Origin of the sequence: Pseudomonas sp. 13B_2.1_Bac1, from assembly GCF_025466155.1 — a bacterium.
Taxonomy (GTDB): Bacteria; Pseudomonadota; Gammaproteobacteria; order Pseudomonadales; family Pseudomonadaceae; genus Aquipseudomonas; species Aquipseudomonas aylmerensis.
In genome coordinates this window covers 1-171,371 of sequence record NZ_JANLOH010000113.1, presented here as the reverse complement: position 1 = coordinate 171,371, position 171,371 = coordinate 1, and the positions used below count along the sequence as shown (strand labels likewise).

Genomic DNA, 171,371 nt, shown 5'->3' with positions numbered 1-171,371 from the left:
ATGGGGCTGCTGCGCAGCCCAACGCGGGGCAAGCCCGCTCGCCACAAAAAAGCCCACTGGCTGAGAGGGTCCTGCTAGTTACAACAAGCCCACTGGCTGACAGGGGCCTGCTAGTTACAACAAGTTCACTGGCTGACGGGGGGGCTGCTGGTCACAACAAGCCCACTGGCTGACAAGAGGCCTACTGGTCACAACACGCTCGACCACCACAGGAAACCGCCTGTGCGGCAGAATTTAACGAGAAATAGGCATGACTGATATTCCCCATTTTCCGCTGTCCGCCGTGGTCGGCGCCGATGACTTGAAGCTGGCGCTGTGCCTGACTGCGATCGACCCGAAGATTGGCGGTGTGCTGATCGAAGGCCCGCGCGGCATGGCCAAGTCGACCCTGGCGCGCGGCCTGGCCGACTTTCTGGCCAGCGGGCAGTTTGTCACCTTGCCGTTGGGCGCCACCGAAGAACGTCTGGTCGGCACTTTGGACCTAGACGCTGCGCTGGGTGAAGGCCGCGCGCAGTTTTCCCCCGGCGTGCTGGCCAAGGCCGACGGGGGCGTGCTGTATGTCGATGAAGTCAACTTGCTGCCCGATCACCTGGTCGACCTGTTGCTGGACGTCGCCGCCAGCGGCACCAACCTGATCGAACGCGACGGTATTTCCCACCGGCATTCGGCGCGGTTTGTGCTGATCGGCACGATGAACCCGGAGGAGGGCGAGTTGCGGCCGCAGTTGCTGGATCGCTTCGGTTTCAATGTGGCGTTGAGCGGGCAGACGTTGCCGGCCGAGCGTGGTCAAATCATCCGCCGTCGTCTGGATTTCGACAGTGACCCGGCGGCGTTTTGCACGCAGTGGGCCGAGCAGCAGGCCGCGTTGCGTGAGCGCTGCACCCAGGCGCGGGCGCGGCTGGAGAGCATCGCGCTGGATGATCAGGCCTTGGCGCAGATCACCGAGCGCTGCTTCGCTGCGGGTGTCGATGGCTTGCGCGCTGATCTGGTCTGGCTGCGCGGCGCCAGGGCCCACGCGGCGTGGCGCGGGGCGACCGCGATTGCCGAGGACGATATAGACGCGGTGGCGGAATTTGCCTTGCGCCATCGTCGCCAAGCGCAATCCCCAGCGGCCAGCCCGCCGCCTGAAGGCCAGGCGCCCAAGCCGTCGGATACCTCGCCTGGCCAAGGCCAGTGGGGCGATATGCCCGCACCGGCCCTGCCCACGGGCGCCCGCCGAGACGTGCCCAGCTGGCCAAAAAAGCCCTAGGCATCCGCCCCCGACCTGACGCGGGGGCGGATGCCCGTCCCACCGCGGGGCGACTGGACAGAGGCAGGCAGGGCAAGGCGCGCAGCGCGAAGCAGGGCGCGGTCAACTGGCCGGGCACTTTGCTCGGTGGCCGACCGCAATCGCGTGAAGACTTGCGCTACCACCTGCGCAGCCGTTCGGCGCATGAATTGTGGCTGGTGATCGTCGATGCTTCGGCGTCTACCCGCCGGCATCGTGCATTGACCGACGCCAAAGGCTTACTGGCGCAATTGTTTGATGACGCTTATCGGCAACGGGCGCGCATGGCGTTGCTGACGGCCAGCGGACAATCGCCCGCATGGCAGGTGCAGGGGCTCAAGGCGGCGAAAAGCCTGGCGGGCTGGCTCGAACAGCTGGGCGCGGGTGGCGGTACGCCGTTGCTGGCGGCGTTGACCGAGGCGGGGCATTGGTTGGCGGAACGGCGCGAGCGCTATCCGACCGAGCAGCAGCGCTTGCTGGTGATCACCGATGGGCGACTCAAGACGATTGCCGGGCTACCGTTGCTGGAGTGTCCGGGGCTGTTGGTGGATATCGAGCGAGGGCCGATCCGATTGGGGCGCGCGCAGGAACTGGCGGCCGAGTTGCAGCTGGAATATCGGCATATCGATAAGTTGTAGTGCCTGGACTATTGCTTTCGCAGGCAAGCCAGCTCCCACATTAATATGCGGCGCGCTTGAAATGTAGGCCTGGCTTGCCCGCGATGGACCCCTCAAGCCTGCCCGAAACCCTCACAGCCAACCCAATAACCAGTCTGGAATACGCTCCAAGTGTAGGAGCTGGCTTGCCTGCAATGGGTCCCTTGAACCCGCCCCGAAACCGCCCCCAGCAAACCCAATAACCAGCCTGAAATACGCTCCAAATGTGGGAGCTGGCTTGCCTGCGATGGGGCCCTCAAGGCCGTCCCAAAACCTCACCCAGCCAACCCGCTCCAAATGTGGGAGCGGGCTTGCTCGCGAAGAGGCCATCAGCCACCCCGCAAAAATCATCAGGTGCTGCCCGGCACGTTTGGCCACAAATCAGCCACCAGGAACAATCGCTCGGCTTCCTCCCAATCCTCACCGACTTGCACCATACGCACCAGTAGCTGCGCCGGTGCCATCGGCTCCAACTCCGCGAGCCAGCCCTGCATTTGTTCCGCGCTCCACACCTCATCCGCGCGGTAATGCGCGGGTGCCAGCCATGCGTGCCGGGGCAGGGGCTGCCAGCGCCCAGGCGGGGTGGTGCGGACAAACTCCTGCCAGTCACGCTGATGCAACCAGCGCCCGCGCAAATGCTGCGGATGGGCCCCTCGGGGCGGCTCCGCCTGGCCCGGCCAGGGATAGAGCAAATACCCCCCGAGCCACAAATGCGCGTCGAACTGCTGGATATCCAAGGCGCCCAGCGCGTCACGGCTTTCCGGCCGCGCCGAAATCGGCAGTTGATGCTGGGCCAGGTGCGCCAGCTTGCGATCCAACCGGTCATGGCAGCCCGGGCCGAGCCACTGCGCAGTGTCCTCGCCGTTGCCGTGCTGGGGGCCGAGATAGAGCTTGATCGCCAGTTCCAGGTGGTGCACGCCCTCACGGTCGCGCAGCAGCATGTCGAGTTCGCCCAAGGTGTGCCCGGCGCGTCGGATCGGCAGGTTGGCGGCCAGCAGCTCGACGCCCGGCGCATGCTGCACGGCGAACTGCCACAGGCGTTCGTAGTAGAGGCCCAGGCGGCGCGTGCGCGACAGGCTCAGCCAGTGCTGCAAGGCGCTGCTGTCGCGGTCGAGTGTGCGTAGCCAGTGTTCAAGCCGCTCGGGCGCTTGCACCCAGTCGCTGCCGGCCAGCGGGTGGCGCTGCGGCCACGGCGTCTGCGCCAGCATCGGCGGGGCGAGCATCACCCACGCCAGGTCGCGCACCTCGGGGTGGCGCAGTTGGCGGGGCAGGTTTTGCAAATCCGGGAACACAGTCATGAGTCCGAGCATAGCCTTTTAACCGCCGCGCAGGTGGCTGAGAACCGTTGTCATCAAGGCTTCACGGCGACAAAGGATTTTGCCTCAGGCGGCCTTTCGCCCATAATCGTTTCTTTTTTGCCACACCCCAAATCCCGCAGGAGCCCCATGGAGCAATTTCGCAATATCGGCATTATCGGTCGCCTGGGCAGTACCCAGGTGTTGGACACCGTCCGCCGGCTGAAAAAATTCCTGCTGGAACGCCACCTGCATGTGATCCTCGAAGACACCATTGCCGAGATTCTCCCCGGCCACGGCCTGCAGACTTCCTCCCGCAAGATGCTCGGCGAAGTGTGCGACATGGTCATCGTGGTCGGCGGCGACGGCAGCCTGCTCGGCGCCGCCCGGGCCCTGGCGCGGCATAACGTGCCGGTACTGGGGATCAACCGTGGCAGCCTGGGGTTCCTCACCGATATCCGTCCCGATGAGCTGGAAGTCGAAGTGGCCAAGGTCCTCGACGGCCATTACCTGGTGGAAAACCGCTTCCTGCTGCAAGCCGAAGTACGTCGCCACGGCGAGGCCATCGGCCAGGGCGATGCGCTCAATGATGTGGTGCTGCACCCCGGCAAATCCACGCGGATGATCGAGTTCGAGCTGTATATCGACGGCCAGTTCGTGTGCAGCCAGAAGGCCGACGGCCTGATCGTCGCCACGCCGACCGGGTCCACGGCCTACGCGCTGTCGGCCGGTGGCCCGATCATGCATCCCAAGCTGGATGCCATTGTGATCGTGCCGATGTACCCCCATATGTTGTCCAGCCGGCCAATCGTGGTCGATGGCAACAGTGAGCTGAAAATCGTGGTGTCCAAAGACATGCAGATATACCCGCAAGTCTCCTGCGACGGGCAGAACCATTTTACTTGCGCCCCCGGTGACACCATCACCGTGAGCAAGAAGGCGCAGAAGTTGCGCTTGATCCATCCGCTGGACCACAACTACTACGAAGTGTGCCGCACCAAGTTGGGCTGGGGCAGCCGCTTGGGGGGTGGAGGCGACTGATGCTCGATCCCGCGCGCAGCTACGACCTGATTGGTGACGTGCACGGTTGCGCCCACACCCTTGAGCACCTGCTCGACCGGTTGGGCTACCACAAGCAAGGGGGTACCTGGCGCCACCCGTCGCGCATGGCGGTGTTCCTCGGCGATATCATCGACCGTGGCCCGCGCATTCGCGAGGCGCTGCATATCGTCCATGACATGACCGAGGCCGGTCAGGCGCTGTGCATCATGGGCAACCACGAGTTCAATGCCCTGGGATGGACCACACCGGCGCCGCCGGGCAGTGGCAAGCAGTTCGTGCGCGAGCACAACCCGCGGCATGCGCGGTTGATCCAGGAAACCCTGACCCAGTTCGAGCAACACCCGGGCGACTGGCACGACTTCCTCGGCTGGTTCTACGACATGCCGCTGTTTGTCGATGCCGGGCGTTTTCGCGTGGTGCATGCGTGCTGGGATGACGGCTTTATCCAACCGCTGCGCGCGACCTTCGCGGACGGCTGCATCGACCCGCACTTCCTGCAGGCCGCCGCCGTGCCCGGCAGTTTTGCCTGCAATGCCTTCGACCGCCTGTTGCGCGGCACCGACATGCGCCTGCCCGATGGCCTCACGCTGACCGGCGGCGATGGGCTGACGCGTTCGTTCTTTCGCACCAAGTTCTGGGAAGACGACCCGAAAACCTACGGCGACATCGTGTTCCAGCCCGACGCCTTGCCGGAGCCGGTGGCGCGCACCCCGTTGTCGTCCACGCAAAAAAATTCCCTGCTGCGCTATGGCGTCGACGAGCCCCTGCTGTTCGTCGGCCATTACTGGCGCAGCGGCAAACCGGCGCCGATCCGCCCGAACCTGGCCTGCCTGGACTACAGCGCCGTGCTGTACGGCAAGTTGGTGGCGTACCGCCTGGACCAGGAAACCCAACTGGATCCGCGTAAATTCGTCTGGGTCGACGTTGAGCGACCTGAGGTCATTAAATGAGTACCGTGGCTGTATTGCGCCTGCCCCTGAGCGTCGACCTGGGTGGTTTCGTCAAATTGCTGCAACGCATGCAAGTGCCCCATCGCGTCAGCGAAGAGGCGGGTGAGCAAGTGTTGTGGGTTCCGGAAACCATCAGTGAAGACGTGCGTGTGTTGTACCAACGCTTTCCCGCCGGCGATCCCGACCAGCAACTGGATATTCCCGAGCAGGCGCCGGTTTCGCGCCCCGGTTTTATCCAGCAAGTGCGCCACAGCCCGGTAACGGCGCTGGTGCTGTTGGCGAGCATCATCGTGGGCGCGGTGACCTTGCTGGGTGAGAACCTGCAAGCCATGAGCTGGCTGACGTTCCTGCCGTTTCGGGTGATGGGCGAGTACATCCAGTTCACCCCGTTCGCCGACATGTTGGCTTCAGGGCAATGGTGGCGGTTGGTCACGCCGATGCTGATCCACTTCGGCATCCTGCACCTGGCCATGAATGGCATGTGGTACTGGGAGCTGGGCCGGCGCATCGAAGTGCGCCAGGGCAGCATCAACCTGCTCGGCTTGACCCTGTTGTTCAGTCTGGTCTCCAACTACGCTCAATACGCCTACGGTGGCCCCGGCCTGTTTGGTGGGTTGTCCGGCGTGTTGTATGGCTTGCTCGGGCATTGCTGGATCTTTCAATTATTGTCGCCCAATCCGGCCTATCGCTTGCCCCGTGGGGTGCTGGTGATGATGCTGGTATGGCTGGTGCTGTGCCTGTCGGGGTTGGTCTCGATGATCGGCTTCGGCGAAATCGCCAACGCTGCCCATGTCGGCGGCCTGGTCATCGGTTGCCTTACCGGTTTGCTCGGCGGGTTGTACAACCGTCGCAAATCCTCTCTTTGATAAGGAAGAGCCTTATGTCCTCTTTTGCTGAAATGATCGAAAACATCACCCCCGATATCTACGAGAGCCTCAAGCTCGCGGTGGAAATCGGCAAGTGGTCCGATGGCCGCAAGCTCACCGCCGAGCAGCGCGAGCTGTCCCTGCAGGCGGTGATCGCCTGGGAAATCCAGAACCTGCCGGAAGACCAGCGCACCGGCTACATGGGCCCGCAGGAGTGCGCCTCCAAGTCGGCACCGGTGCCGAACATCCTGTTCAAGTCGGATGCGATCCATTGATTGAAATTGGTCGCGGTGCAGTCAGCAAGATGTCGGCGCAACTCGGTGAGCCGACCGTTCAATACGCGTTTCGCCTGGGCGATGTCGAGGTGCCGGTCAACCCGCTGATCGGTACTCACGTGCGCCTGGAATACCTCGGTGCCATCCATTGCAGCCATTGCGGCCGCAAGACCAAGACCAGCTTCAGCCAGGGGTATTGCTACCCGTGCATGACCAAGCTGGCCCAGTGTGACCTGTGCATCATGAGCCCCGAGCGTTGCCATTACGACGCTGGCACCTGCCGCGATCCGAGCTGGGGCGAGCAGTTCTGCATGACCGACCACGTGGTGTACCTGGCCAACTCGTCGGGGATCAAGGTCGGCATCACTCGCGCCACCCAATTGCCTACCCGCTGGCTGGACCAGGGCGCGAGCCAGGCGCTGCCGATCATGCGCGTTGCCACTCGCCAGCAGTCCGGCTTTGTCGAGGACCTGTTCCGCAGCCAAGTGGCCGACAAAACCAACTGGCGAGCGCTGCTCAAGGGCGATGCGCAGTCGGTGGACCTCAAGCACGTGCGCGATGAGCTGTTCGCAGCCTGCGCCGAAGGCCTGGTGACGTTGCAGGAACGCTTTGGCCTACAGGCCATCCAAACGATTGCCGACATCGAGCCGATCGAAATCCGCTACCCGGTCGAGCAGTATCCGACCAAGATTGTCAGCTTCAACCTGGACAAGAACCCGATTGCCGAAGGCACGCTGCTGGGGATCAAGGGCCAATACCTGATCTTCGACACCGGCGTTATCAATATTCGTAAGTACACGGCCTACCAGCTCGCCGTGCATCAGTAGAAGGATGCCATCCATGCGCACCGAACAACCGAAGATGATTTACCTGAAGGACTATCAGGCGCCGGACTACCTGATCGAAGAGACGCACCTGACCTTCGAGTTGTTCGAGGACCACAGCCTGGTCCACGCGCAGCTGGTGATGCGCCGCAACCCTGCGCGTGGCGCCGGCTTGCCGCCGCTGGTGCTCGATGGCCAGCAACTGGAGTTGCTGACCGTCAACCTCGGCGACCAGGAACTGACGGCCGCTGATTACCAACTGACCGACAGCCACCTCACGCTGCACCCGACCCGCGAAACCTTCACCGTCGACACCAGCGTGCGCATCCACCCGGAAACCAACACCGCGCTGGAAGGCCTGTACAAATCCGGCAGCATGTTCTGCACCCAGTGCGAGGCCGAAGGCTTCCGCAAGATCACCTACTACCTCGACCGCCCGGACGTGATGAGCACCTTCACCACCACGGTGATCGCCGAGCAACATCGCTATCCGATCCTGCTGTCCAACGGCAACCCGATTGCCAGCGGCCCTGGTGAGGACGGTCGTCACTGGGCGACCTGGGAAGACCCGTTCAAGAAGCCGGCGTACCTGTTCGCCCTGGTGGCCGGTGACCTGTGGTGCGTCGAAGACAGCTTCACCACCATGACCCAGCGTGAAGTGGCGCTGCGCATCTATGTCGAGCCGGAAAATATCGACAAGTGCCAGCACGCCATGACCAGCCTGAAAAAATCCATGCGCTGGGACGAAGAAACCTACGGCCGTGAGTACGACCTCGATATCTTCATGATCGTCGCCGTGAACGATTTCAACATGGGGGCCATGGAGAACAAGGGCCTCAACATCTTCAACTCCAGTGCCGTGCTGGCCCGCGCCGAAACCGCCACCGACGCCGCGCACCAGCGGGTCGAGGCGATCGTCGCCCACGAATACTTCCACAACTGGTCGGGCAACCGCGTGACCTGCCGTGACTGGTTCCAGCTGTCGCTCAAGGAAGGCTTCACCGTGTTCCGTGACTCGGGTTTCTCGGCCGACATGAACTCGGCCACGGTCAAGCGCATCCAGGACGTGGCGTACCTGCGGACCCACCAGTTCGCCGAAGACGCCGGCCCCATGGCCCACGCGGTACGCCCGGACAGCTTTATCGAGATCTCCAACTTCTACACCTTGACCGTGTACGAAAAGGGCTCGGAAGTGGTCGGCATGATCCACACCTTGCTCGGCGCGGAAGGCTTCCGCAAAGGCAGCGACCTCTATTTCGAACGCCATGACGGCCAGGCCGTGACCTGCGACGACTTCATCAAGGCCATGGAAGACGCCAACGGCGCGGACCTCAGCCAGTTCAAGCGCTGGTACAGCCAGGCAGGCACGCCACGCCTGGCGGTGAGCGAGTCCTACGACGCCGCGGCCAGGACCTACAGCCTGACGTTCCGCCAGAGCTGCCCGCAAACCCCGGACAAGGTCGAGAAGCTGCCGTTTGTGATTCCGGTGGAGCTGGGCCTGCTGGACGCCAAGGGTGCCGGTATCGCCTTGCGCCTGGCCGGTGAAGCGACGGCTGGCGCCACGTCCCGCGTGATCTCGGTGACCGAAGCCGAGCAGACATTCACCTTCGTCGATATCGCCGAACAGCCGTTGCCTTCGCTGTTGCGTGGCTTCTCGGCGCCGGTGAAGCTGAGCTTCCCGTACAATCGCGACCAGCTGATGTTCCTGATGCAGCACGACAGCGACGGCTTCAACCGCTGGGATGCCGGCCAGCAACTGTCGGTGCAGGTGCTGCAGGAACTGATCGGCCAGCACCAGGCGGGCCAGCCGCTGAAGCTGGACCAACGCCTGATCGACGCGTTGCGCACTGTCTTGAGCGATGAATCCCTGGACCAGGCCATGGTCGCCGAGATGCTCTCGCTGCCGAGTGAGGCCTACCTGACGGAAATCAGCGAGGTGGCGGATGTCGATGCGATCCACGCCGCGCGCGAATTTGCCCGCAAGCAACTGGCCGACCATCTGTTCGAAGGGTTGTGGCTGCGTTACCAGGCCAATCGCGAGCTATCCAAGCAGACGCCGTATGTCGCGGCCGCCGAGCACTTCGCCCGTCGTGCCCTGCAGAACATCGCGTTGTCGTACCTGATGCTCAGCGGCAAGCCAGAAGTCCTGGCGGCGACGCTGGATCAGTTCGACACCAGCGACAACATGACCGAACGCCTCACCGCACTGGCAGTGCTGGTGAACTCGCCGTTCGAAGCGGAAAAAGCCCAGGCGCTGGCGGTGTTCGCGGAGAACTTCAAGGGCAACCCATTGGTCATGGACCAGTGGTTCAGCGTACAGGCCGGCAGCACGTTGCCGGGCGGGCTGGCACGGGTCAAGGCGTTGATGGAGCACCCGGCGTTCAACCTCAAGAACCCGAACAAGGTGCGCGCGCTGATCGGCGCTTTTGCCGGGCAGAACCTGATCAACTTCCACGCGGCGGACGGTTCGGGTTATCGCTTCCTGGCGGACCTGGTTATCCAACTGAACGGCTTCAACCCACAAATCGCTTCGCGCCAGCTGGCGCCACTGACGCGCTGGCGTAAATACGACAGCGCGCGCCAGGCGCTGATGAAGGCGGAGCTGGAGCGCATTCGTGGCTCGGGTGAGTTGTCGAGTGATGTGTTCGAGGTGGTCAGCAAGAGCCTTGCCTGAATCGCCTGAATAAAAAAAACGGCCTGTATAGGCCGTTTTTTTTTGCTTCAAATTACCGGTGGTCGAGGTGTATCCGCGCCGATATCGACAGGGAAACGCTCGGCAATGATGCCGTGCGGCACGCCCAGCGGGATGGCGCTGGCGATGTCCAGGCGGGTGACCTGTTCGGCCGAAAGGTGCACGCTCAGTGCGCCCAGGGTGGCGTCCAGTTGCGCGCGCGTGCGCGAGCCGAGGATCGGGATCAATGCCGTGGTCGAGCGTCGCGCCTTTTCGCGCAGCCAGGCGATGGCGACGTGGGTCGGGGTGGCGTCGAGTTCAGCGGCGACGGCCAGCAGGGTGTCGAGCACGGCGGTTTCGCGCGCGCTTTTTTCTGCGTGGACCAGAATCCCCATTTTGCTGGCGCGGGTGTCGCCTTGGCTTTCTCGGTACTTGCCGGTCAGGAAGCCTCCGCCCAACGGCGACCACAATGTGGCACCCAGGCCCAGCGCCTCGGCCATCGGCAGCAGCTCGCGGTCGGCGGTGCGCTCGACCAGGCTGTATTCCACCTGGATGCCGATGATCGGCGCAAAGTTGCGCACTTCGGCCAGCAGGTCGGCGCGGGCAATGCGCCAGGCCGGGAAGTTGGACAGGCCGGCATAGTGGATCTTGCCGGCGCGCACCAGGTCGTCGAAGCCGCGCAGGATCTCTTCCATGGGCGTGACGTTGTCGCTCATGTGCGCCCAGAGCAGGTCGATGTGGTCGGTGTTCAAGCGCTTGAGGCTTTCTTCGACCGCGCGCACCAGGTTCTTGCGGTTGTTGCCGAGCCGGATCGTGCCCTCATCGGACGGTTGGGTGCGCAGGGTGTACTTGGTGGCCACCACCAGGTTGTCGCGCTCGCTGGCGATGAATTCCCCCAGCAGCTTTTCGGCCTGGCCGAACTGGTAGCCGTTGGCGGTATCGAGGAAGTTGCCACCGGCTTCAAGGTAGCCATCGAAGATCGCCTTGGCTTCATCGCGCTCGGCGCCATGGCCCCAGCCCGTGCCGAAATTACCGGTGCCCAGGGCCAGTTCAGATACCTGCAGACCGCTACGGCGGCCAAAGACTTTATTGCGCATACAAGGACTCCAGAGGCAGTGATGTGTCTTACATGTTTGGAAACATGTATTTAATATGATCGGGATAATTTATACGGTCAAGAGGCTTTTTACTGCTGACATTTCCTGACAGGGGGCTCTGGTAAGCTGCGGCACTTTTGTTTGTTCGGTGGGATCAACGTGTCGCGCACCACTCGTCTACTGACCTTGTTGCAGGCCCTGCGGGGCAAGAAGCGCCCGGTAACCGCTGCTGTGCTGGCGGCGCAGTTGGAGGTGTCCGAGCGCACGCTGTATCGCGATATTGCCGAATTGACCGCGCTGGGCGCGCCGATTTTCGGCGAGGCGGGGGTCGGCTACGTGCTGCGCAGCGGGTTGTTCCTGCCACCGTTGATGCTCAACGCCGAGGAAACCGAGGCCATCGTGCTGGGCCTGCGGTATGTGGACCAGCGTGGCGACGATGTGCTCAGCCGCGCCGCCGCCAATGCCCTGGCGAAAATCGCCGACGTGCTCGACCCGGCCGCCCAGGAGGCGCTGCGCAACCCCACTTTACTGCCGGGGCCACCCGGATTCGGTTACCCGGAGAACCGCGTGCCGCTGGATGTGTTTCGCGAGGCCATCAGCCACCAGGCCAAGCTGCAGATCGATTACGCCGATGCCAGCCAGACCCACAGCGAGCGCCTGATCTGGCCGCTGGCCCTGGGCTTTCTCAATGAGGTGCGGGTGATCGTGGCCTGGTGTGAATTGCGTGGCGCCTATCGGACCTTTCGCACCGATCGCGTGGCCAGCGCTCGCGAGAGCGGCGGGCGCTATCCGGGGCGACGCAGTGACTGGCTGCGGGCTTGGCGCAAGCTGATGGAGTCGCATGAAAAAGGTCCGTTCACTCCTGACAAAAACTGACACAACCCTGGCTTAGCATGGCCCTACAACCACTCAAAAAGGAGCTTTGCCATGTCCATGCCTGAATTGGCCCCGGCCATCGCGGCCTATATCGCGGCGACCAATTCCCGCGACACCGCAGCCATCACCCAGTGTTTTGCCGACGACGCGAATGTCTTCGACGAAGGCCAGCACCAAGTCGGCAGCGCTGCCATTGCACGCTGGATGGAGGACACCGGGCGGCGCTACCAGCCGCGGGTCGAAGTGCTCAAGGTGCAGCATCGCACCGGCAAAGTACTGGTCAGCAATGTGGTCTCGGGCAATTTCCCCGGCAGCCCGTTGGAGCTGCGCTACACCTTTCGCCTGAATGAGCAGGGCAAGATTTTGCGGCTGGATATCTCGCTGTAAGTCATACTGGCGGGCATGACTTTCGACTCGCTGCTGACTGCCTACCAACACGCCATCACCCAGCAGGGTTTCGTCGTCGACGCTGCCCAGCGCCGTGCGGTGGACGCCCTGCAAGCCTGCCATACGGCGCTGCATCAAGGCCGCGCGCCGGTCCAGGGGGTTTACCTGTGGGGGCCGGTGGGCCGTGGCAAGACCTGGTTGATGGACCAGTTCTACCAAACGTTGCGGGTGCCGGCGCGGCGTCAGCACTTTCATCATTTCATGGGCTGGGTGCACCAGCGCCTGTTCCAGCTCACCGGCACCCACGATCCGCTGCAGGCGCTGGCACGCGAACTGAGCCGGGACGTGCGGGTGTTGTGCTTCGACGAGTTGTTCGTCAATGACATCGGTGATGCCATCATTCTCGGCCGCCTGTTCCAGGTGATGTTCGAGGAGGGCGTGGTGATGGTCTGCACCTCCAACCAGCCGCCCGACCAGTTGTACGCCGACGGCTTCAACCGGGACCGATTCCTGCCGGGTATCGCGGCACTCAAGCAGCACCTGCAGGTGGTCGCGGTGGCGGGCGCCGAGGATCATCGCCTGCACCCAGGGGTTGGCCTGCAGCGCTACTGGGTGAATCAGCCCGATGCATTGGCCGGCGTATTCAACCAACTGGCCGCAGGGCAGGCGGTGCACAGCGGGCCAGTGTCTGTCGGCCACCGCAGCATCGCGACGGTGCAGTTCAGTGACCGTGTGCTCTGGTGTCGCTATGCCGACCTGTGCGAGCAGCCCCTGGCGGCGATGGACTTCATGCTGCTCTGCGATCGCTTCAAGGTGATCCTGCTGGGCGAGGTGCCCAACCTGAGCGCGCAGACGCGTCCGGGGCGCATTGCCCGTGGCACCGAAGATGGCGCCGAGCGCGTGGTCGCCGGTGATCGTGAGTTGCCGCAGTTGTCGGTGCACGATGACAGCGTGCGCCGCTTCATCGCCTTGGTCGACGAGTGTTACGACCGCAAGGTGCCGTTGTTCATTGAGGCCCGAGTGCCGCTGGAAAGCCTGTACACCGAAGGCTACCTGGCGTTTCCCTTCCGTCGTACCCTGAGCCGGTTGCAGGAAATGCAGCTGCAGCGCTTTGGCTAACGCCTGTACGAAAATCTCGCGCAACTGACGGATTGGGCTTTTTTAATCGCAGAGTCTTCGCACTTTCAGGCGCAGATTTGTAGTTAATCTCCTTCATCTGGAGCCGACGCCACGCTTACAATCGTGACCTCCAAAGGGAGACGATTCCCTTGTAGTCGCGATCGAGGAAGGCAATGGAAACCCCGGATATCCTGGTGCTGCAAGCCAGCTACACCAACCCCGTGCACGCCGACGCCATTGGCCGTGTGCTCAACCATTACGCCGAAGACCCAATGGGCGGCGGCCATAGCCTGTCCGCCGACCTGTTGGAGCAGCTGCCGGCTGAACTGGCCAAGCGTCCCCATGCGTTCAGTGTGCTGGCGTTTGTCGGCGGTGAGCCCGCGGGCCTGGTGAATTGCTTTGAAGGGTTTTCCACGTTCGCCTGCCGCCCGCTGGTCAACGTCCATGATGTGGCGGTGATGAGCGCGTTTCGTGGCCTGGGGCTGAGTCAGAAAATGCTGCAGAAGGTCGAGGAAATTGCCCGCCAGCGGGGCTGCTGCAAGATCACCCTGGAGGTGCTTGAGGGCAATGCGGTGGCTCAGTCGGCGTACCGCAAGTTTGGCTTTGATGATTCGAAGTTTGATCCGGCGTATGGCCGCATGTTGTTCTGGAGCAAGGCGCTGTAATAACCAACAGGCAAAAAAAAGGCGCCATTAAATGGCGCCAAGTTAGCCTTGGTCACAGGAGCGGAATGACAAAGGAGAGTACGGTTGAATCAGCTGTTCGGTTGTTTCTCGTCGGTGGATTGTTCTGCCGTTACTTTCTTGAAGTCCTTGCCGTCGGCAGAGGCGGTTTGTTCGGTGGTGCCGTGGGTCTTTTGCTGCATGAAGGTGAAGTTGTTGTAAAACTCCTTCGAGCGCTCCGAGCCGCCTTCGGCAAAGGCCGCGGCGGAGGTCAGGGTCATCAGGCTGGCGAGTATCAGGGTGGAGAGTTTCATGGCAGTGTTCCCGTTAAGAGTGATCGGCATCCGGTCGCTCCTTGATCAGATTCATGGAGCGACTATGCAGCGATCTTATTAAGTGGGAGTTAACGTGACGCTGATGCAAAGTTAACGATTTCGTTAATGTTGGATTCCACGGTTAAAGCCGGCAATCCAGCGCGAGGGTGACGGCGCGCGGGTCGCCCCAGTAAACGCCATTATAAAAGCCGACTCTTTCGTAATATTTTTTATCAAATACGTTGTTGATATTAAGCGACGCCGAAACATGGTCGTCGAATTGATAACGCGACATCAGGTTGATCACGGTGTAGGCCTGTTGCGTGATTTTCGCCCGGGTGGTGATCAAGTTACCTCGGCCATCGCGCTCGCCGGTTGGCCGGTTGCTGAAATCATAAATCTCACTCTGCCAGTTCACGCCGCCGCCCACCGTCAGCTTGCGCCACGCGCCCGGTAGCCGGTAGGCGCTGGACACCTTCAGCAGGTTCAAGGGCTGGCCGGTGTTGTTGCGCTTGTCCGTGCCGTTCACCGAGTGGGTATAGGTGTAGCCTGCCGTCAGGTTCCAATCGGGCATGACTTCGCCGGCGACCTCCAGCTCAAAGCCGTTGACCTTGTTGCCTTTGCCGCCCGACTTGTAGAACTCCTCGCCGGTGACCGGGTTCGGCGCGACGGAGTAGTCCCGCTCGGCGACGTTGTCCTGGGTGCTCCAGAAATAGGCCGCCGCCACGTTCAGGCGCTCTTGCAGCAGGCTGCCCTTGAGGCCGACCTCATAGTTGCTGCCCACCACCGGTTCCAGGTACTTCTTGTTGGCATCGCGCAGGCCTTGCGGCTTGAAGATATCGGTGTAGCTGGCGTACACGGTGTACACCGGCGTTATGTCATAGAGCAGCCCGGCGTAGGGCGTCCACATATCATTGTGAGTCTGGGAGGTCTTGCCGGCTACGGTCAGCTGGTCATTGGCGTCGTACTCAGGCGTGGCGCTTTTCTGCTGCCAGCTGCCATAGCGACTGCCCAGTACTGCATGCAGGCGGTCGGTCAGGCTCAGGCGCGTGGCCAGGTAGCCGGCCTTCTGTTCCTTGCTGCCGTGTTCGCCCTTGAGGTCGGTGACGGTGTCGGGGAACTTGCCGATCCCGCCCATGTATTTCCAGTCATCAATCGTGTTGTAGCCGTCAGGCGTGGTACCCCTGCGTATGAAGGGCGAGGCATCGCGCTGCGCCGCCTCGCCATAGCCCATCATCAGCGCGTGTTCGCGGCCGAGCAGCGCATAGCTGCCGGCCAGGTTGAGGTCGATCGCCTCCATCTTCGAGGTGCCGCGCATGTGGCTCGCCCACGCCTGCATCCCGCTGCGATCGTCGTTGGGGAAGCCCGCGCCACCGTAGTACACCTTGCCGTCCGTGTCGCTCTGGCGATGGGTGTAGGCGGCCTTCACGTGCCAGTCGCCGCCCAGGCGATGGTCGAGCGTGGCGAAGGCGGTCTTGTCGGTCAGCGGCCAGGAGCTCCAGTGCGCCGCCATGTTGGTCGAGCGCGGCAGCTTGGCCTTGCCGCCCTGGCTGTTCCAGTACGGCACGGTGCCCCATGAGGTGCCTTGGACTTCCTTGTCTTGGTAATCGAAGCCTACGGCGAGCACGGTATCTTCCGACAGGTCGCCTTCGAGAATCCCGTAACCGACCGCGCGCTGCAGCGCGTAATGGTCACGGAACGATTGACTGTCGCGATAGGCCAGCACGCTGCGCCCGCGCAGCTTGCCGTCGAATGCCAGCGGGCCGCCCACATCCACGTAGCTGTAGTAGTTGTCATGGCTGCCGCCGCTGATCCCGGTTTTCGCCTGCCAGTGGGCGGTAGGGCGTTTGCGCACCATATTGACGGTGGCGGAAGGGTCGCCGGCGCCGGTGGTCAAACCTGTGGCGCCGCGCACCACTTCAATGTGGTCGTAGATGATGGTGTCGCCGTCGGTCTTCATGTAGCCGAACGTATTGAGCATCCCGTCGATCTGGAAATTGGTGATGCTATAGCCGCGGGAGGTATACGACACTCGGTCGGAGTCATTGTGCTGCACGTTGACCCCGGTGGTCTGGCGCAGTACTTCGGTCAAGGTGTTGAGGTTGAAGTCGTCCATCTGCTGGCGGGTGATCACCGAGATCGACTGCGGGGTTTCCTTGACGGAGAGGTTCAGGCGGGTGGCGGTGCTCATCGAGCCGGTGGTGTAGGCGCCGGTGTGCTCGGTGGTGGCGCCCAGGCCTTCAGCGGTGATGCTGGTTGCGCCCAGTTCGAGGGTCTTGTTTGGCTCGGGGTCGGTTTCAGCCCACAGGTCCGGGCTCATAGCCACGCTGAACAGGCCGAGCGTGAAGGTCATGGAAACGGGTAAAAGGCGCGATCATCGCGGCAGACTCCTTGTCGTCTTTGCGGCCACCCCGGAAAGGGAAGGCCTTGGCTCAAAGACGAAAGGAGGCGGTGAACTTTAGGCTTAAACGAGAATGATTGTTATCTTTCTGTTACAAGCCTGAGGATTCCTGCAGGACCACATCCGTGGGATTGACCTTTTTCGGCTTGATCAGGCTGAAGTCGATCAGCGGCTTTTGCTGGCGCAGGTACGGGTTGCCAATCATCAACGGGCGTGGCTTGAAGCTGTCGCTGACCAGGCTTTTGCTGCGGTCCAGTTCCTTGAAGCTCAGCCCGGCCAGGTCGGCCCAGGTGTGGATCAACTGCGAGCTGCTGTAAGGGCGCTGCAAGTCGCCTGCGAAGCTCCAGTCGTGGCTCTCACGCCATTTTGGCGAGGCGTAGGCCATGAACGGAATGGTGTACATCGGCGCCGTCGGCTTGCCTTCGTTACGCCCCAGGGTGTCGTGGCCAGCCGAATCGAAGACATCTTCGCCGTGGTCCGACAGGTACAGCAAAAAGCCATTGGGATCGGTCTTGGCGTAGTCCTTGATCAGGCTCGACACCACGAAGTCGTTGTACAGCACCGCGTTGTCGTAGCTATTGTAGGTCGGCAGTTGATCGTCGCTGATGCCGGCCGGTACGCCCTGGCGATCGGTGAATTTGTCGAACGTCGGCGGGTAGCGGTACTGGTAGCTCATGTGGGTGCCGAGCAAGTGCACCACGATGAACTTGCGTTCGGCCGGGTCGGCCAGGGCCTTGGAGAACGGCGCGAGCACGTCGCCGTCATATTGGCGGGCGTTCTGGTTGCGGTTGTTGTTCAGGTACACCTGCTCGTCGGCCTGCTCGGAAAAGGTCGTGAGCATGGTGTTGCGCTTGGTCATGGTCTGCTGGTTGGTGATCCAGTAGGTCTTGTAGCCGGCCTGTTTCATCACGCTGACGATCGACGGGGTCTTGAGGTACAGGTCCGGGTTTTCCTCGTCGGCAAATGTCAGCACCTGTTGCAGCGCCTCGATGGTGTAGGGGCGCGGGGTGATGACGTTGTTGAACACCGCCAGTTGATCGCGCAGCTTGTCCAGCTCCGGGGTGGTGTTGCGCGGGTAGCCGTAGAGGCTCATGCGCTGGCGGTTGGTGGACTCGCCGATCACCAGCACCAGGGTCGAGGGCTGGCCGGCCATGGTGTCCTTGAGGTTGGTCAGTGGCGGGATCTGGCTCGCGCTGTCGAGCATGCCCTGCATGTTGTCCAGTTGCTCGGTGTAGCGGCGGTAGGCCACGATCATCTGCCACGGCACGGCGGGTTCGATGCGCGATTCGAAGCGGTCGATGGCGTCGTCCAGGGTGTCGCTGCGGGCGATCTGCTTGACCAGCGGGTAACCGACGATGCCCACCAGGATCGCCGTCGCCGCGAGCAGCGCCTGGCCGCGCGGCAGGTACACCGGGCGCAGGCGGGTCCAGAGGAAAACCGCCACGGCGGTATGGGCAATGAACGCCAGCACAATCCACCAGGCGAAATACTGGGTGGCGTACTCGCCGGCTTCAGAGATGTTCGACTCGAACATGATGAAGATGACGCTTTGGGAAAATTCCTGCTGGTAGATAAAGAAATAGCCCAGGCTGGCCATGGAGCAGGCCCACAGCACCACACCGATGAGGGCAGCAAGCGAGCGAGTACGGCGCGGGAAAATCAGCAGGGGGGCGAGCCAGATCGCGCTCATGAAGAAGGCTTGGCGAAAGCCGCTGAAGCCGGAGGTGCCGCTGAGTTGGATCAGCAGTTGGGTAATACCCGAGAAGTACCAGAAAAACACGAAAAGCCAGGCAAGGCCGGCCCAATCAAAGCCTTTCGCAGACTTAGTGCTGCGTTTGAACATAGCCATCCAGCGCTCCAACCCGATAATGCTGCAGTCGACGCGCAGGGCTGCGCGCAACAGAGGCCACCCTGGAATGGGGTGGCCGTTCGGGCGGGAGTATCGGGAGCGGCGTGTGAAAACTTTGTGAGATTTTTGTAGCGGTTATCTTACAAAGCGATGACCGGGCTTAGCAGAGCGCAGGCTGTGCGCCAGCAGGCTGATCCAGCTGAGCTTGAATGATGTGCGCACGCAGGCGCATGACTTCCTGCTGCAGCAGCTCGCGTTCGTCTTTCAACTGGCGCAGCTCGTCGCGACGGATAGAGACGTAGAGGGTCTGTGGAGGACGGGTCATCTGTGCAGTGCTCATTGCTTACCTCGCAAATAGCCGGTGTGTCGCGGTGTGCCAGAACGCTTGAGTCGAGGTTCTCGGCAGCAGTCGGGACAATTCTGAATTCTTTTTGCGGGCAATGGAACTTTTTTATTTTTGGCGGTCGTGTGACTTTTTGTGTCGTGATGCTGAAGTGATGGCAACTTTTTGTCATGAAACTACACGGATCCGCTCTGGACTAACCCTCATTAGCCTCATTGCGCTATAAACTATGTCACACATTTATTTAGCAGTTAGGAGCATCAGCACATGCAACTGGGGATTATCGGACTAGGCCGCATGGGCGGGAATATTGCACGGCGCCTGATGCTCAATGGGCATACCACCGTTGTTTACGACCGTAACGAAGCATTTGTCAAAGGGTTGAGCGAGGAGGGCGCCACCGGCGTTGCCGACTTGAAAGCCTTGGTCGCCGGGCTGCAGAAGCCGCGCGCGATCTGGGTGATGTTGCCGGCAGGCGACCCTACCGAAAACACCATCAATGAATTGAGCGAGCTGCTGGAAGACGGTGACGTGATCATCGACGGCGGCAACACCAACTACAAGGATGACGTGCGTCGTGCCAAGGCCTTGTCGGAAAAGGGCCTGCACTATGTCGACGTCGGCACCTCCGGCGGCGTCTGGGGCCTGGAACGTGGCTATTGCATGATGATTGGCGGCGACGCCGAGACCGTGCAGCGCCTCGACCCGATCTTCGCCAGCCTGGCGCCGGGCCTGGGCAACATCCCGCGGACAAAGGACCGTTCCGCCAGCGCCGACAGCCGCGCCGAGCACGGCTACATCCATGCCGGCCCTGCGGGTTCCGGGCATTTCGTCAAGATGATCCACAACGGCATCGAGTACGGGATGATGCAGGCGTTCGCCGAAGGTTTTGACATTCTCAAGACCAAGAACTCGGAAAACCTGCCGGAAGACCAGCGTTTCGACCTCAACGTCGCCGATATCGCCGAGGTCTGGCGCCGTGGCAGCGTGGTGTCGTCGTGGCTGCTGGACCTGACCGCCGATGCCCTGGCAACCGACCCGAAACTCGACGGCTACTCCGGCTCCGTGGCCGACAGTGGTGAAGGTCGCTGGACCATCGAAGCGGCCATGGAACAAGCGGTGCCGGTGCCGGTACTGTCCACCTCGCTGTTCGCCCGCTTTCGCTCGCGCCAGCAGAGCACATACGGTGACAAGATGCTGTCTGCCATGCGCTTCGGCTTTGGTGGTCACGTGGAGACTTCCAAAAAATGACCGCCAACGGCAAAAAAACCAAGGCCGAACCCGCTCCACCCACCACTTTGTTTCTGTTTGGCGCCCATGGCGACCTGGTCAAGCGCCTGCTGATGCCGGCGCTGTACAACCTCAGTCGCGACGGGTTGCTGGGCGACGGCTTGCGCATCGTCGGCGTTGATCACAACGCCATCAGCGATGCCGACTTCGCCAAGAAGCTCGAGGATTTCATTCGCACCGAGGCCGCCAGCAAGGTCAAGGGCAATGGCGATAATGCCCTCGACCCGCAACTGTGGGCGCAACTGGCCAAGGGCATCAGCTACGTCGAGGGGGATTTTCTCGACGACAGCACCTACGCCGACATCGGCAAGAAAATTGCCGACAGTGGCACCGGCAATGCGGTGTTCTACCTGGCCACCGCACCGCGCTTCTTCAGTGATGTGGTGCAGCGCCTGGGCAGTGCCGGCCTGTTGACCGAAACCGAAGACAGCTTTCGCCGCGTCGTGATCGAAAAGCCCTTCGGCTCCGACCTCGCCACCGCCGAAGCGCTGAACGCCAGCCTGCTCAAGGTGATGAGCGAGAAGCAGATCTATCGCATCGACCATTACCTGGGCAAGGAGACGGTGCAGAACATCTTGATCAGCCGTTTCTCCAACGTGCTGTTCGAAGCGTTCTGGAACAACCATTACATCGACCACGTGCAGATCACCGCTGCCGAAACCGTCGGCGTCGAGACCCGGGGCAATTTCTTCGAAAAAACCGGGACCCTGCGCGACATGGTGCCCAATCACTTGTTCCAGTTGCTGGCGATGGTCGCCATGGAACCGCCGGCGGCGTTTGGCGCCGATGCGGTGCGCGGTGAGAAGGCCAAGGTGATCGGCGCGGTACGTCCCTGGTCGCTCGAGGAAGCCCGGGCCAACTCGGTGCGCGGCCAGTACACCGCCGGCGAAATCGGCGGCAAGTCGCTGCCCGGCTACCGCGAAGAGGCCAACGTTGCCCCTGACAGCAGCACCGAGACTTTCGTCGCCCTCAAGGTGATGATCGACAACTGGCGCTGGGTCGGCGTGCCGTTCTACCTGCGTACCGGCAAGCGCATGAGCGTGCGCGATACTGAAATCGTGATCTGCTTCAAGCCGGCGCCGTATGCGCAGTTCCGTGACACCGAGGTCGATGAGCTCAAGCCCACTTACCTGAAGATCCAGATCCAGCCCAATGAAGGCATGTGGTTCGACCTGTTGGCGAAAAAGCCTGGGCCGGCCCTGGACATGGCCAACATCCAGCTGGGTTTTGCCTACAAGGACTTCTTCGAGATGCAACCGTCGACAGGCTACGAAACCCTGATCTATGACTGCATGACTGGTGACCAGACCTTGTTCCAGCGTGCCGACAACATCGAGAACGGCTGGCGTGCGGTGCAGCCTTTCCTCGATGCGTGGAAGGAAGATGACGGGATCCAGACCTACAAGGCAGGCGAAGACGGCCCGGCAGCCGCCGATGCGTTGCTGGCCCGTGATGGCCACGCCTGGCACAGCCTCGGATGAGTGATGCCGCGATTCATCCCATCCGTTTTATCCTCAGTGACGTCGACGGCACTTTGCTGCACCCCGACCACAGCCTGAGCCAGCGCACCGCCGATGCGGTGCGCGCGTTGCGGGACGCCGGCGTTCATTTCAGCCTGGCCAGCGGGCGACCGCCCAAGGCCATGCTGCAATTGATCGAGACCTTTGGCATCGATGTGCCGGTGGCGGGCTTCAATGGCGGTACGCTGATCAACCCGGATGGCAGCATCCTGGTGGCCCACCATCTGCCGGCGGAGGCGGCGCTGGTGACCCTGGCGCTGTTTTCGAGCGAGCCGGACGTGGAAGTCTGGGTGTTCGCCGACGGCGACTGGCTGCGCCGTGACTCGCCAGGGCCGATGGAGCAGCGCGAAGCTGACGGCCTGGGCTATGGGCCCGTGGTGGTGGAGAGTTTTGAGCCGTATCTGGACCGGGTCGACAAGATTGTCGCTGCCAGTCACAACACGCAGTTGCTGGTTGAACTGGAAGCGCAGTTGCAGCCCAAGGTGCAAGGGCTGGCCCATGTGTCACGGTCGCAGCCGGTGTACCTCGACGTGACGGCCATGCTGGCCAACAAGGGCGAGGCGCTCAAGACCCTGGCCGCGCACCTGGGTGTGCCCCTGGAGCAGACGGCGGCCATCGGCGATGGCGGCAATGATCCGGCCATGTTTCAAGTGGCCGGGTTGTCGATTGCCATGGGCCAGGCAGAAGAAGCCGTCAAGCGCCAAGCCAGTGTGGTGACTGGCAGCAATATTGACGACGGTGCGGCCGAAGCCATTGAACGGTTTATTCTGGCCGCGCAATAAGGGCTGAACTTGCGCTCATGAAGGGTGTGTTACACCGTTAATGAGCGCAAGTTACTCTCGACTTACTTCGGCATCGCCCAGGATTGCAACTGGTGGCCGTCTTTATCGAGTTCGGCGCGGGCCTGTAACAACAGGTTTTCCAATTGCGCCGGGTCGGTATATGCACTCGACGACAATTGTTTGCTGCCAATACGGGTGTTGGTGCGGTCGATGACGCTCAGGCTGAGGGCGCCGTTGCCATCGTGCCAGGCCACGCACTGAAAGGGCTGGAAAGCACGGTCTGCGATCAAAAGAGCTTCGTTGATGCGGAGCGGGGCGTTCATGTGGGTCTTCTCTCTCATTGCCCATTCAAGTGAATGCCGTTGGTTGGGCGAGCCAAACGGCGGGTTACTTGTACTGATGCACGATGACGGGGTACGGGTCACATGCTAGAGCAAGATTTTTTAACTTTCCCTGATTAACGTCATGTAAGCGGCTGTTTTGAAAGCTGAATGAAAGTTTCCACGGCGCGCAACTTTTTGCCGGCAGATACCGGTAAGTGGCTTTTTGCCCAGACTTATAGCAAAACGGTCCAAGCGCCGCGTCAAGACCTTGCTAGTGTTAGCCCCAAGCGTCACAAACCGTTGTTTTAAAATAACTTTAACAATTTTGACGCCAAGGAATAGTCATGATTGTTACACCCGTGCAGCGCCGTTTGCTTGTGGTCGACCCGTGTGACGATTGTCACGGGCTACTGCCCGGCTTGCGTACGGCCGGGTGGGAGGTCGACAGCTGTGCCTTGGAGTCCGTCGGCGATCGGTCCTGTGACGTCGGGCTGTTACGTTTGCAGCCCTATCACCTGGAGCGCCCCGAGGCGGTCAAGGAGCTGATCGGCCGCAGCGGCACCGAGTGGATTGCGGTGCTCAGCCAGGACGTATTGCGCCTGCAGAATGTCGGAGACTTTGTCTGCGAATGGTTTTTTGACTTCCATACCTTGCCCTTCGATGTCGCACGCGTACAGGTGACCCTGGGCCGCGCCTTCGGCATGGCGCGCCTGCGTGGCAAAGGCCACACCCAGGTGGATGAGCCGGAGCACGAATTGCTGGGCGACAGCCGACCCATCCGCGAGTTGCGCAAATTGCTCTCCAAGCTGGCGCCGACCGAATCTCCCGTGCTGATCCGTGGGGACAGCGGCACCGGCAAGGAGCTGGTGGCCAAGACCCTGCACCGTCAATCGCAGCGTCACGCCAAGCCGTTTGTCGCGATCAATTGCGGGGCGATCCCGGAACACCTGATCCAATCGGAATTGTTCGGCCATGAGAAGGGCGCGTTCACCGGCGCCCACCAACGCAAGGTCGGGCGTATCGAGGCGGCCAACGGTGGCACCTTGTTCCTCGATGAAATCGGCGACCTGCCGATGGAGCTGCAAGCCAATTTGCTGCGTTTCCTGCAGGAAAAACAGATCGAGCGAGTCGGTGGCAGCCAGCCGATTGCGGTGGATGTGCGGGTGCTGGCCGCCACGCACGTCGATCTTGAGGCCGCGGTCGAGAAGGGCACCTTCCGCGAAGATTTGTATTACCGGCTGAATGTGTTGCAAGTGGTCACTGCGCCGCTGCGTGAACGGCATGGCGACGTGGCGATGCTGGCCAATCATTTTTCACGCTTCTACAGCCAGGAAACCGGACGTCGCCCGCGCAGCTTCAGTGAAGACGCGCTGGTAGCGATGGGGCAGCACCCTTGGCCGGGCAATGTCCGCGAGCTGGCCAACCGCGTGCGTCGTGGCCTGGTGCTGGCGGAAGGGCGGCAGATCGAGGCCGTTGATCTGGGATTGCAGGGTGAACAGGCAATTTCGTTGCCGATGGCTACACTGGAAGACTATAAGCACCGCGCCGAGCGTCAGGCGCTGTGCGATGTGCTCAACCGGCACAGCGACAACCTGAGTGTCGCGGCCCGCGTGCTGGGGGTTTCCCGGCCCACGTTCTACCGGTTGCTGCACAAACACCAGATCCGCTAGGGCGGGTAAACCGAAAAGCCCCGCAACGACCCTTATCGTTGCGGGGCTTTTCCTTGTGGGTTTTCCATCCCTTGCCGGCGATGGTGTGCTTAGAAGTAGTACGGGAATTTCAGGCTGAAGGTAAAGTCCGGCGCATCGTCCGTCATGCCGATCGACAGGTTCGGCACGATCGTCAGGTTGTCCGAGGCGGCAATCGTCATGCCCACGTTGAAGTAGCCGGCGTTGGCGTCGCTGGAGACCACCGATTGCCAGTCCTGGCCGCTCTGCTTGACCTTGCTCTTGCGTTGCACCAGGTCGGAGACGGAGAACGACATACTCATCTTTTCGTTGAGGGCGAAGGCGACACCCACGCCGAGTTGGAAGCTGTCACCCAGGCTGATCTTGCCGGGGATTTTCTGGTTGACGTTCGGGCTGATATCGCTGAACGAGTCCTCGAAGTTGTGGGTATAGGACAACGAACCGAACAGCACGGCCGGGTCGAAGGTCTTGACCAGGGAGATGCCCGGCGTCACCGACCACACACCGTTGCCCGTCGGCAGGCTTTCCGGCACGGCGAGGTTGTCGTTGCCCGGTTGTTCGATCAGCTTGATGCCATACGGATCTTGCCCGGTAGGCGCCTTGACGCGCACCGACACCACCGCATCCGGCAGGCTGGCGCTTTCGTCGAGGAATTTGTAGGCAATGCCGAAGTTGACGTCGCCAATGGTCGGGTCGCGGGTCACCGTTCCTTCCGAGGTGGCATTCGAGTTGCCGCCGGCGCCGCCGGACTGGTAGGTCGACTCGCGGTACACCACCGGCACGTTCAGGTCGAATTGCCAGCGATTGTCCAGGTTGTAGCGCCCGGTGAGGTCCAGGGTCCAACTGTCGGACTTGATCCGGTCGAGGTTGATGTTGCCGAGGAAAATCGAATCCAGCGCCAGGAAGCCGTTGAGGGACAGCTGACGGGCGTCGTAGCGGGCATAGGTGATGCCGGTCTCGAAGCTGAACTTGCCGTTGCCGAAGAAACCACTGGCCTCGTTGTACAGGTTGCTCACGCTCTGGGCGGGGGCCGAGTCGTCCTTGAGGCTTTGCCCATAGGAACTGCCGCCGCCGGCACCGCCCGATGCCGCCGCGGCACCGACGCCGGGCGCACCGGCCACGGTGGTACTTTTACTGAAGTCGGCGGGCGACTTGGCCAAGCGCTTGGGCGCAGGCGTCGCGGGCTGGTCTTCTACCTGTCGCACCCTTTGTTCCAATACCGCCAATGCCTTTTGTTGCACTTCGTAGCGTTGCTTGAGCTCCAGCAGTTCCTGTTTCAGCGATTCAATATCGGCGTCCGGCGCTGCATACAGCATCGTTGCAGGCAGGAGCGTACTCAAACAAACCACGGCACGTAACGATAAAGATCGATGCATGAAGTAAGCCGTCCCTTTCTAATGCGTAAGTGTCGTGGCTCAGCGTAGTTCAATAACCGGCAGGGCGTAGGCCTTTGAGTTGATCCAGATTGAGGTTTTGCGTGATGTTGTTCAGGCCGTTGTTGCCCAGCACCACGTTGAGCTGGGTCAGGTTGTTCACGAAGTTGCTGTTGCCTTGGATGATCGTGCCTTGCAGCACGTTGCCGCCGCCAATTTGCTGCACGACATTGCCTTGGTTGTTATTGGCCTGGAGGGCCATTTGCAACCCGCCATTCTTGGCGGTGACCGTGACCTGGCCCGCTGCGGTGCCGCCGGTAATCGGCTGGCCGGCCATCAAGGCCTGGCCGGACTGGACGAAGTTGGCGGGCGCCAAGCCGTTCTTGCTGACGTTGATATCGACGCCGTTGGTGGCCGTGTTGCCGTCACCGGCGGCACGTACGCTCTGCACAACGCCCTGGCCGGTGCCCAGGCCGGCGCCACCGACGACCGTGCCGGTGCCGTTGGGCTGCTGGATCACGCCGTTGCCATCGTTGCCGGTGATCTGCACGTAGAACTGTGGGGTGATGGTGGAGGCGTTGACTTGCATGTTGGCGGTGCCGGTGACGGTGGCACCGGCGGCGTTGGTCCAGGTACTGCTCATGACGATGCCAAAGCTCACGATTCGCCCGGGCATCACGTAGCGGCCGCGCAGGTCGGCCATTTCTGAATCCTTGAGCTCGATCGGCTTGAACGCCGACGAAGCATAAACAGGTGCTGAGGCTGCCAGGCACATGACCGTCAGCCAACCGAGAGTGTTCATCGTCTGCTCCTGGAGCGTCCTGCTCCTTATTGCGCTTCTAGAAGAAGTCGCTCTGGATAAAACCGAAGTCCATCAGTTCGCTGTCGCGTACCGGGCTGAATTCGTTCAGCTGGTTCTTGGCGGTCAGTGGCGTGGGCGGGTCGAGCAGGGCATTGGCCTTGTCGTAGCCTTCGCCCAGCACGGCGAATACGATGCCGTTCCAGCCCTTGACGAAATCGTCCGTGGCGTAGCGCTTGTGGCCCAGTACGGGATCGCCGATGTACACCCAGTCCTTATCGGCGCGCTGCATGACCACGAAATGCTTGTAGCCGCGAATATCCAGCAGCACGACCACAGGCACTTTCACGGTGAGCAGCACTTGCGGAGTGATCCGGTAGCCCTTGGCACGCATATTGATGCTTTCCAGGTAGCGCTTCATGTCGAGCATGGAAAAGCCCTGGGTACGCACCAGGTCCTGGTCGGCGTTGACCAGCATGCCCTTGATCACGTGCTCTTCATCCACGTCCATCCAATACGCTTGGCGCAGGATGGTAGCCAGTGCGGCGGCGCCACAACTGAAATCGGTTTTCTGTTCCACCAGGTTGGCGAACTTGCGCTCGCGGATGCTCTCGACCTTTTTGTAGATCAACCCACCACCGGGCATGACCACGGCCATTTGCCCCGCCCAGGTCGGGCCGGTGAGTGCTAGCAGCAGGAAGAGGGCAACGAGGCGCATGATCGTATGACCTGTTGGACACTGGAATAAAAAAGGGCCTTGTTGCCAAGGCCCTCTCAGGATCAGAAGCGAGTGATTGCTACGTTGTTCTGACCTTGGTTGTTGCTACCCGACAGAACGTTGGAGTTCGACACCCCAGAGCTGTAGTTCAGCGAGTTGTTCACGCTGGCGTTGTTGACCACTGGTTTGGCGCTCCAGCCATGGCCACTGCTCAGGTTGAGGGTCAGGTTGCCCGACACATCCTGAACGCCGACTGCGGATGCAGCACCGCCGTCGCCATTACCCGAGGCGATTGCAACGCTGTTGCTGGCCTGGTTGGAAGTGCCCGATGCGGCGTTCAGCTGGAGGACGCCCGAAGAGTTGTTGCCGCTGTCGTTGAGCGACGCGTTGTTTTTGGTGCCGCTGTTGAGCACGAAGTTGCCGGTGTTCGATTGTGCGGTGCCGGTGCTGGCGAACACGAAGTCGGCATCGCCGTTAACGATGGCCACGTCGTTTTTGCCTTGGTTGTTGTCACCGCTCAGCACGTTGCCGTTCGCTACGCCACTGATGTGGTTGTAGGAGTCATTGGCCGAAGCGTTGTTTTTGGTTTTGTCGTTGATCACCACGTTGGAGTGGTTGCTTTGACCATCTGTAGTCGTCGCGGCAGCCGTGGTAGGGGCTGGTTGTGGACCGCCGCCACCACCATGGTGAGGTTGACCCGCTTGAGCAGCAACAGCCATGAGCGCAGCGAGAGCGAAAGCCAGTGGTTTGAGAGCCATTGTAGTTTTCATGGTGTATCTCCTTGCTTCTAATTAGTTGGTTAAGTGTTGGTACGGTCTAGCTATCGACCCAGCTCCATCAGTTGAGTCGTAAGTTCAGGGTGTTAGCCACTCGGTTCCCCACCCCGGCGCTCTGGTTGACCTGTACCACTCCACGGCTGCCGGTGAAGGCCTGGTCGCTGGTAACGACCTGGCGGCTGCCAGTGGTAGGGGTCAATCCTGAGTCTGTTGCAAGCGCAACGTTCTGTTGCGACATGACACTGTCGTCGATGCTTTGCGGACCTGCGTTGATGCTGATCCGCACGGCATTGATCATCTGGTTCTGGGCCCCGGCCGACTGATTGATGCTCAGTACACCGTTGCCGTTGCTGAAAGAGGTGCCCTTGATCGCCGCGTTGGCGTTGAGGGAGCGATCGGCGGGAACGCCGCTGATGCTTTGCGTGACGTTGATGTTCGCCTGGGCGTTGTGGCCTGTGGCGATGGCGACGTTGTTGCTCAATTGCTGCTGGTCACCGGCGGCCTGGTTAAGCATGACCACGCCGTTGTATTGCTTGCCCGAGTTATCCAGGGTGGCGTTGTTGTTGCTGTCGGCCATTGCCGCGCTGCAACCCAGCACCGCGAGAAGCATCCATGAACGGTTCATTTCATCGCTCCTCCGACCATGCCGCTGATACCGTTCAGCGGTTCTAGGCCACGTGAGACCGCGCTGTTGATCGTGCCCGAGATACCGCCACCACTGTGGCCGGGCGCACTGGCTGCACCCAGGCCGATACCGCCGCCGATGTTGTTCAAGCCGGTGATATCGCCGTTGGGCATGATGCTGCGGGTGATACTGGCGCCGGTGGTGATGCCCGCAAAGTCGTTGTCGCTGAGGACGACGCTGGTCACCGTGGCGATCTGTGCGGACGGATTGGCATTGGCGGTGGTGGGGTAGGGGTCGACGCCGCGAGTGCGGCCGATTGCGTAAGGATTCACATGGCGATCAATCACAATCACACCGTTACCGTCGGCCAGCGCTGGGAGGCTGACGCTGGTTGCCAGCACGCAGCTGACCAGGAGGAGGCTCAATGAACCTTGAGTGTGAGTGACCACGGCACTATTCCTTATTCTTCGCGCTGACCCTAAACAGCGCTGTAAGGGATAGAGCAGAAGGCGTGCCGCTTTTTATTTACCTTTGTTATTCAAGGGATTGGGATTAATTAGCGGCAAAGTGATGTCACGGTTGTTTCATCCATGAAACAGGCCCTTGCACACGCGCACTGACCGCACCCATGCGCAAACGCTTCACCTCGCTGTATCAGCGGTGTAACACCTTGCCGGGTAAACGCAGGACACCGCCCAGCACGGGCGGTCCAGGGCGTCCAGGTGTAAAAAAAATGGACACCGCACGCGCAGCGAGGCCCTCACCGGCGCGGGCTGGCTCAGCCTTTCGGGGCTTTACGCGGGATGGAATTGAGTACGGGGTTGCCGTCCTGGTTCTGGGTCAGGTAGACCGGCAAAACCTTGGGCAGGGAGGGGATGAGGTTGTTGACCTCATTGATGTTGTAGATGCCGCCGATGCGGATCGCGCCGGTGTTGGCGTCGGCCAGCATCACCGGTTTGGTCAGGTAGCGATTGATCAGCGGCAACGCGTCGGCCAGGGCCAGGTTGTCGAGGATCAGCTTGCCCTGGCGCCAGGCCAGTGCGGTGTCATTCGGGCTGATCGGGCGTATGCGCGGCGTGGCATCGCCGAGTTGATAGCTGGCCTGCATGCCGGGCGTGAGGGGCACGCTGCCGTGCACCTGGTCGCTGGCAATCTGCACCGAGCCTTCGAGCAGCATCACTCGCACCTGATCTTCATACGTCCAGACATTGAACTGGGTGCCGGTAACCCGCACCTGGCCTTGGCCGGCGCGCACGATAAACGGATGAGTGCTGTCATGGCTGACCTTGAAGAACGCCTCGCCCTTTTTCAGCGTGACCCGGCGCTGGTCCTTGTAGTTGCTGTAGACCAGCTCGGTGCCAAGGTTGAGTTCCACCTGGCTGCCATCGCCGAGGGTGACCTGCCGCAGGCCCTGCTGGGTGGCCTCGAAGCGTTCGTAGGAGCTGGGCAGCCAGCCCGCTTCCCAGCCGGTAAAGGCTGCGAGGGGCACGGCGGCCAGGCAGATCGCCGCCGCCACCGCGTAGGTGCGCAGGCGGCTGCGCGGTTTGAGCGGCACCACCACCGACGTGGGTTCATGGCGGGGCAGGTGGTCGGCGACGTCCCAGATCTCCAGCATCGCCGCGTATTCAAAGGCGTGCAACGGGTGGGAATCATGCCACTGGGTAAAAGCCTGACGTTCGGCCGGCGTGCAATCATTCGCGTGCAGGCGCATGCACCAATGCGCGGCGGCGTCGGTGATGGCGTCATATTCGGCTTCTGAAAGGGACTTTTCGCTCATTAACTCATCCTGATTTCGCACATTCTAACCTCCCGAGGCGGACGGCGAGAACAGCCATCATGGCGATTGCACATCAATTGGAACTTATTCTCGTTTGAAAACATCAGAAAACCGAGGACACGAGTCCGTCATTCCCACAATGGAGTACGAACATGCTGAAGAAAACCTTAGTCGCCCTGTGTGCAACCACCGCTTTGCTCAGCGCGGGCGCCGCCCTGGCCGATAAGCCGGGCGCAGGCTGGATCACCATCGAGAAGGCTATCGAGGTGGCCAAGACCAAGGCCGGCTACGTCGAGGTCTACGCGGCGGAAGCCGATGACAACGGCTATTGGGAAGTCAAAGGGCGCAAGTCCGACGGCACCGTGTATGAAGCCCGCATCGACGGGGCTTCCGGCAATATCCTGCGCGACCAGAAAGACTGATACACCCGCCGGGAGCCTGTTCAGGCTCCCGTCTCCAGACTGCGCCCAATATCACTGATGATGCAGGTCACCGAGTCGGCATTGGCCAGGATCGTGTCGATCCGTTTGTCGGCGTCGCTCATGAAAATATCCCGGGCCTGCGTAAGGCTGCGCGCACCGGTAGCGTCCAGAACCTTATCCTTGAGCATCTTGGTGCCATTGTAGCTGCCGAAATCCTCCCATTCCTCGCTGACCTCGTCCCACACCTTGAACAGGATGCTGGCCGGCGTAGAGATCGACAGCGCGGTCTGGCGCAGGTCGTCGAGTTCGGTCTTCATCTGCCACGCACCGCTGGCCTTGACGTTGATCAGGTCCGGGAACGGTCGCATGCTGTCCAGGTAAGCCAGGTCTTCGGTCAGGGACTTGAGGTGGGAGATCTCGTGGATCAACACGGTTGCCCGCGCGTGGGCAGAAATGTCGAAGGGCGTTTTCAGGCGGTTCTGATAGACGTCCATATCCGGATCGAAAAAACGGTCCAGCAAGTAAATTTTCTGTTCCTGGTCTTCGGGCACGACGAAGGCATAGGTGAATTGCGTATCGTAGCGATGAGTGCCGCTGACGAAGCGCTTCGAGTTGGCGCCGATCAGCGTGGGATTGGTCAACTCATCAAGCACCTCATCGACGCGCCGCTCGACCCTTTGCACCTGGGCGGGCGTCATCGTGACCACGCCGAACAACTCACCAAAGAACTGCCCGAGCCGGCTGTTGGGATCGCGCAGCGGCATAAAGTGCCTGAGGTTGCGCTTGCAGTTGACCGCGTAGTACGTCGCGACATTGAGCGCCTCGTCAATGCACTGCGCCTTCCAACTGGATGTCGCCTCGATTTCCTGCATGCCCACCGCTTCGATATTGATCGCGTCGCGTTCGGCCGCCAGCGTGTAGAGCTTGTCGGTAAAGCGACTCAGGACTTTGCCGTAGCGCGGGTGGTGCCGGTTGAAATCCAGCGTCCAGGTGCCCTGGGCATCGCATTGCACATACGGGCCGTGCAGGTCGCCTGTGCTCAGGCGCCAGTGCTTGCCGGCTTGTTTCACCCGGTACACCTTGCCTGCCAATGGCACGAAATGATGCGCACCGCTCGTATCCCGGTAGGGAAGGGTCAGTGCACGCAACTCCAGTTCGCTCAGGGCAAAATCGTGGGTTTCAAACGCTTGCAGTTGCGTGCGCAAGGGCCCGGTGATGTCCAGGTTCGCCACCGTCGGTTGTTCCGATGAGGGCTTGACCTGGCTCTGCATAGCCGGGGCCTGGGGCAGCAGCCTATCCACCTCCCTGCCCAGTGCAGCCAGTTGCGCCACGCCACAGACAAAGGCTCTTAGCGCGTGTTGCCAGCGGTGTTGCTGCAGGTCCTCGGCGGAGATTTGGAACTGTTGGTAGCTGCGCCATACCACCAGCGGGTAGGCCAGCTTTCCGGCCATGAACTGCAAGGTCTTGGGAATGCCCTCGCTGAACAGGCTGGTGATAGCGTCCCATTGCGCCTTGCACGCGTGGGAAAACTGCGTGTCGAGCATCTGCTGCAGCATCTCGAGGTTGTCTTGATACAGCCGGCTCAGCAGGTTGCCGTCGATGGGCGAGGCACCGAGACGGATTTCCGAGAGCTCGCGGGCCCAGCGCTCGCCGAGCAAATTGCGGTAGGTGGCCTGATGGGGCTCCTGCATTTGGCCAACGACCCATTCCTGCAGGGCGCCGGGGCTGGTGATCGCGTCGATCAAGGCAGCTTCATGCGCGTATTCCTTCAGCAGGTGACTGGGGCTGTAAGGCGCGTACAGGATCAGGGGCCCGACAGCCCCGGTTTTCGCCCCGATCAGGTAGCAACCCAAGACTTTGACCGACGCTGCGCCCGGGGTGGCGATCAGCTCAAGCGGGCGAATGGTTGCATTGACGCCCGCCACCGCGTCGCGCGCCACGGCATCCGGCATATCAAGGATTTGCTGGATGTAGCGCCAGGCTGATGCGGACAATCGCTCCTCGAGGGTTTGTTCATGGGCGTATTGCAGCAACTGCCACGGCAACTGCCGACAGAACAGGTGGCGCCGTTGGCGGCTGTCCTCGGTATCACTTGCGAGGAGGGTGGTAAGTCTCTCCTGGTAAAGCTTTTTCAACCCCACTTGCCGAACCAGTTGCACCACGGCGCTGCCGTCCAGTTCTTTTGGCAATGGCGTGGCGGTCCGCGAACGTGGGCGGATATCGTCACCGTTCAGCTGGGGCAAGTGCCGCAGCGCGAAGTCCGCGAGGGTCTGGATATTGCCCGCAAGGTCGATACGACCGGGGATCAATATGTGTTCCGGGTTGATCGCCTGCCCCGCAAAGCGCTTGCCGAGCAGGTCCGAGAGGAGGGCCATGACCTCATTGCGCATGGGCGTGATGCCATGCAGGTAGTCACGTTCGTCCGGTGCGCTGACGCGATACTGTTCCAACAACTCGGCCTGCAGGATCTGCTCACGGGGTGGTGCCATGCCCAGCCAAACCGGCAATGCCTGCTGGTAAGTAATGGCCTTCGCGATCGCGATGGCGCGCGGCAGGTTGGTCGGCGGTGGCCGTCGGATCAGGTTATCCATGCAGTCCTGAAAGCGCTCTGCGCTCAATCGCATCGAGAACAGATGATCAATCTCGTCACGCATGAAGTCGCTGTAGGTCTGTTGCCGGTTGTGCAGCAGGTGATCGTCGATACGTCGCAGCGGACCGAGCTGGCAGACCCGATGGGGCATGTACTGCGAGACCGGCAGGTTTTCCATCAAGGGCAGACGTTTGAGGGGATCGCGCAAACGTCGCACCAGTGCGTCGCACAACACCTTGATCGACCCAAATGACTCATAGCCACCGCGCGGCGTCCACAGCAGCGCCAGGCCCGAGTTGAACGGATCAATGCCGCCGCGCTCGGTCAAGACAAAACAATTGGCCAGGGCATGCGGCGTGTTGTCCGTGCCGAATCTCAACGTCAAGCCAAACGCATCCGGTATGAACCCGTTGAGGCCATGGCGGGTCAGCCGACTCATGCCGTCGGCGTTGAGCACGCTGTCCAGTAGCGCGACGCTGTCGGCGGACAGACTCTTGTGCAGCCAACGCAGTTGCGCCTCGCCCGTCAACCCCTGCAACAACGCCTGGCTGAGGTGGGCCTGGTGTTGCTCCAGAAGCAGGTTGGGCAGCGTGCGCAGGTCGTTTTCTGCAAACGTGCGCAAAGCCTCGTCGATAATCGCATTGAAGGTAACCACGCCCAGGTTGTGCAACTGATGGGCGGCACCGGCGCTGTACGGTCCGTAGAACCAGGTTAGCGACGATTCACTCAGCGCAGTGGCTTGCCGGGCCAGGCGGGCGATCAAGTGCTGGACCATGCTGGACGACGTCCGAGGCAAGCGCTCTTCGCGCTCCAGCGCAGGCGTAGGATAGGTATTGATAAAGACGGCGTCGGGCTGCAGCTCCAGGTGCCTGCTGGCCAATTTGTCTGCCAGCACGTGGGCTGCCAGGCTGCGCAAGGTGGGATGGCGCCTGCGCTCCTCGGCCATGGCGGCGTCGACGGCCTGCAGGCGCTGCAGGTGGCGCTTGGCTTTTTCCGCCAGCACCGTGGTCGGACCGCCCTCGCTGCGGGTGACCGGGTGCACGCTCCAGCGCCCTTCGGTTTCCTCGGCCAGCAACCGACTGTCGAGCATGGCGCGCACATCCAGGGCACTGTCGAGCAAGGCCGCCAGGTCGACGTCGCCGCCACTGCGCCGATATAGCCCCAGCGCATATTCGAGGTTGTCGAGCTGCTTGCTGACAATGTCCTCGAGTGTCTCTTGAAACACATCGCCGACCACGGGCTTGCCGGTCACCTCTACTTGATCCATGCCGATAAACACGCTGCGCTCCTCCACGGAGAGGAAGTTGAGCAGCTCATCCTCGTGCCCGGCGGCCTTGAGCATGGCCAATAGCGCGTCGTTGAGGTCTTGCAGGTTCGCGAGCACCTGCAAGCCGCGTGACTGGGTGTAGAGATACGCGTGGGTGTTGCTGATCATCAGTGTGCTGGCGAGGTCGACGTAGTGTTGAAAAGGCGCATGCACGCGCACTTTCTCGATATTCAGCTGCGGATCGAAAGCGCTGCGTGCGGCCTGGTCCGGCAGGAACAGCGCGCGCAGTTTCTGGCTTTCCTCGGTGGACACGATCCATGCCTGGTGCTTGAGCAGCAGGTCGGCGCGAAACTTGTCACTGATCACCCGGGCGAAAAACTGCAGGCGTGACTGCGTGCCGTCGAAGTCTTCATGCCAGTAGGTCTGCAGCAGGCTGCTCAATAACGTTGAGAGGATCGCGCTGGTCTGTTCGACCACGTTGTCCCAGCGCTGTTGGTCCTCGGCCAGTTGCTTCGGAGTGAAGGCGCTGGTGTCATGCGCGAGATTGCAATACGTGTGCGTCTGGCCTGCCGGCCAGGCCTGCTGCACATAAAAACGCAACAGCGTGTCGCGCAATGGCTCAGAGGCGACCCAGTGCCCGCCCATGACGGTGAAGGAATTCACGCGGGTGTCGGCCTGTTTCAGACCACGGAAATGAGGGTGGGCCATGATCCCGAGCAAGGTGTCGAGCATCGCGCGCAGGCTGGGAAGTTGGCGCAATTGGCTGAGCATTGCCGCGACATTTTGTTGTTGGCTGGCGCGGATCGCATCCTCTTGATCCTGCATCACCGCCCCCTGGATGACGGTCGTGGTCACCGCCAGGTGCGCACCGGCTGGCAGCGCGTCACGGGTGTCGATGGTCACAAATTGCAGCAACTCGCTGCGCTGGCTGGGGTCTGCCAGGCGCTCTTCGAGCGCGCTGATCAGGGTGGTGCGGTGGTCGAACAGCTCGAGTCCACCGTAAGGCGTATAGAGCACGGCCTTGCCGTCGTCGGGCGTCGGGCTCATCAGGAACGCGCCCGCCAGCGCGATGGCGGGTTGGCCGCTGAGGTTGACCAGCAACCTGTCGACCTGCATGGAAGCGCCATGCACCGTGGCGTCCTGGCGTGCGGTGTGAGTGGCGTAGTACAGCGTGTGCAGCCACTCGAGGTCCCTGATCGTGAACCCCAGCGCGCGCTCTCGTAGCGTAGGCTCCTTGCGGCGGGTCGGGCGAAGGAATTCATCGAAAAAGTACGGTGGGGTCACGCGCGCCATGGTGCATTCTCCGTTGTTGCAGCGGGTAGGAGGCCCAAAGTAAGGGCTGGCACGGTGGGCAGGGCGGTAGATAACTGGCACGCTTTGCAAGCGCCCGTTGACAGCAGGCACGGGAGGCGTTGTTTAATCGGCGGTCTGGATTCTTGTTGTCTCTTCCAATTATAAAATCGGAGCTACAGATGTCTGCCCAGTCCCCGATAGTTGACAACGCAACAGCGCTCATCGGTTTTGACGACCTGGTGGGGTTGCTGCATACCGTGTTCGTGAAGCACGGCACGTCACCACAAGTCGCCGCGATCCTGGCGCACAACTGCGCCAGCGCCGAGCGTGACGGCGCCCATAGCCACGGGATCTTTCGCATCCCCGGCTACCTCAGCACCCTGGCCAGTGGCTGGGTCGACGGCAAGGCCACGCCGGTGGTCACCGACGTCGCCTCCGGCTTCGTGCGCGTGGATGCCGGCAACGGCTTCGCGCAGCCTGCACTTGAAGCGGCGCGTGCGCTGCTGGTGGACAAGGCCCGCAGTGCCGGCATCGCGCTGCTGGCGATCCACAACTCCCATCACTTTGCCGCGCTGTGGCCGGATGTCGAACCCTTCGCCGAAGAAGGGCTGGTGGCCTTGAGCGTGGTCAACAGCATGACCTGCGTGGTGCCCCACGGCGCCGACCGGCCACTGTTCGGCACCAACCCCATCGCCTTCGCCGCCCCGCGTGCCGATGGCCTGCCGATTGTCTTCGACCTGGCCACCAGCGCGATCGCCCACGGCGACGTGCAGATTGCCGCGCGCAAGGGCGAGCGCTTGTCGCCGGGCATGGGCGTCGACAGCCTCGGCCAGCCCACCACTGACCCCAAGGCGGTGCTGGAAGGCGGTGCGTTGCTGCCGTTTGGCGGGCACAAGGGTTCGGCGCTGTCGATGATGGTCGAACTGCTGGCGGCCGCCTTGACCGGCGGTAACTTTTCCTTCGAGTTCAACTGGGCCGACCATCCGGGCGCACGTACACCCTGGACCGGGCAGTTGCTGATTGTGATCGACCCAAGCAAAACTGCCGGGCAAAGCTTCGCCGAGCGCAGCCAGGAACTGGTGCGACAGATGCATGCGGCGGGGTTGCGGCGTTTGCCTGGAGATCGACGTCATCGCACTCGGGCGAAGTCGCAGGCGGCAGGGATCGAGATTGAAGCGAAGGATTTGCGGCAGCTACAAGAACTGGCGCAGGGGTAGGAGGGGCTGCGCGCGGCGCAGCCCCGGCGCCTCAGTTGCGGCGACCCAGCAACAGGCCAACCACCAGGCCGAAGCCTGCAGAGATGGCCACGGTCTGCCACGGGTGGCCACCGATGTAGGTTTCGGTGGCATCCACTACCGGCTTGCTGCGTTCGCGCACGTTGGACACCGAATCCAACGCCTGCTTGAGCTTGATGGCGACCTGTTCGCGCAGGGTTTCGCCTTCCTCACCTACCAGCGAAGCGCTGCTTTTGAGCAGTTTGTCCGATTCTTCGATCAGCGCCGTCAGTTCACTGAACGCTTGATCCTTGATTTGATCTTCAACAGCTTGGGCGGCGGTTTTGCGGGCCATGGGTGTGACTCCTTGCAGGTGAATGTGACAGTGAACAATGGAGTGCCGGGCGGCGGCAAAAGTTGCAGTTTTTTTGCCTGGACGTGCTTGCCGGGAAAATCCGAATCCGGAAAATTCGACCTACAGTGTAAGATGTCGCCTATTTGTGCAGCAGGTAATTCAACATGAGCTTCAATCTCGCCAACAAGACCCTCGCCGAACGCGCCGAGCTGGAAGATGAAAAGTCGCGCCTCTACGACCTGTGGCAAACCAACCTGGGCAAGGCCAAGGGCGAAGCGGCGCGGTTGTTCGGTGAGCGCGCCAAGCGCAAGGGCAAGTGGGCTGAATGGGTGCGCGCGGAACTCGACGGCATGTCGCCACCGGAGTTCTCCAACATGGTGCGCAGTGAAGTCAACAAGCTGATGGCTGCGGCGAAGTAAAGCCTTCGACAATCGCTTCGCGCACTTTAAGCAGCATCGGGTCCAGCTGGGCCTGGGTGCGCCAGCCCAGCTCCACCGGGTAACGCGGCAACGCCAGCGGGCAGGGCAGCATGCGCAAACCCGTCAGCCCGGCGATGGCTTGCGCGGCGTGCCCGGGGATGGTCGCCACCGCCTGGCTGCCCTTGAGCAGATACGGCAGCGCGGCAAAATGGCTGGTCGACGCACACACATGCCGGTTCAGCCCCTGCGCGGCGAGGGCTTCGTCGGTGATGCCGATAAACCCGCCAGATGACACCAGCACATGCTCACGGCGGATGAATTCCTCCAGGCTGATACTCGCCTGGTCCGAATCCACCAGGCAGCGGTAATCACCTTCCCCCAGCACCTGCCGACTCAAGCGGCCGTGGGCGAACCCTCCGGCGGTAATCGCCAGGTCCAGGGTCCGGTCGAGCAGGGCGCCGGCGACGATCTGGCTGTGCGTCTGCCGGAAGATCACCCGCAGCTTCGGCAACCGCAGTGCAATCGCGTCCATCAGACGACGACCGTAGGCAATCTCGAAGTCATCGGACAGCCCCAGCACCACCGAGCGTCCGTGGTAATGCGGATTGTCCGGATGGACCATCGCCAGGCTCTGCCGGCAACGCTCCAGCGCCTCACTGATCACCGGCTTCAACTGATTGGCGCGTAACGTGGGCGCCAGGCCGCGTCCGGTGCGCACGAAGAGTTGATCGTCATACACCTCGCGCAAACGCCGCAGGCCTGCGCTGATGGCCGATTGCGTGACGCCCAGGCGCAAGGCCGCGCGACTGGCGCTGGACTCGTCGTGCAGGGCTTCGAAGGTTTTCAGCAGGTTCAGGTCGACCTGGGTGATATTTATTTGGCTCATATCATTCAGCACTGAGGTGGGCTTTATTCATGATCGAGCCTGGCGCAAGAATGGGCAACCCCCCCCTTGTTCGGAGTGATAGTGATGCCTGTTTCTACCGTGGCCGCTTTGCAAATTGGCGCATTACCGGGCGGTAAAGCCCAAACCCTTGAGCAGATCCTGGGCTATGAGGACGAGATCCTGCGCAGTGGCGCGAAGCTGGTGGTGATGCCCGAAGCCTTGCTCGGTGGCTACCCCAAAGGCGAAGGCTTCGGCACCCAGTTGGGCTATCGCCTGCCCGAGGGCCGCGAAGCCTTTGCCCGCTATTTCGCCAATGCCATCGACGTGCCTGGCGCAGAGACCGAGGCCTTGGCCGGCCTGGCAGCGCGCACCGGCGCGAGCCTGGTCATCGGCGTGATCGAACGCAGCGCCAGCACGTTGTATTGCACCGTGCTGTATTTCGAACCCACCGGCGGCCTCGTGGCCAAGCACCGCAAGTTGATGCCCACCGGCACCGAACGGCTGATCTGGGGCAAGGGCGACGGCTCGACCTTGCCGGTGATTGACACCGCGGTCGGCCGCGTCGGCGGCGCGGTGTGCTGGGAAAACATGATGCCGCTGCTGCGCACCGCGATGTACGCCAAGGGCGTGGAGGTGTGGTGTGCGCCGACGGTGGATGAGCGCGAGATGTGGCAGGTCAGCATGCGTCATGTGGCGCATGAAGGGCGCTGCTTTGTGGTCAGTGCGTGCCAGGTACAGGCCTCGCCCGAGGCATTGGGCATCGAGGTTGCCAACTGGCCGGCGGAGCGGCCGCTGATCGCGGGCGGCAGCGTGATTGTCGGGCCGATGGGCGACATCCTCGCCGGGCCGTTGCTGGGAGGTGCCGGGCTGCTGACAGCCCAGATCGACACCGATGACCTGGTGCGCGCGCGGTATGACTACGACGTGGTAGGGCACTACGCGCGTCCGGATATTTTCGAGCTGGTGGTGGATGAACGCGCCAAGCCAGGCGTGCGCTACATCACCGACTAACACACAGGTAAGCCCTGTAGCACCTGGCTTGCCGGCGATAGCGGTGTGTCAGCAACACCTCCAGTGGCTGACACGCCGCCTTCGCGGGCAAGCCCGCTCCCACAGTTTGAACCGTGCCCACTATGGCCCGGGGATTCTGCATGGATCTGGATGCCAACCGCTACAAAGCCAATGACGGGCATGGCTAGGCGTTGCACTAACCCTGTGGGAGCGGGCTTGCCCGCGAATGCGGTAGGTCAGGCAAATCAACAATGACTGACACGCCGCTTTCGCGGGCAAGCTCGCTCCCACAGTTTGAACCGTGCCCACTATGGCCCGGGGATTCTGCATGGATCTGGATGCCAACCGCTCCAAAGCCAATGACGGGCATGGCTGGGCGTTGCACTAACCCCTGTGGGAGCGGGCTTGCCCGCGGAGGCGCTGGGTCAGGCAAATCATCAGTGACTGACACGCCGCTTTCGCGGGCAAGCCCGCTCCCACAGTTTGAACCGTGCCCACTATGGCCCAGGGATTCTGCATGGATCTGGATGCCAATCGCTCCAGAGCCAATGACGGGCATGGCTAGGCGTTGCGCTGACTCCTGTGGGAGCGGGCTTGCCCGCGGAGGCGCTGGGTCAGGCAAATCATCAGTGACTGACACACCGCTTTCGCGGGCAAGCCCGCTCCCACAGGGTTTTGTGGTGTGGCTGAGTCCGGCTTACTTGGGGTACAGCGGCGGCAGGCTGGTGGTATCGGTCGCCGGATCGAGTTCACGCTCGGCCATCGGGATGGCCTTGATCGCGCGCCACAGGTCTTCGCCCAGCCAGTACTGGCCGCTCTCGCTGTACAGCGCACCATTCAGGCCATCCAGCGCATCCGACAACGGCACAAAGCGCGCGGCCATGTCCGCCAGGGTTTCCGGCTGCTGGCGCGCCCAGGCATCCAGCGCCTGGCGCGTGGCTTGCGGGTCGTTGGCCTGGGTGGCGCGCTTGAGGTCGTCGAGCAGGGAGCGCGGGCTCGGGCCGGTTTGCGCCGCGCGCAGCACCGCCGGCTGCCAGCGTGCACGCCACCACAGGCCGAAGCCCAACAAGGTGGTGCAGGCCAGAATCAGCGTACTCAGTTGCCACAGCCACAGGCGGCTGTCGTCCGGAGCGGTGATGATGGTCGGCGTGGCGGGGGTGTCCACCACCAGGCTCGGGTTGTTCGCCACTTGCAGGGTGCGCGCCGGCAGGCTGGTGCGTTCCAGATGGTCTTCGTGGGTGTTCCACCACACCACTTCGACGGCGGGCAACTCCAGGGCGCCGACGCGATTGGGCACCAAGGCTTCACGGTCTTCACGGCTACCGATCAGGCCGCGGTCGTTGGTCTGGTTGCCAAGCACCGGCTGGTCCGGGTAACGCCGCAGGCCGTTGATGTCGGTGCTGGGCAGGGCCGGCAGTTGCGCACTGGACAAACCTTCGGCCTTGACCGTGAGGCTGCGGGTCAGCGAGTCGCCGACCTGCACGTGTTCGGGCTCGGGGTTCCAGCTTTCGCTCAGGGTCAGGCTGCGTGCCGGCAGCCAGGCGGCGTCGGCGGGGTAGAGCTCCGGCTTGGGTTTGACCGTCAGCGACAAGGGCGTCGAACTCACGTGGATCAGCTTGCCGGGCTTGGTGCCCTGCAAGGTGTTTTCCTGTGGCGGGCGCGATTCCACCAGGGTCGCGCTGAAGGTCTGGGCGGGAACCTCCAGGGCGCCGCTGTGTTGCGGGTAGATCGCGTAGCGGGTTTCGATCACGCCATGGCGAATGCTGTTGATGACTTTCTCGTAGGTGCGCGACTCGCCCAACTGCTCGACCCGCGCATCCGGGATCTGCAACGGCGTGAGGCTGCTGTCGTCATACAGCGACACCGAGTGGTACACGCGCACGGTCAACAGTGCCTGGGCCTGCACGTACACGCTGGTCTGGTCGAGATTGGCCTCGACGAACACCGGCGCCAGTTCCGCGCTGCTGTCCTGGCTGGTGGTTTCGACCACTTGCAGGCTGATCGGCTGGGTCTTGTACTCGCCAACTTGCAGGGGCGGGATCACCACGGTGCCGTTTTGCTTGGGCAGCAGGGTGATGATCCAGCGCGTGGTGGCGTGGTTGTCGCCGCCCAGGGTGGTGAGCTGGTTGAGTTGGCGCGTGCCGCTGACTTCGAACTGCTCGTCCAGCGGTGACAGGTCGGGTTTGCCGAACTGGGTAACGTCGCTGGATTCCACCGTCAGCTCTACCGTCTCGCCGGAATTGAGGCGGCTGCGGTCGACACTGGCGACCAGGCTCGCCGCCTGGGCGTGGCCTGCCGACAGCGCGAGCAAAAGCAGTAGGGTCGTGCGGCGGCTCATCGAGTCTTGTCCTGATGTTGTTGCTGTTCGTACCAGAATTTACGCCGCAGCAGTTCGCCGGGGTTGTCCGGAATCTCCCGCAGCCACTGCTCCAGCGCTTGGCGATGTTCACCGTCGAGGCTGGCGTCGGCAGGGCGCAGTGGCGGGGTGGTGGTCTGCTCATCCCCGAGTTCGCTGCCCGGTACTTCGTTACCGCCGGGTTGTGGCGTGGCGCTGGCCTTGGTATCACCGGTGCCGGCTTCGCCCTGTCCCTGGGACGACTGCTCACCACCCGTGGCACTTTGCCCGCTGGCGCCTGGTTGCGCAGTTTGGCCGGGTTGCGTGGTTTCGTCATCCTGGTTTTTTGCAGGTTTTTGCGGCTCGGGGTTTGCCTGTTCCTGCATCAGGGTTTCCACCAGGGCCTTGTTTTTCAGGGCCGGCTGCAGGTCCGGCTGGGCTTCCAGGGCCTGTTCGTAGGCATCGATCGCCGCCTCCAGCTCGCCCGACTTAGCCAGGGCGTTGCCACGATTGTAGTGGGCGTAGGCGTCATTGCTCTGGGCGAAACGCTTGATGGCCTCGGCATAGTTGCCGGCTTCGTACAGCGCGACGCCTTGCCATTGCGGATCTTCGAAGTGCTCCGCGGCTTCGGCGGGGCGTTTTTTCTTCAGCAGGTATTGGCCTTGCTGGTCTGGGCGCAGCCACAGGTCCTGCAGGCCGAAGGCATAGCTGGGTTGCGGTGCAACCAACAGCAGCAGCGGCAGGCAGAACAGCCAGCCACGCCGCCCGGCGCAGGCCGCGAGCAGCAACAGCGGGAGCAGCAGCCAATAACCCTGGTCGGCCCAGGTGTCGAGGTGCAGCAGTTGGCCGTCGTTGCGCAGGGTCTGCGGCGGGTCCAGCACGCCGAGCTGGCGCAGGTCTTTGTCGTCCAGGCGCGCGGCGCGGTAACGGCCGCCCATTTCGCTGGCGAAGGCCTTGAGCGTCGGGCTGTCGAGGCGCGGCACCAGGATCGCGCCCTGTTCGTCCTTGAGGAATTCGCCGCTTTCCTGAGTCACCGGCGTGCCTTCGCGGCTGCCGATGCCGAGGATCGACAGGCTCGGCGCCTGGCCGCTTTGCAGCAACAGGCGGATGCCTTGGCGTTCCTGTTTGGACAAGGAAGAACCGATCAGCAACAGCCGGCCCTGGCCCAGGCCACCTTGCTTGAGCAGGCCCAGGGCTTTTTCCACCGCGAGGTCAGCGCGGTGGCCTACTTCGGGCATCAGCGAGGGGCGCAGCGCATCGAGCAGGTTGCGGCTGGTGGCCAGGTCGTCGGACAGCGGCACCAGCGTGTGGGCACTGCCGGCGTACACGACGATGGCGGTTTGCGCATCCGTGCGCGCCTGCAACAGGTCATACAGCTTGCGCCGCGCCTGTTCCAGGCGGTTTGGCGGACTGTCGGTGGCGAGCATCTCCGGGGTCAGTTCCAGCAGCACCACCAAGGGATCAGAAGGTTTCTGGCTCGACTGTTCGACCCGCTGCCAGCTGGGGCCAAGCAATGCCAGCACGGCCAGCAGCCAGGCGATGCCGAGCACCACCCACGGCGATTTGCTTTCGCGGCCATTGCCGCCGCTGAGCAGCATCGCATGAAAGGCCGGCGGCAGGATCATCTGCCAGCGCCCGGCGCGTTTTTGCCGGTGCCACAGTTGCCACAGCAGCCAGCCGAGCAGGGGCAGCAGCAATAGCCACCAGGGACGGAACCAGTGCGGCCACAGGTCGATCATCGACGCCTCCGCAGACGCAGGCGTTTGAGGCGCTGGCGCCATTCGGGATGCTGTTGCAGGAAACGCCCACGGGTCGACAATTTGTTCAACAACCGTTGCAGCGCGTTGTTCGGCCAGCGTTCCTGGATCACCAGCAGCATGCTCAATACCAGTGCCAGGGCCAGCGGCGCGCTGTACAGCGCGAGTGCCGGGCGGGCCTGGGTCGGTTGCTGTTCGACCGGTTCGAGTTTGTCGAGGGTGTCCTTGATCGCTTGCAGCTCTTCGCCGTCGCGGGCGCGGAAGTACTGCCCGCCGGTGGCCTCGGCAATCGCCTTGAGCGCGGGCTCATCGAGGTCCAGGCTCGGGTTGACGCCGAGGATGCCCAGTGAGCCGGTTTGCTCAGGGTCGGCGCCGATGCCGATCGGGTAGATCTTCACGCCTTCTTCAGCGGCCAGGCGCGCGGCGGTCAGCGGGTCGATCTGCCCGGCGTTGTTGGCGCCGTCGGTGACCAGGATCAGCACGCGGCTTTGCGCCGGGCGCTGGCGCAGGCGTTTCAAGGCCAGGCCGATGGCGTCGCCGATCGCAGTGTTCTTGCCGGCGATGCCGATGCGCGCCTCGTCCAACCAGGTGCGCACGGTGTGGCGGTCAAAGGTCAGCGGCGCCTGCAGGTAGGCCTGGCTGCCGAACAGGATCAGGCCGACGCGATCACCTTCGCGTTCTTCCAGGAAGTCGCCGAGCAGATGCTTGACCAGGCTCAGGCGGCTGACGTCATCGTCCTGCCAGTGCATGTCGGGAAAATCCATCGAGCCGGACACGTCCACCGCCACCAGCAGGTCGCGGCCACTGGCGGCGATTGGCAATGGCTCGCCGAGCCATTCCGGGCGCGCGGCGGCGGTCAACAGCAGCAGCCACAGGACCACGAACGGTGCCTGTTGGCGCCAACCCGGCAGATTGACACGGGCACGGCGCCGGGCCAGGCCTTCGAGGTCGCTGAGGTAGCTGACCTTGAGGGCCGGCTCGCCGCTGTCGGCCACCGGCAACACCAGGCGCATCAGCCACGGCAAGGGCAACAGGATGAAGATCCACGGCCAGGCGAACTCAAACATGTTTGCGAATCCAGGTGTCGACGGCCTGGGTGAGGCCGGCGATGGCCTTGTCGTCGAGTTTGCATTCGGGTTTGTAGGCGCCTTCGACCAACACCATCCAGCGCGTCAGGCCGGCGGCGGGGCAGCGGTTGTCGAGGAATGCCAGCCATTTGCGGCCGTTGAGGGTGTGGCTTTGGCTATAGGGGTAGTCGTTGCGGCACAGGCGCTTGAGCAGGCCGTTGAGTTGTTGCAGCCAGGCACCGGCAGGGGCGCCGTCGTAGGGCTTGGGCATCAGCGCCAGCTCCGCCAGGGCGGCGATGCGCAACGGATCCAGCGGTTGTTCGGCGCGCGCCACGGGACGCCGCGCAGGCAGGAAACGCCGCAGCGACCACAGGCCCCAAGCGAGCAACGGGATGATCACCAGCAACAGCCACCAACCCGGCGCAGGCGGCCAGAAGCCGATGGTCGGCGGCGCGATCAGCGGTTGCAGCTGGTCGAGGCTGCTCATTGCTTTTTAACCGGGCGTTGAGGGTTGAGGTACTCGCGCAGTTGCTCGACCATTTCACTCTGGGTGCTCAGGGGCATCAGCAGGATGCGCAGTTTTTGCGCGAGCAGTTCCCAGCGGGCGATGCGCGCTTCGGCCTGGGCCTTGTAGGCCTGGCGCAGGTCGAAGTTGAGCGTGTCCAACTCCAGCTGCGCGCCGCGTTCGGCAAAGCGCAGCAGACCGGCGGCGGGCAGGGCGTGGTCGAGCGGGTCGGAAATCGGCAACAGCAGCAGGTCGCAATGGCGTGACAACAGGCTCAGTTGTTGTTCGGCGCCTTCGGTCAGCGCGCGCTCGTCGCAAATCACGATAACCAGGCTGCCCGGGCGCAGCACTTCGCGGCCCCGACGCAGGGCCATGCCCAGGGCGTCGGCTTCCGGGCGGCTTTCGGTGTTGAGGCTCTGGTTGACGCGCACCAGGCGGTTGAGCAGTTGCAGCAGGCTTTGCTTGCTGCGTCGCGGTTTGATTTCGTAGTGCTCGCTGTCGCCGAACACCAGCCCGCCCACGCGGTCGTTATGCCCCAGCGCGGCCCAGCCGATCAGGCTGGCGGCCTGGGCGGCGAGCACCGATTTGAACATCTGCCCCGAGCCGAAAAACAGCCGGCAACTTTGCTCGACCATGATGAAAATCGGCCGTTCGCGTTCTTCGTGGAACAGTTTGGTGTGCGGCTCCTGGGTGCGTGCGGTGACGCGCCAGTCGATGGTGCGCACATCGTCACCGGCCTGGTACACGCGCACCTGGTCGAAGTCGACACCGCGCCCGCGCAATTTGGAGTGATGCAAGCCGATCAGCGGGCTGCGCTGGCTGGGGGTGGAAAACAGCTGCACTTCGCGCACGCGATGGCGCATCTCAATCAATTCGCTGAGTGTGACGCGGATTCCATCGCTAGCGTTCATGGGGTTCAAGCGACGGCAACGACGTCGAGAATGCGTTGCACCACGCGGTCCTGGTCAATGCCGGCCGCTTCGGCCTCGAACGACAGAATGATGCGGTGGCGCAGCACGTCGAACAGCACCGCCTGGATATCCTCCGGGCTGACAAAGTCGCGCCCGGCCAGCCAGGCATGGGCGCGTGCGCAGCGGTCGAGGGCGATGGAACCACGCGGGCTGGCGCCGTAGGCGATCCACTCGGCCATCTCCGGGTCGAACTTGGCCGGGGTGCGCGTGGCCATGACCAGTTGCACCAGGTATTCCTCCACCGCATCGGCCATGTACAGGCCGAGGATTTCCTTGCGCGCGGCGAAGATCGCCTGCTGGCTGACGCGGCGCTCGGGCTTGGTCTCGCCGTTGAGCGCCTCGCCGCGCGCCTGCTGCAGGATGCGCCGCTCGACGGCGGCATCGGGGAAGCCGATCTTGACGTGCATCAGGAAGCGGTCGAGCTGGGCTTCGGGCAACGGGTAGGTGCCTTCCTGCTCGATGGGGTTTTGCGTGGCCATCACCAGAAACAGTGGGGACAGGTCGTAGGTACTGCGCCCGACGCTGACCTGGCGCTCGGCCATCGCCTCCAGCAACGCCGACTGCACCTTGGCCGGGGCACGGTTGATTTCGTCGGCCAGCACCAGGTTGTGGAAGATCGGCCCTTGCTGGAACACGAAACTGCCGGTTTCCGGGCGATAGATCTCGGTGCCGGTGATGTCGGCTGGCAATAGATCGGGGGTGAACTGGATACGATGGAACTGCGCTTCGATGCCTTCGGCCAGCTCTTTGATCGCCTTGGTCTTGGCCAGGCCCGGTGCACCTTCGACCAGCATATGGCCGTCGGCGAGCAGGGCGATCAGCAGGCGATCGATGAGTTTTTCCTGGCCGAGAATCTGCGTAGAAAGAAAGGTTCGCAGCGCGAGCAGCGCTTCACGATGTTCCATCGATGACGGTTCCTGGAGAGATGAGCCTGTACGTCTTGCAACAAACGACAGCCTGGGGCGCCTACTTTAATGCATGGCAGGGGGCGGCGACTAACGGCGTGACGAGTATTTTTGGGAAAACTTGTAGGAATTTTGTGTGGGCGCGCAAATTGCTCCTTTGTGCTGTGGCAAGCGGGCTTCCTTGGCAAGCAGGCTACTGGCGCTATCCGGCTTCCTATGACTATCCGGCTTCCTGTGGTGAGCGGGCTTGTTGTGGCAATAGGGCTTCTTGTGGCAGTAGGGCTTATTGTGGCAATTGGGATTTTTGTGGCAATAGGGCTTTTTTGTGGTGAGCGGGCTTGCCCCGCGTTGGGCTGCGAAGCGGCCCTAAAACCAGAGAACGCGGTCCCCCTGGATGAACGCGGCGATCTTGATGGGGCTGCTGCGCAGCCCAACGCGGGGCAAGCCCGCTCACCACAACAGGCCCCGTTCACCACACAACAAGCGCTCACCACAACAAGCCCGCTTGCCCGGCCACTACGTCCGGATAAACGTACCCGTGCCTTTGAGGATGTTCTGCAAGGTCGCTTCAACTTCGGCCAGGTCCGAGGCAGCAGTGCCATGGCTGATCTGCAGTTGATCCTTGCCACCCAGTGCATCGGCATCGCCGGCAGCGAGTTCGACCAGCAATGCCGTGTCACTCAGGATGACCTTCAGACCATCCAGGGTCGACGGCTCGTAGTCCCAAGTCAGCTCGACTTCGTCTTCGTCGGGGTAACGGGTGAGCATGAACATCTCGCCGTTTTTGCCGTGGCAGCAGAGCATGGCCATGTTGTCTTCTTCTTCGTCGCACGGAGTGGCCATCAGGGCGTCGGTCTTGATTTGCAGCATGGGGAATCCTGTCTGGAGTAGGGCGTTGCGCGGGCAATTGTGCCATTACGGCGAATTTTGTGCTGCATCCCGTGTCAGACCCAGTGCATGACCTGACGGGCTGAATCAGTCATTTCCGGTACTCGCAGGCGGGGAAAACCCCTGTTTTTCTGCGAAAAAATCCGGGTTGCCCAAGTCGCAACCACTGGCCTGCTTACCGATGACCGAATATGTCGCAGCGTCGCAAGCAGCTGTCTTCCTACAGTCGTTAAGCTGCGCAACGGATGTGCATGTGCCAGGCGCCTGACCTGCCCGTCGTACCGTCACCTGGCAAGGTGCGCATCTTATGGAAGTTGTATGTGACCTCATTGTCTTGTCCAGCTTCACCCACCTGTCACCCTGATTCGTTTAAGGTACTTAGCCACTTGTATCGACGAACAGAGCTGACGGTCTCCCCGCAAGGGGATAACACGCGACGCTTCCATCAATAACAAGCCCAAGCGGAGTACCACAGATGGCGTTCTTCACCGCAGCCAGCAAGGCCGACTTCCAGCATCAACTGCAAGCGGCACTGGCGCAGCACATCAGTGAACAGGCACTGCCACAAGTGGCGCTGTTCGCTGAACAATTCTTCGGCATCATTTCCCTGGACGAACTGACCCAGCGTCGCCTTTCCGACCTGGCCGGTTGCACCCTGTCTGCCTGGCGCCTGCTTGAGCGCTTTGATCACACCCAACCGCAAGTGCGGGTCTACAACCCCGATTACGAACGTCATGGCTGGCAGTCGACCCACACCGCGGTCGAAGTGCTGCACCATGACCTGCCGTTCCTGGTCGACTCGGTGCGTACCGAGCTGAACCGCCGCGGCTACAGCATCCACACCCTGCAGACCACCGTGCTCAGCGTACGCCGTGGCAGCAAGGGCGAGCTGCTGGAAATCCTGCCCAAGGGCACCCAGGGCGAAGGCATCCAGCAAGAATCGCTGATGTACCTGGAAATCGACCGCTGCGCCAACGCCGCCGAACTGAACGTGCTGAGCAAAGAGCTTGAGCAGGTACTCGGCGAAGTGCGTGTGGCCGTGGCCGATTTCGAACCGATGAAAGCCAAGGTCCAGGACCTGCTGGCCGGTATCGACGCCAGCCAGTTCGTGATCGATGGCGAAGAAAAAGCCGAGATCAAGAACTTCCTGGAATGGCTGGTGGGCAACCACTTCACCTTCCTCGGCTATGAAGAATTCGTGGTACGTGACGAGGCGGACGGCGGTCATATCGAATATGACGCCAATTCCTTCCTCGGTCTGACCAAGCTGCTGCGCGCCGGCCTCACCGCCGATGACCTGCGCATCGAAGACTATGCCGTTGCCTACCTGCGTGAACCGACCGTGCTGTCGTTCGCCAAGGCCGCGCACCCAAGCCGCGTGCACCGCCCGGCCTACCCGGACTACGTGTCGATCCGCGAGATCGATGCCGACGGCAAGGTCATCAAGGAACACCGCTTCATGGGCCTGTACACCTCCTCGGTGTACGGCGAAAGCGTGCGGGTCATCCCGTATATCCGTCGCAAGGTCGCGGAAATCGAACGCCGCTCGGGCTTCCAGCCCAAGGCGCATTTGGGCAAGGAACTCGCCCAGGTGGTCGAAGTACTGCCGCGTGACGACCTGTTCCAGACCCCGGTCGACGAACTGTTCAGCACCGTGATGTCGATCGTGCAGATCCAGGAACGCAACAAGATCCGCGTATTCCTGCGCAAAGACCCGTACGGTCGTTTCTGCTACTGCCTGGCCTACGTGCCGCGCGATATCTATTCCACCGAAGTGCGCCAGAAGATCCAGCAAGTGCTGATGGATCGCCTGAAGGCTTCGGATTGCGAATTCTGGACCTTCTTCTCCGAATCGGTGCTGGCGCGCGTGCAGCTGATTCTGCGGGTCGACCCGAAGAACCGCCTGGACATCGACCCGCTGCAACTGGAAAAAGAAGTGGTACAGGCCTGCCGCAGCTGGCAGGACGACTACTCCAGCCTGGTCGTCGAAAGCTTCGGCGAAGCCCAGGGCACCAACGTGCTGGCCGATTTCCCGAAAGGCTTCCCAGCCGGTTACCGCGAGCGTTTTGCTGCGCACTCGGCCGTGGTCGACATGCAGCACCTCAACAGCCTCACCGAAGCCAACCCGCTGGTGATGAGCTTCTACCAGCCGCTGGGCCAGGTCTCCGGCCAGCGCGAGCTGCATTGCAAGCTCTACCACGCCGATACCCCGCTGGCACTCTCCGACGTGCTGCCGATCCTGGAAAACCTCGGCCTGCGCGTGCTGGGTGAATTCCCGTACCGCCTGCGTCACGCCAATGGCCGTGAGTTCTGGATCCATGACTTTGCGTTCATCGCCGCCGAAGGCGTGAACCTGGATATCCAGCAACTCAACGACACCCTGCAGGACGCGTTCGTGCACATCGTGCACGGCGACGCCGAGAACGATGCGTTCAACCGCCTGGTACTCACCGCCGGCCTGCCGTGGCGCGACGTGGCGCTGCTGCGTGCCTACGCGCGTTACCTCAAGCAGATCCGCCTGGGCTTCGACCTCGGCTACATCGCCAGCACCCTGAACAACCACACCGACATCGCCCGCGAGTTGACCCGGTTGTTCAAGACCCGTTTCTACCTGGCGCGCAAGCTCACCGCCGACGACCTGGAAGACAAGCAGCAACGCCTGGAACAAGCGATCCTCACCGCGCTGGACGACGTCCAGGTGCTCAACGAAGACCGCATCCTGCGTCGCTACCTGGACCTGATCAAGGCCACCCTGCGTACCAACTTCTACCAGACCGACGCCAACGGCCAGAACAAGTCGTACTTCAGCTTCAAGTTCGACCCTCGTGCGATTCCTGAGCTGCCCAAGCCGGTGCCGAAGTTTGAAATCTTCGTCTACTCGCCGCGTGTCGAAGGCGTTCACCTTCGCTTTGGCAACGTTGCGCGCGGCGGCCTGCGCTGGTCCGACCGTGAGGAAGACTTCCGTACCGAAGTGCTCGGCCTGGTAAAAGCCCAGCAAGTGAAGAACTCGGTGATCGTGCCGGTGGGTGCGAAGGGCGGCTTCCTGCCGCGTCGCCTGCCACTGGGCGGCAGCCGCGACGAGATCGCGGCCGAGGGTATCGCCTGCTACCGCATCTTCATTTCCGGCCTGCTGGACATCACCGACAACCTGAAAGACGGCGCCCTGGTGCCACCGGCCAACGTCGTGCGTCATGACGACGATGACCCGTACCTGGTAGTGGCGGCGGACAAAGGCACTGCGACCTTCTCCGACATCGCCAACGGCATCGCCATCGACTACGGCTTCTGGCTGGGCGATGCATTCGCCTCCGGTGGTTCCGCCGGTTACGACCACAAGAAAATGGGCATCACCGCCAAGGGTGCGTGGGTCGGTGTGCAGCGTCACTTCCGTGAGCGCGGCATCAATGTGCAGGAAGACAGCATCACGGTGGTCGGCGTCGGCGACATGGCCGGTGACGTGTTCGGTAACGGCCTGTTGATGTCCGACAAGCTGCAACTGGTCGCGGCCTTCAACCACCTGCACATCTTCATCGATCCAAACCCGAACCCGGCGACCAGCTTCGTCGAGCGCCAGCGCATGTTCGAGCTGCCGCGTTCGGCGTGGACCGACTACGACACCAGCATCATGTCCGAAGGCGGCGGGATCTTCTCGCGCAGCGCGAAGAGCATTGCCATCTCGCCACAGATGAAAGAGCGCTTCGACATTTCGGCCGACAAGCTGACCCCGACCGAACTGCTGAACGCCTTGCTCAAGGCGCCGGTGGACCTGTTGTGGAACGGCGGTATCGGTACGTACGTCAAGGCCAGCACCGAAAGCCACGCCGACGTCGGCGACAAGGCCAACGACGCACTGCGTGTCAACGGCAACGAGCTGCGCTGCAAGGTGGTGGGCGAGGGCGGTAACCTCGGCATGACCCAGTTGGGTCGTGTGGAATTCGGCCTCAACGGCGGCGGTTCCAACACCGACTTCATCGACAACGCCGGTGGCGTGGACTGCTCCGACCACGAAGTGAACATCAAGATCCTGCTCAACGAAGTGGTGCAGGCCGGTGACATGACCGACAAGCAGCGCAACCAGCTGCTGGCGAGCATGACCGACGAAGTCGGCCACCTGGTGTTGGGCAACAACTACAAGCAGACCCAGGCCCTGTCCCTGGCCGCCCGCAAGGCCTACGAGCGCGCAGCCGAGTACAAGCGCCTGATGAGCGACCTGGAAGGCCGTGGCAAGCTGGACCGCGCCATCGAGTACCTGCCGACCGAGGAGCAGCTTACCGAGCGCGCGTCCAACGGCAAGGGCCTGACGCGTCCGGAGCTGTCGGTGTTGATCTCCTACAGCAAGATCGACCTCAAGGAAGCGCTGCTCAAGTCGCTGGTGCCGGACGACGAATACCTGACCCGTGACATGGAGACCGCGTTCCCACCGAGCCTGGTCGCCAAGTTCTCCGAGGCCATGCGTCGTCACCGCCTGAAGCGCGAGATCGTCAGCACCCAGATCGCCAACGACCTGGTCAACCACATGGGCATCACCTTCGTGCAGCGCCTCAAGGAGTCGACCGGCATGAGCCCGGCGAACGTGGCTGGCGCCTATGTGATCGTGCGTGACATCTTCCATCTCCCGCACTGGTTCCGTCAGATCGAAGCCCTGGACCACCAGGTCTCCGCCGACGTGCAACTGGAGCTGATGGACGAGCTGATGCGCCTGGGCCGCCGTGCTACACGCTGGTTCCTGCGCAGCCGTCGCAACGAGCAGGATGCCGGGCGTGATACCGCGCACTTCGGTCCACACCTGGCCGCGTTGGGCCTCAAGCTCGACGAACTGCTGGAAGGCCCGACCCGCGAAGGCTGGCAGACCCGCTACCAGGCCTACACCGAAGCCGGCGTGCCGGAGTTGTTGGCGCGTATGGTGGCCGGTACGACGCACCTGTACACCCTGCTGCCGATCATCGAAGCCGCCGACGTGACCGGTCACGATGCCGCCGAAGTGGCGAAAGCCTACTTCGCCGTGGGCAGCGCCCTCGACTTGCCGTGGTACCTGCAGCAGATCAGCGATCTGCCAGTGGCCAACAACTGGCAGGCCCAGGCCCGCGAAGCGTTCCGCGACGACGTGGATTGGCAGCAACGCGCGATCACCATCGCGGTACTGCAAATGGCCGATGCGCCACAAGACATGGAAGCCCGCGTGGCCCTGTGGCTTGAGCAGCACCAGGACATGGCGGATCGCTGGCGCGCGATGATGGTGGAAATCCGTGCTGCGGTCGGCACGGACTACGCCATGTACGCGGTCGCCAACCGTGAACTGCTGGACCTGGCGTTGAGCGGTCAGTCGGTGCTGCAACCGGCTTGATCCCACCGCTGGACAGAAAGCCCCGCATCGTAAGATGCGGGGCTTTTTTTATGGCGTGGCAGTCCCCAGGCACGGCTGGATGACTTTTTTCAGCCCGGCGTTATTGGCTGGCAGTAAAAACGTTGCGGTCAGCGGCTTGCCCCCCTCTTGGGCCGGCACCAATGACAGTGTCAGGCTTTGACCCCGTGAGGCATCACTGGCCCAGTAGGCGAGCTCGTCGCGGTGCACGGAGCCACTGAATACAAAAAACGTGCTGACCTGGAAAACTCCGCCGTGGGTCCACACGCCATTGATCGAGTGATCGACGCTGGCACGGGTTCCCGTCGTGATGCGCAGTGGTCCGTCTTTGGCGGCACCCTTGCCTTCAAAAGGCGCGACGTCGAAGCCCAGCGACTGCGGGGAGATCTCCAGTTCAATACCCGCCGATGGGTTCTGCGGGTGACAGCTGATCACGAGGTTGGCCTTGACGCTATACCCGTCATAGGCACTGGCACCAAAGGTGCGGGCCGTCAGCATCGGAGCGTCGGCGTAAGGTTGCTCAAGCAACCAGACGGGGTGTGCCGGGGTGATCACTTGCGTGGCGTCGTCACCGAGGTGGGCATGTGCATTGAGTGCTGGAATAAAAGCGCTGGCGATCAGGGTACGGATAAGGGGGCGCATAGGGGCACTCATCGGCAAAGGAATGTTGACAGTACGGCCACCCATTCTGCCGATTGTTCGCCGACAGGGCTGTCAGTCAATACGCAAAGAACCTGGCGTGGTTTAATCCACCGGGTACTCAACAACACTCAGCAAGCGAGGGTCTATGCGACTGTGTATTTTTTCCGGCTCAAGCCCAGGCCGGTTGCCGGTGTATGCCGAAATGGCCACTCAATTGGGTGAGGCGCTCGCCAAGGCCGGTATCGGCCTGGTCTACGGCGGCGCTTCGGTAGGTTTGATGGGCGCGGTGGCCGACGCGGCGCTGGCCAGTGGCGGTGAAGTGATTGGTGTCATGCCAGCGTTTCTGGCCGATAAGGAGCTGGCCCACACCGGCCTGGCAGACCTGCGGATCGTCGGTTCCATGCATGAGCGCAAGGCGCTGATGGCGGATCTGTCCGACGGCTTTATCGCATTGCCTGGCGGCATCGGCACGTTTGAAGAGTTGTTTGAGGTGTGGACGTGGGCGCAACTGGGCCAGCACGCCAAGCCTTGCGCACTGTTGAACATCAACGGGTTTTACGATGGCTTGGCCGCCTTCCTCGACAATGTGGTCAGCGAGGCGTTTTTGCAGCCGGTGCACCGCGACATGTTGATTGTCGAGCCGAACGTGGAGCGTTTACTGGCGGCAGTGCACGACTATACGGCGCCTGCCGTGGCCAAGTGGATCAAGCGCGAGCAAACCTGAGGCCGCAAGCGCCTGGAGTCGGGTGTGGCGCAGCGCCTCTTCGCGACGCCACGTGCTGTTGATCCAGCGCCCCTTGCTACCGACTTGAGGGCAAACCCGATGGCGCGGGCCCTCGCCATCGGTTGTCAGCGGCTGCCTTACCAGTCGTAGGTCAGTGTCGCGGTCACATTGCGCCGTGGGCCGTAGTAGCACGCGGTGGTGTTGGTGCAGGCGGTGATGTAGTCCTTGTCGAACAGGTTGCTGGCATTCAGCGCGACGCGGGTGCCTTTCAAATCATTGGCCAGCTTGCCCAGGTCGTAATGCACGGCGGCGTCGAACACGGTGACGTTGCCGCTCTGGATACGGTCGCGTGCGGCGGTGGTGGAGACGGCGGAGCTGCCCCACAACACGCCGGTGTAGCGTGCGCCGGCGCCCAGGCCGAGGCCGGTGAACGGGCCGTCATCGAGGGTGTAGTCCAGCCACGCCGACGCCTGGTGGCGCGGGGTGAAGGGCAGTTCGTAGCCTTTATCGGTGTAGGCCGAGGTCACGTAGCCGCTCTGGGTGATTTCACTGTCGGTGTAGGTGTAAGAGGCAATCAGCGACAGGTTGTGGTTCAGTACCGCCTTGCCTTCCAACTCGAAGCCACGGCTGCGCGCTTCGCCGATCTGCACGGTATTGCGCATGTCGAGCGGGTCGGCCGTGGTGAGATTCTTCTGGGTCAGGGTGTAGACCGACGCGGTGATAAAGCTGTCCTGGCCCGGCGGTTGGTACTTCACGCCGGCTTCATATTGCTCGCCTTCGGTCGGCTTGAAGATCGGCGTGGTCGCGCTGACGCTGGTGTTGAGCGTCGGGTCGAACGATTGCGAGTAGCTGACGTAGGGCATCACGCCGTTGTCGAACAGGTAGCCGAGCCCCGCGCGCCAGGTGCCTTTTTCATCGTCCTGCTTGATTACGCGGTCGCGTGGCGTCGCGCGGTCCGGGCGGAAGTCGCTGGTGGACGTGGCCCAGTCGTAGCGACCGCCGAGGGTCAGGATCCAGCTATCCAGTTTGATCTGGTCCTGCAGGTAGACGCCGGTCTGCTTCTGGGTCTGGTACATATCGCGACCCACGTACTGGCCGCTGACGCTGCCGCCGTAAGTGGGGTTGTACGGGTTGATCGGGCTGAACGTGCCGTTGACTACGTCGTTGTCCAGCGCGTTGCGCCGGAAATCCAGGCCCATCAGCAGGGTATGCTCCAACGCACCGGTGTTGAAGCGCGCCTGCGCCTGGTTATCGACGTTGAAGATCTGGATGTTGCGCTTGATGTCGGAGGCCAGCCGATTGAGCACCGGGCTGGTGGCGCTGGCATAGCCGTTGTTGAACGCCGAGCGGTTCTGGATGTTTACCTTGCTCCAGCGCAGGTTCTGGCGAAGGGTCCAGGTGTCGTTCAGATGGTGCTCGAACAGGTAGCCGAGCTGGAAGCTTTCGCGGCGCAACTGATCGTAATCCGGATCGCCCAGCAGCGTGTCGCTGCCGATGTGGCCCCAGGGCGAACCCTGCTGCGAGCCTTTTTGCGGGTAGTACTGCTCGGTGGTGCCGCCCCAGTCGCGCTGGTATTGGGCAAGCAGGGTCAGCGAGGTGTCATCGTTGGGGCGCCAGGTCAGCGCGGGGGCGATGAAGTTGCGGTTGTTGTCGACGTGTTCGACCTGGGTGCCGCTGTCCTTGACCAGGCCGGTCAACCGGTAGCTCCACACGCCCTGGTCGTCCAGCGGGCCGCTGAAGTCGAAGCCCAGTTGCTTGAGGTCATGGCTGGCGCCTTGTACCTGCAGCTGATGCAGGGGCGTGGTGGTCGGCAGTTTGCTGGTGAGGTTGATCAAGCCACCGGGACGGCTCTGGCCATACAGCATCGAGCTGGGGCCGCGCAGCACTTCCACGCTTTGCAGGCCGTAGGGCTCGGACACGCTGCCCTGGCCACTTTCGCCATACGGCAGCATCAGGCCATCCTGGAACACGTAGGGCGAAAAGCCGCGCACGCGAAACTGCTCGCGGCTGTTGTTGCTGCCGGTGTATTCGCCATAGATACCGGGGGTGTAGCGCACCGCCTGGCTGACGTCCTGTACGGCCTGGTCATTCATCTGCTTGCGCGACACCACCGAGATCGACTGCGCAACTTCGGCCAGTGGCGTATCGGTCTTGGTTGCGCCACGGCTGCGCTTGACCACATAGCTGTTGTCGCCGTTCTCTTCACTGTCGAACGTGTTGGCGTTGATGCTGGTCTCGCCCAGGTTGAGGGTGCCGGAGGGCAGGGGCTTGAGCGTCAATACGCCGCCTTCGGTGGTGTCCAGGCCCAGGCCGGAACCCGACAGGGCGCGGCTCAAGGCCTGCTCGGTGCTCATGTCACCGCGGACCGCGGGCGCTTGCAGGCCGGACACCAGGCTCGGTTCATACACGATTTCACGCGCGCTTTGCTGGGCGATGCGGCCCAGGGTGGTCGCCAGGCCCGCGGGCGGCAAGTCGAAATTGGCGGCGTGGGCCAGGCCGAGCGGGGCCACCAGCAGGGCTAGCGGAAAGAGGCTACGGGTGCAGCGGGACATAACGAGGGCTCCATTGGCGGTCCGCATTCGTGGGCGGTTCATGGGGTATGTCCAGCGAGCATGAAAAAGCGATATAGGCGGATGAAAAAATAATTCAGGCGCGGTCGACGCTGACCCACCACTCGCCATAACGCTGGATGCGCAGCGGCATGGTTTGCGCCAGGGCGGCGAGGGCGCGGTCGCTGTGGTCGAGGGAGAACACGCCGGAGACGCGCATCGACGCAGCGCTCGGGCTGACGCGCAGCACGCCGCGCCGGTACGGTTTCAACGCGGCGATGACGTCGCCCAGTGCCCAGTCCTGCACGTTGAGCCAGCCGTCCTGCCAGCTGCTTTCGCCGCTGTGGTTGGCGGCCAGGCGTTCAATGCTGTCGTTGAAGCGTGCGCCCTGATCCGCTTTGAGCGTCAGTTGCGCGCCACGGCGGGTGGTGATGTGCACGTCCGGCCCCAGGGCCCAGACGTGGGTGAATGAGGCGTACGCCGCCACCATCAGCCGTGTGCCATTGCCCTGTACCTGGCCAAACGGGGTGCTGATGTTGAAGGGGCGTGGCTCGTGGTGGATGTCGAGGATGATCTTGCCGGCGCGCAGCAACAGCCGGCGTTCGTCCGTGCGCCAATCGATATCCACCGCGCTTTGTGCATCGAGTACCAGGTGGCTGCCATCTGCCAGCCATGTGTTCAGCCGCTCGCCGGTGCCGGTGCGCAGGTCGGCGCCGAATTCCGCCAGTGGCATGCCTGGCTGGCGCAGCGCCTGGGTGACCACTCCGAGTCCGGCGACGGCCAAGGCGCCGCGCAGCAATTGACGACGACTGGGGCGCGGTGCTTGCAAGGCGCGGCGGGCCTGTGCGTCATGGGCCGGCGCCAGGCTGCGTTGCACATGGCTTTGCACGGTATTCCAGGCCTGGGCATTCAGCGGATCGGCCTGCAGCCAATGCTCGAACGCATGGCGCTCACTGGGCAGCAGCGATTCATCGCGCAGGCAGGCACTCCACTCGATAGCTTGTTCAAGGGCGGCGCGCGAACTCATGATTCCAGCAACTCGCGACAGCACAGGCGCAGCCCCTTGGCCACGTACTGGCGCACGCGAATCGTCGACACGCCCAGCAGCGCAGCAATGTCGGCGTACTTCATGCCATCGATCTGGCTGCACAGGAACGCGGTGCGCGCACGCGGCGACAACCCATCCAGCAAGGCATCCACGGCCATCAGGCTTTCCAGGGTCAGGGCGTGCTCTTCCGGTGAAGGCTCCACCGCTTCGGGTTGGGCGGCCAGCACTTGCAGGTAGGCGCGTTCCAGGTCGCGGCGACGCCAGGTGTCGTAGATCAGCCGCTTGGCAATGGTGGTCAGCAGCGCGCGCGGTTCGCGAATGGTTTGCGGCGCGGGCAGGGCAACGACTTGGACAAACGTCTCGGCGGCCATGTCGGCGGCATCATGACGGCAGCCCAGGCGGGCGCGCAGACGGTCGAGCAGCCAGCCATGGTGGTCGCCAAACAACTGCCTCAGAATCTGCTCACGCAGGGTCGAAGCGTCGGAAGGGGTGAGGGGCGTGGCTGGCGGCATGTTGTAACTGTCTGGGCGGGAATGAGAGCGATTATCAATTATTCGCCCTCAGGTGACAACCGCTCGCCGCGTTCAGTTGAGTTGCAGCAGCTTGGTTTCCAGGTGATCCAGATGCTCGGTCATCAAGCGCACTGCGGTGTCCGTGTCGCGTTGCTCAATTGCATCGACAATCGCCACATGCTCCTGCCACGCGCAGTACGTGCAGGCCTGCGCTTCGTACTGGGCGATGATCAACGACGTCAACGGCACGAGGCTGTTGAGGAACTGCGCCAACGGCGCATTGCCGGCCATCGCAGCCAATTGCAGGTGAAACTCGCCGGACAAACGAATCGCCGGCCCCCGTTGATCACGCTCGATACAGTCGCGCTCGCGCGCAATCAGCTCGCGCAGCTGGCGGATTTGCCCAGGCGTTGCCTGGGCGCAGGCCAGTTGCACCACGGTGATTTCAGTCATGCGCCGGGCTTCGAGGATTTGCCGGGTCTGCTGGCCATCCGGCGCGGCGACCTGGGCGCGCTGGTTGGGGCGCAGGATGATCACCTGCTGGTGGGACAGCTTGGCCAGCACCCGACGAATCACGCTGCGGCTCACGCCAAAAGTCTCGCCCAGGCCTTCTTCGGTAAAGCGGCTGGACGGGGCGATGCGTTGCTCGAGGATGGCATCGAACAGCCGTGGGTAGATGTCGTCCACCGAGGGCTTCTTGCCGGCCACCAGGCGCAGGGTGGGCAGGACGGGGTCGCGTTGCAAGGCGTGGGCGTTCATGGCCGGTCTCCAAAAAATCAACTGCCCAGGTGGTCGTCCGGGATGTTCAGGCGAATGCCCATGCGCAGGCCTTCCTGCAGGATATGCCGGCGCATTTCGGCGCTGGCCAGGGCACTGTTCTTGTTGCGAATGGCGCGCACCACGGCCTCGTTTTCCTGCAGGCGTTCGGCCAGGTGTTCCGGCGAGTTGCGCAGCACCTGGGCGCTTTGCTTGAGCGCGTTGCTGGTTTGCTGCACCACGTTCTGGAAGATCGGGTTGGAGGTGAGGGCGAACAATTCCTCGTGGAAGCCGATGTAGGCGTTCATGCCCGCTTCGGCGTCACCGGCATCAAGGGCTTCGCGCATGTCCATCAGGGTCAGGCGCAGTTGCCCGACTTCCTTGCTGCTGATCGACTGCGCCACCAGGCCGACGATGAAGGGTTCGAGGGTGTAGCGCAGTTGCAGGATGTCTTCGAGGCTGGCGTCGGCCACGGCGTCACTGGACTGTGGATCGCTGACGCTGGTTTCCAGCACGACCACGCCTTTGCCGGGCATGGAACGCACCAGGCCGAGGGTTTCCAGCACGATCACGGCTTCACGCAGGCTCGGGCGGCTGATGCCCATCTGTTCGGCCAGTTCACGCTGGCCGGGGAGCATTTCGCCCCGGCGCCACTGGCCTCGCGCCAGGGCGGCGCGGAGTTTTTCGACGACTGAATTGACGACGGTTGAGGTGCTGATCACGTCTACCTCTCCTTTATGTTGCGAATACATTAGCGAGCATGGCGACTCTTGACTGTGGGAGCGGGCTTGCTCGCGAAAGCGCTGGGTCAGTCACAGATGTATTGACTGAATAACCGCATTCGCGAGCAAGCCCGCTCCCACATTTGAACGGTGCCGCTCATGAAATCGGTCAGAACTCCTGGTGCGCGGGCAGTACCGGCTTCTTGGCCTGGAAGGCATAGCCCTGCTGGCCGTCGAGCACCTTGTTGGCACGCTGGATATCGATGTCTTTTTCCCAACGGGCAATGGCCACGGTGGCGACGCAGTTGCCGATCAGGTTGGTCAGTGCGCGGCCGATGCCCATGAACCAGTCCACCGCCAGCACCAGCACCAGGCCGACCACCGGAATCGCCGGGATCGCCGTCAGCGTCGCTGCGAGGATTACCAGCGCGGAGCCGGGGATGCCGTGGGCGCCCTTGGAGGTGATCAGCGACACCAGCAGGATGGTCAGCAAGTCGGTCATCGACAGCGGCGTGCCGGTGGCGTTGGCGATAAACACGATGGCCAGGGTCAGGTAGATCGAGAAACCGTCGAGGTTGAACGAGTACCCGGTTGGAATCACCAGGCCCACGGTGGAGCTGCCGATGCCCAGGTGCTCGAGCTTGCGCATGATCTGTGGCAGCACGGCGTCGGAGGAGGCGGTGCCCATCACGATCAGCAGCTCTTCGCGCAGGTACTTGAGCAGCGGCAGCATGCGCAGGCCCGACAGGCGCATGACCAGGCCGAGGATCACGGCGACGAAGGCAAAGCACGTCAGGTAGAACAGGCCGACCAGGCTGCCCAGGTGTTGCAGGGAATCCAGGCCATAGGTGCTGGTGGTGAAGGCGATCGCGCCGAATACGCCGATGGGGGCCAGGCGCACGATCATGCCCATGATGCGGAAGATGATATGGCTCAGCTCGTTGATCAGCCGCGAGATGCCGGAAGCGGCTTCGCCAACCAGGTTCAGGGCGCTGCCGAACAACACCGAGAACAGCAGCACCTGCAGCACATTGTTGTCTGCGAAGGCGCCGATCACCGAGTTGGGGATCAGGTCCATCAGGAATTGGCTGGTGCCACGGATATGCTGGCCCTTGTCCGCCAGTTCATTGAGGCCGGCGGAGGACAACTGCTCCAGGTGGATATTGGCGCCGGTGCCGATCCCGGTGCTGAAGGCCATGATCAGGCCGATCACCAACGCGACGGTGGTGAGGACTTCAAAGTAAATCACCGACTTGAGGCCGATACGCCCGACTTTCTTCAAGTCGCCGGCACCGGAAATACCGCTGACCACCACGCAGAACACAATCAGGCCAATCAGCATTTTGATCAGCTTGATAAAGCCGTCACCCAGGGGTTTGAGTTGCGAGGAGAATTCGGGAAGGGCCAGGCCGCAGATTATGCCTAGAGCCAGGCCAATCACGACTTGCAGGAAAATCGAACGCGAGCACCATCTGAGCATGGGAGGGATCTCTATTCGGTGCCCTGGTGGTTCCAGGGCTTAATTGTTGTGGTCATACCGGTAAGTCCAGTGCGCGGCCAGTCTACGCCGGGTTTTTTTGAAATAACAAGTCATTCTTGGACGGTTGACAAGTCCCGGTCTGACCGGTTGGTCGCCAACACCGATGCTTGAGCGGTTGGCGGAGGGGAATTTTTTTCGCTTATCATCCGCCGCTCGGCTTTGGAGGTGATGGATGGATAAACCCGGACTGACCAGGGATGCAACCGGGCAGACCCACTGCAGTTGGCGCACGGCTGCGCCGCAGTACCCGCGTTACCACGACCATGAGTGGGGCGTGCCGGTGGCGGATGACATTCAGCTGTATGAAAAAATCTGCCTGGAAGGCTTTCAGGCGGGCATGGCCTGGATCACCATCCTGCGCAAGCGCGAGCAGTTTCGCGTGGCATTCGAAGGCTTTGATTTTCGCCGGGTGGCGCAGTATGGCGAGGCCGATATCGAGCGGCTGATGCAGGACCCGGGCATCGTGCGCAATCGCGCGAAGATCGTCTCGACCATCAACAATGCGCGCAGGGCGTGTGAACTGGTCGACGAGACCGGTTCGCTGGCGCGCTGGTTGTGGGCGTTCGAGCCCGACGAGACGGAGCGTCCGGCCGTGGTCGACATGGCGTACTGGACCGGCAACCCGACTTCACCGGCATCGGTGCGTTTGTCCAAGGCGCTGAAGAAACGCGGCTGGACCTTCGTCGGGCCGACCACGATGTACGCGCTGATGCAGGCGATGGGCATGGTCAACGACCACCTCGAAGGCTGCGCGTGCCGGCCCCGAATCGACGACCTGCGCCGCCAGTTCATACGCCCCTGAGCCCGGCTGAACCTGTAGGCGCCGGCACGCCAGCGCCTGCAGTGGCGGGGTGGATTATTGCTTCAGCGGCGTCAGCACCTCGGCCTTGTCATCCAGCACCATCACCACCAGCAGCTTGGCTGGTTGGGTCTGGCTGGCATTGCTCGATTCAAAGTGCCGCGAGCCGGCCGGCTCGTAGAACGACTCGCCGACCTTGTAGGTCACGGCCTTCTCATCATTCACCCGCGACGTGATCGCGCCTTCCAGCACGTAGGCCACGGCGGTGCCGGTGTGGCTATGCGGCACGGTGGCCTGGCCGGGGGCGTAGTCGACGGTGAGCATGATGGTTTTCTTGCCGGGCACATTGGTCAGGGCGTGCTCCTGCAGCACCTTGATCGATTCCTGGTTGTACACGGGTTCATGGGCGAAGGCGCTGAAGGAGGCGAGCATCAGGGTGGTGGCGAGCAGTCGTTTCATGGCGAAGTTTCCGAGAAGTTCGAGACCTCTTCACCCTACGCCGCGTGCCCCGGGTGACCAATGACCAATCCTGGCAAAGGCCAGGAGACCAATCGCTCAATGGTCGAAATGCAGGCGGCTGGCCAGTTGTTCAGCGGTGAGCGCGATAAAGCCTTGCAGGGCCGGCAGCTCGAAGTGCGCCAAGAGCTGCGCAGCACACGCCCAGCGGCCCTTGACGGTCCACAGGTCGGGGTCTTGCTGGCTGCGTTGTACGGCATAGTCGAGGCAACCGGGAGCGCTGCGCACGGCTTCGGCGATCTGCCCCAGGCGCTGGCCCAGTTGCGTCGAGCGCCCGGCAGCCGCGCGGACATGAACAGTGTTGAAGGCGCATTCGGTCATGGCGAGGGTCTCCAGAATCTGGGGGAGTGCACAGGCTAGAGCCTGTTTGCGCCAGCACCAATGTCCAATCCGGCGGAAAAGCCGCTAGCCAATCTGCTGGAGAATGTCGCGCACCTTGTCCAGTGCCGGGTCGATGTCCAGCGTCTCGATCGCCCCAAAACCGATGATCAGGCCCGGGCGTACCGGCGCGTCGTGGAAGAACACGTCGAGCGGGTACAGGCCCACTTCCACCTGGCGCGCCAACTGCATCAGCAGCGCGATATTCACCGGCACTTTGCACAGCGCCGCCATGTGGAACCCGGCCACGGTCGGCACCGCTTCGAACCACGGCGACAGGTCGCCCGCCAGGCGTTGCAGGATGCGTTCGCGGCGCCCGGCGTACACCGTGTGGCAGCGGCGAATGTGCTTGAGCAGATAACCTTCGCTGATGAACTTGGCCAGCGCCCACTGGGGCAGGGTCGAGCTGTGCTGGTCGGTCAATTGCTTGGCCTTGAGCACTGCGCCGTAGATCGCCGGTGGCAGCACCGCATAACCCAGGCGCAGCTCCGGCAACAGGGTTTTCGAGAAGGTCCCGACGTAAGTCACCAGGCCACGGGTGTCCATGCTTTGCAGTGAATCGGTGGGCCGGCCTTCGTAGCGGAATTCGCTGTCGTAGTCGTCCTCGATGATGATCGCGCCCAGCACCAGCGCCCGTGCCAACAAGGCTTCCCGGCGCGGCAGGCTCATGGGCATGCCCAGTGGGAATTGGTGCGACGGCGTGACGTAGATCAGCCGCGTGCCGGCCGGGATCTGCTCGACCTGAATCCCTTGCGCATCCACCGGCACACTCGCGACGCTCGCGCCCATGGCCATGAACAACTGGCGCGCGGGGCTGTAGCCAGGGTCTTCCATGGCGACAATGCTGCCCGGTTCCAGCACCACCCGCGCGATCAGGTCCAGGGCCTGCTGCGCGCCATTGGTGACGATGATGTCGGTGTCACGGCAGTTGACCCCGCGTGAAAACGCAATGTGCCCGGCGATGGCACTGCGCAGTGCCGGCAAGCCTTCGGGCTGACTGTAGAACCCACTGTTCTGCGCGATGCGCCGCAGCGCGTCCTGGGTGCAACGTCGCCATTCATCCTGCGGGAACTGATGGCGGCTGGTGGCGCCGCCGATAAATTCGTAGCGTAAGGTGCTGTCGCGCGTGGGATGGCGCATGGGCGAGGGCAGCGCCTGCCAGGTCGCCAGGTTGGCAGCGCAGGCCAGGTCGGCGCCGGTTTGCAGGCGTTCGGTCTGCGGTGCGCGGGCGTTGACGAAGGTGCCACGGCCGGTCTTGCCGACCAGCAGGCCTTCGTAGGTCAGGGTCGCGTAGGTGTCGGACACGGTCTTGCGTGACACGCCCAATTGTTCGGCGAGCAAGCGGCTGGGCGGCAATTGCGCACCGGCGGCCAGGCGTCCGGAACCGATGGCGTCACGCAACTGCTGGTACAACTGTTCGGCCAGATCCTTGCGGCCGTGGATCACGATGTGCAGTTCCATGTTTCACCCAGGAGCATTCAATCTGCGCCAAGACTACTCGCTCGCGGGGCGCGCTCAAAATGGTCTCTGCGTAAACCACCGGATTGGCTATAGGGCTTATGCCTTGAGGGCTCTAGGCTAGGTTGTGATTGCATTCGCTGCCTGAGAGCCACGCCATGGAACCTCGTCTGGATTACTACACCGCTTCGCCGCAAGCGCTCAAGGGCATGCTCGTGCTGGAGGCAGCGATCTTTGGCCTGTCCATCGAACAGTCGTTGCTGGAGCTGATCAAGATTCGCGTCTCGCAGCTCAACCACTGCGGGTTTTGCACCGACATGCATTCGATGGCGGCGCGTCAGCGCGGTGAGACTGAGCGACGTCTGTTTGCCCTGTGCGTGTGGCGCGATTCGCCGTTTTTCACGGCGCGGGAGAAGGCCGCGCTGGCCTGGAGCGAGTCGGTGGCGTCGCTGCCGACCTCCAGCGTTTCAGATGAGCTGTTCGCGGCAGTGCGCGTGGAATTCAGCGAGCAGGAACTGGTGGACCTGACCATGGCGGTGTCCAGCATCAGTGGCTGGAACCGCCTGGCGGTGAGTTTTCGGCAGCAACCGCCGAATGCTTGATCAGGACAGGAAACCGCCGTCCACATTCAGCGACACGCCGGTGGTGTAGCTGGACGCATCGCTGGCCAGGTACAGCACCGCGCCGGCCATTTCGCTGGGGGCTGCCACGCGCTTGAGCGGGATCTGCGCCAGGGCCATTTTCAGGATCGAATCGTTTTTCACCAGCGCCGAGGCGAACTTGGTGTCGGTCAGGCCCGGCAGCAGGGCGTTGCAGCGAATGCCGAACGCCGCGCACTCCTTGGCGAACACCTTGGTCATGTTGATCACGGCGGCCTTGGTCACCGAGTAGATGCCCTGGAACACGCCCGGCGAAATGCCGTTGATCGACGCCACGTTGATGATGCTGCCACCACCGTTTTCGCGCATCAGCTTGCCGGCTTCCACCGACATGAAGAAGTAGCCGCGAATGTTCACGTCGACGGTCTTCTGGAACGCGCCGAGGTCGGTGTCCAGCACGTTGCAGAACTGTGGGTTGGTGGCGGCGTTGTTCACCAGGATATCCAGGCGCCCGAACTGCTCGCGAATGCCGGCGAAGACCTGGGTGATCTGCTCCATTTCACCGATGTGGCAGGCAATGGCCGTGGCCTTGCCGCCGTCGGCGATGATCGCGTCCGCCACGTGTTGGCAGCCCTCCAGCTTGCGGCTGGAGACGATCACGTGGGCGCCTTGCTGGGCCAGCAACTTGGCGATGGCCTCGCCGATGCCACGGCTGGCACCGGACACAAAAGCGATCTTGCCGTCGAGGTCGAACAGGTTGGTCTTGGACATGGGGATTCCTTGTTATGTGCAATCAGAGCGCGGATTTGCCGATGACATTCAGGCTCATCTGCTCCAGCAGCTTGTTCATGTGGATGAACTGCGCAAAGCGTTTGTCCTGGGTCTGGCCATGGAAGAAGCGGTAGTAGATCTGCTGCACGATGCCGGCCAGGCGGAACAGGCCGTAGGTGTAGTAGAAATCGAAGTTGTCGATCTGGATCCCGGCGCGTTCAGCGTAGTAATCGACGAACTCGCGGCGGGTAAGCATGCCGGGGGCATTGCTCGGCTGGCGGCGCATCAGTTGCACGGGCGCGGGGTCGCCGGCCTCGATCCAGTAGGCGAGGGTGTTGCCCAGGTCCATCAGCGGGTCGCCGAGGGTAGTCAGTTCCCAGTCCAGCACGCCGATGATCTGCATCGGGTTATGAGGGTCGAGGATCACGTTATCGAAGCGGTAGTCGTTGTGCACGATGCTCGAGGTCGGGTGGTCGGCCGGCATCTTGTCGTTGAGCCAGGCGCGGACTTTCTCCCAACTCGGCGCGTCGGGGGTCAGGGCTTTTTCGTAGCGGTCGCTCCAACCACGGATCTGCCGCTCGACGTAGCCTTCGGGTTTGCCCAGGTCGGCCAGGCCACAGGCGTTGTAGTCGACTTGGTGGAGTTCGACGAACTTGTCGATAAAACTCTTGCACAGTGCCTCGGTCCTGGTCGCGTCCAGGCCCAGTTCGGCTGGCAGGTCGGAGCGCAGGATGATGCCGTTGACGCGCTCCATCACGTAGAACTCGGCGCCGATCACCGCCTCGTCGGTGCAATGCACGTAGGCCTTGGGGCAATACGGGAAGCCGTCTTTGAGCTGGTTGAGAATGCGGTATTCGCGGCCCATGTCATGGGCGGACTTGGCTTTGTGGCCAAACGGTGGACGGCGCAGCACGAATTCCTTGCCGGGGTATTCCAGAAGGTAGGTCAGGTTCGACGCACCACCCGGAAACTGGCTGATCGTGGGCGTGCCGCTCAGGCCCGGGATATGGGCCTTGAGGTAGGGATCGATCAGGCTGGCATCAAGTTCTTCGCCTGGGCGAATCTGGGTCGATTGGTCGTTCAGCGCCATGCTTATCCCTTCTGCTTATTCTAAAGGCCTCGGACTATTTCCTAATCTAATGCGCACCACCGCCCAGCGACAAGGTCGGGGCGGCTTAATAGGTTAGCGTGTTGGACGATAATCAGCGTGCCTGATCGGTCATTTTTCGGGCGCTGGCAGTGTGACCGGCGTGAGCACTGGGCGACCGGCAAAGTATTCCACCAGGTTGTCGGCCACGCGCTGCACAGTGTCGTGGGCGGCTTCGGGCGACAGGCCGGCCACGTGCGAGGTGAGCACGGTATTGCTCAGGCGCTTGAGGGCGTCGGGCACCTTCGGCTCGTCGTCGAACACGTCCAGCGCGGCGCCGCCGATACGGCGTTGCTCAAGGGCCGCGACGAGGTCGGCGGTGACCACCACGCTGCCGCGGCCGATGTTCACCAGGTAACCGTTGGGGCCCAGGGCGTCGAGGGCATTGCGGTCGATCAGGTGGCGAGTGCTGGCGCCGCCGGGCGTGGCCAGGATCAGGAAGTCCGAGTTGCGCGCCAGCTCGACTGCGGTGGCGCAGTAGGTGTAGTCGACATCATCGCGCGGCTGGCGGTTGTGATAACTCACTTCCATGCCGAAACCCAGGGCTGCGCGCTTGGCGATTTCCAGGCCTACGGCGCCGAGCCCGAGAATCCCCAGTTGCTTGCCACCCAGGGACGGGCGCATCACCTTGGGCCACTCGCTGCGCCGCACCGCCGCATCGGTCTGCGGGATGCCGCGTACCAGCGACAGCAGCAGCGCCATGGCATGGTCGGCCACCGACGGCGCGTTGACCCCGGCGCCGTTGGTCACCACGATGCCGCGGTTGCTCGCGGCCTGCAGGTCCACGTGCTCGTAGCCGGCGCCGATCACGCAGATGATCTCCAGCAGCGGCAGGGCGGCGATTTCCTCGGCATACAACCCCAGTGGGCCGCGCGTCAGCACCGCCTTGATCTGTCCGCCATGGGCCTTGATGGCCTGGGCACGTTCGGCCGGTGTCGGCGCGAGGATCACATGAAAGTCATTGCTCTCGATGATTTGCAGGTATTCGTTGATGGTTTCAACCAGGACCAGAACAGTGGTGGTCATCGGAACGCTCTTCCTGAAGGGTTTGAAGGGACGAGTATGCGCGATTTGTAAGTAATATCGTTTCGCCGCGTCAGAAAAAATGCAGGGTCGAAGGCGAGCGCGTGCCGGTTCAGAAACTGACCTCGGCCGCTTTCACCCGCTGTACAAAGGTGCCCGCCAGCGTGGCGTTGTGGTGCTCGATAATCGCCTCGGCCTTCAGCGCCGGGGTGTCCATGCAAGTGTGCGCGTCTTCCGGCAGTACCACGCCAAAGCCCAGCTCCACGGCCACCCGGCACGTGGTGTCGATGCAGAATTGGGTTTTCATTCCGGCGATCACCAGTTGCTTGACCTGCGCGGCGTGCAGTTGCTGCGCCAGGTCGGTGCCCAGGAAGCAACTCGGGCGAGTCTTGTCGAAGAGCTGATCGCGGGCCGCATCGACGTCCAGCGCAGGCCACAGCTGCCAGAACAGGCTGCCTGCGGCGATCGGAGAGCCCGCCGGACCGGTGTGGCGGGCCACGAAGATCGGCGCATGGGCCGCGCGTGCGCGCTGGATCAGCTGATTGATGGTGTCCAGCACCCGCTCGCGTTCGAAGGGTTTTTCCGGGCCATCGTACAGGCCGGTTTGCATATCGATGATCAGCAGGGCGTCAGCCATGGTGTTGCTCCTTGTGATTGCCAGGTGGCGGAGCAATAAAAAAGCCCCGTCCATTGCTGGCGGGGCCTTGGGTTGAATCTGCGGATGTTTAGTTCAAGCACCCACAGCCACCGCGCGACCCGCCTTGAGCGGTCGTGGTGGTGGTACGGGTGAGGTACTGCGCAATCAGGTTCATGGCCCGATCATGCTGGGACAGGCGCGGGGCTGTCAACGGGCAACAAGGTGTTTCGTACGGCCTCAAGGAATTCGTCCGACAGCTGATTGCCGCGTGTCGCACGTGCGAGGGTGACGGCGCCGATCATCATCGCGTATTTCGCCAGCATCGCCTGGCGATCCTCATCCTGAAGCTGGGCAAAGATCTCCAGCGACTTTTCGACCCCGTCGATGAACGTGTGCTGCAGCGCTGTGTCAGCGGGCTCGTGGCACATGTCCGGGGTGAACGCCGAAATCGGGCAGCCGTCGCCCGGGTTGTCGCGGTGGGCCGCCGACAGATAGGGGGCCAGTACTGCCTGGCGCGCCGCTTGCCGGTCTTCGCTGGTGCGGATCTTTTCCTGCCAGCCCAGGTTCGCGTGCTCGAAGGCCTGCTGGCAGGCCTCCGTGGCCAAGGCTTCCTTGGACGCGAAGTGGCCGTAGAAACCGCCGTGGGTCAGGCCGGCCGCGGCCATCACATCCGACAGGGTAATGCCGTGCAACCCCCGCTCACGAAACAGGTGCGTGGCGGCCTCGACGATGATTTCACGGTTGAGTTCGGCTTGTTTGCGGGAGACGCGAGGCATGGCGGGGCTCACAGGAAGAATGGCGGGTGCTGTATGAAAACTACAGCAACGGGCGCCATTCTAAAATAGATTTGTGCGGGAATGTATTAGTCCCTAGATGCCGCTCGTGTTGCGCCCCTGGCCGCATTCGGGGCGCAGCAGCGCTCAGGCGATCACTGCGGGGCGCTGCGTCGCGCCTTGTCCTGCTCGGCTTGCGCGATGGGCATGAAGTTGTAGGTGGGGAAAAATTCCGTGGTGTACACCCCCCACGCGCTGTTTTCGATTGCCAGGTTGACCTCTGCCAGGCGCGAGGCCGGCAGGCGCAGCACGACGACCTGGCCGATGCCCATGGTGATGTTCCAACTCACCACCTCCACCCCGGCGGGTGGGAATACGGCGTGGAACGCTTGTTTGGCCAGTTGCGTCTTCAGCTCGCCCAGAGGGCGCGATTGATCGTGTTTAAGAAACACGGTCAACATGACCGCGTTATCGGCAGTGATGGCCGTATTTTTTTCTGGCGGCGCAGCAACGGTCGCTGCAGCGGGCAACAGCGCGGCGGCCAGCAGTGCAGGTATTAACAGCAAACGAAGAGGGTTGCGTCTATTCATGGTCGGGCACCTTTTTCTTTGTTGTTTGGAAGAGCACTAAACATCAATGTTTAATTAGTTCGACATGGCTGTCTTGAGCGGGCCTTTATACGGAGCGTGTACTACGTAAATGCGTACGGGAGGTTGTGTGGGGATCATGTCGCGCGGAACTTCGCGAGAGTAAGTGAATTCGCTGTTATCAAGTTTCTCCAGGCGCCTGACGATGGTTCGGTTCGGGCCGAGGTCCGGGATCAGGATATGCGTCTTGCGGTCGCCCGTGACCATGAAGTATCCGCCGCCGCCATCGGCATGCTTTGAGCGGCCGGTGTCGGTATAGAAAAACTCATAGCGATTGCGCAGTGGGTCCCACATGGATAGGCCAACGACGCCGGGGTAGTTGGCCTTGACGTCCTTGTCCGGCTCGCCTTCGATATAGACCTTGGTGGTTAGCCATTGCGGCGAAGACGCCAGCGCGTGAATGTCCGCTTCAGGTAACACGTGTTCTGTGGCACTGGCGTGCGGGATGAGAAAACAGCTGAGTAACAGGCTGGTAAATACAGCATTAAGTCTTCGCATGGTCGAACTCCTGTTGTTTTAAGGGAGCGGTATTGTTGTTTTTCTTCGGGTCGGCTGCGGGCGATATTAGTTTCAAGTTTGGCGGTGACTCAATGGCTGTGTAGGCTTATGTAACAATTGTCGCGGTGGTGTACTTATTATTTTATTTAGATAGCCGTTAGTGTCTGATTGAGTTGTAGGTAGGTTCTCTAAATACGTCGAGTCCAGTTAATACGCCAAGACTTGGCTGCATTCACGAATAGCACGCTGCAATCGCTCGAAACGGTTTCAGCATTCCCGGCAACCATCGCCCAGGGCGGCCCTGGAGCGGCTGCACCGGCAAACCGTTCCTCAGCTAAGTCTTTGCTTATTCAAGAGAATCCCGGACAATCACGCCCCTTCTATGGTCGGGGCGCTGCCTGTCAGGTTTTTCTGACTCGTCCCGGCTATGTAAATGCGGAGATCCGACCGGATGAATGATCAGGCCAATAGCGTCGACGAACGCTATGCAACGACACCTGCAACCCTCACAAGCTGGAGCCGCCAGGACACCACCTGGATGCTTGGCCTGTTCGGCACCGCCATTGGCGCCGGTACCTTGTTCCTGCCGATCAATGCCGGCCTGGGCGGCTTCTGGCCCCTGGTGATCCTGGCGGTGCTGGCCTTCCCGATGACGTTCTTTGCCCACCGTGGCCTGACCCGTTTCGTACTGTCCGGCCGCGAAGGCTCTGACATCACCGACGTGGTCGAGGAGCACTTCGGCATCCGCGCCGGTGCGCTGATCACCTTGCTGTACTTCTTCGCAATCTTCCCGATCCTGCTGATCTACAGCGTGGCGCTGACCAACACCGTCGGCAGCTTCATGGAGCATCAACTGCACATCATGCCGCCGCCACGCGCGATCCTGTCGTTGGTGCTGATCCTCGGCCTGTTGGCTGTGGTGCGGTGCGGCGAACAGGTAATCGTCAAGGCCATGAGCCTGATGGTGTACCCGTTTATCGTCGCCTTGCTGTTCCTGGCGGTGTACCTGATCCCTCACTGGACGGGCGGCATCCTCAGCACCGCCAGTGTGGTGCCGGCGCCGTCCGCGCTGCTCAATACGCTGTGGCTGGCAATCCCGGTGATGGTGTTTTCGTTCAACCACTCGCCGATCATCTCGGCCTTCGCGGTGGACCAGAAGCGCCAGTACGGTGCCCACGCCGATGAGCGCAGCTCGCAGATCCTCTCCCGCGCGCACCTGTTGATGGTGGTGATGGTGCTGTTCTTCGTGTTCAGTTGCGTGCTGACCCTGTCGCCAGCGCAACTGGCCGAGGCGAAAGCGCAGAACCTGTCGATCCTGTCGTACCTGGCCAACCACTTCAACAACCCGACCATCGAGTTCGCCGCGCCGTTGATCGCGTTCGTGGCGATTGCCAAGTCGTTCCTCGGTCACTACATCGGTGCCAGCGAAGGCCTCAAGGGCCTGGTGCTCAAGAGCGGCCGGCGTCCGGCTGCGAAGACCCTGGACCGCATCACCGCCGCGTTCATGCTGGTGGTGTGCTGGATCGTCGCCACGCTCAACCCAAGCATCCTCGGCATGATCGAGACCCTGGGCGGCCCGATCATCGCGTCGATCCTGTTCCTGATGCCGATGTACGCGATCCGCAAGGTACCGGCGATGGCCAAGTACCGTGGGCAGGCGTCCAACGTGTTTGTCACGGCGGTCGGCCTGGTGGCGATTACCGCGTTGATTTACTCGCTGCTGTCCTGATCGCGGGACTTACGCTGAAAAGCCGATTCGCGCAGACCGCGAATCGGCTTTTTTTTGCGCTCGAAAAACCTCAATGCAGGCTAAGCTGACGCACCTCATTTGCCAGGATGGTCGGGCCGCTTGAACATTGAACCTGCTACCCCCGTGGCTGCGCCGCCCACCCGTACCCAGGACCTGCTCGCCGGCTTATCGATCGCTGGCCTGCTGCTGCCGGAAGCCGTGGCCTATTCGAGTATCGCCGCGCTGCCGCCCCAGGCCGGGGTGATTGCCTTGTTCGCCGGCCTGGTGTGCTACGGCCTGTTCGGCACCAGCCGTTTTGCGATTGTCTCGGCGACCTCGTCTTCGGCGGCGGTGTTGGCGGCCGCAACGTCCAGCCTGGCCGCAGATGACCCGGCGCTGCGGCTGTCCCTGGCGTTCGGGCTGGTGCTGGTCACCGGGGTGTTTTTCCTGCTGGCCGGCCTGTTCAAGCTCGGCGGCGTCACCTCGTTTATCGCCAAGCCGGTGTTGCGTGGCTTTGCCTTCGGCCTGGCGCTGACCATCATCCTCAAGCAATTGGCGAGTGTGGTGGGCGTGCACCTGACCGATAACAACCTGGTCCGCTTCCTGCCGCAATTGCTCGAGCAACTGCCACAGTGGAACTGGCCGGCGGCCATGGTGGCCGGGGTGGCGTTGCTGCTGCTCTGGGTGTGCGCACGCATCCCGCGCGTGCCTGGCGGGCTGGTGGTCGTGGTGCTTGGCATCGCGGCCGGGCAATACCTGAACCTGCAGGCCCACGGCGTGGCCCTGATCGGCATGATCGACCTGCGCCTGGAGCTGGGGCATTTGCCGGTGTTGCCGTTCGCCGACTGGCTGCGCCTGGGGGAATTGGCGTTTGCGCTGGTGATGATCCTGTACGCCGAGTCCTACGGTTCCATCAGCTCATTCGCCCTCAAGCATGGCGACCGGGTGTCATCCAACCGTGATCTGCTCGCGCTCGGTGCGGCCAACCTGGTGTCCGGGCTGTTCCATGGCATGCCGGCGGGTGCCGGTTACTCGGCGACTTCGGCCAACGAGGCGGCCGGTGCCTACTCGCGCTTGGCGGGAATCTTCGCCGCGCTGGTGATCCTGGTGATTGTGCTGACGGTGTTGCCGTATGTCGCGCTCACCCCGGAGCCGGTGCTGGCGGCCGTCGTCATCTATGCCTTGGGTCGAGGCTTGAGCCTGCAACCCCTGGGGCGTTATTTCATCTGGCGGCGCGATCGGTTGCTGGTGGTCTGCGCGGTAGCGGCCGTGCTGTTGCTCGGCGTGCTGGATGGCTTGCTGGTGTCGGTTGCAATCAGCGTGATGCTGATGTTGCGCCAGATGTCCTCAGCCGACCTGCAGGTGCTCGGGCGCCTGGGCAACAGCCACGACTTTGTCGATCGCCTGCACCATCCCGAAGCCGTGGCAGTGCCCGGGGTATTGATCGTGCGGCCCAGTGAGGCGCTGTTTTTCGCGAATGCCGAGCGCATCCTGGGCGCGGCGTTGCGCTTGATGCGTCAGTCTCCGGTCGACGCAGTGGTGCTGAGCCTGGAAGAGTCGCCTGACCTTGACGGCACCAGTATCGAAGCACTGGCAGGGTTTTTTGCCCAGGTGCGCGGGGAGGGCAAGCGCCTGGTGCTGGCCCGTGTGCGGCATGACGCCCGCGAGGTGCTGCAGGGACTGCCCGAGGCGTTGGCGCCGCAGGTGCTGCTCAGCGGCCTGAGCGTCGACGGCGCGGTGCAACTGGCGCTGGAGGTCAGCACAAGCTAGGAGCTGCAAGCTACAAGCGACAAGCTCTAAGCTTGAGGCTTGAGGCTTGAGGCTTGCAGCTTGAAGCTTGCAAAAAAAACGCCGCGTACCTTGCGGTACGCGGCGTCTTTTTACGTCAACACACCCTTAGGCTTGAATCACCGGGATGTTGGCGCTGGCTGCGATCTTGCGGAACTCAGCGATCTGGTCGAAGTTCAGGTAGCGGTAAACGTCACTGGCCATGGTGTCCAGTTTCGCTGCGTAGCCCATGTACTCCTCAACCGTCGGCAGGCGACCCAGCGTGGAGGCAACTGCCGCCAGCTCGGCGGACGCCAGGTAGACGTTCGCGCCGTCACCCAGACGGTTCGGGAAGTTACGGGTCGACGTCGAGACCACGGTCGAGTTCGGTTCTACACGTGCCTGGTTACCCATGCACAGCGAGCAGCCCGGCATTTCCATGCGCGCGCCAGCCTTGCCGTAGATGCCGTAGTAGCCTTCTTCGGTCAGTTGGTGAGCGTCCATCTTGGTCGGCGGCGACAGCCACAGACGGGTTGGCAGCTGACCCTTGACCTGCTCCAGCAGTTTGCCGGCAGCGCGGAAGTGACCGATGTTGGTCATGCACGAACCGATGAACACTTCGTCGATCTTCTCGCCGGCAACGCTCGACAGCAGACGGGCATCGTCCGGGTCGTTCGGTGCGCAGAGGATCGGCTCGTTGATTTCGGCCAGGTCGATCTCGATGATTTCGGCGTATTCGGCGTCGGCATCGGCTTCCATCAGCTCCGGGTTGGCAACCCAGGCTTCCATCGCTTGAGCACGACGTTCCAGGGTGCGTGCATCGCCGTAGCCTTCGCCGATCATCCAGCGCAGCAGGGTGATGTTGGAGTTCAGGTACTCGGTGACGGAGTCCTTGGACAGCTTGATGGTGCAACCGGCAGCCGAACGTTCAGCCGAGGCGTCGGACAGCTCGAAAGCCTGCTCCAGCGTCAGGTCGTTCAGGCCTTCGATCTCCAGGATGCGGCCGGAGAAGGCGTTTTTCTTGCCTTTCTTCTCTACGGTCAGCAGGCCAGCCTGGATCGCGTAGTAAGGAATGGCGTGAACCAGGTCACGCAGGGTGATGCCAGGTTGCATTTTGCCTTTGAAGCGCACCAGGATCGATTCCGGCATGTCCAGTGGCATTACGCCAGTGGCTGCGGCGAACGCGACCAGGCCAGAACCGGCCGGGAACGAGATGCCCATCGGGAAACGGGTGTGGGAGTCACCACCGGTACCGACGGTGTCCGGCAGCAGCATGCGGTTCAGCCAGCTGTGGATGATGCCGTCGCCTGGACGCAGCGATACACCGCCACGGGTCATGATGAAGTCAGGCAGGGTGTGGTGGGTGGTCACGTCGATCGGCTTGGGGTAAGCCGCGGTGTGGCAGAAGGACTGCATTACCAGATCGGTCGAGAAGCCCAGGCACGCCAGGTCTTTCAGTTCGTCACGGGTCATTGGACCGGTGGTGTCCTGGGAACCTACGGTGGTCATCTTCGGTTCGCAGTAGGTGCCAGGACGAACGCCTTTGCCTTCTGCCAGGCCGCAGGCACGGCCGACCATTTTCTGCGCCAGGGTGAAGCCCTTGGTGCTTTCAGCCGGTGCTTCCGGCAGCTTGAACAGGGTCGAAGGCGGCAGGCCCAGCTCGGCGCGAGCCTTCTCGGTCAGGCCACGGCCGATGATCAGCGGGATACGACCGCCGGCACGGACTTCGTCCAACAGCACTGGCGTCTTCATTTCGAAGGTGGTCAGTACTTCGTCGCTGTTGTGCTTGGTGACTTTGCCAGCATGTGGGTACAGGTCGATCACGTCGCCCATGTTCATGTTGGTGACGTCGAATTCGATCGGCAGTGCGCCGGCATCTTCCATAGTGTTGTAGAAGATTGGAGCGATCTTGCTGCCGAAGCAGAAGCCGCCAGCGCGCTTGTTCGGCACGTAGGGAACGTCGTCGCCGAAGAACCACAGTACCGAGTTGGTCGCCGATTTACGCGACGAACCGGTACCGACTACGTCACCGACGTAGGCGATCGGGAAGCCTTGGCCGCGCATCTCTTCGATCTGCTTCATCGGGCCGGTCTTGCCTTGCTCGTCCGGCACGATGCCTTCGCGAGCCATTTTCAGCATGGCCAGGGCGTGCAGCGGGATGTCAGGGCGCGACCAGGCGTCCGGGGCAGGGGACAGGTCGTCGGTGTTGGTTTCGCCGGTAACCTTGAATACGCGCAGGCTGATCTTGTCGGCCAGGGTCGGACGGTTCTTGAACCATTCGCCGTCGGCCCAGGACTGGATTACGGCCTTGGCGTGTTCGTTGCCGTTACGGGCTTTTTCAGCGACGTCGTGGAACGCATCGAACATCAACAGGGTGTGCTTGAGTTGGGCGGCGGCGACAGGTGCCAGGGTGGCGTCGTCCAGCAGCTCGACCAACGTCACGATGTTGTAGCCGCCTTGCATGGTGCCAAGCAGTTCAACAGCGCGTTGCTTGCTGATCAGGGGGGAAGTGGCTTCGCCCTTGGCCAGGGCAGACAGGAAACCGGCCTTGACGTAGGCAGCTTCGTCAACACCTGGTGGAATGCGGTTGGTGATCAGGTCAACGAGGAATTCTTCTTCGCCAGCCGGAGGATTTTTCAGCAGCTCGACCAGGCCTGCGGTTTGTTCGGCGTTAAGCGGCTGGGGAACGATACCCAGGGCGGCACGCTCTTCGATATGTTTGCGGTAGGCTTCAAGCACAGTTATTACCCTCATCAGTGGTCCCACGGGACGCTCATCCAGAAATGATCGGCACGCATGCGCTCGGGGGCTTTTTGGGCCGCAAAGCCAGCGCTGCCGGCATTCCTCACAGAAGCTGCTTTCAAAGTTTTACGCCTGCAGAACGGAGCTGATGAGGGTTGGCGGGGGTCCTGACCTACCGGGTCGAACCCACGCCAACACCGTTCTGAAGGAACGACTGTGCTCGTGACGCTTTGAAAACAGCTTCCAGCGGATTATTGGCGCCTTACAAGGCCGGATGATTCTACGGCAAAAAATTTCTAAAGGTAAGTTGCCTCGCCAAGTTTGCAGGGTGATGAAGGTTAGACAAAGGGCTAACATGGCGCACTGTTTCGCTGATTTGCGTGTTGTTGCCCATGTCCAACCAAACCATCAAGACCCCCTGCGTCGGCCTGTGCTCCACGGTTTACGGCGATCTCGTGTGCCGTGGCTGCAAGCGTTTCCACCACGAAGTGATCCAGTGGAATGGCTATAACGAAGAAGAAAAACGGGCAGTGTGGCTGCGCCTGGAGCAGCTGTTGGTGCAGGTGATGGCCGGCAAACTGGAGATTTTCGACCCCAAGACCCTGCGCGGCCAGCTGGAGCAGCGCAAGATTCGCTTCGTGCCGCACCAATCCGAGTACTGCTGGGCCTATCAGTTGATTGCCCGGGGCGCGCGGGTGATTTCCAACCTGGAAGCCTATGGCATGGTGCTGTTGCCAGAATTTCGTGACTGGAACCTGCCGGACTTGCGCGACGCCATCGACCGCGAGTTTTTTATCTTGTCCGAGGCCCACTACCAGCGCTATATCGCCCCGGGGTTCCTCAAGGACGCGTTTGGGCACTGATGAAGCTCCCACCTTTGAAGCCGGCCAGCACCGGCCTGCGTGTCAGACCCGGGTGGCCAGTTCCTGCAAGTGATCCATCAGCTCCTGCGGCTTGAGCACCAGCACGTCGCTTTCCACCTCATCCAGCACCACCTCCGCCGTATTGCCGATCAGCGCCCCGGAAATCCCGGTGCGCGCCACGGTGCCGATGATGGTTACCGCCGCCTGCCATTTATGCGCCGCGAACGGGATCAGCACATCCGCCGGGCCTTCCTCGATATGCAGGTGCGCATCGTCCACATCGAACTCAGCCTGGAAGGCCTTGCATTGCTCGCGATAGCGCGCCTCGATGGTCTCCTTGAGCTGGAAGGTCGGATCCGCCGCCGACAGCATGGGCGACGGATGGGCGCTGATCACATGCAGCTGCGCCTTGGCCAGGCTGGCGATATCGAAACCATGATCGATGATCGAATTGTGCAGCGAACGGTGCTCGCCATCGGTGTTGCCCACATCAATTGCGGCCAGGATCACCCCGCCAGCCCACGGCGTAGCGGTCTTGACCAGCAGCACGGCCGTTGGGCAGTAGCGCAGCAACTTCCAGTCCGCCGGGGTCAACAGGGCCTTTTTCAACGGGCTGTCGGGGAAATGCTGCTTGATCACCAGGCCACAGCCTTCGGCCTGCTGCACGTCGATGATGGTTTCGTGCAGGCTCTCATTCCAGGCCTGCTCGGTGGTGACGCTGTAGCCGTCCTCTTGCAGAGAAGATTTAAGCAGGCTCAACAGCGCCGAGTGCTCGTGCTTGCGGTCGCACACCAGCAGGTGCAGGTGCGCGCCGGTGACCCCGGCGATCAACTTCGCGCGCTTGAGGGCCAGGCTTTCCGAATGCTCGGGCTCGATGACCACCAGGATGCTGCGAATGGCTTGCATGATCGGGATCTCCAAAAAGGGGCGGGCTGGAACAACTATAGTTGCTGCTCGCCGGACGTCATGTTGATGCACATCAAGGCCGGTGGCTGGTGGTCTGCGGCGCGGTCGGTATAATCGGCGCCCTTTTGTGATCCTTTACCCGTGAGCCCGATGAACCTGCCCGAAATCCACGAATTCCTCGGCTGCCGCACCCCCGACGCCTGGGTCCAGGCCGCGCTGGCCGATCAGGACACCCTGCTGATCGACCACAAGAACTGCGAATTCAAGGCCGCCAGTACCGCCCTGAGCCTGATTGCCAAGTACCACGGCCATGTTGACCTGATCAACATGATGTCGCGCCTGGCCCGCGAAGAGCTGGTGCACCACGAACAAGTCATGCGCCTGATGAAAAAGCGCAAGGTTGAACTGCGCCAGTTGCACGCCGGGCGTTATGCCTCCGGGTTGCGCAAGGTGGTGCGCAGCCACGAACCGGTCAAGTTGGTGGATACGCTGGTGGTCGGCGCATTTATCGAAGCGCGCAGTTGCGAGCGTTTCGAAGCCCTGGTGCCACATTTGGACGAAGAACTCGGCAAGTTCTACTTCGGCCTGCTGAAAAGCGAGGCGCGGCACTTCCAGGGTTACCTCAAGCTGGCCTACCAGTACGGCGACGCCAAGGACATCGCCCACGTGATCGAGCGGGTGCGGGCGGCCGAGCAGGAACTGATCGAGTCACCCGACATCGAGTTCCGCTTTCACAGTGGCGTACCAGCCTGAGGCCACGGCCACGCCGATCAATGCAGTGATCGCGGTCAGCAGCAGGATCACCGTTTGCGTGCCCAACGGGCTGGCCAGCAGCGCCACCGCTAGGCCGGCCAACGGTTGTGGCAGGTTGTTGAGCAGGGTGATCACACCGACGGTCTTGCCGAAGTCCTGCACCGGGATGACTTTTTGCCGGACGCTGCGCATGTACACGCTGTACATCTTGTCGAAGCCGATCACCAGCAAAAAGCCCAGGGTGTAAGCCCACAGCGTCGGGCTGAGGGCGGTGATCAATGCGCCGACGGCGATCAGCATGTACGACAGTCCACCCAGCACTTTCAGCGGCAGTGCGCTGCGCGCCAGGTAAAACAGAATCGCGATGGTCACCAGGGCGCCGGCGGCTTGCAGCAGGGCGTAGGCATCCTTGTCTGCCGCGTAGAGACCGATGACCATGGCGGCGGACGTGGCCAGCGTGACCCCGATGATCAAGTTGACCCCGACCGTCAGCGCAATCAAGCGCTTGAGCCCCGCCAGCTGCTGGATATGCCCGAAGGCAATGCGCAGCGGTTGCACCCAGATATCCCGGTGCTGCGCATGGTGTGCAAGCGTCACTGTATTGCTGCGCTGCCAGGCCCACATGGCCAGGTCCGCCAGCACAAACAGGCCGGCGATGCCCAGTACCACCCAATGCCAGGCCCACACTTGTAGCATCAGTGCGGCAATCAGCGGCCCCAGCACCAAGCCGCTCTGGTCGGCGATCTGCGAGTAGGAGAGGGTCTTGGCATAACTGTATTGCTGGAAAACATGCGGCATCAGCACTTCGCGGGCCATGATGCCCTGGGTGGTCAGCACCCCGCACAGCGCGGAAAGCCCCACGATCCAATAAATGCCATCGAACACCGCGTACAGTGCCACCGCCACCCCACACGCCAACGCCCGGTAGACCTGGCTGATATGCAGGATGCGCACCGGAGAAAACTTGTCACACAATGCGCCGCACACCGGGAAGGCGAGAAAGCGTGGCAGTGACTCGACGAAAAACGCCAGCCCGGCCCACGACACACTCTGGGTGGTCTGAAACACGATCAACGGCACGATAAACAGCAGGATCTGGTCTGCCAGCCGTGACAGGAACAGTGAAACGAAGAACGCCAGGTAATCCTTGCGCATACAACTCCCTGTGAATGGCGTTAAAGAGTGCGGGCTATTTGTTAAAAACTCTTAAAAGCATGAAGCTTCGTCGGCCGCCGTTGACCAGTGGGGTCAGAGGCCCAGCTTGCCACCTATAATGCCCACTCTTCAATCCGCCTTTGCACACTGAGAACTTATGGAAAACCTGGGTCTGGGCAAGGTCCTGCTCGTTGAGGACGACGAGAAGCTGGCAGGGCTGATCGCGCACTTTCTGTCGCAGCATGGCTTCGAGGTGCGCGTGGTGCACCGGGGCGACGAAGCCCTGGCGGCGTTTCTCGAGTTCAAGCCGAAAATCGTCGTGCTCGACCTGATGCTGCCGGGGCAGAGCGGCCTGCATGTGTGTCGCGAGATTCGCAATGTGTCCGACACGCCGATTGTGATCCTCACCGCCAAGGAAGATGACCTGGACCACATCCTCGGCCTGGAGTCCGGGGCCGACGACTATGTGATCAAGCCGATCAAGCCCCCGGTGCTGCTCGCACGTCTGCGCGCGCTGCAGCGTCGGCAGGCGCCGGAGCCGACGGTGCGCGGCTCCATCGCCTTTGGGCGGCTGGCGATCGACCGCAGTTGCCGGGTGGTCAGTCTCGGGGAGGAGCAGGTCGACCTCACCACCATGGAGTTCGAACTGCTGTGGTTGCTGGCCAGCAGCGCCGGCAAGATCCTCTCGCGCGACGACATCCTCAACCGCATGCGCGGCATCGCCTTCGATGGCCTTAACCGCAGCGTCGACGTGTACATCAGCAAGTTGCGCAGCAAGCTCAATGACAATCCCCGCGAGCCGGTGTGCATCAAGACCATCTGGGGCAAGGGCTATCTGTTCAATCCGTTTGCGTGGGAGGTCTAGATGCTGCGGCTGTTTCTGCGCCTGTATGTGATTCTGGCGATCGGCCTGGCGGCGGCGATCTGGCTGGTCAACTACACCTTCGACGAGCTGCTGCCCGAGGCCAATGAAACCTATAACCGCGAAGCCCTGCGCGGTCCGGCCTATGGGCTGGTAGAGCAACTACGGCCGCTGCACGGGGACGAGCGCCAGGCCCGGCTCGACGAGCTGCAAGTGCATTACGGCCTGCGCCTCAAGCTGGTGCCCAAAGACACCCAGGCGCTGAGCGCGCGTGAACAACAACTGCTGGCCGAAGGGTTGCTGGTGGTGCGTGGCGACTTTCGGGAATTCCTCACCAGCATCGACGGTGGCCCGCAGTTGCTGGAAATCAAGCTGCCGGAAGAACCCAAATGGCTGTACCTGTGGGCCTATGGGTTTCTCGGGTTGTGCCTGGCCATCGTCCTGTACTTCTGGGTGCGCCCGCACTGGCGGGACCTGGAGCATATCCGCCTGGCCGCGCAACGCTTTGGCGACAACGACCTCGGCTCGCGCATCCTGCTGCCGCGCCGCTCCACCGTGCGTGAGCTGGCCGGGCACTTCAACCAGATGGCCGAACGCATCGAAAGCCTGATCGCCAATCAGCGTGAACTCACCAACGCGGTGTCCCACGAGCTGCGCACGCCGATTGCGCGGTTGTCGTTCGAGCTCGACCAGCTCAAGCAACAGGCCGACCCACGCGAGAGCCGCGCGTTGATCGCCGACATGTACGCCGACCTCGGCGAGCTGGAAGAAATGGTCTCCGAACTGCTCACCTATGCCAGCCTGGAGCGCGGCGCCACCCAGGTGACCCGCGAGCGCATCGAGGCCCACAGCTGGCTCGACAGCGTGATCGGCAGCGTGGCGCTGGAGGCTGAGGCGGCTGGCATCCAGCTGTCGCTGCGCACCTGCGAGGTGGACTTTATCCAGATCGAACCGCGCTTCATGGCACGTGCGGTGATCAACCTGCTGCGCAATGCCATCCGCTACGCCGAGCGCCGGGTCGAAGTGTCGCTGGTCAAGTTCGGCAGCGGCTATGAAGTGCGCGTGTGCGATGACGGCCCCGGTGTGCCCGAGGACGGTCGCGCGAAGATCTTCCAGCCATTCATGCGCCTGGACGCCAGCCGCGACCGCCGCACCGGTGGCTTCGGCCTCGGCCTGGCGCTGGTGCAGCGGGTCTCGCAGTGGCATGGCGGGCAGGTGCAAGTACTGGATTCGGAGTGGGGCGGGGCGTCGTTCCGGATGACCTGGGCGTATGCCGAGTAACAAGCGTCCAGAGTGCAGAACTCACCGGTGGGAGGGGGCTTGCTCCCACAGGTTGATGGGGTTACCTCATTAGAACGTGTACTCAAGTACGCCCATCACCGACGTCTGCAACCGTCGCTCGACAATCGGGCTCTTGCCCGCTTCATCCGCCAGGTACTGCACATCGAGCAGGGTCGAGAATTCGGTGTGTTCGCTGATCGGCACGCTCCACACCAGATTCAGGCCGTTGCTGATATTGCCTGCACCGGCCTTGTAGGCCTGGAAGCGGCTTTGCGCCGCTTGGCCGGTGGTCACGCCGTACCAGGTCTGCAGGTAGTTGCGGTCACCAAAATGGCTGCTGAGGCTGGCGTCGACCGAACCGTAGCGGCCGTCATAGAGGTTGGTGCCCAGGCTCAGTTCCAGGTGGGTGAAGGCCTTGCCGCTGTCCTTGTGGTCGTCTTCCTTGAGCGCGTGCTCCAGGGTCGCGCCGACGATTACGCCGCCCAGGTTGTAGCTGGCGCTTACCCCCACTTGCGGACGGGCCTTGATCTCGCCCATGCCCTTGAGTCGCTTGGAGCCGGCGTGCAGGCTTTCGTTCTTGTCTTTACGCGAACTGCTGGCGCCCACGTAGGTGCTGAAACTCAAGGCATTGCCTTCATACCCCCAGCCCAGGCCTTTGTCGGTGTCGAGGAAAATCCCCCACGGGCTGACGACTTTGCCGCCCAGCAGCGGCGCGCTCATGCGCTGGTCGCTGCCGCTGTAGCGCGGCGCGTTGGCGACGCCGGCCTTGAGGCTGTATTGCCAGTCTTCGGCCAGGGCGCGGTCGGCACCGGCCAGCAGGCACAGTGAGGAGAGCGACAGGCACAGGGTGGTCGAGCGCATAAGAATGTCCATCCAGGGGGTTAGAGAACCAGGGGTTTATGAGGGGATTGCGTGCGTTTGAAGGCGTAGCCCGAGGCGCTGAGGCCGTTGACCTGGCGGCTCACGGTGTCGCCCAGGCCATAGCCGTTACCGGCCAGCACCGCGTGGGCGTTGTCGACCGGCAGCAAGATGTAGTCGGTCAGCGGTTCGTCGTGCCGTTGGCCGCGCATCACCAGGAAGCCGTCTTCCAGGCGCACGCTGACACCGCTCAACGGTGCGTCGGGCTCATGGGTGTTGAGCACTTGATACGTGCCGATGGTGTCGGCCCAGGCCAGGGGCAAGGGCGGCGGCTCGATGCGCTCGCCGATGGCGATGCGTTGGCCGTGGCTGCGCGCGGTGAGCATCTGGCGGCCTTGCACCGTGACAACGTCCAACTGGATGCGGCTGAGTTCGCCGAGGTCCTTGAGCCAGAAGCCGAGGACTTTTTTCTGCGCGCGCAACCAGCCTTCGTCGTCGCGCAGCAACTCGAAATCGAAGCCGGCCAGCTCGCCAGCGAGCCGGCTGTGGCCATCCTTGATGCGAAACACGCCCCAGGCGGTCGCATAGAACCCGGCCAGGCGCTTGCGGTCGATGGCCGCCGGCACGTGGCGCAACTTGAGGCCATGGCTGGGCGCCTGGCAGTCATCGGCGCAGACTGCCTGGCCGGTTTGTGCCTGCAGCATCAGGCGCAGGGTGTCGGTGGCCAGCGTGGCAACCAGTTCCTCGGCATGGCTGTCATTGGCCATGATGATCACGCCCAGTTGCTGATCCGGCAGCAGGGTCAACTGTGCAGCAAAATCATCCCCTCCACCGCTGTGCTGGTAGGTGCGTATCGCGGGGCCGACCGGTTCGTCACCGCAGGGCGCGAGGAACCAGGCCAGGCCCATCTGGCAGTCGAAGTCCAGCGCGTTGCCGGTGTTTTGCTGGGTGAACATTTGCTCAATCGAGGCACTGCGCAGCAGCCGCTGATCTTTGTAGAGGCCGTGGGCAAATAGCATCTGCAGGTAACGCGCGAGGTCCTTGGGACTGGTCCACAAACCACCTGCGGCGAGGTCGCGCACCTGGGCATCGGGGCTGGCAATACCGTCCTCGTAGCCTTGGGCGCGGTAGTCCTGCGCGCTGCGGGTGCCGGTAAAACCCGACTGGTTCATCTCCAGCGGCTTGAGCAGGCTGTGCTGCAACTGGGCTTCGAAGCTGTTGCCGCTGGCGCGTTCGATGGCGGCCCCGACCAGCGCATAAGCAAGGTTGGAATAGGCCACTTGAGAGCCCGGTGGACTGCTCAGCCACACGCCGGAGACGCGTATCGGCATCTGGCCCATGGCGAAGTCGCTGCGCAGGTCGCGCAGGTGTTCGCTGGGCAGGCCGGATTGGTGGCTGAGCAACCGCCGCAAGGTGATATCGCGGTCGGCGGCGGCCGGGTCGGCATGAAAGCGCGAACGCACATGGAACTCGCGCAGGGTCTGCTGGATCGGCGCATCCAGGGCCAGCCGCTGTTGCTCCACCAGTTGCAAGGCTGCCGTGGCGGTCAGCAGTTTGGAAATGCCGCCGGCGCGAAACGCCGTGTTCGGCGTGACCGGCACGCCCCGCGCCTTGTCGGCCAGGCCGAAGCCGCGTGCCCAGATCAGTTCCTGGCCATTGACCAGGGCAATCGACAGGCCGGCCACGTTGTCGCGCGCCATGTCGCGCGGAATACGCGCCTGCAGGTAGCGAATGACGGCGCCGTAGTCACCCTTGGGAATCGGCGGCGGGGCCGGCGATTGCCCTTGGCAACCGAGACTGCCGAGCAGGCAACCCAACAGCGGAATACCGCGCAATGTGCGAAACATGAAGAGCACCCGGATGGCCGTTTGGATGCTCGAATGCTAGGGAAGCGCGGTCCGACAATCTTTGCGAGCTTTGTCGGGAAACTGTCAAAGACTGTTAACGGGTCAACCCCAGGCGCTCATGCCATTGGGCGATGGATTCTTCGGGGTATTCCTCGAACTGCAGGTCGCCCTTGCGCACGCTGACCTCGACCCAGGGCGCCTTCGAACCGAGCATCAGGTGCGTGTGTTGCGGTGGTACCGGCAAGGGCGTATCGATGGCCGAGGCGAACGGGTGGATCAGTTCCGGCCATTCCGGGCTGAACAGCCACAGGGCGCTGCCGCACTGCGAGCAGAAGTGCCGCTCGGCGGTGCTGGCGTGGGCGCGACTGGCGCCCCCGGGCTTGAGCCGCGCGTGATAGATCGAGATCTGTTTGCGGCCCTGGACCTTCAAGCTCCGGGTGTCCCCGGCAAGGTTGATCGCGTAGCCGCCACCGCCTTGGGTCTTGCGGCAGATCGAGCAATAGCAACGCTGGTAAGGGTAGGGGTGGGCGCTGTTCAGGCTGAACGTCACGGCGCCGCAATGGCAGGATCCTTCGAGTTGCATGGGGCGTCTCCTCTGGCAAGGTGACTGCTGAGCTTAGGCGCTCTGCGGCATCAGCGTGGCAATCAATGCACGAATAGTCCCCGGCAGTGCTTCCAGCTCGCGTACCAGGATGCTGCGCTCGCGGATCGCCCAGGGCTCATCCAGCTTCACCGCTACCAACTGCATGGTGCGACTGTGCCGCACGGCGGCCGACTCGGGAATGATGCCGATCCCGACCCCGGCCTCGACCATCCGGCAGATCGCCTCGAAGCTCGACACCTGGATGCGCAGCGACAAGTGTTTGCCCAGGCGTTCCACGTGTTCACGCAGGAAACTCAACAACGTGCTGCCTTCATGCAGGCCGATATGCTGGTAGGCGAGGGTTTGCTCCAGCGTCACCGAGGGCAGCTGCGCCAGCGGGTGGTCGACCGGCACCATCAGCACCAGTTCATCGGTGCTGAAGTGCAGCACCTGCAGACCCGCGGCTTCCACAGGGCCGGCGATGATGCCCATGTCGCTGGTGCCATCGAGCACGCCGCGCACGATATCGCGGGACAGGCGCTCCTGCAGGTCCACGGTCACGCCGGGGCGCTGCGACAGGAAACCCGCGAGTACCTCCGGGAGGAACTCGGTGACCGCCGTGGTGTTGGCGAAGATGCGGATATGCCCGGCAGAATCGACGCCGTACTGGGTGAACTCACTCTTCAGATAATCGACCTGGCGCATGATCAACCGCGCATGGTGCAGCAGCCGTTCGCCCGCCGGGGTGATCTCCACGCCACGGCTGTCGCGGTACAGCAGGCGCGTGTCGAGTTGGCCCTCCAGGGCTTTGATCCGCGCACTCGCGGCAGCCGGCGAGAGAAACGCACGCTTGGCGCCCTGGGTCAGGCTGGGGGATTCGGCGATATGGATAAACAGGCGCAGGTCGGCGAGATCAAAGTGCATGCAAGACACCTATTCGGGCAGCGGTGATGGCAACAAGGCGCGGGCAGGCCAGCGCCTACAAGGAATACGCTTGTAATTGAGGCTGGCGTTCAGCATAACCGAACGCTGGTTTATTGAAATGCAAATTCTCAGAACGGGCACGCGCTTGCATGATCCGGGGCAGACACTCACTGCCCGAGGACCTGCACCCGATGAGCGCCACTGATTGGATCGGCCGAAGCGAAACCGCCCACGATCACCTGAGCCCCAACCTGCTCAAGCGAATCGCCGCCACCTTCGGCGAACCCGTGCCAGAGCTGGGTGCTGACCTGCCACCGCTGTGGCAATGGTGCTTTTTCCAGGACCCGCTGCCGGAGACTGCCCTGGGCACCGACGGCCATCCGGCCCGGGGCGGTTTCCTGCCGCCGGCCGACAATCGCAATCGCATGTGGGCCGGTGGGCGTATCGAGTTCCTGCACGCCTTGCGTGCCGGTGAGGCGGCGACGCGCGTGTCGACCATCACCCGGGTCGAAGAAAAGACCGGCCGCACCGGTTCGCTGCTGTTCGTTACCGTGCGCCACGACTACTCCCAGGACGGCCGCCTGGCCATCCGCGAAGAACAGGACATCGTCTACCGGGAACCGACGCCACCCAAGGCCGGCAGCGGCGATGCCCTGGCCCGGGGCGAGTGGAAAGAGACGGTCGACCCGACGCCGACCCTGCTGTTTCGCTACAGTGCCGTGACCTTCAACGGCCATCGCATTCACTACGACTACCCCTACGTCACCGGCACCGAAGGCTATGCCGGGCTGGTGGTGCATGGTCCGCTGATCGCCACCTTGAGCTTGCGAGCCTTTTGCCGTGCGCATCCGGACGCGACCTTGCGCCATTTTGCCTATCGCGGTGTACGCCCGTTGATTGCGCCGCAGCCGTTTGAAGTCGGCGGGCGCGTGACCGCCGACGGTGTCGCCGCGCTATGGGCGGGCAATGCGGACGGCCTCGCGCAGACCGCCGAAGTGCGTTTCGAATAATCCAAGAACAACAGGCGGAGAGCCGTGACATGCACCCCAATGACAACGAAGAACTGAATGCTATCCGCGACGGTGTGCGCGCCTTGTGCGCCGAATTCGACGCGGCTTACTGGCGCAAGATCGATGAAGAAAAGGGCTTCCCCGAAGCGTTCGTCAAGGCGCTGACCGACGCCGGCTGGCTGTCGGCGATGATCCCTGAAGAATACGGGGGCTCCGGCCTGGGCCTGGCGGAAGCCTCGGTGATCCTCGAGGAGGTCAACCGCTGCGGCGGCAATTCCGGCACCGTGCACGGCCAGATGTACAACATGTTCACCTTGCTGCGCCACGGCAGCGAGGCGCAAAAACGCTTCTACCTGCCCAAGCTCGCCAGCGGCGAATTACGCCTGCAGTCGATGGGCGTGACCGAGCCCACCACCGGCACCGACACCACCAAGATCAAGACCACCGCGATCAAGCGCGGCGACAAATACGTGATCAATGGCCAGAAGGTCTGGATCTCGCGGGTGCAGCATTCCGACCTGATGATCCTCTTGGCGCGCACCACGCCCCTGGCTGAGGTGAAGAAAAAGTCCGAGGGCATGTCGATCTTCCTGGTCGACCTGCGCGAGGCCATCGGCAACGGCCTGACCGTGCAGCCCATCGCCAACATGGTCAACCACGAGACCAACGAGCTGTTCTTCGACAACCTGGAACTGCCCCTCGATAGCCTGATTGGCGAGGAGGGCAAGGGCTTCAAATACATCCTCGACGGCCTCAACGCCGAGCGCACGCTGATCGCCGCCGAATGTATCGGCGACGGCCGCTGGTTCATCGAAAAGGCCAGTGCGTATGCCCGCGACCGCGTGGTGTTTGGCCGGCCCATCGGGCAGAACCAAGGCGTGCAATTCCCGATTGCCGAAGCGCATATCGAAATCGAAGCGGCCGACCTGATGCGCTGGCGCGCCTGCGAGGAATACGACAGCGGCCAGAACGCCGGGGCCAGCGCCAATATGGCCAAATACCTGGCGGCCAAGGCGTCCTGGGAGGCGGCCAACGCCTGTCTGCAAACCCACGGCGGCTTCGGTTTTGCCTGTGAGTACGACGTCGAGCGCAAATTCCGCGAAACCCGCCTGTACCAGGTGGCGCCGATCTCGACCAACCTGATCCTGTCCTACGTGGCCGAGCACTTGCTCGAACTGCCACGCAGCTTCTGAGGCCCTGACCATGAGCCATACCCAAGCCCTGTGTCGGTTCCTTGCCGAGCTGCACTACGAACACTTGCCCGAGCCGGTGTTGGCGCGCACCGAAGACCTTATCCTGGATTGGCTGGCGTCGGCGCTGGCCAGCCAGGGCGCCCACCCGATTCCGTTGTTCGAGCGCTATGCGCAAAAGATGGGACCGAGCAGCGGCCCGGCGCAGGTGATCGTCAACGGTGGCAGTAGCAGTGCGTATTTCGCCGCGCTGGTCAACGGCGCCGCGTCGCATCTGGTGGAGCAGGACGACCTGCATAACAGCTCGGTGCTGCACCCTGCAACGGTGGTGTTTCCCGCTGCCTTGGCGGCGGCGCAGGACCTCGGCAAATCCGGCCGCGAGTTGCTGCTGGCCGCGGTGGCCGGTTATGAGGCCGGGATCCGCATCGGCGAATTCATGGGCCGTTCCCACTACCGCATCTTCCACACCACGGCCACCGTCGGCACGCTGGCCGCGGCCGTGGCGGTGGGCAAGTTGTTGGCGTTCAACCAAGAACAATTCATCAACCTGCTCGGCAGCGCCGGCACCCAGGCCGCCGGGCTGTGGGAGTTTTTGCGCGACGCCGCCGACTCCAAGCAACTGCACACGGCCAAGGCTGCAGCAGACGGATTGCTCGCCGCTTACCTGACGGCGGATGGGCTGACCGGCGCGCGCAATATCCTGGAAGGCGACCAAGGCCTGGCGGCGGGCATGTCCACGGACGCCGAGCCGAGCAAGTTGTCGTCTGGCCTGGGCAGCCGCTGGGCGCTGCTGGAAACCTCGTTCAAGTTCCACGCCTCGTGCCGGCATACCCATCCTGCCGCCGATGCGCTGTTGGATCTGATGCAGCGCGAAGGCCTCAGCGCCGCCGACATCAGCCACGTGCAAACGCGTGTGCACCAGGGCGCCATCGATGTGCTCGGGCGAGTGAACGTGCCGACCAGCGTGCACCAGGCCAAGTTTTCCATGGGCACCGTGCTGGGATTGATCGCCGTGCATGGCAAGGCCGGGCTCACCGAATTCCACGAACGGGCGTTGACTGATCCTGGCGTGGCGGCGTTTCGCGACAAGGTCAGCATGACCCTCGACCCCGAAGTCGACCGCGCCTATCCGCAGCGCTGGCTGGGCCGCGTCACCGTCACCACCGTGGACGGCCGCACGCTGCACGGCGCCATCGACGAGCCCAAGGGCGACCCGGGCAACACCTTGAGTCGCGAGGAGCTGGCCGACAAATTCCAGCGCCTCACCCAGTTCAGCGCCGCGCGCACACCGGCCCAGGCCGACGCATTGATCGCCAAGGTCTGGGATTTGCGCAACGCCGCGTCCATGGCCCATTGGCTTTGAGGAAGGAACTGTCATGAGCAACCAACGACCGCTGGACGGCATCACCGTTGTCAGCCTGGAACATGCGATTGCCGCGCCATTCTGTACCCGCCAGCTGGCGGACCTCGGCGCCCGCGTGATCAAGATCGAACGCCCCGGGGCCGGTGATTTTGCCCGTGGCTACGACGAACGCGTGCGTGGGCTGGCCTCGCATTTCGTGTGGACCAACCGCTCCAAGGAAAGCCTGACCCTGGACCTCAAGCAGGACGAGGCCGGCGATATCCTCGAAGCCCTGTTGGCGGATGCCGACGTGCTGGTGCAGAACCTTGCACCCGGTGCGGCGGCGCGCATGGGCTTGTCGTTCGAGGCGCTGCACGAGCGTTTTCCTCGGCTGATCGTCTGCGATATTTCCGGCTATGGCGAAGGCGGGCCCTACGAGAAGAAGAAAGCCTACGACCTGCTGATCCAGAGCGAGGGCGGCTTTTTGTCAGTCACCGGTGGCCCTGGTGAAGACCAGATGGCCAAGGCCGGTTGCTCCATCGCCGATATCTCCGCCGGCATGTACGCCTACAGCGGCATCCTCTCGGCGCTGCTGCTGCGTGGCAAGACCGGCAAGGGCAGCCGCATTGACGTGAGCATGCTCGAAAGCCTGGTGGAGTGGATGGGCTACCCGATGTATTACGCGTTCGACGGCGCACCGCAGCCACCCCGTGCCGGCGCGGCGCATTCGACGATCTACCCGTATGGGCCGTTTCCCACCGGCGACGGCGGCACGGTGATGCTCGGCCTGCAGAACGAGCGCGAATGGGCGGCATTCTGCGACAAGGTGCTGCTCACCCCGCAATTGGCCACGGATGAGCGCTTCAGCGCCAACTTCAAGCGCTCGGCCAACCGTGAGGTATTGCGCCAGATCATCGTCGACAGCTTTGCGCAGTTGGATGCCGAGGCGCTGATCCAGCGCCTGGAAGACGCGCAGATCGCCAGCGCGCGCGTCAACGACATGCAAGGTGTGTGGGACCACCCGCAACTCAAGGCGCGTGATCGCTGGCGTGAAGTCGACAGCCCGGCCGGTCCGCTGCCGTCGTTGCTGCCACCGGGGCGCAATGCGGCGTTTACCCCGCGCATGGATGCCGTTCCTGCGTTGGGCCAGCACAGCCAAGCGATTCTCGACCAGCTCGGCTTCAGCGCCGAAGCCATCGAAACCCTGAAAACACGCGGCGTCATTTGACCCCGCACCCTTTGTAGGCACCGGCGTGCCGACGATCGCGTCCTTGAGTCTTGCGTTGATCTCTGGGCCGCCATCGCTGGCCAGCCAGCGCCTACCGGGGGCGATAACAAGGAAATTGTGTGATGCCAAACCCTCTTGTGCGCTCGGCGCTGTTTGTTCCCGGTAGCCGGCCGGAGCGCTTTTCCAAGGCGCTGGCCAGTGGTGCCGACGCAGTGATCGTGGATTTTGAAGATGCTGTGGAAGAACCCCTCAAGCGCCAGGCGCGGGATAACCTCGCGGCGTTTTTGACCGCCAATCCCAGCGCCCAGGTCTGGGTGCGCATCAATGCGCCGGAGCATGCCGAGCACTTCGAAGATGTGGCGTTCTGCAAAGCCCATGCAAATGTGGCCGGCGTGTTGTTGCCGAAGGTGGAAAGTGCCGCCCAGGTCGCCGTGGTGGCCGCCACCGGCAAAGTGATCTGGCCGATTATCGAGAGTGCGCGCGGTTTGTTGGCCGTGGCTGAAATCGCCCGTGCGCCGCAGGTGCAGCGCCTGTCGTTCGGTGGCCTGGACTTGGCACTGGACCTGAACCTCAGCAGCCATTCGCCGGCCGCGCAGTTCGCCCTCGACCAGGCGCGCCTGGCGTTGATCGTGCATTCGCGCGCGGCAGGCTTGGTGGCGCCACTGGACGGCGTGCACCCGGCCATCGATGACCCCGAGGGCCTGCGCCGTTCGATCCGGCATGCGTATGAAATGGGCTTTGCCGGCGCGCTGTGCATTCACCCCCGGCAGGTGGTGGTGATCCACGAGGCGCTGGCGCCGAGTGCGGCAGACCTGGCCTGGGCCAAGCGCGTGGTAGACGGCGGCGCCGATGGGGCAGGGGCCTATCAAGTCGATGGGCAGATGGTCGATGCGCCGGTGCTGTTGCGTGCGCAGAGACTGCTGGCTGCGCATAAATAAACCACACCACCCCAGCTGTAGGTGCCGGCCAGCCAGCGCCCAGATTGGATCTCCGTGGTGTGCCGGACCCGCGTTCGTCCACGCCGAACGCAGGTATCTAAAATTCGAAATTCACTACACGCATGACATCAGGCACCTTGCCCTACAACACAACAATAAGAAGGTGATTTCCCATGCTCAAGCTTTCCCGGGCGCTGCTGTGCGCCGCCACCTTGTTCGCTGCGGGCCTGGCCCAGGCGGCGGATCCGATTGTCATCAAGTTCGCCCACGTGGTCGCCGAAAACACCCCCAAGGGCCAGGGCGCGTTGCTGTTCAAGAAACTCGCCGAAGAGCGCCTGCCGGGCAAGGTCAAGGTCGAGGTGTACCCCAACTCGTCGCTGTTCGGCGATGGCAAGGAGATGGAGGCGCTGCTGCTGGGCGACGTGCAGATGCTGGCGCCGTCGCTGGCCAAGTTCGAGCAATACACCAAGCAAGTGCAGATCTATGACCTGCCGTTCCTGTTCAATGACCTCGCTGCCGTCGACCGTTTCCAGGCTGCCCAGGGCAAGGCTCTGCTGACCTCGATGCAGGACAAGAACATCCTCGGCCTGGCCTATTGGCACAACGGCCTCAAGCAACTCTCGTCCAACAAGGCCCTGCATGAACCCAAGGACGCCCGTGGCCTGAAGTTCCGCGTGCAGGCCTCCAGTGTGCTTGAAGAGCAGTTCAAGGCGATCCGCGCCAACCCGCGCAAGATGAGCTTCGCCGAGGTGTACCAAGGCTTACAGACCGGCACCGTGAATGGCACCGAGAACACCTGGTCGAACTATGAGAGCCAGAAGGTCAACGAGGTGCAGAAGTACTTCACCGAGTCCAATCATGGCCTGATCGACTACATGGTGATCACCAACGCCACCTTCTGGAACGGCCTGCCGCCGGACATTCGCAGCACGCTGGAGCAGATCATGGTCGAAGTCGCCGTCGAGGTGAACAAACAGGCCGAGGCGCTGAACCAGTCGGCCAAGCAGAAGATCGTCGACGCCAAGACCAGCGAGATCATCGAGCTGACCCCCGAGCAACGCCAGCTGTGGCGCGAAGCCATGCGTCCGGTGTGGCAGAAGTTCGAGGGTGAGATCGGGGCCGACCTGATCAAGGCAGCCGACGCTTCCAACCAGTAATCGATTGCTGAAACAAACCCGACTCCTGTGGGAGCGGGCTTGCCCGCGATGGCCTCACCTCGGTGTTCCTGAAAGACCGAGTCGCCCGTATCGCAGGCAAGCCAGCTCCCACATTGATCCGGTTTCGTCAGTGACTTGTCGTGAATACCCCCGTCCAGTTTCGCGAGGTTTTGCCATGCAAACGCTAAGGCGCGTCTGGGAGCACCTGGAGGAAGGCTTTATTGCCTTCCTGCTGGCCGCCATGACCCTGGTGACATTCGTCTACGTCATGCTCAACAACATCTACACGCTGTTCTTCTCCCTGGCCGACAAGTGGGCCTTGAGCAGCAATTTCTTCAATGCCCTGGGCGACCACACCATGACCTGGGCCCAGGACATGACCTGGAGCGTGGCGCTGACCAAGGCGATGTTCGGCTGGTTGATCTTCTTTGGCATTTCCTACGGCGTGCGCACCGCCGGCCATCTGGGCGTGGACGCCTTGGTCAAGCTGACCAAGCGCCCGGTGCAACGCGTGCTCGGGATGCTCGCGTGCCTGTGCTGCCTGGCCTACGCCGGGCTGTTCATGGTCGCCAGCTACAAGTGGGTCAGCGCGGTGATGACGGCCCATATCGGCGCCGAAGACCTCGACCAGTACGGCGTCGACGTCGGCGACATCGTGATCATCGTGCCGATCGGCTTTGCCCTGGTGTTTATCCGCTACCTGGAAATTTTCTACCGCATCTTTACCCACCGTCAGGTCGGGTTGGGCCTGGCCGACGAGGCCGGTGAGGCCAGCAAGTTGGCTGGCAGCCATGAGGAGCGTCACTGATGGCCGTGCTCTGTCTATTCCTGCTGTTGTTCGTGTTCATGTTCCTCGGCGTGCCCATCGCGATTTCCCTGGGCTTGTCCGGCGCGGTGTCGATCCTGATGTTCAGCCAGGACTCGGTGAGTTCGCTGGCGATCAAGCTGTTCGAAACCTCGGACGCCTACACCTTCCTGGCGATTCCGTTCTTCCTGTTGTCCGGTGCGTTCATGACCACGGGCGGCGTGGCGCAGCGCCTGATCGACTTCGCCAACGCCTGTGTCGGGCATATCCGTGGCGGCCTGGCAATTGCGGCGGTGCTGGCGTGCATGCTGTTCGCGGCGCTGTCCGGCTCGTCACCGGCGACGGTGGCAGCGGTGGGCTCGATTGCCGTGGCGGGAATGGTGCGCTCCGGTTACCCGAAGGAATTCGGCGCGGGGATCATCTGCAACGCCGGCACCCTGGGTATCCTGATTCCGCCGTCGATCGTGATGGTGGTGTACTCGGCGGCGACGGAAACCTCGGTGGGCAAGCTGTTCATGGCCGGGGTGATTCCCGGCCTGCTGCTCGGGCTGATGTTGATGGTCGCGATCTACATTGTCGCGCGCATCAAGAAGCTGCCGGCGCAGCCGCGCGCGACCTTTCGTGAGTGGCTGACCTGCGCACGCCGTGCATTCTGGGGCCTGTTGCTGCTGGTGATTATTCTCGGCGGCATCTACAGCGGCATGTTCACCCCGACCGAAGCGGCGGCGGTGGCGGCGGTGTACTCGGCGTTTGTCGCGCTGTTCATCTACAAGGACATGACGTTTCGCGACTGCCCCAAGGTGCTGCTGGAGTCCGGGCGCCTGGCGATCATGCTGATGTTTATCATCGCCAACGCCATGCTCTTTGCGCATGTGCTGACCACCGAGCAGATCCCGCAGGAAATCACCGCGTGGGTGATCTCCGAAGGGCTGACGCCGATCGGCTTTCTGATCATGGTCAATATTGTGTTGCTGGTGGCGGGGAGCTTCATGGAGCCGTCGGCGATTGTGCTGATCCTGGCGCCGATCTTTTTCCCGATTGCGATGAAGCTGGGCATTGACCCGATTCACCTGGGGATCGTGATGGTGGTCAACATGGAAATCGGCCTGGTCCACCCACCGGTCGGGTTGAACCTGTTCGTGACCTCGGCGGTGACCGGCCTGAGCCTCGGGCAGACGATTCGCGCGGCGTTGCCGTGGCTGATGATCCTGCTGGTGTTCCTGATCATGGTCACGTACCTGCCGTTCATCTCGCTGGCGTTGCCGCACTGGCTGGGCATGTAACCGGCGAAAACACTGCAATACCCTGTGGGAGCCGGGCGAGTCGAATCGTCGCACCGCCGCTCCCACAGTTCAGTTTTGTGTCGGATCTCAGTTATCCATCGCGCTCAAAAGCGCATGCGCGACTTTCACGCGTTCACCATTCGGGTAGTTCTTGTTCGCCAGGATCACCACCCCAAGCCCCTTGCTCGGTACGTAGGCCACGTAGGCGCCAAAGCCACTGGTGGAACCGGTCTTGTTCACCCACGTATCGGCGTGCGGCGCTCGTGGCGGGGTCAGCCAGTTGACCGGGTGCGGCTGCATGGCCATTTGCGTGGAGTTGCCGTCGAGCAATATTTGAAGCGGAACGGGGTAGGGGTACATTTCCCAGCCGAGACCCTGTGTCATGCCGTCCACGGTGTAATAGCCGGTGTGGGTGACGCCTATCGCCTGCTGCAAGGTTTTACTCAGGCGCGTCGGGTGCATGTTCACTTCAACGTAGTGCAGCAGGTCAGCGGCACTGGTCTTGATCCCGTAGGCTTCGCTGTCCAGCGCGCCGGGGCTGACGCGTACCGGTTTGCCGTCCTTGCCATAGCCTTGGGCGTAGAGGCTCATTTGGCTTTTCGGCACGTTGATGAAGGTGTGCTTGAGCCCGAGTTGGGGCAGCAGGGTTTTTTCCATCAGTTGATCGAACGGCTGCTTCAGGCTTTGTGCCGCGAGGTAGCCGAACAGGCCCAGGCTCGGGTTGGAGTACAAGCGCTGGGTGCCAGGCGCGAAGTCGGGTTTCCAGTGCTGGAAGTAGCTGAGCATGTGCTGGTTGTTATCCGCCGCGGCGGGGAATTGCAGGGGCAGGCCGCCGGCCGTGTAGGTGCCGAGGTTGAGCACGCTGACGTGATCGAACGTGCCGCCGGCGAGTGCGGGCAAATAGTGGCTGGCTTTGTCGGAGAGCGTGAGTGTGCCGCTGGCCACCGCATAACCGGCGAGGGTCGCGGCGAAGGTCTTGCTTACCGAACCGACTTCAAACAGGGTGTCTTCACTGACGGATTGCTGCGTGTCTTTGCTGGCGACGCCGTAGTTAAAGTATTGCGCCTTGCCGTCCTTGATCACGCCGACGACCAGGCCGGAAATAGCCTGCTGCTGCATCAGGGGTTTGATGCTGGCGTCGGCTACGGCCTGCAGGTCGGCGGCGGCCAGGCAGTGGCTGGCGCTGAAAAAGGCCGCGATGGCGGTGAAATTAAGCACGCCAGACCGTAAATGTTTGGGCATGATAACGCTTCCATGAGAGTGATCGATTGAAAAGAGCCTGCGCGGGCGAGGCAAATGTATGCAGTTCGCCAACCCTGGGCAAACGATGATATCTCGCAGCAGCCATTAGAAATTCTGGGGTCACTATGCTCCGCTCCCATCTGCCGCTGAACGCCTTGCGCGCCTTCGAGGCGGCCGCCCGGCACCTGAGCTTTACCCGCGCCGCCATCGAGCTGTGCGTGACCCAGGCGGCGGTCAGCCATCAGGTCAAGAGCCTCGAGGCGCAGCTCAATGTCACCTTGTTCAAGCGCCTGCCACGCGGGCTGATGCTCACCCGCGAAGGCGAGACCCTGCTGCCGGTGGTGCGTGAATCGTTCGACCGCATTGCACATACCTTAGGCCAGTTCGAGGGCGGGCATTACCGCGAGGTCCTCACAGTCGGCGCGGTCGGCACCTTTGCCGTCGGCTGGCTGCTGCCACGCCTGCCGGACTTCCAGAGCCGCTACCCGTTTATCGACCTGCGCCTGTCGACCCACAACAACCGCGTCGACGTGGCTGCCGAAGGCCTGGATTACGCGATCCGCTTCGGCGCCGGTGCCTGGCACGGCACCGATGCATGCCAACTGCTCGAAGCCCCCTTGACCGTGTTGTGCGTCCCGCAGATTGCCGAGCAACTGCACACGCCGGCCGACCTGTTGAAGCACACGCTGCTGCGCTCCTACCGCGCCGATGAGTGGAACCTGTGGTTCCAGGCCGCCGGGCTGCCCGCCGACACCCTGGTACCGCGCAGCATTGTGTTCGACTCGTCGCTGGCGATGATGGAGGCGGCGCTGCAAGGCATCGGCGTGGCACTGGCACCGGCGATGATGTTCTCGCGGCAACTGGAAAGTGATGCGATTCGCCAGCCGTTCGCGGTGGGCATTACCACGGGCAGTTATTGGTTGACGCGTTTGCAGTCACGGGCTGAAACATCGGCGATGGCGGCGTTCAAGGCATGGTTGTGCGAAGTGCCTGATCACTGAAGTTGGGTCGACCTGTGGTGAGGGGGCTAGTCCTGTAGTGAGGGGGCTTGCCCCCCGTTGGAGTGCGAAGCGCTCCCGCTTTTTTTGGGGCCGCTTCGCAGCCCAACGGGGGGCAAGCCCCCTCACCACAGGAAAACCCTTCTGTCCAGGAAAGTCCCCTCACCACAGGACAACCCCTCTGCTCAGAACAATCCCCTTGCCACAGGACAAGCCCTTCTGCCCAGAACAAGCCCCCTTGCCACAGGACAACCCCTCTGCCCAGGACAACCCCCCCTTGGCACAGGACAACCTCTGCAGAGGACAAACTCCCCCCACAATATTTGTGCTGTCCTTGGTGTCATGCCTCATGCGATTCTCACCCTCGGCCCAAAGGCTTATCACAAGGAGCCTCGATGCAAACTTCCGGCGTGGACATCCGTCAACTCAAGGCCTTTGTGGTGGTGGCCGAGGAGCTCAGCTTTGTGCGCGCCGCGACTCGGCTGCATGTCTCGCAACCGGCGCTGTCCCAGACGATCCGCCAGTTCGAGGCGCTGCTGGACGTGCAGCTGTTCCAGCGCAACACCCGCAACGTCGCACTGACCGAGGCGGGCTTGGCGTTGCTGGTGGAAGCGCGAGACATCGTCAACGGTGTCAGCCGACTGGTGCGCACCGCCCAGGAACATGCACGCGGGGTACGCGGTTCCTTGAATATCGGTTTCTTGATCGGTGCGGGTGTCGACCTGATGCCACAGATCCTCAGCGTGTTCGCCAGGCGTTATCCCGAGATTGAACTGGTGGTACGTGAATACGATTTCGGTTCGCCCCACGCCGGCATCGACGACGGCATGGACGTCGCGGTGTTGCGCCCGCCGCTGGGCCTGGCGGAGATCGAGTTGCACACGCTGGTCACCGAGCCGTGCGTGGCCTGCCTGGCTTCCGGGCATCGCTTGGCCGGGGAGAGTCGTGTGAGTATTCATGACCTGCTCGACGAGCCGATTATCGCCGCGCCGGGCAGCGGGGTATGGCGCAGCTACTGGACCGCCGACGCCTATCGCAATGGCCAGCCGGCGCGCATCGTGCACGAAGCCTCGACGGTGGAAACCGAATTGCAGGCTGTCGCCGCCGAGCGCGGCATCAGCATCACCGCGCTGTCCACGGCACGCTTCTACGCGCGGCCGGGGCTGGCGTTTCCGGTGATCGCTGATATGCCGATGTGCGCCGTCGCGGTGGCCTTGCCGCCACATCCCAGCGTGGCCGCGCGCAACTTCGCCGAGCTGGCGCTGGAAGTCGCCCGCAGCCGAGGCTAGTCAGGACAGGTCGTGCAGCGACTTGCCGTTGGGCGCGTCCACCTGCCATTCGGAAAACCGCACCTGCAGCCCCGCGCGTTCCGGTGTGCAGCAGTAGGGGCCCACCTGGTAGGACGCGGCGACCGGGAAGGGCGCCAGGCGCACCAGTGGCCAGTGCACGCCGTCCACTGACACTTGCACCCGCAGCACGCCATTGGCCACCGTGGCGCGAATCCAGAATGCCTGCGGGTCACCGGGAAAGACACCGGTGGCCCAGTCCGAGACCTCGTCGGTCAACACGCTGCTGAGCAGCGTCACGCCATCCGACAACTCGGCGCCGATCTTCACCCAATGCGCTTCATCCACCCGCACCATCAAGCCGGCCTGGTCGTAAAGCTCGGCGAAGGCGCCTTCGACTTTCACCTGCGCAGTGAATGCGCCGGCGGTTTGCACGTGCAGGAAGTGGCCGTTGTCGCGGACAAATCCATAGTGGGTTTCACGCCAGAAGTCAGTGTGGGCATCGGTGACGACGGTCAGGTGGTCAGCCTGCCGCGTCCATTGTTGCGGCGGGTTGAGCCAGGTGGCCTGTGCAAACATCGGTCAATCTCCTTGAGGGTGACAACACAAAACCCCGCGTACGGGGTTTTATGCAGGGCCTGGTGCGGGTTAGTGATCCAGCAATTTGCTGCTCGGCCCGGCACTGCCATTGTTGAGGCGTGTGCGCAGCGAGAACAGCCACCACAGCACACCGACGCCCAGTGTAACGCCGGTGGTGAGGGCGCCGGTGTGGCTTTCTTCGGGCACGCTGAGGGTGAGGATTACCGCGATGGCCCAGGCGCCGCCCAGCAGGATCATCGGCAACAGCCAGCGGCCGAGGCTGAAGACGCCCTCGGGCGCGCCGGGCATGCGCCCGCTGCGGTAGGCCAGGAACGCCGCGATCAGCGTCAGCAGGTAGGTGCAGTAGTAAGTCAGCCCGACCATCGAGTAGATCGCGGTGACAAACCCGCCGCTCGCCAGGTTGAGCAGCACGGCAATGGCGGTGATCAGCACGATGGCGGCCACCGGCGTGCCGAAGTGCGGGTTGATCTTCGCCAGCACCTTGGAGCCCGGCAGCATGTTGTCGCGCGACAGGGCGAAGGTCATGCGCGTGGCGACCGCCATGTTGGCGATCAGGCATGCGAGGATCGACGCGAACGCGATCACGATCATGCCCACCCCCGCTGCGTTGCCCAGTTGCAGGCGCACGATGTTGATCACCGGGTTTTCGCTGTGGCTGAGCAGGTCGCTGACCGAGCCGGGGATGGCGATGCTCAGCAGCGCGAACACCACGAAACCCAGCACGCTGGACACCAGCACCGCACGGATCATCGCCCGGGGCGCCGCGCGGCGTGGGTCCTTGGTCTCTTCGGAAAGGTCCGCCGCGCCTTCCCAGCCCAGCAGCACCGATACCGGCAGCAGGGTCGCGAGGGCGAGGGTGGTGAAGCTGATCTCGCCACCGCTGACCGGTTGCGCCGAGGTCAGGATCGCCACACCCTGGGTGTGCTCGAAGAAGAACAGCACTCCCAGGAACAAGGCAATGGCCAGCAGCACCGTGCCGATGATTTCGATGATCGCGCCGATGTCATTGATCCGCGTGGCGAGGCGAATCCCGCAGATGTTCAGCAGGCCCACCACCAGCGTGGCGCCGATGCTCAGGCCCTGGATCTGGCCTTGGGTGGGGTTGGCCCAGATCTCCGGCGCGAACACCGTGCCGATCGCCGCCGAGGTGGCGGCGGTGCCGGCGACAAACGAGGTGAACGCCACCCAGCCGGTGAACCAGCCGAAGTGATTGCCGGCCAGGCGGCTCGACCATTGATAGGCGTAGCCGGTCAGCGGAATGCGCCCGGCCAGGTGGCAGTAGACCATGACGATGCAGCACACCAACGGGATTACCAGCAGCCACAGGAGGATGCCGATACCGCCGACCCGGTTGAACGGGTCGGCAAACAGGGTGACCACGCCGGTGTTGATCGAAACCATGGAAAAGGCCAGCGCAAACGAGGTGAAGGCACTCATGGTGCGGTGCATTTTTTGCTCGTAGCCGAGGCTCGCCAGGTCGGCATCGTCGCCGGACAGTGGTGCCTGCGCATTCGGTGGGGCGGTCACCGGGGTGTCGACAATCGTGCTCATGACCGTTGCTCCTCGATGATGCCGATGACGTCGTCCAGCACATCCAGGGCCTTGGCCAGCAGCGGGCGCTCGATGTCCAGCGGCGGCTTGACCTTGATCAGGTTGCCCAGGCCGGCGTAGCGGCTCTCGCCGAACAATACGCCGCGTTCCACCCCAAGGCGATACACCTCCTGGGATTCACGGCACGCCGGCTCCTTGGTGGTGCGATCCTTGACCAGCTCGATGGACGCCATCAGGCCCGGGCAGCGTACATCGCCGATCAGCGGATGGCGGCTCTGCATCTCCTTGAGCCGCGCGGTGATGTAGTCGCCGGAATCGCGCGCCTTCTCGCACAGGTTGTCGGCGACGATGGCCTCCACGGCCGCGTAGCCGGCGGCCAGCGAGACCGGGAAGTGGCCGAAGGTCAGTGCTTCTTCGCCTTCGTCGAACCACTTGAGCTTGTCATCGGCGAGGATCCCGGCCAGCGGGAAGCCACCGCCCACGCCCTTGCCGAACACAATGATGTCGGGCAGTACGTCGTAATAGTCCGCGGCCCACATGGTGCCCATGCGCCCGAACCCGGTTTGCACTTCATCGAAAATCAACAGCACGCCGAGGCGATCACAGATTTCGCGCACGCCCTTGTAGTACGAACGCGGGAACTCGATATGCCCGCCATTGCCCTGGATCGGCTCCATCATCACCGCCGCCACGCCGCCGTCGACGCCCTTGAGGATGGTGTCTTCGAGCAGGCCGAGGCACAGCTGGGATTCGGTTTCCGGGTCCAGGCCCAGGCGGGTGCGGTAGGGGTTGGGGTGCGGCACGCGGGTGAAACGTGGCTGGATCGCCAGGAACGGGTTGTTCGGGTGCGGCCAGCTGGCGCCGAGCGTGGCCAGGGAACGGCCGTGGTAACCGTCCTGCAGCACCAGCAGGTTCTGCGCGCCGGGGCGGTTCTTGAACGCCAGCTTCATCGCCATTTCACCGGCGAGACTGCCATGCAGGGCGAAGCCCATCTGGTTGAGGGAGGCCGGCGAGACTTCGCGCAACTTGGCCACCAGCCGGGTGTGGGCCGGCGAGCCGAAGTTGGGGCGGATGTGGGTCATGTCGCGCAGTTGCGCGATCGCCGCCTCCACGACGCGAGGGTCATTGGCCCCCAGGTTGTTCGACCACGCCTGGGCGGTGCAGTCGATGTATTCCTTGCCTTGGTCGTCCCATACCAGCGAGCCACGGGCCTTGACCAGGTTGATCTTGGCGGGCGCCTGGGGTGCGGTGTTCATCACGTCATTCATCTGCGTTATCTCTTTTATTAGGGCGGCAGTGTTTGTGGATGTGTGCAGTTAGGGTTATGACTCGCTGCATCGAGTGAGACCGATGCTAGCGCGCAGGGGACGGCGATTAGAAAGACCGATTGGCGTGGGATTGTTTGGCGTGGCTTATGAATGGTGGCGGCGTTATGCCATTTATTTTTGAAACATAATGAAACATTCTCCCGAGGCCGAGGCTCTACCGCTACACCTGCACTGAGTTCTTCCATGAAAATACCGCGTCCCTCCGCCCGCATGCCGCACCTCACCCAACTGCGCAACCTGAAGATGGCGCGCTCGGCACACGCCTATGTGCGCGGCAGTACCGTGCAGTTCTACGAGTGGCTGCACAGCCAGATGGGCAGGCGTCTGCCACAGGGGCCGGCCATCTGGATCTGCGGCGATTGCCACGCCGGCAACCTGGGCCCGACCGGCGACACCAAGGGCCGCATCGACATGCATATCCGCGACCTGGACCAGGCGGTGATCGGCAACCCGGCCCATGACCTGGTGCGCCTGGCCCTGTCCCTGGCCACCGCCGCACGAGGCTCGGACCTGCCCGGTGTGACCACCGCGCGCATGCTCGAAGAAATGATGATTGGCTACGAACAGGCGTTCAAGGACAAGCCCGACGAGTCGCCGCCGCGTCCGTCCCAGGTCAAGGCCGGGATGCGCAGCGCAGTGGAGCGCACCTGGAAGAATCTTGCGCGTGAGCGCATTGAAAATGCGCGGCCGACGATTCCACTCGGCAAGCATTTCTGGTCGTTGTCGCGCGCCGAAAAAACCGCGCTGGAAAGCGTCTGCGCCTCCGATGAAATCCACCAGTTGGTCACCTCGCTCAAAGGGCGGCCCAAGGATGCCAAGGTTGAATTGCTGGACTCGGCCTATTGGGTCAAGGGCTGCAGTTCGCTGGGCCTGCTGCGTTACGCGGCGTTGCTGGGAGTGGGGGACAAGGACGACCAGGAATATTGCCTGATCGATATCAAGGAAGCCGTCGGCGCCGCAGCACCGCGTGCGGCACGTGCCAAGATGCCGCGGGATAACGGGCGTCGGGTGGTGGAGGGCGCGCGCCAGCTGTCACCGAGCCTGGGCGAACGCATGGTGGCGACGCGGTTTCTCGACCATGGGTTTTTTATCCGGGAACTGCTGCCCCAGGACATGAAGCTGGAGCTGGATGAGTTGAGCGAGACCGATGCGATGCATGCCGCCGGCTACCTGGCGCGGGTCGTCGGCATCGCGCATGCCCGGCAGATGGACCGTGACGCGCGCAAGGACTGGATGGCAGTGTTGCAGGAGAATCGCTCCAAGCAGCTGGATGCACCGTCCTGGTTATGGACCAGTGTGGTGCAACTGGTGGGGAGCCATGAGCAGGGCTACCTCAACCATTGCCGGCGCTACGCACTGGAACATTGATCTCCTGCAAACGCCGGCTTGCTCGGCGATCGCGGTCTGCCTGACACACCGTGATCGCCGGCCATGGCGTGGTCAGGCCAGGTATTTGTTGAACCAGCCCAGTGTGCGTTCCCACGCCAGGTTCGCCGCCGCCTCGTCATAACGCGGCGTCGAATCATTGTGGAAACCGTGGTTGGCGCCCTTGTAGATATAGGCTTCGTACGTAGTGCCGGCCGCCTTCAACGCCTGCTCATAGGCCGGCCATCCCTCGTTGATCCGCGTGTCCAACTCGCCGTAGTGCAGCATGATCGGTGCCTTGATGCGCGGCACGTCCTTGGCCTCCGGCTGGCGCCCATAGAACGACACCGCCGCGCCCAGTTCCGGGTAGGCGACTGCCGCCGCATTGGTCACGCCGCCGCCATAGCAGAAGCCGGTGATGCCGACTTTGCCGGTGCTGCTGTCGTGGTGCATCAGCCATTCGATGGCGGCGAAGAAGTCGTTCATCAGCTTGGTCGGATCGACTTTCTGCTGCAATTCCACGCCTTTTTCATCGTTGCCGGGGTAGCCGCCGACCGAGGTCAGGCCATCCGGCGCGAGCGCGATAAACCCGGCCTTGGCCAAGCGCCGCGCGACGTCTTCGATATAGGGATTGAGGCCACGGTTTTCGTGCACGACCACCACCGCTGGCAACTTGCCGGCGGCTTTCGCCGGACGTACCAGGTAGCCGCGCACGTTGCCATTGCCCTTGGGCGAGGGGTAGGTGATGTAGTCGGCGACGATGTCCGGGTCGGTGAACTTCACTTGCTCGGCCAACGCATAGTTGGGGCTCAGGGCGGCGAGCAGGGCGGAGGCGGTGAGGCCGCCAAAGGTGAACAGCGCGGCGCGGTCGAGGAATTCACGGCGGTTGATCTTGCCGTGGGCGTAGCCGTCGTAGAGTTCCAGCAGTTCGGGGGCAAAGTCTTTCGCGGTGAGACGAGTCATCGGTGCAATCCTCGATTAGCGGTGACAGACACTGTAGACCAGCCTCAGTCTGTGCGGCCATGGGCGGCGGCGGCCAATTGACCGGTGTCGACCCGCACGAACAGCGAGTCGCCGATGGCCGTGAGCACGTCGCCGGCGTAGACCTCGCAGACCACGCGGGTCTTACGTCCCACCTCGCCCTCGACGCGGGCGCGCAAGGTCAGCGTTACGCCCATCGGCGTGGGCTTGATGAATTTGATCCCCAGGTTGCCGGTGACGCAGTCGATGCGCGGCAGGCTGCCGGGTTCGCGGTGTTCGGCGCGGTAGTGATAGGCCATGGCGGTCCAGTTGGAATGGCAGTCCACCAGCATCGCGATCAGGCCGCCGTAGACCAGGTCGGGCCAGCCGCTGTATTGGGCGTCGGGCAGGTGCTCGGCGACCACGTGGACGCCGTCGGCATCCCAGCGGCTCTTGATGTGCAAGCCGTGTGGGTTGCTGCTGCCGCAGCCGTAACAGATGCCTTGCGGCGCGGTGATGTCCTGTAGCGAAGGGGAGTGCATGCAACGTCCTTATTATTCTCGGGCGACTACTCTATTTAGCAGGGCGCGCGCCGGATGGGAATAAATCCGTGGCATGAGGTGTTAGCTCAGTACTGTGTCCTGTCCTCTTGCGGAGCGTTGCATGAAGCCTTTCATTTACCTGGCTGTCCTCCTCGGTGTTGGCACCAGCGCCCAGGCGGTGGAGTACACCGACGTCAACCGCACCGCCAGCCAGATCAGCTTTACCTACCAGCAATTGGGGCAAAGCGTGTATGGCACCTTCGGCGATTTCGAGGGCACGCTGAGCTTTGACACGCAAAAGCCCGAGGCCGGGCATGCGGTGCTGAAGATCCAGTTGGCGAGCATCGACGCCGGCAGCCCCGACGCCAACGACGAGCTGCAACGCGCCTCCTGGTTCGACACTGCGACCTACCCGGTGGGCGTGTATGAATCCACCGCCGTCACGCCCCTGGGAGGTAACCGCTTCAAGATCAGTGGCAACCTGACAATCAAGGGCACCACGCGCCCGGTGGACCTCGACGTGGTGCTCAAGGAGCAAGGCGGCATTGGCGTGTTCGACGGCAAATTCATCCTCAAACGCAGCGATTTCAAGATCGGCGAGGGTGAATGGGCCGGCAACAGCGTGGTCTCCGACGGCATCGACATCAAGTTCAAGATGGTCGCGCCACAGCGCTAGCGGGCGAATCGCTTGGCGCCTGCGACGCAACCGATCACCGCCAGCGTCACCAGCACCATGCCCAGGCTCACCTGTTCATGCAGCAATCCCGCCGCCAGCGCCAGGCCGAAGAACGGCTGCAGCAGTTGCAACTGGCCGACGGCGGCGATGCCACCCTGGGCCAGCCCGCGGTACCAGAACACGAAGCCGATCAACATGCTGAACAGCGCCACATAACCCAGGCTCAACCAGGCCGGCAGGCTGATCCCGCTCAAGGTCGACGGCGCCAGCAGCAGGCTCAGCGGCGCCACCACCGGCAGCGCCACCACCAGCGCCCAGCAGATCACCTGCCAACCGCCGAGGCTGCGCGACAAGGTGGCGCCTTCGGCATACCCCAGGCCGCACACCAGCACCGCAAGCAGCATCTGCAGGTCACCCGCCGGGGCGGCGCTCAAGCCCTGGGCCACGGCATAGCCCATCACCAGCACACTGCCGAGGACCGAAAACAGCCAGAACACCGGGCGGGGTCGCTCGCCGCCGCGCAGCACGCCGAACACCGCCGTGGCCAAAGGCAGCAGGCCGATGAATACGATGGAGTGCGCCGAGGTCACGTATTGCAGCGCCAGGGCCGTGAGCAAAGGGAAGCCGATCACCACGCCCAGCGAGACGACCGCCAGGGGCGCCCATTGGTTGCGCGCAGGGCGTTTCTCCTTGAACAGCCGGAGCAACAGCAGGCCCAGCACGGCGGCAATGGTGGCGCGCAGCAGGGTCAGGAACACCGGGTCGAATTCCATCACCGCCAGGCGCGTAGCCGGCAGCGAGCCGCTGAAAATCACCACGCCGATAAAGCCGTTGATCCAGCCTTGGGTACGGGTGTCCAGGTTGCTGAAGGGGGTTGTGCGTTCCATGAGCGGTATCCAAGAAAACTGCGGTTGCGTTCGCGTCATCCTAGAGGCGAGTATTAGGACAATCAAAAAATTGTCATGGATACATCACCTATGCCGCGCGCGCGTTACAAATCCCTGGTCGATACCTTTGCCGACGACATCCGCAGCGGCAGGCTGGCGCCCGGCACGCGCCTGCCGACTCACCGGCAACTCGCCGCCGACCATGGCCTGGCCCTGGTCACGGCCAGTCGCGTGTACACCGAGTTGGAAGCGATGGGGCTGGTCAGCGGCGAGACCGGGCGTGGCACCTTCGTGCGCGAAATCGCGTTGCCGCCGGGGCAGGGCAGTGGGCAGATGAACGTCGCGGCCGGCCTGCTCGATCTCAATTTCAACTACCCCTCATTGCCGGGCCAGGCCGATTTACTGCGCACCGCCTTGCGGCAACTGGCGCTGTCCGGCGACCTTGAGGCGCTGCTGCGTTACCAGCCGCACGCCGGCCGCCTGCACGAACGCGCTGCCGTCGCGCGGCACCTGCTCAACCGTGGGCTGACGGTCGAGGCCGAGCAGGTGCTGGTGGTCAGTGGCGCCCAGCACGGCCTGGCGGTGACCCTGATGGCATTGCTCAAGCCGGGGGATGTGATCGCCGTCGACGCGCTGACGTATTCGGGTTTCAAGGTGCTGGCCGAGACGCTGCACCTGGAAATACTCGCCGTGCCGGTCACCCCCGCCGGGCCCGACCTGCAGGCCCTGCAAACGTTGTGTCGCCAGCGCCCGGTGCGGGCCGTGTACTGCATGCCGACCCTGCATAACCCGCTGGGCTGGGTGATGGAAATGTCGCAGCGCGAGCAGTTGGTGAGCATTGCCCGTCAGCACAATCTGATGATCATCGAGGATGCGGCCTACGCGTTTCTGGTCGAAAACCCGCCACCCCCGCTGGCGACATTGGCACCCGAGCGCACGGTGTATGTCGGTGGGCTGTCCAAGAGCATCGCCACCGGCTTGCGCGTGGGTTTTATTGCCGCGCCGCCGGCGTGGGTCAAGGTGCTGGAGCGCACCATCATGGCCACCACCTGGAACGTGCCCGGCGTGATGAGTGCCATCGCCGTGGCGTGGATCGAGGACGGCACGGTGGCGCAACTCGAAGCGCAGAAACGCCAGGATGCCCGCGCCCGGCAAGCCCTGGCCGCACAGGTGCTAAAGGGGCTGGCGACCATCAGCCATCCCACGTCGTACTTTCTATGGTTGCCCCTGGCGGAAGAGGTTCGCGCCGACCAGGTCGCCATGACCCTGCAGCGCGAGGGAGTCAGCGTGTCGACGGCCGAGCCATTTGCTGTCTCCGCCCATGTGCCGCATGCGTTGCGTCTGGCCTTGGGGTCGGTGGACATGCCTGCACTACGCGAAGCCTTGCTGACTGTGCGCCGGGTTGTCGGGCCGTACTAGAGTGTCTGGCGTCGCAGGCTCAGCAGCGCGGCGCCGAAGCCGATAAACGTCGCCCCCACTACGCGGTTGACCCACTTGGAAAACACCGGGCGCGCCAGCCAGCCCTTGGCCTGCGAAGCGAGCAGGGCATACAGGCTCAACGACAACGCCGAGAGCAGGATGAAAATCAGGGTCAACACCAGGAACTGCGGCACCAGCGGGGCGTGCTGGTTAAGGAACTGTGGAAACAGTGCGGTGAAAAACAGCACGGCCTTGGGGTTGGTCACTGCGGTCAGGAACGCCAGCTTGTAAAGCTTCCAGCGACTCGGTGGATTGACGCGGGCGGGGCCCTGCGAGCCGGGCGCGAGTGTGCCGGATTTTTTCAGCAGGCTGCTGGCGCCCAGGTAGAACAGGTAGCCGGCGCCGAGCACCTTCACGGCATTGAAGACCCACTCGGAGCTGATGATCAACGCACCCAATCCCAGCATCGCTGCCGCCGACATGCAGAACAACCCGCTGGCATTGCCTGCGGTTGACCACAACGTGGAGCGCGCGCCATAGGCCAGGCTGTTGTTCAGGGCCATCAGGATGGCCGGGCCTGGGCTGGCAATGGCGATAGCGGCAACGAGGGTAAAGGCCAGGATCGAGTGAGTGTCCATATTCAGGCTCGGTGAGTATCGGAGTGCTGATGCTAACCCGATCCTCACCTTCGCGCAGAGGGTTCCTCAGTCACGGGCGATCAATATTTGTAAGCCTGGCGCCCGATCAGCAGCCACTTGCCTTTTTGTTTCTGCCAGACCTGGAAGTTGTCGATGTCGGTCGGTACTTCGACGCCACTGTTCACCGCCAGCGCGTGGAAGTGGTTGCGCACCAGCGCGGTGTCGCCGCTGAGGGTGATGGTCTGGTTTTGCATTTCCAAGGTCTTGAACGCGCTGGTGTGGGTTTCCAGGTCGGCGATGAATTGATCCTTGTTCTGCACCTTGCCGCTGGAGTGGCCGTAGGTGAGTTTATCGGCGGTCAGCGCGTGCAGTTGCTTGAGGTCCAGGTGCAGCATGGCTTGGGTCAGCTGGTCGACCGCTTGGGCCACATCCTTTTCGGCGGCAGCCGGCGCGGCGGCGACATAACCGCTGAACAGGCACAGAAAACCGATCAGCACTTTGACGTTTTGCATGGGTGTTTCCTTATTGTTGTTGGGGGCTGGCACGACCGATTAAGTCGTCGTACAACCATGCAATATTTCCTGCGCCGAAGGAAAGTGAAATTTTGAAATATCTTGAAAAGATTAGCCTTGCAGGCGCCTTAAAATACTGGGCGACTTATACGACGTCTCAACACAAGGCCAATCCTTACCGACTCTTCCTGTGCAGGTAGCACATCGCTATGCTACGCCCGGACACCCTGATTGCCCGGAGACGACAACATGGATTTTGATTGGCACAGCGATCCCATCACGCGCGCCACACCCGTCACCCGCCACTATAAAAACACCCAGAACGTTCGCCGTTTCATGCTTGAGCACTGTGGTTCGGGGTTCAAGTTCGACCGGCCTTTCATGGCCTGGATTCGCAACGACGCGCCCAAGACCCTGGGCGATGTCGTGGACGAATGGCGACGTCGCCACGAGGAAGCACGCGCATGACCCCCGATGAGAAATACCAGGCAGCCCAGCAACGCCTCGGCTATCAGTTGGACGAATTCAAGGTGGGCGGCAACTACACGCCGCTGGTCCGTGACGGCAACCACTTGTACATCAGTGGCCAGATTCCACGTGTAGGCGACACCATCGTGCTGCCGGGCAAGGTTGGCGACAGCATCACCCTGGCCCAGGCGCAAATCGCCGCCGGCATCAGCGCCTTGCGTTGCCTGGGGTTGCTCAAGCAAGCCTTGGGTTCGCTGGACCGGGTCAAGGCCATCCCTCGCATTACCGTGTATGTGCGCAGCGCCGAGGACTTTGATCAGCAGAGTGAAGTCGCCAATGGCGCCTCCGACTTGCTGCACGAGATTCTGGGCAACGCCGGGGTGCATACGCGCACTTCGGTCGGTGTGATGCAGTTGCCGAAGTCGGCAGCGGTGGAGATCGACATGATCGCCGTTGCCCACGACTGAACCGATGATCACCCAGGGCATCGCGGTTCTGGTCAATTACGGTGCCTACCTGGCGCCGGGGCTGTTGCTGTTTGGCCTGTGGTTCGCGCTGACGCCCAGGTCGCTTGCGGCGATGCGCATCCTGATCCTGCTGGCGGCGTTTGTGCTGATGCGCGATGCCATGACGCCCTTGGGCCTGTGGGCATTGAGCGATGCGGTAAGCATCGCCTTCACCGACAATGCGTTGGTGCTGGCCGCCTTGGGTGGGCTGTCGCTGGTGCTGGTCGGGGGGCTGGCCTATGTCGCCCCCGAGCTATGGCGGTGGGTGGTGTGGGTCAAGGGGCCGCGTGCATTCGGGCTTGTGGTCGGGCTGGGTGTCGGCGGCCTGATCGGGGTGCCGTTGCGGCTCTATCAAGGGATTGAGGTGCAGGCGATCCCCGGCTATTGGGCGTGGCTGCCGGGCATGCTGGTGCTGGCATATGGCGCCAATGCGCTTGAGGAAGTGTTGTTTCGCGGGTTCTTGCAGGGCTACCTGGAACAACAGGTCACGCCGCTGCGCGCGGCCTTGCTCAGCGGCGTGGCGTTTGCCGCCTGCCATGCCTTTTTGGCCTTGAGCGTCACCCAGTTGGGCTGGCCGGTGTTGCTGTTTACCCTGATCGAGGGGCTGGCCTGTGCGCTCGTGCGCATGCGTTACGGCGTGCTTGCCGCGACATTGACCCACGGCACGGCGATCCTGCTGATTGCCGTGCCGATGATGTAACACCGCCTGTAGGAGCTGACTTGCCAGCTCCTACAGGACCGGCATCGCAGGCGAGCCAGCGTTTTCCGTTCCCACCGGCTTACGCGCAGGGCAATGGCGGGGTGCGCGGTGGAATCTGGCGTTTGCTGCCCGTCGCTTCATAGGCCGCTGCAAAGCGTAGCAACGCCGAGTCATCGTACGCGCGCCCGGCGAACGTCAGCCCGACCGGCATGCCGATATCCGCCATCACACCCATCGGCACGGTGACGGTGGGCACGCCGAGGTGGCGAATCGCAAGGTTGCCGTTGGCCACCCACACGCCGTTGCTCCAGGCGATGTCGGCGCTGGCTTCGTTGACGTCGGCATCCGCCGGGCCGACATCGGCCACGGTGGGGAACAGCACCGCGTCGAGCCCCAGCGTGTCCATCCAGTCTTCCAGGTCTATCCGGCGGGTCTGCTCAAGACCGCGCAGGCCATCGGGGACGGTGCTGATCTCGTTCCAGGGGGTGATGCCACGCTCGGCCATGCGCACGTATTCGTCCATGCCGGCGGCCAGGTCATCTTCACGGTTGGGCAGGGTGCCGGGGTCGTGCGGGAAGATCTGCGGGCCGTCGACATCCGCCAGGCGGTTCAGCGCCGGGTCGTTGTTGGCGCGCAGGAAATCATCGAAGGCCCACGCGGAAAGCTCCCACAGTTCATCGTGCAGGAATTCCTTGGACACCAGCCCGCGGGTAAACACGGTCGGCGCGCCGGGACGGTCGCCTTCGCAGTTGGACACCAGCGGGAAATCCACCTCGATGACTTCCGCGCCAGCAGCTTCGAGGGCCTGGCGCGCGGCCTGCCACAGGTCGATCACGCTGGCGCGGGTGTTGATCTTTTGCCCGGTCGGCCCGCCGATGCCGGGTTTTTCGCTGGTGCCGGCGTCCGGGTCGGCGTTGATGTACATGCGCGGCACGCCGAAGCGTTTACCCACGAGGGATTCGGCCGTCACCGCCAGTTGCGCGTAAGACGCCGGGCGCACCGAAGTGGCGCTCGGAATCGGCACCCAGGGCTGCAGGCGCCACAGGTCGCCGCGCGTGTCCGGATCGTCGGCCACCACCACGTCAAGCACTTCCAGCAGGTCGGCCATGGTGCGGGCGTAGGGCACGACCACGTCCATGGTGGGCGTCAGCGGCCAGTTGCCGCGCACCGAAATCACCCCCCGCGACGGCGTGTAGGCGCACAGGCCATTGTTGGACGCCGGGCCACGCCCGCTCGACCAGGTCTCTTCCGCCAGGCCGAAGGCCGCGAAGCTCGCGGCGGTCGCGGTGCCGGCACCGTTGGACGAGCCGGAGGCGAATGGCGCGGTCAGGTAGTCGGCGTTGTACGGGCTTTCTGCGCGGCCATACACACCGCGTTGCATGCCGCCATTGGCCATCGGCGGCATATTGGTCTTGCCCAGACAGATGGCGCCACCGGCGCGCAGGCGCTCGATGGTGAAGGCGTCACGCTGGGCGACCAGCTTGGCAAAGGCCGGGCTGCCCGACGCAGCCGTCAGCCCCTTGACCAGGTAACTGTCCTTGGCGGTGTAGGGAATACCGTCCAATGGCCCCAAGGTTTCGCCCTTGGCCCGGCGCGCATCGGACGCTTCGGCTTCCTTCAGGGCTTGAGGGTTGCGCACTACCACGGCATTGAGTGCGGTAGCGGTCTGCGCACCGTCATAGGCATCGATCCGCGCCAGGTACGCCTGGACCAGTTCAACGGCCGTGGTCTGGCCGGTTTCAAGCGCCGCGCGCAATTGGGCAATGGAGACTTCGGTAACTTGCATCAGATTTTTTTCGCCGCCTTCAAGTGGGGGTATGGCGGCAGTCTACGTACAGATATTTCACAAAACCAGCGCCGCATAATCCGCATGGGCGCCGCGCATCACCTGCCAGGTGGCGTCGTCAGCAGGAATCAGATGTTCGATGCGCAGCGAGGCGAGGGTGATGTCCTGGGGCATGCCGAAGGTGGTGAAGGTCGACAGGAAGTTCAGTTCGCCACGGGTCGAGCGCACGCGGGTGAGCACCAACGGCGGCAGCGCCTCGGACCGCTCGGTGCTGGCCGGCGCCGGCAGAGAGGCCAGCAACGCCGCCAGTGTCGGATTGCCCAGCGCCTCCCGGCTGGCGCGCTGCCAGGCCAGGGTGCGGATTTCGTCGGCATTGATCAGGTGATCGCCGAGGCCGCACGGTTCCAGCAAGGTGGCCAGCAGGTTCAAGCCGTCGCTGGCCTGCGGCGGGATGCCCACCAGCTCGAACAGCACCGCGGTGCTGGCGTTGGCGGCCAGCACTTGCCATTCGCTGCCCAGCAGGATCGCCGGGGCCGGGTTGTTGGCGTGCAGCACATGGCTGACCGCCTCGCGAATCGCCGCCATGCCGGGCGCCGCGAGTGGCGTGGCGGTGTAGCGCGGCGCGAAGCCGGCGGCGAGGAATACGCGGTTGCATTCGTCCAGCGGCACTTCCAGCGCGGTCAGCAGATTATGCAGGGTGCCGGGGCTCGGCTTGGCGCGGCCGGTTTCGAGGCAGCTGAGGTGGCGCTGGGAAACACCGGTGATCAGCGCCAGGTCGAGCTGGCTCAGCTTGGCGTGCCGACGCAGTTGGCGCAGGTAGGCGCCGGCGGTAACAGGCGTGTCCATGACGTGTTCATGACCTCCGAGGTCATTGCGAGGGCGCCCACCTTATCACTAGGGTGACGGCTCGATCACTACAAGGAAGAAACCATGCTCAGACCCTCTATCGCCCTGGCCGCCTTGCTCGGGTTTTCGCTGTATACCCTGGCTACGATGCTGATGGCCGAGCAGTCGCTCATGGCGTTTGGATTGGAATTGATCTCGCGCCCGGACACCGCGCAGGTGGTGATTGACCTGTACCTGATGGCAGTACTCGCCTGCGTGTGGATGTACCGCGATGCTCGCGGGCGAGGGCGGTCGCTGGCGTCGGTGCTGCCGTATTTTTTGCTGACGGCGGTGTTCGTGTCGGTGGGGCCGCTGCTGTATATCGTCGTCAACCAGTGTTCGCGACGCGCACAGCCCCCGGTCTGACGCAACTCCCCGCGTTGGGCTGCGCAGCCGCCCCAGTCATCGCCACCCCGTTTCTTCAGACAGTCCGAGGTGTCAGGTTTTGGGGCTGCTGCGCGGCCCAACGCGGGGCAAGCCCGCTCGCCACGGATATAGACGAGGGTCAAGGGTTGAGGAAGGCCTGGTAGTTGTCCTTGGTGATCTGCTGGTAAGGGATGGTCAGCTCAGCCACGTAGGGCTCTTGCTTGACCATCTTCACTGCCAGGTCAATTGCGCCCACGGCCTGCCCTTTGTTGTCCTGATACGCCGTCACCAGCAACTGGCCTTTCTTCACGGCATCCAGCCCGGCCGCGCCGCCATCGCTGCCGGCGACCAGGATGTCCTTGCCCGGTTGCATGCCCGCCTGGCTGATCGCCATGGCCGCGCCAATCGCCATCTCATCGGCATTCGCCGCCACTGCGTCGATCTTGCGTCCGGACACGATCCAGTTGTTCATCAGGTCAATCGCCTTGCTGCGCTGCCACTCCGCGCTTTGCTCCTCGACAATCTTGATGCCGGGGTAGTCCTTGAGCACGTTTTTCACGCCCTGCGTGCGGTTGTGCGTGGCGTTGTTGGACAGCAGCCCGAGCATGATCGCGAGGTTGCCCTTGCCGCCCATTTTCTCGGCCAGGTAGCGCATCTGGATCTCGCCCGCCTTGATCTCATCCGAGCCGACATAGCCCACCCCCGGTGGCACCTCCTTGAACTCGGGACGGCGGTTGACGTACACCAGTGGGATCTTGGCCTGCTGCGCATTCAGGGTCATTTTCTGCGTGGCAGCGGTGTCGACGGCGTTGACGATAATCGCGTCCATGCCCTGGGCGCTGAAGTTCTGCACCTGGTTGAGCTGGCGGACCACATCGCCCTGGGCGTCTTCGAATTGCAGGGTCACGCCCGGCAGCTCCTTGGCGTGGGCGGCCATGTAGTCACGCATCTGCGCGAGAAATACGTCGTCGACTTGGGCGATGCTCACGCCGATACGAATATCGGCGAGTGCCCAGGGGCTGATGGCGAGGGTGAAGAGTGCCGCAAGGAGGTGTTTCTTCATGATATTGCTCCGTTGTTTTTGTTGTTGTTAAAGCATCACGCCTGTCGCTTGGCCCGCAGCTGCGCGACGGCCGCCGCGAAGTCTGCAGGTGTCCAGCGTTCATCGAGGGCTTGCAGCATCAGTTCCTGTCCGGTTTGCGGGGCCAGGCCGTGCAAGGGTGGGTCGGTGTCGAGGTTGGTCGGGAAGGCATAGCCGTCGGCGGTGCAGGCCACCACCGCAGCAACCGCCTGCGCGTCCAGGCCGGTATTGGCCAGCAACGCCGGGTACACCGCCAGCATCATGCGGTCACGGTCGAGGGCTTCCATGGGCTTGCCGAACGCCGAGGAGATTTGCAGCAGATTGGCCATGCGCTGGCAGTCGGCGGTGCGGTTGGTGCCGGCGGCATGGAACAGCGCCGGATTGAAGAACAGCAAGTCGCCCTTGTTCAGCGGCAGTTGCACGGCATGTTGCTGGAAGTAGTCGATAAACTCTGCGCGCCGCCAAGCCAGGTAGCCCAGGGCGTATTGCTGGGAAAACGGCAGCAGTTGGGTCGGGCCGGTTTCCAGTGGCATGTCCGAGTGAGCCACCGCGCCCTGCAACGTCAGGTACTGAGACAGCAGGTGCAAGGGCAGGGGGAAGCGCTCCACCACCTCGACGGTCTGGAAACCCAGGTGATAGTCGCGGTGCGGCTGTTGCGCCTGGCCGCCGGGATGCACCACATTCACCTGCGCCGTGACCTGGTAACTCGGGCCCAGCCACGCCTCGGCGATCAGCCCCAGCAAGGGATTGGCGTAGTACTCGACAAACGATTCCGGCGACTGCAACGCGGCCTTTTGCAACGCGTTCCAGATGCGCCCGTTGCTGCCGGCCTTGGCAAAGTGGTCGGCGGCCACACCTTGAGCGGCCTCATGCGCGAAGATCGCGTCGAACACCTGGCTGTGCCGATCCACCACCTCCAGGTCTTCATAGGCGCGGCGCACCACCATCACCCCCGGCCCGTCGCGAAACAGGCGATGCAGTTCGTTCATGACCGCAAGGCGGTCGCTGTTGCGCAAGGTCTGCGCCTGGTAGATCGGCACGTTGCTGACCACTTCAGCGGCCAGCGGATAGTCCTCGGCCTGCGCCTTCTGCGCGCAGACGCGGCTGAAGTCAGCCAGGCGCACGGCCTCTTCGGTCACGAATGCGGACATCACGCACCTCCTGGCAGGCTCAGCGCCTGGTGCGGTTGCGGGCTGCCGCCGTCGGTGCAACCGACCACGCCTTGTTCCAGGTCGATGATCGAGCCGGTCATCATCCCCGACTCGCGTGACAGCAAAAACGCCACGCTTTGCGCGACCTCCTCGGGCTTGAGCAGGCGCCCGAACGGCTGTGCGCTTTCGGCCTTGGCCAGCCAGCCATCCTCGGCACCGTGGTAGTGGCGCTGGATTTCATCCTCATGGGGCGTGTCCATCCAGCCGATATTCAGGCCATTGACGCGGATGCGGTTGCGCAGCGCGCTGAACGCGACGTTCTTGGTCAGAATCGCCAGCGCGCCCTTGGACGCCGCATAAGCACTGAGGAACGACTGCCCGCCGTGCCCGGTCACGCTTTGGATATTCACCAAGGCGCCTTCCACACCGTTGCTGATCATCAGTTTCAATGCGTCCTGCATCAGGAAGAACGGGGCGCGCACGTTCACCGCCATCAACCGATCAAACAGTTGCGGCGAGGTGTCGAGAATGGTGCCGCGATCCGACATGCCCGCGCAGTTCACCAGCCCGTGCAAGGTGCCGAAGTGGGTGCGTGCCGCCTCGATGATCGCGCGACAATCCTCGACTTTCTCAAGGTCGGCCTCGACAAAGAACGCCGGGCAATCGAGCTGTGCCAGCAGTCGCACCTGTTCTTCGCCCTGGGCGCGGCGGCGCCCGCAGATGATCAGCCCGGCGGCGCCACGGCGCGCCAGGGTGTGGGCGACTGCCGCGCCGAGGCCCTGGGTGCTGCCGGTGACGACAAAGTATTGGCCTGAAAACGAGGTGGCGAGATCGGTAGAGGGCATGCAGTTTCTCCTGGATTCTTGTTGTTGTGGATCGTCCGGCTCGACGCCGGGCAAAACTGAGACTAGCATTGCAAAACCTCAGTAACGCCCAAAAAAGACCTCAAAAACACCTCAGGCGAAACCCATGCTCGAACGCGCAAAACATTTCTCCATCAAGCAACTCGCCACCCAGGCCGGGGTGAGCAAAGCCACGGTCGACCGCGTGCTGCACCAGCGCGGCAGCGTGCACGCGCAGACGCGTCGGCGGATCGAGCAGGCGCTGGAGGAATTGGAGGCCCAGGAGAAAAACGGCCTGGCGGTGGGGCGCACGTTTCATGTCGACGTGATCATGCACACCCCGCAACGCTTCAGCGCGGCGGTGCAGGCGGCAATCACCGCGCAGTTGGCGAGCCTGGCGCCGTTTCGGATTGCCCCGCGTTTTCACCTGTTCGAAGAAATCGAGCCGCAGGCTATGCACGACCAGCTGCTGCGGTGCCTCGACACCGGCAGCCAGGGCGTGGTGCTCAAGGCGGCCGATGAGCCGGCGGTGAACCAGGCGGTCAAGCAACTGATCGCGGCGGGGATTCCGGTGGTGACCCTGGTCACGGACCTGCCGCAAAGCGAGCGCATCGGCTACGTCGGCATGGACAACCGCACCGCCGGCCAGACCGCCGCCTACCTGATGTCGCGCTGGTTGCCGACGCAGCCCCAGGACGTCGCGGTGGTGATCGGCAGTGAGCTGTTTCGCGGCGAAGAGGAGCGCGAGATGGGCTTTCGTGCCTGGCTGCGCGGGCGTGCCCCGCACTTGCGCGTGCTCGATATCAGCGGTGGCTACGGCGTGTATGCACGCACGTTCGAGCGGGTCACCGAGGCGCTGCAACAGCATCCCGACCTCAAGGCGGTGTACAGCGTCGGCGGCGGCAACCGCGCGATTGTCGATGCCTTCGCCGCGCTTGACCGCCCGCTAGAGGTGTTTATCGGCCACGACCTCGACCAGGAAAACCGCCAGTTGCTGCTCGACGAAAAAATCGCCGCGATCATCGATCACAACCTGCAGATCGATGCCCGCCACGTGTTCCTGCACATCCTGCACTACCACCGGTTATGGAAGGCCGGCCCGATTGCGCCGTCACAGGTACAGATCGTCACGCCGTTCAACCTGCCGGACTGAATCTCCCTCAATAACAACATCAGGAGTTCGACCATGCTACGTATCGCCGTTCTGGGTGCCGGGCGCATCGCCAAGATCCACGCCACCAACGTCGCTGCCCACCCCAATGCCACGCTGGTGCTGGTGGCTGATCCCTGGCGCGAAGGCGTCGATGCGCTCAGCGCGCAACTGGGCTGCGAGGCGGCCTACGATTGCGCCGCCGCGCTGACGCGCAAGGACATCGACGCCGTGGTGATCGGTACGCCCACCGACACCCATGTCGATTTGCTGCTGGCGGCGGTCGCCGAAGGCAAGGCGGTGCTCTGCGAGAAGCCCATCGACCTCGATATCGCCAAGGCCCGCAGCGCCGCCCAAGCGGTGGAGCGCCAGGGCGGCAAGGTGATGCTCGGCTTCAACCGGCGCTTCGACCCCGACATGCTGCGCCTGCGCCAGGCCCTCGACGCCGGGCAGATCGGCGCAGTGCGCCAGGTCATCATCACCAGCCGCGACCCCGGCCTCGCGCCTCGCGATTACCTCGAACACTCCGGCGGCATCCTGCGCGACATGACCATCCACGACTTCGACACCGCCCGCCACTTGCTCGGCGAAGAGCCGGTGGAAGTCAGCGCCATCGCCAGTCGCCTGGTGGACCCGAGTCTGGAAGCGATCGACGACTACGACAGCGTGATGGTCCTGCTGCGCACCGCCTCGGGCAAGCAATGCCATATCAACTGCTGCCGCCAGGCGGTGTACGGGTACGACCAGCGGGTCGAAGTTTCCGGCGCCAACGGCGTGTTGCTTACCGATAACCATCGTCCCAGCACCGTGCGCCACTGGAGCGCCGAACACACCGAGGCGCTGGAACCGCTGCAGCACTTCTTCCTGGAGCGCTACGCCGATGCTTATCGCAATGAGCTGACGCAGTTCATCGAGGCGCTGAACCACGGCCACGCACTGCCCACCAGCATGCGCGACGGCCTGTACGCCCTGCACCTGGCCGATTGCGCCTTGGCCTCGGTGCAGACCGGGCGCAGCGTGGCCGTTAACTACGACTTGTAGGCGCTGGCTTGCCGGCGCTGCCGCGGCCACACCGGGCCGATTGCGGCGTCACTAAGGCGCCTGCATCGTCCGGCGGTCCACCAACCGGATGCTATCGCGCCCGCCACGCTTGGATTCATACAACGTGGTGTCGCCTTGCTCGATCAATGCGGTGAGGCTCGCCGGCGGTTGGTCGAACAGGTTGGCGCCGATGCTCAGGGTCACCGGCTGCGGGGTAGGCACGGTCTGCGCGGCCAGTTGATAAAACTGGTCGCGCAGGCTGCTGCCCAGTTCGATGATCTGCTCGCTCGACGCCGGGCTGAGCAGGATCACAAATTCGTCACCGCCCAGGCGAGCGGCCAGTGCGCCACGGGGCACCACACTGCGGATCATCTCGCTCAGGGCGATCAGCAGGCGGTCGCCGGCCGTGTGCCCGTAAAGGTCGTTGACCCCTTTGAAGTTATCGATGTCGATCAGCAGCAGCGCCCCCGGTTGCGCCGGTGATACCTGGGCCAGCAGGCGTGGCGCGCGCAAGTCGAGGGCGCGGCGGTTGTACAGGGCGGTCAGCGGGTCGCGGGCGGCGAGGCGGGCGATCTGTTGTTCGCGCCGGTAGCGTTCCGAGCCGGTCATCGACAGTGCGATCAGCATGATCGCCATGGCGCCTTCCACCAACGACACCTGGATGATTTCGCCCTTGAACGCGGCAAGGTCGATCAACGTGCCGGGAATCAGCACCGACAGCGCCTTGGTCAGATAGAACACGCCATGGATCAGCAGCACGTACCGCAGCTGCACTGCGCCGATGCTCAGCGATTTACCGTGCGGACGCAGCAGGAAGCTCGCGCGCAGCGTCGGCAGCGCCACCAGCAGCGATTGCACGCCGAGCATGGCCTTGGACCAGGGCAGGTCAGCCGGCAGCATCAGCATCCCGAGCCAGACCACCAGCAGCAACCACCACAGGCGCGAGAGGCGCACCTGGGTGAACCGCGCCACGCCGAGTAAAAACAACAGGTGCGCAGCCACCAGCAGGCCATTGGCGAACCAGATGCCGATCATCAGGAAACCGCTGCTGCGCAGCAGGGCCAGGGTTGAACCGAGGGTAATAGTGGCGAAACCGGCGCTCCAGAACAGCAGCGAAGGTTCGCGTACGCTGCGCCATTCAACGGCCAGGTACAGGGCGGCAGCGGCTGCCAGGGCAACGGTGAGTGCCAAAATCGTGGGAGGGTCGAGCGTCATTTCGTGCCGGGTCTGCCTGGGTGTGCGTTTAAACCGGGATTGTAAGCGCACACGCAGGTTTTTCAGAACACTTAGGGTGATGGCACACAGCCATCCGATGACCGGCGGTCTAGACGCCTTTGGTCGACGGCAACAGGATGGTCAGGATGCCCACCAGCGGCAGGAACGAGCACAGCTTGTAGACGTACTCGATGCCATGGTTATCGGCGAGCAGGCCGAGCAAGGCCGCGCCGATCCCGCTGAAACCGAACATCAGGCCGAAGAACACCCCGGCGATCATGCCGACGTTGCCTGGCACCAGTTCCTGGGCGAACACCACGATGGCCGAAAAGGCCGAGGCCAGGATAAAGCCGATCACCACGCTGAGCACGGCGGTCCAGAACAGATCGACATAGGGCAGGGCGAGGGTGAAGGGCGCGGCGCCGAGGATCGAGAACCAGATGACCTTCTTGCGGCCGATCTTGTCGCCAATCGGGCCGCCAAAAAACGTGCCCGCTGCTACTGCACCGAGGAACAGGAACAGGTACAGCTGCGAATTGGCAACCGACAGGTTGAATTTCTCGATCAGGTAGAAGGTGAAGTAGCTGGTCAGGCTGGACATGTAGAAGTACTTGGAGAACACCAGCACCGCCAGCACCACCAGGGCAAACGTCACTCGGCGTTTCGACAGGCCGTGGGTGGCTTTGCTGCCTTGCTTGAGCTTGAACAGGTTGAGGTGGTTGCGGTACCAGCGGCTCAAGCCATAGAGCACCAGGATCGCGAACACCGCAAACAGGCCGAACCAGGCGATATGGCCCTGGCCGTAGGGAATGATGATCGCCGCCGCGAGCAACGGGCCGAGGGCGCTGCCGGTGTTACCGCCGACCTGGAAGGTCGATTGCGCCAGGCCGTAGCGCCCACCGGAAGCCAGGCGCGCGACGCGCGAGGTTTCCGGGTGGAAGGTCGACGAGCCGACGCCCACCAGGCCTGCCGCCAGCAGAATCGCCGGGAAGCTGCCGACAAACGCCAGCATCAGGATGCCGATCAGCGTGCACACCATGCCGGCCGGCAGCAGCCACGGCTTGGGATGACGGTCGGTGTGGTAGCCGATCCACGGTTGCAGCAGCGAGGCGGTCAGCTGGAATGTCAGGGTGATCAGGCCGACCTGGGTGAAGCTCAGCCCGTAATTGGCCTTGAGCATCGGGTAGATCGAGGGCAGCACGGCCTGGATCAGGTCGTTGATCAGATGCGCCAGGGCGCAGGCGCCGAGGATACGCATGACTAACGGGCTTACTTGAGGCGGACTCGAGGTGGCAGCAGGTGATGCGGTCAAGGTCGACATGCAGGCATTCCATACAAGGCAGCGATCAGGGACAGCCCGTACTTGAGCAGGCTGTCCATTTCAAATTGTTTCGATGGTTATGCTAGAGTCGCCGAAAATGCCTGTCTCGCGTAATTCGGGAAGCAACCATCGCAAAAAGGGCGAAATGATTAAATCACTCGATGTTTTTCTGCAGGAGATCGATGCGGGCGACTGGGCCGTGATCAGCTCGGCCACCGACTACCCGGAAAACTGGGTGATCCCCGACCATCGCCACGAAAAGCACCAGTTGTTGTACGCCACCGAAGGCGTGATGGTGGTGCATTCGGCGCATAACCAGTGGACGGTGCCGCCCAATCGCGGTTTCTGGATGCCCAGCGGTCAGGTGCATTCACTGCGTTGCGTGGGTGCGCTGAAAATGCGCAGCGTGTTTGTGCGCCCCGACAGTTTTCCCAACCTGCCGACCGAGACCAAGGCAGTCAGCATTTCGCCGCTGCTGAGCGAACTGATCAAGGCCTCGGTCAGCCTCAAGCCGCCGTACGCCGAGGATTCGCGGGATGCGCGGATCATGCACCTGATCCTCGACGAACTGGCGCTGTTGCCGGCGTTGCCGCTGTCGTTGCCGCAGCCCGCCGACGCGCGCATCAATCAGATCTGCGAGGCGTGGCAGGAGGATCCGGGCGATGCCTCCACCGTGGCCGACTGGAGCGAGCGCCTGGCCCTGGACCAGAAAACCATCCAGCGCCTGTTCCGCAAGGAAACCGGCATGACTTTCGGCCAGTGGCGCCAGCAGGCACGGCTGCTGCTGGCGCTGGAGCGTATTGCGGTGGGAGAGAAGATCATCGACGTGGCCCTGGAGCTGGGTTACGACAGCCCTAGCGCCTTTACCAGCATGTTCAAGAAACAGTTTGGCAAGACGCCGAGTCATTTTTTCAGGTAGCGCGGCGCGCTTCGGCAGATCTGTTCGGTGGACGGTCAGGGTTACCGCATTGCCCGGGCAATCGACTGGCTGAAACTCAATTACAGCGGCCCTTTGCGCGTGGATGAATTGGCCGCGCGCGTGCAGATGAGTGCCGCGACCTTTCACCATCACTTTCGCCAGCTGACGGCGATGAGTCCATTGCAGTATCAGAAATGGCTGCGCCTGAACGAGGCGCGGCGCTTGATGTTGAACGAGCATCAGGACGTGTCCAGTGCTGCGTTCAAGGTTGGCTATGAAAGCCCGTCGCAGTTCAGTCGCGAATACAGCCGCCTGTTTGGCGTGCCACCCAAACGCGACATGGCCGCGTTGCGTGGCAAGGCGGCGGTCACTGATCTGCGGGGGTCAGATTAGCGTAGAAAATGCAGCCGATCAGGCGTGCAAACAGGCTGAGGGTTTCCGGCAGGTTGGGGTCATCAAACAGCATCGACCGCGAATCCAGTGCGCACAGCGCGCCAAACAGGCGGCCGTCGGGCAGGAAGATCGGCGCACCGGCGTAGCTCTCGATCGCGTATTGCTTGACCACCGGGCGCGATGCAAAGCGGCCGTTGTCGCTGACCTGCGGAATGAACAGGGCCTGGGGGTTGATGCAGAACTCGCTGCACAGGGTGGTTTCGAGGTCGAGGACGTCGTCGACGTGGATGCCCATGTCGACCGTGTCATGCACGGAGCAGACGATCCATTCCAGATCGGTGAATTTGGCGATGCCGGCAAAGCGCATGCCGGTCAGGCGGGTGACCAATTGCAGGATGCTGGTGGTGGCTTCTATTTCGGCGATGGCAGCGCGTTCATCGGCGCTGAGTAGCGATTGTGCAGCGGTGACGCTTGAAACCATGCTTGACACTCCAATGGCGCGGCGGCCGGGGCCGCCACGCCGGGTAAGGGCTTAATTAATCCGTGGATGCTGCTGCACCAGGTTCTGGCGCTTGGCTTCCAGGGCGGCAATCTCGGCATCGATGTCTTCGATTTTCTGCTCGATATTGTCGTGGTGCTCCTGCAGGAGTTCCTTGGCTTCTTCCATGTCCGAGGCGGCCGGGGCTGCGCCGCGCAAAGGCTTGTTGGCGGTTTCCTTCATGGTCAGGCCAGTGATCAGGCCGATCACGGCAAACACCATCAGGTAGTAGGCGGGCATGAACAGGTCATTGGTGCTTTCCACCAGCCAGGCCACGGCGGTTGGCGTCACGCCGGCGATCAGTACCGACACGTTGAACGCACTGGCCAGCGCGCTGTAGCGCAGGTGGGTGGGGAACATCGCGGGCAGCGTCGAAGCCATCACGCCGATAAAGAAGTTCAGCACGACCGCGAGGATCAGCAGGCCAGCGAAGATCAGCCCGGTCTTGCCGCTGGTGATCAGCATGAACGCCGGGATGGCCAGGAACAGCAGGCCGATGCTGCCGGCGATGATGAAAGGCTTGCGGCCGATCTTGTCACTGACAAAGCCAATGAACGGCTGCACGAACAGCATGCCGACCATGATCGCGATAATGATCAGCACGCCGCTGTTTTCGGCGTAGTGCAGGTTGTGCGAGAGGTAGCTGGGCATGTACGTGAGCAGCATGTAGTACGTCACGTTGGTGGCCGCGACGATACCGATGCAGGTCAGCAGGCTGCGCCAGTGCTTGGTGGCGATTTCCTTGAACGACACTTTGGGGCCGTGGGTCAGGCCTTCGCGGTCGCCTTGTTCAAGCTTGTCGACATGTTGTTGGAACGCCGGGGTCTCTTCCAGCGCATGGCGCAGGTACAGGCCGATGATGCCCAGGGGCAGGGCCAGGAAGAACGGCAGGCGCCAGCCCCAGGCTTCGAAGTCCGCTTCGCCGAGCACGCTGGAAATCAGCACCACTACACCCGCACCCAGCACGAAGCCGGCAATCGAGCCAAAATCCAGCCAGCTGCCGAGGAAGCCGCGCTTGCGGTCTGGCGCATATTCGGCAACGAAAATCGACGCGCCGGTGTACTCGCCGCCCACCGAGAATCCCTGGGCCATCTTGCACAGCAGCAACAGGATCGGTGCCCAGATGCCGATGGAGGCATAGCCTGGAATCAAGCCGATGGCGAAGGTACTCAGCGACATGATCACGATGGTCGCGGCGAGGACTTTCTGTCGCCCGTATTTATCCCCCAGCGCGCCGAAGAACAGGCCGCCCAGCGGACGAATCAGGAAAGGCACGGAAAAGGTGGCGAGGGCGGCGATCATTTGGACGCTGGGCGAGGCGTCCGGGAAGAACACTTTACCCAACACATAGGCGACGAACCCGTAGACACCGAAGTCGAACCATTCCATGGCGTTACCCAGGGCGGCGGCGGTAATCGCCTTGCGCATCTTGGTGTCGTCGACGATGGTGATGTCTTTCAATCCGATGGGTTTGACGCTTTTCTTACGTAATTTCATGCGGGCCACTCTAAAGCAGAACAGGGGAGGTGCCATCGTTGCGATGGCACCGCTCTGTCACTTCAGATACAAGGGGACACGAAATAATTCACCACTATTTGTGTTTTTTTGCTTGGCAGGGGAACTGGTTTTAAACCGATTGGGTTTTATGGGGGGATTGGTTGGGGGTGAGCTGGCTTTCTTCGTAGTGAGCTGGCTTCTTTTGTAGTGAGCTGGCTTTCTTCGTAGTGAGCTGGCTTTCTTTGTAGTGAGCTGGCTTTCTTTGTAGTGAACTAGCTTTCTTTATAGTGAGCTGGATTTTTTTGTAGTGAACTGGATTTTTTTGTGGCGAGCGGGCTTGCCCCGCGTTGGGCTGCGCAGCAGCCCCAAAACCAGGCGCCACGGTATACCTGATGTTTAAAGGGGGGTACTTATGGGGGCTGCTGCGCAGCCCATCGCGGGGCAAGCCCGCTCGCCACAAAGAGCCCGCTCATCACAACAAGCCTGCTCACCACATAAAGCCTGCTCAACATAAGCCTGCTCAGCATAAGTCAGCTCACCACAGGCCGGTGCGCCGCAAACAGCCACACTACTATCTACAAACAGAAACGAGAGCTAGCCGATGACCACCCCACGCCTTACCTACCGCCAGCCCCAGCCCACGGATGTGGCGCGATTGTTCGCGATCTTCGGTGACCCGCAAACCAACCTCTTCAATCCCGCCGGCCCGATGCAAGACCTGGCAGCGGCCCAGCGCCTGCTCGATCACTGGCTGCAGCAATGGGCGGCGCATGGCTATGGCTGGTGGGCGATTGCTCGGCGCGAAGCGCCGGCGCACATCATCGGGTTCGGCGGTATTGCGCCGCTGAACTACCTCACGCAGCCGCGCATCAACCTGGGTTATCGCTTTGCCGTGGAGGCCTGGGGGCAGGGCTACGCCACTGAAGTTGCGCGTGATGCGCTGAGGCTGGCGTTCGACACCCTGGGGCTACCCGCCGTGTTCGGTTTGGTGCGGCCGGACCATGCCGCTTCGATTCGCGTGCTGGAGAAAGTCGGCATGCAGCCGTTCGGTAAACTCGATGACGTACCGGGCCAAGCCCCGAGCTTGGTCATGTGCGTGCGTCATCCTACAACTTGTCGCGCCTGACAGTTTTTACACCGGCGTGATACCCCACTAAAACCGCAATCTTTCAGATTGACAGCCGTCAGGCAGCCCGCTATAAAAGTCACAGTTGTACGACGACATATGACGTTACATATGTCCTGACTAACAAAAATAAAAAGTGATGCCATGAACTTGAATGAGCCCATCAACGCCCACCGCGTTGGCCAGGCGGTAGGCAACTATCGCTGGACCATCTGCGCGATGTTGTTTTTCGCGACCACCGTCAACTACCTCGACCGCCAGGTGCTCAGCCTGCTGGCGCCGCAGTTGTCGACGCAATTTGGCTGGAGCAACACCGACTACGCCAACATTGCTGCTGTGTTCCAGTTCGTCTACGCGATTTCGATGCTGTTCGCCGGGCGCTTCGTCGACAAGATCGGCACCAAGGCCGCGTATGTCGTGGCGATTGGCATCTGGTCCACCGGCGCAATCATGCACGCGTTCGCGGTGCCGATGGGCGACGGCATCGCGGCGGTCAGCGGGGCGATCGGGCTGGCGGTGATTCCGGTGTCGATTGCCGGCTTCATGCTCTCCCGCGCGGTACTGGCGATTGGCGAGGCGGGTAACTTCCCGATCGCGATCAAGGCCACTGCCGAGTACTTCCCGAAGAAAGAACGCTCGCTGGCCACCGGTATCTTCAACTCCGGAGCCAACGTAGGCGCGATCCTGGCCCCCATCTGCGTGCCATTGATTGCCGGCCTGTGGGGCTGGGAAGCCGCCTTCATGGTGATCGGCATGTTGGGCTTCGTGTGGGTGGCGGTGTGGTCGGCGCTGTACGAAAAACCCGACCAGCAAAAACGCCTGTCCGCTGAAGAACTGGCGTATATCCGCAGCGACCAGACCGTGCAGCCGTTCACGGCGGCGCCGGCCGGCACGCCGGAGAAAAAAGTCTCGTGGTTCAAATTGCTCACCTACCGCCAGACCTGGGCCTTCGCCTTCGGCAAGTTCATGACTGACGGCGTGTGGTGGTTCTTCCTGTTCTGGCTGCCCACCTACCTGTCCGCGCAATACGGCATGAAAGGCGCCGACATCGTCATGCCCCTGGCGGTGCTGTACAGCATGACCATGGTCGGCAGCATCGGCGGCGGCTGGTTCCCCAGCTACTTCATGGCGCGCGGCGACGCACCGTACGACGGTCGCATGAAAGCCATGCTGGTGATCGCGCTGTTCCCGCTGGTGGTATTGCTGGCGCAGCCGCTGGGCTACATCAGCTTCTGGGTGCCGGTGTTGCTGATCGGGGTGGGGGCGTCGGCGCATCAGGCGTGGTCGTGCAATATCTTCACCACCGTGTCCGACATGTTCCCGCAGAAAACCGTGGCCTCGGTGGTCGGCATCGGCGGCATGGCCGGCGGTATCGGCGGGGTGGTGATGACCAAGATCGGCGGCTGGGTATTTGATTACTACAAGTCGATCAACGATATCCATACCGGCTACATGATCATGTTCGCGATCTGTGCGCTGGCCTACCTGGTCGCGTGGAGCGTGATGAAAACGCTGGTGCCGCGCCACAAGGAAATCACTGATTTGTAACGCCTGGCCTCCCGCGCCGAGTACAGCGCGGGAGGTATTTTTCTACAGGGCGCGTGCCCACGTCTCACTGACCAGGGGCTTGCCGAAACTGACGGTGGGTTCCTCCTCGGTCAGTTCGAAGCCCGCCTTCTGATACAGCTTGCGCGCGTCGGTGAGGATGTTCACCGTCCACAGCAGCATGCTTGTATAGCCAGCCTGCCGGGCAAAACGCAGGCATTCATCCACCAGCCGCTGGCCAATGCCCATGCCTCGGGCGCTGGCGTCGACATACAGCATGCGCAACTTGGCGGTGGTGGCGTCATGGCGCACCACAAACACCGAACCCACCACCTCGCCATCCTTTTCCGCAATCCAGCAGCGCTCGCACGTTGGGTCAAACTCGCGCAGGTACTTGGCGACAATCTCCGCCACCAGCGCTTCGAACTCCCAGTTCCAGCCATATTCACGCGCGTACAAGGCCGATTGCTGTTGCACCACCAGGCCCATGTCGCCAGGTTGCGGGTCGCGCAGCAGGTAGGTCGGCGCAGTGCCTTGCAGCAGGGCCTGGATGCGTTGCATCGCGCCGGTGAGTTGGCGTTGCTGGGCGTCGGGCAGGGCATCGAGCAGGGCGATGACTTCGTTCTGCGTCTGCTGCTCCAGCGGGGCCAGTACGGCGCGGCCCAGATCACTGAGGTGCAACAGCACCGCACGTGCGTCGGTGGGCGAGCGGACTTTCTGGATCAGGCGGTTTTTTTCCAGGCCGCTGGTCAGCCGGCTCAAGTAACCCGCGTCGAGGCTGAGCATCTGGCACAGGTCGGCGCTGGTCAGGTCGCCTCGCGATGACAACTCGTACATCACACGGATTTCGGTCAGGGAGAAATCGCTCTGCAGCAGGTGTTCCTGCAGCACGCCGATCTGGTGGGTATAGAAGCGGTTGAAGCCGCGCACGATGCCGGCGCGTTCGACAAGCTGGGGAGTAGACATGGCGGATGCTCGAATGGTTGCCTGAAGCAATTATATTGTTGCTTCAGGCAACCAAGTCAAACATTTTACTCAGCGGTTACGCGTCACCCGCCAAACGGTGTTGGCCAGGTCGTCGGCGATGATCAACGCACCTTTGGGGTCCACCGTCACGCCCACCGGGCGCCCGCGGGTCTTGCCGTCGTCGCCGCGAAAGCCGGTGGCGAAGTCGATCGGCTCGCCAGAGGGCTTGCCATTGCTGAACGGCACGAAGATCACTTTGTAGCCCACAGGGTTGTCGCGGTTCCAACTGCCGTGTTCGCCGACAAACACACCGTCGGCGAATTTCTCGCCCAGGGCCGGGATGGAGAAGTCCACGCCGAGTGCCGCCACGTGGGAGCCCAGGCTGTAGTCCGGCTTGATCGCGGCGGCGACTTTGGCCGGGTTCTGTGGTTGGGCGCGCGGGTCGACGTTCTGGCCCCAGTAGCTGTAGGGCCAGCCGTAGAAGGCCCCTTCACGCACCGAGGTCAGGTAGTCGGGCACGAGGTCCGGACCCAGCTCGTCGCGTTCGTTGACCACCGTCCACAGTTGCCCGGAATCGGGCTGGATGGTCAACGCCGTCGGGTTGCGCAAGCCGGTGGCGTAGGGCTTGTGGGCGCCGGTTTGCGCGTCGATCTGCCAGACCATGGCCCGGTCGATTTCGACTTCCATGCCGCGTTCGGTGATGTTGCTGTTCGAGCCGATGCCCACGTAGAGCTGGCGGCCATCGGCGCTCACGGCCAGGGATTTGGTCCAGTGGTGGTTGATCTGCGCCGGCAGGTCGGTGACCTTGATCGGCGGCCCGCTGGCTTTGGTCTGGCCGTCGACGTAATCGAAGCGCACCAGCGCGTCCTGGTTGGCGACGTAGAGCTTGCCGTCGGCAAACGCCAGGCCGTAGGGCGCGTTGAGGTTGTCGGCGAACACGGTCTTCAGTTCGTAGGTGCCATCACCGTCGGCATCTCGCAGCAGGGTCAAGCGATTGCCGCCCTTGACCTTGGTGTTGCCCTGGGCCTTGATCACGCTGGCGATCACGTCCTTGGGCTTGAGCTTGGCCGCGCTGCCGCCACGGCCTTCGGCGATGAGGATGTCGCCGTTGGGCAGCACCAGGGTCTGGCGCGGGATGGCCAGGTCTGTGGCAATGGCGGTGACGCTGTAGCCCTCGGGGACCTGGGGTTTCTGCTCGCCCCATGGCGTCGGTTCGGCGATCTTCATACTCGGCAGCAGGCTGCTTTGCTGCTCCGGCAACTTCGGATCGGGGCCGCGGGCCTGGGTCTTGTCACCTTCGCCACCGCAGGCGCTCAGCAGCAGCGCTGCACTCAATACGGTCAGGGTGCTGGACGTTTTCATTGGGCATCTCCCGAGCGCAGGTTGGTCAGGCCGGTCCACGTCGCCGCCACCGCCAGCAGCGTGACGATCGCCGACAGCACCAGGCCCGTGGGCATCATGGCGTAGGCGTCCTTGGCATGCTGGAAGGCGTTGACCAGCCCCACTATCCAGGCCGCGAGCAACAGCAGGAAGTACACGGTCGGACGCCCAGCCTTGGGCCGGGCGCGCAGCAGATTGACCAGTGCGAACAGCAGTGCAAAACCGCTGAACACCAACGCGCCGGCGATCAGCCAGGAAGCGAAGTTGGCCCATTGAATCTGGTAGGTCTGCCCGTAGGCAATGTCACTGAGCAAGGCCCCGAGAAACAGCGGCACACTGCCGGCGAGCAACGTCGCATGCAGCGGCCCTGGGGTATAGCGGTAGGTGGGGAGGGTGGTCATGGGGGTGGCGGCTCCTTATCGTTCTGCGCCCATGGGCTCAGGGGCGCGATGACTTCGCATAGGAAAGGAACGTGCCGTTTGTAAGAAAGTTCAGTGGGGTTTCGTGTCGAGATGTTTTTCGAACCAGGCGGCATAGGGCGTGTTGGCAACCTGGCACCGATTGAAATCCGGACGGCCATCGGTCCACCACACGGGACCGCGCTCGCCGAGGGCGACCTTGGCGCGCTGCACCTGTTGGCGTGCTGCCTTGAGTTGTTGGGGATCGCCGCTGGCCTTGGCCGCCTTGACCGCGCGACGGGCGTCCATCAAGTCATTGACCCAGCGTTGTCGCGTGGCGTCATCCAGCGCCGGGTCCGTGCATCGCCAGAGTTGGCCCTTGACCACAAAGTAGCGCCCATCCGGCGTGCTAATCATGGTGCCAGCGCAGCACCCGCAGTACGCCCCACATCATTGAAATCACAATCGCCATCCAACCGGCAAACAGGCTGAAGAGTGTCATTGCAAGGTTCATAACCACCTCCATTGCGTTGTCGTCTCGCTGTCGTCCTTATAGGTGACCGCCCTGCAAACGCAGGAATTCAACTTAATTGATCGAGCGTGCATCGCTGTGCTTCGACACACGGGGCAAAAATGTGGCAGCGTTGGCGTCCTCGATTCAGACAATGGAGCTGTGCCCATGCCTACCCTGCACCTGCTGTGCGGCAAGATCGCCGCCGGTAAGTCGACACTGGCCAAGACCCTGGCGGCCGAGCACGCGGCCATCCTGCTCAGCGAAGATGCCTGGCTCGCCCGCTTATACCCGGGTGAAGTGCTGTCGATCGCCGACTACCTGCGCTGCGCCCAGCGGATTCAAGGAGTTTTGGGGCCGCTGGTGGTTGACCTGCTGGGAGCAGGCGTCAATGTGGTACTGGATTTTCCCGCCAACACCCTCGCCAATCGGGCAGCGCTGCTGGGGTTGGCGCAGGCCGCCGGGGCGCCGCACTGCCTGCATTACCTGGAACTGGATGACGCCACCTGCCGCGCGCGGCTGCATGCACGCAATGCGCGTGGCGAACATGACTTCGCCGCCACCGATGCCGAGTTTGAGCTGATCACCCGCCATTTCTGTGTGCCGAGTGCGGAAGAAGGGCTGGTGATTGAGGTGCATCGTCCGTGAGTACCGTACATTCCACCGGCCTTGATGCCGAGGGCTTTATCCTGACGGTAGGCCAGGTGCCCGTGCAGCCGGCGTTCCAGGCATTGCTGGCGGATGTGTGCAGCTCGTTGTCGCTGCCGGTGTTGGGGCTGGACGGTATTTACCTGTATGGCAGCGTCGCGCGCGGAGAGGCCACGCCGGGTGTCAGCGACCTGGACCTGACGCTGGTGCTGCGCGAGCCGCCGACTGCGCAGAGCGTGGAGCAACTGGAGGTGCTGCGCCTTGCGCTGGAGCGGCGGCATCCCGAGGTCATCAAGATAGATTTCGATATCGGCAGCCGTGCGCAGGTGTTGTCGGCTGAACACCGCAACAGTTGGGGTTTCTGGCTCAAGCATCACTGCCGCTGCCTGTGGGGTGACGACCTGTCGCTGCAGTTCGAGCGGTTTCGGCCCTGCCGTGAGATTGCGTCAGCGGTGAATGCGGACTTCGCCGAGGTGCTGGGTGCCTACCTCAGCCGCATCGCACAGGCCGGCACCGAGCAGGAGCGCCTTCGTTTGCAGCGCGAGGCGTCGCGCAAGTTGATCAGGTCGACGCATGTCTTGAGTGCTGAGTCGGCAGTGACATGGCCGCAGACGCTGGAAGAATATGTGGCGTTGTTCGTCCAACGGTACCCGGCCAGGGTCACTCATGTGGCGTTCTTTCTGTTTGAAGCCAGGAACCCGAGTGCGGCGGGCGACCAGTTCTGTACCCGGCTGCAGGCGTTCCTGGACTGGATGGTGACTCATCCTCCGGTGGGAGCCGTCGAGCTTTAGCGAGGCCGCGAAAGCGGTGGGTCATATACAGAAGGGTTGCCAGTGCCGCCGCCTTCGCAGCCTCGCTGGGGCTCGACAACTCCCACAGTTGGGCGGTGTCGTGGCTGAAACCTCAACCACATGGCGAACCCCGTGGCGGCTCAAATCCCAGCCACAGAGCGAATCCCGTGGTGGCTCCAATTCCAGCCACTCAGCACACCTCCCTGTGGGAGCCGTCGAGCTTTAGCGAGGCCGCGAAAGCGGTGGGTCAGACACAGAAGGGCTGTCAGTGCCGCCGCCTTCGCAGCCTCGCTGGGGCTCGACAGCTCCTACAGTTGGGCGGTGTCGTGGCTGAAACTTCAACCACATAGCGAACCCCGGTGCTTGCTCCAATCCCAGCCACACAGCGAATCCCGTGGTGGCTTCAATTCCAGCCACTCAGCACACCTCCCTGTGGGAGCCGTCGAGCTTTAGCGAGGCCGCGAAAGCGGTGGGTCAGACACTGAAGGGGTGCCAGTGCCGCCGCCTTCGCAGCCTCGCTGGGGCTCGACAACTCCCACAGTTGGGCGGTGTCGTGGCTGAAATTCCAACCGCATAGCGAAACCCAATGCTTGCTCAAATCCCAGCCACACAGCGAATCCCGTGGTGGCTCCAATTCCAGCCACTCAGCACACCTCCTTGTGGGAGCCGTCGAGCTTTAGCGAGGCCGCGAAGGCGGTGGGTCAGACACTGAAGGGTTGTCAGTGCCGCCGCCTTCGCAGCCTCGCTGGGGCTCGGCAGCTCCCACAGTTGGGCGGTGTCGTGGCTGAAACTTCAACCACATAGCGAAACCCGGTGCTTGCTCAAATCCCAGCCACAGAGCGAATCCCGTGGTGGCTCCAATGCCAGCCACTCAGCACACCTCCCTGTGGGGCAAGGTGCTGCTCAAATCCCCTTCATACAACAGACCCTTGTGGGGGTTGGTGACTGCTGAATATAGCGAACCACTGTGCTGGCTTGCTGCAGAAAATCCCACCCACACAGGCGCTCTCCTGTGGGAGCCGTCGAGCTTTGGCGAGGCCGCGAAGGCGGTGGGTCAGGCACAGAAGGGCTGTCAGTGCCGCCGCCTTCGCAGCCTCGCTGGGGCTCGACAGTTGCTCCTACAGTTGGGCAGTGTCGTGGCTGAAATTCCAACCACATACAGCTCCCCCCAAGGGTCCTAGTTCAATCCTTTCCTGCGCTGCGCTTCCTCCCGCACCGCCGGAATGATCCACCGCCCGTAATCCACAGTGTCATACAGCGGGTCGTAGCCTCGGTTGAGGAAGGTCGTCACGCCCAAGTCGACGTAGTCCAGCAACGCCTGGGCCACGGTTTCCGGGGGCCCGACCAGTGCTGTGGTGTCGCCGTAGGCGCCGACGGCCGTGGCGGTGGGCATCCACAGCGCACGGTCGTGGCGGTCGCCCAGGGCGGCGGCGGCCAGCAGGCGTTCCGAGCCGGTGCCCTTGATGCGTTTCTGCCACGGGCTGCCAGCCGCAAATTGCGGGTTGGCCTTGATCTGCTGCAGGATCTGCTCGGCGCGTTGCCAGGCCAGTTCCTCCGTGGCCCCGAGGATCAAGCGCACCGACAGACTCACCCGCGGCGCGGCAACCCCGGCCGCCGATGCCGCCGCCTTGAGCTTGGCAATCTGCTCTGCCACGCCACTCAACGGCTCGCCCCACAGCGCATACAAATCCGCATGCTTGACCGCGATCTGATAGGCGATGTCCGAAGACCCGCCGAACGAAATCGGGATGTGTGGCTGCTGCAGCGGCTTGACCGGTGAAAACGCGCCCTTGATGTTGAAGTATTGGCCCTCGAAATCGAACGGCTCTTGGGCGGTCCAGGTGCGCCGTACGATCTCCAGGTATTCATCGGTGCGTTTGTAGCGCTCGGTCTTGTCCAGCAGGAAGTCGCCTTCCTGCGGCTCGGCGGTGATGCCGGTAATCGCGTGCAGGCGGATGCGTCCGCCGCCGGTGGTGTGGTCCAGCGTGGCAAAAGCGCGTGCGGCAACCGTCGGCGCGGTGAGGCCTGGGCGGTGGGCGATCATGAAACCCAGGCGTTCGGTGTGGGCCGCCGCATAGGCGGCGATCTGCAGGCTGTCGGCGCTGCCGGGACCGCTGGCGATCAGTACGCGGTCAAAGCCCGCGTGCTCGTGGGCGCGCGCGTGGTGGCGGATGAAGTCGAGGTCGAAATCCGGGCTGCGAACGCCACGGGTTTCGGACCATTGGCGCGGGAAAATCATGCCGACAAATTCAATGGACATGGAAGGCTCCGGTGTTGGATCAGAATTGATAGTCGACCTGGGCCAGCAAGGTGCGGCCAGGCATGGGTTGTAAAAAGGTGTTGGTGGAACCGGCCAGGCCGCTGACGAAGTTCAGCTCGTTGGTCAGGTTCAATACGCGCAACGTGGTGCTCCACTGCGGCTGGCGGTAGTACAGGGCGAGGTCGAGGTTGTATTCGTCGGGGATCTTTACCGTCTTGCTCAGGTTCAGGTACCAGCTGCTGGTCCACCAGCCGGAGAGTTCGGCACCGAAGCCCGAATCGAAGCGATAGTCCACGTAGCCACTGGCGGTGTACTCGGGAATCTGCACCGCGTCGTAGCGCCCGGATGGCCGCTGGTTGAGGCTGTTGTTATCGCCAAACACCGTGCCGTTGTCGGCAATGAACCCGGCGGAGGCGAAGCCGGCCTGAGAGGTGAACTCGTTGTAGGCACTCAGCTTGGACAGGTTCAGGCCGCTGCGCAGGTGGTCATCGGGTTGATAGCGCACGGTGGCTTCCACGCCCTTGATCTGCAGGCGCGCGATGTTGTTATTGCTGTCGGGGGACTGGTCACGCGCCTGCTTGAACGCGGCCAGGGTCATGAACAGCTGGTTGGGCAGCGCCTCGACCTTCACCCCGACTTCATGCAGCACGCTCAGGCTCTGGAACGCCAGTGGGTTGAGCTGGTTGGCACCGGTGCCGCTGCCCCAGCCCAGGCCGTTGGAGAAGAACCCGGTGTTGACCGCCAGCGAGCGATCGAAGGTGTAGTACAGCGTGGTGTTCTCGGTCGGTTTCACATAGGGGCTGACCTGGAAGGCGAAGAGCCGATAATTGTCGCTGTCCTTGCGCTTGTTACCGCCTGCGAGCACGAACGGGTTGTCGATCTCGGCGTCGATCCAGCTGCGGCTGGCACCGATATTCAGGCCCAAATAATCGCCGAACTTGAGGTTGTGCTGGCTGAACAGGGTCTGGGTGGACCAGGTGCTTTCAGCGGTGTAGGGCGCCACGGATTCCGCATACAGCCCGTGCCCGGCGGGGTACATCGCTGCCAGGTTGAGCCAGCCGTAATAGTTGGAGTACTGCGGCACGCCGGGCTGGCCGATCCACGCGCCATTGCCGCCGGCCGGGTTGCTGGCGTCGAGGCCGAGCAGGTCGCCGGGGTTCTTGCCCGAGGGATTTTGCGTCAAGTCATAAGCGTTGATGGTCGAGCCGAAGCTGTTGTTGGCGGCAATCGACTGGTTGAATTCGCGGCGGTAGATCAGGCCGGTATTGCTCTCGTCGCGCAGGGTCCAGCCACCGAGTTGGGCTTCGTTGCGCGAGCGGAATTCGAAACGGTTGTCTAAAATGTTGTCTTTGGACTGCACCTGGAACGCGCCGACGGCATCGGTGATGTCCCTGGAGCGCTGGTAGAACGTGCTGTTGGCCACAGTGATGGTCGGCGACAGGTCAGCCTCGATACGCAATTGCGTGGTAAAGCGCCGCGAACTGCTTTCGTCTTCCTTGCGTTGCCCGACCTGGGACGACAGCGACTGCTCGCCATTGCCGGTCAGCGTCGGGTCATACACCCAGCCGCGCAGGCTGCCGGGGCTGGCCTGGGTGTTGGGCGAGGCGGTCTGGAAGCTGCCGTCGACCACGCTGTATTGGCCCTGGGCATTGCGCTGGCGCTGCACCCAGCCAACGGTCGGTGCGTCGGCGGCGCCGGAGGCGAGCACGGGTGACCACAGGGTATTGCCGTTCTGGAAAATCGGCGTGGCCCGGCCGGCGTAGTACTTGCCGTGATCCACCAGGTCCTGGGTCGCACGGTTCCAGCCGTGGGTGATGTTGTAGTCGTAGTAGTTGTCGTAGCTGGCGTTCCAGTCCACGCGCACGTTGTCGTTGCGCCAGGCCAGCGCGCCGTAGAATGCGTCGAAGTTGTTGTCGACGTTGTCGTAGAAATCCTGCTGGCGCTGCTTGGTGATGCTCACGCGGTACGCCAGGTTGTCACTCAGCGGGCCGGTGTTGTCGATGCTGAACTTGTTGGAACTGCGCGAGGTGCCGTCCGGAACCCACGAACCCAGTTCGCCACTGAGCTTGGTCTTGAACTCGGCGAAGTTGGGCTTTTTGCTCAGGTAGTTGACATAGCCGCCGCTGCCGGACACCGACCCGTAGGTGACCGAGGACGGGCCGGCGACGATATCCGCGCTTTCATAGGCATTGAAGTTTGCCGGATGACGCACGCCATAGGCGCGCTGGCCATCCTGGAAGATTTCCGAGCCCTGGGCCCGGAACTGCGGGGCGATCCCGGCGTTCTGGCCGCCGCCGCGAGTAATCCCGGGCGCGTATTTGACCAGGTCGTCGGCACTGTGGATCGAGCCGTTGGCCAATTGCTCGGCATTCACCTGCACCACCGAGCGCGGAGTGTCGAGCACGCTGGCTTCGATGCCGCCGTACACCGAAGTCGGTGGGCGAGTGGGCAGGGCGTCGTCATCCGACTCGCTGCTACTGGCCTGCACCGTCACGGTCTGCAGTTGAGTATCAGCGGCAAAGACCTGCAGCGGCAGGCTTGCGGCCAGCAGCAGGGGTAAACGCAAGGCGATAGCGTGCATGGCAGAAATGCCTCCTGTCGAAAATTGGATCAATGCGGTGTGCCCTTGCAGGCGCCCGGCTTGCCGGCGATGAGGGCTTCGCGCCTGGCTTCGGCCTGACGCACGTCATCGCCGGCAAGCCGGCGCCTGCAGGGATGGGCGGTATCAGTGATTCAGGCGGTGTCTTTGAGCCAGAGCTTCTCGAAGCGCCAGGTGCTGAACAGTGACTCTTCCGATTGCGCACCACCGACGCGGGTGGACACGCTGTCGAGCAGGTCGGCGTAGCCCCAGATCAACATGCCGCCGCGCTCGTACTGGATTTGCTGCACCTGATGCACCAGGGCCTTGCGTTTTTCCAGGTCGGGTTGGGCCATGGCGGCGAGGAACAGTTCGCTGAAATGCGGGTCGTTGAAGTGGGTCTTGTTCGACACCGCGAACGGCGCATCCGTGTGAATCGCACTGGCCAGGAACGGCGCGCCGATGCTGCCGCCGGTGCTCAGGGTCCAGTCGTTTTTCAGCGGGCCCTGGAACGTCGCCAGGTCCACCTGCTTGACCTTGAGCGTCACGCCGATGCGCTTGGCTTGTTCGGCCAGCACCAGCGCCGAACTCAAGCCGGGACCCGGGGTGGTGATCAGCTCCACCTCGAGGTTTTCCTGGCCGGCGTCCTTGAGCAATTGCACCGCGCGTTGCGGGTCGTGGGCGCGCGGGCCGAGGTTGTGGTTGAAGGTCGGGTCGCTGGGCGCATACAAATCGTTGGCCACGCGGCCCTGGCCGTTGAGCGCACGGCGCACCAGTTCTTCACGGTCGGCCATCAGGCGAAACGCCTCGCGCACGCGCGGGTCGTTGAACGGCGATTTGTCCAGGTTCATGTCGAAGGACAGCCAGTTGCCGGTCACCGATTTGATCACCTGCAGGCGCGGGTCCTTTTGCAGGATCGGCAGTTGCTCGGTGGGCATTACGTTGGCCATGTCGATCTGCCCGGCGCGCAGGGCCGCGAGGCGTGAGACCTGGTCCTTGAAGTCGATGATTTCCAGTTCGTCGGCGTAGGGCTTGCCGTCCTTGTAGTAGTTGTCGAAACGGGTGAACAGCGAGCGCTGGCCGGGGGTAAAGCTTTTCAGTTTGTAGGGGCCGGCGCCCACCGGGTTGGTCACCGGGTGATAGTCCACGGGCACGATGCCGCCAAAGTTGACCCAGGTTTCCGCCAGCGGCATGTAGCTGCGTCCGTCACGAAAGCCCAGGCGCACGGTGCGATTGTCGAGCTTGACCAGGTTGTCACGGTCCACCCAGTGCAACAGCGCCGCGTACGGCGAGGCGAGTTGCGGATCGGTCAGGCGCCGGATCGAGAAGATCAGGTCATCGGCATCGATGGTCTTGCCGTTGTGAAACTCCAGGCCCGGACGCAGGCGCAGGGTCCAGGCGCTGGCGTCGGCATTCGGCTCGGCGAATTCGGCCAGCGCCAGGCGCGGCTGCATCTGCTCGTCCCATTCCCATAGCTTGCTGTACAGCGCGAAGCCGCGGACGATGCCGCTGCCAATCGGCTTGTGCGCGTCGAGGTTGCCACTCTGGTTGCCGTCGAGAATCCCCAGGCGCAGGCGTCCGCCGTAGCGTGGCTGGTCGTTGCCGGCGACCGCGCCGGGTGTATCGCTGGGGCCGCAGCCCGCCAGCAGCAGGCCGCCGCCGACGGTTGCGCTGTAGCCGAGAAAGTCCCGGCGGCTGAACAGTAAGGTCATGGCGTCAGGCCCCGCCATTGGCCGAGTGCAGTTCGCGCACCGGCTCCTGTGTGCGGCTCAGTTCGACCCGCTCGCTGCGAAAGTGCGGGAGGATATGCTCGCCGAGGCGATAGGCTTCTTCCAGGTGCGGGTAGCCGGCGAGGAAGAACAGGTCGATGCCGATGCTGTTGTACTCGCGAATCCGCGCCACCACGTTCTCGTAGCTGCCGACCAGCGCGCAGCCCGGCGGAATGCCGATATAACCGAAGCCGGTCCACACATTGGGGTGAATGAAGAAGTCGTCGAAGCCCTGCGCTTCGTTCTTCTCGGCAAAGCCATGCTCATAGCTCAGTTTGCGCGCGGTGCGCAGCCCGGCATGCGCGGCCACGGCCTTGACCGCGCCACGGGCGATGCCTTCGTCGAAGAAGCGCTTGGCCTCGGTGCGGGCCAGGTCTTCGGTCTCGCGCGTGATCACGTCGATCGACAGGCCGAAGCGAATGTCGGTGCGTCCCCACTTGAGGGCGCGCTGGCGCAGGTCGGCGATCAGCGCGGCGATTTCATCCGGGTGCTCGGCGCGCATCAGGTAGAAGTCGGCGTGCTTGGCAGCGAACTCGCGGGCGGCAATCGACGAGCCGGCGGTGCAGATCAGCGGCAACTGGGCCTTCTTCAGCGGCCCGCGCAGGCCACCGCCATCGGCTTTGTAGAATTTGCCGTCGTAGTGGAAGGTCTCGTTGTGCCAATAGCCCTTGACCACGTCCATGAACTCGGTGGCACGCGCGTAGCGTTCATCGTGGTCGCTGTAGTCGCCGACCTGGCGCTGGATCGCGTCCGAGCCGCCGTTGATGATGTTCCAGACCAGCCGGTTGCCGGTGGCGCGCTGGTAGGTGGCCGCCTGCTGCACGGCCACCCACGGGGTGTAGTGGTAGGGCTGGAACGCCGTGACGAACTGCAAGGTGCGGGTCTCGCGGGCGAGCAGCGAGCAGACCGTCCAGGGTTCTTCACCTGTCGGCGCGTTGACCATCAGCGCGCCGCCGAACTGGTTGATCTCGGCCGCCTTGGCGATCTGCCCCAGGTAGTCGATATAGGTGAAGTGGTCGCCCACGCTGAACCCGGACACTGCGCCGGTGCTGTTGGCGCCGCCGCGATGCCAGTCGCCACGGTTGCGTGGATCTCCGGGCAGGAACTGGGTTTCGCCGTGCAGCGGCAGGCGGGTGAAGAATTCGATGCTCATGCAAGCCTCCTGCTTATTGCGCGCTCGGGGCGCACACCGGGGTAATCGGCTGGTCGTTGATGACCTTGTGGGCAAACGGGATCGAGTCCTTGAGCGACGCATTGACCGTGGCGCTGTGGCCCAGGCCCTTGTACAGGTGGCCCTCGACGATGGAGCCGGCGTTGCAGGCGTCCTGCATCAGCTTGACCTGGGTGGCGGCAGCGGGGGTGGTGTCTTCGGCGCCGGTGCCGATGAAGATCGGCTTGGAGGTCTTCAGGGTCGGGTAGGCAATTTGCGCGAGCCACGGCGCGAGTTGCTTGCCCTTGTAGTCTTTCTTGGTGTTGGCAATGCTCAAGCCGAGGCCTTCGACGTCGCCTTCCAGGGCAAACAGGCAACTGGTGCGCGCCTGTTCGAACAGCGGCAGGGCCTTGTCGGTGTAGAAGTCGGCCGGGTTGATGCTCGGGTCGTATTGCTGGGCCGCCAGCAAGGTGTAGAAACCGTAGGCCAGGGTCGGGTCGACTTTGTTGCGCACTTCTTCACTGGGGTTCTTCGCGTAGTCGAGGGTGTAGATCACGCCGGTGCCCACGCTGCCCTTGACGCCCAGGTTCGGCGCATAGGTGGCGGCATAGGCTGCGGCCGCAAAGGCCCCGGCACCGCCCTGGGACTGGCCGACGATCAAGACTTTATCCGCCAGCCCCGGCACATCGGCGACCACCGCCTTGGCGGCGTCGAGAATGCCGTAGGCCGCCATGCGGCTGTTGAGCAATGGATGGCCGCCGGGCACACCGAGGCCTTGATAGTCGGTGGCGACCACGGCAAACCCTTCTTCCAGCCAGCGGTTGAGGTAGGTCACATCGCGGTAGGAGCGACCTTGCCAGGACGGCGCGCACACGTCCGCCACGCCTACGGTGCCGTGGCCCCAGCTGACCACGGGCCAGCCGCCGGCCGGTGCCTTGCCCTTGGGCAGGAACAGCGCACCGGAGACCACGATCGGCGTCTTGTTATCGATGCCATCGGTGGAGGTGTACAGAATGCGTTGGGCACTGGCGGCGTTTGCCAGGCTCAGGGTCTTGTCCAGCGGTTCGCTGCGCAGCAGTTTGCCGGGGGTGGCCGGAATGACTTTTTCCCAGGTGTAGAACGCCGAGACGCGGCCATCGCCTTGCAGCGGGTCGGGCTTGGGGGCGTGCACGTCGGCGGCGAAGGCGCTCATGGACAAGGCCAGTACGCTGAGACCGAAGGCGAAGGAGTGCGGCAGTTTCATCAGTCATTTCCCTATCAAGGATTAGTGCTGACCTGGCCACGCAGGGCCGGCCAGTAGTCGGTGAGTTTCAGGTCGATCAGGGCCTGGTTGGTGAAGCCGGTGGCCAGTGACGGGCCGATGTCGTAGGTATCGCGAATCAGGTGGTTGGCCAGTGCGTAGGCGGTCAGCGCCTGGTAGTGGGCCTTGAGTTGCGCGTCGCTTTTCGGTGCCCAGCGGTCTTTCCAGGCCACCGGGTCGTTCTGGTCGTCGCGGCGCAGCACGCTCTCGGCGGTGCCGGCGCGCGAAGACAGCTGGTAATAGGCGTCCTGGTTCTGCGGTTGGGAAATCCACCACGCCGCCTTGACCCACGCGGTGGCGAGCAGTTGGGTGATGTCCGGGTTCTGCTGCACAAACGCGTCGGTGCCCCACAGGTCCGAGACCAGGCGCCAGTCGTTGCTGCCTTGCTTGGTCGACCAGATGATCTTGCCCACGCCTTTGTCTTCCAGGGCGTAGGCTTCGCTGAGCAGCACGGCCGCATCGACCTTGCCGGCCGAGACCGCTGCGGCGCCGACCTGCGGGTTGAGGTTGGCGATCTTGAAGTCGTCGAGTTTCAGGCCCTTGCTGGCCAGGAAGTTGCTGAAGGCGAACTCCCAGGGACGGCCACGGTGCAGCGCCAGGCGCTTGCCCTTGAGGTCTTCGATGGTCTTGGCGCTGGAGCCTTCGGGCACCACCAGGTAGATGTTGTTGCCGCTGCCCCCGGGCACGATCAGCTTGCCCGGCACACCGCCGGCACCGGCGATGACGGAGGGCAGGTCGCCGCGCACGGCGAAGTCCAGGCTGTTGTTGCTGAAGCCCTCGTTGATCTGTGGGCCGGCGCCGGCGTGGGGCAGGGCGATCCATTCCAGCTTGACCCCGCGCTCGCGCAGTTGCGCTTCAAGCCAGCCCTCCTCGATCACGCGCCCGGCGATGCCACCAAACACCGGTTTACCGCCTTGGGTGTAGGCGACGATGGCGATTTTCACCGAGGTCGGAGCGGCGTGGACGGTGCTGATTGCAAGTACCCCGAACAGCGCCGCGATGGTCTTGCGCCAGAGGTTTTTCATGGGCGTTCTCCCTACCTGAATTGACAACCCCGGTAAGAGCCGGCTGGCCGGCGATGCGGCTCTTGAGCCTTGCAGCGCCTGAAAAGACGCTATCGCCAGCACGTCGGCTCCTGCACGGAGATCGTGTTGGGAGGGAGAGAGCAGATTGCATGCCAGTCAGCGAAAAAAGCGCTATAGCCCGCGTGCTGCAAGGCCTGCAGCGTTTCGTCTAAGGGTGGCTCGAAAGGCTTGTTGCTGATGGGCGAACATGCAAGTGCTGGCCGGTTGCTGCTCCAGCAGCAGTGCCAGGGGTCACTGTTGGTATATTCGATAAGGGAATATATAAATATTAATTAATAATTAAATGGTCTAGAAAACTTCATGCACTATTGAGCACGCGCTTTTACTGCCAGGAATGCACCATGTCGCTGATCACCCATCCCAACGCCCGTGAATTGACCAAGTCGGTGCGTGCCACCGTGCTGGTCTTCAAGGACCCGCGCTCGCAGGAACTGCTGGCGCGTATCGAGCGCCTCGCGCCCAGCGAGGCCAACACCTTGATCATTGGCGAGACGGGCACCGGCAAGGAATTGGTCGCGCGGCACATTCACAATTTGAGTCGACGCGGACGCGAGCCCTTTGTCGCGGTGAACTGCGGTGCCTTCGCCGAAACCCTGGTGGAGAGCGAACTGTTCGGCCATGAAAAGGGCGCGTTCACCGGCGCCACCACGCACAAGGCTGGCTGGTTTGAGGCGGCGAACGGCGGCACATTGTTCCTCGATGAAATCGGCGACCTGCCACTGAACATGCAGGTGAAATTGCTGCGCGTATTGCAGGAGCGCGAGGTGGTGCGCCTGGGGTCGCGAACGCCCATCCCGATCAACGTGCGGCTGGTGGCGGCGACCAACGTCAACCTCGCAGATGCGGTGGTGGCGGGGCATTTTCGTGAGGATTTATTCTACCGTCTGCACGTCGCGACGATCCGCCTGCCACCGCTGCGCGAACGCCCCGGTGACATCCTGCCGCTGGCCGAATTCTTCCTTGAAGAGCACTGCCAGCGCCTGGGCTACAACCGCGCCAGCCTGAGCCTGGAGGCCGAGCGCAAAATGCTCGAACACAGCTGGCCGGGGAATATCCGCGAGCTGGAAAACGCCATTCACCACGCCTTGCTGGTGTGCCGCAACCAGCGTGTGCAACCGGCCGATCTGCACCTGGTTGACATGCGTTCGTCGGGCATTCGCCAGGACGAAGCCAACCATGCGCCGCCGGCCATCAGCGGCCCCGTCGACCTGGAAAGTGCACTCAACGCGCTATTCGAGCAGAACATTCCAGACCTCTACGAACACATCGAAGAGACGATCTTTCGCGCGGCGTATCGCTACTGCCACGGCAACCAGTTGCAGACCGGGCGTTTGCTCAACATCAGCCGCAATATCGTGCGCGCGCGGCTGGAGAAGATCGGCGAACTGGGCAAGCCTGCGCTGCTCGACGGCCAGTAAACCGGGTGTTAGCGTTTCGAGCTTCTCTGATCTGTAGAGGGCTCGACATTGATCCGACTGACCGATTACATCGCCGATATTTCCCGCTCCGCACTGGCCCCCTGGGCCGACCTGTCGCCCTGGGCGCTGGTGACCCAGGCACCTGCGGTGGTTCGCCAGCTGCTGGCCGACCTGCCGGCTGACGACTACAGCGTGCAAGGCGAAATTGCTATCCACCGCAGCGCCATTGTCGAACCGGGCGCCTTGCTCAAGCCGCCGCTGATCATTGGCGCCGATTGCTTTATCGCCAGCGGCGCACTGCTGCGCGGTGGGTGTTGGCTGGATGCACGCTGCATCATCGGCCCGGGCGCCGAGTTGAAAACTTCCTTCGTGTTCAGCGGCAGCAAGCTGGCGCACTTCAACTTTGTCGGCGATTCGGTGCTCGGCCACGGTATCAACCTGGAGGCGGGCAGCATCGTCGCCAACTACCGCAACGAGCGCGATGACAAGGAAGTGCAGGTGCGCGTTGCAGGCCTGTTGCAGCGCACCGGGTGCGACAAGTTCGGCGCGTTGCTCGGTGACCAGTGCCGCATCGGTGCCAATGCAGTGCTGGCACCGGGTGCGGTGTTGGCGCCTGCCAGCGTGATTGGGCGCGGGCAGGTGTTCGACGCCGAGGCGCCGATATAAACGCGAGGTTGAAAAGATCGTGGTGTCGCGGCGGGATATTAATTAGAATGAATCTCATTTGAGACATAATCGCGCCCGTGCAGGTTGCTCGCCATGAATGATGCTGTTGTCCCTACGCACGCCCCCGAACTGACTTTGTCGTGCCTGTACCGCGAGCATCGCAGTTGGCTGGAAAGCTGGCTGCGGCGGCGCCTGGGCAATGCCTGGGATGCGGCCGACCTGAGCCAGGACACGTTCCTGCGGGTGCTTGCGAGTGCCCAGCCGATCGCGCAGATGCAGGAACCGCGGGCTTACCTGGTGACCGTCGGCAAGCGCCTGCTGGTGAATTTTCATCAGCGCCGCAGCCTCGAACAGGCCTACCTGAATGCCCTGGCCACCTTGCCCGAGGCCTGTGTTCCGTCGCCCGAACAACGCTGGTTGGTGCTGGAAACCCTGCAGGCCCTGGATGAATTGCTCGATGGCTTGCCGGCCGTGGTTCGCCGCGCGTTCTTGTGGAGCCAGCTCGAAGGCCTGGGGTATCGCGAGATCGCCGAGCGCCTGGCAGTGTCCGAGCGCACCGTGAAGCGCTACATGGCCCAGGCTTATGAACATTGCCTGCTGGTGGAGCTGTGAACCGTGACGTCGCGCGTGCGGCCGCCCAGTGGCTGGCACTGCTGGAATCCGGCGCCGCCACCGAGCGTGATCACGCGGCCCTGCAGCACTGGCGCGACAGTCATCCCCAGCACGAACAGACCTGGCAGCGCGCGCAAAGCCTGCGCCAGCGCTTCAGTGACTTGCCCCAGGCACTGGCCATGGCCAGCCTCGACCGCCCGCAACCGGGGCGTCGCGCCGTTCTCAAGCGCGCTTTGGGTGTGGCGGCGCTGGTGCCGGCGGCCTGGCTGATCAGCCGCCAGTTGCCCCTCGACGCCTGGCGTGCCGACCTGCGCACCGCCACCGGCGAGCGCAAGCGCCTGCCACTGGCGGACGGCGCCAGCCTGCAGCTCAACACCGCGACAGCAGTGGACTTGGCGCAACGCCGCGTGACCCTGGTCGACGGCGAACTGGCGCTGACGGTGCCGGGTACGGCAGCGCTGACCGTGGACACCCGCTATGGCCAATTGCGCGTCAGCCAGGCCGAGGTGTGTGTGCGGCAACTGGCTTCTGGCTGCCGGGTCTCGGTGCTCAAGGGGGCGGTGCAGGTACGCGACCTGAAAGGGCAATTGGCGACGCTGCAAGGCGGTCAACAAGCGTCTCTGCACGCCAGCGGGCTGGGTGCCTGGGTGCCGTTCGATGTGCTGCAACTGGGCTGGCGCGACGGCGTGCTGACGGCACAGAACCAGGCGCTGGGGGATTTTCTGCGTGAACTGGAGCGCTATCGCCCGGGTGTATTGCGCTGGGATCCGCGCCTGGAATCGCTGCGGGTCACCGGCAGTTTCCGCCTCGACGACACCGACCGCATCCTCAGCCTGCTGGCTTCGACGCTGGGGCTGGAGCTGCACTCACGCACCCGCTATTGGGTGACCCTGGCACCGCGGGACACGGCTGTTTGAGGGGGTGGTGGTGGTTGCCTGGCCGACTTTATGTGCCCGGTGGGTTGTTGAGGCCGCTGAACTTTATATGGCTGCTGGGTTTTCAATTGTGGTGAGCGGGCTTGCCCGGCGTTGGGCTGCGCAGCAGCCCCAATCCAGCAGAATGCGGTGTGTCAGGCAATCCTCGGTGTCAGGTTCTGGGGCCGCTTCGCAGCCCAACGCGGGGCAAGCCCGCTCGCCACAATGAGTTCATCAGCCCCAGAAATCCCAGTGGTCACAATGAGCCCATCAGCCCCAGAAATTCCAGAAGTCACAATGAGCCCAGCAGGCACCTAAAGCTCTGTGGCCACGACAGACCAGCAACACCTCCCTCCATCACCGTCAGATCACATGCGCCCGTTGCAGCTCAGTCAGCGACTCGACCTTGAGCCGGGCCAGCAGTGGGTCGCGTCGGTCCCGTGGGTGCGGTAGCTCCACTGTCAGTTCCTGGCGGATGCTGCTCGGGCGGTTGTCCATTACCAGCACGCGGTCACTCAGGTACAGCGCCTCGTCCACATCATGGGTCACCAGCAGCAGTGCGATGGCATGGTGCGCGGCCAGTTGCAGCAGCAAGTCCTGCAGTTTCATGCGCGTGAATGCATCCACCGCACTGAACGGCTCATCCAGCAGCAACACCTGCGGGCGTGAATACAGGCCGCGTGCGATGGCCACGCGTTGCGCCATGCCGCCGGACAGCGCCTTGGGCAGCGCCTGGGCAAACCCCTTGAGGCCGACTTCCTCGATCAACTGCGCGACCCAGGCCTTGTCGTAGTGGCTGTCGTCGCTGAAGCCGATGTTCTGTTCCACGGTGAGCCAGGGCATCAGCCGAGGTTCCTGGAACACGAACGCCACTTCGCCATCGGGGCTGCGCAGTTCGCCCTGGAAGTCCTTTTCCAACCCGGCGACGATGCGCAGCAAGGTGCTCTTGCCGCAACCACTGGGGCCCAGCAGGCTCACGGCTTCCCTGGGTTGCAAGGCCAGGCGCACGTCTTTCAACACGGTGGTGCTGGCGAAGCTTTTACGCTCCACCCGAATCTCCAATAACGGCTGGCTCATGGTTGCGCTCCTTGGCCATTGAAAGTATCGCGCCAGGCCAGGCAGCGTTTTTCCAGCGCGGCAAGCAGGCCGTCGCTGACCTTGCCCAACAGCGCGAGCACGATGATTGCCGCCAGCACGATGTCCGGCCGCGAGGTTTCGCGCCCATCGCTGAGCAGGTAACCCAGGCCCTTGGTCGCCGCGATCAGTTCGGCCGCCACCAGGAACATCCACGCCAGGCTCAGGCCACTGCGCAAGCCGGTGAACAGGCCGGGCAGGGCGGCGGGCAGCAGGATGCGCCGCACCAGCCGGCGCCGACTGAAGCCGTACATTTGCCCGACCTCCACCAGCTTGCGGTCGATATCGCGGATCGCCGCCACCCCGTTGAGGTACACCGGGAAGAACGCGCCGATTGCAATCAGCACGATTTTCGAGGTTTCATCGATGCCCAGCCACAGCAGCAACAGCGGCACCCATGCCAGGCTCGGGATCGAGCGCAGCCCGGCGAAGGTCGGTTCCAGATAGGCCTCGGCCTCGCGGCTGAGGCCGACCCAGGCGGCGAACAGCAGTGCCAGGCTGGCGCCGATGGCAAAGCCCAGCAACACCCGGCCGAGGCTGGCGCTGATGTGCTTCCACAACGCGCCTTCGGCCAGGTCGGTGAGGGTCACGGCGATTTCGCTCGGCGCCGGCATCTGGTAGGAGGGCAGCCAGCCGACCCGCACGACCACTTCGAGGATCAGCAGGATCGCCACCGGCAACACCAGCCCCTTGAGCCGGCGCGTCCAGGCGCTGCGCGGGTTGAGCACCGGCGCAGGCAGCGGCAGTGCTTGGGTTTTGCTGGTCATCACAGACCCCTTATGGCTTGGGCAGGGTTTGGCCGAACGAGGTATCGATCAACTGGTCGATCACCTGGTCGACATTCACGCCTTTGCGGACCAACTCTTCGGACACCAGGATCGGCGCAGCGGCCTTGGACGACTGCACATCCTTGCTGCTCAGCAGCGGGGTGCTGAGGTCGGTGCGTGACAGCTGCAGCTTGGCCACTTCCAGCGGCAGGCCGGATTCGTCGGCGAGCAGCTTGGCGAATTCATCCGGGTGCTTCACTGCCCAGTCGCGGGCTTTTTCATAGGCGCCGAGTACTTTGGTGATGGTCTGTGGGTGCTCCTTGGCGAATTTTTCGGTGACGCTGACTACGCCGTAGCTGTTGAAATCTTTGTTGCGGTAGAGCAGGCGCGAGCCGGCCTGGATTTCACTGGCGGCCATGTGCGGGTCGAGACCGGCCCAGGCATCGACGTCACCTTTTTCCAGCGCGGTGCGGCCATCCGGATGCTGCAGGTGGACCAACTCGACATCGTCTTTTTTCAGCCCGGCCAATTGCAGGCTGCGCAGGGTGAACAGGTACGGGTCGGTGCCTTTGGTGGCCGCGATTTTCTTGCCTTTGAGGTCGGTCACGCTCTTGAACGGCGAGTCCTTGCGCACCACCAGGGCGGTCCACTCGGCGCGGCTGTAGACGTACACCGATTTGATCGGGCTGCCATTCGCGCGGCTCAACACTGCCGAGAGGCTGGCGGAGGAGGCGAAGTCCACGCCGCCGCTGTTGAGGTACTCCAGGGAACGGTTGCTGCCCTGGCTCAGGACCCAGCCGACTTTGCTCTTGGGCAGGGCTTGTTCGAGCCAACCGAAGTGTTTCAGCACCAGGCTGACGGGGGAGTAGTAGGCGTAGTCGAGGTTGACTTCGGCCGGGTCGGTCTCGGCGGCGAAGGCCGGCGATTGCAGGCACAGGGCGAGGGCACAGGCGCCGAGTAGACGGTGGGTCAAAGGTTTCATGGAACAGCTCCGGACAAGGCGTTGAGAGAAGGCTTTTCTTATATTCAGAAAACTGAGATGGCATGTTCCATCATGCTTTATAGGAATATGCAGTCTCTGTGCCATCTTGCGCGGGGCCGGATTTGCTGGGGTTTGGACGGATCAGGCTGTTGGTGGGTGCAGCAGTTTGTTGAACCACTGTTGGCAGGCGAACAGTTGCTATATTTCTAAATCATATAAATAAAGAGTTATTTATTCCTTTTAATGTTCTCCGTGATAGCGCATTTTGAGGGCCTGCGCATTCGTGCGGATTGACCCAACAGCCAAAAGGAAACCCGACATGACCATTAAAGCGATCAACGTGCGCAACCAGTTCAAGGGCTTGATCAAGGAGATCCTGCTGGGCGAAGTGGTGTCCGAAATCGACGTGCAAACCGCGTCGGGTATCGTCACTTCGGTGATCACCACCCGCTCGGTGCGCGATCTGGAATTGAAGGTCGGCAGTGAAGTGATTGCGTTTGTGAAGTCCACCGAAGTGTCCATCGCCAAATTGTGAACCCCGTACAAATGTGGGAGCGGGCTTGCTCGCGAAAGCAGTGTGTCAGTCAACCCATCGTTAACTGTCCCGGTGCATTCGCGAGCAAGCCCGCTCCCACATTTTTTTGCGTACCGTCAACGTCGTGAATCAGCCCCGGCGGTGATGCAAGGCATGCTCCATGCGTTGCAGGCCCTCTTCGAGCATCGAGCGTGGGCAGCCGAAGTTCAGGCGCACGAACTGCTGGCTGTCGTCGCCGAATTCGATCCCCGCGCTCAGGCCGACCTTGGCGTGTTCGAGGAAGAACTGCTGCGGGTCGTCCAGCCCCAGGGCGCTGCAATCCAGCCAGGCCAGGTAGGTGCCCTGCGGGGCGTGCATGACGACGCCGGGCAGGCGCGTGTTGACCGCGTCGAGCAGGTAGTCGCGGTTGGCTTGCAGGTACTCGACCAGCGCCTCCAGCCATTCGCCGCACTGGCTGTAGGCGGCGCGGGTGGCCTCCAGGCCCAGGGGGCTGACGCTGTCGACCATGCCGCAGCGCGCCTGGTTGAAGCGCTCGCGAATCTCGGCGTTCTGCACCACGGCAAAGCAGGTCTTCAGGCCGGCGACGTTATAGGCCTTGCTCGCCGACATCAGGGTGATGGTGCGCTGGGCGATCTCGGGGCTGAGGCTGGCGGTGGGGATGTGGCGGCGGCCGTCGAAGCACAGCTCGGCGTGAATCTCGTCGCTGATGATCAGCGCGCCGTGTTCCAGGCAGGCAGTGGCCACGGCCAGCAGTTCTTCGCGCGGGAAGACTTTGCCCATCGGGTTGTGCGGGTTGCTCAACAGCAGTGCGCCGGCGCCGTCGAGCGCCTGGCGCAGTGCCGGCAGTGGGGTCAGGTATTCACCGTTGACCAATTCGAATGGCACTTCGATACGCGGCAGGTTCCAGTGCCCCGGCGCCAGGCGGATCGGGCGATAGTTGGGGGTCTGCAGCACCACCGGCTGGCCAGGCTGCACGAAGGCGTGCAGCGCCATATTGAAGCCCGGTTCGACGCCGGGTAAAAACAGCAGTTCTTCCGGTTGCACGCGCCAGGCGTACTTGGCCCACAGGTCGGCGACGATGGCTTCGCGCACATCCGGACCGGCCACGCTGTAGCCGAGGATCTGCTGGTCGAGGCGCGCGCGCAGCGCCTGCAGCACCGCAGGTGGCGCGGCGATATCCATGTCGGCGATCCACATCGGCAAAACGTCGGACGGATAACGGTTCCACTTGGTGCTGCCGGTGCCGAGGCGGGGGTGGATCGTGTCGAAATCAAAGCTCATGGGAGGCTCGTGTCAGGGAGGCGGGCGCAAGAATGGCGCTGATTCTAGCGCCATTATTTTTATAGGCCAGAGCTGATTGCCTCGGACAGTTGCCGGTGGGCGAGATCCACCGCGCGGTTGACCGCTTCCGCGCCACGCACCATCGCGCCCAGGTAGATGAAATCCACCGTGTGGATGCCCACCGTGGCGAGGATGGCGTGCATGTACGGCGTCAGGAAGTCCGGCTCATGGCCCTTGCGGGCATTGCCGGAACTGACCAGCACAAAGGTGCGGCGGTCCTTGAGCAAGCCGACTTTTTCGAACTGCGCATTCACCGTGAAGCTGCGCTGGATGCGCACCACATGGTCGATCCAGCTCTTGAGCGCCGCCGGCACGCTGAAATTATGCACGGGGGTGCAGATGACCAGCAGGTCGCAGGCCTCCAGCTCGACGATCAACTCCTCAGACCGCGCGGTGGCGCTGCCGCTCAAGCCGCCCGGGGTGGTGAGGGCGTTGGCGTATTCGCGGCTCAGCGGGGGCAGGGCCTGGCCGCCATAGTCGCGCTCCGTCACTGCGGCGTCCGGTACCAGGTCGCGCAGCAGGGCACGGGCCAGCTTGAAGGTCTGCGCCGCCTTGCCATGCGGGCTGAAACTCAGCAACAGGGCGCGGGTCATTGGCTCAGGTCCTGGGAGAAATGCATGCCCAGCGGCAACAGGCCCTGGCGGAAATAGAAACGCTGAGCCAGGGCCATGTGCATGCCGGTGTCCAGCACCAACCAGCGATAGCCACGGGCGCGGGTTTCTTCGCGGACCCGCTCGAGCAGTTGTTCGCCCAGGCGTCGACGCTGCAGGGCGGCGTCCACGACTAAATCATCGACGTAGATAAACCGGCCATACAGGGTGTTTTCCGTCAGCCGGTAGCCGGCCAGGCCAATCACCTTGCCGTGCTCGCGCGCGGCCAACAGGTGGTAGCCGTTTTGCCGTTGCCGTTGGACCTGCGCGGCGAAGGCGCTGGCGTCGGTGAGGTGAGGGCGCAGTTGCTGCATCAGCGCAAAGCTGGCGATGCAATCGGCCTCGGTTTGCATCGCTACGAACTTGACAGACTCATGCATGGTTGAAGTGCTCCTGGCGCGCCTGGCTGGCGCAAGTGGCGGGGGCATTGTTGAGACGAGAAGGCATGGGCAGTTCCTGGTGGCACGCAAGAGAGGCGCCATTTTCGCGGGTAGCCAGGCGAACCAACAGGGGCATGAATGGACAAGTGGCCTGGGACATGATCAGGCGTAGCGCCTGTGGGGCGGCGTTGAAGTGCAGAGCGCGGGTCGTGCGTTGCGGAGCCGGATCGCCGGTCGGGGAGGCCGGTCTTAGTCGTTTATCTGCACGATCCCTTCGCGTACCGCAAACATCACCAGGCTGGCGACATCATGGATGTGCAGGCGATGCATGATCTGCGAGCGATGTGCCTCGATCGTCTTGATGCTCAACCGCAGGCCTTGGGCAATATTGCGCGTGGTTTCGCCGCGAGCGATCAACCGGAGTATCTCCAGTTGGCGCACGGTCAGTTTCGAGTGCGAGATGGGCTTGGTTTCCTCGCGAGTCTGCTTGACGGCCTGGCTGACCACCAACGACACAACCGGCACCGACAGGTACTGGCCGCCGCTCTTGAGCGCCTCCAGCGCGAGTTCGAGCTCAAGCACGCTGGCACTTTTCAATAGATAGCCCTTGGTGCCGAGTTGCAGGCACTGCATCACGAAGCTGGAATCCTTGTGGGTCGAGATCATCAGGATGCGGCTGGCCGGCGCGCTGATCGACAGGCTCTTGAGCAGTTTCATGCAGGCAACCCGTTCGATATCCATGTCGAACACAATAATGTCCGGTTGCAGGCTCGAGGCGAGTTCGAGGGTGGTGCTCTCATTGTCGGCTTCCGCGATGACTTCGTAGGGCTCTTTTTGCTCCAGGAGTGCACGCAGGCCGGCACGTAACAGGGGATATACATTCGCTACAAGGATTCGACAACGCATAGGCTTCAGCCCAAATCGCAGAGACAAGAGGCAGCGTTGATCTCGCTGCTGTAATTTACTGTGTAGCGTCCGTGTCTACAGGGGTTAACGCGCAGGTCGCAGAGTGTGAAGACTTTTCAGCCGTGGCGCGCGTTATCGCCAAACTCCTGGATCAAGCGGGAGAATTTATTCAACGGTTCAACGGCTTGGGCCGAGCCCAGTTTGATCGCTTCCTTGGGCATGCCAAAGACCACGCAACTGGCTTCATCCTGGGCGATGGTCTGCGCGCCATTTTCACGCATTGCCAGCAGCCCGCGCGCGCCGTCGTCGCCCATGCCGGTCATGATCATGCCCAAGGCGCTGGGCGCGGCATGCCTGGCGATCGAACGAAACAGCACGTCTACCGAAGGTTTATGCCGGTTAACCGGCGGGCCGTCCACAACCTCGACCTGGTAGTGCGCACCGCTGCGCTTGAGTTGCATATGCAAGCCGCCGGGGGCCAACAATGCCAGGCCACTGTGCACCCGATCCAGATGCCTGGCCTCGCGCACTTCGATCTGGCAGAGCTTGTCCAGGCGCCGGGCAAAATCGGCGGTGAATTTTTCCGGCATGTGTTGAACGATGACAATCCCCGGGCAGTCACGTGGCAATTGGCGCAAGACAAATTCGAGGGCTTGCGTGCCACCGGTGGAACAGCCGAGCGCGACGACTTTTTCGGTGGTGCGCAGCCGGTTGACCGATGCAATCCGGCTGTCCTCGCCAGGCGCCGTCACCGTCGCGGGCAGGGCGCGTGGACGGGTCTTGGCGCCGTCCTCGATCTTGCGAATCAACTCGGCCGACAGCGCTTCCAGGCTTTGCTTGAGCCCCAGCCGCGCCTTGGTGAATACCCCCACGGCGCCGGCCGACAGTGCCTCGACGGCGACGCTGTTGCCCTGCTCGGTCAGCGTCGAGCAGATGATGGTCGGCGTCGGGCGTTCGCGCATGATCTGGCGCAGGAAGGTCAGGCCGTCCATGCGCGGCATTTCGATGTCGAGCACCAGCACGTCAGGCCAGTCGCGGCGCATTTTTTCGATGGCGTAGAGCGGGTCGGCCGCCTGGCCGATGACCGTGATCCGTGGGTGGCTGGCCAGGCAACTGGTGAGCACCTGGCGCACCAGCGCCGAGTCGTCGACGATAAACACCTTGATCATCGCGGCAGGCTCCGTACCGGCGGCGACGGCAGGCCGTTGCGCAGGCACTCGATTGCACCGCTGCGGCCGTTGACCTGCAGGCGGCGGTAATGGTCGCCGTTGAGGTCCCAGGCGTCGACTGACCAATTGCGCAGGCTGAACTGTTCACGCGCAAAAGCGCTGTTGCCGGCGCCGACCCTGCTCCGTGGGTTGCCTTCGAAGCGCACCAGGCTGCCACCGCCGAAAATGCCCTTGCGGTACTCCGTAGGTTGTGTGCCGTGGCGGGCCATGTCGGCGTGGATGCGCTTGAACACGGACTCGCCGTAACGGGTGTCCAGGCGTGTGCCTGCGCCCGGATCGTTGGGCAGCAGGAAGTGCGAGACCGCCAGCAGCCGTCGGTGTGGGTGCCACAGCACCACCGCGACGCAACTGCCGAGCAAGGTGGTGACCACGCCGTCGTGGGTCCCGAAGAAGTAATCGCCGGGGTGCAGGAATATCGAAGGTTTCATAAAAGCTCGTAGACCGAAGGGCAGGTCAGGCGCATCGGCAGATCAAAGCCGTGGATGCTTTCCGCGTGCCCGATAAACAGCAGGCCGCCGACGCGCAGTTGGGTAATCAGGCGCCGGACAATCCGCTGTTTCTCTTCGTTGTTGAAATAGATCAGTACGTTGCGCAAAAAGATCACGTCGAAAGGCCCGAGTGCCTCTGGCAGCGGTTGCGTAAGGTTGATCTCGCGCAGGGTGATGCGCTCGCGCAGCGCGGCCTGCACGCGAAATCGCCCGCTCATGTCGCCGACGCCGTTCAGGCAATGGCGCTTGAGCCAACCCTCGGGAAAATACTTGGCCTGGGCCATGTCATAGATGCCGTCGCGAGCCCGTGCGAGCATGCTTTGGCTCAGGTCGCTGGCGACGATGGACCAGTCCTGCGTACGCGCGTTTTCTCTGGCAACCATTGCCAGGCTGTAAGGCTCTTCGCCGGAGGAACAGGCGGCACTCCAGATCTTCTGCGGTCCGCGCTGGCGGGCCAACCATTCGCCGAAGAAATCGAAGTGCGGATGCTCACGAAAAAAGTACGTTTCGTTGGTGGTGAGCAAATCCACCACCAGCCGCCGCTCCTTGATGAACAACGGGTTGTCGAGCAACTGCAAGTAATCAGCGTAGCTGCCCAGCCGATAGTGGCGCAGGCGCTTCATCAGGCGGCCGGCGACCAGCGGGCGTTTGTTGGGCGCCAACTGGATGCCCGACGCCTCGGCCATGAGTTTCTGCAAGCGGCGAAACTCGTGTTCGGCGAGTTTCGGCAGGGTTAAAAGTGCAGACATTCAAAGGCCGTTCGTGACGGCAAGGCTCAATTGCGCGATGTCATCCAGCGACAATACCTGGGCGATATCGAGAATGATCGTGAAACCTTGTTCATTGCGGGCCATGCCGGCGATGAAATCGGTGCGGATCCCGGCGCCGAACGGCGGCGGTGCGACCACCTGCTGCGGGTCGATATCGAGCACCGCGTCGACGGCATCCACGACCAGGCCGATGGCCTGGGTGCTGTCGCTCAAGGCCAGTTCGATGATGACAATGCAGGTGCGGTTGCCCGCGCGGGTCAGCTCGAAGCCAAAGCGCGCAGCCAGGTCCAGCACCGGCACGACATTGCCGCGCAGGTTGATCACGCCATGGATAAACGCCGGCATCATCGGCACGGCCGTCACTTGTGCGTATTCGATGATCTCGCGCACCAATTCGATCGGCAGCGCATAGTCCGCGTCACGCACGCGAAACGACAAGTGCTGGATGCTCAGGGGTTCGGCCAGTGAGTCGACGGTTTGAAAACGTTGGTTGGCAAGAGAAGTCATGGGCGCGGTGCTCAATTGAAACTGACGAACTGGCCTTCATCGACCGTCGTCCTGCCCTTGGACCAGCTTGGCGACGCGCTGGGGTAGTTGTCCTGGCTGCGCGGCAGGCCACGCTTGAGTGCGGGGCCGTCCTGTTCGAAGCGGAAGAAGCCGATCAGCTCCTGCAATTGTCCGGCCTGGGCGTTCATTTCTTCGGCGGTGGCGGCAAGCTCTTCCGAGGCGGCGGCGTTTTGCTGGGTGATTTGGTTCATCTGGCCCATGGCAATATTGATCTGCCCGGCGGCGCTGCTTTGTTCCTGCGAGGCGGCAGTGATTTCCTGCACCAGGTCCGAGGTTTTCTGGATGTTCGGGACGATTTCGTTCAACAGGCGGCCAGCCTGTTCGGCCAGGTGCACGCTGCTGGAAGCAACTTGACCGATCTCCTGGGCCGCCACCTGGCTGCGCTCGGCGAGCTTGCGCACTTCAGCGGCGACCACCGCGAAACCTTTGCCGTGATCACCGGCGCGGGCCGCTTCGATGGCGGCGTTGAGCGCCAGCAGGTTGGTCTGGTAGGCGATGTCGTCGATGATGCTGATCTTGTCGGCAATCTGCTTCATCGCCAGCACCGTGTCGCTGACCGCGCCACCGCCTTGCACCGCGTCGTTGGCGGCTTTGCCGGCAATGCCGTCGGTGATTTTTGCGCTTTCAGTGTTCTGGGCGATCGACGCCGACATTTCCTCGACCGAGGCGCTGGTCTGCTCGACGCTGGCCGCCTGTTCGTTGGCGGCCTGGCTCAGTGACTGCGAGGTGGAGCTGACTTGTTCGGAGGCCGAGGAGAGTGAGTCGGCGGAACTGCGCACGTCTCCGAGGATGCTGCGCAGGCGCTCGGTCATGTTTTGCATGGCCGCGAGCAACTGGCCGGTTTCATCGCGGCTGTCTGCCTGCAGGTCCTGGCTCAGGTCGCCGGCAGCCATGCGGTTGGCGGCGGCCACCGCACCGTTGAGCGGCTTGGTGATACTGCGCGTGACCAGCATGCCAATGACTACGCCAAACAGCGTGGCGGCGAGGACCAGCGCGATCATTTGCAGGCGCGAGCGGTCGGCGATATCGGAGATTTGCTGATTGGCCTCTTTGGCGCGCTCCTGTTTGTAGCGGCTGACTTCGCCGATCAGGCGGTCGATCTGCTCGCCGCTGACCACGGCCTTGGGCAGCAGGTCGGTGACGTCGCTGGTCTCCTGCAACTGGCTGGATTGCTGATGCAGGGTCAATACCTGGTGCACCAGGTTTTCGTAGTCCTTGAGCGGCGTTTCCAGCTGGTCGATCTGCGCCATGCCTTCCTTGGTGATAAAGCTGGCGCGTGCACTGTTGATCAGCGTGCGGGTTTTATCCAGCGCGGCCTTGGCCTGGTTCGCCGCCTGCTCACGCGCCGCGTGGTTGGTCGACAACAGGCTCTGGCGCATCGAGCGGCCGGCGACGATCAGCTGGATATTGGCTTCCTGCAGGGTGCTCAAGCCCGTGACGTCCAGCTCGTACATGCGGTCGGACAGGCCATTCACCTGTTCGAGGTTGCGGATGCCGATAAACCCGATGATCGCGGTCAACGCGACGACCACCAGAAAACCGGCGGTGAGTCGGATGCCTATCTTCATGTTGCGAACAAATTGCATGCGGTTTCTCCTGAAAAGGCTAGGCAAGGGGTTCTAAAAGGGATACGTCGAGGGCGGCAGGGGCTTGCAGCTGTCGGAACAGGCTGGGCACATCCAGGATCAGCGCCACTTGCCCGGAGCCGAGGATGGTCGAGCCACTGATCCCGCGCAGGTGCTGGAACATCTGGCCGAGTGGCTTGATCACGGTTTGCAGCTCGCCCAGCAGGTGGTCGACGATCAATCCGGCGTGCTGCCGGCCTTGGCTGACCACCACGATATTGCGGCGCCGGGCAGTGCTCGCGGGCAGCCCGAAGTGTTGATCCAGGGCGATGCACGGCAGCGGCGTGCCGCGCAGGTTGAGGTAGCCGTACTGGCTGGTGAGCGACGCGGCGCTGGCCTCCATGCATTCGGTGACCATGTCCAGCGGGATGACAAAACTGTCCTGGCCCACGCCCACGTGAAAGCCGTCAATGATCGCCAGGGTCAGCGGCAGGCGAATCCGGAAGGTGCAGCCCAGGCCTTGCTGCGACTCGATCTCGATGCTGCCGCGCAATTGCTCGATGGCGCTGCGCACCACGTCCATGCCAACGCCGCGCCCGGAGAGGTCGGACACCTGTTCGGCGGTGGAAAAGCCGGCTTCGAAAATCAGCCGGTGAATCGCGGCCTCGTTGAGCACCGCCTCGGCCTCGATCAGGCCTTTGCCGATGGCTTTTTCGCGAATCCGCGCGGTATTCAGGCCGCGCCCGTCGTCGCTGATTTCCAGCACGATCATGCCGGAGTCATGGTAGGCGTTGAGCTGCAGGTTGCCCTCGGCGGGCTTGCCGGCTGCGAGGCGTTCGGCAGCCGACTCGATGCCATGGTCGATAGCATTGCGCACCAAATGGGTGAGCGGGTCGGCGATCTTGTCGATCACGGTTTTGTCCAGCTCGGTGTCGCCGCCACGGATGCCCAGCTGGATGTGCTTGCCCAGTTGCTTGCTGACATCGCGGACCACGCGGTGGAAGCGGTTGAAGGTTTCACCGACTTCGACCATGCGCAGTTTCAGCGCGCTGTCGCGGATCTGCTCGACGTGCTGATGCACGGCCAAGGCGCTTTCAATACACGCATTGTCGCCAGTGCGTTTGGCCTGCATCTGCGCACCGGCGGTGCTGATGACCAGCTCGCCAACCAGGTTGATCAGCTCATCAAGCTTGTGCGCAGGGACCTTGACCATGCTGGTGTCTTGCGGACGGCGGTCGCGGGCGGGCGATTTTTTTTCGGCGGGCGCGGCCAGGGTGGGCGCAGGCTCGGCGTAAGGTTCGAGGGTGAGGGTGCAGAAGTCGACGATGAAGTCGAAGACGTCGGCGATCTCCTCGCGGCTCGCGGCGCTGCGCAGGGTCAAGGTAAAGCCCAGGTAACAGGCTTCGGGGTCGAAGCTGTCGAGGCCCGGCAGGCGATCGGTGCGGGTGTGCAGGGTGACGATTTCGCCCAGGCGGCTGAGGTAACGCAGGAAGGCCGCCGGGTCGAACCCGTTGCGCAACAGCGCCTCGCTGAAGTCGATCGACAGTTGCCAGAGTTGCGCATTGGCGCCGATAGTCGGTACGGCCGGCACGCTGTCGACGACGGGCGTGTCGTCACTCAAGCCACGCGCCTGGGCCAGGGCGTCGAGCAACAGCGCCTGTTGGGCCAGGTCGGTGTGCATCTCGCCGGTGGCGGGGTCGACGGCTTCAAGCATCCGCCGCAGTTCGTCCATGCAGCGCAGCATCAACGAGGTGAGGTCTTCATTGAGCGTGCGCTGGCCGTCGCGCACTTGCATCAGCAGGCTTTCAAGGTGATGGGTGAGATTGACCAGCGGTGTCAGCGAGAAAATACCCGCCGAGCCCTTCAACGTGTGTACGGCGCGGAACAAGCCGTTGACCGCGTCGCTGTCTTCGGGCGCGGTTTCCAGTTGAAGCAGGCTGTCTTCGGCATCTTTGAGCAAGTCCCGGCCTTCGCTCAGGAAGCCCTGGAGCAATTGGTTCCACTGTTCGCCAGTGAGCATGGTCAATCCTCGATCCGAGCGTTGGGAAACAGTGATTCCAGGCGCAGCAGTGCGAGGGTTTCGCGCACGGCCGGGGCGGCATCGACCACGGTGACCGGGCTACCGCCCTGGCTGAGTGCGCGTTGCATCACCAGCAGCAATTGCAGGCCGGCGCTGTCGAAATCGCCGATGCCGGCCAGGTCAAGCTGCCAGGCGTCGGCATTGAGCGGCAACAGCGCGACAAAGGCATCACGCGCCTCGCTGACCTGATAAATGCTCAGGTCACCGTCGATACAAATGCGCGTCGGGCCGCCGAAAGCGGAAGGGGTCAGCGTGAACATGGGCTCAGCCCATCAACTTTTCGACGGCCGCCAACAGGTTCTGCGGCTGGAACGGCTTGACGATCCAGGCCCTCGCGCCGGCTGCCTGGCCTTCGGCTTTTTTCGACTGTTCGCTTTCGGTGGTGAGCATGATGATGGGCGTGAAGCGGTATTCGTTGCGCGCCTTGACCGCTTTCACCAGGCCGATGCCGTCGAGGTTTGGCATGTTCACGTCGCTGATGATCAGGTTGATCTTTTGCCCGGTCAGCTTGCTCAGTGCATCGCGCCCGTCGCAGGCCTCAAGGACCTGGTGGCCGGCGCCGGTGAGGGTCATCTTGACCAGTTGGCGCATGGACTGCGAGTCATCGACGATTAGTATGGTCTTGGCCATGTTCGGCTCCCTCGAAAGTGAAATTAACTGGAAAGTCGTCGCCTCAGAAAAATGTGACTTCGGCGCTGGAAGGGGTCTTGGGCTGGCCATGGCGTTCTTCATCAGTGGTAAAGCGCTGACGTAGCCGGTCCAGCCAGGCAGGAGTGTCGTGCAGGCTCGGGTCGTTGGCGACGATGGCGTCGAGCAGGTCCTGCAGGTCACTCTGTACGTGTTCGAGCATCTGGTCGGTGCGGTCCTGGAACTGCAGGCTGACCATGATTGCCTGGATGTCGTGCTGGGTTTCGCGGGCATCGTGCTGCAGCGCGTGGGAGGCGTCGGACAACTGGTTGAGGTTGTCGCCGAGGCGACTCATCACGCCGCTCACCGACTGGCTGAGGAAATCCAGGTTGCTCTGTTCGCTGGTGCCCAGTTCGGCGGCCGCCTCGATGGTGGTCTGGATCGCGTGAGTGATCTCGCCGACCTTCTCATCCATGGCCAGGCCGGTCTCGGCCGACAGCGTGGAAAGCTTGCGCACCTCGTCGGCGACCACCGAAAAACCGCGGCCGTACTCACCGGCCCGAGCCGCCTCGATAGCCGCATTGAGTGCCAGCAGGTTGGTTTGCTTGGCAATCTCCTGGACCCGTCGGGCCATGTGCTGCAACTGGCTGGCGTAGCTGTCCAGGTGGCTGATGGTGTCGAGCAGTGCATGCTGGCGCTGGCTGCTGGCGCGAAACGATTCGGTGACTTCGTGCAGGCGCTGGTTGGCATCGCGCAGGCTTTCGCCGACGCCGCCGTTGCCGAGCACGTCGTTGGAATTGTCGAGGCTCTGTTCGAGGCGTTGGGCGATGTTGTGGAAACGCTGGAACAGCTCGCCGATATTGCTTTGCAGCAAGGCCCGCGTTTGCCCCAGGCTGTCGCGCCAGCTGGGGGCGACGCCCTCGATCAGTTGCCAGTCGCCAGCGCTGGCGTGGGCCACAGCCGATTCGACCGGCGTCTGGGAATGGCTGGCGGCAGCGGCTTTGGCGGTTTTTCTCGGGCGCAGGGCGAGCAGGGCGAGGCTGCTCAGCAACAGGCCGGCGTGGGGTAACAGGTGGACAGGTACAACCAATCCGATGGTTGCCAATGCGAGGCCGAGCCAGGCCCCAAGGTAAATGCGCATCGCCAGCTTCCGTTGCAGGGTGTCAGATCGGCGGATGATAGCGATGGCGTAATGATGTCAGTATAAGGACAACCCTTAATCCGTAGGTTATGTCCTACAAAACCAGGCGGGCTTTGGGCGGGTAACAAGTCGACCGGTCGATCAGGTAAAAAGCGTTGCACCCAAGGGTTGCAAGAGCAGCGTCGATTGCGGGGTGCAGGCAGTGCAGGGAGTTTGGAGTAGGGTTTCGGCGTAAGGGTCGCTCACGCCGAGCCAGGCCTCCCTCACAGGCCTTGGCTGCCCCGGATCAGGTCATACGCTTTGCGCGCAATCGGGTTTGCCGTATTCGGCCGGATCCACAGGTAGTAGGTCACTTCCGGCAAGCGCGGCAATCCATCCGTTTCCCCGAGCACGCGCATGTCCGGCCCGAGCATCTCCATGCTCCGTGGCGTCACGCCCAGGCCCGCGCGAGTGGCGGCCTTGATGCCGATCAAGTTCGACGCCAGGTACGCCTGGCGCCAGGGGATGTTCGCCCGCTCCAGGGCCTCCAGCGCATAGCGCCGATAGATGCTCGGCTCATCCACCAGGATCAGCGGCAACGGCTCGCTGGGCGAATGAATGTACTGCGCCGAACAGATCCACCACACCGGCGAGGTGCGCAGGGCGAAGCCTTCCAGGTTGGGGTCGGAGCGGGTGGAAATCACCATGTCGACCTTGCCGCGGTGCAGGTCATCCATCAGGAACGGGCTGCGGCCCACATCGATTTCCAGGCGCAGGCGCGGCGCGGAGCGGGCGATATGGCTGAGGATCGGCGGCAGGATGGTGTCGGCGATATCGTGCGGCGAGCCGATGCGCAGCACGCCGCTCAGGCTGCTTTCGCGCAGCGAATTCAGCGCGTCGTCATTCAGCGACAGCATCTGCCGCGCATGCCGCAGCAGTTGCAGGCCCGGCTCGGTCAGCTGTTTCTGCCGGCCGCGCTTCTCGAACAGGCTGACCCCCACTTGCTGCTCCAGCCGCTGCATGTGCTGGGTCACGGACGATTGGGTGCGAGACAGGTGCGTGCCGGCTTCGGCGAAGCTGTGGTGGTCGACCACGGCGATAAAGGTGCGCAGGAGTTCAAGGTCGAGGGTCGACATGGCCGGTTCCAGGGACGGTTTTACATCAAGGGTGTGAAGTTAAACATTACAGATATTTATGTATGCGTGAAGCAGATTTTTACCGCGCCCAGTAAATCATGGGTTATGCCGAAACTGCAGGTCGTGCTGATACGGCAAGTTATAACGATATGAGATATTTGCATTTCCGTTGCCCCTGCACACTCCCTAGCATGCCCCTCCATCAGGTCGGGGTACGCCGATCATTAGCCAGGGGGAAGTCCAATGATGTTGAAGAAATGGTTGCCGGTGGCCCTTGGGTCGATGATCGCCCTGGGCGGCAGTGTGGCGGCGCAGGCCGATGCGACCCTGGACAAGATCGAGCAGCGCCATGTGCTGGTGGTCGGCGTGCTGTTGTCCGGCGGGCCGTTCGGCAGCATCGACCCGGCCACGCAACAGCCCAAGGGCTTGAACGTCGACCTGGCCAACGAGCTGGGTCGTCAACTCAAGGCCCAGGTGCAACTGGTGCCGGTGTTGCCGGCCAACCGCGTGCAGTTCCTGCAACAGGGAAAGGTCGACCTGCTGATCGCCAACATGGAGTGGACCGCCGAGCGCGGTGAAATCCTCGGTTTTGTCCCGACCCCGTTCTACCGCATCGGCGGCACCGCCGCAGTGCTCAAGGACAGCAAGATCACCCGTTGGGAAGACCTCAAGGACCAGCCCGTCTGCACCTCCCAGGGCAGCAGTTATGTGAAGCCGCTGACCGAGTTCGGCGCGCAGATCAAGGCGTTCAAGAGCTCCTCCGAATCACTGCTGGCGCTGCGTGGCAACAACTGCGTGGCGGCGGTGCATGACTCCACGCTGATCAACCCGCTGATCAACGACAGCGCCGAATGGAAGGATTACCGCGCGATCAGCCCGGAACTCAACCCGGCACCGTCGGTGATCTGGACCCGTCGCGGCGAAAACGATACCCAGGCCAAGCTCGACCCGATCGTCAAGGAACTGCACCGCAGTGGTTGGCTGATCGACGCCCAGACCCGCAACCGCATCAGCCCGGCGTCGCCGGCCCTGGTGGAATTGCAAAACCAGTTCAAGGGCGCCTGAGCATGCAGATCAAAACCCTGGCCGCACTCGGCCTGGCCCTGTGCGCCGGCTTCGCACACGCCGACGCTACCCTCGACAAGATCCAGCAGCGCCACGCCATCAGCGTCGGTGTGATCCTCAGTGGTCCGCCGTTCGGCACCCTCGACCCGAAGACCGGCGAGCACCTGGGCTACAACGTCGAACTGGCCAAGGGCATCGGCCAGGCGCTGGGCGTCGAGACCAGGACAGTCTCGGTGCTGGCGCCCAACCGCGTGCAGTTCCTGCAGCAGGGCAAGGTCGACATCCTGATCGCCAATATGCAGTTCACCGAAGAGCGCGCCGAGATTCTCGACTACGTGCCGACGCCGTATGAAGAAGTCGGCGGCGCGGCCTTGATTCGCAAGGGCGCGGGCATCACCCAGTGGGCCGACCTCAAGGACAAGCCGGTGTGCGTGTCCCAGGGCAGCAACTTCATCAAGCCACTGCAGGAGACCTACGGCGCGCAGATCAAGGCGTTCCGCAGCCAGTCAGAATCGCTGTTGTCGCTGCGCGGCAATGGCTGCGTGGCGGCGGTGCACGTCAGCCCGACCATGCACGCATTGCTCAGCGATGCCGAGTGGGCCGGTTATGAGATTCCGTTGCCGGGCGACCTGATCCCGTCCAAATCGGTGATCTGGATTCGCAAGGGCGAACACGACACCCAGGCCAAGCTCGATGCCATTGTGCGCGACTGGCACAAGAGCGGCTTCCTGATCGCCCTCGGCGAGCGTACCGGCATGGCGCCGTCCCAGGCCCTGCGCGACCTGCACGAGCACTACAGCCATGAGTGATGCGTTGTTCGCCACCTTGCAACAACTGCTCGGCGCGGCCCATGTACACCGCAATGACGAGGCGGCGCAGTACCTCACCGACAAGCAGGGGCGCTACACCGGGCAGGTGATTGCGGCAGTGCATCCGGCGAACACTGAGGAAGTGGCGGCGGTGGTGCGCGCCTGCGTGGCGTTGAAGGCGCCGATCGTGGTGCAGGGTGGCAACACCGGCCTGATGGCCGGTGCCACGCCGGATGCCAGCGGGCGTTCGGTGTTGCTGCTGCTCGACCGCATGAACCGCGTGCGCCAGGTCGATACCGACAATGACACCCTCACGGTGGAAGCCGGCTGCATCCTGCAACACGTGCAGGACGTGGCCCGCGCTGCCGGTCGCCTGTTCCCCCTGAGCCTCGGTGCCGAGGGCAGTTGCACGATTGGCGGCAACCTCGGCACGAATGCCGGCGGCACGGCCGTGCTGCGTTACGGCAACACCCGTGAGTTGACCCTGGGCCTGGAGGTGGTGACCGCCGAAGGCGAGATCTGGCACGGCCTGCGCGGTCTGCGCAAGGACAATACCGGCTATGACCTGCGCGATTTGTACATCGGCAGCGAGGGCACGCTCGGTATTATCACCGCGGCCACCCTGAAGCTGTTCCCGCAGCCCTTGGCCCAGGCCACCGCGTTGCTGGCCTTTGATCAACTGGCCCAGGCCGTGGCGTTCCTGTCCCACGCCCGCGCCGGTTTTGGCGCCAATCTCACGGCCTTCGAATTGCTCAGCGCCGATTGCCTGGCGTTGCTGCGCGAGCAGTTCCCGGACGGCCCGCAGCCGTTCAAGGGCGCGAGCCAGCCGTGGTTTGCCTTGATCGAACTCTCCGACAACCACGGCGAACAGCATGCCCGCGAAGCCTTTGAACGCGTGCTTGGTGAAGCCTTCGAGCAGGCCTTGATCGCAGACGCGCTGATTGCCGAAAGCCTGGCGCAAAGCGAAGCACTGTGGCTGCTGCGCGAGAACATGAGCGAGGCGCAAAAGCGCGCTGGGCGCAATATGAAGCACGATATCTCGGTACCGATTTCCCAGGTGGCGGCCTTCGTCGCGCACACGGATGCCGTGCTCCAGCAGCATTTCCCCGGCGTGCGCAACTTCACCTTCGGCCACCTCGGCGACGGCAACCTGCATTACAACGTGGCGCATCCTCTCGATTCGACGGTGGAGGCGCACATGGCGCAGTACGTCGAGTTGAGCGCGATGGTGCACGACAGCGCCCACGCGCATGGCGGCTCGATCAGTGCCGAGCACGGCATCGGCCAGCGCAAGGTGGGCATGCTGGGTCGCTATAAAAGCGCGGTGGAACTGGACCTGATGCGCCGCATCAAGCAGGCGCTGGACCCGCACAACCTGCTCAATCCCGGCAAAGTCCTCGAGGTGCAGCCATGACCGTACGCCTGTCCCGGCGCGTGCAGCGAGTGTCGCTGTCCGCCAATGCCGCCGCCAAGTCCCGCGCCACCGAACTGCGGGAGGCCGGTCGTGACATCCTCGACCTCACCACCGGCGAGCCGGACTTCGACACCCCGGAGCACATCAAGCAGGCCGCCTATGCGGCCATCGCTGCCGGTGCCACCAAGTACACGCCGACGCCGGGCGTAAAGGCCTTGCGCGTGGCAGTGCAGCGCAAGCTGGCCGCCGAAAACCACCTGGATTATCCGCTGGCGTCGATTGTGATCGCCAACGGCGCCAAGCAGATCATCTTCAACGCTTTCGCCGCCACCCTGGATGACGGCGATGAAGTGCTGGTGCCGACGCCGTACTGGCCGTCATTTCCCGACAGCGTGCGCTTCAACGGGGGCGAGCCGGTCTTGATCGAATGCGGCCTGGAGCAGGGCTGCAAGCTGCTGCCGGCCCAGTTGGAACAGCACATCAGTGCGCACACGCGCTGGCTGATTCTCAACGGCCCGGGCAACCCCAGTGGCGCGGTGTACCGCACCACCGAGCTGCAGGCGTTGGCCGCGGTGCTGCGTCGCCATCCCCAGGTGCTGGTGCTGCTGGATGAACTGTATGAACACATCCGCTTCGACGGTCGCCCGGCCCAGAGCCTGTTGAACGTCGCTCCGGACCTGCAGGACCGGTGCCTGCTGGTGGGCGGCGTGTCCAAGACCTACGCCATGACCGGCTGGCGCATCGGCTTTGGCGCGGGGCCGAAAACCCTCACCGACGCCATGGCAGTGGTGCAATCGCAATCGACCTCCGGTGCTTCTTCGGTTGGCCAGGCGGCGGCGTTGGCGGCGTACACCGGCGGGCTGGATTTTCTCGCCGAGCAGGTTGCGGCGTATCAATTGCGCCGGGACATCCTGGTCGCCGCGCTGGAAAACGTCGACGGTCTGCAAGTGCTGGAACCCCAGGGCGGCTTCTTCGTCTTCGTGCGTTGCGCCGGGCTGCTGGGGTGTTCTCGTCCCGATGGCCAGCGCATCGACAACGACGGCGACGTGGTCGCCTGGTTGCTGGAGGAGGGCGTGGCCGGGGTGGCAGGCAGCGCCTATGGGTTGTCGCCGTGGTTTCGCCTGTCGATTGCCACCGCGACCGAGAGTGTCGCCGAAGCAGGGCGGCGGATCGCGACCGCCTGCGGGAAGCTGCGATGATGGAGCTGTTCGTCCACTGGGCTGCCGGTATCGGCCTGAACTACAACTTTCTGCTCGATGCCTATCAGCGCGGCACGCTGGTGCAGGGCGCGCTGACCACGGGGCTGCTGTGCCTGTTCACCATTATCGGCAGCCTGCTCGCGGGTATCAGCCTGGCGGCGATGCTGACGTCGGGTAACCCGTGGCTGGCCAAGCCGGCGCGGGTGTTTATCGAGGTCACGCGTAACACGCCGACCCTGGTGCAGCTGTACTGCGCGTTCCTGGTGCTGAACATGCTGCTGACCCAGGCGGTCGGCGCGGCCAACCCGCTCACGCCGTTCGCCTGGGTGGTGATTGTCATCTCCCTGCACAAGGGCGCATTCCATGCCGAGGCCCTGCGCGCCGGCATCGAGGCGGTGCCCGCCGTGACCCTGGAAGCCGCCAGTTCGCTGGCCTTCAGCAGCCGTCAATTATTGTGGAATGTGCAATTGCCGCTGGCCCTGCGTTTTGCCTTGCCGTCGCTGATCAACAACCTGATCGACCTGGTGAAGATGACCGCCGTGGCCTCGGCGATTGCGGTGGGTGACATCACCTATGCCGCGATCATGATCTGGACCCAGAGCGACAACGTGCTGGAGCTGATGATCCTGATCCTGAGCTTCTTCGGCCTGCTGAGTTTTATCGTCAATTGTGTGGGGCGCTGGCTCGAAGCGCGCCTGAGGATGCCCGGCTATGGCCATTGATTCATTCCCGGTGCTGTCGGCCTTGCTGCAATGGTCGCCGGCGCTGGTTGCAGGCTTTGGCCAGAACATCCTCATCAGCCTGTTGGCGATTGGCATTGGTTCGGTGCTGGGCCTGTTGATCGGCGCGCTGGCGCTATCGCCATTGGCGGCTGTCGCGCGGCTGTGGGTCCAGGTATTTCGCAATGCGCCGTGGCTGGTACTGATCTATTTCACCACCTACGTGTTTCCGTTCGAGATTCATATCGGCAGCAGCTACGTGTCGTTTCCCGACTGGATCAAGGTCACGATAGGCCTGGCGCTGCCGGCCAGCGCCAACGTCGCGGAAATCTTTCGCGGCGCCATCGGCTCGATCCCCAGCACCCAGTGGGAAGCCGCGCGTTCGCTGGCGTTCACCCGTGGCCAGCTGTTCCGTTCGATCATCCTGCCGCAGTGCTTCAAGCGCATGTTGCCGCCGTGGATGAACCTCTACGCAGTAGTCACCATGGGCACCGCGCTGGCGTCGCTGGTGGGCGTGCATGACGTGATCGACACCGCGCAGATTGCCAGCAACACCGTGAACATGACCGGTTTTACCGTGGTGATCTACCTCAGCCTGCTGGTGCTGTTCTTTGCCTATTGCTACCCGATTTCCCGTCTCACCCAACACCTGGAGCGCCGCTATGCCTTCTATTGAACCGCTGGTGAGCCTGCGGGATGTCCACCTGTCGTTCGGCGCCAACCCGGTGCTCAAGGGCATCGATCTTGAGGTGCTGCGCGGCCAGGCGGTGTCGATCATCGGCCCGTCGGGCTCGGGCAAGTCCACGATCCTGCGCTGTATCACCGGGCTGTTGCAGCCCCAGCGCGGCAGCATCCGCGTCGGGCAGACCCAGGTCGACATGCTGGCCCAGGAAGCCCAGCGCATCGAGTTGCGCAAGCGCGTCGGTTTTGTGTTCCAGCAATACAACCTGTTCCCGCACTTGTCGGTGCTGGAGAACCTGGTGATCGCCCCGCGCAAGGTGCTCGGGCGCAATCGTGCCGATGCAGAAAAAGACGCGCGGGCGCTGTTGGCCAAGGTGCGCATGGAGCACAAGGCCGATGCCTATCCCGGCCAACTCTCCGGTGGCCAGCAGCAGCGCGTGGCGATTGCCCGTGCCCTGGCGATGCGCCCGGAACTGATCCTGTTCGACGAAGTGACCTCGGCACTCGACCCGGAAACCGTCGGCGAAGTGCTGACGGTGATCCGCGAGCTGACCGAGGAGGGCATGACCTGCGTGTTGGTCACCCACGAAATGCGCTTCGCCGAAGAGATCAGCGACGTCGTGTATTTCACCGAAAACGGCGTGATTGTCGAGCATGGCAGCGCCGCGCAGATTTTCCAGAACCCGGCCAGCGAACGCACCCAGACGTTCCTGCGCCATGCCCTGGGCGACTCCGGGCGCCGTGGCCCGATCGCCCATGATCCGTACCTGTTGACCAATTTGAGCCGTTACAGCCTGTCAGTCTGATAAGAGGAAAACCGTCATGAGTAGCGAAAACCGTGCTGCTGTTATCGAAGCGTTCCTGCAGCAAATCCGCGTCATCAACCAGCGCGGCGTAGACCGCGCGGCCCTGGTGGAAATCGTCGGCCTGCTGGAAAACCTCGCCGAGCGGCGCGACCTGTTCAACTTCGATGAATTTCCCGCGCCGGTGCCGGGGCAGGGCAGTACCGCGTTCCGCTATCGCCTGAATGACGATGGCGACACCCCGACCCTCTACCTCAACTCGCTGTTGCCGGGCAAAAGCACAATCGCGCATAACCACGAGACGTGGGCAATCATCAGTGCGGTGGAAGGCCAGGAAATCAACTACGTCTACGCACGCAGTGATGAGGGCCGTGAGCCGGGCTTCACCACCCTGACGCTTGAGAAAGAAGTGATCGTGCAACCGGGCACCTCGATTTCGTTCCTCGGTGAAGACTTGCACGGCATCAAGGTTGAAGGCGAGCAGGCGACGCTGCACTTCCACCTCTATGGCTTGCCGCTGGAGTCGCTGAACGGCCGATATGGCGTGGAAGCGGACGGCCGCATCCTCAACTACAACGCCTCGCAGATGGCGCCTTCCATCAAGGCGTATTTGTAAGCACGTCGCTGTTC

The 171,371-nt window shown here is 62.9% G+C and carries 159 protein-coding genes and 3 pseudogenes; 68 read left to right on the top strand and 94 right to left on the bottom strand.

Going from position 1 to position 171,371, the window contains the following annotated elements:
- The first annotated feature begins 250 nt into the window (after positions 1-250).
- Both NTD80_RS29620 and NTD80_RS29615 read left to right on the top strand, forming a co-directional pair.
- Entirely contained in the window at positions 251-1,249 is a 999-nt protein-coding gene (locus tag NTD80_RS29620) for an ATP-binding protein (RefSeq protein ID WP_262135786.1), read from the top strand.
- A gap of 53 nt (positions 1,250-1,302) precedes the next feature.
- Complete coding sequence (locus NTD80_RS29615; RefSeq protein WP_262135790.1) at positions 1,303-1,905, top strand: vWA domain-containing protein; 603 nt, start codon at positions 1,303-1,305, stop codon at positions 1,903-1,905.
- A 368-nt stretch (positions 1,906-2,273) separates the two neighbouring features.
- On the opposite strand, the gene NTD80_RS29610 is transcribed toward NTD80_RS29615, so the two are convergent.
- Positions 2,274-3,221 carry a DUF1853 family protein gene (locus tag NTD80_RS29610; RefSeq protein WP_262135789.1) on the bottom strand — a complete coding sequence of 316 codons (948 nt, stop codon included), beginning with the start codon at positions 3,219-3,221 and terminating at the stop codon, positions 2,274-2,276.
- Between the two features lie 147 nt (positions 3,222-3,368).
- On the opposite strand from NTD80_RS29610, the gene NTD80_RS29605 reads away from it, so the two are divergent.
- From NTD80_RS29605 to pepN, 6 genes are read left to right on the top strand one after another with little or no spacing between them, the layout of a single operon-like run.
- Positions 3,369-4,259, top strand: a complete 891-nt coding sequence (locus NTD80_RS29605) for an NAD(+) kinase (RefSeq protein WP_003217892.1) — start codon at positions 3,369-3,371, stop codon at positions 4,257-4,259.
- Positions 4,256-5,230, top strand: coding sequence for a metallophosphoesterase (locus NTD80_RS29600; protein WP_371920703.1), 975 nt, complete (start codon positions 4,256-4,258; stop codon positions 5,228-5,230). The genes NTD80_RS29605 and NTD80_RS29600 overlap by 4 nt, the downstream gene beginning before the upstream one ends.
- Complete coding sequence (locus tag NTD80_RS29595; protein WP_106804171.1) at positions 5,227-6,096, top strand: rhomboid family intramembrane serine protease; 870 nt, start codon at positions 5,227-5,229, stop codon at positions 6,094-6,096. Before NTD80_RS29600 ends, NTD80_RS29595 begins: the two co-directional genes overlap by 4 nt.
- 14 nt (positions 6,097-6,110) lie before the next feature.
- Positions 6,111-6,371: a YeaC family protein gene (locus NTD80_RS29590; RefSeq protein ID WP_016972751.1), complete on the top strand. Its 261-nt coding sequence runs from the start codon at positions 6,111-6,113 to the stop codon at positions 6,369-6,371.
- Positions 6,368-7,198, top strand: a complete 831-nt coding sequence (locus tag NTD80_RS29585; RefSeq protein WP_106804170.1) for a DUF2797 domain-containing protein — start codon at positions 6,368-6,370, stop codon at positions 7,196-7,198. The genes NTD80_RS29590 and NTD80_RS29585 overlap by 4 nt, the downstream gene beginning before the upstream one ends.
- Positions 7,199-7,211: 13 nt before the next feature.
- Positions 7,212-9,869 (top strand): aminopeptidase N, encoded by a 2,658-nt coding sequence (gene pepN / locus NTD80_RS29580; protein ID WP_262135785.1) that lies wholly within the window; start codon positions 7,212-7,214, stop codon positions 9,867-9,869.
- A gap of 47 nt (positions 9,870-9,916) precedes the next feature.
- On the opposite strand, the gene NTD80_RS29575 is transcribed toward pepN, so the two are convergent.
- Positions 9,917-10,963 (bottom strand): aldo/keto reductase, encoded by a 1,047-nt coding sequence (locus tag NTD80_RS29575; RefSeq protein WP_262135784.1) that lies wholly within the window; start codon positions 10,961-10,963, stop codon positions 9,917-9,919.
- Between the two features lie 159 nt (positions 10,964-11,122).
- Here NTD80_RS29575 and NTD80_RS29570 point away from each other — a divergent pair, with 159 nt between their 5' ends.
- The 4 genes from NTD80_RS29570 to NTD80_RS29555 all read left to right on the top strand — a co-directional run bounded on the left by NTD80_RS29570 (position 11,123) and on the right by NTD80_RS29555 (position 14,010).
- Positions 11,123-11,839: a helix-turn-helix transcriptional regulator gene (locus NTD80_RS29570; protein WP_262135783.1), complete on the top strand. Its 717-nt coding sequence runs from the start codon at positions 11,123-11,125 to the stop codon at positions 11,837-11,839.
- Between the two features lie 51 nt (positions 11,840-11,890).
- The gene (locus tag NTD80_RS29565) at positions 11,891-12,226 is read left to right on the top strand and encodes a nuclear transport factor 2 family protein (protein ID WP_262135782.1); all 336 of its coding nucleotides are present in this window, start codon (positions 11,891-11,893) and stop codon (positions 12,224-12,226) included.
- Between the two features lie 15 nt (positions 12,227-12,241).
- Positions 12,242-13,345 (top strand): cell division protein ZapE, encoded by a 1,104-nt coding sequence (gene zapE, locus NTD80_RS29560; RefSeq protein WP_262135781.1) that lies wholly within the window; start codon positions 12,242-12,244, stop codon positions 13,343-13,345.
- 173 nt (positions 13,346-13,518) lie between these two features.
- On the top strand, positions 13,519-14,010 hold the full coding sequence (locus NTD80_RS29555; protein ID WP_065906481.1) for a GNAT family N-acetyltransferase: 492 nt from the start codon (positions 13,519-13,521) through the stop codon (positions 14,008-14,010).
- Between the two features lie 89 nt (positions 14,011-14,099).
- Here the strand turns inward: NTD80_RS29555 and NTD80_RS29550 are convergent, their stop codons facing one another.
- From NTD80_RS29550 to NTD80_RS29535, 4 genes and pseudogenes are all read right to left on the bottom strand, one after another.
- A complete protein-coding gene (locus NTD80_RS29550) occupies positions 14,100-14,321 on the bottom strand; it encodes a hypothetical protein (RefSeq protein WP_262135780.1) in 222 nt (73 codons plus the stop codon).
- Between the two features lie 142 nt (positions 14,322-14,463).
- Positions 14,464-16,699: pseudogene (locus tag NTD80_RS29545) on the bottom strand (TonB-dependent siderophore receptor).
- Positions 16,700-16,813: 114 nt separating this feature from the next.
- On the bottom strand, positions 16,814-18,571 hold the full coding sequence (locus NTD80_RS29540; protein ID WP_262135778.1) for a phosphoethanolamine transferase CptA: 1,758 nt from the start codon (positions 18,569-18,571) through the stop codon (positions 16,814-16,816).
- A 160-nt stretch (positions 18,572-18,731) separates the two neighbouring features.
- A complete protein-coding gene (locus NTD80_RS29535; protein ID WP_256595109.1) occupies positions 18,732-18,911 on the bottom strand; it encodes a DUF6026 family protein in 180 nt (59 codons plus the stop codon).
- 270 nt (positions 18,912-19,181) lie between these two features.
- On the opposite strand from NTD80_RS29535, the gene gnd reads away from it, so the two are divergent.
- From gnd to NTD80_RS29520, 3 genes are read left to right on the top strand one after another with little or no spacing between them, the layout of a single operon-like run.
- The gene (gene gnd, locus NTD80_RS29530; RefSeq protein WP_065906492.1) at positions 19,182-20,165 is read left to right on the top strand and encodes a phosphogluconate dehydrogenase (NAD(+)-dependent, decarboxylating); all 984 of its coding nucleotides are present in this window, start codon (positions 19,182-19,184) and stop codon (positions 20,163-20,165) included.
- On the top strand, positions 20,162-21,685 hold the full coding sequence (gene zwf, locus NTD80_RS29525; protein WP_065906496.1) for a glucose-6-phosphate dehydrogenase: 1,524 nt from the start codon (positions 20,162-20,164) through the stop codon (positions 21,683-21,685). The genes gnd and zwf overlap by 4 nt, the downstream gene beginning before the upstream one ends.
- Positions 21,682-22,506 carry a Cof-type HAD-IIB family hydrolase gene (locus NTD80_RS29520; protein ID WP_065906497.1) on the top strand — a complete coding sequence of 275 codons (825 nt, stop codon included), beginning with the start codon at positions 21,682-21,684 and terminating at the stop codon, positions 22,504-22,506. Before zwf ends, NTD80_RS29520 begins: the two co-directional genes overlap by 4 nt.
- 62 nt (positions 22,507-22,568) lie before the next feature.
- Here the strand turns inward: NTD80_RS29520 and NTD80_RS29515 are convergent, their stop codons facing one another.
- Entirely contained in the window at positions 22,569-22,829 is a 261-nt protein-coding gene (locus NTD80_RS29515; RefSeq protein WP_065906499.1) for a hypothetical protein, read from the bottom strand.
- Positions 22,830-23,173: 344 nt separating this feature from the next.
- Here NTD80_RS29515 and NTD80_RS29510 point away from each other — a divergent pair, with 344 nt between their 5' ends.
- Positions 23,174-24,499 (top strand): sigma-54 dependent transcriptional regulator, encoded by a 1,326-nt coding sequence (locus tag NTD80_RS29510; protein ID WP_065906501.1) that lies wholly within the window; start codon positions 23,174-23,176, stop codon positions 24,497-24,499.
- An 89-nt stretch (positions 24,500-24,588) separates the two neighbouring features.
- Here NTD80_RS29510 and NTD80_RS29505 read toward each other — a convergent pair whose 3' ends face one another.
- From NTD80_RS29505 to NTD80_RS29475, 7 genes are all read right to left on the bottom strand, one after another.
- Positions 24,589-25,893, bottom strand: coding sequence for a hypothetical protein (locus NTD80_RS29505; protein WP_262135777.1), 1,305 nt, complete (start codon positions 25,891-25,893; stop codon positions 24,589-24,591).
- Between the two features lie 49 nt (positions 25,894-25,942).
- Positions 25,943-26,692 (bottom strand): hypothetical protein, encoded by a 750-nt coding sequence (locus NTD80_RS29500; RefSeq protein WP_106804160.1) that lies wholly within the window; start codon positions 26,690-26,692, stop codon positions 25,943-25,945.
- Between the two features lie 37 nt (positions 26,693-26,729).
- A complete protein-coding gene (locus NTD80_RS29495; RefSeq protein WP_106804159.1) occupies positions 26,730-27,407 on the bottom strand; it encodes a C39 family peptidase in 678 nt (225 codons plus the stop codon).
- Positions 27,408-27,469: 62 nt separating this feature from the next.
- A complete protein-coding gene (locus NTD80_RS29490) occupies positions 27,470-28,177 on the bottom strand; it encodes a heme utilization protein (protein ID WP_262135776.1) in 708 nt (235 codons plus the stop codon).
- A 67-nt stretch (positions 28,178-28,244) separates the two neighbouring features.
- Positions 28,245-28,808 (bottom strand): adhesin, encoded by a 564-nt coding sequence (locus NTD80_RS29485; protein WP_065906510.1) that lies wholly within the window; start codon positions 28,806-28,808, stop codon positions 28,245-28,247.
- A complete protein-coding gene (locus tag NTD80_RS29480) occupies positions 28,805-29,257 on the bottom strand; it encodes a hypothetical protein (RefSeq protein WP_065906514.1) in 453 nt (150 codons plus the stop codon). The genes NTD80_RS29485 and NTD80_RS29480 overlap by 4 nt, the downstream gene beginning before the upstream one ends.
- Positions 29,258-29,586: 329 nt before the next feature.
- A complete protein-coding gene (locus NTD80_RS29475; RefSeq protein ID WP_262135775.1) occupies positions 29,587-30,585 on the bottom strand; it encodes a FecR family protein in 999 nt (332 codons plus the stop codon).
- A 152-nt stretch (positions 30,586-30,737) separates the two neighbouring features.
- Between NTD80_RS29475 and NTD80_RS29470 the strand changes: the two genes are divergently transcribed.
- Positions 30,738-31,007 carry a PepSY domain-containing protein gene (locus tag NTD80_RS29470; protein WP_016979404.1) on the top strand — a complete coding sequence of 90 codons (270 nt, stop codon included), beginning with the start codon at positions 30,738-30,740 and terminating at the stop codon, positions 31,005-31,007.
- A 20-nt stretch (positions 31,008-31,027) separates the two neighbouring features.
- On the opposite strand, the gene NTD80_RS29465 is transcribed toward NTD80_RS29470, so the two are convergent.
- The gene (locus NTD80_RS29465; protein WP_262135774.1) at positions 31,028-36,157 is read right to left on the bottom strand and encodes a dermonecrotic toxin domain-containing protein; all 5,130 of its coding nucleotides are present in this window, start codon (positions 36,155-36,157) and stop codon (positions 31,028-31,030) included.
- 179 nt (positions 36,158-36,336) lie between these two features.
- Here NTD80_RS29465 and NTD80_RS29460 point away from each other — a divergent pair, with 179 nt between their 5' ends.
- On the top strand, positions 36,337-37,374 hold the full coding sequence (locus NTD80_RS29460; protein ID WP_262135773.1) for an Ldh family oxidoreductase: 1,038 nt from the start codon (positions 36,337-36,339) through the stop codon (positions 37,372-37,374).
- Between the two features lie 31 nt (positions 37,375-37,405).
- Here NTD80_RS29460 and NTD80_RS29455 read toward each other — a convergent pair whose 3' ends face one another.
- Complete coding sequence (locus tag NTD80_RS29455) at positions 37,406-37,726, bottom strand: YqjD family protein (RefSeq protein WP_016979401.1); 321 nt, start codon at positions 37,724-37,726, stop codon at positions 37,406-37,408.
- Positions 37,727-37,890: 164 nt separating this feature from the next.
- Between NTD80_RS29455 and NTD80_RS29450 the strand changes: the two genes are divergently transcribed.
- On the top strand, positions 37,891-38,145 hold the full coding sequence (locus tag NTD80_RS29450; RefSeq protein WP_003190904.1) for a hypothetical protein: 255 nt from the start codon (positions 37,891-37,893) through the stop codon (positions 38,143-38,145).
- On the opposite strand, the gene NTD80_RS29445 is transcribed toward NTD80_RS29450, so the two are convergent.
- Complete coding sequence (locus tag NTD80_RS29445) at positions 38,117-39,022, bottom strand: LysR substrate-binding domain-containing protein (protein WP_410017442.1); 906 nt, start codon at positions 39,020-39,022, stop codon at positions 38,117-38,119. The genes NTD80_RS29450 and NTD80_RS29445 overlap by 29 nt on opposite strands.
- 93 nt (positions 39,023-39,115) lie before the next feature.
- On the opposite strand from NTD80_RS29445, the gene NTD80_RS29440 reads away from it, so the two are divergent.
- Positions 39,116-40,042: a carbon-nitrogen hydrolase family protein gene (locus NTD80_RS29440; protein ID WP_262135771.1), complete on the top strand. Its 927-nt coding sequence runs from the start codon at positions 39,116-39,118 to the stop codon at positions 40,040-40,042.
- A gap of 697 nt (positions 40,043-40,739) precedes the next feature.
- Here NTD80_RS29440 and NTD80_RS29435 read toward each other — a convergent pair.
- The 7 genes from NTD80_RS29435 to NTD80_RS29405 form a co-directional block, all read right to left on the bottom strand.
- Positions 40,740-42,380, bottom strand: a complete 1,641-nt coding sequence (locus NTD80_RS29435; protein WP_065907885.1) for a BatD family protein — start codon at positions 42,378-42,380, stop codon at positions 40,740-40,742.
- Complete coding sequence (locus NTD80_RS29430; RefSeq protein WP_262135770.1) at positions 42,377-44,116, bottom strand: tetratricopeptide repeat protein; 1,740 nt, start codon at positions 44,114-44,116, stop codon at positions 42,377-42,379. Before NTD80_RS29430 ends, NTD80_RS29435 begins: the two co-directional genes overlap by 4 nt.
- A complete protein-coding gene (locus NTD80_RS29425; protein ID WP_106803625.1) occupies positions 44,113-45,201 on the bottom strand; it encodes a vWA domain-containing protein in 1,089 nt (362 codons plus the stop codon). The genes NTD80_RS29430 and NTD80_RS29425 overlap by 4 nt, the downstream gene beginning before the upstream one ends.
- Positions 45,194-45,688: a DUF4381 domain-containing protein gene (locus NTD80_RS29420; protein ID WP_262135769.1), complete on the bottom strand. Its 495-nt coding sequence runs from the start codon at positions 45,686-45,688 to the stop codon at positions 45,194-45,196. The genes NTD80_RS29425 and NTD80_RS29420 overlap by 8 nt, the downstream gene beginning before the upstream one ends.
- Positions 45,685-46,617, bottom strand: a complete 933-nt coding sequence (locus NTD80_RS29415) for a DUF58 domain-containing protein (RefSeq protein WP_049712996.1) — start codon at positions 46,615-46,617, stop codon at positions 45,685-45,687. Before NTD80_RS29415 ends, NTD80_RS29420 begins: the two co-directional genes overlap by 4 nt.
- A 5-nt stretch (positions 46,618-46,622) precedes the next feature.
- Positions 46,623-47,582: an AAA family ATPase gene (locus NTD80_RS29410; RefSeq protein WP_003174327.1), complete on the bottom strand. Its 960-nt coding sequence runs from the start codon at positions 47,580-47,582 to the stop codon at positions 46,623-46,625.
- 516 nt (positions 47,583-48,098) lie between these two features.
- Complete coding sequence (locus NTD80_RS29405; RefSeq protein WP_262135768.1) at positions 48,099-48,452, bottom strand: hypothetical protein; 354 nt, start codon at positions 48,450-48,452, stop codon at positions 48,099-48,101.
- A 493-nt stretch (positions 48,453-48,945) separates the two neighbouring features.
- Between NTD80_RS29405 and NTD80_RS29400 the strand changes: the two genes are divergently transcribed.
- The gene (locus NTD80_RS29400) at positions 48,946-53,814 is read left to right on the top strand and encodes an NAD-glutamate dehydrogenase (protein ID WP_065907896.1); all 4,869 of its coding nucleotides are present in this window, start codon (positions 48,946-48,948) and stop codon (positions 53,812-53,814) included.
- A 48-nt stretch (positions 53,815-53,862) separates the two neighbouring features.
- On the opposite strand, the gene NTD80_RS29395 is transcribed toward NTD80_RS29400, so the two are convergent.
- Positions 53,863-54,474: a hypothetical protein gene (locus tag NTD80_RS29395; RefSeq protein ID WP_262135767.1), complete on the bottom strand. Its 612-nt coding sequence runs from the start codon at positions 54,472-54,474 to the stop codon at positions 53,863-53,865.
- 145 nt (positions 54,475-54,619) lie between these two features.
- Here NTD80_RS29395 and NTD80_RS29390 point away from each other — a divergent pair, with 145 nt between their 5' ends.
- Positions 54,620-55,198 carry a TIGR00730 family Rossman fold protein gene (locus tag NTD80_RS29390; protein WP_262135766.1) on the top strand — a complete coding sequence of 193 codons (579 nt, stop codon included), beginning with the start codon at positions 54,620-54,622 and terminating at the stop codon, positions 55,196-55,198.
- Between the two features lie 137 nt (positions 55,199-55,335).
- On the opposite strand, the gene NTD80_RS29385 is transcribed toward NTD80_RS29390, so the two are convergent.
- From NTD80_RS29385 to NTD80_RS29360, 6 genes are all read right to left on the bottom strand, one after another.
- The gene (locus tag NTD80_RS29385; protein WP_262135765.1) at positions 55,336-57,750 is read right to left on the bottom strand and encodes a TonB-dependent siderophore receptor; all 2,415 of its coding nucleotides are present in this window, start codon (positions 57,748-57,750) and stop codon (positions 55,336-55,338) included.
- 94 nt (positions 57,751-57,844) lie between these two features.
- Positions 57,845-58,774, bottom strand: a complete 930-nt coding sequence (locus tag NTD80_RS29380) for a FecR domain-containing protein (RefSeq protein ID WP_262135764.1) — start codon at positions 58,772-58,774, stop codon at positions 57,845-57,847.
- Positions 58,771-59,307 carry a sigma-70 family RNA polymerase sigma factor gene (locus tag NTD80_RS29375; RefSeq protein ID WP_262135763.1) on the bottom strand — a complete coding sequence of 179 codons (537 nt, stop codon included), beginning with the start codon at positions 59,305-59,307 and terminating at the stop codon, positions 58,771-58,773. Before NTD80_RS29375 ends, NTD80_RS29380 begins: the two co-directional genes overlap by 4 nt.
- Before the next feature lie 72 nt (positions 59,308-59,379).
- Positions 59,380-60,066, bottom strand: coding sequence for a GntR family transcriptional regulator (locus NTD80_RS29370; protein WP_213552985.1), 687 nt, complete (start codon positions 60,064-60,066; stop codon positions 59,380-59,382).
- 17 nt (positions 60,067-60,083) lie between these two features.
- Positions 60,084-60,785: a FadR/GntR family transcriptional regulator gene (locus NTD80_RS29365; RefSeq protein ID WP_065907910.1), complete on the bottom strand. Its 702-nt coding sequence runs from the start codon at positions 60,783-60,785 to the stop codon at positions 60,084-60,086.
- 169 nt (positions 60,786-60,954) lie between these two features.
- On the bottom strand, positions 60,955-62,280 hold the full coding sequence (locus tag NTD80_RS29360) for a C4-dicarboxylate transporter DctA (RefSeq protein ID WP_177343961.1): 1,326 nt from the start codon (positions 62,278-62,280) through the stop codon (positions 60,955-60,957).
- A 217-nt stretch (positions 62,281-62,497) separates the two neighbouring features.
- On the opposite strand from NTD80_RS29360, the gene NTD80_RS29355 reads away from it, so the two are divergent.
- Positions 62,498-63,127, top strand: coding sequence for a DNA-3-methyladenine glycosylase I (locus NTD80_RS29355; RefSeq protein WP_262135762.1), 630 nt, complete (start codon positions 62,498-62,500; stop codon positions 63,125-63,127).
- 54 nt (positions 63,128-63,181) lie between these two features.
- On the opposite strand, the gene NTD80_RS29350 is transcribed toward NTD80_RS29355, so the two are convergent.
- The 3 genes from NTD80_RS29350 to NTD80_RS29340 all read right to left on the bottom strand — a co-directional run bounded on the left by NTD80_RS29350 (position 63,182) and on the right by NTD80_RS29340 (position 65,479).
- Positions 63,182-63,583: a cupin domain-containing protein gene (locus tag NTD80_RS29350; protein WP_065907916.1), complete on the bottom strand. Its 402-nt coding sequence runs from the start codon at positions 63,581-63,583 to the stop codon at positions 63,182-63,184.
- Between the two features lie 96 nt (positions 63,584-63,679).
- Complete coding sequence (locus tag NTD80_RS29345) at positions 63,680-63,961, bottom strand: putative quinol monooxygenase (protein ID WP_065907918.1); 282 nt, start codon at positions 63,959-63,961, stop codon at positions 63,680-63,682.
- Positions 63,962-64,045: 84 nt separating this feature from the next.
- Positions 64,046-65,479 carry a PLP-dependent aminotransferase family protein gene (locus NTD80_RS29340; protein ID WP_262135761.1) on the bottom strand — a complete coding sequence of 478 codons (1,434 nt, stop codon included), beginning with the start codon at positions 65,477-65,479 and terminating at the stop codon, positions 64,046-64,048.
- Between the two features lie 155 nt (positions 65,480-65,634).
- On the opposite strand from NTD80_RS29340, the gene NTD80_RS29335 reads away from it, so the two are divergent.
- Complete coding sequence (locus NTD80_RS29335) at positions 65,635-66,078, top strand: carboxymuconolactone decarboxylase family protein (protein ID WP_213552988.1); 444 nt, start codon at positions 65,635-65,637, stop codon at positions 66,076-66,078.
- On the opposite strand, the gene NTD80_RS29330 is transcribed toward NTD80_RS29335, so the two are convergent.
- From NTD80_RS29330 to NTD80_RS29300, 7 genes are all read right to left on the bottom strand, one after another.
- Entirely contained in the window at positions 66,079-66,846 is a 768-nt protein-coding gene (locus NTD80_RS29330) for an SDR family oxidoreductase (protein WP_003190816.1), read from the bottom strand.
- Between the two features lie 22 nt (positions 66,847-66,868).
- On the bottom strand, positions 66,869-67,936 hold the full coding sequence (locus tag NTD80_RS29325; RefSeq protein WP_262135760.1) for a phosphotransferase family protein: 1,068 nt from the start codon (positions 67,934-67,936) through the stop codon (positions 66,869-66,871).
- Positions 67,937-68,065: 129 nt separating this feature from the next.
- Complete coding sequence (locus tag NTD80_RS29320; protein WP_065907927.1) at positions 68,066-69,019, bottom strand: 2-hydroxyacid dehydrogenase; 954 nt, start codon at positions 69,017-69,019, stop codon at positions 68,066-68,068.
- Between the two features lie 109 nt (positions 69,020-69,128).
- Positions 69,129-69,653, bottom strand: a complete 525-nt coding sequence (locus NTD80_RS29315; protein WP_262135759.1) for a cysteine hydrolase family protein — start codon at positions 69,651-69,653, stop codon at positions 69,129-69,131.
- A 182-nt stretch (positions 69,654-69,835) separates the two neighbouring features.
- Complete coding sequence (locus NTD80_RS29310; protein WP_065907930.1) at positions 69,836-70,429, bottom strand: TetR/AcrR family transcriptional regulator; 594 nt, start codon at positions 70,427-70,429, stop codon at positions 69,836-69,838.
- Between the two features lie 152 nt (positions 70,430-70,581).
- Positions 70,582-71,016, bottom strand: coding sequence for a hypothetical protein (locus tag NTD80_RS29305; protein WP_262135758.1), 435 nt, complete (start codon positions 71,014-71,016; stop codon positions 70,582-70,584).
- A gap of 54 nt (positions 71,017-71,070) precedes the next feature.
- Complete coding sequence (locus NTD80_RS29300) at positions 71,071-71,571, bottom strand: DUF4822 domain-containing protein (protein ID WP_262135757.1); 501 nt, start codon at positions 71,569-71,571, stop codon at positions 71,071-71,073.
- Between the two features lie 451 nt (positions 71,572-72,022).
- Between NTD80_RS29300 and NTD80_RS29295 the strand changes: the two genes are divergently transcribed.
- Positions 72,023-73,300, top strand: a complete 1,278-nt coding sequence (locus NTD80_RS29295; RefSeq protein WP_065907935.1) for a serine/threonine transporter — start codon at positions 72,023-72,025, stop codon at positions 73,298-73,300.
- 120 nt (positions 73,301-73,420) lie between these two features.
- Entirely contained in the window at positions 73,421-75,070 is a 1,650-nt protein-coding gene (locus NTD80_RS29290; protein WP_262135756.1) for a SulP family inorganic anion transporter, read from the top strand.
- A 126-nt stretch (positions 75,071-75,196) separates the two neighbouring features.
- On the opposite strand, the gene acnB is transcribed toward NTD80_RS29290, so the two are convergent.
- On the bottom strand, positions 75,197-77,806 hold the full coding sequence (gene acnB / locus NTD80_RS29285) for a bifunctional aconitate hydratase 2/2-methylisocitrate dehydratase (protein ID WP_065907939.1): 2,610 nt from the start codon (positions 77,804-77,806) through the stop codon (positions 75,197-75,199).
- A gap of 395 nt (positions 77,807-78,201) precedes the next feature.
- Here acnB and NTD80_RS29280 point away from each other — a divergent pair, with 395 nt between their 5' ends.
- Positions 78,202-78,672 carry a DUF1289 domain-containing protein gene (locus tag NTD80_RS29280; RefSeq protein ID WP_065907941.1) on the top strand — a complete coding sequence of 157 codons (471 nt, stop codon included), beginning with the start codon at positions 78,202-78,204 and terminating at the stop codon, positions 78,670-78,672.
- 42 nt (positions 78,673-78,714) lie between these two features.
- On the opposite strand, the gene NTD80_RS29275 is transcribed toward NTD80_RS29280, so the two are convergent.
- Complete coding sequence (locus NTD80_RS29275) at positions 78,715-79,578, bottom strand: universal stress protein (protein ID WP_262135755.1); 864 nt, start codon at positions 79,576-79,578, stop codon at positions 78,715-78,717.
- A gap of 150 nt (positions 79,579-79,728) precedes the next feature.
- On the opposite strand from NTD80_RS29275, the gene NTD80_RS29270 reads away from it, so the two are divergent.
- Complete coding sequence (locus tag NTD80_RS29270) at positions 79,729-80,331, top strand: tRNA-(ms[2]io[6]A)-hydroxylase (RefSeq protein ID WP_065907945.1); 603 nt, start codon at positions 79,729-79,731, stop codon at positions 80,329-80,331.
- Here the strand turns inward: NTD80_RS29270 and NTD80_RS29265 are convergent.
- Positions 80,287-81,486, bottom strand: coding sequence for an MFS transporter (locus NTD80_RS29265; RefSeq protein WP_262135754.1), 1,200 nt, complete (start codon positions 81,484-81,486; stop codon positions 80,287-80,289). The two genes, NTD80_RS29270 and NTD80_RS29265, sit on opposite strands and share 45 nt — an antisense overlap.
- A 157-nt stretch (positions 81,487-81,643) precedes the next feature.
- Here NTD80_RS29265 and NTD80_RS29260 point away from each other — a divergent pair, with 157 nt between their 5' ends.
- Together NTD80_RS29260 and NTD80_RS29255 are read left to right on the top strand one after the other, a co-directional pair.
- The gene (locus NTD80_RS29260) at positions 81,644-82,351 is read left to right on the top strand and encodes a response regulator (protein ID WP_065907949.1); all 708 of its coding nucleotides are present in this window, start codon (positions 81,644-81,646) and stop codon (positions 82,349-82,351) included.
- Positions 82,352-83,629 carry an ATP-binding protein gene (locus NTD80_RS29255; RefSeq protein ID WP_262135753.1) on the top strand — a complete coding sequence of 426 codons (1,278 nt, stop codon included), beginning with the start codon at positions 82,352-82,354 and terminating at the stop codon, positions 83,627-83,629.
- 69 nt (positions 83,630-83,698) lie between these two features.
- Here NTD80_RS29255 and NTD80_RS29250 read toward each other — a convergent pair whose 3' ends face one another.
- The 4 genes from NTD80_RS29250 to NTD80_RS29235 all read right to left on the bottom strand — a co-directional run bounded on the left by NTD80_RS29250 (position 83,699) and on the right by NTD80_RS29235 (position 87,841).
- Positions 83,699-84,490, bottom strand: coding sequence for a MipA/OmpV family protein (locus tag NTD80_RS29250; RefSeq protein WP_083221476.1), 792 nt, complete (start codon positions 84,488-84,490; stop codon positions 83,699-83,701).
- A 20-nt stretch (positions 84,491-84,510) separates the two neighbouring features.
- On the bottom strand, positions 84,511-86,334 hold the full coding sequence (locus NTD80_RS29245) for a serine hydrolase domain-containing protein (RefSeq protein ID WP_262135752.1): 1,824 nt from the start codon (positions 86,332-86,334) through the stop codon (positions 84,511-84,513).
- Positions 86,335-86,428: 94 nt separating this feature from the next.
- On the bottom strand, positions 86,429-86,917 hold the full coding sequence (locus NTD80_RS29240; protein ID WP_262135750.1) for a GFA family protein: 489 nt from the start codon (positions 86,915-86,917) through the stop codon (positions 86,429-86,431).
- A gap of 33 nt (positions 86,918-86,950) precedes the next feature.
- A complete protein-coding gene (locus tag NTD80_RS29235) occupies positions 86,951-87,841 on the bottom strand; it encodes a LysR family transcriptional regulator (RefSeq protein ID WP_065907961.1) in 891 nt (296 codons plus the stop codon).
- A gap of 191 nt (positions 87,842-88,032) precedes the next feature.
- Between NTD80_RS29235 and NTD80_RS29230 the strand changes: the two genes are divergently transcribed.
- From NTD80_RS29230 to dctM, 8 genes are all read left to right on the top strand, one after another.
- Complete coding sequence (locus tag NTD80_RS29230; protein ID WP_262135749.1) at positions 88,033-88,851, top strand: MaoC family dehydratase N-terminal domain-containing protein; 819 nt, start codon at positions 88,033-88,035, stop codon at positions 88,849-88,851.
- Positions 88,852-88,880: 29 nt separating this feature from the next.
- On the top strand, positions 88,881-90,044 hold the full coding sequence (locus NTD80_RS29225; protein WP_106803645.1) for an acyl-CoA dehydrogenase family protein: 1,164 nt from the start codon (positions 88,881-88,883) through the stop codon (positions 90,042-90,044).
- 10 nt (positions 90,045-90,054) lie between these two features.
- Positions 90,055-91,404 (top strand): MmgE/PrpD family protein, encoded by a 1,350-nt coding sequence (locus NTD80_RS29220; protein WP_262135748.1) that lies wholly within the window; start codon positions 90,055-90,057, stop codon positions 91,402-91,404.
- Positions 91,405-91,417: 13 nt separating this feature from the next.
- A complete protein-coding gene (locus NTD80_RS29215; protein WP_065907967.1) occupies positions 91,418-92,611 on the top strand; it encodes a CaiB/BaiF CoA transferase family protein in 1,194 nt (397 codons plus the stop codon).
- A 122-nt stretch (positions 92,612-92,733) separates the two neighbouring features.
- Positions 92,734-93,549 carry an HpcH/HpaI aldolase/citrate lyase family protein gene (locus tag NTD80_RS29210; RefSeq protein WP_262135747.1) on the top strand — a complete coding sequence of 272 codons (816 nt, stop codon included), beginning with the start codon at positions 92,734-92,736 and terminating at the stop codon, positions 93,547-93,549.
- Between the two features lie 173 nt (positions 93,550-93,722).
- Entirely contained in the window at positions 93,723-94,706 is a 984-nt protein-coding gene (locus tag NTD80_RS29205; protein ID WP_262135746.1) for a TRAP transporter substrate-binding protein, read from the top strand.
- A 175-nt stretch (positions 94,707-94,881) separates the two neighbouring features.
- A complete protein-coding gene (locus tag NTD80_RS29200) occupies positions 94,882-95,514 on the top strand; it encodes a TRAP transporter small permease (protein ID WP_065907970.1) in 633 nt (210 codons plus the stop codon).
- The gene (gene dctM, locus NTD80_RS29195; protein ID WP_065907971.1) at positions 95,514-96,794 is read left to right on the top strand and encodes a C4-dicarboxylate TRAP transporter large permease protein DctM; all 1,281 of its coding nucleotides are present in this window, start codon (positions 95,514-95,516) and stop codon (positions 96,792-96,794) included. Before NTD80_RS29200 ends, dctM begins: the two co-directional genes overlap by 1 nt.
- A gap of 87 nt (positions 96,795-96,881) precedes the next feature.
- On the opposite strand, the gene ampC is transcribed toward dctM, so the two are convergent.
- Entirely contained in the window at positions 96,882-98,036 is a 1,155-nt protein-coding gene (gene ampC / locus NTD80_RS29190; RefSeq protein WP_262135745.1) for a class C beta-lactamase, read from the bottom strand.
- 125 nt (positions 98,037-98,161) lie between these two features.
- Between ampC and NTD80_RS29185 the strand changes: the two genes are divergently transcribed.
- Positions 98,162-99,037, top strand: coding sequence for a LysR family transcriptional regulator (locus NTD80_RS29185; protein ID WP_262135744.1), 876 nt, complete (start codon positions 98,162-98,164; stop codon positions 99,035-99,037).
- Between the two features lie 392 nt (positions 99,038-99,429).
- A complete protein-coding gene (locus tag NTD80_RS29180; protein WP_106803652.1) occupies positions 99,430-100,323 on the top strand; it encodes a LysR family transcriptional regulator in 894 nt (297 codons plus the stop codon).
- Here the strand turns inward: NTD80_RS29180 and NTD80_RS29175 are convergent, their stop codons facing one another.
- The 3 genes from NTD80_RS29175 to NTD80_RS29165 all read right to left on the bottom strand — a co-directional run bounded on the left by NTD80_RS29175 (position 100,324) and on the right by NTD80_RS29165 (position 103,739).
- Positions 100,324-100,899 (bottom strand): DUF1349 domain-containing protein, encoded by a 576-nt coding sequence (locus tag NTD80_RS29175; protein WP_262135743.1) that lies wholly within the window; start codon positions 100,897-100,899, stop codon positions 100,324-100,326.
- 69 nt (positions 100,900-100,968) lie between these two features.
- Positions 100,969-102,471 carry an APC family permease gene (locus NTD80_RS29170; RefSeq protein ID WP_065907977.1) on the bottom strand — a complete coding sequence of 501 codons (1,503 nt, stop codon included), beginning with the start codon at positions 102,469-102,471 and terminating at the stop codon, positions 100,969-100,971.
- Positions 102,468-103,739, bottom strand: coding sequence for an aspartate aminotransferase family protein (locus tag NTD80_RS29165; RefSeq protein WP_120448796.1), 1,272 nt, complete (start codon positions 103,737-103,739; stop codon positions 102,468-102,470). The genes NTD80_RS29170 and NTD80_RS29165 overlap by 4 nt, the downstream gene beginning before the upstream one ends.
- 243 nt (positions 103,740-103,982) lie before the next feature.
- Here NTD80_RS29165 and NTD80_RS29160 point away from each other — a divergent pair, with 243 nt between their 5' ends.
- Positions 103,983-105,167: a DUF2252 domain-containing protein gene (locus NTD80_RS29160; RefSeq protein WP_262135742.1), complete on the top strand. Its 1,185-nt coding sequence runs from the start codon at positions 103,983-103,985 to the stop codon at positions 105,165-105,167.
- Positions 105,168-105,239: 72 nt separating this feature from the next.
- Here NTD80_RS29160 and yghX read toward each other — a convergent pair whose 3' ends face one another.
- Both yghX and NTD80_RS29150 read right to left on the bottom strand, forming a co-directional pair.
- Positions 105,240-106,127: a YghX family hydrolase gene (gene yghX, locus NTD80_RS29155; protein WP_262135741.1), complete on the bottom strand. Its 888-nt coding sequence runs from the start codon at positions 106,125-106,127 to the stop codon at positions 105,240-105,242.
- A gap of 44 nt (positions 106,128-106,171) precedes the next feature.
- On the bottom strand, positions 106,172-106,666 hold the full coding sequence (locus tag NTD80_RS29150; RefSeq protein ID WP_262135740.1) for a PaaI family thioesterase: 495 nt from the start codon (positions 106,664-106,666) through the stop codon (positions 106,172-106,174).
- Between the two features lie 121 nt (positions 106,667-106,787).
- Here NTD80_RS29150 and NTD80_RS29145 point away from each other — a divergent pair, with 121 nt between their 5' ends.
- Positions 106,788-107,342 carry a YceI family protein gene (locus NTD80_RS29145; protein ID WP_262135739.1) on the top strand — a complete coding sequence of 185 codons (555 nt, stop codon included), beginning with the start codon at positions 106,788-106,790 and terminating at the stop codon, positions 107,340-107,342.
- On the opposite strand, the gene NTD80_RS29140 is transcribed toward NTD80_RS29145, so the two are convergent.
- Positions 107,339-108,229 carry a DMT family transporter gene (locus NTD80_RS29140; RefSeq protein ID WP_262135738.1) on the bottom strand — a complete coding sequence of 297 codons (891 nt, stop codon included), beginning with the start codon at positions 108,227-108,229 and terminating at the stop codon, positions 107,339-107,341. The genes NTD80_RS29145 and NTD80_RS29140 overlap by 4 nt on opposite strands.
- Positions 108,230-108,319: 90 nt before the next feature.
- Here NTD80_RS29140 and NTD80_RS29135 point away from each other — a divergent pair, with 90 nt between their 5' ends.
- A complete protein-coding gene (locus NTD80_RS29135) occupies positions 108,320-109,648 on the top strand; it encodes a PLP-dependent aminotransferase family protein (RefSeq protein WP_262135737.1) in 1,329 nt (442 codons plus the stop codon).
- On the opposite strand, the gene NTD80_RS29130 is transcribed toward NTD80_RS29135, so the two are convergent.
- Positions 109,645-110,286, bottom strand: coding sequence for a LysE family translocator (locus NTD80_RS29130; RefSeq protein WP_262135736.1), 642 nt, complete (start codon positions 110,284-110,286; stop codon positions 109,645-109,647). The genes NTD80_RS29135 and NTD80_RS29130 overlap by 4 nt on opposite strands.
- Positions 110,287-110,366: 80 nt before the next feature.
- Entirely contained in the window at positions 110,367-110,798 is a 432-nt protein-coding gene (locus tag NTD80_RS29125; RefSeq protein ID WP_262135735.1) for a nuclear transport factor 2 family protein, read from the bottom strand.
- A gap of 249 nt (positions 110,799-111,047) precedes the next feature.
- On the opposite strand from NTD80_RS29125, the gene NTD80_RS29120 reads away from it, so the two are divergent.
- The 3 genes from NTD80_RS29120 to NTD80_RS29110 are packed head-to-tail and all read left to right on the top strand — an operon-like array spanning position 111,048 to position 112,472.
- Positions 111,048-111,266 carry a DUF6434 domain-containing protein gene (locus NTD80_RS29120; protein ID WP_262135734.1) on the top strand — a complete coding sequence of 73 codons (219 nt, stop codon included), beginning with the start codon at positions 111,048-111,050 and terminating at the stop codon, positions 111,264-111,266.
- Positions 111,263-111,733 (top strand): RidA family protein, encoded by a 471-nt coding sequence (locus NTD80_RS29115; protein WP_262135733.1) that lies wholly within the window; start codon positions 111,263-111,265, stop codon positions 111,731-111,733. The genes NTD80_RS29120 and NTD80_RS29115 overlap by 4 nt, the downstream gene beginning before the upstream one ends.
- A gap of 4 nt (positions 111,734-111,737) precedes the next feature.
- The gene (locus NTD80_RS29110) at positions 111,738-112,472 is read left to right on the top strand and encodes a CPBP family intramembrane glutamic endopeptidase (RefSeq protein WP_262135788.1); all 735 of its coding nucleotides are present in this window, start codon (positions 111,738-111,740) and stop codon (positions 112,470-112,472) included.
- A gap of 79 nt (positions 112,473-112,551) precedes the next feature.
- Here NTD80_RS29110 and NTD80_RS29105 read toward each other — a convergent pair whose 3' ends face one another.
- Together NTD80_RS29105 and NTD80_RS29100 are read right to left on the bottom strand one after the other, a co-directional pair.
- The gene (locus NTD80_RS29105; protein ID WP_262135787.1) at positions 112,552-114,261 is read right to left on the bottom strand and encodes an amidase; all 1,710 of its coding nucleotides are present in this window, start codon (positions 114,259-114,261) and stop codon (positions 112,552-112,554) included.
- Positions 114,262-114,315: 54 nt separating this feature from the next.
- On the bottom strand, positions 114,316-115,104 hold the full coding sequence (locus tag NTD80_RS29100; RefSeq protein WP_262135732.1) for a helix-turn-helix domain-containing protein: 789 nt from the start codon (positions 115,102-115,104) through the stop codon (positions 114,316-114,318).
- Between the two features lie 84 nt (positions 115,105-115,188).
- On the opposite strand from NTD80_RS29100, the gene NTD80_RS29095 reads away from it, so the two are divergent.
- Positions 115,189-115,509 carry a DUF2834 domain-containing protein gene (locus NTD80_RS29095; RefSeq protein WP_065908001.1) on the top strand — a complete coding sequence of 107 codons (321 nt, stop codon included), beginning with the start codon at positions 115,189-115,191 and terminating at the stop codon, positions 115,507-115,509.
- Positions 115,510-115,648: 139 nt separating this feature from the next.
- Here the strand turns inward: NTD80_RS29095 and NTD80_RS29090 are convergent, their stop codons facing one another.
- From NTD80_RS29090 to NTD80_RS29080, 3 genes are read right to left on the bottom strand one after another with little or no spacing between them, the layout of a single operon-like run.
- A complete protein-coding gene (locus tag NTD80_RS29090; protein ID WP_262135731.1) occupies positions 115,649-116,572 on the bottom strand; it encodes a sugar ABC transporter substrate-binding protein in 924 nt (307 codons plus the stop codon).
- 35 nt (positions 116,573-116,607) lie between these two features.
- Positions 116,608-117,741, bottom strand: coding sequence for a phytanoyl-CoA dioxygenase family protein (locus NTD80_RS29085; RefSeq protein WP_262135730.1), 1,134 nt, complete (start codon positions 117,739-117,741; stop codon positions 116,608-116,610).
- Positions 117,741-118,586 carry an SDR family oxidoreductase gene (locus NTD80_RS29080; RefSeq protein ID WP_262135729.1) on the bottom strand — a complete coding sequence of 282 codons (846 nt, stop codon included), beginning with the start codon at positions 118,584-118,586 and terminating at the stop codon, positions 117,741-117,743. The genes NTD80_RS29085 and NTD80_RS29080 overlap by 1 nt, the downstream gene beginning before the upstream one ends.
- Positions 118,587-118,710: 124 nt before the next feature.
- On the opposite strand from NTD80_RS29080, the gene NTD80_RS29075 reads away from it, so the two are divergent.
- On the top strand, positions 118,711-119,736 hold the full coding sequence (locus NTD80_RS29075) for a LacI family DNA-binding transcriptional regulator (protein WP_065908008.1): 1,026 nt from the start codon (positions 118,711-118,713) through the stop codon (positions 119,734-119,736).
- A 33-nt stretch (positions 119,737-119,769) separates the two neighbouring features.
- Entirely contained in the window at positions 119,770-120,774 is a 1,005-nt protein-coding gene (iolG, locus tag NTD80_RS29070; protein ID WP_262135728.1) for an inositol 2-dehydrogenase, read from the top strand.
- 51 nt (positions 120,775-120,825) lie between these two features.
- On the opposite strand, the gene NTD80_RS29065 is transcribed toward iolG, so the two are convergent.
- Complete coding sequence (locus NTD80_RS29065; RefSeq protein WP_262135727.1) at positions 120,826-121,989, bottom strand: GGDEF domain-containing protein; 1,164 nt, start codon at positions 121,987-121,989, stop codon at positions 120,826-120,828.
- Between the two features lie 109 nt (positions 121,990-122,098).
- The gene (locus NTD80_RS29060; RefSeq protein WP_065908015.1) at positions 122,099-123,310 is read right to left on the bottom strand and encodes an MFS transporter; all 1,212 of its coding nucleotides are present in this window, start codon (positions 123,308-123,310) and stop codon (positions 122,099-122,101) included.
- Positions 123,311-123,407: 97 nt separating this feature from the next.
- Between NTD80_RS29060 and NTD80_RS29055 the strand changes: the two genes are divergently transcribed.
- Both NTD80_RS29055 and NTD80_RS29050 read left to right on the top strand, forming a co-directional pair.
- Positions 123,408-124,229, top strand: coding sequence for an AraC family transcriptional regulator (locus NTD80_RS29055; RefSeq protein WP_065908017.1), 822 nt, complete (start codon positions 123,408-123,410; stop codon positions 124,227-124,229).
- 3 nt (positions 124,230-124,232) lie between these two features.
- A pseudogene (locus NTD80_RS29050) lies at positions 124,233-124,622 on the top strand (helix-turn-helix domain-containing protein); the annotation flags it as partial.
- Here the strand turns inward: NTD80_RS29050 and NTD80_RS29045 are convergent.
- Positions 124,597-125,103: a GAF domain-containing protein gene (locus NTD80_RS29045; RefSeq protein WP_262135726.1), complete on the bottom strand. Its 507-nt coding sequence runs from the start codon at positions 125,101-125,103 to the stop codon at positions 124,597-124,599. The pseudogene NTD80_RS29050 and the gene NTD80_RS29045 sit on opposite strands and share 26 nt — an antisense overlap.
- 51 nt (positions 125,104-125,154) lie before the next feature.
- The gene (gene proP, locus NTD80_RS29040; RefSeq protein ID WP_065908025.1) at positions 125,155-126,657 is read right to left on the bottom strand and encodes a glycine betaine/L-proline transporter ProP; all 1,503 of its coding nucleotides are present in this window, start codon (positions 126,655-126,657) and stop codon (positions 125,155-125,157) included.
- Positions 126,658-127,258: 601 nt separating this feature from the next.
- Between proP and NTD80_RS29035 the strand changes: the two genes are divergently transcribed.
- Both NTD80_RS29035 and NTD80_RS29030 read left to right on the top strand, forming a co-directional pair.
- Positions 127,259-127,783 carry a GNAT family N-acetyltransferase gene (locus NTD80_RS29035; protein WP_262135725.1) on the top strand — a complete coding sequence of 175 codons (525 nt, stop codon included), beginning with the start codon at positions 127,259-127,261 and terminating at the stop codon, positions 127,781-127,783.
- A 144-nt stretch (positions 127,784-127,927) separates the two neighbouring features.
- Entirely contained in the window at positions 127,928-129,331 is a 1,404-nt protein-coding gene (locus NTD80_RS29030; protein WP_262135724.1) for an MFS transporter, read from the top strand.
- A gap of 42 nt (positions 129,332-129,373) precedes the next feature.
- On the opposite strand, the gene NTD80_RS29025 is transcribed toward NTD80_RS29030, so the two are convergent.
- The 4 genes from NTD80_RS29025 to NTD80_RS29010 form a co-directional block, all read right to left on the bottom strand.
- On the bottom strand, positions 129,374-130,294 hold the full coding sequence (locus tag NTD80_RS29025; RefSeq protein ID WP_262135723.1) for a bifunctional helix-turn-helix transcriptional regulator/GNAT family N-acetyltransferase: 921 nt from the start codon (positions 130,292-130,294) through the stop codon (positions 129,374-129,376).
- Between the two features lie 69 nt (positions 130,295-130,363).
- Positions 130,364-131,656, bottom strand: coding sequence for a PQQ-dependent sugar dehydrogenase (locus NTD80_RS29020; RefSeq protein WP_262135722.1), 1,293 nt, complete (start codon positions 131,654-131,656; stop codon positions 130,364-130,366).
- Complete coding sequence (locus NTD80_RS29015) at positions 131,653-132,075, bottom strand: DUF2231 domain-containing protein (RefSeq protein ID WP_262135721.1); 423 nt, start codon at positions 132,073-132,075, stop codon at positions 131,653-131,655. Before NTD80_RS29015 ends, NTD80_RS29020 begins: the two co-directional genes overlap by 4 nt.
- 90 nt (positions 132,076-132,165) lie before the next feature.
- Positions 132,166-132,489 (bottom strand): hypothetical protein, encoded by a 324-nt coding sequence (locus NTD80_RS29010; protein ID WP_262135720.1) that lies wholly within the window; start codon positions 132,487-132,489, stop codon positions 132,166-132,168.
- A gap of 262 nt (positions 132,490-132,751) precedes the next feature.
- On the opposite strand from NTD80_RS29010, the gene NTD80_RS29005 reads away from it, so the two are divergent.
- A complete protein-coding gene (locus NTD80_RS29005) occupies positions 132,752-133,231 on the top strand; it encodes an AAA family ATPase (protein WP_262135719.1) in 480 nt (159 codons plus the stop codon).
- Entirely contained in the window at positions 133,228-134,022 is a 795-nt protein-coding gene (locus tag NTD80_RS29000) for a nucleotidyltransferase domain-containing protein (RefSeq protein WP_262135718.1), read from the top strand. Before NTD80_RS29005 ends, NTD80_RS29000 begins: the two co-directional genes overlap by 4 nt.
- A gap of 1,177 nt (positions 134,023-135,199) precedes the next feature.
- Here the strand turns inward: NTD80_RS29000 and NTD80_RS28995 are convergent.
- The 6 genes from NTD80_RS28995 to NTD80_RS28970 all read right to left on the bottom strand — a co-directional run bounded on the left by NTD80_RS28995 (position 135,200) and on the right by NTD80_RS28970 (position 144,104).
- Positions 135,200-136,282, bottom strand: a complete 1,083-nt coding sequence (locus NTD80_RS28995) for an LLM class flavin-dependent oxidoreductase (RefSeq protein ID WP_262135717.1) — start codon at positions 136,280-136,282, stop codon at positions 135,200-135,202.
- A gap of 19 nt (positions 136,283-136,301) precedes the next feature.
- The gene (locus tag NTD80_RS28990) at positions 136,302-138,863 is read right to left on the bottom strand and encodes a TonB-dependent receptor plug domain-containing protein (protein WP_262135716.1); all 2,562 of its coding nucleotides are present in this window, start codon (positions 138,861-138,863) and stop codon (positions 136,302-136,304) included.
- 152 nt (positions 138,864-139,015) lie between these two features.
- Positions 139,016-140,572, bottom strand: coding sequence for an ABC transporter substrate-binding protein (locus NTD80_RS28985; protein WP_262135715.1), 1,557 nt, complete (start codon positions 140,570-140,572; stop codon positions 139,016-139,018).
- A gap of 4 nt (positions 140,573-140,576) precedes the next feature.
- Positions 140,577-141,782: an LLM class flavin-dependent oxidoreductase gene (locus tag NTD80_RS28980; protein WP_065901242.1), complete on the bottom strand. Its 1,206-nt coding sequence runs from the start codon at positions 141,780-141,782 to the stop codon at positions 140,577-140,579.
- Positions 141,783-141,795: 13 nt separating this feature from the next.
- Positions 141,796-143,022: an alpha/beta hydrolase gene (locus NTD80_RS28975; protein WP_065901243.1), complete on the bottom strand. Its 1,227-nt coding sequence runs from the start codon at positions 143,020-143,022 to the stop codon at positions 141,796-141,798.
- A 14-nt stretch (positions 143,023-143,036) separates the two neighbouring features.
- Complete coding sequence (locus NTD80_RS28970; protein WP_120448470.1) at positions 143,037-144,104, bottom strand: ABC transporter substrate-binding protein; 1,068 nt, start codon at positions 144,102-144,104, stop codon at positions 143,037-143,039.
- A 401-nt stretch (positions 144,105-144,505) separates the two neighbouring features.
- Here NTD80_RS28970 and NTD80_RS28965 point away from each other — a divergent pair, with 401 nt between their 5' ends.
- From NTD80_RS28965 to NTD80_RS28950, 4 genes are all read left to right on the top strand, one after another.
- Positions 144,506-145,582: a sigma-54 interaction domain-containing protein gene (locus NTD80_RS28965; RefSeq protein WP_065901248.1), complete on the top strand. Its 1,077-nt coding sequence runs from the start codon at positions 144,506-144,508 to the stop codon at positions 145,580-145,582.
- Between the two features lie 48 nt (positions 145,583-145,630).
- Positions 145,631-146,248 (top strand): LpxA family transferase, encoded by a 618-nt coding sequence (locus NTD80_RS28960; protein WP_262135714.1) that lies wholly within the window; start codon positions 145,631-145,633, stop codon positions 146,246-146,248.
- A 93-nt stretch (positions 146,249-146,341) separates the two neighbouring features.
- Positions 146,342-146,860: a sigma-70 family RNA polymerase sigma factor gene (locus NTD80_RS28955; RefSeq protein ID WP_106804057.1), complete on the top strand. Its 519-nt coding sequence runs from the start codon at positions 146,342-146,344 to the stop codon at positions 146,858-146,860.
- Complete coding sequence (locus NTD80_RS28950; RefSeq protein ID WP_262135713.1) at positions 146,857-147,777, top strand: FecR domain-containing protein; 921 nt, start codon at positions 146,857-146,859, stop codon at positions 147,775-147,777. Before NTD80_RS28955 ends, NTD80_RS28950 begins: the two co-directional genes overlap by 4 nt.
- A gap of 360 nt (positions 147,778-148,137) precedes the next feature.
- On the opposite strand, the gene NTD80_RS28945 is transcribed toward NTD80_RS28950, so the two are convergent.
- From NTD80_RS28945 to NTD80_RS28935, 3 genes are read right to left on the bottom strand one after another with little or no spacing between them, the layout of a single operon-like run.
- On the bottom strand, positions 148,138-148,851 hold the full coding sequence (locus NTD80_RS28945; RefSeq protein ID WP_120448475.1) for an ABC transporter ATP-binding protein: 714 nt from the start codon (positions 148,849-148,851) through the stop codon (positions 148,138-148,140).
- Positions 148,848-149,675: an ABC transporter permease gene (locus NTD80_RS28940; protein ID WP_262135712.1), complete on the bottom strand. Its 828-nt coding sequence runs from the start codon at positions 149,673-149,675 to the stop codon at positions 148,848-148,850. The genes NTD80_RS28945 and NTD80_RS28940 overlap by 4 nt, the downstream gene beginning before the upstream one ends.
- Positions 149,676-149,685: 10 nt before the next feature.
- Positions 149,686-150,657 (bottom strand): aliphatic sulfonate ABC transporter substrate-binding protein, encoded by a 972-nt coding sequence (locus NTD80_RS28935; RefSeq protein WP_065904916.1) that lies wholly within the window; start codon positions 150,655-150,657, stop codon positions 149,686-149,688.
- Positions 150,658-150,976: 319 nt separating this feature from the next.
- On the opposite strand from NTD80_RS28935, the gene NTD80_RS28930 reads away from it, so the two are divergent.
- Positions 150,977-151,192, top strand: coding sequence for a molybdopterin-binding protein (locus NTD80_RS28930; protein WP_262135711.1), 216 nt, complete (start codon positions 150,977-150,979; stop codon positions 151,190-151,192).
- A 129-nt stretch (positions 151,193-151,321) separates the two neighbouring features.
- Here NTD80_RS28930 and NTD80_RS28925 read toward each other — a convergent pair whose 3' ends face one another.
- The 15 genes and pseudogenes from NTD80_RS28925 to NTD80_RS28860 form a co-directional block, all read right to left on the bottom strand.
- Complete coding sequence (locus NTD80_RS28925) at positions 151,322-152,473, bottom strand: MalY/PatB family protein (RefSeq protein WP_262135710.1); 1,152 nt, start codon at positions 152,471-152,473, stop codon at positions 151,322-151,324.
- 59 nt (positions 152,474-152,532) lie between these two features.
- Positions 152,533-153,126 carry an FMN-dependent NADH-azoreductase gene (locus tag NTD80_RS28920; protein ID WP_262135709.1) on the bottom strand — a complete coding sequence of 198 codons (594 nt, stop codon included), beginning with the start codon at positions 153,124-153,126 and terminating at the stop codon, positions 152,533-152,535.
- A complete protein-coding gene (locus NTD80_RS28915; RefSeq protein WP_262135708.1) occupies positions 153,123-153,563 on the bottom strand; it encodes a GNAT family N-acetyltransferase in 441 nt (146 codons plus the stop codon). The genes NTD80_RS28920 and NTD80_RS28915 overlap by 4 nt, the downstream gene beginning before the upstream one ends.
- Positions 153,564-153,812: 249 nt before the next feature.
- Positions 153,813-154,469, bottom strand: coding sequence for a response regulator (locus NTD80_RS28910; protein ID WP_262135707.1), 657 nt, complete (start codon positions 154,467-154,469; stop codon positions 153,813-153,815).
- A gap of 116 nt (positions 154,470-154,585) precedes the next feature.
- Positions 154,586-155,638 carry a chemotaxis response regulator protein-glutamate methylesterase gene (locus tag NTD80_RS28905; RefSeq protein WP_262135706.1) on the bottom strand — a complete coding sequence of 351 codons (1,053 nt, stop codon included), beginning with the start codon at positions 155,636-155,638 and terminating at the stop codon, positions 154,586-154,588.
- Positions 155,635-156,126 carry a chemotaxis protein CheD gene (locus tag NTD80_RS28900; RefSeq protein ID WP_262135705.1) on the bottom strand — a complete coding sequence of 164 codons (492 nt, stop codon included), beginning with the start codon at positions 156,124-156,126 and terminating at the stop codon, positions 155,635-155,637. Before NTD80_RS28900 ends, NTD80_RS28905 begins: the two co-directional genes overlap by 4 nt.
- Positions 156,123-156,935: a CheR family methyltransferase gene (locus NTD80_RS28895; RefSeq protein ID WP_262135704.1), complete on the bottom strand. Its 813-nt coding sequence runs from the start codon at positions 156,933-156,935 to the stop codon at positions 156,123-156,125. Before NTD80_RS28895 ends, NTD80_RS28900 begins: the two co-directional genes overlap by 4 nt.
- Positions 156,936-157,463 (bottom strand): chemotaxis protein CheW, encoded by a 528-nt coding sequence (locus tag NTD80_RS28890; RefSeq protein WP_106804046.1) that lies wholly within the window; start codon positions 157,461-157,463, stop codon positions 156,936-156,938.
- 11 nt (positions 157,464-157,474) lie between these two features.
- Positions 157,475-158,623, bottom strand: a complete 1,149-nt coding sequence (locus tag NTD80_RS28885) for a methyl-accepting chemotaxis protein (RefSeq protein WP_410017441.1) — start codon at positions 158,621-158,623, stop codon at positions 157,475-157,477.
- A pseudogene (locus NTD80_RS31495) lies at positions 158,609-159,091 on the bottom strand (MCP four helix bundle domain-containing protein); the annotation flags it as partial. The pseudogene NTD80_RS31495 and the gene NTD80_RS28885, both read right to left, overlap by 15 nt.
- Before the next feature lie 37 nt (positions 159,092-159,128).
- Complete coding sequence (locus tag NTD80_RS28880) at positions 159,129-161,108, bottom strand: chemotaxis protein CheA (RefSeq protein ID WP_262135702.1); 1,980 nt, start codon at positions 161,106-161,108, stop codon at positions 159,129-159,131.
- A gap of 2 nt (positions 161,109-161,110) precedes the next feature.
- Positions 161,111-161,428 carry a lipid asymmetry maintenance protein MlaB gene (locus NTD80_RS28875; protein WP_262135701.1) on the bottom strand — a complete coding sequence of 106 codons (318 nt, stop codon included), beginning with the start codon at positions 161,426-161,428 and terminating at the stop codon, positions 161,111-161,113.
- Between the two features lie 4 nt (positions 161,429-161,432).
- Entirely contained in the window at positions 161,433-161,798 is a 366-nt protein-coding gene (locus NTD80_RS28870; RefSeq protein ID WP_122717001.1) for a response regulator, read from the bottom strand.
- A 43-nt stretch (positions 161,799-161,841) separates the two neighbouring features.
- Positions 161,842-162,936, bottom strand: coding sequence for a methyl-accepting chemotaxis protein (locus NTD80_RS28865; protein WP_262135700.1), 1,095 nt, complete (start codon positions 162,934-162,936; stop codon positions 161,842-161,844).
- Between the two features lie 263 nt (positions 162,937-163,199).
- Positions 163,200-164,051, bottom strand: a complete 852-nt coding sequence (locus NTD80_RS28860) for a LysR substrate-binding domain-containing protein (protein ID WP_106804040.1) — start codon at positions 164,049-164,051, stop codon at positions 163,200-163,202.
- A 243-nt stretch (positions 164,052-164,294) separates the two neighbouring features.
- Here NTD80_RS28860 and NTD80_RS28855 point away from each other — a divergent pair, with 243 nt between their 5' ends.
- From NTD80_RS28855 to NTD80_RS28820, 8 genes are read left to right on the top strand one after another with little or no spacing between them, the layout of a single operon-like run.
- Positions 164,295-165,116 (top strand): transporter substrate-binding domain-containing protein, encoded by an 822-nt coding sequence (locus NTD80_RS28855; RefSeq protein WP_262135699.1) that lies wholly within the window; start codon positions 164,295-164,297, stop codon positions 165,114-165,116.
- A 2-nt stretch (positions 165,117-165,118) separates the two neighbouring features.
- Positions 165,119-165,925 carry a transporter substrate-binding domain-containing protein gene (locus tag NTD80_RS28850; RefSeq protein WP_106804038.1) on the top strand — a complete coding sequence of 269 codons (807 nt, stop codon included), beginning with the start codon at positions 165,119-165,121 and terminating at the stop codon, positions 165,923-165,925.
- The gene (locus tag NTD80_RS28845; RefSeq protein ID WP_262135698.1) at positions 165,918-167,339 is read left to right on the top strand and encodes an FAD-binding oxidoreductase; all 1,422 of its coding nucleotides are present in this window, start codon (positions 165,918-165,920) and stop codon (positions 167,337-167,339) included. The genes NTD80_RS28850 and NTD80_RS28845 overlap by 8 nt, the downstream gene beginning before the upstream one ends.
- Positions 167,336-168,538 carry an aminotransferase class I/II-fold pyridoxal phosphate-dependent enzyme gene (locus NTD80_RS28840; RefSeq protein WP_262135697.1) on the top strand — a complete coding sequence of 401 codons (1,203 nt, stop codon included), beginning with the start codon at positions 167,336-167,338 and terminating at the stop codon, positions 168,536-168,538. The genes NTD80_RS28845 and NTD80_RS28840 overlap by 4 nt, the downstream gene beginning before the upstream one ends.
- The gene (locus tag NTD80_RS28835) at positions 168,535-169,260 is read left to right on the top strand and encodes an amino acid ABC transporter permease (protein ID WP_106804036.1); all 726 of its coding nucleotides are present in this window, start codon (positions 168,535-168,537) and stop codon (positions 169,258-169,260) included. Before NTD80_RS28840 ends, NTD80_RS28835 begins: the two co-directional genes overlap by 4 nt.
- Positions 169,250-169,933 (top strand): amino acid ABC transporter permease, encoded by a 684-nt coding sequence (locus NTD80_RS28830; RefSeq protein ID WP_065904948.1) that lies wholly within the window; start codon positions 169,250-169,252, stop codon positions 169,931-169,933. Before NTD80_RS28835 ends, NTD80_RS28830 begins: the two co-directional genes overlap by 11 nt.
- Positions 169,920-170,744 carry an amino acid ABC transporter ATP-binding protein gene (locus tag NTD80_RS28825; protein ID WP_262135696.1) on the top strand — a complete coding sequence of 275 codons (825 nt, stop codon included), beginning with the start codon at positions 169,920-169,922 and terminating at the stop codon, positions 170,742-170,744. The genes NTD80_RS28830 and NTD80_RS28825 overlap by 14 nt, the downstream gene beginning before the upstream one ends.
- 16 nt (positions 170,745-170,760) lie before the next feature.
- A complete protein-coding gene (locus NTD80_RS28820; RefSeq protein WP_065904952.1) occupies positions 170,761-171,357 on the top strand; it encodes a cysteine dioxygenase in 597 nt (198 codons plus the stop codon).
- Positions 171,358-171,371: the final 14 nt, after the last annotated feature.

What these genes read in the sequence shown, in the direction of transcription:
- NTD80_RS29620 (WP_262135786.1), top strand. Translation starts at nt 251, where the DNA reads ATGACTGATATTCCCCATTTTCCGCTGTCCGCCGTGGTCGGCGCCGAT.
- NTD80_RS29610 (WP_262135789.1), bottom strand. Translation starts at nt 3,221, where the DNA reads ATGACTGTGTTCCCGGATTTGCAAAACCTGCCCCGCCAACTGCGCCAC.
- NTD80_RS29605 (WP_003217892.1), top strand. Translation starts at nt 3,369, where the DNA reads ATGGAGCAATTTCGCAATATCGGCATTATCGGTCGCCTGGGCAGTACC.
- NTD80_RS29595 (WP_106804171.1), top strand. Translation starts at nt 5,227, where the DNA reads ATGAGTACCGTGGCTGTATTGCGCCTGCCCCTGAGCGTCGACCTGGGT.
- NTD80_RS29590 (WP_016972751.1), top strand. Translation starts at nt 6,111, where the DNA reads ATGTCCTCTTTTGCTGAAATGATCGAAAACATCACCCCCGATATCTAC.
- pepN (WP_262135785.1), top strand. Translation starts at nt 7,212, where the DNA reads ATGCGCACCGAACAACCGAAGATGATTTACCTGAAGGACTATCAGGCG.
- NTD80_RS29575 (WP_262135784.1), bottom strand. Translation starts at nt 10,963, where the DNA reads ATGCGCAATAAAGTCTTTGGCCGCCGTAGCGGTCTGCAGGTATCTGAA.
- NTD80_RS29565 (WP_262135782.1), top strand. Translation starts at nt 11,891, where the DNA reads ATGTCCATGCCTGAATTGGCCCCGGCCATCGCGGCCTATATCGCGGCG.
- zapE (WP_262135781.1), top strand. Translation starts at nt 12,242, where the DNA reads ATGACTTTCGACTCGCTGCTGACTGCCTACCAACACGCCATCACCCAG.
- NTD80_RS29555 (WP_065906481.1), top strand. Translation starts at nt 13,519, where the DNA reads ATGGAAACCCCGGATATCCTGGTGCTGCAAGCCAGCTACACCAACCCC.
- NTD80_RS29550 (WP_262135780.1), bottom strand. Translation starts at nt 14,321, where the DNA reads ATGAAACTCTCCACCCTGATACTCGCCAGCCTGATGACCCTGACCTCC.
- NTD80_RS29540 (WP_262135778.1), bottom strand. Translation starts at nt 18,571, where the DNA reads ATGGCTATGTTCAAACGCAGCACTAAGTCTGCGAAAGGCTTTGATTGG.
- NTD80_RS29535 (WP_256595109.1), bottom strand. Translation starts at nt 18,911, where the DNA reads ATGAGCACTGCACAGATGACCCGTCCTCCACAGACCCTCTACGTCTCT.
- gnd (WP_065906492.1), top strand. Translation starts at nt 19,182, where the DNA reads ATGCAACTGGGGATTATCGGACTAGGCCGCATGGGCGGGAATATTGCA.
- zwf (WP_065906496.1), top strand. Translation starts at nt 20,162, where the DNA reads ATGACCGCCAACGGCAAAAAAACCAAGGCCGAACCCGCTCCACCCACC.
- NTD80_RS29520 (WP_065906497.1), top strand. Translation starts at nt 21,682, where the DNA reads ATGAGTGATGCCGCGATTCATCCCATCCGTTTTATCCTCAGTGACGTC.
- NTD80_RS29515 (WP_065906499.1), bottom strand. Translation starts at nt 22,829, where the DNA reads ATGAACGCCCCGCTCCGCATCAACGAAGCTCTTTTGATCGCAGACCGT.
- NTD80_RS29510 (WP_065906501.1), top strand. Translation starts at nt 23,174, where the DNA reads ATGATTGTTACACCCGTGCAGCGCCGTTTGCTTGTGGTCGACCCGTGT.
- NTD80_RS29505 (WP_262135777.1), bottom strand. Translation starts at nt 25,893, where the DNA reads ATGCATCGATCTTTATCGTTACGTGCCGTGGTTTGTTTGAGTACGCTC.
- NTD80_RS29500 (WP_106804160.1), bottom strand. Translation starts at nt 26,692, where the DNA reads ATGAACACTCTCGGTTGGCTGACGGTCATGTGCCTGGCAGCCTCAGCA.
- NTD80_RS29495 (WP_106804159.1), bottom strand. Translation starts at nt 27,407, where the DNA reads ATGCGCCTCGTTGCCCTCTTCCTGCTGCTAGCACTCACCGGCCCGACC.
- NTD80_RS29490 (WP_262135776.1), bottom strand. Translation starts at nt 28,177, where the DNA reads ATGAAAACTACAATGGCTCTCAAACCACTGGCTTTCGCTCTCGCTGCG.
- NTD80_RS29485 (WP_065906510.1), bottom strand. Translation starts at nt 28,808, where the DNA reads ATGAACCGTTCATGGATGCTTCTCGCGGTGCTGGGTTGCAGCGCGGCA.
- NTD80_RS29475 (WP_262135775.1), bottom strand. Translation starts at nt 30,585, where the DNA reads ATGAGCGAAAAGTCCCTTTCAGAAGCCGAATATGACGCCATCACCGAC.
- NTD80_RS29470 (WP_016979404.1), top strand. Translation starts at nt 30,738, where the DNA reads ATGCTGAAGAAAACCTTAGTCGCCCTGTGTGCAACCACCGCTTTGCTC.
- NTD80_RS29465 (WP_262135774.1), bottom strand. Translation starts at nt 36,157, where the DNA reads ATGGCGCGCGTGACCCCACCGTACTTTTTCGATGAATTCCTTCGCCCG.
- NTD80_RS29460 (WP_262135773.1), top strand. Translation starts at nt 36,337, where the DNA reads ATGTCTGCCCAGTCCCCGATAGTTGACAACGCAACAGCGCTCATCGGT.
- NTD80_RS29455 (WP_016979401.1), bottom strand. Translation starts at nt 37,726, where the DNA reads ATGGCCCGCAAAACCGCCGCCCAAGCTGTTGAAGATCAAATCAAGGAT.
- NTD80_RS29450 (WP_003190904.1), top strand. Translation starts at nt 37,891, where the DNA reads ATGAGCTTCAATCTCGCCAACAAGACCCTCGCCGAACGCGCCGAGCTG.
- NTD80_RS29440 (WP_262135771.1), top strand. Translation starts at nt 39,116, where the DNA reads ATGCCTGTTTCTACCGTGGCCGCTTTGCAAATTGGCGCATTACCGGGC.
- NTD80_RS29435 (WP_065907885.1), bottom strand. Translation starts at nt 42,380, where the DNA reads ATGAGCCGCCGCACGACCCTACTGCTTTTGCTCGCGCTGTCGGCAGGC.
- NTD80_RS29430 (WP_262135770.1), bottom strand. Translation starts at nt 44,116, where the DNA reads ATGATCGACCTGTGGCCGCACTGGTTCCGTCCCTGGTGGCTATTGCTG.
- NTD80_RS29425 (WP_106803625.1), bottom strand. Translation starts at nt 45,201, where the DNA reads ATGTTTGAGTTCGCCTGGCCGTGGATCTTCATCCTGTTGCCCTTGCCG.
- NTD80_RS29420 (WP_262135769.1), bottom strand. Translation starts at nt 45,688, where the DNA reads ATGAGCAGCCTCGACCAGCTGCAACCGCTGATCGCGCCGCCGACCATC.
- NTD80_RS29415 (WP_049712996.1), bottom strand. Translation starts at nt 46,617, where the DNA reads ATGAACGCTAGCGATGGAATCCGCGTCACACTCAGCGAATTGATTGAG.
- NTD80_RS29410 (WP_003174327.1), bottom strand. Translation starts at nt 47,582, where the DNA reads ATGGAACATCGTGAAGCGCTGCTCGCGCTGCGAACCTTTCTTTCTACG.
- NTD80_RS29405 (WP_262135768.1), bottom strand. Translation starts at nt 48,452, where the DNA reads ATGCTGCAAATCAAGACCGACGCCCTGATGGCCACTCCGTGCGACGAA.
- NTD80_RS29400 (WP_065907896.1), top strand. Translation starts at nt 48,946, where the DNA reads ATGGCGTTCTTCACCGCAGCCAGCAAGGCCGACTTCCAGCATCAACTG.
- NTD80_RS29395 (WP_262135767.1), bottom strand. Translation starts at nt 54,474, where the DNA reads ATGCGCCCCCTTATCCGTACCCTGATCGCCAGCGCTTTTATTCCAGCA.
- NTD80_RS29390 (WP_262135766.1), top strand. Translation starts at nt 54,620, where the DNA reads ATGCGACTGTGTATTTTTTCCGGCTCAAGCCCAGGCCGGTTGCCGGTG.
- NTD80_RS29385 (WP_262135765.1), bottom strand. Translation starts at nt 57,750, where the DNA reads ATGTCCCGCTGCACCCGTAGCCTCTTTCCGCTAGCCCTGCTGGTGGCC.
- NTD80_RS29380 (WP_262135764.1), bottom strand. Translation starts at nt 58,774, where the DNA reads ATGAGTTCGCGCGCCGCCCTTGAACAAGCTATCGAGTGGAGTGCCTGC.
- NTD80_RS29375 (WP_262135763.1), bottom strand. Translation starts at nt 59,307, where the DNA reads ATGCCGCCAGCCACGCCCCTCACCCCTTCCGACGCTTCGACCCTGCGT.
- NTD80_RS29370 (WP_213552985.1), bottom strand. Translation starts at nt 60,066, where the DNA reads ATGAACGCCCACGCCTTGCAACGCGACCCCGTCCTGCCCACCCTGCGC.
- NTD80_RS29355 (WP_262135762.1), top strand. Translation starts at nt 62,498, where the DNA reads ATGGATAAACCCGGACTGACCAGGGATGCAACCGGGCAGACCCACTGC.
- NTD80_RS29350 (WP_065907916.1), bottom strand. Translation starts at nt 63,583, where the DNA reads ATGAAACGACTGCTCGCCACCACCCTGATGCTCGCCTCCTTCAGCGCC.
- NTD80_RS29345 (WP_065907918.1), bottom strand. Translation starts at nt 63,961, where the DNA reads ATGACCGAATGCGCCTTCAACACTGTTCATGTCCGCGCGGCTGCCGGG.
- NTD80_RS29340 (WP_262135761.1), bottom strand. Translation starts at nt 65,479, where the DNA reads ATGGAACTGCACATCGTGATCCACGGCCGCAAGGATCTGGCCGAACAG.
- NTD80_RS29335 (WP_213552988.1), top strand. Translation starts at nt 65,635, where the DNA reads ATGGAACCTCGTCTGGATTACTACACCGCTTCGCCGCAAGCGCTCAAG.
- NTD80_RS29330 (WP_003190816.1), bottom strand. Translation starts at nt 66,846, where the DNA reads ATGTCCAAGACCAACCTGTTCGACCTCGACGGCAAGATCGCTTTTGTG.
- NTD80_RS29325 (WP_262135760.1), bottom strand. Translation starts at nt 67,936, where the DNA reads ATGGCGCTGAACGACCAATCGACCCAGATTCGCCCAGGCGAAGAACTT.
- NTD80_RS29320 (WP_065907927.1), bottom strand. Translation starts at nt 69,019, where the DNA reads ATGACCACCACTGTTCTGGTCCTGGTTGAAACCATCAACGAATACCTG.
- NTD80_RS29315 (WP_262135759.1), bottom strand. Translation starts at nt 69,653, where the DNA reads ATGGCTGACGCCCTGCTGATCATCGATATGCAAACCGGCCTGTACGAT.
- NTD80_RS29310 (WP_065907930.1), bottom strand. Translation starts at nt 70,429, where the DNA reads ATGCCTCGCGTCTCCCGCAAACAAGCCGAACTCAACCGTGAAATCATC.
- NTD80_RS29305 (WP_262135758.1), bottom strand. Translation starts at nt 71,016, where the DNA reads ATGAATAGACGCAACCCTCTTCGTTTGCTGTTAATACCTGCACTGCTG.
- NTD80_RS29300 (WP_262135757.1), bottom strand. Translation starts at nt 71,571, where the DNA reads ATGCGAAGACTTAATGCTGTATTTACCAGCCTGTTACTCAGCTGTTTT.
- NTD80_RS29295 (WP_065907935.1), top strand. Translation starts at nt 72,023, where the DNA reads ATGAATGATCAGGCCAATAGCGTCGACGAACGCTATGCAACGACACCT.
- NTD80_RS29280 (WP_065907941.1), top strand. Translation starts at nt 78,202, where the DNA reads ATGTCCAACCAAACCATCAAGACCCCCTGCGTCGGCCTGTGCTCCACG.
- NTD80_RS29275 (WP_262135755.1), bottom strand. Translation starts at nt 79,578, where the DNA reads ATGCAAGCCATTCGCAGCATCCTGGTGGTCATCGAGCCCGAGCATTCG.
- NTD80_RS29270 (WP_065907945.1), top strand. Translation starts at nt 79,729, where the DNA reads ATGAACCTGCCCGAAATCCACGAATTCCTCGGCTGCCGCACCCCCGAC.
- NTD80_RS29265 (WP_262135754.1), bottom strand. Translation starts at nt 81,486, where the DNA reads ATGCGCAAGGATTACCTGGCGTTCTTCGTTTCACTGTTCCTGTCACGG.
- NTD80_RS29260 (WP_065907949.1), top strand. Translation starts at nt 81,644, where the DNA reads ATGGAAAACCTGGGTCTGGGCAAGGTCCTGCTCGTTGAGGACGACGAG.
- NTD80_RS29255 (WP_262135753.1), top strand. Translation starts at nt 82,352, where the DNA reads ATGCTGCGGCTGTTTCTGCGCCTGTATGTGATTCTGGCGATCGGCCTG.
- NTD80_RS29250 (WP_083221476.1), bottom strand. Translation starts at nt 84,490, where the DNA reads ATGCGCTCGACCACCCTGTGCCTGTCGCTCTCCTCACTGTGCCTGCTG.
- NTD80_RS29245 (WP_262135752.1), bottom strand. Translation starts at nt 86,334, where the DNA reads ATGTTTCGCACATTGCGCGGTATTCCGCTGTTGGGTTGCCTGCTCGGC.
- NTD80_RS29240 (WP_262135750.1), bottom strand. Translation starts at nt 86,917, where the DNA reads ATGCAACTCGAAGGATCCTGCCATTGCGGCGCCGTGACGTTCAGCCTG.
- NTD80_RS29235 (WP_065907961.1), bottom strand. Translation starts at nt 87,841, where the DNA reads ATGCACTTTGATCTCGCCGACCTGCGCCTGTTTATCCATATCGCCGAA.
- NTD80_RS29230 (WP_262135749.1), top strand. Translation starts at nt 88,033, where the DNA reads ATGAGCGCCACTGATTGGATCGGCCGAAGCGAAACCGCCCACGATCAC.
- NTD80_RS29225 (WP_106803645.1), top strand. Translation starts at nt 88,881, where the DNA reads ATGCACCCCAATGACAACGAAGAACTGAATGCTATCCGCGACGGTGTG.
- NTD80_RS29220 (WP_262135748.1), top strand. Translation starts at nt 90,055, where the DNA reads ATGAGCCATACCCAAGCCCTGTGTCGGTTCCTTGCCGAGCTGCACTAC.
- NTD80_RS29215 (WP_065907967.1), top strand. Translation starts at nt 91,418, where the DNA reads ATGAGCAACCAACGACCGCTGGACGGCATCACCGTTGTCAGCCTGGAA.
- NTD80_RS29210 (WP_262135747.1), top strand. Translation starts at nt 92,734, where the DNA reads ATGCCAAACCCTCTTGTGCGCTCGGCGCTGTTTGTTCCCGGTAGCCGG.
- NTD80_RS29205 (WP_262135746.1), top strand. Translation starts at nt 93,723, where the DNA reads ATGCTCAAGCTTTCCCGGGCGCTGCTGTGCGCCGCCACCTTGTTCGCT.
- NTD80_RS29200 (WP_065907970.1), top strand. Translation starts at nt 94,882, where the DNA reads ATGCAAACGCTAAGGCGCGTCTGGGAGCACCTGGAGGAAGGCTTTATT.
- dctM (WP_065907971.1), top strand. Translation starts at nt 95,514, where the DNA reads ATGGCCGTGCTCTGTCTATTCCTGCTGTTGTTCGTGTTCATGTTCCTC.
- ampC (WP_262135745.1), bottom strand. Translation starts at nt 98,036, where the DNA reads ATGCCCAAACATTTACGGTCTGGCGTGCTTAATTTCACCGCCATCGCG.
- NTD80_RS29185 (WP_262135744.1), top strand. Translation starts at nt 98,162, where the DNA reads ATGCTCCGCTCCCATCTGCCGCTGAACGCCTTGCGCGCCTTCGAGGCG.
- NTD80_RS29180 (WP_106803652.1), top strand. Translation starts at nt 99,430, where the DNA reads ATGCAAACTTCCGGCGTGGACATCCGTCAACTCAAGGCCTTTGTGGTG.
- NTD80_RS29175 (WP_262135743.1), bottom strand. Translation starts at nt 100,899, where the DNA reads ATGTTTGCACAGGCCACCTGGCTCAACCCGCCGCAACAATGGACGCGG.
- NTD80_RS29170 (WP_065907977.1), bottom strand. Translation starts at nt 102,471, where the DNA reads ATGAGCACGATTGTCGACACCCCGGTGACCGCCCCACCGAATGCGCAG.
- NTD80_RS29165 (WP_120448796.1), bottom strand. Translation starts at nt 103,739, where the DNA reads ATGAATGACGTGATGAACACCGCACCCCAGGCGCCCGCCAAGATCAAC.
- NTD80_RS29160 (WP_262135742.1), top strand. Translation starts at nt 103,983, where the DNA reads ATGAAAATACCGCGTCCCTCCGCCCGCATGCCGCACCTCACCCAACTG.
- yghX (WP_262135741.1), bottom strand. Translation starts at nt 106,127, where the DNA reads ATGACTCGTCTCACCGCGAAAGACTTTGCCCCCGAACTGCTGGAACTC.
- NTD80_RS29150 (WP_262135740.1), bottom strand. Translation starts at nt 106,666, where the DNA reads ATGCACTCCCCTTCGCTACAGGACATCACCGCGCCGCAAGGCATCTGT.
- NTD80_RS29145 (WP_262135739.1), top strand. Translation starts at nt 106,788, where the DNA reads ATGAAGCCTTTCATTTACCTGGCTGTCCTCCTCGGTGTTGGCACCAGC.
- NTD80_RS29140 (WP_262135738.1), bottom strand. Translation starts at nt 108,229, where the DNA reads ATGGAACGCACAACCCCCTTCAGCAACCTGGACACCCGTACCCAAGGC.
- NTD80_RS29135 (WP_262135737.1), top strand. Translation starts at nt 108,320, where the DNA reads ATGCCGCGCGCGCGTTACAAATCCCTGGTCGATACCTTTGCCGACGAC.
- NTD80_RS29130 (WP_262135736.1), bottom strand. Translation starts at nt 110,286, where the DNA reads ATGGACACTCACTCGATCCTGGCCTTTACCCTCGTTGCCGCTATCGCC.
- NTD80_RS29125 (WP_262135735.1), bottom strand. Translation starts at nt 110,798, where the DNA reads ATGCAAAACGTCAAAGTGCTGATCGGTTTTCTGTGCCTGTTCAGCGGT.
- NTD80_RS29120 (WP_262135734.1), top strand. Translation starts at nt 111,048, where the DNA reads ATGGATTTTGATTGGCACAGCGATCCCATCACGCGCGCCACACCCGTC.
- NTD80_RS29115 (WP_262135733.1), top strand. Translation starts at nt 111,263, where the DNA reads ATGACCCCCGATGAGAAATACCAGGCAGCCCAGCAACGCCTCGGCTAT.
- NTD80_RS29110 (WP_262135788.1), top strand. Translation starts at nt 111,738, where the DNA reads ATGATCACCCAGGGCATCGCGGTTCTGGTCAATTACGGTGCCTACCTG.
- NTD80_RS29100 (WP_262135732.1), bottom strand. Translation starts at nt 115,104, where the DNA reads ATGGACACGCCTGTTACCGCCGGCGCCTACCTGCGCCAACTGCGTCGG.
- NTD80_RS29095 (WP_065908001.1), top strand. Translation starts at nt 115,189, where the DNA reads ATGCTCAGACCCTCTATCGCCCTGGCCGCCTTGCTCGGGTTTTCGCTG.
- NTD80_RS29090 (WP_262135731.1), bottom strand. Translation starts at nt 116,572, where the DNA reads ATGAAGAAACACCTCCTTGCGGCACTCTTCACCCTCGCCATCAGCCCC.
- NTD80_RS29085 (WP_262135730.1), bottom strand. Translation starts at nt 117,741, where the DNA reads ATGTCCGCATTCGTGACCGAAGAGGCCGTGCGCCTGGCTGACTTCAGC.
- NTD80_RS29080 (WP_262135729.1), bottom strand. Translation starts at nt 118,586, where the DNA reads ATGCCCTCTACCGATCTCGCCACCTCGTTTTCAGGCCAATACTTTGTC.
- NTD80_RS29075 (WP_065908008.1), top strand. Translation starts at nt 118,711, where the DNA reads ATGCTCGAACGCGCAAAACATTTCTCCATCAAGCAACTCGCCACCCAG.
- iolG (WP_262135728.1), top strand. Translation starts at nt 119,770, where the DNA reads ATGCTACGTATCGCCGTTCTGGGTGCCGGGCGCATCGCCAAGATCCAC.
- NTD80_RS29065 (WP_262135727.1), bottom strand. Translation starts at nt 121,989, where the DNA reads ATGACGCTCGACCCTCCCACGATTTTGGCACTCACCGTTGCCCTGGCA.
- NTD80_RS29060 (WP_065908015.1), bottom strand. Translation starts at nt 123,310, where the DNA reads ATGTCGACCTTGACCGCATCACCTGCTGCCACCTCGAGTCCGCCTCAA.
- NTD80_RS29055 (WP_065908017.1), top strand. Translation starts at nt 123,408, where the DNA reads ATGCCTGTCTCGCGTAATTCGGGAAGCAACCATCGCAAAAAGGGCGAA.
- NTD80_RS29045 (WP_262135726.1), bottom strand. Translation starts at nt 125,103, where the DNA reads ATGGTTTCAAGCGTCACCGCTGCACAATCGCTACTCAGCGCCGATGAA.
- proP (WP_065908025.1), bottom strand. Translation starts at nt 126,657, where the DNA reads ATGAAATTACGTAAGAAAAGCGTCAAACCCATCGGATTGAAAGACATC.
- NTD80_RS29035 (WP_262135725.1), top strand. Translation starts at nt 127,259, where the DNA reads ATGACCACCCCACGCCTTACCTACCGCCAGCCCCAGCCCACGGATGTG.
- NTD80_RS29030 (WP_262135724.1), top strand. Translation starts at nt 127,928, where the DNA reads ATGAACTTGAATGAGCCCATCAACGCCCACCGCGTTGGCCAGGCGGTA.
- NTD80_RS29025 (WP_262135723.1), bottom strand. Translation starts at nt 130,294, where the DNA reads ATGTCTACTCCCCAGCTTGTCGAACGCGCCGGCATCGTGCGCGGCTTC.
- NTD80_RS29020 (WP_262135722.1), bottom strand. Translation starts at nt 131,656, where the DNA reads ATGAAAACGTCCAGCACCCTGACCGTATTGAGTGCAGCGCTGCTGCTG.
- NTD80_RS29015 (WP_262135721.1), bottom strand. Translation starts at nt 132,075, where the DNA reads ATGACCACCCTCCCCACCTACCGCTATACCCCAGGGCCGCTGCATGCG.
- NTD80_RS29010 (WP_262135720.1), bottom strand. Translation starts at nt 132,489, where the DNA reads ATGATTAGCACGCCGGATGGGCGCTACTTTGTGGTCAAGGGCCAACTC.
- NTD80_RS29005 (WP_262135719.1), top strand. Translation starts at nt 132,752, where the DNA reads ATGCCTACCCTGCACCTGCTGTGCGGCAAGATCGCCGCCGGTAAGTCG.
- NTD80_RS28995 (WP_262135717.1), bottom strand. Translation starts at nt 136,282, where the DNA reads ATGTCCATTGAATTTGTCGGCATGATTTTCCCGCGCCAATGGTCCGAA.
- NTD80_RS28990 (WP_262135716.1), bottom strand. Translation starts at nt 138,863, where the DNA reads ATGCACGCTATCGCCTTGCGTTTACCCCTGCTGCTGGCCGCAAGCCTG.
- NTD80_RS28985 (WP_262135715.1), bottom strand. Translation starts at nt 140,572, where the DNA reads ATGACCTTACTGTTCAGCCGCCGGGACTTTCTCGGCTACAGCGCAACC.
- NTD80_RS28980 (WP_065901242.1), bottom strand. Translation starts at nt 141,782, where the DNA reads ATGAGCATCGAATTCTTCACCCGCCTGCCGCTGCACGGCGAAACCCAG.
- NTD80_RS28975 (WP_065901243.1), bottom strand. Translation starts at nt 143,022, where the DNA reads ATGAAACTGCCGCACTCCTTCGCCTTCGGTCTCAGCGTACTGGCCTTG.
- NTD80_RS28970 (WP_120448470.1), bottom strand. Translation starts at nt 144,104, where the DNA reads ATGAAAAACCTCTGGCGCAAGACCATCGCGGCGCTGTTCGGGGTACTT.
- NTD80_RS28965 (WP_065901248.1), top strand. Translation starts at nt 144,506, where the DNA reads ATGTCGCTGATCACCCATCCCAACGCCCGTGAATTGACCAAGTCGGTG.
- NTD80_RS28955 (WP_106804057.1), top strand. Translation starts at nt 146,342, where the DNA reads ATGAATGATGCTGTTGTCCCTACGCACGCCCCCGAACTGACTTTGTCG.
- NTD80_RS28945 (WP_120448475.1), bottom strand. Translation starts at nt 148,851, where the DNA reads ATGAGCCAGCCGTTATTGGAGATTCGGGTGGAGCGTAAAAGCTTCGCC.
- NTD80_RS28940 (WP_262135712.1), bottom strand. Translation starts at nt 149,675, where the DNA reads ATGACCAGCAAAACCCAAGCACTGCCGCTGCCTGCGCCGGTGCTCAAC.
- NTD80_RS28935 (WP_065904916.1), bottom strand. Translation starts at nt 150,657, where the DNA reads ATGAAACCTTTGACCCACCGTCTACTCGGCGCCTGTGCCCTCGCCCTG.
- NTD80_RS28930 (WP_262135711.1), top strand. Translation starts at nt 150,977, where the DNA reads ATGACCATTAAAGCGATCAACGTGCGCAACCAGTTCAAGGGCTTGATC.
- NTD80_RS28925 (WP_262135710.1), bottom strand. Translation starts at nt 152,473, where the DNA reads ATGAGCTTTGATTTCGACACGATCCACCCCCGCCTCGGCACCGGCAGC.
- NTD80_RS28920 (WP_262135709.1), bottom strand. Translation starts at nt 153,126, where the DNA reads ATGACCCGCGCCCTGTTGCTGAGTTTCAGCCCGCATGGCAAGGCGGCG.
- NTD80_RS28915 (WP_262135708.1), bottom strand. Translation starts at nt 153,563, where the DNA reads ATGCATGAGTCTGTCAAGTTCGTAGCGATGCAAACCGAGGCCGATTGC.
- NTD80_RS28910 (WP_262135707.1), bottom strand. Translation starts at nt 154,469, where the DNA reads ATGCGTTGTCGAATCCTTGTAGCGAATGTATATCCCCTGTTACGTGCC.
- NTD80_RS28905 (WP_262135706.1), bottom strand. Translation starts at nt 155,638, where the DNA reads ATGATCAAGGTGTTTATCGTCGACGACTCGGCGCTGGTGCGCCAGGTG.
- NTD80_RS28900 (WP_262135705.1), bottom strand. Translation starts at nt 156,126, where the DNA reads ATGAAACCTTCGATATTCCTGCACCCCGGCGATTACTTCTTCGGGACC.
- NTD80_RS28895 (WP_262135704.1), bottom strand. Translation starts at nt 156,935, where the DNA reads ATGTCTGCACTTTTAACCCTGCCGAAACTCGCCGAACACGAGTTTCGC.
- NTD80_RS28890 (WP_106804046.1), bottom strand. Translation starts at nt 157,463, where the DNA reads ATGACTTCTCTTGCCAACCAACGTTTTCAAACCGTCGACTCACTGGCC.
- NTD80_RS28880 (WP_262135702.1), bottom strand. Translation starts at nt 161,108, where the DNA reads ATGCTCACTGGCGAACAGTGGAACCAATTGCTCCAGGGCTTCCTGAGC.
- NTD80_RS28875 (WP_262135701.1), bottom strand. Translation starts at nt 161,428, where the DNA reads ATGTTCACGCTGACCCCTTCCGCTTTCGGCGGCCCGACGCGCATTTGT.
- NTD80_RS28870 (WP_122717001.1), bottom strand. Translation starts at nt 161,798, where the DNA reads ATGGCCAAGACCATACTAATCGTCGATGACTCGCAGTCCATGCGCCAA.
- NTD80_RS28865 (WP_262135700.1), bottom strand. Translation starts at nt 162,936, where the DNA reads ATGCGCATTTACCTTGGGGCCTGGCTCGGCCTCGCATTGGCAACCATC.
- NTD80_RS28860 (WP_106804040.1), bottom strand. Translation starts at nt 164,051, where the DNA reads ATGTCGACCCTCGACCTTGAACTCCTGCGCACCTTTATCGCCGTGGTC.
- NTD80_RS28855 (WP_262135699.1), top strand. Translation starts at nt 164,295, where the DNA reads ATGATGTTGAAGAAATGGTTGCCGGTGGCCCTTGGGTCGATGATCGCC.
- NTD80_RS28850 (WP_106804038.1), top strand. Translation starts at nt 165,119, where the DNA reads ATGCAGATCAAAACCCTGGCCGCACTCGGCCTGGCCCTGTGCGCCGGC.
- NTD80_RS28845 (WP_262135698.1), top strand. Translation starts at nt 165,918, where the DNA reads ATGAGTGATGCGTTGTTCGCCACCTTGCAACAACTGCTCGGCGCGGCC.
- NTD80_RS28840 (WP_262135697.1), top strand. Translation starts at nt 167,336, where the DNA reads ATGACCGTACGCCTGTCCCGGCGCGTGCAGCGAGTGTCGCTGTCCGCC.
- NTD80_RS28835 (WP_106804036.1), top strand. Translation starts at nt 168,535, where the DNA reads ATGATGGAGCTGTTCGTCCACTGGGCTGCCGGTATCGGCCTGAACTAC.
- NTD80_RS28830 (WP_065904948.1), top strand. Translation starts at nt 169,250, where the DNA reads ATGGCCATTGATTCATTCCCGGTGCTGTCGGCCTTGCTGCAATGGTCG.
- NTD80_RS28825 (WP_262135696.1), top strand. Translation starts at nt 169,920, where the DNA reads ATGCCTTCTATTGAACCGCTGGTGAGCCTGCGGGATGTCCACCTGTCG.
- NTD80_RS28820 (WP_065904952.1), top strand. Translation starts at nt 170,761, where the DNA reads ATGAGTAGCGAAAACCGTGCTGCTGTTATCGAAGCGTTCCTGCAGCAA.